The organism is Blastococcus sp. TBT05-19 (genome assembly GCF_003319095.1).
Classification (GTDB): domain Bacteria; phylum Actinomycetota; class Actinomycetes; order Mycobacteriales; family Geodermatophilaceae; genus Blastococcus.
On the sequence record NZ_QOHI01000004.1, the window covers coordinates 1 to 222815 of the forward strand.

Annotated in this window: 231 protein-coding genes, 2 tRNA genes, 1 rRNA gene and 2 pseudogenes; 111 read left to right on the plus strand and 125 right to left on the minus strand. The window is 74.4% G+C overall.

All coding sequences use genetic code 11. The features are described 5' to 3' along the window. Positions 1-7 precede the first annotated feature (7 nt). Positions 8-124 (plus strand): 5S ribosomal RNA (rrf, locus tag DQ244_RS11305). A 150-nt stretch (positions 125-274) separates the two neighbouring features. On the opposite strand, the gene DQ244_RS19405 is transcribed toward rrf, so the two are convergent. Then, complete coding sequence (locus DQ244_RS19405; RefSeq protein WP_158544527.1) at positions 275-1048, minus strand: hypothetical protein; 774 nt, start codon at positions 1046-1048, stop codon at positions 275-277. 393 nt (positions 1049-1441) lie between these two features. On the opposite strand from DQ244_RS19405, the gene DQ244_RS19410 reads away from it, so the two are divergent. Together DQ244_RS19410 and DQ244_RS11315 are read left to right on the plus strand one after the other, a co-directional pair. After that, positions 1442-2353: a tetratricopeptide repeat protein gene (locus tag DQ244_RS19410; protein WP_158544529.1), complete on the plus strand. Its 912-nt coding sequence runs from the start codon at positions 1442-1444 to the stop codon at positions 2351-2353. A gap of 94 nt (positions 2354-2447) precedes the next feature. Continuing rightward, the gene (locus DQ244_RS11315) at positions 2448-2807 is read left to right on the plus strand and encodes a single-stranded DNA-binding protein (RefSeq protein ID WP_113811598.1); all 360 of its coding nucleotides are present in this window, start codon (positions 2448-2450) and stop codon (positions 2805-2807) included. An 8-nt stretch (positions 2808-2815) separates the two neighbouring features. Here the strand turns inward: DQ244_RS11315 and DQ244_RS11320 are convergent, their stop codons facing one another. After that, complete coding sequence (locus DQ244_RS11320) at positions 2816-4129, minus strand: DUF1015 family protein (RefSeq protein WP_113811599.1); 1314 nt, start codon at positions 4127-4129, stop codon at positions 2816-2818. 95 nt (positions 4130-4224) lie between these two features. On the opposite strand from DQ244_RS11320, the gene DQ244_RS11325 reads away from it, so the two are divergent. Continuing rightward, entirely contained in the window at positions 4225-4644 is a 420-nt protein-coding gene (locus DQ244_RS11325; protein WP_113811600.1) for a tetratricopeptide repeat protein, read from the plus strand. Beyond that, positions 4641-5732 (plus strand): HAD-IIA family hydrolase, encoded by a 1092-nt coding sequence (locus DQ244_RS11330; RefSeq protein WP_199580364.1) that lies wholly within the window; start codon positions 4641-4643, stop codon positions 5730-5732. The genes DQ244_RS11325 and DQ244_RS11330 overlap by 4 nt, the downstream gene beginning before the upstream one ends. A 14-nt stretch (positions 5733-5746) precedes the next feature. Here DQ244_RS11330 and DQ244_RS11335 read toward each other — a convergent pair whose 3' ends face one another. Beyond that, positions 5747-6064: a sterol-binding protein gene (locus tag DQ244_RS11335; protein ID WP_233491336.1), complete on the minus strand. Its 318-nt coding sequence runs from the start codon at positions 6062-6064 to the stop codon at positions 5747-5749. Positions 6065-6260: 196 nt separating this feature from the next. On the opposite strand from DQ244_RS11335, the gene DQ244_RS11340 reads away from it, so the two are divergent. From DQ244_RS11340 to DQ244_RS11360, 5 genes are all read left to right on the plus strand, one after another. Next, positions 6261-6479 (plus strand): hypothetical protein, encoded by a 219-nt coding sequence (locus tag DQ244_RS11340; RefSeq protein ID WP_113811602.1) that lies wholly within the window; start codon positions 6261-6263, stop codon positions 6477-6479. Next, the gene (locus DQ244_RS11345; protein ID WP_113811603.1) at positions 6479-7276 is read left to right on the plus strand and encodes a TlyA family RNA methyltransferase; all 798 of its coding nucleotides are present in this window, start codon (positions 6479-6481) and stop codon (positions 7274-7276) included. Before DQ244_RS11340 ends, DQ244_RS11345 begins: the two co-directional genes overlap by 1 nt. Next, entirely contained in the window at positions 7273-8310 is a 1038-nt protein-coding gene (locus tag DQ244_RS11350) for an NAD kinase (RefSeq protein WP_113811604.1), read from the plus strand. Before DQ244_RS11345 ends, DQ244_RS11350 begins: the two co-directional genes overlap by 4 nt. After that, positions 8285-10072: a DNA repair protein RecN gene (gene recN, locus DQ244_RS11355; RefSeq protein ID WP_113811605.1), complete on the plus strand. Its 1788-nt coding sequence runs from the start codon at positions 8285-8287 to the stop codon at positions 10070-10072. The genes DQ244_RS11350 and recN overlap by 26 nt, the downstream gene beginning before the upstream one ends. A 61-nt stretch (positions 10073-10133) precedes the next feature. Beyond that, positions 10134-10850 (plus strand): methyltransferase, encoded by a 717-nt coding sequence (locus tag DQ244_RS11360; protein ID WP_113811606.1) that lies wholly within the window; start codon positions 10134-10136, stop codon positions 10848-10850. Positions 10851-10995: 145 nt separating this feature from the next. On the opposite strand, the gene DQ244_RS11365 is transcribed toward DQ244_RS11360, so the two are convergent. After that, entirely contained in the window at positions 10996-11904 is a 909-nt protein-coding gene (locus DQ244_RS11365) for a TetR/AcrR family transcriptional regulator (protein WP_113811607.1), read from the minus strand. Between the two features lie 165 nt (positions 11905-12069). Between DQ244_RS11365 and steA the strand changes: the two genes are divergently transcribed. The 8 genes from steA to DQ244_RS11405 all read left to right on the plus strand — a co-directional run bounded on the left by steA (position 12070) and on the right by DQ244_RS11405 (position 22502). Then, entirely contained in the window at positions 12070-13257 is a 1188-nt protein-coding gene (steA, locus tag DQ244_RS11370) for a putative cytokinetic ring protein SteA (protein WP_113811608.1), read from the plus strand. Further along, positions 13254-14201: a copper transporter gene (locus DQ244_RS11375; RefSeq protein ID WP_113811609.1), complete on the plus strand. Its 948-nt coding sequence runs from the start codon at positions 13254-13256 to the stop codon at positions 14199-14201. Before steA ends, DQ244_RS11375 begins: the two co-directional genes overlap by 4 nt. Continuing rightward, entirely contained in the window at positions 14198-15049 is an 852-nt protein-coding gene (locus DQ244_RS11380; RefSeq protein WP_113811610.1) for a hypothetical protein, read from the plus strand. The genes DQ244_RS11375 and DQ244_RS11380 overlap by 4 nt, the downstream gene beginning before the upstream one ends. Next, positions 15046-16671: a murein biosynthesis integral membrane protein MurJ gene (gene murJ / locus DQ244_RS11385; protein WP_113811611.1), complete on the plus strand. Its 1626-nt coding sequence runs from the start codon at positions 15046-15048 to the stop codon at positions 16669-16671. Before DQ244_RS11380 ends, murJ begins: the two co-directional genes overlap by 4 nt. After that, positions 16664-17809 carry a glycosyltransferase family 4 protein gene (locus tag DQ244_RS11390; protein WP_113811612.1) on the plus strand — a complete coding sequence of 382 codons (1146 nt, stop codon included), beginning with the start codon at positions 16664-16666 and terminating at the stop codon, positions 17807-17809. The genes murJ and DQ244_RS11390 overlap by 8 nt, the downstream gene beginning before the upstream one ends. Beyond that, positions 17806-20121, plus strand: coding sequence for a hypothetical protein (locus DQ244_RS11395; RefSeq protein WP_113811613.1), 2316 nt, complete (start codon positions 17806-17808; stop codon positions 20119-20121). The genes DQ244_RS11390 and DQ244_RS11395 overlap by 4 nt, the downstream gene beginning before the upstream one ends. 10 nt (positions 20122-20131) lie before the next feature. Then, the gene (locus tag DQ244_RS11400; RefSeq protein WP_113811614.1) at positions 20132-21823 is read left to right on the plus strand and encodes a CTP synthase; all 1692 of its coding nucleotides are present in this window, start codon (positions 20132-20134) and stop codon (positions 21821-21823) included. 79 nt (positions 21824-21902) lie between these two features. After that, positions 21903-22502: an NUDIX domain-containing protein gene (locus tag DQ244_RS11405; protein ID WP_113811615.1), complete on the plus strand. Its 600-nt coding sequence runs from the start codon at positions 21903-21905 to the stop codon at positions 22500-22502. On the opposite strand, the gene DQ244_RS11410 is transcribed toward DQ244_RS11405, so the two are convergent. Then, entirely contained in the window at positions 22499-23134 is a 636-nt protein-coding gene (locus DQ244_RS11410; RefSeq protein ID WP_113811616.1) for a hypothetical protein, read from the minus strand. The genes DQ244_RS11405 and DQ244_RS11410 overlap by 4 nt on opposite strands. Before the next feature lie 227 nt (positions 23135-23361). Here DQ244_RS11410 and ald point away from each other — a divergent pair, with 227 nt between their 5' ends. The 6 genes from ald to scpB all read left to right on the plus strand — a co-directional run bounded on the left by ald (position 23362) and on the right by scpB (position 28745). After that, positions 23362-24477, plus strand: a complete 1116-nt coding sequence (ald, locus tag DQ244_RS11415; protein WP_113811617.1) for an alanine dehydrogenase — start codon at positions 23362-23364, stop codon at positions 24475-24477. Then, on the plus strand, positions 24474-25424 hold the full coding sequence (locus DQ244_RS11420) for a site-specific tyrosine recombinase XerD (RefSeq protein WP_113812005.1): 951 nt from the start codon (positions 24474-24476) through the stop codon (positions 25422-25424). The genes ald and DQ244_RS11420 overlap by 4 nt, the downstream gene beginning before the upstream one ends. Before the next feature lie 211 nt (positions 25425-25635). After that, on the plus strand, positions 25636-26541 hold the full coding sequence (locus tag DQ244_RS11425) for a ParA family protein (protein ID WP_113811618.1): 906 nt from the start codon (positions 25636-25638) through the stop codon (positions 26539-26541). Continuing rightward, positions 26538-27053 carry a hypothetical protein gene (locus DQ244_RS11430; protein WP_113811619.1) on the plus strand — a complete coding sequence of 172 codons (516 nt, stop codon included), beginning with the start codon at positions 26538-26540 and terminating at the stop codon, positions 27051-27053. Before DQ244_RS11425 ends, DQ244_RS11430 begins: the two co-directional genes overlap by 4 nt. A 28-nt stretch (positions 27054-27081) precedes the next feature. Continuing rightward, positions 27082-27918: a ScpA family protein gene (locus DQ244_RS11435; protein WP_113811620.1), complete on the plus strand. Its 837-nt coding sequence runs from the start codon at positions 27082-27084 to the stop codon at positions 27916-27918. Further along, positions 27915-28745: an SMC-Scp complex subunit ScpB gene (gene scpB / locus DQ244_RS11440; protein ID WP_113811621.1), complete on the plus strand. Its 831-nt coding sequence runs from the start codon at positions 27915-27917 to the stop codon at positions 28743-28745. Before DQ244_RS11435 ends, scpB begins: the two co-directional genes overlap by 4 nt. A 6-nt stretch (positions 28746-28751) precedes the next feature. On the opposite strand, the gene DQ244_RS11445 is transcribed toward scpB, so the two are convergent. After that, a complete protein-coding gene (locus tag DQ244_RS11445; RefSeq protein WP_113811622.1) occupies positions 28752-29168 on the minus strand; it encodes a hypothetical protein in 417 nt (138 codons plus the stop codon). Further along, the gene (locus DQ244_RS11450) at positions 29165-29569 is read right to left on the minus strand and encodes a hypothetical protein (protein WP_113811623.1); all 405 of its coding nucleotides are present in this window, start codon (positions 29567-29569) and stop codon (positions 29165-29167) included. Before DQ244_RS11450 ends, DQ244_RS11445 begins: the two co-directional genes overlap by 4 nt. A 113-nt stretch (positions 29570-29682) precedes the next feature. Here DQ244_RS11450 and DQ244_RS11455 point away from each other — a divergent pair, with 113 nt between their 5' ends. Next, on the plus strand, positions 29683-30528 hold the full coding sequence (locus DQ244_RS11455) for a pseudouridine synthase (protein ID WP_113811624.1): 846 nt from the start codon (positions 29683-29685) through the stop codon (positions 30526-30528). A gap of 17 nt (positions 30529-30545) precedes the next feature. Here the strand turns inward: DQ244_RS11455 and DQ244_RS11460 are convergent, their stop codons facing one another. Next, complete coding sequence (locus DQ244_RS11460) at positions 30546-31106, minus strand: DUF664 domain-containing protein (protein ID WP_113811625.1); 561 nt, start codon at positions 31104-31106, stop codon at positions 30546-30548. A gap of 158 nt (positions 31107-31264) precedes the next feature. On the opposite strand from DQ244_RS11460, the gene aroH reads away from it, so the two are divergent. The 5 genes from aroH (at position 31265) to DQ244_RS11485 (ending at position 34444) form a co-directional block, all read left to right on the plus strand. Then, positions 31265-31627: a chorismate mutase gene (gene aroH, locus DQ244_RS11465; protein WP_113811626.1), complete on the plus strand. Its 363-nt coding sequence runs from the start codon at positions 31265-31267 to the stop codon at positions 31625-31627. A gap of 29 nt (positions 31628-31656) precedes the next feature. Then, positions 31657-32346, plus strand: coding sequence for a (d)CMP kinase (cmk, locus tag DQ244_RS11470; protein WP_113811627.1), 690 nt, complete (start codon positions 31657-31659; stop codon positions 32344-32346). Continuing rightward, positions 32343-33683, plus strand: a complete 1341-nt coding sequence (gene der / locus DQ244_RS11475; RefSeq protein ID WP_113811628.1) for a ribosome biogenesis GTPase Der — start codon at positions 32343-32345, stop codon at positions 33681-33683. Before cmk ends, der begins: the two co-directional genes overlap by 4 nt. A 100-nt stretch (positions 33684-33783) precedes the next feature. Continuing rightward, positions 33784-33857: transfer RNA gene (locus DQ244_RS11480), tRNA-Pro, on the plus strand. A gap of 77 nt (positions 33858-33934) precedes the next feature. Further along, positions 33935-34444 (plus strand): putative immunity protein, encoded by a 510-nt coding sequence (locus tag DQ244_RS11485; RefSeq protein WP_113811629.1) that lies wholly within the window; start codon positions 33935-33937, stop codon positions 34442-34444. 8 nt (positions 34445-34452) lie between these two features. Here the strand turns inward: DQ244_RS11485 and DQ244_RS11490 are convergent, their stop codons facing one another. From DQ244_RS11490 to DQ244_RS11500, 3 genes are all read right to left on the minus strand, one after another. After that, entirely contained in the window at positions 34453-34842 is a 390-nt protein-coding gene (locus tag DQ244_RS11490) for a VOC family protein (protein ID WP_113811630.1), read from the minus strand. Then, the gene (locus tag DQ244_RS11495; RefSeq protein ID WP_113811631.1) at positions 34839-35132 is read right to left on the minus strand and encodes a helix-turn-helix transcriptional regulator; all 294 of its coding nucleotides are present in this window, start codon (positions 35130-35132) and stop codon (positions 34839-34841) included. Before DQ244_RS11495 ends, DQ244_RS11490 begins: the two co-directional genes overlap by 4 nt. 74 nt (positions 35133-35206) lie before the next feature. Continuing rightward, a complete protein-coding gene (locus tag DQ244_RS11500; RefSeq protein WP_113811632.1) occupies positions 35207-35410 on the minus strand; it encodes a hypothetical protein in 204 nt (67 codons plus the stop codon). 54 nt (positions 35411-35464) lie between these two features. Here DQ244_RS11500 and DQ244_RS11505 point away from each other — a divergent pair, with 54 nt between their 5' ends. Further along, positions 35465-35992, plus strand: a complete 528-nt coding sequence (locus DQ244_RS11505) for a DUF2243 domain-containing protein (RefSeq protein WP_113811633.1) — start codon at positions 35465-35467, stop codon at positions 35990-35992. A 129-nt stretch (positions 35993-36121) separates the two neighbouring features. Here the strand turns inward: DQ244_RS11505 and DQ244_RS11510 are convergent, their stop codons facing one another. Together DQ244_RS11510 and DQ244_RS19415 are read right to left on the minus strand one after the other, a co-directional pair. Continuing rightward, on the minus strand, positions 36122-38545 hold the full coding sequence (locus tag DQ244_RS11510) for a bifunctional diguanylate cyclase/phosphodiesterase (RefSeq protein WP_113811634.1): 2424 nt from the start codon (positions 38543-38545) through the stop codon (positions 36122-36124). A gap of 156 nt (positions 38546-38701) precedes the next feature. Next, positions 38702-39349: a response regulator transcription factor gene (locus DQ244_RS19415; protein ID WP_113811635.1), complete on the minus strand. Its 648-nt coding sequence runs from the start codon at positions 39347-39349 to the stop codon at positions 38702-38704. 146 nt (positions 39350-39495) lie between these two features. Here DQ244_RS19415 and DQ244_RS19910 point away from each other — a divergent pair, with 146 nt between their 5' ends. After that, the gene (locus DQ244_RS19910) at positions 39496-39933 is read left to right on the plus strand and encodes a response regulator transcription factor (RefSeq protein ID WP_158544531.1); all 438 of its coding nucleotides are present in this window, start codon (positions 39496-39498) and stop codon (positions 39931-39933) included. Positions 39934-39984: 51 nt separating this feature from the next. On the opposite strand, the pseudogene DQ244_RS20260 reads toward DQ244_RS19910, so the two are convergent. Then, positions 39985-41547: pseudogene (locus DQ244_RS20260) on the minus strand (sensor histidine kinase); the annotation flags it as partial. A gap of 238 nt (positions 41548-41785) precedes the next feature. Here DQ244_RS20260 and DQ244_RS11530 point away from each other — a divergent pair. From DQ244_RS11530 to gcvP, 12 genes are all read left to right on the plus strand, one after another. After that, the gene (locus DQ244_RS11530; protein WP_113811638.1) at positions 41786-41986 is read left to right on the plus strand and encodes a DUF1918 domain-containing protein; all 201 of its coding nucleotides are present in this window, start codon (positions 41786-41788) and stop codon (positions 41984-41986) included. A gap of 12 nt (positions 41987-41998) precedes the next feature. Then, positions 41999-44071 carry an elongation factor G-like protein EF-G2 gene (locus DQ244_RS11535; RefSeq protein ID WP_113811639.1) on the plus strand — a complete coding sequence of 691 codons (2073 nt, stop codon included), beginning with the start codon at positions 41999-42001 and terminating at the stop codon, positions 44069-44071. 103 nt (positions 44072-44174) lie between these two features. After that, positions 44175-44834 (plus strand): CDP-alcohol phosphatidyltransferase family protein, encoded by a 660-nt coding sequence (locus DQ244_RS11540; protein ID WP_233491338.1) that lies wholly within the window; start codon positions 44175-44177, stop codon positions 44832-44834. Continuing rightward, positions 44831-45733 carry a DUF881 domain-containing protein gene (locus DQ244_RS11545; RefSeq protein ID WP_113811640.1) on the plus strand — a complete coding sequence of 301 codons (903 nt, stop codon included), beginning with the start codon at positions 44831-44833 and terminating at the stop codon, positions 45731-45733. The genes DQ244_RS11540 and DQ244_RS11545 overlap by 4 nt, the downstream gene beginning before the upstream one ends. Positions 45734-45737: 4 nt before the next feature. Next, on the plus strand, positions 45738-46070 hold the full coding sequence (locus DQ244_RS11550; protein ID WP_113811641.1) for a small basic family protein: 333 nt from the start codon (positions 45738-45740) through the stop codon (positions 46068-46070). Then, positions 46067-46852, plus strand: coding sequence for a DUF881 domain-containing protein (locus tag DQ244_RS11555; RefSeq protein ID WP_113811642.1), 786 nt, complete (start codon positions 46067-46069; stop codon positions 46850-46852). Before DQ244_RS11550 ends, DQ244_RS11555 begins: the two co-directional genes overlap by 4 nt. Positions 46853-46892: 40 nt before the next feature. After that, positions 46893-47297 carry a glycine cleavage system protein GcvH gene (gene gcvH / locus DQ244_RS11560; protein ID WP_113811643.1) on the plus strand — a complete coding sequence of 135 codons (405 nt, stop codon included), beginning with the start codon at positions 46893-46895 and terminating at the stop codon, positions 47295-47297. Between the two features lie 264 nt (positions 47298-47561). Next, entirely contained in the window at positions 47562-48077 is a 516-nt protein-coding gene (locus DQ244_RS11565; protein WP_113811644.1) for an FHA domain-containing protein, read from the plus strand. A gap of 74 nt (positions 48078-48151) precedes the next feature. Then, positions 48152-48805, plus strand: coding sequence for a MerR family transcriptional regulator (locus DQ244_RS11570; RefSeq protein ID WP_233491339.1), 654 nt, complete (start codon positions 48152-48154; stop codon positions 48803-48805). Between the two features lie 116 nt (positions 48806-48921). Beyond that, positions 48922-49413, plus strand: coding sequence for a bifunctional nuclease family protein (locus DQ244_RS11575; RefSeq protein WP_113811646.1), 492 nt, complete (start codon positions 48922-48924; stop codon positions 49411-49413). Positions 49414-49648: 235 nt separating this feature from the next. Next, positions 49649-50191, plus strand: a complete 543-nt coding sequence (locus DQ244_RS11580) for a MerR family transcriptional regulator (protein ID WP_233491380.1) — start codon at positions 49649-49651, stop codon at positions 50189-50191. Between the two features lie 264 nt (positions 50192-50455). Then, on the plus strand, positions 50456-53497 hold the full coding sequence (gene gcvP, locus DQ244_RS11585) for an aminomethyl-transferring glycine dehydrogenase (RefSeq protein WP_233491340.1): 3042 nt from the start codon (positions 50456-50458) through the stop codon (positions 53495-53497). A 50-nt stretch (positions 53498-53547) separates the two neighbouring features. On the opposite strand, the gene DQ244_RS11590 is transcribed toward gcvP, so the two are convergent. Both DQ244_RS11590 and coaA read right to left on the minus strand, forming a co-directional pair. Beyond that, positions 53548-53751, minus strand: a complete 204-nt coding sequence (locus DQ244_RS11590) for a DUF5999 family protein (RefSeq protein WP_113812008.1) — start codon at positions 53749-53751, stop codon at positions 53548-53550. 205 nt (positions 53752-53956) lie between these two features. Beyond that, positions 53957-54919, minus strand: a complete 963-nt coding sequence (coaA, locus tag DQ244_RS11595) for a type I pantothenate kinase (RefSeq protein WP_113811648.1) — start codon at positions 54917-54919, stop codon at positions 53957-53959. A gap of 113 nt (positions 54920-55032) precedes the next feature. On the opposite strand from coaA, the gene DQ244_RS11600 reads away from it, so the two are divergent. Beyond that, on the plus strand, positions 55033-55842 hold the full coding sequence (locus tag DQ244_RS11600; protein WP_113811649.1) for a GNAT family N-acetyltransferase: 810 nt from the start codon (positions 55033-55035) through the stop codon (positions 55840-55842). A gap of 37 nt (positions 55843-55879) precedes the next feature. On the opposite strand, the gene DQ244_RS11605 is transcribed toward DQ244_RS11600, so the two are convergent. Next, positions 55880-56425, minus strand: a complete 546-nt coding sequence (locus tag DQ244_RS11605) for a YbhB/YbcL family Raf kinase inhibitor-like protein (RefSeq protein ID WP_113811650.1) — start codon at positions 56423-56425, stop codon at positions 55880-55882. Positions 56426-56593: 168 nt separating this feature from the next. Between DQ244_RS11605 and DQ244_RS11610 the strand changes: the two genes are divergently transcribed. Then, positions 56594-57340 carry a beta-phosphoglucomutase family hydrolase gene (locus DQ244_RS11610; RefSeq protein ID WP_113811651.1) on the plus strand — a complete coding sequence of 249 codons (747 nt, stop codon included), beginning with the start codon at positions 56594-56596 and terminating at the stop codon, positions 57338-57340. Then, complete coding sequence (locus tag DQ244_RS11615; RefSeq protein WP_113811652.1) at positions 57337-59706, plus strand: glycoside hydrolase family 65 protein; 2370 nt, start codon at positions 57337-57339, stop codon at positions 59704-59706. The genes DQ244_RS11610 and DQ244_RS11615 overlap by 4 nt, the downstream gene beginning before the upstream one ends. Positions 59707-59868: 162 nt before the next feature. Here the strand turns inward: DQ244_RS11615 and DQ244_RS11620 are convergent, their stop codons facing one another. Continuing rightward, a complete protein-coding gene (locus DQ244_RS11620; RefSeq protein WP_113811653.1) occupies positions 59869-60573 on the minus strand; it encodes a M50 family metallopeptidase in 705 nt (234 codons plus the stop codon). A 125-nt stretch (positions 60574-60698) separates the two neighbouring features. Here DQ244_RS11620 and DQ244_RS11625 point away from each other — a divergent pair, with 125 nt between their 5' ends. After that, a complete protein-coding gene (locus DQ244_RS11625; protein WP_113811654.1) occupies positions 60699-61325 on the plus strand; it encodes an antibiotic biosynthesis monooxygenase in 627 nt (208 codons plus the stop codon). On the opposite strand, the gene DQ244_RS19665 is transcribed toward DQ244_RS11625, so the two are convergent. From DQ244_RS19665 to DQ244_RS11645, 5 genes are all read right to left on the minus strand, one after another. After that, positions 61282-61563, minus strand: a complete 282-nt coding sequence (locus tag DQ244_RS19665) for a hypothetical protein (protein ID WP_147251512.1) — start codon at positions 61561-61563, stop codon at positions 61282-61284. The two genes, DQ244_RS11625 and DQ244_RS19665, sit on opposite strands and share 44 nt — an antisense overlap. Further along, positions 61446-61907, minus strand: coding sequence for a maleylpyruvate isomerase N-terminal domain-containing protein (locus DQ244_RS20265; RefSeq protein ID WP_113811655.1), 462 nt, complete (start codon positions 61905-61907; stop codon positions 61446-61448). The genes DQ244_RS19665 and DQ244_RS20265 overlap by 118 nt, the downstream gene beginning before the upstream one ends. A 30-nt stretch (positions 61908-61937) precedes the next feature. Beyond that, positions 61938-62126 (minus strand): hypothetical protein, encoded by a 189-nt coding sequence (locus tag DQ244_RS11635; RefSeq protein ID WP_113811656.1) that lies wholly within the window; start codon positions 62124-62126, stop codon positions 61938-61940. Between the two features lie 66 nt (positions 62127-62192). Next, complete coding sequence (locus DQ244_RS11640) at positions 62193-62555, minus strand: VOC family protein (RefSeq protein WP_113811657.1); 363 nt, start codon at positions 62553-62555, stop codon at positions 62193-62195. Between the two features lie 55 nt (positions 62556-62610). After that, positions 62611-63204 carry a hypothetical protein gene (locus tag DQ244_RS11645; RefSeq protein WP_113811658.1) on the minus strand — a complete coding sequence of 198 codons (594 nt, stop codon included), beginning with the start codon at positions 63202-63204 and terminating at the stop codon, positions 62611-62613. A 594-nt stretch (positions 63205-63798) separates the two neighbouring features. Here DQ244_RS11645 and DQ244_RS11650 point away from each other — a divergent pair. Then, positions 63799-64035 carry a hypothetical protein gene (locus DQ244_RS11650; RefSeq protein WP_113811659.1) on the plus strand — a complete coding sequence of 79 codons (237 nt, stop codon included), beginning with the start codon at positions 63799-63801 and terminating at the stop codon, positions 64033-64035. Between the two features lie 12 nt (positions 64036-64047). Here the strand turns inward: DQ244_RS11650 and DQ244_RS11655 are convergent, their stop codons facing one another. Next, positions 64048-64332, minus strand: coding sequence for a hypothetical protein (locus tag DQ244_RS11655; RefSeq protein ID WP_113811660.1), 285 nt, complete (start codon positions 64330-64332; stop codon positions 64048-64050). Between the two features lie 263 nt (positions 64333-64595). On the opposite strand from DQ244_RS11655, the gene DQ244_RS11660 reads away from it, so the two are divergent. The 5 genes from DQ244_RS11660 to DQ244_RS11680 all read left to right on the plus strand — a co-directional run bounded on the left by DQ244_RS11660 (position 64596) and on the right by DQ244_RS11680 (position 68979). After that, complete coding sequence (locus DQ244_RS11660; RefSeq protein ID WP_199580365.1) at positions 64596-65372, plus strand: glycerophosphodiester phosphodiesterase; 777 nt, start codon at positions 64596-64598, stop codon at positions 65370-65372. Beyond that, entirely contained in the window at positions 65369-66259 is an 891-nt protein-coding gene (locus DQ244_RS11665; protein WP_113812010.1) for a 1-acyl-sn-glycerol-3-phosphate acyltransferase, read from the plus strand. Before DQ244_RS11660 ends, DQ244_RS11665 begins: the two co-directional genes overlap by 4 nt. A 52-nt stretch (positions 66260-66311) precedes the next feature. Beyond that, positions 66312-67664, plus strand: a complete 1353-nt coding sequence (locus DQ244_RS11670; protein ID WP_113811661.1) for an MFS transporter — start codon at positions 66312-66314, stop codon at positions 67662-67664. Next, entirely contained in the window at positions 67661-68443 is a 783-nt protein-coding gene (locus DQ244_RS11675; protein WP_233491341.1) for a thymidine kinase, read from the plus strand. The genes DQ244_RS11670 and DQ244_RS11675 overlap by 4 nt, the downstream gene beginning before the upstream one ends. Before the next feature lie 191 nt (positions 68444-68634). Then, positions 68635-68979 carry an RNA polymerase-binding protein RbpA gene (locus DQ244_RS11680; protein WP_104523881.1) on the plus strand — a complete coding sequence of 115 codons (345 nt, stop codon included), beginning with the start codon at positions 68635-68637 and terminating at the stop codon, positions 68977-68979. Between the two features lie 63 nt (positions 68980-69042). Here DQ244_RS11680 and DQ244_RS11685 read toward each other — a convergent pair whose 3' ends face one another. From DQ244_RS11685 to DQ244_RS11700, 4 genes are all read right to left on the minus strand, one after another. Further along, positions 69043-69555 (minus strand): FxsA family protein, encoded by a 513-nt coding sequence (locus tag DQ244_RS11685; protein ID WP_113811662.1) that lies wholly within the window; start codon positions 69553-69555, stop codon positions 69043-69045. 54 nt (positions 69556-69609) lie between these two features. Beyond that, on the minus strand, positions 69610-70371 hold the full coding sequence (locus tag DQ244_RS11690; RefSeq protein ID WP_199580366.1) for a polyprenol monophosphomannose synthase: 762 nt from the start codon (positions 70369-70371) through the stop codon (positions 69610-69612). Then, entirely contained in the window at positions 70368-72014 is a 1647-nt protein-coding gene (gene lnt, locus DQ244_RS11695) for an apolipoprotein N-acyltransferase (RefSeq protein WP_233491342.1), read from the minus strand. Before lnt ends, DQ244_RS11690 begins: the two co-directional genes overlap by 4 nt. 532 nt (positions 72015-72546) lie before the next feature. Continuing rightward, on the minus strand, positions 72547-74058 hold the full coding sequence (locus DQ244_RS11700; RefSeq protein ID WP_113811665.1) for an amidohydrolase: 1512 nt from the start codon (positions 74056-74058) through the stop codon (positions 72547-72549). Positions 74059-74151: 93 nt separating this feature from the next. Between DQ244_RS11700 and DQ244_RS11705 the strand changes: the two genes are divergently transcribed. After that, the gene (locus DQ244_RS11705) at positions 74152-74739 is read left to right on the plus strand and encodes a dihydrofolate reductase family protein (RefSeq protein ID WP_113811666.1); all 588 of its coding nucleotides are present in this window, start codon (positions 74152-74154) and stop codon (positions 74737-74739) included. A 9-nt stretch (positions 74740-74748) separates the two neighbouring features. Then, positions 74749-75276 (plus strand): GNAT family N-acetyltransferase, encoded by a 528-nt coding sequence (locus DQ244_RS11710; protein ID WP_113811667.1) that lies wholly within the window; start codon positions 74749-74751, stop codon positions 75274-75276. Positions 75277-75280: 4 nt separating this feature from the next. Here DQ244_RS11710 and DQ244_RS11715 read toward each other — a convergent pair whose 3' ends face one another. Together DQ244_RS11715 and DQ244_RS11720 are read right to left on the minus strand one after the other, a co-directional pair. After that, the gene (locus tag DQ244_RS11715; protein WP_233491343.1) at positions 75281-76036 is read right to left on the minus strand and encodes a 1-acyl-sn-glycerol-3-phosphate acyltransferase; all 756 of its coding nucleotides are present in this window, start codon (positions 76034-76036) and stop codon (positions 75281-75283) included. A 114-nt stretch (positions 76037-76150) separates the two neighbouring features. Continuing rightward, positions 76151-77326: a glutamate--cysteine ligase gene (locus tag DQ244_RS11720; protein ID WP_113811669.1), complete on the minus strand. Its 1176-nt coding sequence runs from the start codon at positions 77324-77326 to the stop codon at positions 76151-76153. A gap of 187 nt (positions 77327-77513) precedes the next feature. Here DQ244_RS11720 and DQ244_RS11725 point away from each other — a divergent pair, with 187 nt between their 5' ends. Beyond that, the gene (locus DQ244_RS11725; protein WP_113811670.1) at positions 77514-78371 is read left to right on the plus strand and encodes a hypothetical protein; all 858 of its coding nucleotides are present in this window, start codon (positions 77514-77516) and stop codon (positions 78369-78371) included. Between the two features lie 10 nt (positions 78372-78381). On the opposite strand, the gene DQ244_RS11730 is transcribed toward DQ244_RS11725, so the two are convergent. Genes DQ244_RS11730 through DQ244_RS11740 form a run of 3 tightly spaced genes read right to left on the minus strand, consistent with a single transcriptional unit; the run spans position 78382 to position 82186 of the window. Beyond that, entirely contained in the window at positions 78382-80553 is a 2172-nt protein-coding gene (locus tag DQ244_RS11730) for an intein-containing Rv2578c family radical SAM protein (RefSeq protein ID WP_113811671.1), read from the minus strand. A 42-nt stretch (positions 80554-80595) separates the two neighbouring features. Further along, entirely contained in the window at positions 80596-81063 is a 468-nt protein-coding gene (locus DQ244_RS11735; RefSeq protein WP_113811672.1) for an Lrp/AsnC family transcriptional regulator, read from the minus strand. Next, positions 81038-82186 carry a Xaa-Pro peptidase family protein gene (locus DQ244_RS11740; RefSeq protein WP_233491344.1) on the minus strand — a complete coding sequence of 383 codons (1149 nt, stop codon included), beginning with the start codon at positions 82184-82186 and terminating at the stop codon, positions 81038-81040. Before DQ244_RS11740 ends, DQ244_RS11735 begins: the two co-directional genes overlap by 26 nt. Before the next feature lie 76 nt (positions 82187-82262). Between DQ244_RS11740 and DQ244_RS11745 the strand changes: the two genes are divergently transcribed. Continuing rightward, positions 82263-83168, plus strand: a complete 906-nt coding sequence (locus DQ244_RS11745; protein ID WP_113812013.1) for a 5'-3' exonuclease — start codon at positions 82263-82265, stop codon at positions 83166-83168. Here the strand turns inward: DQ244_RS11745 and DQ244_RS11750 are convergent. The 9 genes from DQ244_RS11750 to DQ244_RS11790 form a co-directional block, all read right to left on the minus strand. Then, positions 83131-83505: a DUF4333 domain-containing protein gene (locus DQ244_RS11750; protein WP_158544537.1), complete on the minus strand. Its 375-nt coding sequence runs from the start codon at positions 83503-83505 to the stop codon at positions 83131-83133. The two genes, DQ244_RS11745 and DQ244_RS11750, sit on opposite strands and share 38 nt — an antisense overlap. Beyond that, positions 83505-84191 carry a DUF4333 domain-containing protein gene (locus tag DQ244_RS11755; RefSeq protein WP_113811674.1) on the minus strand — a complete coding sequence of 229 codons (687 nt, stop codon included), beginning with the start codon at positions 84189-84191 and terminating at the stop codon, positions 83505-83507. The genes DQ244_RS11750 and DQ244_RS11755 overlap by 1 nt, the downstream gene beginning before the upstream one ends. Positions 84192-84285: 94 nt before the next feature. Beyond that, on the minus strand, positions 84286-87087 hold the full coding sequence (locus DQ244_RS11760) for an RNA helicase (RefSeq protein WP_113811675.1): 2802 nt from the start codon (positions 87085-87087) through the stop codon (positions 84286-84288). A gap of 79 nt (positions 87088-87166) precedes the next feature. Further along, entirely contained in the window at positions 87167-88054 is an 888-nt protein-coding gene (locus DQ244_RS11765) for a YegS/Rv2252/BmrU family lipid kinase (RefSeq protein ID WP_113811676.1), read from the minus strand. 3 nt (positions 88055-88057) lie between these two features. Next, the gene (tatC, locus tag DQ244_RS11770) at positions 88058-88987 is read right to left on the minus strand and encodes a twin-arginine translocase subunit TatC (protein WP_233491345.1); all 930 of its coding nucleotides are present in this window, start codon (positions 88985-88987) and stop codon (positions 88058-88060) included. Positions 88988-89013: 26 nt separating this feature from the next. Further along, positions 89014-89367 (minus strand): Sec-independent protein translocase subunit TatA, encoded by a 354-nt coding sequence (gene tatA / locus DQ244_RS11775; RefSeq protein ID WP_113811678.1) that lies wholly within the window; start codon positions 89365-89367, stop codon positions 89014-89016. Between the two features lie 88 nt (positions 89368-89455). Then, positions 89456-89668 (minus strand): hypothetical protein, encoded by a 213-nt coding sequence (locus DQ244_RS11780; RefSeq protein WP_113811679.1) that lies wholly within the window; start codon positions 89666-89668, stop codon positions 89456-89458. Positions 89669-89678: 10 nt separating this feature from the next. After that, positions 89679-90665, minus strand: a complete 987-nt coding sequence (locus DQ244_RS11785) for a YafY family protein (protein WP_113811680.1) — start codon at positions 90663-90665, stop codon at positions 89679-89681. Continuing rightward, a complete protein-coding gene (locus DQ244_RS11790; RefSeq protein ID WP_113811681.1) occupies positions 90662-91639 on the minus strand; it encodes a YafY family protein in 978 nt (325 codons plus the stop codon). The genes DQ244_RS11785 and DQ244_RS11790 overlap by 4 nt, the downstream gene beginning before the upstream one ends. A gap of 91 nt (positions 91640-91730) precedes the next feature. Here DQ244_RS11790 and DQ244_RS11795 point away from each other — a divergent pair, with 91 nt between their 5' ends. Then, positions 91731-92900 (plus strand): DUF3866 family protein, encoded by a 1170-nt coding sequence (locus tag DQ244_RS11795; protein ID WP_113811682.1) that lies wholly within the window; start codon positions 91731-91733, stop codon positions 92898-92900. A 4-nt stretch (positions 92901-92904) separates the two neighbouring features. On the opposite strand, the gene pafA is transcribed toward DQ244_RS11795, so the two are convergent. The 7 genes from pafA to dop form a co-directional block, all read right to left on the minus strand. Next, positions 92905-94263 (minus strand): Pup--protein ligase, encoded by a 1359-nt coding sequence (gene pafA / locus DQ244_RS11800; RefSeq protein WP_113811683.1) that lies wholly within the window; start codon positions 94261-94263, stop codon positions 92905-92907. Between the two features lie 63 nt (positions 94264-94326). After that, positions 94327-94677 carry a hypothetical protein gene (locus DQ244_RS11805; protein WP_113811684.1) on the minus strand — a complete coding sequence of 117 codons (351 nt, stop codon included), beginning with the start codon at positions 94675-94677 and terminating at the stop codon, positions 94327-94329. Positions 94678-94712: 35 nt separating this feature from the next. Continuing rightward, complete coding sequence (gene prcA / locus DQ244_RS11810; RefSeq protein ID WP_113811685.1) at positions 94713-95585, minus strand: proteasome subunit alpha; 873 nt, start codon at positions 95583-95585, stop codon at positions 94713-94715. A 3-nt stretch (positions 95586-95588) separates the two neighbouring features. Further along, a complete protein-coding gene (gene prcB / locus DQ244_RS11815; protein WP_113811686.1) occupies positions 95589-96446 on the minus strand; it encodes a proteasome subunit beta in 858 nt (285 codons plus the stop codon). A 108-nt stretch (positions 96447-96554) separates the two neighbouring features. Further along, positions 96555-97208: an endonuclease VII domain-containing protein gene (locus tag DQ244_RS11820; RefSeq protein ID WP_113811687.1), complete on the minus strand. Its 654-nt coding sequence runs from the start codon at positions 97206-97208 to the stop codon at positions 96555-96557. Between the two features lie 23 nt (positions 97209-97231). After that, positions 97232-97441 carry a ubiquitin-like protein Pup gene (locus tag DQ244_RS11825; RefSeq protein WP_113796147.1) on the minus strand — a complete coding sequence of 70 codons (210 nt, stop codon included), beginning with the start codon at positions 97439-97441 and terminating at the stop codon, positions 97232-97234. A gap of 116 nt (positions 97442-97557) precedes the next feature. Continuing rightward, positions 97558-99063: a depupylase/deamidase Dop gene (dop, locus tag DQ244_RS11830; protein WP_113811688.1), complete on the minus strand. Its 1506-nt coding sequence runs from the start codon at positions 99061-99063 to the stop codon at positions 97558-97560. A gap of 44 nt (positions 99064-99107) precedes the next feature. Between dop and DQ244_RS11835 the strand changes: the two genes are divergently transcribed. Continuing rightward, positions 99108-99965 (plus strand): hypothetical protein, encoded by an 858-nt coding sequence (locus DQ244_RS11835; RefSeq protein ID WP_113811689.1) that lies wholly within the window; start codon positions 99108-99110, stop codon positions 99963-99965. 49 nt (positions 99966-100014) lie between these two features. On the opposite strand, the gene arc is transcribed toward DQ244_RS11835, so the two are convergent. Together arc and DQ244_RS11845 are read right to left on the minus strand one after the other, a co-directional pair. Next, the gene (gene arc, locus DQ244_RS11840) at positions 100015-101793 is read right to left on the minus strand and encodes a proteasome ATPase (protein ID WP_113811690.1); all 1779 of its coding nucleotides are present in this window, start codon (positions 101791-101793) and stop codon (positions 100015-100017) included. Positions 101794-101897: 104 nt separating this feature from the next. Continuing rightward, positions 101898-102722, minus strand: coding sequence for a tRNA (adenine-N1)-methyltransferase (locus tag DQ244_RS11845; protein ID WP_113812014.1), 825 nt, complete (start codon positions 102720-102722; stop codon positions 101898-101900). Positions 102723-102939: 217 nt separating this feature from the next. On the opposite strand from DQ244_RS11845, the gene DQ244_RS11850 reads away from it, so the two are divergent. Together DQ244_RS11850 and DQ244_RS11855 are read left to right on the plus strand one after the other, a co-directional pair. Beyond that, positions 102940-103893, plus strand: coding sequence for a PD-(D/E)XK nuclease family protein (locus DQ244_RS11850; RefSeq protein ID WP_113811691.1), 954 nt, complete (start codon positions 102940-102942; stop codon positions 103891-103893). Between the two features lie 70 nt (positions 103894-103963). Next, positions 103964-104494 carry a hypothetical protein gene (locus DQ244_RS11855; protein ID WP_113811692.1) on the plus strand — a complete coding sequence of 177 codons (531 nt, stop codon included), beginning with the start codon at positions 103964-103966 and terminating at the stop codon, positions 104492-104494. Here DQ244_RS11855 and DQ244_RS11860 read toward each other — a convergent pair. Together DQ244_RS11860 and DQ244_RS11865 are read right to left on the minus strand one after the other, a co-directional pair. Further along, entirely contained in the window at positions 104484-104960 is a 477-nt protein-coding gene (locus tag DQ244_RS11860; RefSeq protein ID WP_113811693.1) for a DUF664 domain-containing protein, read from the minus strand. The genes DQ244_RS11855 and DQ244_RS11860 overlap by 11 nt on opposite strands. Before the next feature lie 30 nt (positions 104961-104990). Further along, positions 104991-105692, minus strand: coding sequence for an HAD family phosphatase (locus tag DQ244_RS11865; protein ID WP_113811694.1), 702 nt, complete (start codon positions 105690-105692; stop codon positions 104991-104993). Positions 105693-105853: 161 nt separating this feature from the next. On the opposite strand from DQ244_RS11865, the gene DQ244_RS11870 reads away from it, so the two are divergent. Then, a complete protein-coding gene (locus tag DQ244_RS11870) occupies positions 105854-106828 on the plus strand; it encodes a GGDEF domain-containing protein (protein WP_147251513.1) in 975 nt (324 codons plus the stop codon). A 4-nt stretch (positions 106829-106832) separates the two neighbouring features. Here the strand turns inward: DQ244_RS11870 and DQ244_RS11875 are convergent, their stop codons facing one another. Then, positions 106833-107522 carry a class F sortase gene (locus DQ244_RS11875; RefSeq protein WP_113811696.1) on the minus strand — a complete coding sequence of 230 codons (690 nt, stop codon included), beginning with the start codon at positions 107520-107522 and terminating at the stop codon, positions 106833-106835. Between the two features lie 86 nt (positions 107523-107608). Beyond that, positions 107609-108379 carry a hypothetical protein gene (locus DQ244_RS11880; RefSeq protein ID WP_113811697.1) on the minus strand — a complete coding sequence of 257 codons (771 nt, stop codon included), beginning with the start codon at positions 108377-108379 and terminating at the stop codon, positions 107609-107611. 183 nt (positions 108380-108562) lie between these two features. Between DQ244_RS11880 and DQ244_RS11885 the strand changes: the two genes are divergently transcribed. Beyond that, positions 108563-109120 carry a copper resistance protein CopC gene (locus DQ244_RS11885; RefSeq protein ID WP_158544539.1) on the plus strand — a complete coding sequence of 186 codons (558 nt, stop codon included), beginning with the start codon at positions 108563-108565 and terminating at the stop codon, positions 109118-109120. Continuing rightward, the gene (locus tag DQ244_RS11890; protein ID WP_113811699.1) at positions 109117-110484 is read left to right on the plus strand and encodes a copper resistance D family protein; all 1368 of its coding nucleotides are present in this window, start codon (positions 109117-109119) and stop codon (positions 110482-110484) included. Before DQ244_RS11885 ends, DQ244_RS11890 begins: the two co-directional genes overlap by 4 nt. A 63-nt stretch (positions 110485-110547) precedes the next feature. Here the strand turns inward: DQ244_RS11890 and metH are convergent, their stop codons facing one another. Beyond that, the gene (gene metH, locus DQ244_RS11895) at positions 110548-114348 is read right to left on the minus strand and encodes a methionine synthase (RefSeq protein ID WP_113811700.1); all 3801 of its coding nucleotides are present in this window, start codon (positions 114346-114348) and stop codon (positions 110548-110550) included. Between the two features lie 214 nt (positions 114349-114562). On the opposite strand from metH, the gene DQ244_RS11900 reads away from it, so the two are divergent. Then, complete coding sequence (locus tag DQ244_RS11900; RefSeq protein WP_233491346.1) at positions 114563-115429, plus strand: PAC2 family protein; 867 nt, start codon at positions 114563-114565, stop codon at positions 115427-115429. Positions 115430-115472: 43 nt separating this feature from the next. Here the strand turns inward: DQ244_RS11900 and DQ244_RS11905 are convergent, their stop codons facing one another. From DQ244_RS11905 to mshC, 3 genes are all read right to left on the minus strand, one after another. Further along, on the minus strand, positions 115473-116411 hold the full coding sequence (locus tag DQ244_RS11905) for an iron-siderophore ABC transporter substrate-binding protein (protein ID WP_113811701.1): 939 nt from the start codon (positions 116409-116411) through the stop codon (positions 115473-115475). A 156-nt stretch (positions 116412-116567) separates the two neighbouring features. Further along, positions 116568-117614, minus strand: coding sequence for an HD domain-containing protein (locus tag DQ244_RS11910; RefSeq protein WP_113811702.1), 1047 nt, complete (start codon positions 117612-117614; stop codon positions 116568-116570). Continuing rightward, positions 117611-118864 (minus strand): cysteine--1-D-myo-inosityl 2-amino-2-deoxy-alpha-D-glucopyranoside ligase, encoded by a 1254-nt coding sequence (mshC, locus tag DQ244_RS11915; protein WP_113811703.1) that lies wholly within the window; start codon positions 118862-118864, stop codon positions 117611-117613. Before mshC ends, DQ244_RS11910 begins: the two co-directional genes overlap by 4 nt. A 75-nt stretch (positions 118865-118939) precedes the next feature. Between mshC and DQ244_RS11920 the strand changes: the two genes are divergently transcribed. Continuing rightward, positions 118940-119656 carry a maleylpyruvate isomerase family mycothiol-dependent enzyme gene (locus DQ244_RS11920; RefSeq protein WP_113811704.1) on the plus strand — a complete coding sequence of 239 codons (717 nt, stop codon included), beginning with the start codon at positions 118940-118942 and terminating at the stop codon, positions 119654-119656. Positions 119657-119658: 2 nt separating this feature from the next. Here the strand turns inward: DQ244_RS11920 and DQ244_RS11925 are convergent, their stop codons facing one another. From DQ244_RS11925 to DQ244_RS11955, 7 genes are all read right to left on the minus strand, one after another. Beyond that, positions 119659-119922, minus strand: coding sequence for a hypothetical protein (locus DQ244_RS11925; protein ID WP_113811705.1), 264 nt, complete (start codon positions 119920-119922; stop codon positions 119659-119661). 53 nt (positions 119923-119975) lie between these two features. Beyond that, the gene (locus DQ244_RS11930; RefSeq protein WP_113811706.1) at positions 119976-120368 is read right to left on the minus strand and encodes a VOC family protein; all 393 of its coding nucleotides are present in this window, start codon (positions 120366-120368) and stop codon (positions 119976-119978) included. Between the two features lie 112 nt (positions 120369-120480). After that, positions 120481-121230 carry an SCO1664 family protein gene (locus tag DQ244_RS11935; protein ID WP_113811707.1) on the minus strand — a complete coding sequence of 250 codons (750 nt, stop codon included), beginning with the start codon at positions 121228-121230 and terminating at the stop codon, positions 120481-120483. 14 nt (positions 121231-121244) lie between these two features. Beyond that, entirely contained in the window at positions 121245-121796 is a 552-nt protein-coding gene (locus DQ244_RS11940) for a DUF3090 family protein (RefSeq protein WP_113812016.1), read from the minus strand. Positions 121797-121859: 63 nt separating this feature from the next. Continuing rightward, positions 121860-122558, minus strand: a complete 699-nt coding sequence (locus DQ244_RS11945) for a histidine phosphatase family protein (RefSeq protein ID WP_113811708.1) — start codon at positions 122556-122558, stop codon at positions 121860-121862. Between the two features lie 40 nt (positions 122559-122598). Continuing rightward, positions 122599-123453, minus strand: coding sequence for an alpha/beta fold hydrolase (locus DQ244_RS11950; RefSeq protein ID WP_113811709.1), 855 nt, complete (start codon positions 123451-123453; stop codon positions 122599-122601). 42 nt (positions 123454-123495) lie between these two features. Beyond that, positions 123496-124338, minus strand: a complete 843-nt coding sequence (locus DQ244_RS11955) for an undecaprenyl-diphosphate phosphatase (protein WP_113811710.1) — start codon at positions 124336-124338, stop codon at positions 123496-123498. Between the two features lie 161 nt (positions 124339-124499). Between DQ244_RS11955 and DQ244_RS11960 the strand changes: the two genes are divergently transcribed. Then, the gene (locus DQ244_RS11960) at positions 124500-125480 is read left to right on the plus strand and encodes an aldo/keto reductase (protein WP_113811711.1); all 981 of its coding nucleotides are present in this window, start codon (positions 124500-124502) and stop codon (positions 125478-125480) included. After that, positions 125477-127429, plus strand: a complete 1953-nt coding sequence (locus tag DQ244_RS11965) for an AAA family ATPase (RefSeq protein WP_113811712.1) — start codon at positions 125477-125479, stop codon at positions 127427-127429. Before DQ244_RS11960 ends, DQ244_RS11965 begins: the two co-directional genes overlap by 4 nt. An 86-nt stretch (positions 127430-127515) precedes the next feature. Here DQ244_RS11965 and DQ244_RS11970 read toward each other — a convergent pair whose 3' ends face one another. From DQ244_RS11970 to DQ244_RS11985, 4 genes are all read right to left on the minus strand, one after another. Beyond that, entirely contained in the window at positions 127516-127959 is a 444-nt protein-coding gene (locus DQ244_RS11970; RefSeq protein WP_147251514.1) for a hypothetical protein, read from the minus strand. Between the two features lie 215 nt (positions 127960-128174). Continuing rightward, positions 128175-128963, minus strand: a complete 789-nt coding sequence (locus DQ244_RS11975; protein WP_113811714.1) for a DUF2470 domain-containing protein — start codon at positions 128961-128963, stop codon at positions 128175-128177. A gap of 60 nt (positions 128964-129023) precedes the next feature. After that, a complete protein-coding gene (locus tag DQ244_RS11980; RefSeq protein ID WP_113811715.1) occupies positions 129024-129332 on the minus strand; it encodes a hypothetical protein in 309 nt (102 codons plus the stop codon). Between the two features lie 67 nt (positions 129333-129399). After that, positions 129400-129672, minus strand: coding sequence for a hypothetical protein (locus DQ244_RS11985; protein WP_113811716.1), 273 nt, complete (start codon positions 129670-129672; stop codon positions 129400-129402). Between the two features lie 133 nt (positions 129673-129805). On the opposite strand from DQ244_RS11985, the gene DQ244_RS11990 reads away from it, so the two are divergent. Next, the gene (locus DQ244_RS11990) at positions 129806-130009 is read left to right on the plus strand and encodes a DUF5703 family protein (protein ID WP_113811717.1); all 204 of its coding nucleotides are present in this window, start codon (positions 129806-129808) and stop codon (positions 130007-130009) included. Here DQ244_RS11990 and DQ244_RS11995 read toward each other — a convergent pair. Both DQ244_RS11995 and DQ244_RS12000 read right to left on the minus strand, forming a co-directional pair. Then, on the minus strand, positions 130002-130847 hold the full coding sequence (locus DQ244_RS11995; protein ID WP_113811718.1) for a pentapeptide repeat-containing protein: 846 nt from the start codon (positions 130845-130847) through the stop codon (positions 130002-130004). The two genes, DQ244_RS11990 and DQ244_RS11995, sit on opposite strands and share 8 nt — an antisense overlap. Positions 130848-130887: 40 nt before the next feature. Beyond that, complete coding sequence (locus DQ244_RS12000) at positions 130888-131844, minus strand: NADPH:quinone oxidoreductase family protein (protein ID WP_113811719.1); 957 nt, start codon at positions 131842-131844, stop codon at positions 130888-130890. A gap of 131 nt (positions 131845-131975) precedes the next feature. Here DQ244_RS12000 and DQ244_RS12005 point away from each other — a divergent pair, with 131 nt between their 5' ends. Then, positions 131976-132548, plus strand: a complete 573-nt coding sequence (locus DQ244_RS12005; RefSeq protein WP_113811720.1) for a class I SAM-dependent methyltransferase — start codon at positions 131976-131978, stop codon at positions 132546-132548. A gap of 4 nt (positions 132549-132552) precedes the next feature. Here the strand turns inward: DQ244_RS12005 and DQ244_RS12010 are convergent, their stop codons facing one another. The 3 genes from DQ244_RS12010 to DQ244_RS12020 all read right to left on the minus strand — a co-directional run bounded on the left by DQ244_RS12010 (position 132553) and on the right by DQ244_RS12020 (position 135055). Next, entirely contained in the window at positions 132553-132810 is a 258-nt protein-coding gene (locus DQ244_RS12010) for a hypothetical protein (RefSeq protein ID WP_113811721.1), read from the minus strand. Between the two features lie 105 nt (positions 132811-132915). Next, positions 132916-133719 carry an SDR family oxidoreductase gene (locus tag DQ244_RS12015; protein ID WP_113811722.1) on the minus strand — a complete coding sequence of 268 codons (804 nt, stop codon included), beginning with the start codon at positions 133717-133719 and terminating at the stop codon, positions 132916-132918. Positions 133720-133726: 7 nt separating this feature from the next. After that, positions 133727-135055: a M20/M25/M40 family metallo-hydrolase gene (locus DQ244_RS12020; RefSeq protein ID WP_113811723.1), complete on the minus strand. Its 1329-nt coding sequence runs from the start codon at positions 135053-135055 to the stop codon at positions 133727-133729. 87 nt (positions 135056-135142) lie between these two features. Between DQ244_RS12020 and DQ244_RS12025 the strand changes: the two genes are divergently transcribed. The 11 genes from DQ244_RS12025 to DQ244_RS12070 all read left to right on the plus strand — a co-directional run bounded on the left by DQ244_RS12025 (position 135143) and on the right by DQ244_RS12070 (position 145988). Beyond that, a tRNA-Leu gene (locus DQ244_RS12025) sits at positions 135143-135227 on the plus strand. A gap of 177 nt (positions 135228-135404) precedes the next feature. After that, positions 135405-136766 carry a DUF2254 domain-containing protein gene (locus tag DQ244_RS12030; RefSeq protein WP_158544541.1) on the plus strand — a complete coding sequence of 454 codons (1362 nt, stop codon included), beginning with the start codon at positions 135405-135407 and terminating at the stop codon, positions 136764-136766. 128 nt (positions 136767-136894) lie between these two features. Next, the gene (locus DQ244_RS12035; protein ID WP_113811725.1) at positions 136895-137203 is read left to right on the plus strand and encodes a hypothetical protein; all 309 of its coding nucleotides are present in this window, start codon (positions 136895-136897) and stop codon (positions 137201-137203) included. Further along, complete coding sequence (locus DQ244_RS19920) at positions 137200-137631, plus strand: hypothetical protein (RefSeq protein ID WP_233491347.1); 432 nt, start codon at positions 137200-137202, stop codon at positions 137629-137631. Before DQ244_RS12035 ends, DQ244_RS19920 begins: the two co-directional genes overlap by 4 nt. Next, the gene (locus DQ244_RS12040; protein WP_233491348.1) at positions 137615-139912 is read left to right on the plus strand and encodes an MMPL family transporter; all 2298 of its coding nucleotides are present in this window, start codon (positions 137615-137617) and stop codon (positions 139910-139912) included. Before DQ244_RS19920 ends, DQ244_RS12040 begins: the two co-directional genes overlap by 17 nt. 214 nt (positions 139913-140126) lie before the next feature. Further along, positions 140127-140639: a hypothetical protein gene (locus DQ244_RS12045; RefSeq protein ID WP_113811727.1), complete on the plus strand. Its 513-nt coding sequence runs from the start codon at positions 140127-140129 to the stop codon at positions 140637-140639. A 31-nt stretch (positions 140640-140670) separates the two neighbouring features. Then, on the plus strand, positions 140671-142173 hold the full coding sequence (locus tag DQ244_RS12050) for a phosphatase PAP2 family protein (protein ID WP_113811728.1): 1503 nt from the start codon (positions 140671-140673) through the stop codon (positions 142171-142173). Then, positions 142170-143048, plus strand: a complete 879-nt coding sequence (locus tag DQ244_RS12055) for a metallophosphoesterase (RefSeq protein ID WP_113811729.1) — start codon at positions 142170-142172, stop codon at positions 143046-143048. Before DQ244_RS12050 ends, DQ244_RS12055 begins: the two co-directional genes overlap by 4 nt. A 200-nt stretch (positions 143049-143248) precedes the next feature. Continuing rightward, a complete protein-coding gene (locus DQ244_RS12060) occupies positions 143249-143926 on the plus strand; it encodes a response regulator transcription factor (protein WP_113811730.1) in 678 nt (225 codons plus the stop codon). After that, positions 143923-145395: a sensor histidine kinase KdpD gene (locus DQ244_RS12065; RefSeq protein ID WP_113811731.1), complete on the plus strand. Its 1473-nt coding sequence runs from the start codon at positions 143923-143925 to the stop codon at positions 145393-145395. Before DQ244_RS12060 ends, DQ244_RS12065 begins: the two co-directional genes overlap by 4 nt. 14 nt (positions 145396-145409) lie before the next feature. After that, the gene (locus DQ244_RS12070; protein ID WP_158544543.1) at positions 145410-145988 is read left to right on the plus strand and encodes a GerMN domain-containing protein; all 579 of its coding nucleotides are present in this window, start codon (positions 145410-145412) and stop codon (positions 145986-145988) included. A 15-nt stretch (positions 145989-146003) separates the two neighbouring features. Here the strand turns inward: DQ244_RS12070 and DQ244_RS12075 are convergent, their stop codons facing one another. Together DQ244_RS12075 and DQ244_RS19425 are read right to left on the minus strand one after the other, a co-directional pair. After that, positions 146004-146804 (minus strand): hypothetical protein, encoded by an 801-nt coding sequence (locus DQ244_RS12075; RefSeq protein WP_147251516.1) that lies wholly within the window; start codon positions 146802-146804, stop codon positions 146004-146006. A 13-nt stretch (positions 146805-146817) separates the two neighbouring features. After that, positions 146818-147354 carry a hypothetical protein gene (locus DQ244_RS19425; protein WP_158544545.1) on the minus strand — a complete coding sequence of 179 codons (537 nt, stop codon included), beginning with the start codon at positions 147352-147354 and terminating at the stop codon, positions 146818-146820. A gap of 318 nt (positions 147355-147672) precedes the next feature. Between DQ244_RS19425 and DQ244_RS19430 the strand changes: the two genes are divergently transcribed. Then, positions 147673-148764, plus strand: a complete 1092-nt coding sequence (locus DQ244_RS19430; protein ID WP_158544547.1) for an AI-2E family transporter — start codon at positions 147673-147675, stop codon at positions 148762-148764. Between the two features lie 29 nt (positions 148765-148793). Here DQ244_RS19430 and DQ244_RS12085 read toward each other — a convergent pair whose 3' ends face one another. The 6 genes from DQ244_RS12085 to DQ244_RS12110 form a co-directional block, all read right to left on the minus strand. Further along, positions 148794-149405: a hypothetical protein gene (locus DQ244_RS12085; protein ID WP_113811735.1), complete on the minus strand. Its 612-nt coding sequence runs from the start codon at positions 149403-149405 to the stop codon at positions 148794-148796. Then, the gene (locus DQ244_RS12090; RefSeq protein WP_113811736.1) at positions 149402-149662 is read right to left on the minus strand and encodes a hypothetical protein; all 261 of its coding nucleotides are present in this window, start codon (positions 149660-149662) and stop codon (positions 149402-149404) included. The genes DQ244_RS12085 and DQ244_RS12090 overlap by 4 nt, the downstream gene beginning before the upstream one ends. Before the next feature lie 61 nt (positions 149663-149723). Next, entirely contained in the window at positions 149724-150266 is a 543-nt protein-coding gene (locus DQ244_RS12095) for a copper chaperone PCu(A)C (protein WP_113811737.1), read from the minus strand. A gap of 195 nt (positions 150267-150461) precedes the next feature. Then, complete coding sequence (locus DQ244_RS12100; RefSeq protein ID WP_113811738.1) at positions 150462-151688, minus strand: cation:proton antiporter; 1227 nt, start codon at positions 151686-151688, stop codon at positions 150462-150464. 67 nt (positions 151689-151755) lie between these two features. Next, a complete protein-coding gene (locus tag DQ244_RS12105; protein ID WP_113811739.1) occupies positions 151756-152238 on the minus strand; it encodes a hypothetical protein in 483 nt (160 codons plus the stop codon). Further along, complete coding sequence (locus DQ244_RS12110) at positions 152235-154700, minus strand: molybdopterin oxidoreductase family protein (protein ID WP_113811740.1); 2466 nt, start codon at positions 154698-154700, stop codon at positions 152235-152237. The genes DQ244_RS12105 and DQ244_RS12110 overlap by 4 nt, the downstream gene beginning before the upstream one ends. Before the next feature lie 190 nt (positions 154701-154890). Between DQ244_RS12110 and DQ244_RS12115 the strand changes: the two genes are divergently transcribed. Next, entirely contained in the window at positions 154891-155163 is a 273-nt protein-coding gene (locus tag DQ244_RS12115; RefSeq protein ID WP_113811741.1) for an STAS domain-containing protein, read from the plus strand. Between the two features lie 15 nt (positions 155164-155178). Here DQ244_RS12115 and DQ244_RS12120 read toward each other — a convergent pair whose 3' ends face one another. Next, positions 155179-156174: a cation diffusion facilitator family transporter gene (locus DQ244_RS12120; RefSeq protein WP_199580367.1), complete on the minus strand. Its 996-nt coding sequence runs from the start codon at positions 156172-156174 to the stop codon at positions 155179-155181. After that, positions 156171-156674: an ABC transporter substrate-binding protein gene (locus DQ244_RS12125; protein WP_113811743.1), complete on the minus strand. Its 504-nt coding sequence runs from the start codon at positions 156672-156674 to the stop codon at positions 156171-156173. The genes DQ244_RS12120 and DQ244_RS12125 overlap by 4 nt, the downstream gene beginning before the upstream one ends. Positions 156675-157172: 498 nt before the next feature. Here DQ244_RS12125 and DQ244_RS12130 point away from each other — a divergent pair, with 498 nt between their 5' ends. The 3 genes from DQ244_RS12130 to DQ244_RS12140 all read left to right on the plus strand — a co-directional run bounded on the left by DQ244_RS12130 (position 157173) and on the right by DQ244_RS12140 (position 159742). Beyond that, positions 157173-157343, plus strand: a complete 171-nt coding sequence (locus DQ244_RS12130; RefSeq protein ID WP_113812017.1) for a DUF1059 domain-containing protein — start codon at positions 157173-157175, stop codon at positions 157341-157343. A gap of 208 nt (positions 157344-157551) precedes the next feature. Continuing rightward, complete coding sequence (locus tag DQ244_RS12135; protein ID WP_113811744.1) at positions 157552-158172, plus strand: hypothetical protein; 621 nt, start codon at positions 157552-157554, stop codon at positions 158170-158172. Between the two features lie 274 nt (positions 158173-158446). Continuing rightward, positions 158447-159742 carry an acyl-CoA dehydrogenase family protein gene (locus tag DQ244_RS12140; RefSeq protein WP_113811745.1) on the plus strand — a complete coding sequence of 432 codons (1296 nt, stop codon included), beginning with the start codon at positions 158447-158449 and terminating at the stop codon, positions 159740-159742. Positions 159743-159802: 60 nt separating this feature from the next. On the opposite strand, the gene DQ244_RS12145 is transcribed toward DQ244_RS12140, so the two are convergent. The 4 genes from DQ244_RS12145 to DQ244_RS12160 are packed head-to-tail and all read right to left on the minus strand — an operon-like array spanning position 159803 to position 162595. Next, the gene (locus DQ244_RS12145; protein ID WP_113811746.1) at positions 159803-160657 is read right to left on the minus strand and encodes a GIY-YIG nuclease family protein; all 855 of its coding nucleotides are present in this window, start codon (positions 160655-160657) and stop codon (positions 159803-159805) included. A gap of 47 nt (positions 160658-160704) precedes the next feature. Continuing rightward, positions 160705-161484, minus strand: a complete 780-nt coding sequence (locus tag DQ244_RS12150) for a CPBP family intramembrane glutamic endopeptidase (RefSeq protein WP_113811747.1) — start codon at positions 161482-161484, stop codon at positions 160705-160707. Next, entirely contained in the window at positions 161457-162398 is a 942-nt protein-coding gene (locus tag DQ244_RS12155) for an NAD(P)H-binding protein (protein ID WP_113811748.1), read from the minus strand. Before DQ244_RS12155 ends, DQ244_RS12150 begins: the two co-directional genes overlap by 28 nt. Then, positions 162395-162595 carry a hypothetical protein gene (locus tag DQ244_RS12160; RefSeq protein ID WP_113811749.1) on the minus strand — a complete coding sequence of 67 codons (201 nt, stop codon included), beginning with the start codon at positions 162593-162595 and terminating at the stop codon, positions 162395-162397. Before DQ244_RS12160 ends, DQ244_RS12155 begins: the two co-directional genes overlap by 4 nt. Before the next feature lie 77 nt (positions 162596-162672). On the opposite strand from DQ244_RS12160, the gene DQ244_RS12165 reads away from it, so the two are divergent. From DQ244_RS12165 to DQ244_RS12175, 3 genes are read left to right on the plus strand one after another with little or no spacing between them, the layout of a single operon-like run. Then, positions 162673-163758, plus strand: coding sequence for a glycosyltransferase (locus tag DQ244_RS12165; RefSeq protein WP_113811750.1), 1086 nt, complete (start codon positions 162673-162675; stop codon positions 163756-163758). Further along, on the plus strand, positions 163755-164741 hold the full coding sequence (locus DQ244_RS12170; RefSeq protein WP_113812018.1) for a glycosyltransferase: 987 nt from the start codon (positions 163755-163757) through the stop codon (positions 164739-164741). Before DQ244_RS12165 ends, DQ244_RS12170 begins: the two co-directional genes overlap by 4 nt. Further along, complete coding sequence (locus tag DQ244_RS12175; RefSeq protein WP_113811751.1) at positions 164738-165643, plus strand: glycosyltransferase family 2 protein; 906 nt, start codon at positions 164738-164740, stop codon at positions 165641-165643. The genes DQ244_RS12170 and DQ244_RS12175 overlap by 4 nt, the downstream gene beginning before the upstream one ends. Here DQ244_RS12175 and DQ244_RS12180 read toward each other — a convergent pair. After that, the gene (locus tag DQ244_RS12180) at positions 165571-166719 is read right to left on the minus strand and encodes a glycosyltransferase (protein WP_113811752.1); all 1149 of its coding nucleotides are present in this window, start codon (positions 166717-166719) and stop codon (positions 165571-165573) included. The genes DQ244_RS12175 and DQ244_RS12180 overlap by 73 nt on opposite strands. Positions 166720-166801: 82 nt before the next feature. On the opposite strand from DQ244_RS12180, the gene DQ244_RS12185 reads away from it, so the two are divergent. From DQ244_RS12185 to DQ244_RS12190, 3 genes are read left to right on the plus strand one after another with little or no spacing between them, the layout of a single operon-like run. Further along, the gene (locus DQ244_RS12185; RefSeq protein ID WP_113811753.1) at positions 166802-167698 is read left to right on the plus strand and encodes a WcbI family polysaccharide biosynthesis putative acetyltransferase; all 897 of its coding nucleotides are present in this window, start codon (positions 166802-166804) and stop codon (positions 167696-167698) included. Then, complete coding sequence (locus DQ244_RS19435) at positions 167695-168711, plus strand: glycosyltransferase (protein ID WP_158544549.1); 1017 nt, start codon at positions 167695-167697, stop codon at positions 168709-168711. Before DQ244_RS12185 ends, DQ244_RS19435 begins: the two co-directional genes overlap by 4 nt. Then, positions 168708-169994, plus strand: a complete 1287-nt coding sequence (locus tag DQ244_RS12190; RefSeq protein WP_158544551.1) for a glycosyltransferase family 2 protein — start codon at positions 168708-168710, stop codon at positions 169992-169994. Before DQ244_RS19435 ends, DQ244_RS12190 begins: the two co-directional genes overlap by 4 nt. Here DQ244_RS12190 and DQ244_RS12195 read toward each other — a convergent pair. Beyond that, the gene (locus tag DQ244_RS12195) at positions 169950-170831 is read right to left on the minus strand and encodes an ABC transporter substrate-binding protein (RefSeq protein ID WP_113811755.1); all 882 of its coding nucleotides are present in this window, start codon (positions 170829-170831) and stop codon (positions 169950-169952) included. The two genes, DQ244_RS12190 and DQ244_RS12195, sit on opposite strands and share 45 nt — an antisense overlap. Before the next feature lie 125 nt (positions 170832-170956). Between DQ244_RS12195 and DQ244_RS12200 the strand changes: the two genes are divergently transcribed. Then, positions 170957-172312 carry an MFS transporter gene (locus tag DQ244_RS12200; protein WP_113811756.1) on the plus strand — a complete coding sequence of 452 codons (1356 nt, stop codon included), beginning with the start codon at positions 170957-170959 and terminating at the stop codon, positions 172310-172312. Here DQ244_RS12200 and DQ244_RS12205 read toward each other — a convergent pair. From DQ244_RS12205 to DQ244_RS12220, 4 genes are all read right to left on the minus strand, one after another. Next, a complete protein-coding gene (locus DQ244_RS12205; protein ID WP_113811757.1) occupies positions 172309-173559 on the minus strand; it encodes a CaiB/BaiF CoA-transferase family protein in 1251 nt (416 codons plus the stop codon). The genes DQ244_RS12200 and DQ244_RS12205 overlap by 4 nt on opposite strands. A gap of 48 nt (positions 173560-173607) precedes the next feature. After that, positions 173608-174345, minus strand: a complete 738-nt coding sequence (locus tag DQ244_RS12210; RefSeq protein ID WP_113811758.1) for an acetoacetate decarboxylase — start codon at positions 174343-174345, stop codon at positions 173608-173610. Then, positions 174342-175289, minus strand: coding sequence for a 3-hydroxyacyl-CoA dehydrogenase NAD-binding domain-containing protein (locus DQ244_RS12215; protein WP_113811759.1), 948 nt, complete (start codon positions 175287-175289; stop codon positions 174342-174344). Before DQ244_RS12215 ends, DQ244_RS12210 begins: the two co-directional genes overlap by 4 nt. A 168-nt stretch (positions 175290-175457) precedes the next feature. Beyond that, a complete protein-coding gene (locus DQ244_RS12220) occupies positions 175458-176720 on the minus strand; it encodes a MalY/PatB family protein (protein WP_113811760.1) in 1263 nt (420 codons plus the stop codon). A 173-nt stretch (positions 176721-176893) separates the two neighbouring features. On the opposite strand from DQ244_RS12220, the gene DQ244_RS12225 reads away from it, so the two are divergent. Then, complete coding sequence (locus tag DQ244_RS12225; RefSeq protein ID WP_147251518.1) at positions 176894-177349, plus strand: hypothetical protein; 456 nt, start codon at positions 176894-176896, stop codon at positions 177347-177349. A 24-nt stretch (positions 177350-177373) separates the two neighbouring features. Here the strand turns inward: DQ244_RS12225 and DQ244_RS12230 are convergent, their stop codons facing one another. Further along, positions 177374-178840: a glutamine synthetase beta-grasp domain-containing protein gene (locus tag DQ244_RS12230; protein WP_113811762.1), complete on the minus strand. Its 1467-nt coding sequence runs from the start codon at positions 178838-178840 to the stop codon at positions 177374-177376. Between the two features lie 109 nt (positions 178841-178949). Between DQ244_RS12230 and DQ244_RS12235 the strand changes: the two genes are divergently transcribed. Next, a complete protein-coding gene (locus DQ244_RS12235) occupies positions 178950-179303 on the plus strand; it encodes a nuclear transport factor 2 family protein (protein WP_113811763.1) in 354 nt (117 codons plus the stop codon). A gap of 8 nt (positions 179304-179311) precedes the next feature. After that, positions 179312-179617, plus strand: coding sequence for a GNAT family N-acetyltransferase (locus tag DQ244_RS12240; RefSeq protein WP_113811764.1), 306 nt, complete (start codon positions 179312-179314; stop codon positions 179615-179617). Positions 179618-179656: 39 nt separating this feature from the next. Here the strand turns inward: DQ244_RS12240 and DQ244_RS12245 are convergent, their stop codons facing one another. The 4 genes from DQ244_RS12245 to DQ244_RS12260 all read right to left on the minus strand — a co-directional run bounded on the left by DQ244_RS12245 (position 179657) and on the right by DQ244_RS12260 (position 182902). After that, positions 179657-181177, minus strand: coding sequence for a phospholipase D-like domain-containing protein (locus DQ244_RS12245; RefSeq protein WP_113811765.1), 1521 nt, complete (start codon positions 181175-181177; stop codon positions 179657-179659). A gap of 18 nt (positions 181178-181195) precedes the next feature. Continuing rightward, positions 181196-182107: a diacylglycerol kinase family protein gene (locus tag DQ244_RS12250; RefSeq protein WP_113811766.1), complete on the minus strand. Its 912-nt coding sequence runs from the start codon at positions 182105-182107 to the stop codon at positions 181196-181198. Positions 182108-182240: 133 nt separating this feature from the next. Next, positions 182241-182429, minus strand: coding sequence for a hypothetical protein (locus DQ244_RS12255; RefSeq protein ID WP_199580368.1), 189 nt, complete (start codon positions 182427-182429; stop codon positions 182241-182243). Then, entirely contained in the window at positions 182426-182902 is a 477-nt protein-coding gene (locus DQ244_RS12260) for a hypothetical protein (RefSeq protein WP_113811767.1), read from the minus strand. Before DQ244_RS12260 ends, DQ244_RS12255 begins: the two co-directional genes overlap by 4 nt. 253 nt (positions 182903-183155) lie before the next feature. Here DQ244_RS12260 and DQ244_RS12265 point away from each other — a divergent pair, with 253 nt between their 5' ends. Next, entirely contained in the window at positions 183156-184628 is a 1473-nt protein-coding gene (locus DQ244_RS12265) for an ElyC/SanA/YdcF family protein (protein WP_158544553.1), read from the plus strand. 15 nt (positions 184629-184643) lie between these two features. Here DQ244_RS12265 and DQ244_RS12270 read toward each other — a convergent pair whose 3' ends face one another. Both DQ244_RS12270 and DQ244_RS12275 read right to left on the minus strand, forming a co-directional pair. Then, positions 184644-185477: a hypothetical protein gene (locus DQ244_RS12270; RefSeq protein WP_113811769.1), complete on the minus strand. Its 834-nt coding sequence runs from the start codon at positions 185475-185477 to the stop codon at positions 184644-184646. Between the two features lie 257 nt (positions 185478-185734). Beyond that, a complete protein-coding gene (locus DQ244_RS12275; RefSeq protein WP_233491349.1) occupies positions 185735-187300 on the minus strand; it encodes a cryptochrome/photolyase family protein in 1566 nt (521 codons plus the stop codon). Between the two features lie 123 nt (positions 187301-187423). On the opposite strand from DQ244_RS12275, the gene DQ244_RS12280 reads away from it, so the two are divergent. After that, on the plus strand, positions 187424-188503 hold the full coding sequence (locus DQ244_RS12280) for an LLM class flavin-dependent oxidoreductase (RefSeq protein ID WP_113811771.1): 1080 nt from the start codon (positions 187424-187426) through the stop codon (positions 188501-188503). After that, positions 188500-189303 carry an alpha/beta hydrolase gene (locus tag DQ244_RS12285; protein ID WP_113811772.1) on the plus strand — a complete coding sequence of 268 codons (804 nt, stop codon included), beginning with the start codon at positions 188500-188502 and terminating at the stop codon, positions 189301-189303. Before DQ244_RS12280 ends, DQ244_RS12285 begins: the two co-directional genes overlap by 4 nt. 22 nt (positions 189304-189325) lie before the next feature. On the opposite strand, the gene DQ244_RS12290 is transcribed toward DQ244_RS12285, so the two are convergent. From DQ244_RS12290 to DQ244_RS20275, 12 genes and pseudogenes are all read right to left on the minus strand, one after another. Then, positions 189326-189622 carry a hypothetical protein gene (locus tag DQ244_RS12290; RefSeq protein ID WP_113811773.1) on the minus strand — a complete coding sequence of 99 codons (297 nt, stop codon included), beginning with the start codon at positions 189620-189622 and terminating at the stop codon, positions 189326-189328. A 44-nt stretch (positions 189623-189666) separates the two neighbouring features. After that, positions 189667-191478, minus strand: a complete 1812-nt coding sequence (locus DQ244_RS12295) for an NAD-binding protein (protein WP_233491350.1) — start codon at positions 191476-191478, stop codon at positions 189667-189669. A 2-nt stretch (positions 191479-191480) separates the two neighbouring features. Then, a complete protein-coding gene (locus DQ244_RS12300; protein WP_113811774.1) occupies positions 191481-191867 on the minus strand; it encodes a DUF6394 family protein in 387 nt (128 codons plus the stop codon). Between the two features lie 122 nt (positions 191868-191989). Beyond that, on the minus strand, positions 191990-192283 hold the full coding sequence (locus DQ244_RS12305; RefSeq protein WP_113811775.1) for a hypothetical protein: 294 nt from the start codon (positions 192281-192283) through the stop codon (positions 191990-191992). A gap of 100 nt (positions 192284-192383) precedes the next feature. Beyond that, a complete protein-coding gene (locus tag DQ244_RS12310) occupies positions 192384-193550 on the minus strand; it encodes an MFS transporter (protein WP_113811776.1) in 1167 nt (388 codons plus the stop codon). A 53-nt stretch (positions 193551-193603) separates the two neighbouring features. Further along, on the minus strand, positions 193604-194800 hold the full coding sequence (gene serA, locus DQ244_RS12315; protein WP_113811777.1) for a phosphoglycerate dehydrogenase: 1197 nt from the start codon (positions 194798-194800) through the stop codon (positions 193604-193606). A 132-nt stretch (positions 194801-194932) separates the two neighbouring features. Then, entirely contained in the window at positions 194933-196507 is a 1575-nt protein-coding gene (locus tag DQ244_RS12320; RefSeq protein ID WP_113811778.1) for a class I adenylate-forming enzyme family protein, read from the minus strand. Positions 196508-196509: 2 nt separating this feature from the next. Further along, complete coding sequence (locus tag DQ244_RS12325; protein ID WP_113811779.1) at positions 196510-197760, minus strand: ABC transporter substrate-binding protein; 1251 nt, start codon at positions 197758-197760, stop codon at positions 196510-196512. Beyond that, positions 197757-198920, minus strand: a complete 1164-nt coding sequence (locus DQ244_RS12330; RefSeq protein ID WP_113811780.1) for a branched-chain amino acid ABC transporter permease — start codon at positions 198918-198920, stop codon at positions 197757-197759. The genes DQ244_RS12325 and DQ244_RS12330 overlap by 4 nt, the downstream gene beginning before the upstream one ends. Further along, the gene (locus tag DQ244_RS12335; protein ID WP_113811781.1) at positions 198913-199803 is read right to left on the minus strand and encodes a branched-chain amino acid ABC transporter permease; all 891 of its coding nucleotides are present in this window, start codon (positions 199801-199803) and stop codon (positions 198913-198915) included. Before DQ244_RS12335 ends, DQ244_RS12330 begins: the two co-directional genes overlap by 8 nt. Before the next feature lie 73 nt (positions 199804-199876). Beyond that, positions 199877-200710: an ABC transporter ATP-binding protein gene (locus DQ244_RS20270; RefSeq protein WP_369832114.1), complete on the minus strand. Its 834-nt coding sequence runs from the start codon at positions 200708-200710 to the stop codon at positions 199877-199879. After that, positions 200711-201427: pseudogene (locus DQ244_RS20275) on the minus strand (ABC transporter ATP-binding protein); the annotation flags it as partial. A 175-nt stretch (positions 201428-201602) separates the two neighbouring features. Between DQ244_RS20275 and DQ244_RS12345 the strand changes: the two are divergent. After that, the gene (locus DQ244_RS12345; protein WP_233491351.1) at positions 201603-202502 is read left to right on the plus strand and encodes a PaaX family transcriptional regulator C-terminal domain-containing protein; all 900 of its coding nucleotides are present in this window, start codon (positions 201603-201605) and stop codon (positions 202500-202502) included. A 7-nt stretch (positions 202503-202509) separates the two neighbouring features. Here DQ244_RS12345 and DQ244_RS12350 read toward each other — a convergent pair whose 3' ends face one another. After that, a complete protein-coding gene (locus tag DQ244_RS12350) occupies positions 202510-202938 on the minus strand; it encodes a MarR family winged helix-turn-helix transcriptional regulator (RefSeq protein ID WP_199580369.1) in 429 nt (142 codons plus the stop codon). Positions 202939-203016: 78 nt separating this feature from the next. On the opposite strand from DQ244_RS12350, the gene DQ244_RS12355 reads away from it, so the two are divergent. From DQ244_RS12355 to DQ244_RS12370, 4 genes are read left to right on the plus strand one after another with little or no spacing between them, the layout of a single operon-like run. After that, complete coding sequence (locus DQ244_RS12355; RefSeq protein ID WP_113811784.1) at positions 203017-203925, plus strand: SDR family oxidoreductase; 909 nt, start codon at positions 203017-203019, stop codon at positions 203923-203925. Further along, a complete protein-coding gene (locus DQ244_RS12360) occupies positions 203922-204812 on the plus strand; it encodes an amidohydrolase family protein (RefSeq protein ID WP_304557326.1) in 891 nt (296 codons plus the stop codon). The genes DQ244_RS12355 and DQ244_RS12360 overlap by 4 nt, the downstream gene beginning before the upstream one ends. Beyond that, positions 204809-206353 (plus strand): long-chain fatty acid--CoA ligase, encoded by a 1545-nt coding sequence (locus DQ244_RS12365; protein ID WP_113811785.1) that lies wholly within the window; start codon positions 204809-204811, stop codon positions 206351-206353. The genes DQ244_RS12360 and DQ244_RS12365 overlap by 4 nt, the downstream gene beginning before the upstream one ends. Next, on the plus strand, positions 206350-206808 hold the full coding sequence (locus DQ244_RS12370) for a MaoC family dehydratase (RefSeq protein WP_113811786.1): 459 nt from the start codon (positions 206350-206352) through the stop codon (positions 206806-206808). The genes DQ244_RS12365 and DQ244_RS12370 overlap by 4 nt, the downstream gene beginning before the upstream one ends. On the opposite strand, the gene DQ244_RS12375 is transcribed toward DQ244_RS12370, so the two are convergent. Genes DQ244_RS12375 through DQ244_RS12395 form a run of 5 tightly spaced genes read right to left on the minus strand, consistent with a single transcriptional unit; the run spans position 206799 to position 210468 of the window. Then, on the minus strand, positions 206799-207611 hold the full coding sequence (locus tag DQ244_RS12375; protein WP_113811787.1) for a TIGR03084 family metal-binding protein: 813 nt from the start codon (positions 207609-207611) through the stop codon (positions 206799-206801). The two genes, DQ244_RS12370 and DQ244_RS12375, sit on opposite strands and share 10 nt — an antisense overlap. Positions 207612-207641: 30 nt before the next feature. After that, on the minus strand, positions 207642-208550 hold the full coding sequence (locus tag DQ244_RS12380; protein WP_113811788.1) for an NAD(P)-dependent oxidoreductase: 909 nt from the start codon (positions 208548-208550) through the stop codon (positions 207642-207644). Between the two features lie 51 nt (positions 208551-208601). Next, positions 208602-209063 carry an ester cyclase gene (locus DQ244_RS12385; RefSeq protein WP_113811789.1) on the minus strand — a complete coding sequence of 154 codons (462 nt, stop codon included), beginning with the start codon at positions 209061-209063 and terminating at the stop codon, positions 208602-208604. Positions 209064-209105: 42 nt separating this feature from the next. Next, positions 209106-209678: a hypothetical protein gene (locus DQ244_RS12390; protein ID WP_113811790.1), complete on the minus strand. Its 573-nt coding sequence runs from the start codon at positions 209676-209678 to the stop codon at positions 209106-209108. A gap of 43 nt (positions 209679-209721) precedes the next feature. Then, a complete protein-coding gene (locus DQ244_RS12395) occupies positions 209722-210468 on the minus strand; it encodes an alpha/beta hydrolase (RefSeq protein WP_113811791.1) in 747 nt (248 codons plus the stop codon). 84 nt (positions 210469-210552) lie between these two features. Between DQ244_RS12395 and kynU the strand changes: the two genes are divergently transcribed. Next, positions 210553-211797: a kynureninase gene (kynU, locus tag DQ244_RS12400; RefSeq protein ID WP_113811792.1), complete on the plus strand. Its 1245-nt coding sequence runs from the start codon at positions 210553-210555 to the stop codon at positions 211795-211797. Here kynU and DQ244_RS12405 read toward each other — a convergent pair. Further along, positions 211775-212203: a nuclear transport factor 2 family protein gene (locus DQ244_RS12405; RefSeq protein WP_113811793.1), complete on the minus strand. Its 429-nt coding sequence runs from the start codon at positions 212201-212203 to the stop codon at positions 211775-211777. The genes kynU and DQ244_RS12405 overlap by 23 nt on opposite strands. A 205-nt stretch (positions 212204-212408) precedes the next feature. Between DQ244_RS12405 and DQ244_RS12410 the strand changes: the two genes are divergently transcribed. From DQ244_RS12410 to DQ244_RS12420, 3 genes are all read left to right on the plus strand, one after another. Beyond that, positions 212409-214925 carry a SpoIIE family protein phosphatase gene (locus DQ244_RS12410; protein ID WP_158544555.1) on the plus strand — a complete coding sequence of 839 codons (2517 nt, stop codon included), beginning with the start codon at positions 212409-212411 and terminating at the stop codon, positions 214923-214925. 85 nt (positions 214926-215010) lie between these two features. Next, the gene (locus DQ244_RS12415; protein WP_113811795.1) at positions 215011-215418 is read left to right on the plus strand and encodes a four-helix bundle copper-binding protein; all 408 of its coding nucleotides are present in this window, start codon (positions 215011-215013) and stop codon (positions 215416-215418) included. Between the two features lie 4 nt (positions 215419-215422). After that, complete coding sequence (locus DQ244_RS12420) at positions 215423-216457, plus strand: asparaginase (protein WP_113811796.1); 1035 nt, start codon at positions 215423-215425, stop codon at positions 216455-216457. Here DQ244_RS12420 and DQ244_RS12425 read toward each other — a convergent pair. Both DQ244_RS12425 and DQ244_RS20160 read right to left on the minus strand, forming a co-directional pair. Beyond that, complete coding sequence (locus DQ244_RS12425; RefSeq protein WP_113811797.1) at positions 216403-217473, minus strand: lysophospholipid acyltransferase family protein; 1071 nt, start codon at positions 217471-217473, stop codon at positions 216403-216405. The two genes, DQ244_RS12420 and DQ244_RS12425, sit on opposite strands and share 55 nt — an antisense overlap. 1 nt (position 217474) lies before the next feature. After that, positions 217475-218317, minus strand: a complete 843-nt coding sequence (locus DQ244_RS20160) for a patatin-like phospholipase family protein (protein ID WP_113811798.1) — start codon at positions 218315-218317, stop codon at positions 217475-217477. A gap of 76 nt (positions 218318-218393) precedes the next feature. On the opposite strand from DQ244_RS20160, the gene DQ244_RS12435 reads away from it, so the two are divergent. Then, a complete protein-coding gene (locus tag DQ244_RS12435) occupies positions 218394-219596 on the plus strand; it encodes an MFS transporter (RefSeq protein ID WP_233491352.1) in 1203 nt (400 codons plus the stop codon). Continuing rightward, positions 219593-221086, plus strand: coding sequence for an MDR family MFS transporter (locus DQ244_RS12440; protein ID WP_113811799.1), 1494 nt, complete (start codon positions 219593-219595; stop codon positions 221084-221086). Before DQ244_RS12435 ends, DQ244_RS12440 begins: the two co-directional genes overlap by 4 nt. Here the strand turns inward: DQ244_RS12440 and DQ244_RS12445 are convergent. Continuing rightward, a complete protein-coding gene (locus tag DQ244_RS12445) occupies positions 221064-222446 on the minus strand; it encodes an FAD-binding oxidoreductase (protein ID WP_113811800.1) in 1383 nt (460 codons plus the stop codon). The two genes, DQ244_RS12440 and DQ244_RS12445, sit on opposite strands and share 23 nt — an antisense overlap. A gap of 43 nt (positions 222447-222489) precedes the next feature. Further along, positions 222490-222705, minus strand: coding sequence for a hypothetical protein (locus DQ244_RS12450; RefSeq protein WP_113811801.1), 216 nt, complete (start codon positions 222703-222705; stop codon positions 222490-222492). Positions 222706-222815: the final 110 nt, after the last annotated feature.

The window sequence follows — 222815 nt, forward strand, 5'->3', positions numbered from 1 at the left end:
ACAGAGTTACGGCGGTCATGGCGAGAGGGAAACGCCCGGCAACATTCCGAACCCGGAAGCTAAGCCTCTCAGCGCCGATGGTACTGCCCTGGAGACGGGGTGGGAGAGTAGGACGCCGCCGGACAACACTTCAACGGATGGGGGTCAGAGCCACGTGCTCTGACCCCCATTCGTTTTCTTACGTCTGCCGCCAGCAGGAGGCTGTGCGCGGCGTCGAGCGAAGAGGTAACGCCAAATCATGACTGCTCCGCGACGCGGTTCCAGTAGCTCCGGGTCAGGGCGCGGTCCCCGCGATGGTCGTCAGCCGTACCGAGGCGACCGGCCTCAAGACGGCTCCCGTGGCGCTCTCGGTGGCAATGCCCGCGGTGACCGCCCTCAGCGTGGCGACTCGCAGGACCGGCGCCCCCATGGCGACCGTCCTCAGCGTCCGCAGGGTGATCGTCCCCGTGGTGACTGGCTGGACCGTCGTCCGCAGGGGGACCGTCCTCAGCGTCCGCAGGGTGATCGTCCCCGTGGCGATTGGCAGGACCGTCGTCCGCAGGGGGACCGTCCTCAGCGTCCGCAGGGTGATCGTCCCCGTGGTGACTGGCAGGACCGTCGTCCGCAAGGGGACCGTCCTCAGCGTCCGCAGGGTGATCGTCCCCGTGGCGACTGGCAGGACCGTCGTCCGCAAGGGGACCGTCCTCAGCGTCCGCAGGGTGATCGTCCCCGTGGCGATTGGCAGGACCGTCGTCCGCAGGGTGAACGTCCCCAGCGCGGCGATTGGCAGGACCGTCGTCCGCAGGGGGACCGTCCTCAGCGTCCGCAGGGTGATCGTCCCCGTGATGACTGGCAGGACCGTCGTCCGCAGGGGGACCGCCCGCAGCGTCCGCAAGGCGATCGTCCCCGTGGCGATTGGCAGGACCGTCGTCCGCAGGGGGACCGCCCGCAGCGTCCGCAAGGCGATCGTCCCCGTGGCGATTGGCAGGACCGTCGTCCGCAAGGTGACCGTCCCCATCGTCCGCAGGGTGACCGTCCCCGTGGCGATTGGCAGGACCGTCGTCCGCAAGGTGACCGTCCTCAGCGTCCGCAGGGCGACCGGCCCCGTGGCAATTGGCAGGACCGCCGTCCCGTCGGTGACCGACCGCAGCGTCCGCAGGGTGATCGTCCCCGTGGTGACTGGCAGGACCGCCGTCCGCAGGGGGACCGTCCCCGTGGCGATTGGCAGGACCGCCGTCCCGCCGGTGACCGACCGCAGCGTCCGCAGGGGGACCGTCCCCGTGGCGATTGGCAGGACCGTCGTCCGCAGGGGGACCGTCCTCAGCGTCCGCAGGGTGATCGTCCCCGTGGTGACTGGCAGGACCGTCGTCCGCAGGGGGACCGTCCCCGTGGCGATTGGCGGGACCGCCGGCCGTCCGACGACCGTCGCGGTGGGGCCGCGACGTCCGACCGTCGCCCGCCCGTGCCGGCTGGGCCGGAGATCCCCGAGTGGGCGGACCCCCGTGAGCTCGACCCCAGCATCCGTGCCGCGCTGCGCGGCCTGGACGCGCGGAACGCCACGCAGGTGGCGGGCCACCTCGTCGTCGCCGGCACCCTCGTCGACGAGGACCCCGTCACGGCGCTGGCCCACGCCCGCGCGGCACGGGACAGGGCGTCCCGGCTGGCCGTCGTCCGCGAGGCCGTCGGTGTCGCCGCGTACCACGCTGAGGACTACGCCGAGGCCGCCCGCGAGCTCCGTGCGTACCGGCGGATGAGTGGTGACCCGGGATACCGGGCCGTGCTCGCCGACTGCGAGCGAGCCATGGGCCGGCCCGAGGTGGCGCTGCGGCTCGTCGCCGAGGCTCTGGCGGAGAACCCCGACGCCGAGGAGACCGTCGAGCTCCGGCTCGTGGAGGCCGGAGCGCGACGCGATCTCGGTGAGCACGCGGCCGCCCGCATCGTCCTCGAGACCGCTCTCGGGGGCCGACCCGACCCGGCAGCCCTGGACGCGACCGACGAGGGGCAGCTGCGCATCGCCGCCGCCTACGCCGACCTGCTGCGCGACCAGGGTGACGAGGAGCGGGCCGACCAGTGGCTGGCCGCGGTCGCCGCCATCGATCCGGAGCTCGCCGGTGAGGACCTGCGCGTCGAGTTCACCGAGGTCGAGTTCTCCGAGTTCGACGACGAGGGGGGCGACGCCCTCGAGGACGGCCCCGAGGACGTGGCAGAGGATGCCGACGCCCTCGAGACGGTCGCCTCCGACGAGGCGGAGAACTCGGAGGTCGCCGGCGAGGCCCCGGCGCGCAGCTCGATGTCCTTCGACGAGGAGGTCGAGGCCGAGGTCGCCGAGCTCCTCGGCGAGACCACCCCGGACACCGGCGACACCGAGAACTGAGCGCGGGACGCCGGGTCCGTCCACATGCGGGCGCGGCGTCCACAGTCCGCCGGGACCGACCCCGGAACGGCGGGGGAACGGTCAGGCTCCGGTCATGACCATGGCCGTGATCGATCGCAACGACGTGGTGCTGCGCGGGCGGGTGTCCGCTCCTGCAGAGCTGCGCACGCTGCCCAGTGGTGACACCCTCCTGACCTTCCGGCTGATCGTGCGCCGGCCGGCTCCACGAGTGCGGGGGCAGTCCGTCGACGTGCTCACCTGCATCACCTACGACCGGGGTCTGCAGCGCCGCATGGCCGCCTGGCAGCCCGGGGACGTCGTCGAGGTGGAGGGCGCGCTGCAGCGCCGCTTCTGGCGCACCGGCTCGGGCACCGCCTCGGTGTGCGAGGTGAACTGCCGCCGCGGTCGGAAGGTCCCGCGCTCCGCCATCCGGAACGCCGAAGAGACGGCCTGACCGTGGGCTCAGTCCGCCAGCGGCCGGAACACCAGCCCGGTCCGGGGCTTCGGCACGAAGAGCGTGGACTTGCGCGGCATCCGCGCCCCCGCGCGCGCCACGGCGGCCACGTCGGTGGGCGAGGGAGCCCGCAGCAGCAGCGCGACACCGTTGCTGCGGACAGCCCCGCGCAGGGCGTCCTCGAGCCCGTGGGCGATCACGATCGAGTCCACGGTGTCGGGCCGCTGCCACAGGCGGCCGATCAATCCGTGGTGAGCGAGGACCACGTCCAGGTCCCGCCAGGCCGGCGGTGCCTCCGCCGGAACCGCGTCGCGCACCTCCTGCGAGGGCGCGGTCAGCCTGACGAGCCGCCGGCCGTCGGTGAGCAGGAAGCCGCGCTCGGCCGGATCGGCGAGCCACCTCCGCGCGGCCACGGCGACCGCATCGGGCGTCGAGCCGTCCTCCACGGGAACCTCGGCGGTGACGAAACCCGCGGCGGCGGAAGCCACGGCGCTCTCCAGCGTCAGCTCCGGAACCACGCGGTGGATCGGGTCCACGCGCAGGCCGCCGGCGCCCATCGGGGTCACCAGCGCCAGCACCGCGTCGCTGCCGCCGGCGCCCCGCTCGGTCCGGGCGTGGGCCCGCGCGGCCGCGAACCGGTGGTGTCCGTCGGCGATGACCGCATCGGTGCGCTCCAGCGCCTCGCGCACCGTCGTCACGACCTCCAGGTCGGTCACGCGCCAGAGACGGTGCCGGACGCCGTCGGCGTCCGTGAGCTCCAGCGTGGGCGGAGCGCTCCGGACGGCGGCGCCGATCTCGGTGAGGGCCGGCTCCGGGTCGTGCGCCAGGACGATCGGCTCCAGATCGGTGCCGGTGGCCGCGAGCAGAGCGCGCCGCCCCTCGACCGCGTCGGGGAACGTGTCCTCGTGCGGGAGCACCGCGGTGGATTCCGGGGGAGGCAGCGTGACGGCGCCCAGCCAGCCGCTGGTCACCGCACCGCCGTCGGCCGGAGCCAGGTCGTAGAGCCACAGTGCCGGGACGTCGTCGCGCTCCAGCACCCCGTCGGCCTGCCACTGGTGGAGCGTGGCGGCGGCCAGCTGGGTGGAGGAGCCGTTCCGGCCGGTCGGGACGTCCACGCGCGGCAGGATGAGCCGGACGACGTTGTGCGGGTCGGCGTCGGCCAGCCGATCCCGGCCCGCAGGCGTCACGAGGTCGTAGGCTGGCGAGCTGACGCGGGCCAGGTAGGCCGGGTCCCGGTGCCGGTAGGTCAAGGCCCGGAAGGGCCGGATCTGCAGTCCCGGTCCCGGCCGGTGCGACGGGGATCCTGCCGACGACGGGTGCACGACCAGAATCGTAGGAGCGGCACGTCCGGTCGCGGACGGGCGATCCCGCCGGAGCGGCGGGACCGGGTGCCGGAGGCCGACGGAGGGGGACTGCGATGCCGGACGCGGATCACTCGCGGGACGCGGCGGAACCGACTCCGGACGGCGGCGTCTACGAGTGGTACCAGCGCGGGCTCCAGCTCCTCACCGACCGCAACCCCGACGCCGCCGCGACGATCCTGGCGCGCGCCTCGGCCGCCGAGCCCGGGTCGCGGAGCATCCGCGAGGCGCTGGCGCGGGCGCAGTACGACGCCGGCCGCTACCGGGACGCGATCGACAGCTTCACGACCCTCATCGCGCTCAACCCGACCGACGACTACGCGCAGTTCGGGCTCGGCCTCGCCGCCGGTCGGGCGGGGGAGCTCGCGCTCGCGGCCGAGCACCTCGCCCTGGCTGCGGCCATGCGGCCCGACCTGCCGCACTACGCGCGGGCGCTCCGCGGTATCCGGGCCCGCCTCCTGCGGGAGACGGCGTGAGCGACCCCGCGGCGACGCCCGTGCCCCTCGCGGCCGGCTGCGAGCACCCGCCGTGCACCCGCTACGACGTCGCGCTGCTCGACCTCGACGGGGTGGTCTACATCGGCCCGGACGCCGTTCCGGGGGTCCCGGCCGCCCTGGCGTCGGCCCGTCGCGACGGCATGCGGCTCGGCTACGTCACGAACAACGCGTCTCGGACCCCCGAGGAGGTGGCCGCCCACCTCTCGGAACTCGGCGTGCAGGCCGCGGCGGAGGACGTCATCACCAGCTCGCAGGCGGCGGCGACCGTCGTGGCGCAACTGCTCGGTCCCGGCGGCCGGGTGCTCCCGGTCGGGGGGCCCGGCGTGCCCGCTGCCCTCACCGCAGCCGGCCTGACGCTCGTGACCTCGGCCGACGACGGTCCGGACGCCGTGGTCCAGGGCTACGGCAGGGAGGTCGGGTGGGCCCAGATCGCCGAAGCGGTCGTCGCCGTCCGCAACGGCGCCCGGCACGTGGCCACCAACGCCGACCCGACCGTCCCCTCCCCGCGAGGTCCGCTGCCGGGCAACGGGGCGCTGGTGGCGGTGGTCGAGGGGGTCACCGGAGTGCCGCCCCTGGTCACCGGGAAGCCGGACCCGGCGATGCACGCCGAGTGCGTCCGGCGTACCGGCGCGCGACGGCCGCTGGTGGTCGGCGACCGCCTGGACACCGACATCGAGGGGGCCCGGCGCGCGGACGCGGCCAGCCTCCTGGTGCTCACCGGGGTCACCGGTCCGGCGCAGCTCCTGGCCGCACGGCCCGATCGGCGCCCCGACCTGCTCGCCCCGGACGCCGCCGGTCTCCTCGTGCCGCACCCGCCCGTCGACGTCGACGGTCGGTCCTGGCGCTGCGGCGCGTGGACGGTCCGCGTCGGCGAAGCTGCGGTGCTCGAGCTCTCCGCCGGCGAGGAGCAGCCGACGGACGGCGACGGGCTCGACGGTCTCCGGGCGCTGTGCGTGGCCCACTGGAGCGCTCACCCGGACGACGGCGCACCCGCACGCGTCGTGGGGGCCGACGGCCGGGCGGCGGGGGTGCTGGACGACTGGGGCCTCACCGGCGACCACAGCTGACCCGCGGCGCCCGGTCAGAGCAGCTTGCGCAGCCTCAGCAGGTCCCGCAGGCCGGCTTCGAGCTTCACCCGACCGTCCTTCCAGGCGTCCCCGAACGCCAGCCGCCCGTCGGTGAGAGCGACCAGGTCGTCGCTGCTCATCGTCAGCCGGATGTCGGCCCTCGGGACGTCGGCCCCGTCGGGGACCGGGCGCAGATCCCGCACCGAGCCGGAGCTGAGCCGTCCGAGGACCACCTGCTCCAGGTCGGGGAGCCGGCAGGAGACGTTGCGGTCCAGGCCCGCCGCCGCCGGGTGCGCGGCGAGATCACCGAGGATCCCGGTGAGGGCGGTCATGCACTGGTCCATGGTGGCCACGGAGGCGGGTCTCCCGGGAGTGGGCGGCTGTTTCGGTCCACTGGACGCTATCGCGCCCTGCCGCCGACCTCGTCCCGTCGTGCCGGGCCGGTAGCCTCCGCAGGGGACGACGGGTGCGCGACCTGCCCTGCCGAACGCGTCCGGACGACCGCACCGACCACCCGAGAGGCGCACCATGACCGAGCCGAGCGCGCAGCGACCGGTGCCGGGCCCACCGCGGCCCGCGCCGCCGTCGACGCCCGCCCCGGACGCGCGCCCCGACCCCGCTCCGGGCGGTGCTCAGCAGGACCGGCTCGCCGGGCTGGAGGAGCTCCCCGTCGCCGAGCACGTCGCCGTCTTCGAGGCGGAGCACGAGCGGCTCCAGCGCGAGCTCGGCACGATCGACCCCCTCTGATGGCCCGTCGCTCCCGGCTCGACGCCGAACTCGTCCGCCGCGGTCTCGCCCGCTCCCGCGAGCACGCGGTCGCGCTGATCTCCGAAGGCCGGGTGACCGTCGGCGGCCAGGCCGCGACCAAGCCGGCCACCGGCGTCGAGGCCGGCACACCGGTCGTCGTGCGCACCGACCCCGACCAGCCCACCTTCGTCTCGCGCGGGGCGCACAAGCTGCTCGGCGCGCTGGAGGCACTCCCGGTGCCCGTGGAGGGCCGCCGCGCGCTGGACGCCGGCGCGTCCACCGGGGGCTTCACCGACGTGCTGCTCCGCCGGGGTGCGGCCGAGGTGGTCGCCGTCGACGTCGGCTACGGGGAGCTGGCCTGGTCGCTGCGCACCGACGAGCGGGTGCGGCTGTACGAGCGCACCAACGTCCGCACGCTGACCCCGGAGGAGATCGACGGGCCGGTGGACCTCGTCGTCGCCGATCTGTCGTTCATCTCGCTGCCCAAGGTGCTGCCCGCGCTCACCGCCTGCGCCCGGCCGGGCGCCGACCTGCTGCCGATGGTGAAGCCGCAGTTCGAGGTCGGGAAGGCGCGGCTGCCCGCCGGAGGCGTGGTGCGCGATCCCGAGCTGCGGGTGCAGGCCGTGCTCGAGGTGGGCCGCGCCGCCCAGGAGCTGGGCTGGGGGACCGCCGGGGTGGTGGCCAGCCCGCTGCCGGGCCCGGCAGGGAACGTGGAGTTCTTCCTCTGGCTGCGGTCCGACGCCGGGCCCATCCAGGAGGACGCCGTCCGACGAGCAGTCCAGGAGGGACCTCAGTGAGCGACTCGAGCACGGCAGGGCAGCAGGGCGAGGAGCGCCGCGTCCTCCTGGCCGTCCACACCGGCCGGAGCGACATCGTCGACCTCGCCCGCACCTCGGCCACCCGCCTGATGGAGGGCGGCATCGGGGTGCGCCTGCTGGACGACGAGGCCGAGGCGCTGGACATCCCGGGCGCCGAGGTGGTGGCGCCCGACGAGGCCGCGGCGAAGGGCGCCGAGATCGTCATGGTCTTCGGGGGTGACGGCACCTTCCTGCGAGCGGCCGAGCTGGCCCGCTACACCGACGCCGCGCTCATGGGCGTGAACCTGGGCCGTGTGGGCTTCCTCGCCGAGACCGAGCCGGAGGCGGTCGAGGAGACCCTCATCGCCATCGAGCGCTGCGAGTACTCCGTGGAGGAGCGGCTGGCCATCCGGGTCGACGTCCTGGACCGCGACGGCACCGTCGTCGGCGGCACGTGGGCGCTCAACGAGGTCTCGGTGGAGAAGGCCGAGCGCTCCCGCGTGCTCGACGTCGTCATCGCGATCGACGGCCGGCCGCTGACCAGCTTCGGCTGCGACGGCGTGCTCTGCGCGACACCCACCGGGTCGACCGCCTACGCCTTCTCCGCCGGCGGCCCTGTGGTCTGGCCCGACGTCGAGGCGCTGCTGCTCGTGCCCACCAACGCGCACGCCCTCTTCGCGCGCCCCCTGGTCACCTCGCCGAACTCGGTCCTCACCGTCGCGGTGCCCGCCGACGGGAACACCGCACGGGTGTCGGCCGACGGCCGCCGCACGGTCGAGGTGCCCGACGGCGGGCGGGTCGACGTCCGCCGCGCGAACCGCCCGGTGCGCATCGCCCGGGTGCACGCCGCGACCTTCGGCGACCGCCTCGTCGCCAAGTTCGGGCTCCCCGTGCGCGGCTTCCGCGACGCCCGGCACGCAGGGCCGGGCCACGAGCTGTTCACCAGCCGCAACGTGCTGGCCCGCGACGTCGTCACGGTCGACGGCGCGGGCGGGAGGGAGGTGGGCGGTGGCGACCCGCACGGCGACTCCTGACGCCCGTCCGGCACCCGCAGCGGGCCGACCGGCGCCCGGACGCCTCTCCGAGCTGCGCATCCGCGGTCTCGGGGCGATCGACGACGTCACCCTCGAGCTCGGGTCCGGGCTGACCGTCGTCACCGGTGAGACCGGTGCCGGCAAGACCATGGTCGTGACCGGGCTGACCCTGCTCTTCGGCGGCCGGGCCGACCCGGGGCGCGTGCGCGCCAGCGGGCGCGCCGGCGTCGAGGGCCGGCTGGAGCTCCCGCCCGGCTCGCCGGTCTGGGAGCGGGCGGCCGATGCCGGCGCCGACCCCGATGACGACGGCAGCCTGATCCTGGCCCGCACCGTCAGCGCGGAGGGACGCTCCCGCGCCTACCTCGGCGGGCGCAGCGTCCCGGTCGGGGTGGTCGCCGAGCTCTCCGAGAGCCTGCTCGCCGTGCACGGGCAGACCGACCAGCTCCGGCTGTCCCGTCCCGCCGAGCAGCGCCGCGCGCTGGACCGCTACGCCGGCCCCGCGCACCTCGACCTGCTCGAGCGCTACCGGGAGGCCCACCAGCGCTGGCGCGCGCTCACGGCGGACCTCGACCGGCGCCGCGGGCAGGCGCGCGAGCTCGCCCAGGCGGCCGACGTGCTGCGGCACGGCCTGGAGGAGATCGCCGCCGTCGCGCCCGAGCCCGGTGAGGACGAGGCGCTGGACACCCAGGCCAAGCGGCTGGCCGACGCCGACGCGCTGCGGGCCGCCGCCGACGAGGCGCGCCTCGCCCTGGTCGGCGACGTCACCGGCGACCTCGGTGGCACCGAGGCCCCCCAGGACGCCACCGCCGCGCTGGCCATCGCGGAGCGGGCGCTGGCCTCCTCCGACGACCCGACGCTGGTGATGCTGGCCCAGGACCTGGCCGACGCCGTCGCCGTCGTCTCCGACGTCTCCGCCCAGCTGGCCGGCTACGTCTCCGACCTGGACGCCGACCCGGCCCGGCTCGCCGAGGTGCTGGACCGCCGGGCGGCGATCACCGCGCTCGTGCGCAAGTACGCCGAGGCCGGCCAGGGCGCGTCCGGCGTGCTGGCCTGGGCCGAGGAGGCGCAGGAGAAGCTCGCACAGCTCGACGTCTCCGACGAGGCGCTCGACGCGCTGGCCGCCGACCGGGACGCCGCGCGCGCCGAGGTCGACCGGCTCGGCGGCGAGCTGTCGGCCGGGCGGCGCGCCGCCGCCGAAGGGTTCGCGGCCGAGGTGGGCGCGGAGCTGGCCGGCCTGGCGATGAAGAGCGCCCGCGTCTCCTTCTCCATCGACAGCCACCCCGAGGAGCCGGGGCCCGACGGGATCGACGACGTCGCCCTGCTGCTGGCCGCACACCCGGGCGCTCCGGCCCGGCCCGTGCACAAGGGGGCGTCCGGCGGTGAGCTGTCCCGCGTCATGCTGGCCATCGAGGTCGTGTTCGCCGGTGCCGATCCCGTGCCGGTCATGGTCTTCGACGAGGTCGACGCCGGCGTCGGTGGTCAGGCGGCCGGCGAGATCGGCCGCCGGCTGGCCCGCCTCGCCCGGGACCACCAGGTCGTCGTGGTCACCCACCTGGCGCAGGTCGCCGCCTTCGCCGACACGCACCTCGTCGTGGACAAGTCACCGGACACCGGCGCGGGCGTGACGGCCACCGACATCCGGTCGGTCCAGGAGGAGGACCGGGTCCGGGAACTGGCCCGGATGCTCTCCGGGCTGGCCGACAGCGACACCGGTCAGGCGCACGCCCGGGAGCTGCTGGCCGTCGCCGCGTCCGCTCGGTGACCCGGACCCCGGTCGGGTGACCGGGGGCTTGCGCCGGGGAGGGCGGGGGTAGGGCCGAGCGGTGAGTTGCTTCTCCTCGGTCGACGAGTCCGCGCACTACGGCTTCTCGGTCTGCATGCTCCTCGACCAGTACCGCGACCAGCTGCGGTGGGAGGACGGCGGGGTCGACGAGCTCGGCTCCGGGGACGCCACGGTCATCGCCGACGTCGTCCGCTCGCTGCCCGGGCTGCACGTGCACGGCCACGACATCAGCGCCCCGTCGGTGGAGAAGGCGCGCGAGAACATCGCCGAGCGCGGTGTGCCCGACCGGTACACCGTCGAGCTGGGCGACTTCTTCGACCAGGCCGACTCGGCCGGGGGCGTCCAGGCCCGCACCGTCATCTCCAACCCGCCCTACATCCCGGCACCCGACCGCGACATCCTCATGCCGGAGCTGTGGGGTGGGGTGCGCGGCAACGACCTGCTGCTGCAGCTGCTCAAGGCCGGCTACGACAACGTCATCGCCGCGGTGGCGAGCTACTCCGACCCGGCCGGCACCGTGCGCACGGCCGAGGACCTCGGCTACCGGGTGGTCAACTTCCTCGCCATGGCGCTGGACTTCGGGCCCTACAGCAGCGAGCCGAAGGTGCGCGAGCACATCCGCCGGCTGTGCGCCGAGGGTCACGGCTGGGCGGGGGAGGACGGGTACATGGTCGCCGTCGCCCTCTTCACCCGGGACGCCGACCTCCCCGCCGACCGCGGCGAGCAGCTGCTGCGTTGTCTCCAGATCACTGCGTGAGCTGACCGCGGCCAGGAGCCGTTCCCCGACTGCGCTGAGCCGTTCCCGACCCTTCTCGGGGACCCTCCGGGCCCGCCTCGGCGGGCCGCCTCGCGGGGCGGCTCCGTGACTCGCCTCGGGGAGCCTCCGGCCCCCGCTCGGCGAGTCACCGGCGCTTGGCGTACCCGGCGAGGCCGAACTGCAACAGGGCCAAGCCGCGACGTCCCTGACGGCGCAGCTCCGCCGCGAGCTCCGGCCCGCTGACGCCCGAGAGGACCCGGTCGCGGGCCAGCTCCAGCAGCGACGCGTAGAGCCCGAGCACCGCGTGCGCGGCCAGCCACGGCTCGATCTGCCCCGGACGGGCGCCGGTCTCCTCGGCGATCAGCTCGGCCAGCGAGTCGGTGAGCTCGCCCAGGATCTCCCGCTCGCGGGTCAGCAGCGTGCGGCTGCCCCGGATCACCCGGGCCATCTGCGCCACGCCGTCGGCGGCCTCCGGTGTGCCGAGCAGGCTCACCGCGGCCACCACGAAGCTGCCCGCGGCCGCGGCCACCGACTCGCCGGCCGGCCGGCGGCGCACCGCGTCGAGCAGGGCCGCGCGCATCGGCGGGTCGGCGTCGAAGACCAGCCCCTCCTTGACCGGGAAGTGGTTGAACACCGTCTTCTCGACGACGCCGGCGCGCTGGGCGATCTCCACGACGCTCACCGAGTCGAACCCGCGCTCGGCGAACAGGTCGGTGGCGGCGTCCACGATCCGCGCGCGGGTCTGCTGGCGGCGGCGCTCCCGGATGCCGGCGCCCCGCGTGCGCCGGGCCCGCGGAGGACCGGTCGGCTCGCCGTCGGTCACCGGTACCGGGGGAGCGGTCGCCACGACCTCGCCGGCCGGCTGCGCCGCCGGTGCCTGCGGGACCTCGGGAGCGGGGGCCGACGGCGCCTCGACCGACGGGGCTCCGACCGCGTTCGGCTCGACGGGACCGGGAACCGCCCTGATCCGGGCAGGCCCGACCGGCTCGGCCACGTCCTCCTCGTCCCGCTGGAGATCCATCGCCGTCGTCAGGGCACCCGCCACACCAGTCACGTGCGCAACGCTAGTCACGACTCGGTAACGGTCCCGCTGGACCGCCGACACGGTCACGACGGGCGTGTCGGCCCTTCGTGGTGTCGGGCACTGTGCGTGACTGAGAGATCGCTGACGCGCGTCGGAGGGTCGTCCCCACAGCTGACCGTGGCAGCATGCAACCTCATGCGCATCGGCACCGTTCGCCGCGGCCGGGCCCAGGAAGCGGAGCCCGGCATCTCGGGCACCGCACGGCTGGACCGCCGCACGAAGAACCTGACGAAACGACTGCGCCCTGGCGACATCGCCGTCATCGACCACGTCGACATCGACCGGGTCAGCGCCGACGCCCTCGTCGGCTGCAAGGTCGCCGCGGTGGTGAACGCCGCGCCCAGCATCTCCGGCCGCTACCCGAACCTGGGGCCCGAGATCCTGATCAACGCCGGCATCCCGCTGCTCGACGAGGTGGGCAAGGACGTCTTCGGCAAGCTCAAGGAAGGCACCCACGTCCGGCTCGACGGCAACCAGCTGATCGACGACGCCGGCACGGTCGTCGCGGAAGGCACGGCGCACGACACCGCCTCGGTGACCGCCGCCATGACCGAGGCCAAGGCCGGGCTCTCCGTGCAGCTCGAGGCGTTCGCCGCCAACACCATGGAGTACATGAAGCGGGAGCGCGCGCTCCTGCTCGACGGCGTCGGCGTCCCCGACGTCACCACCTCCCTCGAGGGCCGGCACGCCCTCGTCGTGGTCCGCGGCTACGACTACAAGGAGGACCTGCACGCCCTCCGCCCCTACATCCGCGACTACCGGCCCGTGCTCATCGGCGTGGACGGCGGAGCGGACGCGCTCATCGAGGCCGGTTACCAGCCGGACATGATCGTCGGCGACATGGACTCGGTCAGCGACGACTCGCTGACCAGCGGAGCCGAGGTCGTCGTGCACGCCTACGCCGACGGGCGCGCCCCCGGCCTGGCCCGCGTGCAGGACCTCGGCGTGGAGGCGATCACCTTCCCGGCGTCGGCGACCAGCGAGGACATCGCGATGCTCCTGGCCGACGAGAAGGGCGCCAAGCTCATCGTCGCCGTCGGCACGCACGCCACCCTGGTCGAGTTCCTCGACAAGGGGCGCGGCGGCATGGCCTCCACCTTCCTCACCCGGCTGCGCCTGGGCGGCAAGCTCGTCGACGCCAAGGGCGTCAGCCGGCTCTACCGCAGCCGCATCTCGACCGCAGCCCTCGTGGTCCTCGTCCTCGCCGCCTTCGTCGCGATCGGGTCGGCCCTCGCCGTCTCCGCGGCCGGGCGCGTCTACCTGGACCTGCTGCTCGACCAATGGAACAGCTTCATGTTCTGGCTGGAGAACCTCCTCTCGTGATCGACTTCCGCTACCACCTGGTCTCGCTGATCGCCGTCTTCCTGGCGGTGGCGCTGGGCATCGTCATCGGGACGACGCAGCTGAACCAGCCGATCCTCAACGACATCGAGAACCAGGTCACCGCCCTCGAGAAGGACAAGCGCTCGCTGGAGGACCGCACCCAGCAGCTGCAGGCCGAGCTCGACACCGCGGAGGGCTTCCAGGAGGCCGTCGCGCCGACGCTGGTCGCCGGTGCCCTCGCCGACCGCTCGGTCCTGCTGCTCGCCGCCGACGAGGAGGTCGCGCCGGAGACCGTGGAGCTGGTGACCGCGCTGATCCAGGAGGCCGGTGGCTCGGTCAGCGGCGTCCTCCGGCTCCGCCCGGAGTACACCGACCCGTCGACGGCGACCAGCCTGCAGAACTACGTCAACGGCAGCGGCCGGCCGGCCGGCGTCGAGCTCCCCGAGGACGGCGACGCGAGCGTGCTCGTCGCCTCGCTGCTCTCCCAGGTCCTGATGATCCCGCCGGGCGCCCCCGCTCCGGACACCGCCGCCATCTCCTCGGTCGTCTCCGGGCTGAGCTCGCTGGACGTCCTCCGGCAGGAGAGCTCCTCGGTCGCCCCGGCCAACCACGCGGTCGTCCTGACCTCGGGTGAGATCGAGGGCGAGGACGTCGACACCCGCACCGCCGCGCTGGTCGAGCTGGTCCGCGCCCTCGACGGCGCGGGCTCCGGGGCCGTCGTCGCCGGGGACGGCGTCTCGGCGCGCGAGACCGGACTGGTCGGCGTCGTGCGCGCCGACCCGGCGCTGGCCGCGGCCGTCTCGACCGTGGACAACGTCGAGACGGCCGTCGGGCGCATCAGCACGGTGCTGGCCCTGGGCCGCGAAGGCCAGGGGACGTCGGGCAAGTACGGCACGGGCGACGACACCCAGCCCGTGCCGCCGGTGCCCGCCGCCGCGCAGTGACCGCGCCGAGGACCGGCGCGAGCCGGCTGCTGCCGGCGCTGGCCGGGGCAGGCGCCGCGCAGGTCGCGCTGGCCGGCGCGCGCTCGCTCACCGGGCGTCCCGCCGGTGCCCCCTGGCGGCGCACGAACTACGCCGGGCGGCCGGTCACCCTCCTCGGCGGGCCGGCGCTGGCGCTGTCGGCCACGGCCACGGCGGTGCTCGGCGCGCCGACCGGCACCCGCGCCGCCGCCGCCGTCGTCGGCACCGTGTCGGGGTTGGTCGGCGGCTACGACGACCTCGCCGGCGCGCGCCCGGAGCAGGCCCGGGACAAGGGCCTGGCCGGGCACCTGCGCGCGCTGCGCGCGGGCCGCGTGTCGGCCGGCGCGGTGAAGGTCGCCGGCATCGGCGCGGCCGCCGCCGTCGCCGCCCTGCTGACCCGCGACCGCGGCCGGGGCGCCGGTGCACTCGTCGACGGCGTGCTGACGACCGGCCTGGTGGCCGGCACCGCCAACCTGCTCAACCTGCTGGACCTGCGCCCGGGGCGGGCGGCGAAGGTCGGGGCCATCGCGGCCGCCACGGCGCTCGGCGGGCCGGCGGGTGGGCTCGTCAGCGGCCCGCTCGGCGCGACCCTGGCCGTGCTGCCCAGCGACCTCGGCGAGCGGGTCATGCTCGGCGACTGCGGCGCCAACGCGCTGGGCTCACTGCTGGGCCTGCGGCTCGCGGCGATGCCGCACCGCGGCGCGCGGGCCACCGCCCTGGCCGTGATCACCGGTCTCACGCTGGCGAGCGAGAAGGTCAGCTTCACCCGGGTCATCGAGGCGACGCCGGGTCTGCGGGAACTGGACCGGCTCGGCCGCCTGCCCACGTGAGCGCCCGCCAGGTGGCCCGCGGGGTGGCCGGGGCCGCGGCGCTGATCGCCGTGCTCACCGTGCTGGCCCGCATCGCCGGGTTCGGCCGCACGCTGGTCTTCACCAACACCGTGGGCGCGGGCAGCACCGGCGACGTCTACCTGGCGGCGAACAACGTCCCGAACATCGTCTTCGAGGTCGTCGCCGGGGGGGCGCTGGCCAGCCTGGTCGTGCCCATGCTCGCCGGCGGCATCGCCTCGGGCGACCGCGACCAGGTGCGGCGGACGGCGTCGGCGCTGCTCGGCTGGACGCTGCTGGTCCTCACCCCGCTGGCCGTGCTGCTGGCCCTGTTCGCCGAGCCGGTGGCCCGGCTGCTGCTGGGCGGCGGGGACGAGGCCGAGGTCGCGCTGGCCGCCCGGTTCCTGCTCGTGTTCGCGCCCCAGGTCGTGCTCTACGGCATCGGCATCGTGCTCACCGGCGTCCTGCAGGCGCACCGCCGCTTCGCCGGACCGGCCCTCGCGCCGCTGATCTCCAGCCTCGTCGTCGCCGGGGCGTACCTGACCTTCGCCGCGATCGGGGGCGGCCGCTCCGTCGACGACCTCGGCACGCCGGCCGAGCTCGTCCTCGGCGTCGGGACGACGCTCGGCGTGGTGGCCCTGAGCCTGAGCCTCCTGCTGCCGATGCGCGGGCTGCGGCTGGGCCTGCGCCCGACGCTGCGCTTCCCGGTCGGCGCCGCGCCGCGGGTGCGCCGCCTGGCCGTCGCCGGCGTCCTCACCCTCGCCGGCCAGCAGCTGGTGGCGGCGGTCGCGATCCGGCTGGCCAACGACGGCGCTCCCGATGGCACCCAGGTCGCCTACACCGCCGCGCTGACCGTGTTCCTCCTGCCCTGGGCGGCGCTGGCGGTGCCGCTGGCCACCTCGGCCTACCCGGGGCTCGTGGAGCGCGCCGAGAGCGGCGACGAGCCCGGTTACCGCCGCGCGCTGGCGCCGGTCGTCGTCCTCACCGTGGCCGCCTCGGCGGTCGCCGCCGCCGCGATCGCCGCGGCCGCCGGACCGCTCGCGCGGGTCTTCCTCGGTGCGGGGTCGACCGACCAGGTCGCCGCCCTCCGGGACGCGATCCTCGCCTTCATGCCCGGCCTGGTCGGCTACGGCCTGGTCGCCGTGCTCACCCGGGCGCTCTACGCCCGGGGACTGTGGAAGGCACCGACCGTCTGCGTGCTCGGCGGCTGGCTCCTGGCCGTGGCAGCGGACCTGGTGCTCGCCGGCGCGCTGCCGGCCGGCGACCGGGCCCTGGCCCTCGCCGCCGGGCACTCGATCGGCGTCACGGCGGCCGGTCTCGGCCTGCTGGTCGTGGTCGCCCGCGTCTCGGGCGGAGCGGCCCTGCAGGGCCTGCCCCGGGCGGGGCTCGGCGCCCTCGCGGGGGCAGCACTGGGCACCGCGGCCGGGCTGGGCGTGGCCCGGGCCCTCGACGCGGACCCGGTGCCCGAGGGTGGCCTGCTCGGCACGCTGCTGGCCGGGGTCCTCACCGGGGGCACCGTGCTCCTGGTCGCCGGGGCGGTCATGATGGGCACGGCGCGCGGGCCGTTGGGCCGCGCGCTCCGGGAGTTGCGGTCGTCGGGCGGTCAGGAGGTGCGCGGTGGCTGAGCAGCTCCTGCTCGACCACCGGGTCACCGAGGTGCTGGCGACCAGCACCGGCGGGGTGGGCACCCACGTCCGGTCCGTCGTCCCCTCCCTGGTCGCGGCCGGTGCGCGCGTGCAGGTCTGCGGCCCCCGGGCGACCGACGAGCTCTTCGGGTTCTCGGTCCGCGGCGCCGACTTCACCGCCGTCGAGATCTCCGCCGGCCTCGCCCCGGCCGCCGACGCCCGCGCCGTCACGGCCCTCCGGGCTGCTCTCGCCGGCACGGACGTGGTGCACGCGCACGGGCTGCGGGCCGGCCTCGTCGCCGCGGCGGGACGCCGGCTGGCCGGCAGCCCCGCGCGGCTGGTGCTCACGCTGCACAACGCGCTGCCCGAGGGGGGCGGCCTGCGCCGGCGGGTCCTCGAGCAGGCGGAGCGGGCCACCGTCCGCGCGGCCGACGTCGTCCTCGCCGCCTCCTCCGACCTCGCCGATAACGCGCGCCGCCTCGGGGCCCGCGACGTCCGGCTGGCCCCGGTGTCCGCCCCGCCCCTCCCGCCGGCCGGTCGCAGCCGCACCGAGGTGCGAGAGGAGCTCGGTCTCGTCGACGACCGGGCGTTGGTCGTCGCGGTGGGGCGGTTGCACCCGCAGAAGGGCTACGACGTCCTGCTCGACGCCGTCGCCCGCTGGTCGGCCGACCTGCGCGTGCGCCCCGCCCCGCTGGTGGTGGTGGCCGGCGACGGCCCGCTGCACGACGAGCTCGCCGCCCGCATCCGGGACGAGCTGCTGCCGGTGACCCTCCTGGGCCGCCGGGACGACGTCGCCGACCTGCTGGGCGCCGCCGACCTGTGCGTGCTGCCCTCGCGCTGGGAGGCGCGCTCGCTGACCGCCCAGGAGGCGCTGCGGACCGGGCTCCCGCTGGTGGCGACCGCGGTGGGCGGCCTGCCGGAGCTGCTCGGCGACGCCGCGGAGCTCGTCCCCGTCGGCGACGCGCGAGCGCTCGCCGAGGCCGTCGTCCGGGTGCTCTGCGACAGCGCCCACGCCGCCGACCTGACCGAGCGGGGACTGCGCCGCGCGGCGGAGTGGCCCGACGAGGCGGCCACCGCCGCGCACCTGGTGCACCTCTACCGCGAGCTGCTCGACGCGCCGCCCCGGTCGGGGTCATGAGCAGCCCGGCCCGCCGTGCCGCCGCGCTGGTCGTGTCGCTGCTCGCGCTGCTGGTCGGGCTGCCGGGGAGCGCCGCCGCCGACGAGGCGGTCGTGGACCGGGTGGTGGTCGTCGGCGTCCCGGGGCTCACCTGGGCCGACGTCGACCCGCAGGTCACGCCCGCGCTGTGGGCCATGGCGGAGGACTCCGCGATCGGCGCCCTGTCGGTCCGCGCCGCCCGGTCGACAAGCTGCCTGCTCGACGGCTGGGCCACACTGGGCGCCGGCAACCGGGCACGGTTCCCCGGCACCGACGAGGGGCTCCCGCCGGTGCCGCTGCCCCCCGACCCCGGGGCCGGTGCGGAGGGGGACTCGCCGGAGCCGCCGCCCGAGCCGCCGCTGGACACCTCGCTCACCCACTGCGGCCTGCAGGAACGGGTCGCCGCCGTGGCCCTCGGTGATCCGCTGGCCACCGTGTCCCGCATCGCGGCGGACGCGGGCACCGTCCGCTTCGGAGCCGAGCCCGGGGCCCTGGGCGCGCAGGTCGGCTGCGGATCGGTCGTCGGCCGGGCCGCGGCGCTGGCGGTGGCCGCTCCCGGGGTCTCCCTGACCACTGCGCCGACGCTGCCCCCGGAACCGGCCGAGCTGACCGCGCTCCTGACGGAGTGCCCGCTGGCGCTGGTGTCGCTGGACCAGCTGACCACTGCCGGTCGCCCCGGGGCCGAGCAGACCGACGACGGCACCGAGCCGCTGCCCCGCACGGCCGCGCTCGGCCGCATCGACGAGGCGGTGGACCGGCTGCGGACCGCGGTGCAGGACCTCCCGGGGGAGACCCTGCTCCTGCTCGCCGGAATCTCGGAGGTCAACGACGGCCGGTCCCAGCTGCACGTGGGCATGGCCGAGGGCCCCGGCTTCGACGGCGGCTGGCTGGTCTCGGCCAGCACCGGGCGAGCGCCGTTCGTGCAGCTGATCGACGTGGCGCCCACCGCGCTCCGGGCGCTCGGGCTGGAGGTGCCGGCCTCCATGAACGGCCAGCCGCTGCGCACGACCGGCGAGCGGCCGGACCTCGCCGCCGCGGTGACCGAGCTGGTGCACGCCAACACCGCCGCGGTCACCCACCACCGCAACACCGGCGCCTTCTTCTGGATGTTCGTCGGCGCCGGTGCGGTGGTCGTCGGCCTCGGCATGGCCCTGCTGCGCGGGGACCGGCGCCGGCCCGCCCGGGCCCGGGGTGCGGTGCGTTCGCTGTGCCTGCTCGTCGCCTCCCTCCCGGTCGCCACCTACCTGGCCGGCGTCGTCCCGTGGGAGCGCGCCGCCTCGCCGGTGAGCGCACTCGTGGCCGCCGTGGCGGTCGCGGCCGGAGCGGTCACCGCCCTGGCCGGCCTGGGCCCGTGGCGCCGGCGACGGCTGGGCCCGCCCGTGGTGGTCCTCGCCGTCACCCTGGCGACGCTGGTGGGCGACGTGCTCACCGGGTCGCACCTGGAGCTGGACGGCCCCCTCGGCTACGACGCGATCGTGGCGGGCCGGTTCACCGGATACGGCAACCTGACCTTCGGACTGCTCTCGGTCAGCGCCCTCGCCGTCACCGCCGTCGTGGCGACCTGGGCCGGGCGGCGGGTGCCCCCGGAGCGCCGGCGACCCACCGTCGGCGGCGTGGTGCTGGCGGCCGGGGCCGCGGTGGTGGCGGTGATCGGGGCTCCGTCGATCGGACGCGACTTCGGCGGGGTGCTGGCCGCGCTGCCGGGTTTCCTGCTGCTGGCGATGCTGCTCACCGGCATCCGGGTGACCGTCGTGCGCCTGCTGGCCGTCCTGGCGGCCGCCGTCGTCGCCGTCGGCACCGTCGCGGTGCTCGACTGGACCCGGCCGGCGGGGGAGCGGACCCACCTGGGCCGGTTCGTTGAGCAGGTGCTCACCGGCGACGCGTGGACGGTGATCGGCCGCAAGGCCGGGGCCAACATCGGGATCCTGCTGAACAGCCCGCTGGCGTGGATGCTGCCGGTGGCCGTCGTCGCGGCGGTGTGGCTGCTGCGTCCCGGTGGGCCCCTCCGCGGGGGCGCAGGACTGCCGCCGGCCGACCGCGCGGTGCTTCGCGCGGCCCTCCTGGCGATGGCTCTGAGCCTGGTCATCGGCGCGGCGGTGAACGACTCCGGCGTCGCGCTCCCGGCCACCGCGGCGGCGCTGCTGGTGCCGCTGCTGGTGTGGCTGGTGACCGCGCCCGGTGCCGGGCCCACCGGTTCGGGGGAGACCTCGGGTGGCGCTGCCCACTCCGGTCCGGCAGAGGACGCCGACCGTGTTACGGTCGTCTCCCGTGGGTCGACCGTCTGGAACACGTGATCACGGGCTCTTGCACAACTCCCAGCCGACGAAGTTCGTCTTCGTCACCGGCGGGGTTGTCTCCTCTCTCGGCAAGGGGTTGACCGCCAGTTCGCTGGGCGCCCTCCTCGCCAGTCGAGGGTTGAGGGTGACGATGCAGAAGCTGGATCCCTACCTCAACGTGGATCCCGGGACGATGAACCCGTTCCAGCACGGCGAGGTCTTCGTCACCGAGGACGGCGCCGAGACCGACCTGGACATCGGGCACTACGAGCGGTTCCTCGACACCGACCTCTCCGGCCGGGCCAACGTGACCACCGGCCAGGTGTACTCGGACGTGATCGCCAAGGAGCGGCGCGGCGAGTACCTCGGTGACACGGTGCAGGTCATCCCGCACATCACCAACGAGATCAAGGCCCGCATCATGGCGGTGGCCGAGACCGACGAGCGCGTCGACGTCGTCATCACCGAGATCGGCGGCACCGTCGGCGACATCGAGTCGCTGCCCTTCCTCGAGGCCGCCCGCCAGGTGCGGCACGAGATCGGCCGGGACAACTGCTTCTTCCTGCACATCTCGCTGGTGCCCTACATCGCGCCGTCGGGCGAGCTGAAGACCAAGCCGACCCAGCACTCCGTCGCCCAGCTGCGCAGCATCGGCATCCAGCCCGACGCGGTGGTCTGCCGCTCGGACCGGGAGCTCAACGAGGGCATCAAGCGCAAGATCGGCCTGATGTGCGACGTCGACGCCGAAGGGGTCATCTCCTGCCCCGACGCGCCGTCCATCTACGACATCCCCAAGGTGCTGCACCGCGAGGCCCTCGACGCCTACGTCGTCCGCCGCCTGGGACTGCCCTTCCGCGACGTCGACTGGACCGTCTGGGGCGACCTGCTCGACCGCGTCCACGCCCCCAAGCAGACGGTCACCATCGCGCTGGTCGGCAAGTACATCGACCTGCCCGACGCCTACCTCTCGGTCACCGAGGCCCTGCGCGCCGGCGGCTTCGCCCACCGCAGCCGGGTGCAGATCCGCTGGGTGCCCTCCGACGACTGCCAGACCCGGGAGGGCGCGGAGAAGGCGCTCGCCGGTGTCGACGGCGTCTGCATCCCCGGCGGCTTCGGGGTGCGCGGCATCGAGGGCAAGCTCGGCGCGATCGAGTACACCCGCACCAACGGGATCCCGACCCTGGGCCTGTGCCTCGGCCTGCAGTGCATGGTGATCGAGAGCGCGCGCAACCTGGCGGGCATCGAGGGCGCGAACTCCGCGGAGTTCGACCCGGAGACCCCGGACCCGGTCATCTCCACCATGGCGACCCAGCTCGACGTCGTCGCGGGCCGGGGGGACATGGGCGGCACGATGCGGCTGGGCAGCTACCCGGCCGCTCTGCAGAAGGGCTCGGTCGTCGCGGGCGTCTACGGCGCCACCGAGATCACCGAGCGGCACCGGCACCGCTACGAGGTGGCCAACGCCTACCGCGACCGGCTCTCCGAGGCGGGGTTGGTCTTCTCCGGCACCTCGCCCGACGGGACGCTGGTGGAGTTCGTGGAGCTCCCGAAGGAGACGCACCCGTTCTTCGTGGGCACCCAGGCGCACCCGGAGCTGAAGAGCCGGCCGACCCGCCCGCACCCGCTGTTCGCCGGCTTCGTGCAGGCCGCCATCGACTACTCCGACGCCACCCGGATCCCGGTGTCGTTCGAGGACGAGGCGGAGAAGGTCGGGATCTGATGGGCAGCGAGAACGACAGCGAGCGAGCATCGCAGGGAGCGCCAGCGACCGAGGAGCGGAACGAGCGCGGAGTCGAGCAGTGAACACCGACCCGGCCCCGCACGAGTACCGCCTGCTCGAGAGCGAGACGATCCACGAGGGCCGGGTCATCACCCTGCTGCGCGACACCGTCGCCATGCCCGCGGGAGGCGACAGCGAGCGGGACGTCGTCCGGCACCCGGGCGCCGTCGCCGTCGTGGCGCTGGACGACGACGGCCAGGTCGTGCTGCTCCGCCAGTACCGGCACCCGGTCGGCCAGTACCTGTGGGAGCTGCCGGCCGGGCTGCGCGACGCCGACGGCGAGCCGCCGCTGGAGACCGCCAAGCGGGAGCTGGCCGAAGAGGCCGAACTGGCGGCCGAACGCTGGTCGCTGCTCACCACCCACTTCAGCAGCCCCGGGTTCTGCGACGAGATGGTGCTGATCTACCTGGCCGAGGGGCTCTCGCCCGTCGGACGGCCGGACGGCTTCGAGGTGGAGCACGAGGAGCTCGACATGACCGTCGAGCGGGTGCCGCTGGCCGACGCCGTGCAGCGGGTGTTCGACGGCGGCATCCGCAACGCCGCCGCCGTCGTGGGGCTGCTCGCAGCCGCGCAGGCCCGGGCGACGTCGCCCCGGCTGCGTCCGGTGGACGCTCGCTAGAACGCTTCGGTCGCGGTCGCCCCGCTGCCGGCGGGCAGCCGCAGACCGAGCCGGCCCAGCTCCAGCTCGGCCAGCGCGCGGGTGGCGGCGGGGTCGCCGGCCCGCCAGGCCGCACCGGTCCCCGCCGGGAGCGCGGCGAGCCGGGGGAGGGGTGCGGTCGCCACGGCCCGGGCCGCCAGGAGCTCCACGTCCGGGACGCCGGTGAGCATGCGCCGCGCGGCACCGGCCTCCTGGGCGTAGCGCAACCGCCCCGGCAGCCAGCGCAGCAGCAGCCACCCCACCGGCAGCACGACCAGCACGACGGCGAGCACCAGGGCGAGGGTGTCGACGGCGTCCTGCGCCGACTGCCCGGCCCCGCGGACCGACCCGGCGGCTCCGGACAAGCCCTCGAAGGGGGCGGCCAGCTCGTCGCCGACCACCGGCACGTCCTCCGCGGCCGAGGCTGCCGAGTCCATGGAGCCCGCGACCGACCGGCCGAGGTCCTCCACGGCCCTGCCCGGCTCGGCCAGCACCAGGACGGCGCCGTGCACCACCCGGGCGACCAGCACCCACAGCACCGTCCAGAGCAGCATGCCCAGATCGGCGGCCACCTGGCGGGTGCGCAGGGCGGGGTGCTGGGCGTAGAAGCGCATGGACGATCCTCCGGGAGACGGGTGGGACCCCGTCATCGTCGGCCAGCGGGCGCTCTCCGGCAGGACGGGTCGGAGATCCCGGGCGGTCACGAAATGACCCACGTCACGGGTCCGGGCCGGATCCGTGCCTAGACTCCGCCCGAGGCGCGCCCCGAACGGGCCGCCCACGACGCGGTGGGGGGCTCCGTCACCCTCGGGGTCCGCCCGCCGGGACCAGGAGCGAAGCGATGCGGGTCGGGGTTCCCCGAGAGGTCAAGAACCGGGAGTACCGGGTGGCGCTCACCCCTGCCGGGGTGACGGAGCTGGCCCGGGCCGGGCACGAGGTGCTCGTGGAGCGCGGCGCGGGGGAGGGCTCCTCCATCCCGGACGAGGACTTCGTCGCCGCCGGTGCGCGCATCCTCGACTCGGCCGACGACGTCTGGGCCGACGCCGACCTGCTGCTCAAGGTCAAGGAGCCGATCGCCGAGGAGTACGGCCGGCTGCGCGCGGACCAGACCCTGTTCACCTACCTGCACCTGGCCGCCTCGCGCGAGTGCACCGACGCGCTGGTCGCCTCCGGGACGACGGCGATCGCCTACGAGACGGTGCAGACCGCCGGCGGTGCGCTGCCGCTGCTGGCCCCCATGTCGGAGGTCGCCGGGCGCATGGCGCCGCAGGTGGGCGCGCACAGCCTCGAACGGGCGCACGGCGGGCGCGGGGTGCTGCTCGGCGGCGTCTCGGGGGTCTACGCGGCCAAGGTCGTCGTCATCGGCGCGGGCGTCTCGGGCATGAACGCCGCCGCGATCGCCCTCGGCATGCAGGCCGAGGTGGTGGTGCTCGACCGCGACATCGACAAGCTGCGCGTCGCGGACCGGATCTACCAGGGGCACCTGCAGACGGTCGCCTCCAACGCCTACGAGCTGGAGCGCGCGGTCCTCGACGCCGACCTGGTGATCGGCGCGGTGCTCGTCCCCGGCGCCAAGGCCCCGACCCTGGTCAGCAACGAGCTGGTGTCGCGGATGAAGCCGGGCTCGGTGCTCGTCGACATCGCGGTGGACCAGGGCGGCTGCTTCGAGGACACCCGGCCCACCACGCACGACGAGCCGACGTTCCGGGTGCACGAGTCGGTCTTCTACTGCGTGGCCAACATGCCCGGCGCGGTGCCCAACACCTCGACGCACGCGCTGACCAACGTGACGCTGCCCTACGTCATGGCCCTGGCCAACGAGGGCACCTCGGCCGCCGTGCGGCGCGACCAGGCCCTGGCGCACGGCGTGAACGTCGTGGCCGGGAGCGTGGTCCTGCCCGAGGTCGCCGAGGCCCACGGCATGGCCGCCGTCCCGCTCCCGGAGGTCCTGCCCTGACGAGCACCCTCGACGCCGGTCCCGCGGTCGAGCGGGTCGTCACGGGCTACCTCGACCACCTCACCGTCGAGCGCGGCCTGGCGGCGAACACCATCGCCTCCTACCGGCGCGACCTCCGGCGCTACACCGAGTACCTCGGCGCGGCCGGCGTCCGCGGGCTCGGGGAGGTGGCCGAGTCCGACGTCTCCGGTTTCCTCGCGGCCCTGCGGCGGGGCGACGACGAGCACCCGCCGCTGTCGGCGACGTCGGCGGCGCGCGCCGTCGTCGCCGTCCGGGGGCTGCACAAGTTCGCGCTGCTCGACGGGCTCGTCGTCGACGACGTGGCGCACGAGGTGCGCCCGCCCGCCCCCGCCCGCCGGCTGCCCAAGGCGGTGCCGGTCGAGTCCGTGGTCGCGCTGATCGAGGCGGCCGGGTCGCTGGAGGGGCCCAGGGGACTGCGGGACCGGGCGCTGCTGGAGGTGCTGTACGGCACCGGCGCACGCATCTCCGAGGCGGTCGGGCTCGCCGTCGACGACCTGGACCGCGGCCAGGCCACCGTGCGGCTGTCGGGCAAGGGCGGCAAGGAGCGGATCGTGCCGGTCGGCAGCTTCGCCCTGCGCGCCGTCGAGGAGTACCTGGTGCGCGCCCGCCCGGCCCTGGCCGCGAACAGCCGGGGCGGGGTGCGCGGAGGAGCGCTGTTCCTCAACGTGCGCGGCGGGCCGCTGTCGCGGCAGAGCGCGTGGTCGATCCTGCGCACGGCGGCCGAGCGGGCCGGCCTCGGCGACGTCTCGCCGCACACCCTGCGGCACTGCTTCGCCACCCACCTGCTCGAGGGCGGGGCCGACGTGCGCGTGGTCCAGGAGCTGCTCGGCCACGCCTCGGTGACGACCACGCAGGTGTACACGCTGGTCACCGTCGACCGGCTCCGCGAGGTCTACGCGACCAGCCATCCCCGGGCGCTGACCTGACATGCTGACGGCCAAGGCTTGGGCAGGATCTGCGCTCAGTTCGGCTTGAGCAGTCACACCTGTTGGCATGCGTCGCCATGTCGACACGTCGACGGCGTGCCGCCTTGGGAAGCTTTCGTCCTCTCCTTAACGTCTCTGTCACCCGAGCGGACGCTGACGGCTGACCGCACCCGGAACGTCCGGACGGGTACGAGGTGGAGGCGACAGACCCATGGCGATCCGAGCGGACGCGGCACACGCCGTCGCGCGCCCGCACGACACCGACCCCGAGATGGGGGCGGCGGCGCTGCGGCTGGATCCGGCCAAGGCGCGCCAGCGCCGGCTGCCGGACCCGAAGCCGCTGACCCAGCACGGCCCGGCGCACATCATCGCGATGTGCAACCAGAAGGGTGGCGTCGGCAAGACGACGTCGACCATCAACCTGGGTGCCGCGCTGGTGGAGTTCGGCCGCAAGGTGCTGCTCATCGACCTCGACCCGCAGGGCGCGCTGTCCGTGGGCCTGGGCGTGCCGGCGCAGAACATGGACCGGACCATCTACAACGCCCTCATGGAGCGGCGCACCAGCCTGCGCGACGTGCTGGTGCACACCGACATCCCGGGCCTGGACCTGGTGCCGAGCAACATCGACCTGTCCGCCGCCGAGGTGCAGCTGGTCAGCGAGGTCGCCCGCGAGCAGACCCTGCTGCGCGTGCTGGCCGACGTCCGCGACGACTACGACTACATCCTCATCGACTGCCAGCCCTCGCTCGGCCTGCTGACGGTCAACGCGCTCACGGCCGCCCAGGGCGTCGTGATCCCGCTGGAGTGCGAGTTCTTCTCGCTGCGCGGCGTGGCCCTCCTCGTCGACACGATCGACAAGGTCAAGGAGCGGCTCAACCCCGACCTCGAGATCAACGGCATCCTCGCCACCATGTACGACTCCCGGACCGTGCACTGCCGGGAGGTGTTCAGCCGGGTCGTGGAGGCCTTCGGCGACACCGTGTTCCAGACCGTCATCCAGCGCACCGTGCGCTTCCCGGAGACCACCGTCGCCGGCCAGCCGATCACCACGTGGGCCCCCACGTCCACGGGCGCCTCGGCGTACCGCGATCTCGCCAAGGAGGTTCTGGCACTGTGACGCGCCGGCCCGTTCTCCCCGGTGCCTCGGAGCTGTTCCGCCGCACCGATGCCGCCGCCGCCCCCGAGGTGACGGAGCTCCCGAGCCTGCCCACGCCGGCCAGCTCGCCGGCGCTGCGCAGCGCCGGGGCCGCCCGCCGCTCCGCCGACACCGAGCAGGCCATGCCGCTGACCCTGGTGCCCGGCGGTGCCGAGTCCGGCGACGACGCCTTGGCGGCGTTCCGCGGTGGCCCGGCCGAGCCGGTCCAGCCCGCGGTCCTCCAGCCGCGGGTGGCCACCCGCGGCCGTCCGGCCCGCGGCAAGGCCGAGCGCACGAAGCACGACGAGAAGATCACCGTCTACATCTCGGCCGACGAGCTGCTGGCGCTGGAGTCCGCGCGGCTGGCGCTGCGCGCGCAGCACGGCCTGGCCGCCGACCGCGGCCGGATCGTCCGCGAGGCGGTGTCGGTCCTGCTGGCCGATCTGACCGAGCGCGGCGAGGACTCCGTCCTCGTCCGCCGGCTGCGCAGCTGAGCGGGTCCGCTCACTAGGCTCGCACCCCGTGAGCCCTGACGCTGGAGCGGTTCCGGCGGCCGAACCGGCCGACGGGACCGCTCCGGCGCGTTTCACCGTCCGGCTCACCAACTTCGAGGGCCCGTTCGACCTCCTGCTCCAGCTGATCGGCAAGCACAAGCTCGACGTCACCGAGATCGCGCTGTCGCAGGTCACCGACGAGTTCATCGCCCACCTCCGGGCGCTCGGCGACGAGCTGGACCTGGACCAGGCCAGCGAGTTCCTCGTCGTCGCCTCCACGTTGCTCGACCTCAAGGCCGCCCGGCTGCTGCCGGCGGCCGAGGTCGACGACGAGGAGGACCTCGAGCTGCTGGAGGCCCGCGACCTGCTCTTCGCCCGGCTGCTGCAGTACAAGGCCTACAAGCTGGCCGCCGGCTTCCTGCGCGAACGCGAGGGGCAGGCCGCGCTCCGGCATCCCCGGCAGGCGGCGCTGGAGCCGCGCTTCGCCGAGCTGGTGCCCGAGGTGCTGCTGGACCTCACGCCGGAGCAGTTCGTCGCCATCGCCGCCCGGGCGCTCGCCCCCAAGGTGCCCGAGACCGTCAGCGTCGCCCACCTGCACGCGCCGCCGGTCAGCGTGTCCGAGCAGCTGCTGCTGGTGCGCGAGCACCTCGTCCGCTCCGGGACGGTGAGCTTCCGGGCGCTGTCGGCGGACTGCGAGCACACCCTGGAGGTCGTGGCGCGGTTCCTCGCGCTGCTGGAGCTCTACCGCCAGCAGCGGGTGGTGTTCGAGCAGCTGACCCCGCTGGGCGAGCTGCACGTGCGGTGGACCGGTGACCCGGGTTCCGACGACGAGGCAGCCCCTGACGCCGACGAGGAGTACCGGTGACCGAGGACCGACCCGACCAGGAGCGGGCACCCATCTCCTGGGACGCGCTCGCCGCGGAGCTCGAGGCCACCCGGCGGGAGGCCGAGGAGCGGGGCGAGGCCGACCCGGTCGCGTGGGACGCCGTCGCCGCCGAGCTCGCGGCCCGGGTGGGGGAGCGGCCGGCCGAGGAGCTGCCGGTGCCGGCGGTCCCCACCGAGGACCAGCTGCCGCTGGCCGCCGCGCCGGAACCGGAGCAGGAGGCGGAACCGGAGATCGAGCCCGAGCCGCTCGAGCTGCTGGACCCCGTCGTGCTGCTCGGTGGCCTGGAGGCGTTGCTCTTCGTCGTCGACGACCCGGTCGACGAGGAGACCCTCGCCGCCGCGCTGCGCTGCTCGGAGGAGCAGGTGCGCGAAGGGCTGGCCGCCCTGGCGTCGGGCTACGACGCCCGCTCGGCCGGCATCGCGCTGCACCGGGTGGGGGAGGGGTGGCGCCTCTACACCCGCGACGACCACGCCGCCGTCGTCGAGCGGTACCTCGGGGAGGGGCAGCGCAGCCGGCTCACGCAGGCGGCGCTGGAGACCCTCGCCGTCATCGCCTACCGGCAGCCGGTCACCCGGGCGCGGGTCGCGGGCATCCGCGGGGTCGGCGTCGACGGCGTCATGCGCACGCTGATCACCCGCGGGCTGGTGCGCGAGGTCGGTTCGGACCCCGACACCGGCGGTGGGCTCTACGTCACCACGCCGCTGTTCCTGGAACGCCTCGGGCTCACGAGCCTGGAGGAGCTGCCCGCGCTCGCGCCGCTGCTGCCGGAGACCTCGACGGTGCTGGACGAGCACCCCGACGCCTGAGCGGGGTCACTCCCGCGCGTACTCCGGGCGCTCGCGGAGGGCCGCTCCCACCGTCGCCACCAGCGCGACGGCCGCGGCGAGCGCGACCGCCGCCCGCAGCCCCCCGGGGACGTCGACCCAGTTCGCCGCCACGTTCAGCAGGACGCCCAGCCCCCACAGCAGCAGGAAGGCGTCCGACAGCCGTTGCCCGGCACGAGCGGGTCCCGTGCCGGGGGAGCCCGGCTCCGACCACACCCGGCGCAGGAAGACGACGGCGAGCAGACCGGCGAGCAGTCCCGGGAGGGCGAGCGAGACGTACCCGGCCGCCTCGCGGCCGGCGACCAGCCGGACGACGACGGCCGCGCTGACCAGCACGGCAGCCGGGATCCCGAGGGCCAGGCCGATCCGCCGCCAGGCCCGCAGGGTCCGCGGTGACGCCGTCACCGGCGGGAGCTGCGCGACGGGACGAAGAGGCCCGCGGCCGCGAGAAAGGTGAGGACGGCGCCGCCGAGCGCGGCGAGCAGCGCGGTCTCCGTCGACAGCGACTCCGCCGAGCCGCTGAGCACCCAGGAGACGGCGAACAGGACGAGCGAGACGACGGCCAAGGGCGCGCCGATGCGTGCGTCCCGGCCCCGGCGCCCGGCCGCCGCGGTGCTGCTCCGCACCGAGACCAGCAGCAGGACCAGCGAGGCGACCGAGAGCGGCACGGCGAGCAGGCCGATCAGACCCGCGCCGATGGTGGCGCCCTGGCCGGCGGGGGTGGCGAGCACCATGACCACGAACACGAGCCACAGCACGGCCGCTGCGGCCGCGAGGGCGAGACCGGTCCTCCGCTTGCCGTCCACGGGGCGGATCGTGCGCCGGACGTGTGCCGTGCACCACCTGTCCGGCCCACCGTCACCCGGTTCAGCGGTGGGACGGTCGGCCGACCGGGTGAGCGGTGGGAGACTGGACGGCGATGAGCAACGCGACCCCGAACGACGAGAGCACCACCGCGGCCGGCGAGGGCTGGTCCGAGGACATGGAGCTCGCCCCGGCGCACCCCGGTGACCGCGCCCCCGCACCCGCCGGCGACGACCGCGAGGGGGAGCGGCTGCAGAAGGTCCTGGCCCGTGCCGGTGTCGCCTCCCGCCGCGTCGTCGAGGAGATGATCGACGCCGGCCGGATCAGCGTGAACGGCGCCCTCGTGCAGGTCCAGGGCATGCGGGTCGACGCGCTGCGCGACAAGATCGCCGTCGACGGCGTCCGGCTCGAGATCCGCGACGACCGGGTCACCTACGCGATCAACAAGCCCAGCGGCGTCATCACCGCCATGAGCGACGACCGCGCCCGCCCGACCATCGGCGACATGGTCGGCGACCTCGCGCCGGGCCTGGTGCACGTGGGCCGGCTCGACCAGGACACCGAGGGCCTGCTGCTGGTCACCAACGACGGCGAGCTCGCCCACCGGCTGGCCCACCCGTCCTACGGCGTGAGGAAGACCTACCTCGCGCAGGTGTCGGGCAAGGTGCCGCGCGACCTGGCCCGCCGGCTCCGCAGCGGGGTCGAGCTCGAGGACGGGCCGGTCACGGTCGACTCGTTCCGGGTCGTGGACGCCCACGCCGGTCAGTCCGTCGTCGAGGTCGTGCTGCACGAGGGCCGGAAGCACATCGTCCGCCGGCTGCTGGCGCACGTCGGGCTGCCGGTCTCGCGGCTGACCCGCACCGCCGTGGGCCCGGTCGAGCTGCAGCGCATGCGCAGCGGCTCCATCCGCAAGCTGACCCGCCAGGAGGTCGGACAGCTCGAGGAGCTCGTCGGCCTCTGAGCGGGTCCGCAGGTCGCTCAGGCCTGCGGCGGGTCCTCGCCGACCAGGCCGTCGATCGCCTCGCGCAGGAGGTCGGCGTGGCCGACGTGGCGGGCGTACTCGTCGGTCAGGTCCACCAGGATCCGGCGCAGGGCGGGGGAGCTGCCGTCGTCGTCCGCGGTGAACCTCGCCGGCTCGTCCAGCCCGCCGCCGGCGAGGGCGGCGGACCAGGCCTCGCGGCAGCGGGCGACGGTCTCCCGCCAGAGGGCGTAGAGCTGCTCCGCGGTGTCGTCGGCGGCCGAGGTCCAGTCCCAGCCGGGGGTGGCGTCCCAGTCCACCGAGCGCCACGGCTCGGCGGGCGGCCGGCCGGTGACGTCGATCGCGTAGCGCTCCTCGACCCACGCGAGGTGCTTCAGCAGCCCGGCGAGCGTCATGGACGACGCCCCGACGGTGCGCCGCAGGGCGGCGTCGTCCAGACCGCCGGCCTTCCAGGCGAACTGGGCCCGCGAGCGGTCCAGGGAGAACAGCAGCAGCTCCGCCTCGCCGGCGTCCGGGGCGGGCTCGCCGATGCGGGTGTCGAGGGCGATCTCGGCGGTCATGCGGCGGAGGGTAGGGCCGTTCCGGGCCCCCTGGTAGGCCGTCGGCCACCGCCGGGGAACGGGTGGCTGACCCGGACGGGGGAGGGCGGTGGCGCGCGCTCCCTAGACTCGACCGAGGCGCCCGGCGATCCGGGGGTGCGATCGAACGAGGAGAGTGCATGGCCGTCCGAGCCATCCGGGGCGCGACGCAGGTCGAGGCCGACGACCGGGAGCAGGTGCTCGAGGCGACCCGCGAGCTGGTGCAGACGGTCATGGAGCGCAACGAGCTGAGCTCCGAGGACCTGATCAGCATCCTCTTCACGGCGACCCCCGACCTCGTGTCGGAGTTCCCCGCCCTGGCCGCGCGCGAGCTCGGCCTGGGCGACGTGCCGCTGATGTGCGCCACCGAGATCGCGGTGCCGCACGCCCTCCCGCGGGTGCTGCGGCTCATGGCGCACGCCGAGACGCCGAAGTCCCGCCCCGACATCCAGCACGTCTACCTGCGGGGCGCGGTCGCGCTGCGCAGGGACATCGCGCAGTGAGCGCACCCGAGAGAGCAGTGAGTGAGCAGATGAGCTTCCGAGGCCAGGTGACCCTCGACGGACCGTCGGGCACCGGCAAGTCCAGCGTGGCGCGAGGAGTCGCCGCCCGCCTGGGCGCCGCCTACCTCGACACCGGCGCCATGTACCGGGCGGCCACCGTCGCGGTGCTCGACGCCGGGGTCGACCCCGAGGACGCCGACTCCGTGGCACGCACCGTCGCCGCCGCCCGCATCGAGGTCGGCACCGGGTCCGCCACCGAGCTGGTGACCGTCGACGGCGTCGACGTCGCCGAGCGCATCCGCGGCGTCGAGGTGACCCGGACGGTCTCCGCCGTCTCCGCGGTCCCCGCCGTCCGCCGCCAGCTGGTCGACCAGCAGCGCGCGCTGGTGGCGGCGGCCGACGCCGTCGTCGTCGAGGGCCGGGACATCGGCACCGTCGTCCTCCCCGACGCGACGCTGAAGGTCTACCTGACCGCCGCTCCGGAGGCCCGCGCGCAGCGGCGCGCCGGGCAGCTGGGCATCACCGAGCCGGCCGAGATCGCCGTGCTCGCCGCCGACCTGCGCCGCCGGGACGAGTACGACAGCAGCCGCGCGGACAGCCCGCTGCGGCCGGCCGCCGACGCCGTCGTCGTGGACAGCACCGAGCTCGATCAGCAGGCCGTCGTCGAGCGCGTCGTCGCGCTGGCGCAGTCGGCCGTACCGGCGGGGGAGCGGGCATGACCGAGAGCACCGGCCCGCTGCCGGTCGTCGCCATCGTCGGCCGCCCCAACGTGGGCAAGTCGACCCTGGTCAACCGCTTCCTCGGCCGCCGCGCCGCCGTCGTCCAGGACACCCCGGGCGTGACCCGGGACCGCATCTCCTACGAGGCGCTCTGGAACGGCAAGCGCTTCACCGTCGTCGACACCGGCGGGTGGGACCCCAAGGCCACCGGCATCGGCGCGTCGATCACCCGCCAGGCCGAGCACGCGATGAAGACGGCGGACGTCATCGTCTTCGTCGTCGACAGCCAGGTGGGCGCCACCGACACCGACCTGGCGGCGGCGCGGGTGCTCCGGCGCAGCGACCGGCCGGTGATCCTGGTGGCCAACAAGGTCGACGACGAACGCAGCGAGGCCAACGCCGCCGAGCTGTGGAGCCTGGGCATGGGGGAGCCGCACCCGGTCAGCGCGCTGCACGGCCGGTCCAGCGGTGACCTGCTGGACCTCGTGCTCGACGCGATGCCCGAGGCCCCCCGCGAGCAGGAGGAGGAGGGCGGCCCCCGCCGGGTCGCGCTCGTCGGCCGGCCCAACGTCGGCAAGTCCAGCCTGATCAACCGGCTGGCCAAGGAGGAGCGCTCGGTCGTCGACTCCGTCGCCGGCACCACCGTGGACCCGGTCGACTCGATCGTCACCCTGGGCGGTGAGGAGTGGCGCTTCGTCGACACCGCGGGCCTCCGCCGCAAGGTCAACACCGCCAGCGGCATGGAGTACTACGCCAGCCTGCGCACCGAGGCCGCCATCCAGGCCGCCGAGGTCGCCGTCGTGCTGCTCGCCGCCGACGAGGTCATCAGCGAGCAGGACCAGCGGGTGATCACCCAGGTGGTCGAGGCCGGGCGCGCCCTGGTCGTCGCCATCAACAAGTGGGACACCCTCGACGAGGACCGGCACTACCAGCTGGAGAAGGAGATCGAGCGCGACCTCGCGCGGGTCAAGTGGGCGACGCGGGTCAACATCTCCGCCTCCACCGGCCGCGGCGTCGCGAAGCTCGCCGACCACCTGCGCGCCGCGCTGGCCTCGTGGGAGACCCGGGTGCCGACGGCGGAGCTGAACACGTTCATCCGCGCGCTCGTGCAGGAGACGCCTCCGCCGGCCCGTGGCGGGCGCGCGCCGAAGATCAAGTACGTGACCCAGGCCGACATCCGGCCGCCGCGGTTCGTGGTCTTCTCCACCGGCTTTCTCGAGGCCGGCTACCGCCGGTTCCTGGAGCGCAAGCTGCGCGAGCAGTTCGGCTTCCACGGCACGCCGATCGAGGTCTCGGTCAAGGTCCGCGAGGGCCGGGACAAGGACCGGCGCAGCTGACCGGCGGGGGAGAACCACCGGTCGGAGCCGCAGAACGCGTGCGGTAACCTTCCGGAGCGGTCGAACGCGGCCCGGGGACTTCCCGGGAGGCGGACGACGGCGGGCTGTAGCGCAGCTTGGTAGCGCACTTGACTGGGGGTCAAGGGGTCGCAGGTTCAAATCCTGTCAGCCCGACAGAGCACGTACAGGGGTCGTTCCCGGGGGACCGGGAACGACCCCTTCGTCGTCCCGTCCGGGGGGAGGAGAACGCGGTGATCCTCCCGCCGGTGCGCGATCCGCGGTTTGTGACGATCCGCCGCGGCGGCACCCTGACCGACGCCGACCACCACCTGCTCGCCTCGTGGGCGGCCCTCTGCGCGGAGCACGTGCTGCCCCTGTTCGAGTCGGCGCGGCCGGCCGACCCGCGGCCGCGGGAGGCGATCGAGAACGCTCGCGCGTGGGCGGCCGGGGACGTGGCGATGATGCGGGCCCGCGCGGCCGGGGGACACGCCATGGCTGCCGCCCGTGACCTGCGCGGAGCGGCACGGCACGCCGCGTACGCCGCCGGTCAGGCCGCCGTGGTCGCGCACGTCGCCGCGCACGAGCTGGGCGCCGCCGCGTACGCGATCAAGGCCGCCCGTGCCGCCGCGGGGGAGGACGAGGCTGCCGGGCGCCGCGAGTGCCGATGGCAGCGCGACCGGCTGCCCGGGCCGATCCGCGAGCTCGTCCTCGACGACCAGCGGCTGCGCAACGAACTGTGCTGGTCGGTGTTCGACTGCTGAGGCGGGCCCTACTTCATCGTGGCGAGCTGGATGAGGTTCCCGCAGGTGTCGTCGAGGACGGCGACGACGACGGTGCCGTAGTCGACCGGGTCCTGGGTGAAGACGACGCCGAGCCCCTTGAGCCGCTCGGTCTCGGCGTGCACGTCGTCCACCGCGAACTGGGTGAACGGGATGCCGTCGGCCACGAGCGCCTCCTTGTAGACCTTCGCGGCCGGGTGGCCCGTGGGCTCCAGCAGCAGCTCGACGCCGTCGGAGTCGGCGGGGGAGACGACGGTGAGCCACCGTGCCTCGCCGGCGGGGACGTCCGTCTTCTTCTCGAACCCGAGCTTCTCGGTGTAGAACGCCAGCGCCTTCGCCTGGTCGTCGACGTACACGCTGGTGACGTTGATCCGGATCACGGGAGGTCCTCTCGGTCGATGGGCCACCGGTCGACGAGCGCACGCAGCGGGCTCGTGTCGAGGTGGTGGAACTTGTAGCGGCCCTCCCGCCGGGTGCGCACCAGCCCGGCCTCCTCGAGCACCGCGAGGTGCTGGGAGATGGCCTGGCGCGAGGAGGTGAGGCCGTGCTTCATGGCCAGCCGACCGCAGATCTCGAACAGCGTCTGGCCGTCGCGCTCGGTCAGCTCGTCGAGGATCGTCCGGCGCGTGGCGTCACCGAGGGCCCTGAACAGCTCCGGGTCGGTGTCCACGCCGGCCAGTAAAGGCAAGTGGAAACTTGCCTGTCAAGACGGAGTCGCCCGTGGTCCCCGTGACCGGGCGTCGGTCAGTCCTCGGTCAGCCGGCGGCAGTCCGGGCACGGCTTCGCCGAGCCCAGGCCTCGGGGGCCGTCCCAGCGGCCCTGGACCACGTCGACCGACGCGCCGCAGATCCCCGCCCACGGGGCGGGCAGGTCCGCCGTGCTGCGCAGGACGGCGTGGGCCGTGCCCGTTCCCTGGTCCCGGCCGGCGGCGTGGTCGTTCGCGGTCATGCGCCCAGCATGCGCGGGCGGGTGCCGACGCCGGCGCGGGGGTAGCGGCCAGGCATGGCCACCCCCGACCCGCACACCCCCCACCCGCGCACCGCCGGCCGGATGCCCTCGCGGGCGACGGGCCTGCTGTACGGGCTGGGGTTCGGCGGTTTCGTCGACGGCATCGTGCTGCACCAGATCCTGCAGTGGCACCACATGGTCAGCGCGGTGGAGGCACCGACCACGCTGGCCGGGCTCGAGCTGAACACGACCGCCGACGGGCTCTTCCACGCCGCCACCTGGGTGCTGGCGTTCGCCGGCACGCTCACCGCTCTCGTCGCCTGGCGGCAGGGCCGGATCGCCCCGAGCTGGAGCTTCCACCTGGGGCTCGTCGTGGCCGGCTGGGGCCTGTTCAACCTCGTCGAGGGCCTCATCGACCACCAGCTGCTGGGCGTCCACCACGTGCGCGACGACCTCGGCGGGCCGCTCTCCTGGGACCTCGCGTTCCTCGCCTCGGGGGTGGTGCTCATCGCCGGGGGCTGGCTGCTGCACCGGCGCGGCGTCCGGTCCATGGTGCGCCCGCACGGCGCCGCCGCGCGCTGAGCCGGGCGGGCGCCCGGGGCGCCGCCCTGCCGGACGGCGCCCCGGGGTGCCGCCCGCGGAGGGCGGCGCACGGAGGCGGTGCGCACGCGCGCCGGCACCGCCTCCGGCGTCAGGGGGTCGTTCGCCGCGCTACTCCCGACCGGACCGCTGCAGCTCGACGAGGTCGCCGGGGCAGAGGGCGCGGGGTCGTCCCGACCCGTCGACCAGCGGCGACAGGACCTCGGCGTGGACCACCCCGCGCCGCGGGGCCTTGCCGCCGTCGGCCGATGCCGAGGCGCGGCGGATCTGGTGGGCCAGAACCCGCGCGACGCTCGCCCGCTGCCAGGGCAGGCCGGCGGGGCTGCGCAGCCCGTCGGCGTCCAGGGCGGCGACGATCTCGTCGACCGAGGCGCCGGACCGGTGCAGCGCGAGGAGCCGCCGGATGCCCTCCGCGACACCGGCGTCGCCCGTCGCGCACGCGTTCGCCGGTTCCGCGGGGAGCCCGACCCATGCGTTGGGCGCACCGGTCCACCCGCAGCCGCCGATCAGCTCCGAGCAGGGGAGCGCCTGGCTCCAGAGCCAGCCCTGCGCGGTGACGACGCCGATCCGGTGCAGCAGCGCCCGCTGCTCCGGCGTCTCCACCCCCTCGGCGACGACGTCGACGCCGACCGCCTCGCCCAGCCGCACGATCGAGGCGACGATCGCCAGGACGTCGGGGTGCTCGGTGATGCCGGACACGAAGCTGCGGTCGATCTTCAGCGCCGAGATCGGCAGGTCGCGCAGGTAGGCCAGCGAGCTGTACCCGGTGCCGAAGTCGTCCAGGGCGACGCGGAACCCCTGGTCGCGCAGCCGGCGCAGGAGCCGCACCGCGAGGTCGGTGTTCTGCATGACCGCGGTCTCGGTGATCTCCAGGACCACCTGGGTCGGAGGCAGACCGGCTTCCTCGGTCCAGCGGACCAGGTCCTCCACGGCGAAGGCCTCGGTGAGGTTCGTGACCGACAGGTTCACCGCCACGTAGGCATCGGCCGGCACGGTGCCCGCCGCGCGCATGGCGGCCATCTCCTGGACCGCACGCCGGGCGACCCACCGGTCGAGCTCGGGCGCCAGGCCCGTCAGCTCGGCCACGGGGACGAAGCTCGCCGGCGGCACCGGGCCCCGCTCGGGGTGGGTCCAGCGCGCCAGTGCCTCCAGGCCGATGACGTCGCCGGTCCGCAGGTCCACGACCGGCTGGTACTCGAGGTGCAGTGCCTCCTCGGCCAGCGCCGCCCGGAGCTCGGCGGACAGGGCGTAGCGGTGCTCGACGTCCTTGCCGAGCGTGTCCTCGAAGACGTGCACCCGGCCGCGGCCGCTGCCCTTCGCCGCGTGCACGGCCGTGTCGGCCTGGCGCAGCAGGTCCACCGCCGACGTGCCGGACCCGGCCGGGGCCACGGCGACACCGACGGACGCGGTGACGTGCACCGACGCGCCGTCGATCGTCAGGGGCCCGTCGAGGGCGGCCAGCACCACCCGGGCCAGCTCGTGCGCCCCGCACTCGTCGGTGTCCTCGCAGACGACCGCGAACTCGTCCCCGCCGAAGCGGGCGACGGTCAGGTCGCCGGGCACTGCCGCGACCAGGCGATCGGCGACCCCGACCAGCAGCTCGTCCCCGACGTCGTGGCCGCGCGAGTCGTTGACCATGCGGAAGTGGTCGAGGTCGAGGAGGAGAACCGCCGTGCCGCGGCGGGCCCGGCCGAGCGCGGCCGACAGCCGGTCGACGAGCAGGGCCCGGTTCGGCAGCTGCGTCAGACCGTCCTGCAGCTCGGCGGTGCGCAGCGCCTCCTCCACCCGCCGGACGTCGGTGATGTCGGTGATCATCGCGACGGTGGCCTCGGGCGTGCCGTCCTCCGCGTGCAGCGAGGCGGCCACGACCCGGAGGCGGCGCTCGTGACCGTCCGGGTGGGCGTAGGGGAACTCGACGCGCTGGGGGTCGCGTCCGCGGGAGGAGCGACGCCGGCCGGAGAGCGCCGGGTCGGTGCCGAACACCTCGAGCAGGGCGGCGTCGCGCACCCGCTCCGGCGGCATCCCGAGGATCTCCGCCAGGCGGTCGTTCGCGTACAGCGTCCGGGCCGTGGGGCTGACGACCCAGATGCCCTCCTCGGAGGTGTCGGCGACGGCCCGCAGCATCGCCGTGGAGGCCCAGCGCTCCCGCTCCGGCGCGCCACCGGGGGAGCCGGGAGCCGTCCCGGCCGCCGTCGCCGGGCCGACGAAGACCACCTGCGGTTCCGTCCCGGAGCCGGCCAGCACCGACCACGCCAGCTCGACCTCGACGCCCGTGCCGTCGACCCGCAGGAGGGTGAAGACGGCGCTGCCGGAGGCGGCACGGTCGGCCGCCGCCCGCAGGGCGCGGCGCAGCCGGGCACGGGACGCCGGGTGGAAGAGCTCTTCCGCGCCGGTGCCTGCGGCGAGGCCGGCGGGGTTCCCCGAGAGCCGGCCGAGCGCGGTGCCGACGCCGAGCACCCGGCCCGACGGCGTGCAGGAGAAGAGCGCGACCGGGCCGGTGCCCCGCTCCGGTGCGTCGTCGTCTGGCCTGGCCACGTGATCGCTCCTGGATGGCTCTCGCGATCCGGTGAGCGATCGCTCACCGGGCGTCATCCATGCTCGTCGTGGTCGGTGGTGCACAACCAGATGCGCCCGCGCCAACCGCCTAGTGCGCATGCACCATCGGCCGGCCGGCCGTGCGGGGGAGGGGGCTCAGCCCCCGTCGACCAGGCCCTCGCGCACGGCGATGGAGAGCACCTCGAGCTTGGAGTGCGCGCCGAGCTTGGCCGACAGGTTGGCCACGTGGTTCCGGACGGTGTGCACGCTGATGGTGAGCTGCTGGGCGATGTCGGCGTTCGACAACCCGGTGGCGAGCAGGTCCAGGATCTCCCGCTCCCGCTCGGTGAGCTCGGCCCCGCGCCCGCCGCCCTGCCGGCGCAGGCGCGGCAGCAGCCGGTTCAGCAGCTTGGCGCTGACCACGGACTCGCCCTGGGCGGCCGACCGGACGCCCGCGACGACGTCGTCGAGCGGCTGGGTCTTGGCGATGAACCCGGCGGCGCCGGCCTCCATGGCCGCGACCAGCACCCGGTCGGAGGCGGTGGCGGTCAGGACGACGATCTGCGCGGAGGGCCGCAGGCCGTGCAGCCCGGCGATCGCGGTGACGCCGTCACCGTCGGGCAGCCGGTGGTCGAGCAGGACGACGTCCGGAGCGGCGGAGGTGATGAGCTTCCGGGCCTCGGCGAGCGAGGCCGCCTGGCCGACGACCAGCAGGTCGGCCTCCGACCCCAGCGCGTGCGCCAGGCTCCCCGCGAACACCTGGTGGTCGTCGACGACGAGCACCCGGATCCTGGCGGGGGGCATCCCCTCAGGTGCGTCCGCCCGCGTCACCGCCCGAGTCTGTCACGCCCCGGGCCCTCCGGTGGTGCCCCGGTGCGTAGTGCCTCCGCACTACGCACCGGGTGCGCGCGCATCACGACAAGCGCGGCTCGGTGGACGACCGTGCTGCTGTGCCCAGCGCTGCCCGCGACGAGATCACCGTGGTCGTCGCGGACGACGACGACCGGATCGGTTCCGCCGTGGCGGAGCTGCTGTCCCAGGAGCCGGACTTCCGGGTCGTCGCGCAGGTCGCGCGGGGCGAGGAGGCGCTCGCCGCGGCGCGGGAGCACCGGGCTGCCCTGGTCCTCACCGACGTGCGGATGCCCGGTGGCGGACCGGAGCTCGTGCGGCAGCTCGTCGCGCTGCCGCACCGGCCGGTCGTCGTCGGCTTCTCAGGACAGGCGGACTCCGCCTCCTGGACGCGCCTGATCGCCGCGGGGGGCTCCGGCTACCTGCTCAAGGGGAGCGGCGGCGACCTCCCCGTGGTGCTGCGCCGATGCGTGCGTGGGCAGCTCGTGATCGGCGTGCCCGGCGCGCCGGACCTCCTCCGGCCGCTGCTCGCCCGCTGACCCACCCGCACCCGCCCGGCCTCCGCCGGGGGCGGCGCCCGGCACCGGCAGGAAGAACGAGACCTCCGTGCCCACCCCGTCCGGGCCCGGCCGCGACCGCCACCGGCCACCGGAGGCCAGCGCGCGGTCGCGCATCCCCACGACACCGGAGTGGCGGCGACCCGAGGGCGTCGCCGTCGTGCTGCCGACACCGACGCCGTCGTCGACGACGTGCACCGCCACGCCGCGGTCGGTGGCGTCGATCGTGACGGTGACGGTGCGCGCGCGGGCGTGCTTCCGGACGTTCACCAGGGCCTCCCGGGCGATGCGGTAGGCCGACACGCGCACCTGCTGGGGGAGGGGCGCCCCGCCCCGCTCCTCGACCGACCACACGACGTCGGACTCGTCGAAGACCTGCGCCGACGCGTCCCGGAGCCCCTCGGCCAGGGACGCGTCGAGGACGGGGGTCTCCAGCTCGAACAGCAGGTGGCGCAGCCGCCCGCTGGCCCCGTGGATGGCGTCCAGCGCCGCCTCCACCGCGGGGAGCTCCTCCGGCGCCCGGTCGCGCAGCCGGTTGCGCAGCGAGCTGAGCCGCAGGTCGACGGCTGCGCAGGCCTGGATGGAGTCGTCGTGGACGTCGGCGGCGATGCGCGCGCGCTCGTCGTCCTGCGCCTCGACCAGGCGTTCGCTGAGCGCCCGCTCCCGGAGCCGGGTCAGGGTCCGCAGCTCGCGGAAGGTGAGCGCGGTCCGCCCGATCATGAGCACCCCGGCGCACAGCGCGGCGACGGAGGCGAACTGGTCGGCCTCCGGGGGGATGGCGTCGAAGAGCAGCGCGAGCACGGCGAGGCCGCAGACGCCGGGGAGGACCAGCACGGTGAGCCCCTCCAGGTCCACGCTGCGCGACTCCGCCGACCGCAGCGAGGCCACCGCGGCCAGGGCCAGCAGCACGCGGGCGATCAGCCAGCCGACGTCCACCGGCTCGCCGCCGACGTAGCGGTCGGCCGCGACCAGGTACGCGTAGTAGGTGTCGGTCACGAAGAAGACCACGAAGGAGGCGCAGAGCAGCCACCAGGACCGTCCGGCGCCGGCGCCGAGGACGACCAGGGCGGCGACCGCCAGGGCCAGGAGCAGCAGGTCGGCGACCGGGTAGGCGGTGGTCAGCGTCGTGATGTCCTCCTCGCCCAGGGGCACCCGGGCGCCGGGGAGGTAGGTCTCGGCCAGGGCGGCGACGGTGAGGCTGGCGATGAGGCCGTCGAGCGACAGGCTGAAGGGCAGGCGCCGCGCCCGGTCGCGCAGCCGCAGGAAGAGCCCGACGCCGAGCAGGAGGTAGAAGGCCAGCCACCCGGCGTCCGCCCACGAGGGGCTGGGGATGGGGTCGAGGTGCTGGTAGTGGGCGAAGTACGTCGTGCTCGCCGCGAAGGCGGCGACCAGGCCGGCGGTCATGACCAGCCAGGCGGCCCGGTCCCGGCGGTCGGCCACGGTCCGGAGCGCCAGGACGGCGATGACGAGGGCGTCGACGGCCATGTTGAGCCACCAGTCGATGGCCGTGTCGTAGCCCGCGGGGCCGATCCCCGGGATCAGGGTGACGGCGTAGACGCCACCCAGGACCAGCATCGACCAGCAGGCGATCCGCATCAGCGGAGCGGCTCCGACGTGCGGCACGGCGTCTCCCTGCTGCCGGTCGGCCGGTCCCTCCGGAGGACGCCGGCGGGACCGGCCGCAGTGCTCACGGGCTGGCGCCCCGAGCGTCCCACAGGCGGTGCCCGCGCGGGTCGCGCCGGGGAACCGCCCCGTCCGTTCCCAGGACCCTTGATCGGGGTCGCCCCGAGGGGCAGGCTGTGAGCCAGGTCACGATCGCGTCCGGGAGGTCGCCGTGGAAGCTCATGCCGGGGATCGCATCGTCGTGCGCTCCACCCACCAGGGAGAGCCCGAGCGGATCGGCGAGGTCGTCGGGTGCACCGAACCCGGCGGCGCACCGCCCTACCGCGTGCGCTGGCAGCCCGACGGGCACGAAGGCCTCTTCTACCCGGCCGGCACCGCCACGGTGCTCCGTGCCGGGACCGCGCGCGGCTGAGGACCCGGGACCGTGGCGAGGGACACCGGGACGGCGCCGGCCCCGCGGCCGGCCGCGCACGTGCGCAACGTGGCCCTGGTCGGTCACGCCGGAGCGGGCAAGACGACGCTCGCCGAAGCGCTGCTCGCCGCCACCGGGGCGGTGACCCGTGCCGGGCGCGTGGAGGACGGCACGACCTGCCTGGACACCGAGGCCGTCGAGGTCCGCCAGCAGCGCTCGGTCTCCCTCGGCGTCGCCACGGTCGAGCACGCCGGCACCCGGATCACGCTGCTGGACACCCCGGGGTCGCCGGACTTCGTGGGCGAGGTGCGGGCCGGGCTGCGGGCGGCGGACTCCGCGCTCTTCGTCGTCTCCGCGGTCAACGGCGTCGACGCCGCCACGGTCCAGCTGTGGGAGGAGTGCGCGGCGGTCGGCATGCCGCGCGCCGTCGTCGTCACCCAGATCGACCGGGCGCGCGCCGACGTCGACGAGGCCGTGCGGCTGGCCCAGCTGATGCTGGGGGAGGGGGTCTACCCCCTGCACCTGGTCGACCGGGGCGCCGACGGCGCGGCACGCGGGCTGCAGTCGCTCCTGGAGCCCGGCAGCGTCGGCGGAGCGGTGCAGGACGCCGACCGCCTCCGCGCCGAGCTCATCGAGGGCATCATCGGCGAGAGCGAGGACGAGACGCTCATGGAGCGCTACCTCGCCGGCGACGAGCTGGCGGTGGCCGACCTCGTCGCCGATCTGGAGACCGCCGTCGCCCGGGGGCACTTCCACCCGGTGCTGTGCGCCGCGCCGCTCACCGGCGTCGGCGTACCCGAGCTGCTGGACCTGCTCGTCGCCGCGTTCCCGTGCCCGACCGAGCACGGCTGCCCGCAGGTGACCCGGCCCGACGGATCCGCCGCCCCGGCGCTCGCCTGCGACCCCGACGGCCCGCTGGTCGCCGAGGTGGTCAAGACGACGACCGACCCCTACGTCGGCCGCGTCTCCCTGGTCCGCGTCTTCTCCGGCACCCTGCGCCCCGACGTCGCGGTGCACGTGTCCGGGCACGGGCTCGCCGACCGGGGACACCCCGACCACGACGCCGACGAGCGGATCGGCGTGCTCACCTCGCCCCTGGGTGCGGCGCTGCGACCGGTCAGCCACTGCCCGGCCGGCGACATCTGCGCCGTCGCCCGGCTGGCCACCGCGGAGACCGGCGACACCCTCAGCTCGCCCGACGACCCGCGGCTGGTGCCGCCGTGGGACCTCCCGGTGCCCCAGCTCCCGGTGGCGGTCGAGGCCGCGTCGCACGCCGACGAGGACCGGATGGCCACCGCGCTGTCCCGGCTGGTCGCCGAGGACCCGACCGTCCGGCTGGAGCGCCGCGCGGACACCGGCCAGCTGATCCTCTGGTGCGTCGGGGACGGGCACGCCGAGGTGCTGCTCGACCGGCTCCGGACCCGCCACGGCGTCGCCGTGGTCGCGGTGCCGGTGCGGGTGCCGCTGGTCGAGACGCTGTGCGGGCCGGCCCGGGTGACCGGCCGGCACGTGAAGCAGTCCGGTGGGCACGGCCAGTACGCGGTCGTCGTCGTGGAGGGCGAGCCGGGCCCGGTGGGCTCGGGCATCGTCTTCGACCAGCGGATCGTCGGCGGCACCGTCCCGGTCCAGTACCACTCGAGCGTGGAGAAGGGGATCCGCGCGCAGGCGGAGCGCGGCGTGCACGGTGACCGGCCGGTCGTCGACATCCGCGTCACGCTGGTCGACGGGAAGGCGCACAGCGTGGACTCCTCGGATGCGGCGTTCCAGTCCGCGGGGGCACTCGCCCTGCGCGAGCTCGTCGCGGCCGTGGGGACCCAGGTGCTCGAGCCGTGGTGCGAGATCGAGGTGCGGGTCCCGGCGGAGTTCGTCGGGGCGGTCATGAGCGACCTCTCGTCCCGCCGCGCCCGGGTGACCGGCAGCGAGGCCGACCCCGAACGGGACAGGGCCACCGTGCGGGCCGAGGTGCCGGAGGTGGAGCTGCTCGGCTATCCCGGGGTGCTGCGCTCGGTCACCCACGGCACGGCGACCTTCGACCGGCGGCCCCTCCGCTACGAGCCGGCCCCGGCGGCTCTGACCCCCGCCTGACCGGTCGGCCCCCGGCAGGGACCCGCCACGAGCATGCGAGTGGTGGGGGGCCGGGGGTCCTTCCACTAGCCTCGGGAGCGGTGGTGCAGGGGCTGGAGGGATCGTGACGTCGTCCAACGGGCAGTCGGCGCTCCCGGTCGTACCTGGCGCCGGCTCGGGACGCCCCCGGGTCGGGAACCGCGAGGACCTGCCCGACCGCATCTGGACCGTCCCGAACGCCCTGTCGGTGCTGCGGCTGCTCGGCGTGCCGCTCTTCCTGTGGCTCCTGCTGGGGCCCGAGGAGGACCTCTGGGCGATGGTCGTGCTGATGGCCGCGGGCATCTCCGACTGGGCCGACGGCAAGCTGGCCCGCTGGCTGGACCAGGGGAGCCGGCTCGGCGCCCTGCTCGACCCGGCGGCCGACCGGCTCTACATCGTCTGCACGCTGGTCGCCCTGGCCCTCCGGGAGTTCGTCCCGGTGTGGCTCGTGGCCCTGCTGGTGGGCCGGGAGCTGGTCCTGGGCGTGATGCTGCTGATCCTGCGGGCCCACGGCTACCCGCCGCTGCAGGTCCACTACCTGGGCAAGGCCGCCACGTTCCTGCTGCTCTACGCGTTCCCGGGGCTGCTGCTCGCCGACGGCGACGGCTGGCTGGCCGCGATCGCCGAGCCCTTCGCCTGGGCCTTCACCATCTGGGGGACGGCGCTCTACCTGCTGGCTGGCGTCCTGTACGTCGTGCAGGTGGTCGGGATCGTCGCCCGCGACCGGGCGACGAGCCGGGCGTGACCGGCAGCCGGCGGCCGGGCGGGGTCCGGTCCCTGGGCGCTTCCCTGCTCGACGACGTGCTCGCCGAGACCCTCGATCCCGCCTACGCCCAGGCCGCCGCGGCCCGCGCCGCGCGCGAGGAGCCCGCCCGCCCGCGACGCCGGGGGCAGGTGCTCGTGGCCCTCACCATGGCGGTCGCCGGGCTGCTGATCGCTGTCACCTACAACCAGGCGGCGGCCAAGGAGCAGGGCCGGCAGGAGATCCGCACCGCCCTGGTGCGCGACATCCAGGACGAGTCGGCCCTCAGCGACGAGCTCACCGCCCAGCTCGAGGACCTCCGGGCCGAGGTCGGCCGCACCAGCGACGACCTGCTCGCCGCCACCGCCGTCGGCCAGCGGGCGCTGGACGCGCTGGCCCGCGCCGAGCAGGGCACCGCCGCCGTGGCCGTCACCGGGCCGGGGCTGCTGGTCACCCTGGCCAACGCGGACGCCGACGCCGACGACGACCCGGTCGGCGGCTCCTCGGGCGCCAGCGGCGAGCGGGTGCAGGACGGCGACCTGCAGAAGGTGGTCAACGCCCTGTGGGCGTCCGGCGCCGAGGCGGTCAGCATCAACGGCCAGCGGCTGGGCCCCACCAGCGCCATCCGGTTCGCCGGCGAGGCGGTGCTGGTCGACTTCCGGCCGGTCACCAACCCCTACGAGATCAGCGCCATCGGCGAGCCCGACGAGCTCGCCGCGGCGTTCCTGCTCGATCCCGAGGTGCGGTCGGTGGCGTGGGTGTCGAAGAACTACGGCCTGCGCTTCGACTTCGCCAAGGAGGACGAGCTGTCCCTGCCCGCGGCCAGCCCGCCCGAGCTCCGCTTCGCCGAACCGCTCGGCAACCGCCGGGACCCCGGCGCCGACCCCTCACCCGGAGGCTGACCCCGTGATCCCGATCCTCGGACTCGCGGCGGGCATCCTCCTCGGGCTGCTCGTCGACCCGACGGTGCCGCTGTGGCTGCAGCCCTACCTGCCGATCGCCGTCGTCGCCGCCCTGGACGCCGTCTTCGGCGGGTTCCGCGCCCGCCTCGACGGCATCTTCGACGCCAAGGTCTTCGTCATCTCGTTCGTGTCGAACGTCGTGGTGGCCGCGCTCATCGTCTTCCTGGGCGACCAGCTCGGCGTCGGCGCGCAGCTGTCGACGGCGGTCGTCGTGGTCCTGGGCATCCGCATCTTCGGCAACGCCGCGGCCATCCGGCGGCACGTCTTCCGCGCATGACCGAGCAGGAGGCGGCCGGCCCCACCCCGCCGGCGGAGCCGGCCGCCGACGAGCCCCGGCAGATCCCGGCCGCCGGGCGTGGCGGGGGACGCCGGCGGCGCGACCTGGTCGCCGCGGCGCTCATCGGCGTCCTCACCCTCGTCCTCGGCTTCGCCCTGGCCGTGCAGGTCCGCAACGCCGACGAGGCCCAGGTGCTGGCCGGCGCCCGCGAGGAGGACCTCGTGCGGATCCTCGACGAGCTGAACTCGCGGGAGGACCGGCTGCGTGCCCAGATCGCCGAGCAGCGGACCGCGCTGCAGGAGCTCTCCGGCTCCGGCAGCCGCACCGGCACCGCGCTCCAGGAGGCCCGCGGCCAGGCCGAGGCGCTGGGCATCCTCAACGGCACCCTCCCGGCGCAGGGCCCGGGCATCACCCTGACCGTCCGGGACCCCTCCGCCGAGGTCCGCGTGCAGGACCTGCTCGACGTCATCCAGGAGTTGCGCGGCGCCGGGGCCGAGACCATGCAGGTCGACGGCGTCCGGATCGGGCTCTCCACCGCCGTCACCGGCACGGCCGGCGGCCTCCGAGTCGACGGCACCTCGCTGAGCGAGCCCTACGAGTTCCTGGTGATCGGCGACCCGCAGGGCATCGAGACGGCGATGAACATCCCGGGCGGTGTGGTGCAGGCCATCGGCAACCGCGGGGGCAGCGTCACCATCGAGCAGTCGCAGCTGCTGGAGGTGGACGCGTTGCGGCCCCTGGACCGGCCTCAATACGCTGCCCCGGACGACGGCGGTCGATGAACGCCGCGCCGTCCCCTCACGATCTGGAGACGACCACCGCATGAGCACGCCCGACGACCGCCGCTACACCGACCAGCACGAGTGGGCGCTGGTGCAGGGGACCGACGGCACCTCCACCGTCGTCCGGATCGGCATCACCGACCACGCCCAGGACGCCCTGGGGGACATCGTGTTCGTGCAGCTGCCCGACGTGGGCGCCGAGGTGGACCCCGGGACGGCGATCGGCGAGGTCGAGTCGACCAAGTCGGTGTCGGACTTCTACGCGCCCGTGGCCGGTGTCGTGGCCGCGGTGAACGAGCGGCTCGCCGACGCGCCCGAGACGATCAACAGCGATCCATACGGCGAGGGGTGGCTGCTGGACATCGCGGTGCCGGGGGAGGGCGGGGACCCGGTGGGTCAGCTGCTCGACGCCGCCGCCTACCAGGCGCTGGTCGAGGGCTCGTGACCGGCCCGCCGGGAGGCTGACTCCCGGCATGGATCACTATGATCGCGTCGGGACGAGAGCTCGGGGGGTTCCCTCCGCGAGACCCGCTCGTCCCACCCTGCACATCAGGTTGACCCTCGGGTCGACCGACTGGTTCCATGACCAACGGTCCGCCGCCCACAGCGGTGGCCGACCCGCGACGGGCTGACCGGCCCGTCGTCAGCCGGCCGCCCGCGGCCCGTTCCGAGGCCCGCGGCGGGCCCCTCGCACCGGAGGAGACGCAACGTGCACTGCACTCGATGTGGCCACGAGAACCCCGAGGGCAGTCGCTTCTGCGCGCAGTGCGGTGCGGCCCTGGCCGCCGAGCGCGTCGGCGACGCGACCAGCGTGATCCCGAAGGTCGGCGGCGAGGACTCGGCCGAGCAGCCCGAGACCGGCGAGGCCGCGGACGTGCACGCCGGCGCCGTCGAGTCGCTGCCCGCGGGCTCCGCCCTGCTGGTGGTCAAGCGCGGCCCGAACGCCGGCAGCCGGTTCCTGCTCGACCAGGACGTCACCACGGCCGGCCGGCACCCCGACAGCGACATCTTCCTCGACGACGTCACGGTCAGCCGCCGGCACGTCGAGTTCCACCGCGAGGGCGCCGGCTTCTCGGTGCACGACGTCGGCAGCCTGAACGGCACCTACGTCAACCGCGAGCCGGTCGACGTGGCGAACCTGGCGGGCGGTGACGAGGTGCAGATCGGCAAGTTCCGGCTCGTGTACCTCACCGGCCCGCGCACCGGCGAGCCGGCCGCTCGCTAGTGGGCACCCCCGAGCGCGACCGCGCGCTCGGGGACGCCGCCGACCAGCACACGCCACGCCTGACCATCGGTGAGGTGCTGGCTGTTCTTCGCGACGACTTCCCCGACGTGACGATCAGCAAGATCCGCTACCTGGAGTCCGAGGACCTGGTCCACCCGCAGCGCACGCCGTCGGGGTACCGCAAGTTCTCCCGGGCCGACGTGAGCCGGCTGCGCTACGTCCTGACGGCGCAGCGGGACCACTACCTGCCGCTGCGGGTCATCAAGGACCACCTCGACGCGCTGGACCGCGGCGAGCCGCTCCCCGGCACCGGTGGAGCGGCCCCGCTGCCCCCGGCGTCGACGGCCGACGGCGAGGAGGCTCCGCTCACCCCGGAGCAGTTCGCCCGGGCCGCTGGCCTCGAGCCCGACCAGCTGGCCGACTGCGTGCAGTTCGGCCTGCTGTCCACCGACGCCGAGGGGCGGCACCCGGCCGGCGACCTGCCGATCGCGCGGGCCGCCGCAGGGCTGGCGCGGCACGGGATCGAGCCGCGGCACCTGCGGGTCTACCGCAGCGCCGTGGAGCGCGAGGCCGGTCTCGTGGAGCAGCTCGTCGCGCCGGTCCTCCGGGCCCGCTCCGAGGAGGCGCGCGCCCGCGCGACTGAGAAGCTGGGGGAGCTGGCGGCGCTGTCCGCGCAGTTGCACACGGCATTGCTCGAGACGCGCCTCCGGGACCTCCTGCGGCCCTGACCGGGCGTACCGTGAGGACGTCGCCGTCCGAGCCCGACCGACGTCCCGACCCGTCACCGGCCGCCTGACCAGACCGTTCCGCCCGACCCCCCGGGCCGCAGCCGAGGAGCCGCACCGTGCAGGAGCTCAGAGTCGTCGGCGTCCGCGTCGAACTGCCGGGCAACCAGCCCATCCTGCTGCTCAAGGAGACGCAGGGTGAGCGGTACCTGCCCATCTGGATCGGCGCCGTCGAGGCCGCCGCGATCGCCTTCGAGCAGCAGGGCGTCCGTCCCGCCCGCCCCATGACCCACGACCTGCTGCGCGAGGTCGTGCGCACGCTGGGAGCGGAGCTGGAGGCGGTCAACATCACCGAGATGCGCGACGGGATCTACATCGCCGAGCTGGTGTTCGGCGACGACCGCATCGTCAGCGCCCGCCCCTCGGACGCCGTCGCCCTCGCCGTGCGCACCGGTGCGCCGATCTTCGGCGCCGAGGACCTGCTCGACGAGGTGGGCATCGAGATCCCCGACGAGCAGGAGGACGAGGTCGAGAAGTTCCGCGAGTTCCTCGACCAGATCTCCCCGGAGGACTTCGGCGCGGGCTCCGGCTCCGGCGGCGGACCCGCCTAGGCCCAACAGGTCCCTATCGGCAGGTCGGGGCGGAACATCACTCGAAATGAGTCCAGCCGCCCGACACGCCGCCCCGCTCAGTTGACCGGCCCCCCGGCCCAGCTTACCGTCGGCGGACAACAACGGTGTGACACCTGAGGTCACGAGGGTGGAGACCGTCGACCTGCCACGGTCCGTGGCGGGACAGAGGAGGACGCTGGACGTGAGCGACCAGGACAACGGTTCCCAGGGTCAGCTGTTCAGCGACGCCGCCGTCGGGGCGCCGTCGTACGACGACGTGGACACCGATCTCGTCGGTTACCGCGGCCCGACCGCGTGCGCCGCGGCCGGGATCACCTACCGGCAGCTGGACTACTGGGCCCGCACCGGGCTCGTGGCCCCCTCGGTGCGCAGCGCCACGGGCTCGGGCACGCAGCGGCTGTACTCCTTCCGCGACATCCTGGTGCTCAAGGTCGTCAAGCGGCTCCTGGACACCGGCGTCTCCCTGCAGAACATCCGCAAGGCCGTCGACCACCTCCGTCAGCGCGGGGTGAAGGAGCTGGCCAACGTCACGCTCTTCTCCGACGGCGCCACGGTCTACGAGTGCACCTCGGCCGAGGAGGTCGTCGACCTGCTCGCCGGCGGCCAGGGCGTGTTCGGCATCGCCGTCTCCGGTGCGCTCCGCGAGCTCTCCGGCGAGCTCGCCGAGCTGCCCGCCGAGCGGATCGACGGCGGCCAGGTCGTGCCGTCGGACGACGAGCTGTCGATGCGGCGCCGCCGCCGGGCCGCCACCGCCTGAGGCCGATCGCACCGACGTACCGGCGTCGTCCCGCCTCGTGACCTCGCGAGGCGGACGACGGGAGAAGGCACCCCTGTGAGGACCTCCGTCGCCGGCTGCACCGGTGCCGCGACCTCCGCAGGCTGGTCCCCGCGGCACGTCGACGCCGCCGCGGGGTGGCGTGCCATGGCCGCCGACCTGCCTCGTTGACGTCGTGGACGCGGGACGTCCGGTGGGCCATCGGGCCGCCGGGATACGTCAAATGTCGCTGGTAGCGTTCCGGCAATGGTGACCCCTGCCCAGGCCGCCGGACAGCCGACGGGGGAGACCCCTCCGCCGCTCGCCGGGCCGCTGCCCTCGCTGAACGCCCTCGACACCTCCGGCGCCTTCGTCGGCCGGCACATCGGGCCCCGGCCCGACGAGACCGCCGCGATGCTCGAGGTCGTCGGCCACCGGTCGCTGGAGTCGCTGGTCGACGCCTGCGTCCCCGAGGGCGTCCGGGACCGCGAGCCGCTGGCCCTGCCGCCGGCGCAGGACGAGGCGGCGGTGCTGGCGCTGCTGCGCGAGCGCGCGGCGGCCAACGAGGTCTTCACCTCGATGATCGGCCTGGGCTACTCCGGCACGGTCACCCCGCCGGTCATCCAGCGGACCGTCCTGGAGAACCCCGCCTGGTACACCGCGTACACGCCCTACCAGCCCGAGATCAGCCAGGGCCGCCTCGAGGCGCTGATCAACTTCCAGACGACGGTCGCCGACCTCACCGGCCTCCCGGTCGCCGGCGCCTCCATGCTGGACGAGGCCACCGCCGCGGCCGAGGCGATGACGCTGGTCCGCCGCGCGGGTCGGGCCAAGACCGACGCGGTCTTCGTCGTCGACGCCGACACCCTCCCGCAGACGCTCGGCGTGCTGCAGACCCGCGCCGAGCCGCTCGGCATCCGGCTGCACGTCACCGACCTGTCCGCCGGCTGGCCCACCGACCTGCCCGAGGCGGGCGCGTTCGGCGTGCTGCTGTCCTACCCGGGCGCCAGCGGCGCGGTCCGCGACCACCGGGCACTGGCCGCCGCCGCGCACGAGGCCGGCGCGTCCGTCGTCGTCGCCGCCGACCTGCTCGCCCTCACGCTGCTCGAGGCGCCGGGGGAGTGGGGCGCCGACGTCGCCTGCGGCACCAGCCAGCGCTTCGGCGTCCCCATGGGCTACGGCGGCCCGCACGCCGGCTACCTCTCCGTGCGCGAGGGGTTGGCCCGCCAGCTGCCGGGCCGCCTGGTCGGCGTCTCGGTGGACGCCGACGGCGACGTCGCCTACCGGCTGGCGCTGCAGACCCGCGAGCAGCACATCCGCCGCGAGAAGGCGACGAGCAACATCTGCACCGCGCAGGTCCTGCTGGCCGTCATGGCCGGCGCCTACGCCGTCTACCACGGCCCGGAGGGGCTGACCGCGATCGCGGCACGGGTGCACCGCAGCGCCGCGGTGCTCGCCGGCTGGCTGCGCGCCGGCGGGCTCGAGCTCGTGCACGAGCACTTCTTCGACACGATCGAGGTCCGGGTGCGCGGCCGCGCCGCGGAGGTCGTGGCCGCGGCGGCGGAGCGCCGCATCAACCTGCGACCGGTGGACGCCGACACGGTCGCCGTCGCCTGCGACGAGACGACGACCCCCGCGATCCTGCGCTCGGTCGCCGAAGCCTTCGGCGTCGCCGTGGACGACTCGGCCCTGGACGACGACGGCGCGGCAGCGCTGCCCGACGGGCTGCGCCGCCGGACGCCGTTCCTCACCCACCCGGTCTTCTCCGCGCACCGCTCGGAGACGGCGATGCTGCGCTACCTGCGGTCGCTGAGCGACAAGGACCTGGCGCTGGACCGCACGATGATCCCGCTGGGCTCCTGCACGATGAAGCTCAACGCCGCCACCGAGATGGCTGCGATCACCTGGCCCGAGTTCGCGAACCTGCACCCGTTCGCCCCCGTCGAGCAGGCGCGGGGCTACCGGCAGCTCATCGACGAGCTGTGCGCGGGCCTGGCGGAGGTCACCGGCTACGCCGCGGTCAGCGTGCAGCCCAACGCCGGGTCGCAGGGGGAGTTCGCCGGCCTGCTGGCGATCCGCGGCTACCACCGGTCACGCGGGGACGACCAGCGCGACGTGTGCCTGATCCCGAGCTCGGCGCACGGCACGAACGCCGCCAGCGCGGTCATGGCCGGCATGCGCGTCGCCGTCGTGGCCTGCGACGAGGCGGGCAACGTCGACGTCGCCGACCTGCGCGCCAAGGTGGAGCAGCACGCCGACCGGCTGGCGGCGCTGATGATCACCTACCCGTCCACGCACGGCGTGTTCGAGACCGACATCCAGGAGATCTGCGCCGCGGTGCACGACGCCGGCGGTCAGGTCTACGTCGACGGCGCCAACCTCAATGCCATGGTGGGGCTGGCCCGGCCCGGCCGGTTCGGCTCCGACGTGAGCCACCTCAACCTGCACAAGACCTTCTGCATCCCGCACGGGGGCGGCGGCCCCGGCGTCGGCCCCATCGGCGTCCGCGAGCACCTGGTGCCCTTCCTGCCCGGGCACCCCGTGGTGGACACCGGCAGCGCCGGCCCGGTGGTCTCGGCCGCGCCCTGGGGCTCGGCGGACATCCTGCCGATCTCCTGGGCCTACATGCGGCTGATGGGACCCGACGGGCTGACCGCGGCCACCCAGCACGCGATCCTGGGCGCCAACTACCTGGCCGCCCGGCTGCGCGAGCACTTCCCGGTGCTCTACACCGGCGCCAACGGGCTCGTGGCGCACGAGTGCATCCTCGACATCCGCCCGCTGACCAAGGCCACCGGCGTCACCAACGACGACATCGCCAAGCGGCTGATCGACTTCGGCTTCCACGCCCCGACGATGAGCTTCCCGGTCGCCGGGACGCTGATGGTGGAGCCCACCGAGAGCGAGGACAAGGCCGAGCTCGACCGGTTCGTCGACGCGATGGTGCACATCCGCGGCGAGATCGAGAAGGTCGCGACCGGCGAGTACGACCGCAAGGACAACCCGCTGCGCAACGCCCCGCACACGCTCGCGATGGTGGCGGGGGAGTGGGGCCGGCCGTACCCGCGGGCCGAGGCCGTGTACCCGCTGCCGGCGCTGAAGGGCCGGGGGTACCTCAGCCCGGTCCGGCGCATCGACCAGGCCTACGGCGACCGGAACCTGGTTTGCTCGTGCCCGCCGCCGGAGGCCTTCGCCGACATCGAGGAGTCCGTCGGGCAGCACGACGTGCCGAGCACGGTCCCCGACCGCGCCCAGGGGGCGCCGGACGACCTGGGGACGGCGGCCGACGTCGTGGGCGCCGCTCGCTAGGTCTCAGCCGGACCGGGTGGAGCGTGCCGCCCAGCCGGGCGGCGGGGTGGTCAGGCGCTGACGAGCTCGGGAGCCAGCCACACGTGGTGGTCGGGTACCGCGCGGCCGTCGGGGAGCAGCTCGCCGTCGTCGTCGAAGAGCACGACGCCGTTGCACAGCAGCCGCCAGCCCTGCTCGGGGTGGCTGCTCACGACGGCGGCGAGGTCACGCGCCTCGCTGGTGGCCTCGGGGCAGGGGGTGCGGTGGGCGCACATGGCGATCACTTCCTTCAGCCGGGGGGAAGCCGGCAATCACTGGCTGTACTTGGCCGCTTACGCGTCCCACCTAGTGTCGGCACGTTGGGCGCCGCAGGTCACGTGATTCACCTCACGTGATCACCCGAAGGAGTTGTCAGGTCCTGCCGTGGCGGGGGCCGGCGATCAGGGGATCACCCGGTGGCACCGGCGTGTCGGCCGGAGATCAGAGCTTGCGCAGCAGCACGCGGCGCACCGAGTGGTCGGACGCCTTCTGCAGCACCAGCCGCGCCCGCGACCGGGTCGGGGCGATGTTGTCCCGGAGATTCGGGCCGTTGACCGCCGACCAGATGCTCAGCGCCGTCTCCCGCGCCTCCTCCTCGGTGAGGGCGGCGAACCGGTGGAAGTAGGCGGAGGTGTCCTGGAAGGCGGTGCGGCGCAGGGCCTGGAAACGCTCGACGTACCAGCGCTGGATGTCGGCCTCGGCGGCGTCGACGTACACGGAGAAGTCGAAGAAGTCCGACAGGAACACCTCGGGAGCCGACCCGTCGGTCCGGCGTCCGGCCTGGAGCACGTTGAGCCCCTCGACCACGAGGATGTCGGGCCGGTCCACCACCTGCACCCGGTCGGGGACGACGTCGTAGGACTGGTGGTCGTACACCGGGGCGACGACCTCCTCGCGGCCGGACTTCACGTCGGCGAGGAAGCGCAGCAGCGCGCGCCGGTCGTAGCTCTCCGGGAAGCCCTTGCGGCCGAGCAGGCCGCGCTCCTCCAGGACCGCGTTGGGCATCAGGAAGCCGTCGGTGGTGACCAGGTCGACCCGCGGCGACCCGGGGCCGGCGGCCAGGAGCGTCTGCAGCAGCCGGGAGGTGGTGCTCTTGCCCACCGCGACGCTGCCGGCGACGGCGACGACGAACGGGACCTTGGCCGTGGAGTCGCCGAGGAACTCGCTCTGCGCGGCCCACAGCCGGCGTCCGGCGGCCACGTGCAGGTCGAGCAGGCGGGCCAGGGGGAGGTAGACGGTCGCGACCTCGTCGAGGTCGATGCGGTCGCCGAGGGAGGCCAGCGCCTCCAGATCGGCCTGGTCCAGCGGCAGCCGGTCACCGGCCGCGAGCGCCCGCCACGAGGTGCGGTCGAACACCGCATAGGGCGAGATGGAGCCGCGTGTCCCTGCCGTCACGGCACCCATCGTGCCGTCATGCCTGCCGGTCGAGTGCGCTCGGGTCACCCGGGCGGGTGGGCGGGGGCCCCGCGACGGGCGCCGGGGCGCCCGTCGCGCCCGGACGCGTCTAGGGTTCTGACGTGTCTTCCCGCCCGGGACCGCTCGAGTGCATCGAGCGCTACTTCGCCGCCGCGCCGCTGCTCGACGCGCGCATCGAGCGGGCGGGTGCCCTCGACGTCCCGATCGCGGACCCGGCCTGGCCGTACCCCGCGCGGCCGAGCCGCGACGGCGGCGAGCCGGTCACGGTGGCGGACGTGCGCGCGGCGATCGACCTGCAGCGGCAGGCCGGGCTGCCCGCCGCCCTGGAGTGGATCCCGGAGTGCTCGCCGGAGATGACGGCGGCGACCCGGGCCGCCGGGCTGCCCGTCGAGGAGCTCCCGCTGCTGGTCGCCGACCACGCGGTCGACCTCGTGCTGCCGGCCGGCGTCCGGCTGTTCCTCGTCGGCGCCGACGACCCGCAGCTGCCCGAGTACCAGCGCGTCGCCGACGTCGCGTTCGCCCACCCCGGGGGTCAGGCCGACGTGCGCGAGGCACCGCTGGACACCTCGCCCGAGGCCCGCGCCCGCACCGCCGCGCTCCGCGAGCGGATCGCGACCGGCCGCACGGTGATGATGGTCGCCATCGAGGACGGCCGGCCCGTGGCGGTGGGCTCGCACCAGCCGCTCGACCTCGACGGCACCGAGGTGAGCGAGATCGTCGGGGTCGCCACCCTGCTCCGGCTGCGAGCTCGCGGCCTGGGGGCCGGCATCGCCTCCGCGCTGGTCGCCCACGCTCGCGAGACCGCCGATCTGGTCTTCCTCGCCGCCGGGGACGACGACGTGGCCCGCGTCTACGAGCGGGTGGGCTTCGCCCGCCTCGCCACCACCTGCGTCGCCGAACTGCCCGGGTGACCGTCCTCCCCGCGTGACCGGGGAGGACGGCTGCGGTTCAGTCCTGGGTGTAGGTGGCGACCAGGGTGGCGCGCGCCAGCGTGTGGAAGAACAGGTTGAAGCCCAGGACCGCCGGCGTGGTGTCCGCGTCGACGTCGAGGGTCTCGGTGTCCACCGCGTGCACGACGACGAAGTAGCGGTGGGGGCCGTGCCCGGCCGGGGGAGCGGCGCCCACGAAGCCCGCGAAGCCGCCGTCGTTGCGCAGCTGCAGCGCGCCGGAGGGCAGCTGCGGCGCGTCCTTGTCACCCGCGCCCGAGGGCAGCTCGGTGGTGGTGACGGGGATGTTGGCGACGGCCCAGTGCCAGAACCCGCTGGCCGTGGGGGCGTCGGGGTCGTAGACGGTGACCGCGAAGCTCATCGTCCCCTCGGGGAAGCCGGACCAGGACAGCTGCGGGGAGCGGTCCTCGCCGCCGGCACCCATCACGCCGCTCACCTGCGGCATCGGCAGGACCGAGCCGTCGGTGACGTCGCTGCTGGTCACGGTGAAGCCGGGCACCTGCGGCAGGAAGTCGTACGGGTTCGGTGGGGTGGGCCGGTCGGCCATGGGAGTCCTCCGTCGGTCGCTGGGGGTCGCCCGCCCTGCTGCGGGTCACGTCCCCGGAGCGACCCTAGGCAGCGCCGGGGGGAGCCGCGCGTCGGCGTCGCCGTCGCCGGAAGGCGGTCGCCGCCGCTCCGACACGTGCACGACGCCGTCCGCCGGTAGCGTCGCGCCGTGGCCACTCCGCGAGCGCTCGGACTGCCGGACGGCGTCCGGGCCTGCCTCTTCGACCTCGACGGCGTCCTGACCCGGACCGCCACCGTGCACATGGCGGCCTGGAAGCGCACCTTCGACGAGTTCCTGCGCGCCACGGACCCGGCGCTGCCCGAGTTCTCGCAGGAGGACTACAACCGCTACGTCGACGGCAAGCCCCGGGCCGACGGGGTCCGCGACTTCCTCGCCGGGCGCGGTCTCGACGTGCCGGAGGGATCGGCCGGGGACGGCCCGGACGCCCGGACGGTGCAGGGCATCGCGACCCGCAAGAACGAGCTGGTGCTGCGCGAGCTCGACGAGCACGGCGTCGAGGTCTACGAGGGCTCGGTCCGCTACCTGCGCGCGGTGAAGGAGGCGGGCCTGGCGACCGCGGTGGTGACGGCCTCGGCGAACGGCGAGCAGGTGGTGGCCGCCGGTGGGTTCGCCGACCTGATCGACACCCGCGTCGACGGCGTCGTAGCCGCGCGCGAGGGGCTGCGCGGCAAGCCCGCTCCCGACACCTTCCTCGCCGGCGCCCGCGCCCTGGGCGTGCAGCCGCACGAGGCGGTGGTGTTCGAGGACGCGCTGGCCGGCGTGGCCGCCGGACGGGCCGGCGGCTTCGCGTTCGTCGTCGGCGTCGACCGGGTGGGTCAGGCCGACGAGCTGGCCTCCTCGGGCGCCGACGTCGTCGTCCCGGACCTGGACCGGCTGCTGGGCGACGGGTCGTGACCGAGGGCCGCGCGGTCTTCCCGGTCGAGCCCTGGGCGCTGACCGAGGTGGGCCTGGACCACGGCTCCCTCGGCGTGCACGAGTCGGTGTTCGCCCTGGCCAACGGGCACATCGGCATGCGGGGCTCGTTCGAGGAGGGCGAGCCGGTCGCCGTGCCCGGCACCTACCTCAACGGGTTCTTCGAGGAGAGGCCGCTGCCCTACGCCGAGGCCGGCTACGGGTTCCCCGAGATGGGCCAGACCGTCGTCAACGTGACCGACGGCAAGCTCATCCGGCTCCTGGTCAACGACTCACCGCTGGACCTCACCTACGGCGAGATCATCGACCACCAGCGGACGCTGGACCTCAAGGCCGGGGTGCTGCGCCGGGCCACGGAGTGGCGCTCGCCGGGTGGCCGGACGGTGCGGGTGACCAGCACCCGGCTGGTGTCGCTGGTGCGCCGCTCCATCGCCGCCGTCGAGTACAAGGTCGAGGTGGTCGACGACCTCGGTGACCTCTACGTCGCCCTGCAGTCGGACCTGCTGGCCAACGACGACGGCATCCCGGCGGGGGAGGAGGACGACCCGCGCGCCGCCGCGGCCCTGGCCCACCCCCTGCAGTGCGAGCTGGCCGCCGCGCGGGGCCGCAAGGCGGTGCTGGTGCACCACACCAAGCGGAGCAGGCTGCGGGTGGCCGCCGGCATGGACCACGTCATCGAGGTCCCCGACAGCTGCACCGAGGACGTCGAGGCCGTCGGCGACCTCGCCCGCTACTCGCTGGCCGCCCGCATCCCGCCCGGCGGCTCCCTCACCCTCGTGAAGTTCCTGGCCTACGGCTGGTCCTCCCGCCGCTCGGCCCCGGCGCTGCGCGACCAGGTGGAGGCGGCGCTGTCCACCGCCAAGTTGGCCGGGTTCGACCGGCTGCTGCGCGAGCAGCGGGAGCTCCTCGCCCAGCACTGGGACGAGGCCGACGTCGAGATCGAGGGCGACGACGAGCTGCAGCAGGCCGTGCGGGTGGGCATGTTCCACGTCCTGCAGGCGGGGCTGCGCGCCGAGCGGCAGGCCATCCCGGCCAAGGGGCTGACCGGGCCCGGGTACGACGGGCACACCTTCTGGGACACCGAGACCTACGTGCTGCCGGTGCTCACCTACACCGCGCCGCAGGCGGTCCGCGACGCGCTGCTCTGGCGGCACTCGACCCTCGGCCTGGCGCGCGACCGGGCGCGGGTGCTCGGGCTGCGCGGGGCGGCGTTCCCGTGGCGGACCATCCGGGGCGAGGAGACGTCGGGCTACTGGCCGGCGGGGACGGCGGCCTTCCACATCAACGCCGACATCGCCGACGCCGTCATCCGCTACCACTCCGCCACGCTGGACGAGTCCTTCGACCGCGACTACGGCGCGGAGCTGCTGCTGGAGACGGCGCGGCTGTGGGCGTCCCTGGGCCACTTCGACGCCGAGCACGGCTTCCGCATCGACGGGGTCACCGGGCCGGACGAGTACACCGCCGTGGTGGACAACAACGTCTACACGAACCTCATGGCGCAGCGGAACCTGCGCGAGGCGGCCGCGGCGGTGGGCCGGCAGCCCGAGGTGGCCGCCCGCCTCGGGATCACCGACGACGAGGTGGAGGAGTGGCTGCGGGCGGCATCCCTCATGGCCGTGCCCTACGACACCCAGCGCGGCGTGCACATGCAGTCCGACGGGTTCACCCACCACGAGGAGTGGGACTTCGCGGGCACGCCGCGCGAGAAGTACCCGCTGCTGCTGCACTACCCGTACTTCGAGATCTACCGCAAGCAGGTGGTGAAGCAGGCCGACCTGGTCATGGCGCTGCACCTGCGCGGCGACGCGTTCACCCTCGAGGAGAAGATCGCCGACTTCGCCTACTACGAGCCCCGCACCACGCGCGACTCGTCGCTGTCGGCCACCCAGCAGGCCGTCATGGCGGCCGAGACCGGTCACCTGGAGCTCGCCCTCCAGTACTGGGCCGAGGCTGCGCTCACCGACATCCAGAACCTGCACCACAACTCCGGCCACGGGCTGCACATCGCCTCGCTGGCCGGTGGGTGGACCGTCGCCGTCGCCGGTTTCGGTGGGCTCCGGGACCACGAGGGGGAGCTGACCTTCGCGCCGCGGCTCCCGGAGAGGCTCACCCGGCTGCGCTTCCGGGTCGTCTACCGCGGACGCAAGCTCACCGTCACCGTCGAGCAGGACCGGGCCACCTACCGGCTGGTCGACGGCGACGCGCTGACCATCCGCCACCACGGCCGGCAGGTGACGATCGACCACGCCGACCTCGTGCTCGAGGTGCCGCCGCCGCCCGCGGTCGAGCCGGTGTCGCAGCCGCCCGGTCGCGAGCCGCGCCGGCGGTCCCGCTCCGGCCGCTGACCCCCTCGGGGCGCGGGGCGCGCTCTGCGGGTGTTCCTCGAGCTGTGCCGGTCCTGCAGGACTGCCAGGGCACGAGGAGGACCCGCACAGCGGGGCGCGGTCGTCCGGGCACGCCGGTGGTACGACCGTTATCCCCAACACCGAGCCGACACAACCGGTGGTTCAGCCGAGCAGCCACCTCGCGCCCAGGACGAGGGCACCGACGTCGACGAGCAGGAAGAACCCCACCCAGAAGAGCGCCGGCAGGCGGGTGAGCCGGGCCAGCTGGTCGGCGTCGGAGTCCGACGCCGAGCGACGACGGCGCGCGGTCTGCAGCTCCAGGACGGCGCGGGGAGCGGCGAGCAGCAGGAACCAGGTGGCCAGCGCGGCGAAGGCGGCCTGCCCGTCCGGGGGGAGCCACCAGGTGGCCGCGAAGACGATGCCGCCGGTGACGAGCACCGACCACAACCCGTACCAGTTGCGGATCTGGACCAGCAGCAGCGCCAGCAGGACCAGCAGCGCCCAGAGCAGGCCCACGGCGTGCCCGGCCGCGAGCAGCGCGGCGGCGCCCAGGCCGAACAGCGCCGGTCCGGTGTAGCCGGCGGCGCAGGTCAGCACCATGCCGAGCCCGGTCGGCCGCCCGGCGGAGACGGTCAGGCCGGAGGTGTCGGAGTGCAGCCGGATGCCGGCCAGGCGCCGGCCGGCGGCGAGCGCCACGAGACCGTGGGCGCCCTCGTGCGCGATGGTCACGACGTTGCGGGCCGGGCGCCACAGGGCGGGGGAGAGGACCAGGAGCGCGGCGGCGGCGGCCGTGGCCAGCAGCACCGTCGTCGACAGGTCCGGGACCGTCGCGGTGACGCGCGCCCAGAACCGGCCGAGGAGCTCCACGCCGCGCAGTCAACCGCACCGGCCTGGCAGGACCGGGGGAGCGGAACCGTGTCGGCGGGGACGGAGGCGCGACTCACACCGGCTCGGGGGACCCGTACCCGGGGGAGAGGCCCGATGCTTGGGGGATGACGACGTCCACCGCCGTGCTCCGGGACGACCTCCCGGTGACGGTGTCCTTCACGCGGCGCGCCGACCCGGCGCACGCGCGCGAGATGACGGCGTGGATCCGCGCCGGTCTCAGCATGGCCGAGAGCTTCCCCGGGTTCCTCGGCGGCGGCTGGGTGCGCTCCCGCCGCGACGCCGACGAGTGGCACATGCTCGCCCGCTTCGCCGACCACACGGCCCTGGCCGGCTGGGAGGCGTCCGCGGAGCGTCAGTGGTGGCTGCGGTCGGCCCAGGGGCTGGCCGAGATCACCCGGACCGAGCGCCGCACCGGCATCGAGGGCTGGTTCGACGCTCCGGTTGCCGAGGAGGTCAGCGCCGTGCCGGCGAGCGCGCCGCCCCGGTGGAAGCAGTCGATCACGATCTGGCTGGTCTTCTTCCCGATGAACCTGCTCGCCACCGTGACCCTCGGCGCGGCCATGGCCGACGTCCACGTCGTGCTGCGCGTGCTCGTGATGACCGCGGTCCTCACGCCGCTCATGGTCTTCGTGGTGCTGCCGTGGATCACCGCGCGACTGGCGTGGTGGCTGCAGGGCGCCGGACGGCTCAGGTCAGCCGGCTCCGCAGGGTCGGGACGCCGCCGCCGCTGAGCCGGTCGAGCGCGACGCTGCGTCCGGTCATGGCCAGCAGCAGCGCCTCGGCGCCGCCGCGGACGACGGAGCCGCTGCCGGCGGCCCAGTCGAGGTCGTCGGCCTCGAACCGGAGCCCGCTCACCGTGCGCTTGCTGCCGAAGCCGCCGGAGGCAACGAAGGCCAGCGACGTGCGCAGGCGCTCCTCGGGGATCTCGCGCGGCAGGCCCAGCGGCAGGCGGATGTCCAGGCCGTGCACCAGCAGATCGGTGAGCGGCGCCTCGGGGCCCGACCCGGGCGGGGTGAACCGCGAGCCGGCCTTCCGTCCAGCACGTCGAGGAGCTCGCCGAAGGGCCGCCGCGCCTGCTCGCGAGCCACCCGGACGTTGGCCCGGTCGAAGTTGCCGCGGCAGGCGAGCATCGCCAGCACGAACCGCGGGGTGCTCACCTCCAGGGGCACGACGAGGTGCGCGACCACGTCGTGCACGGTCCACGCGCTGCACAGGCTCTGCGTCACCTGCTGCTCGTCGGTCAGCCCTGACAGCAGCGCGGCCAGCCCGCGTCGCTCGTCGGCGATGTGCGCGAACGTGTCCACGGCCCGCATCCTGCCCGAGCAGCGCGGGGGAGCGGGCCCTCAGTTGCCCGGCTTGACGGCCTTGCCGCGCTCCTGCTCGTCCTCGTCGGCCTGGTAGGCACCGGGCACGGCCTTCGCCGAGCCGTCGTCGCCGGGGGAGAGGGGGCGATCGGTGAGGTTGTCCGGGCTGGGGGACGGCGTGCCGCCGGGCTCGTCCTGCTCGTCGGTGTCGGGGCGCTGCTCGGTCATGTCTCCTCCTCGGTCGGGCGTTCCCCGACCGCTACCCGTGGACCTGCGGGGGAACCGGCGAACCGGTCACAGCTGCTGCGTCAGGTTGAGCGCGTTGCCGTCGGGATCGGAGACGTGCGCGACCCGCTGACCCCACGGCATGTCGTTCGACGGCGCCGGCGCCGAGCCGCCGAGTTCGCGGACGCGGGGGAGCAGCGCGTCGACGTCGGGCACCTCGATGCTCAGCAGCACGCGCCCCGGCGACCCGGCCGTCACGTCGGCGTCGGCGACGAGCCCGAGCCGGGAGTCGCCGATGCCCAGGCCGAGGTAGAACAGCGGCCCCTCCGCGGGGACGCGCTCCTCCTCGGCGGCGTCGAGCAGGCCGACGTAGAACGCGCGCAGGCGCTCGATGTCGGGCGTGACGACGATCGCGCTGACGGTGCCGGGCACGGGACCTCCGGGGGAGATGGGCGGCTGTGGGTAGGACCGCCGCCTGTGACGAAAGTCAGCGGTCGGTGCGGGTGAACAGCCACCGGGCGAACGCGGCGTCCTCGGCGAGCTCGGTGCGCCAGAGCACCGACAGCCCGAAGGTGCCCGGCGGGACGACGAGCAGCGGGCTGCCCGGGTCGAGGACGTCGTCGTCCAGGTCGTCGGTGTGCGGCGTCGGCCCGGGGGACTCGGGCATCAGCAGCGCGCCGTCGTCGCCGGTGCCGTCGAGGGCCGCGCTGATGAAGGCCAGCCGGCCGCTGGGCACCGCGACGGGATCGCCGGCCTGATCACCGGTGACCGGGAAGCGCAGGGCGAGCTCCAGCGTCCCGCGGTAGTCGTCGGCGTTCGCCTGGACGACGGCGACGCTGCCGTCGTCGGCGCGGAAGACCTCGAGCCAGCCTTCGTCGCCGATCTCCGGGTCGGTGAGGACGATCGCCGCGGTCCCGCTGCCGACCGGGACGCCAGTGAGCTCGTAGTCCAGCCGGGGGACGAGCGCCTCGTAGGCCTGGCCGGACATCCCGCGCCACTCCGGCAGCAAGGTCTCGTCCAGGGCCAGGAACGGCTCACCGTTGGTCCAGAAGCGGCCGACGTGCGTCCAGGCGACAGGCATGCCGTCATCGTCTCCCGGCCGCCCGGTGACCAGCCGGTCGGGGCGGTGTCCACGCCGGCGGTCCCTGCCGAGAGAGAGGGAGTGCCCTGCGCGGCCGTGTCCCGGCTCCTCTCCAGATGAGTTGACATAACGTCGATTATCGGCGTGACATCCAGGCGGGCCGAGAGGGGTTGATGATCTTGCCGACCAGCTCGCCATGACCAGCTCGCTATCGCCGAGATCCTGCACCGCGACGCCCGTCGCCGTGCGACGTCGGCGGTCCACGTCGCTCGGCAGGCCGGTGGTCGGTCGACAGGTCACACTCGCCGTGGTCGCCGGCCCGCGCCGCGCGGCCGGCGACGCTCGGCTGGTCCGGATCCCGGCCTGCCGACCCCCGCCCGACTCCCCCGTCGTCGATCGTGATCTCTGTTGATCTTGATGCAGCCATCGGGCGTCTCGATCGTGCGCCTGTCGCCCGCCCGAGCCCCGTCGGCCGCTCGGGTCCACCCCTCTCCCCGTCCGCCTACACCCTGGTAATTACGTAACGGTGACGTAATTACCAGGGTGTAGGCGGCTCGACGGGCGCCGGGCGGCTGGTGTTCGTAGGGTCGAGGCATGCACATCAGACGACCGCTCGCCGCGCTGTTCACCGCTCTGGCGCTCTTCGGTGGCGGCGCCACGATGACCGCCTGCCAGGCCGCGGGGCAGGACCAGAACGACGGGACGACCGACGACAGCGAGAACACCGGCGGCAACGATCCGGGCAGCGAGGAGCAGGGCAACCTGCCCGACAACAGCCAGCCGGACACCGAAGGCGGGGACGGCGACGAGGACGACCAGGACCCGGACTGACCCCCGGAGCAGCTAGCTCGAGCGCTCGGTGACCCACAGCCGGTCGAGCCGGCCGGTGGAACGCACCAGGTCGGCCAGCGAGCGCTCGAGCTCGGCCTTCGTGGGCTTCTCCGTGAGCATGGTCTGCACGTCCTCCAGTGCGCAGCGCAGCTGGTACAGCCGGTCCTGCAACCCGTCGAGATCGGCGCGGGAGACGAGGACGACGTCACCGGGCAGCCCGGCCTTCTGGGTCGCCGACCGCTGCTCGTAGGCCCGCTGACGGCACGCCTGACCGCAGTACAGCCTCGGGCGCCCCACCGTGCCCTGCTCGGGCAGGACGCGGCGGCACCACCCGCAGCGTCGCGGCTCACCGCTCCCCCGGCTGGGGAGCGGAGCGACGGGAAGGGTGGTCGTGCTGCCGGACGCGTGCTGCTGTGCCACGCCTCGGGACGGTAGACGCCGCTGCCGACAGAGCCGCGTGACACGCCCTGACCGGTGTGCGGAGCGACCCGGTGACCCCTCCCGCCACCGGCCGGCCGGGGTCCTGCAGCGTCGCCGGGGCGCCCCACTAGCGTGGACGCGTGCTCCCCGCGCGGTTCGCCTACCTCGACGCACCGACGCCGCTGGCCATGGCCCACCGCGGCGGGGCGATCGAGCACCTGGAGAACACCATGCCGGCCTTCCAGGCCTGCGTGGACCTGGGCTACCGGTACCTGGAGACCGACGTCCAGGTGACCGCGGACGGCGACCTGATCGCCTTCCACGACCCGACGCTCGAGCGCGTGACCGGCCAGTCCGGCCGGATCGACGCGCTGACCCGGGCGCAGATCGGCGAGGCCCGGATCGGCGGGCGCGAGCCCATCGTCCGCCTGGAGGACCTGCTGGCGGCCTGGCCCGACGTGCGGTTCAACCTCGACATCAAGGCTGCTGGCGTGCTCGCCCCGCTCGTGCGGCTCGTCCGGCGCATGGGGGTGGCCGACCGCATCTGCCTCGGGTCCTTCTCCGACGCCCGCATCGCCGCCGCCCGCCGGCTGTTCGGTCCGTCGGTGTGCACCTCCCTGGGGCCGCGGGGCGTCGCCGCGCTCCGGCTCTCCTCCTACTCGCCCCGGGCCGCCGGGCTGGTCCGCATCCAGGCCGGCTGCGCGCAGGTCCCGCTGCAGCTGGGCGGCCGAGCCCTGGTCGACGAGCGGTTCGTGGCCGCCGCGCACGCCCGCGGTCTGCAGGTGCACGTCTGGACCGTCGACGACCCGGCGGAGGCCGAGGCGATGCTGGACCTGGGCGTCGACGGCATCATGACCGACCGCCCCGCCATGCTCCGCGAGGTGCTGGAGAAGCGCGGCCAGTGGTCGGGCCGATGACCCTGGGCGAGCGGCTGCGGAGCTGGCGTCCGGGCACCCCTCCCCTGCCGGAGGACCTCGCCGCGCTGGTGCGGCCCGACGACCCCGAGTGGTTCGCGCGGGAGCTGGCCATCGCCGTCGCGCCGCCCTGGTGGTTCTGGCGGTTCGTCCTGCGCCGGTTCTCCTGGCTGGTGAGCATCTTCGGCCGGGTGGAGGTGACCGGGAGCATCCCCGAGGAGCTGCGCCGCGGACCCCTGCTCCTGGCCGCGAACCACATCGGCGACTTCGACCCGTTCGTCGTCGCCGTCGCCCTGCACCGGGTCGGCGTGATGCCGCGGATCATGGCCACCGGCGGCATCATCTCCGCCCCCGTGGCCGGGCCGCTGCTGGAGCGCACCGGGGCCATCCGCGTCGAGCGGGGCACGGAGCTCGCCCGGCACGCCGTGCGCGTCACCGAGGTGGCGCTGGTGCACGGCGGTCACGTCGTCGCCTATCCCGAGGGGCGGGTCGGCCTGGCCCCCGACTTCTGGCCCGAGCGCGGGCGGACCGGCATGGCCCGCCTGGCGCTGGGCCTGCGCGTGCCGGTCATCCCGGTCAGCCAGTGGGGCGCGCACGAGGTGCTGCAGTACGGCAACGACCGGGGCAAGCTGCGCACCCTGCTCCGGGCCCTGGTCCGGCGGCCGCGGCTCAGGGTGCACGTCGGTCCCCCGGTGCACTTCGACGACCTGCAGATGGGCCGGGTCGGCGACGCCAACCGGGCCCGCATGCGCATCGCGGCGGCGCTGACCCGCGGGCTGCGGCCGCTGCGCGCCGGCGAGCTCGACGGGCCGGCCTTCGTCGACCCGACCCGGCCCACCACCGCCGTCGCCGCCTTCCCCGGAGGCGTCGTGCCGGAGGACATCCCGTGACGACGTCGGCGCGGTGCTGGACCGCTCGCGGCCGGGCTGGAAATCTGCCGCGGTGACCTCAGCCCCGCCCGCCACCCCGTCGGTGCCGCCGGTCGACCGCGCGCTCAAGCGCGAGCGGTTCGGCTGGTACTCCTACGACTGGGCCATGTCGGTCTTCAACACCTCGGTGACCACCGTCTTCCTGGGGCCGTACCTGACGGCGATCGCCGAGGACGCCGCAGGCCCTGACGAGCGGCTGTCGTTCCTCGGCCTGTCCATCGCTGCGGGCAGCTGGTTCTCCTACGTGCTGTCCGCGTCGGTCGTCCTCCAGGTGCTCGTGCTGCCCCTCACCGGCGCCATCGCCGACCGCACCGGCCGGAAGCGGGAGATGCTCGCCGGCTTCGCCGCGCTCGGCGCGCTCGCGACCACCTGCCTGTACTTCGCCGGCGACGGGCGCTGGCTGCTCGCGGCGGCGCTCTTCGTCGTCGCCAACATCAGCTTCGGCGCCGCCACGGTCGTCTACTACTCCTGGCTGCCCGACCTCGCCGGCCCCGACGAGCGCGACATGGTGTCCAGCCGCGGCTGGGCCTTCGGCTACGTCGGCGGAGCGCTGCTGCTGGCCGTGCACCTGGGCCTGGTGCTGAGCGCCGAGTCGCTGGGCCTGACCACGGGCGAGGCGGTGCGGATCTGCCTGGCGACGGCGGGCCTGTGGTGGGGCGCCTTCACCGTCTTCACGGTGTCCCGGCTGCGCAACCGGCCGGTCGCCGCGTCCGCCGTGCGGTCGGGCAGCAGCTTCCGGCAGCTGGCCACGACCTTCCGCGAGATGCGCGCCTTCCCGCTGACGCTGTGGTTCCTCGGCGCCTACCTGCTCTTCAACGACGGCGTCCAGACGGTGATCTCGCTGTCGGCGGTGTACGCCACCGAGGAGCTCGGGCTGGAGCAGTCGGTGCTCACCGGTGCCATCCTCATGGTCCAGGTGGTCGCGATCGCGGGCGCGCTCGGTCTGGGCCGGCTCGCGGGCCGCTACGGGGCCAAGCGGGTCGTCCTCGGCGCCCTGGTCGCGTGGATCGGCGTCATCGGTGCCGCCTTCTTCCTGGAGGAGGGCGCCGCGGCGCAGTTCTACGCGCTCGCCGCGGTGATCGGCCTGGTGCAGGGCGGCACCCAGGCGCTGTCGCGCTCGCTGTTCAGCCAGCTGATCCCCGCGGGCAAGGAGGCCGAGTACTACGGCTTCTACGAGATCAGCGACCGCGGGACGAGCTGGCTGGGGCCGCTGGCGTTCGGCCTGACCTACCAGCTCACCGACTCCTACCGGCTGGCCATCTTCAGCCTGGTGTTCTTCTTCGTGGCCGGCTTCATCGCGCTGGCGGCCCTGCCGATGCGCCGGGCGGTCCTCGCGGCCGGGAACACCCCGCCGGAGAAGCTGTGACCGCCGCCGGGACCGAGGAGACCGTCGCCCTCGTCGAGCGGGGCAGCGGCTCCGCTCCCCTCCCCCAGCACCCGCACCCCGCGGTGGTCCCGGCGTCGGGTGACCGTCGTCGGCACCCGGCGCCGGCGCACCTGCGGTTCTTCCACGGGCCGATGGACTGCGGCAAGTCCACCCTCGCCCTCCAGGTCGACCACAACCAGAGCCGGCAGGGCCGGCACGGCCTGCTGGTGACCCAGGGCGACCGGTCCGCGGCCCCGCAGATCAGCTCGCGGGTGGGCCTGTGCCGGGCGGCCGTCGAGATCTCCACCGACACCGACCTGCGGCTGCTGGTGCGCGACCGCTGGGCCGACGGCCACCGGGTGGACTACCTGATCGTCGACGAGGCGCAGTTCCTCTCCCCCGGGCAGGTCGACCAGCTGGCCGAGCTCGTGGACGAGTCGCACGTCGACGTCTACGCGTTCGGGCTGACCACGGACTTCCGCGCCCGGCTGTTCCCGGGCACGCAGCGGCTGCTCGAGGTCTGCGACGACGTGCAGCGGATCCAGGTCGAGGTGCTGTGCTGGTGCGGGCTGCCCGGGCTGCTCAACGCCCGGGTGGTCGACGGCGTGATGGTGCGCTCGGGAGCGACCGTCGTCGTGGCCGACACCGCTCCCCCGGAGCTGCCCGGAGAGGGCGGCGACACCCCCGCCGTCCGGTACCAGGTGCTGTGCCGGCGGCACCACGTGCGGGGCGAACTGGGCCCCACGGCGGCCGGCCCGGGGCAGCTCGCCCTCCCCTGAGGTCGCCGATGTCACCCCGTCGGGGGGCGGTGACGCTCCGGATCTGACCCCATGCGATGATGAGCAGCCGATTCGGCGGAATCTCTTCGCCTTTTTCGTCGTTTATCTCTCTGACTCCCCGTTCCCTGGGTAAGGCCCCGGGCGAACGGACGTCGAGTCCCTACCGATTCAAGACGAGAGGACGGTGTGCCATGGGTGAGCGTTCCTTGCGCGGCAGCCGACTGGGCAGCGTCAGCTACGAGACCGAGCGCAACACGGCGCCGATCGAGCGGCAGTACGCCGAGTACCGGTGCGCCTCCGGCCACCTGTTCACGGTGCCGTTCGCGGACGACGCCGAGCTCCCCGACACGTGGGAGTGCAAGTTCGACGGTTCCGCGGCCAAGCTCATCGGTGGGACCGAGCCGGCTCCCAAGAAGGTGAAGCCCCCGCGGACCCACTGGGACATGCTGCTCGAGCGTCGCAGCGTCGAGGACCTCGAGGAGGTCCTTGCCGAGCGCCTCGAGGTGCTCCGCGGCCGGCGGACCCGCGCCAGCTAGTCCGAGGTACTGCAGAACGGCCCCGGTGGAAACTCTCCACCGGGGCCGTTCTGCGTCCGCAGGTCAGGGAGCGGGACGACCGCCGGCGTCCCGCAGGACCTCGCCCTCGATGACCAGCGGCTCGCCGCGCTGCGGCGCCGGCCGCTCCCCCACCCCGGGTGTGCGGGTGCTGCGCACGTGCACCGGGCCGCGCAGGCGGTCGGGCAGCCGCGACAGCACGATGCCCCCGAGCGCCCGGCGCACGAGCCCGCGGGTGCCCGGCAGGAGGCAGAGCAGCCCCACGAGGTCGCCGATGAAGCCGGGCAGCACCATGAGCAGGCCGCCGGCGGCGACGAGCCCGGCGTTGCCCAGCTCGGTGCCCGGGTGGGTCCGGCTCCGTGCCCGCTCCCGCAGGTCGGCCAGCGCGCGCGAGCCCTGACGGGTCAGCAGCAGCACGCCCAGCGCACTGGTGGCCAGGGTGGCCAGGATCGTCCACCCCGCTCCGATCCAGGCGGCCACGGCCACGAACACGACCAGCTCCGCCAGGGCGGTCAGCCCCACCACGAGCTTCAGCCGCCGGCGCACCAGATCAGCCACGTCGGTCTCCCCTTCCGGTCCTCGCGCCCGTCGGCGGCCGTCCGCCGCGACCGGTCAGTCGGCCCGACCGGGCATCGGCGGCCGCACCCGGCCGGGCAGCAGGCCCGCGAGCCGGTCCTGGACACCCCAGACGGTCACGCGCACCCACGCCTCTCCAACGATCGAGCCGCTCATCTTGCTCCGGCCGTGCTCCCGTTCGGTGAACGTGATCGGCACCTCCACGACCCGGGCGCCCGCGCGCAGCGCCCGCCAGGCCCAGTCCACCTGGAAGCAGTAGCCGGCGCTGGACACCTCGTCGAAGGGCAGCCGGTCGATCAGCTCGGCCCGTGCGGCCCGGAACCCACCGGTCGCGTCGCGCAGCGGGAGGCGCAGCGCCCACCGGGTGTAGCCGTTCCCCACGCGCGAGAGCAGCAGCCGGTGCACAGGCCAGTCCTCGACCCGGCCGCCGTCGACGTACCGGGAGCCCAGGACCAGGTCGGCGTGCTCCAGGGCGGCCAGCAGGTCGGGCAGCTGCTCGGGCGGGTGCGAGCCGTCGGCGTCCATCTCGACCAGGACGTCGTAGCCCCGCTCCCGGGCCCAGCGGAACCCGGCCACGTAGGCCGCACCGAGCCCGGCCTTCGCGGTCCGGTGCAGCACGTGCACCCGCGGGTCGCGGGCGGCGACGGCGTCGGCGAGCGCGCCGGTGCCGTCGGGCGAGCCGTCGTCGACCACCAGCGCGTGCGCCTCGGGGACGCTGGCGTGCAGCCGGGCGAGGATCCGCTCGACGTTCTCCGCCTCGTTGTAGGTCGGGATGATCACCAGCACCCGGTCGGTCACGCCGTCGTCCTCCGCCGGCGCAGCAGCCCGGAGCGGACGACGACGAGCAAGGCCCCGAGACCCAGGGCCGTGAGCACCCACTCGGGGGCTGCACCCAGGCGCTGGGCCACCGTGACGTCGTCGCGCTGGGCGATCTCCTCGACGAAGGTGTCGGCGGTGAACAGCTCCGACTGCCGCGCCACGCTGCCGTCGGGGGCGACGACGGCGGAGATGCCGCTGGTGGCCACCACGGCGACCGTGCGGCCGAACTCCACCGCACGCAGCCGGCTCATCGCCAGCTGCTGGGCGCTCTCGTCGGTGTAGCCGAAGGTGGCGTTGTTCGTCTGGACGACGATCATGCCCGCGCCGCCGTCGACGACGTCCCGGGTCAGCCCGTCGTAGACGACCTCGAAGCAGATGAGGTCGCCGAGCCGTATGCCGCCGACGTCGAGGACACCCACCTCGGAGCCCTTGGCGAAGTCGCGCCGCACCAGGTCGACCTTCTCGCTGAAGAAGCGGAAGAAGCTGCGGGCGGGCACGTACTCCGCCAGCGGGACGGGGTGCCGCTTGACGTAGGTCTCCCCCGGTCCGGTCTCCGGCTCCCAGACGATCGCCGTGTTGCTGACGAACCGGCCCGGACCCTCGACGACCGCCCCCACGAGGACCGGGGCCCCGATCGCGTCGGCCGCCTGCTGGATCCGGCGGGCCGCGTCGGCGTTGCGGTAGGGGTCGATGTCCGAGCTGTTCTCCGGCCAGAGGACGACGTCGGGCTGCTCCTGCCGGCCGGCGGCGACGTCGTCGGCGAGGGCGAGGGTCTGCTCGACGTGGTTGTCGAGCACCGCACGGCGCTGCGCGTTGAAGTCCAGCCCGGCCCGCGGCACGTTGCCCTGGATCAGCGCGACGGTGGACGTCGGTCCGCCGTCGGTGAGCGAGGAGCCAGGGAGCGGCAGCCAGGCGACGGCGCCGCCGAGCGGCACGGCAACCGCCGCGGCGACGGCGAGGGCCGTGCCGCGCAGCGCGGGACCGCGGTCGACGCCCCGGAGGCGGTGCGCCGCGACGAGCGCCGCCGCGAGGAGCGTGCCGACGAGGGCGACGGCGAAGCTGACCAGCGGGACGCCGCCGTAGGCCGCCAGGGACAGCAGCGGCCCCTCGGTCTGGCTGAACCCCAGCCGGCCCCAGGGGAAGCCGCCGAGGATGAAGCGGCCGCGCAGCGCCTCGTCGGCGACCCAGAGGGCGGCGCCCCACAGCGGCCACAGCGGGAGCCTGGAGGTGGCGGCGAGGGCGGCGCCCAGGAGCGCGATGTGCAGCGCCTCGAACACGGCGAGGGCGAGCCACGGGAAGGGGCCGACGTAGATGCCCGTCCAGGACAGCAGCGGGACGAAGAAGGAGAGGCCGAACACCAGGCCCAGCCACAGGCCGGAGCGGGCCCGCTGCCCCCGGACGGCCAGCGACAGCGCCGCGGGGCCCAGGACGGCGAGCGCGGGCAGGCTGTGACCCGGGAAGGCGAGCACGAGGGCGAGGCCGCCGCAGATCGCCAGCAGCGTGCGCCACGGGAGGCGGGGCGCCCGTCGGCCGGGCAGCTCCCCGGCCGGGGCCGCGGCCTCTCCGGCGCGGGCCGACCGTGGCAACGTGCCCGTTCCCGGCCCGCTCTCGCCTGCAGGCACGCACTGCCTCCCGGATGCTGACGCCCGTCGGGGCGGATCGTCCCCGCACCGCTCGGGCGGGGTCCGGACCGCCGGTGGTGCGCGGTCCCGACCCAGCATCCCATTCCGTGCTCGCAGGCGGACGGGCGTAGGCGAGGCCGCCCGCACGGGTCGCGGATCTCCTGGCGGTCGGCGCCGGCGAATGCGCCACGGGGTCGGCGCGCCTTCGGGCCGGACGGCCGCTCGCGGGCTGCGAGCGGCGCGACCGTTGTCTGATGGCGCGGGTCCGCGTGGGCTCCGCCGGGGTTCCCGCGCTCGGCCTCCCCGGTGCGCCCGCCGCTCCTCCCCGGTCCGGCTCGTCGCGGGCGGCCGCAGCCGCACCGCGTCGACCGGGAGGTCCGACGCGCCCACCGGGAAGCACGGTGCGGTGCTTCCGGTCAGGAACTCCAGGGACTGTAAGAAGCGCACGCCCAGGAATCGAGACCCGGACGACCTGCGAGTCGGAGTGTGATCGGATCGTTACCCTTCGACGTCCCTCCCCAGGCCGGTTCTGTCACCCGAGCGGAACGCCGTCCACCAGCAGCAGGCGGCACTCCGGCCGCCCCCGGTCGGCCAGGACGCGGGACAGCCCGTCCGTCGTCGCCCAGAGCGCCAGGTCCGCCGGCGCCCCCGGGGCCAGCGGCCCGGCCGGGTGCTCGGCGCGGGCGGCGTACCAGCCGGCGTGGGTCGCCGCGTCGAAGGCGTCGAACGGCCGCAGCCCCGAGCCCGGGGTCCGGTGGTCGACGGCGGCATGCACCCCGCCCCACGGATCCAGCGGCGTCACGGGGGCGTCGCTGCCCAGCGCGAGGACGACGCCGGCGTCGGCCAGGTCTGCGAAGGGGTTGCAGGTGAGCGCCCGTTCGACGCCGAGCCGCTCGGCGTACATCCCGGAGTCGCCGCCCCACGCCGCGTCGAAGGCGGGCTGCACGCTGGCGACCACGTCCCAGGCGCGCATCCGCTCCAGCACGCGGTCGGACACCATCTCCAGGTGCTCGAGCCGGTGCCGGCAGGCCCGGACGGCCGCGGCGCCCAGCTCCTCGACGACGACGGCCACCGCGTCGAGGACCTGCTCCACGGCGGCGTCGCCGATGCAGTGGAAACCCGCCTGGACGCCGGCCAGCGTGCACGCGCGCACGTGCTCCACCAGCGAGGCCGAGTCGAACCGGAGGTGGCCCGCGGTCTCGGGTCGGTCGCTGTAGGGGGTGCCGAGCGCTGCGGTGTGCGAGCCGAGGGCGCCGTCGCAGAACAGGTCTCCCCCGGCGCCGGCCAGGCCCAGCTCGCGGACCAGGTCCAGCCCGCCGCGCTCGGAGAGCTCACCCCAGTAACCGAGCACGCGCGGGCCCGGGGTGGCCGCGGCCAGGGCGAGCAGCTCGCGCAGGTCGTCGGCGCTGGACACCTCGGGGCCGGCCATCTCGTGCAGGCTGCCGATGCCGAGCCTTGCCGCGGCGTCCAGGGTGGCCCGCTGGGCGGCCCGGCGCTGGACGCCGTCGACCGCGCCGTAGGCCGCCTGCCGGGCCGCGTGGTGGGCGTCGAGCCGGAGCCGGCCGTCGGGTGAGAACCCGGGCAGGTCCGCGATGCCGGGGATGCGGTCGAGCAGCGCGGTGGAGACCGTCGCCGAGTGCACGTCCACCCGCGCGAGGTAGGCGGGCCGGTCGCCGACCACGGCGTCGAGGTCCTGCCGCGTCAGGCCCCGCTGCTCCGGCCAGCCGGTCTCGTCCCAGCCGGTGCCCAGGAGGATGCCGTTCCCCGACCCCGACCCCGCCACCGCGCTGCGGACGGCGGCGACGGCGTCGGCAGCGCTCATGCTCGAGTGGAGGTCGAGACCCGTGAGCGCGAGGCCGGTCGCCGTCGCGTGCACGTGGGCGTCGACGAAGGCCGGGGTGAGCAGCGCCCCCTCCCCCGCGACGACCCGTCCGGCGGACGGCGCGTCGGCCGCGGCACCCAGCCAGGTGATGCGTCCGCCGTCGACGTGCACGGCCCGGCCGGGACGGTCGCCGACCGTGACGTCGGTGACGAGCAGGCTCATGCGGGCTCCTCCCTGTGCGGCCGTCGGGGTGATCGGCCCGGGTGAGGAGATCACGCTTCCCTCCCCGCCCGGCAGGAGGCATCCTTCGCGCCCATGGGCAGCGTCGTGGTGCAGATGTCGGTGTCGCTGGACGGCTTCATGTCCGGGCCCGACGGCGAGCTCGACTGGCACCTCGTCGACGAGGAGCTGCACCAGCACTTCAACGACGTGCTGCGCGGCGCGGGGGCCTTCCTCGACGGCCGGGTGAACCACGAGCTCATGTCCGCCTACTGGCCGACCGCCGACGAGGACCCGGCGGCCTCCGCGCCCGAGCGGGAGTTCGCCGGCATCTTCCGGGAGACGCCGAAGGTGGTCTTCTCCCGCACGCTGGCCGAGGCACCACCGGGCACCGAGCTGGTCCGCGACGTCGTCCCCGAGGTCGAGCGCGCCCGGGCCGCCGCCGCGACCGGGCCGCTGTACGTCGGCGGAGCCCTGCTGGCGGCCAGCTTCGCCGAGCACGACCTGGTGGACGAGTACCGGGTCTACGTCCACCCCGTGCTGCTCGGCCGCGGACGCCCGCTGTTCCCCGCCGCGGACCGCCGCACCTCGCTGCGGCTGCTGGAGACCCGGAGCTTCGGCAACGGGGTCGCGCTCCTGCGGTACGGCCGGTCGGACATGTTTGTCACCCCTCCGCCGCGGTAGCCCTGAGCGATGGGGAGCGCGGACGAGGTGGTGTGCACCGAGCGGCTGCGGCTGCGCCCGTGGAGCACCTCGCCCGCCGACCTCGCCCGCCTCGAGGACCTCTACGGCCGGGACGAGGTCACCGGCTGGCTGGGTGGCCCGCCCACGGTGTCGATGGCGGAGCTGGTGGCCCGGTGGCACGCCCTGCACGAGGCCGACGGGTGCCACGGCTGCTGGGCGGTGCAGCGACCCGACGGGGTGCCCGCCGGCACGCTGCTGCTCAAGCCGCTCCCCCACGGCGTGGGCGAGGTGGAGATCGGCTGGCACCTGCACCCCGACTCGTGGGGGCAGGGCTACGCCACCGAGGCCGCCCGGGCGGTCATCGACCGGGCGTTCGGGCTCGGGCTGCCCGAGGTCTACGCCGTCGTCCGCCCGGGGAACGACCGCTCGCTCGCGGTGTGCCGGCGGCTCGGGATGGCCCCGCTCGGCCGCATGCGCCACTGGTACGACGTGGAGCTCGAGGCCTTCCGGCTGATGGCGCCGGCCGTCGTGGAGTGACCGGTCAGCGGCGGCGCAGCCGGCCGGTGAGCTTCTCCAGCGGCGACTTCTTCGGCGCCCGGACCTCCTTGCCGGCGGCCCGGACGGCGTCGGCGGTCGCCGCCTCGTCCAGGGTGGGCGCGGTGCCGCCGAGGTGCGCGGGCACCCACCAGCGGTCCTCGTCGCCGGCCGGCTGGTCGGGGTAGGTGCGCTGCGCCTCGTCGAGGAGCGCCTCCATCGCCACCTTCGTGCGCGCCATGAGGGTCGCGACGGACTCCCCCGGCTCCGCCACGATCGGTTCGCCGAGGGCGACGGTCACCGGGACGCCGCGGCGCAGCTCCACCTTGTGGCCCTTGGTCGCCACCCGGTGCCCGCCCCACACGGCTGCAGGGATGATCGGGACGCCCGAGTCGACGGCCATGCGGGCGGCGCCGGCCTTGAGGGCCTTGACGGTGAAGCTGGTGCTGATCGTCGCCTCGGGGAAGACGCCGACGACCTCGCCGTCCTTGAGCGCGCGGACCGCGGCCTCGAACGCGGCGGAGCCGGCCTTCCGGTCGACCGGGATGTGCCGCATCGCGCGCATGAAGGGCCCGGAGAACCCGTGGTCGAACACCGCCTTCTTCGCCATGAAGCGCACCAGCCGGCGCTGCGGCAGCGCACCGAGGCCCAGGAACGTGAAGTCGAAGAAGCTGACGTGGTTGCTGCAGATGATCGCGCCACCGGTGGCCGGCACGTGCTCCGCGCCGCGCACGTCGAACCGGAAGCGGAACAGGCGGAACACGACGAGGGCGATCCGGATGATCGACCGGTACGGCCTGTCCCTCGGGTCCGGGGAGGCCCCGAAGAGTCTCGGACGGACCACGTCGCGCCAGCTCGCCGTGTACATGCGCGGAATCTAGCCGGTGGCCTCGGCGGTCGCCCGATCGGTGTCGGTGCCGCTGGTCGCCGCGACGGCCGCGCGGACGACGGCGGTGAGGTCCCCGGTCTCGCGGTGCACCCGGCGCTGGAGGTCCGCTCCCGTGCCTCGCGTCAGCAGCGCGCGGACCCCGTCGTCGACGGTCCGTTCGTCGCCGGCGTCCGCCAGGGCCGGGCGGATGTGGTCGACCAGGTCGCCCAGGACGTCGGCGGCGGGCGCGGGCCGGCCGGTGAGCGGGTGCACCAGGTCGCCGGACAGCCCCGAGCGGCCTGCGCGCCAGGCGGCCAGCCGCAGCACCTCGGGCCGCATCACGGGCTCCGCTCCCCCGGCGCGGGCGTCGCGGGCGGCGGTCTCCACCAGGCCCCGCACGACGCCGGCCAGCGTGACGGCGTCCTCGACGCGCAGGGCGACGTCGGCGGTGCGGACCTCCACCGTCGGCCACTTCGCGGAGAGCCGGGCGTCGAAGTAGACCATCCCGGTGTCCAGGACCGTCTCCGTCGCCAGCACCTCGTCGACGAGCCGGTGGTAGTCGTCGGCGTCGGCGAAGGGGCCGTTGGGGCCGGCCGACGGCCAGCGCTGCCAGACCTGGGACCGGAAGCTCGAGTACGCGGTGTCCCGGCCGCGCCAGAACGGCGAGTTGGCGGTCATGGCGGTGAGGACGGGCAGCCACACGCGGATCCGGTTCAGGACCGCCACGCCCTCCTCGTCGTCGTCCACCGAGACGTGCACGTGGCAGCCGCAGGTCAGCACGTCCCAGGCCGTCACGCCGAAGGCCTCGTTGAGCCGGGCGTACCGCTCCCCCTCGGTCTGCACCGGCTCGACGTCCACCGGCGAGGTGGCGAGCGCCGCGACCCGGGCGCCCACGGCGGCCGCCGCGGCGTCGGCGCGGTCGCGCCAGTGGCGCAGCTCGCGGCGGACCTCGTCCAGGGTGGTGCAGACGGGGGTGCCGAGCTCCAGCTGCTGCGCCTTGAGCTCGGGCATGAGGTGTGCGGTCGCGGCGGTGTCCGCGTCGCCGTGCTCCACGCGGTCGTGCTGCTCGACGTCCTCGCCCTCACCGGCCCGCGCCGCGACGGCGAGCGCCTCCGGACCCTTGGGCACCGGTACGCCGGTCGCGTCGACGACCAGCAGCTCTTCCTCGACGCCCACGGTTCGCACCGGTCCATGATCCGCGAGTGCTGGACCCGGACGCAGGCCCGGACGGGCCGGCTCACCCCGACGAGCACTGTGCGCCGGGATGTCCCCCTTGCCGCAGCGGCGCCCGGAGGGCGCCGTGACCCCTGTCTCGGCAGGTGACGACAACGAGGATGCGCGATGTTGTTGGGGATAACGGTAGTATTCGTGCATGTCCCGTGCGTGGCAGCAGCCGCTGCCCGACATGCCGGCCCCTCCTCCGCCGACGGCGTGGGCTCGGATCGCGGTGCCTCGCGGCTACGAGCCCCAGTGGCGCCGGCTGATCGACGCCGCCCTGGAGCTGGACCTCGGCCCCGACGACCTGGCGGCCCAGGGGCTGGACCCGCTCGCTCGCGCCCGGGAGTGGAAGCCCGCCACCATCGCCCTGTACAGCAAGGTCGCGCGTTACGGCGGCCTCGCCCTGCCGATCGCCCCCACCCCGGAGCCCGATCCCCAGGAGCTGGACCTCCGTCCGCTCACCCAGGTGCGCGGCGACGACCCGGAGCACCTGCGGTCGGTCGCCTGGTGCGCCCTGGCGCTCGGATGGCCGGCGCCGGTCGGGATGTTCCGCTCGCTGCGGCGCGACCAGGTGCGGGCGACCACCCGGCGGCTGCTGATCTCCACCGACGACGGCGAGTGGGCGGTCCCCGGGGCGCTGACGGCGTGGCACGCCTGGGAGGCCGCGCGCGACCGGTTCCCGGCACTGGCCGCGAGCCCGTGGGTGCTGCCCGCGTTGCGCCGTGGTCCGGGTCTGGACTCCCGCATCGGCGGCCGGCTCTCCACCCAGGCCCTCCAGACCACCTTCACCAAGCACGCCCGGAACACCATCCGCTCGCTCCGGGCGAGCGCCGCCCCGTCCCGCCGCGAGGCGGTCGAGGAGCTGGCGGCGGTCTACCGCGACCTGTCCTACGACTCCTACCGGCGGCTGGCCCTCGCGGCCGGCGCTCCCCCGGTGTCGGCCCGCGGGATCGTGCGGGCCACCCGTGTCGTGCACCGGTCGAGCGCCCGGGCGGCCCGGCTCGCGGGCTGACCCCCGCCGGTCACAGCAGGGTCAGCTGCTCGGCAGCCGCCTCGTCCGCGGGCGCCTCCTCCACCGAGGTCGTCCAGGGCGGTCGCACGCTGGGCAGACCGCCGGTGGGCAGGCTCCCCTCGGGGAAGCCGACCTCCTCGTCGCCCGGCACGCCCGTCGCGAGGGGACCGTCGACCTGCCGAGCGGCGCCGCCGGACTGCCGGTCCAACCCGTGGCGGGCGAGCAGCGGTGCCACCCGTGCCGCCAGCCAGGAGCGGTACTCGGCGGAGACGTAGGCGCGACGGGCGTACATCCGCTCGTAGCGCGGGACCAGTTCCGGATGCGCCGTCCCGAGCCAGGTCATGAACCACTCGCGGGCGCCGGGGCGCAGGTGCAGCGGGATGACGGTGAGGCCGGTGGCCCCGGCGGCGGCGACCGCCCCGATGGCGGCGTCCAGGCTCTCCTCGTCATCGGTGAGTCCGGGCAGCACCGGCGCGAGGAAGACGCCGCAAGGCAGGCCGGCGTCGGTGAGCGCGCGCACGAGGCCCAGCCGGGCGCGCGGCGAGGGCACACCGGGCTCGAGCGCCTGGTGCAGCCCGTCGTCCCAGATGGCCATGGAGACGCCGAGGCCGAGCGGCACCTGCCGCGCCGCCTCGACCAGCGACGGGAGGTCGCGGCGGAGCAGGGTGCCCTTGGTGAGGATGGAGAACGGGGTGCCGGAGTCCGCCAGCGCCCGGATGACGCCGGGCATCAGCTCGTAGCGCCCCTCGGCCCGCTGGTAGGGGTCGGTGTTCGTGCCGAGCGCGACGTGCTCCCGCTTCCAGGACGGCCGGGCGAGCTCCTTGCGCAGCACGTCGACCAGGTTCGTCTTCACCACGACCTGGGTGTCGAAGTCCTGCCCGGAGTCGAACTCGAGCCACTCGTGCGTCTTGCGAGCGAAGCAGTTATGGCTGATGACACCGTTCGCCACGAAGTCGCCCGTACCGGTCGTGATGTCGTACATCGGCACGTCAAGCCCTAATGCATCGATCGACAGAACACGAAGATCGGCGCCGCTCTTGACTGCAGCGCCTTCAACCATGCACTTCCGGCGAATTGCTGGATCAACAAGATGAACGAAGCGCATGTGCTCCGCCAGACCGCCTCTTACTCGGATGTCGCAGAGTCCGTTCGACCTGCGCCGGGGCTCCAACGCGGTGTCGAAGCCGAATCGTCTGAGGGCAGACTCGGTCCTGGCCAGAATCTCGGGATCCGTGTTGGTGATCCGGAGGATGTGTCGCGAACGCGTGCCTTCCGCATCGAAGATCCCAGCCAGGAAGCCACGCTGCCATGCGATCGATGTTTCGTGCGGCCATTCAGTCATCTCTCGGATGCGTTGCACGGCGGTAGCCGTCTGGATTCGGATCGCCGACATCGCCTGTCGGACGTCCGTAGCCTTAGCGAACTCGAAGCGTGTGGTGGGAATACCCTCACGCGCGAGATAGTCCGCAGTGCGATCTAGCCCTTCAGCGTCAACGAGAGCCAGCCGAAACTGGTGAACCGTTCCGACGCCGCCACCGAGCCTGTTGTACTGGTAGGTCTTGAGGAGTGCGTCTCCTCGAACCATGCCCGTCAGATAGCCCCGCCGATAGTCCGCGGTCACCTCGAGCGTCGTGACCGTGCGGCCGAACCCCAGCAGGTTGTCGTTCGTGGTCAGATACGGGCGCTGACCCGGGCCGCCCATTGCCCCAATGACATGCTTCCACCCTCGGCCAGTGAGAAAACGGTGATCCGCACTCGCGACGATCTCCGTCCCATCAGCGAGATTCACCTGGTATGCGGGCTTCACCGTCGACCAGTGATCGAGCACTTCCGTCGTGACGTAGTAGCGATATTGGCCACGCTTTGCTGTGCCGACGATGTGGTCGCCCACCCGAAGCTTGGCGATCGGCCGCTGGCTTCCATCGGCCATGAGAACCTGGGTGTCACCCGACACGCAGTAGGTACAGGCATGGCTGCAGCCCCGGTACGGATTGATCGTGTACGGGAACGGCATCGAGGAATCGCCGGGCACCGCGTTGAGCGCGCTGCGCGACCGCACCTCGTGGAAGGTCAGTCCGGGGAACTCCGGCACCTGCACGCTGCGCAGCAGCCCGCGGATGCTGGGCATGCCCGGCAGCGCCGAGGTGTCCTCGAGGTCCAGCCGTTGGGCGTCCCACCGCATGGCACCGATCCGAACACATGTTCGAGACGATGTCCAGCCCGGTCAGATGGGCGGGCGCGCCTCGAAGGACGTGGAGAGGACGACGGTGGTCCGCGTCGTCACACGCGCAGCCGCCCGGATGTCCTTGAGCAGGGCCTCGAGCGCGTCGGGCGAGGCCACCCGCACCTTGAGGATGTAGCTCTCCAGCCCGGCCACCGCGTGGCACTCCTCGATGGCGTCGAGGTGGGCCAGCAGGGCCGGTGCGTCGTCGGTTTGCGCGTCGCTCGGCGTGATCGACACGAACGCAGTGAGCGGGAGCCCGAGCTGCCGGGCGTCCAGGGTGGCCCGGTAGCCGGTGATCAGCCCCCGCTGCTCGAGCCGGCGCACCCGCTGGTGCACCGCGGAGACCGACAGCCCCACCTTCTCGGCCAGCTCGGTGTAGCTCGCCCGCCCGTCCCGGGCGAGTGCCGCCAGCAGCGCCCGGTCGACGTCGCCGGCCCCGGCCTCAGCCGGGGAGTTCGACGAGCTCACGGGGACCGTTGTTGAGGACGCGGACGCCGTCGTCGGTGCAGACCACGATGTCCTCGATGCGGGCGCCGACCCGGCCCGGCAGGTAGATGCCCGGCTCGACGGAGAAGGCCATGCCCGACTCGAGCGGCAGGTCGTTCCCCGCCACGATGTAGGGCGCCTCGTGGGTGTCCAGGCCGATGCCGTGACCGGTGCGGTGGATGAAGTACTCGCCCCAGCCGGCGTCGTCGATGACCTGCCGCGCGGCGGCGTCGATCTGCTCGCAGGTGGCACCGGGCCGCACCGCGGCGGTGCCGGCCAGCTGGGCTGCGTGCAGGACCTCGTACCACTCGGCGACCTCGGCCGGGGCGCTCCCGCCGACGACGTAGGTGCGCGTGCAGTCGGAGCGGTAGCCGGTCGGCGTCTCCCCGCCGATGTCCACGACGACGACGTCGCCGGCCTCCACCGTGCGGCCGGAGAGCTCGTGGTGCGGGCTGGCGCCGTTGGGGCCGGAGCCGACGATCGTGAAGTCCACCCCGACGTGCCCCTCGGCGAGGATCGCGGCGGCGATGTCGGCGCCGACCTCGGCCTCGGTGCGCCCGACGCGCAGCCACTCCCCCATGCGCGCGTGCACCCGGTCGATGGCCGCACCGGCCAGCGCCAGCTCCTCGACCTCGGCGGGGGTCTTGACCATGCGGAGGCGGTCGATGACGGGGCTCGCCACCTCGAGCGTGGAGCCGGGCAGCGCCCGCTGCACACCGAGGGCGTGCTCGGCCCAGGTGCGCGACCCCACCCCCACGCGGGACGGCGCCGAGCCCAGGCGGGCGGTCGCGGCCGAGGCCAGCACGGCGAAGGCGTCGTCGGTCTCGTCCCAGGCGAGCAGCTCCAGGCCGAGGGCCCCGGCCGGGCTCGCGTCGACCATCGGCGCCTCGAGCCGGGGCACCACGAGGAACGGCTCACCGGTGCGCGGCACCGCCAGGGCGGTCAGCCGCTCCATGGCGTGCGCGTCGTACCCGCAGAGGTAGCGCAGGTCGGCGCCGGGCGTGAGGACGAGGAGGTCGACACCGGTCTCCTCGGCGATCGCCTGCGCGGCGTGCACGCGCTCGACGGTGACCAGCGGGGAGGCCGACGCGCTCGGGTTCGTCACAGCGGCAGACTAGCCAGGGACCCCGGCTTCACCCGCACGAGTTCCCGGGCGGCTACCGTCCGCCGTCGTGACGACGATGCTCCTGGACGCGGCCAGTCTCTACTTCCGGGCCTTCTACGGCGTGCCCACGAGCGTCACCACGCCCGACGGGCGGCCGATCAACGCCGTCCGCGGGTTCCTCGACATGTCCGCCCGGCTGATCAGCACCCACGGCCCCGACCGCTTCGTCGCCTGCTGGGACGACGACTGGCGCCCGGCGTTCCGGGTGGAGGCGCTGCCCTCCTACAAGGCGCACCGCGTCGCGCCGGAGGGTGGCGAGGAGACGCCCGACGAGCTGGGCCCGCAGGTGCCGATCCTGGTCGAGGTCCTCGCCGCAGCGGGGATCGCCCGGGTCGGGGCGCCCGGCTACGAAGCCGACGACGTGATCGGCACGCTGGCCACCCGCGCCCGCGGACCGGTCGACGTCGTCACCGGGGACCGGGACCTCTTCCAGCTGGTCGACGACGCGCGCGGCGTGCGGATCCTCTACACCGCCCGCGGCATCTCCGACCTCGACTACGTGGACGAGGCCGCCGTCACCGAGAAGTACGGGATCCCGGGGAGGTCCTACGCCGACTTCGCCGTCCTCCGCGGCGACCCCAGCGACGGGCTGCCCGGGGTGGCCGGGGTGGGCGCGAAGACCGCGGCCGCGCTGATCAACGAGTTCGGCGACCTGGCCGGCATCCGGGCGGCGGTGGCACGCACCGCCGTCGCCAAGCCGCCGCTCACGGCCGCGGTGCTGAAGAAGCTGCACGCCGCGTCCGACTACCTCGATGCCGCGCCCGTCGTGGTGGCGGTGGCGTGCGACATCGACATGCCGGCGGTGGAGGGCACGCTCCCCCGGTCCCCCGCCGACCCGGACGCGCTCGCCGCCCTGGCCGAGCAGCACGGGCTGCAGTCCTCGATCAGCCGCCTGGGCTCGGCGCTGGGATGGGCGGCGTGACCGGCGCGGGGACGACGCCCCAGGTGTAGGAGCCGTCGAGCCCCTCGGAGTCGTCGATCTGGATCCACACGCTGACCGGCTCGCCGTCGGCCGTGACGCCGTGGCAGGTGTAGCCCTCCCCGGACGTGACCGGCATGTCCGCCGGGCAGTCCAGTTCCAGCGCCACGCCTCGCTGCTCCTCGTACTCGGCGGCGATGTCCCGCTCGACGACGGCGGGATCGAGCGGGTCTGGCCCCACGAACCGCGCGAGGAGGACGGGCGCGAGGGCAAGGGCGAGCACGACCCCGAAGAGAGCCCAGAGGCGCCCCATGCGGGGCGGACGGGGCACGGTGGTCACTACTCCGCCCATGTGTAGCGCGCCTCCTCCGCATCGGTGATCTCGATCTGGAGGGTGACCTCCTCGTCGTCCGCGGTGACGCCCGAGCACTCGTAGGTGGCGCCTTCCTCGACGGTCATCTCCTCGGTGCAGTCGAGCTCGACGGCCACGCCCTCGCGCTGCTCGAACTGCTCGGCGACGTCGCGCTCCACCGCGCTGCGGGACAGCACGGTGGCGCCGGTGGTCGTCGCCAGCACCGCGATGCCGGCCACGAGGACGACGGCGAGCAGGAGCAGCCCGACGAGCAGCCCGCGCCGCTTCTTCGGGGCGGGCTGGGGCGGCCCGTACGGCGTCCCGTAGCCGGGAGCGCCGTAGCCGGGGACCCCGTACCCGGGCACGCCGTGCTGCGGCGGGCCCTGCGGAGGCATGCCGTACCCGGGCACCCCGTACGGCAGCGGCGAGGGCTGGCCGAACGGCGGCCCGCCGTAGGGCTGCGTCTGGCCGTGCGGCGGCTGCTGCTGCCCGTGGGGCGGCTGCCAGGGCTGGGGCTGGCCGGGTTGGGGCTGCCACTGCTGGGGCTGTCCGGGCTGCGGCTGGCCGACCCACGGCTGCTGCGGTGCGCCGGGCGGCGGGCCCCAGGGCTGGTGCGGGCGCTCGACCTCGGGACGCTCGCCCCGCGGCTCGTCGTCGTGCGGGGGGTTGGTCATGATCGCTCCCGGAGTCGAGGACTCGCCCGGCAGCGACCGGGGCGCGGTGGATTCTGCCCCACCCGGACGCTGCGCGGCGGCGACGAATCGCTGGTCAGCCGCCGACGGCGACCGCCACCACGTCCCGCCGGATCCGGTCCACGGCCGCGCGCGCGGTGCGGGCGACCGCGTCGTCGGCCACCTTGCCCAGCTGGTCGAGGAGATCGATGAGCTGGCGGGTCCAGCGGACGAAGTCGCCACCGGAGAGCTCCGTGCCGGCCTGCTCGGCGCCGGCCAGCACGCGGTCGAGGCTCTGGCCGTCGGCCCAGCGGTAGGCGGCCCAGGCGAAGCCCAGGTCCAGGTCGCGGGTGGCCCGCACGCCGTGGTCGAGCTCGACGTCCTGCAGGCGGGACCGGATGCCGCGCATCGCGCCGATCGCGGCCGCGACCTTGCCCGCGGGCACCGCCGGGAGGCTCGGTGTGTCCCGTCGGGCCTCGAACACCAGCGTCGACACGGCGGCGGCCAGCTCCGCCGGGGCGAGGCCCCGCCACACCCCGGCCCGCAGCGACTCGGCCACCAGCAGGTCGCCCTCGGACCAGATGCGGGCGAGCCGGCGACCGTCGTCGGTGACCCGGGGGCCGCCCTCGACCCCGCCGACCTCGGGCACGAGGTACCCCAGCTCCTCGAGGACCTCGCAGGTGGCGTCGAACTGCCGGGCCAGCGAGCCGGTGCGGTCGGTCATCTTCCGGTGCAGCAGCTCGGCCTCGTGGCCCGCGCGCAGCCAGCGCTCGGCGGTGCGCACCCGCTCCTCGCGGTCGGGCAGCTGGTGCACCGGGTGGTTGCGCAGGGCCTGCCGCAGATCGGCGAGCACCGGGTCGTCGGCCGCCGCGGAGCGCCCCTTCTTGATCCGCCGGGCGCCCAGGTCGTTCTCCACGCGCGCGTTGCGGAGGGTGGAGGCGAGGTCCCGCCGCGCGTGCGGGCTGCGGTGGTTGAAGTTCTTCGGCACCTTCACCCGCGCCAGCGCCTCCACGGGGGTCGGGAAGTCCACCGAGCCCAGCCGGCCGGCCCACTTGTCCTCGGTGAGCACGAGCGGCCGCGGGTCGGCGAGGTCGGAGATCCCCGGGTCCAGGACGACGGCGAGCCCCTGACGCCGGCCCGACGGCACGCGGATGACGTCGCCGGGGCGCAGCGCCGCCAGCGTGTCGGCGGCCTCCATGCGCCGCTTGGCCTGCGAGTCGCGGGAGAGCTCCTTCTCGCGGTCGGAGATCTCCCGGCGCAGCCGCGCGTAGGCGCCCACGTCACCGCGGTCGGAGCGCATCTCGGCGGCCGCCTGCTCGGCGTCGCGCTCGTGCCGCGCCGCTGCCCGGGCCAGGCCGACGACCGAGCGGTCGGCCTGGAACTGGGCGAACGAGCTCGCCAGCAGCTCCCGGGCACGGGCCCGGCCGAAGGAGCTGACCAGGTTGACGGCCATGTTGTAGCTCGGCCGGAAGGAGGACTTCAGCGGGTACGTGCGGGTGCTGGCCAGGCCCGCCACGACCGACGGGTCCATGCCGGGAGCCCAGACGACGACGGCGTGGCCCTCGATGTCGATGCCGCGGCGTCCGGCCCGCCCGGTGAGCTGGGTGTACTCCCCCGGCGTCACGTCCACGTGCGCCTCGCCGTTCCACTTCACCAGCCGCTCGAGGACGACGGTGCGCGCCGGCATGTTGATGCCCAGCGCGAGGGTCTCGGTGGCGAAGACGGCCTTCACCAGGCCGCGCACGAAGCACTCCTCGACGGTCTCCTTGAACGCCGGCACCAGGCCCGCGTGGTGGGCGGCGAGCCCGGCGAGCAGGCTCTCCCGCCACTCCCAGAAGCCGAGGACGTGCAGGTCCTCCTCGGGCAGCGACCCGGTGCGCTCGTCGATGATCTGCGCGATCTCGGCGCGCTCGGTCTCGTCGGTGAGCCGCAGCCCGCTCATGAGGCACTGGTGCACGGCGGCGTCGCACCCGTTGCGGCTGAACACGAAGGTGATCGCCGGCAGCAGGCCGGCCTTGTCCAGCCGCTCGATGACGTCGGAGCGCGGCGGTGGCCGGAAGCGGGGCTTGTGGAAGCTGTCGCGGCGGGTGCTCCCCCAGCCCTCGAGGCGGCGCTCGTGCTCGCGGACGTACCGCACCAGCTCGGGGTCGACGACCGAGGCGCCGCGCTCGCGCGTGGACAGCACGCGGGGGGTGTCCCCCTGCTCGCCGGCGTGCGCGGCCGGGCGGAGCGAGAACAGGTCGAACACCCGGTTGCCGACCAGCATGTGCTGCCACAGCGGGATCGGCCGGACCTCGCTGACCACGACCTTCGTGTCGCCCCGGACGGTGACCAGCCAGTCGCCGAACTCCTCGGCGTTGCTCACCGTCGCCGAGAGCGAGACGAGGGTGACCGACGCCGGGAGGTGGATGATCACCTCCTCCCAGACGGCGCCCCGGAAGCGGTCGGCCAGGTAGTGCACCTCGTCCATGACCACGTAGCCGAGGCCGGCGATGGCCGGGGACTCCGCGTAGAGCATGTTGCGCAGGACCTCGGTGGTCATGACGACCACAGGGGCGTCGCCGTTGACGGCGTTGTCCCCGGTGAGCAGCCCGACCCTGTCGGGTCCGTAGCGCTCGACCAGATCGTTGTACTTCTGGTTCGACAGCGCCTTGATCGGCGTCGTGTAGAACGCCTTCCGCCCCTCGGCCAGCGCCTTGTGCACGGCGAACTCGCCCACCACGGTCTTGCCGGCGCCGGTCGGTGCGCAGACCAGCACACCGGAGCCCTCCTCCAGCGCCTCGCAGGCCTCGACCTGGAACGGGTCGAGGGTGAAGCCGAGCTCGGCGGTGAAGTCGGCGAGGGCCGGGTGGGAGGTCCGCCTGCGGGCAGCTGCGTACCGCTCAGCAGGGCTGGACATGGCCCCCACGTTAGCTAAAGGACCCCCTGCCCCCCACCGCTCGCGAGCTCGCGTCGGGACCCTGCAGGGGCCGAAAACCTCAGGGGCGGGCGGTGCCGACGACGCGGACGGCGCTTGCCACGCACTCGGTCACCGCGGGCAGCGGCGCCACGGGCTCGCCGTCGGCGTAGGTCGTGACGCCGGCGCAGTCGAGCTCGACCCGCCTCGCCCGGTGCACCGAGATGAGCGGGTGCTGCACGTGCGTGCCGTCGGCCAGCCGGGGCTTGGTCCGGATCAGCTCGAGTCGCGAGCCGGCCCCGACCACGGTGACGTCGAACAGCCCGTCGTCCGGGTCCGCGCTGGGGCAGATCTTCATGCCGCCGCCGTACCAGGGCGTGTTGCCCACGGCGATCATCGTGGCGGCCACGGTGCGCCGCTCGCCGTCCAGGGTCAGCGTCACCTCGTACGGGCGCAGCCGGGCCAGCTCCACGAGGACGGCGACGTCGTACCGGCGCGGGCCGCGCGGCCAGCGGAGCCGGTTGGCCCGGTCGGTGACGGCGGAGTCGAAGCCGCAGCACAGCACCGTCGCCCACCAGCGGCCGTCGGTGCGCCCGGCGTCGATCGACCGGCTCCGACCGGCCAGGACGTCGTCCGCCGCCGCGCGGGCCGCCGCCGCCGGATCGGCGGGTGTGCCGAGCGCCAGCGCCAGGTCGTTGCCGGTCCCGGCCGGCACCACCGCCAGCGGTACCGACGTGCCCGCGACGGCCTGCAGCGCGGCGTGCGCGGTCCCGTCCCCACCGACGGCGACCACCGCGGCGGTGCCCCCGGCGACGGCCGCGGCCGCCTGGGTCTCCGCCTCCGCGCCGGTCGTCGCCGGCAGCACGTGCGGGGTCAGCCCCGCGTCGCGCAGGGCACCGAGGACGGCGTCGGCCCGCGCGCGGGCGCGGCCACGGCCGGCGGCGGGGCTGACGAGGACGGCGACGTCCACCGGTCAGCCGCGCGGGATGGTCGGTCGGTCGACGGGCGCGTCCAGCGGCGTCGGCTGCGGATCCAGCTCCGAGGGCCGGGCGTCCAGCGGGGACGGAGCGTCGTCGTCGATCTCGTGGAAGGACTCGACGGCCTCGCGGCGGGCGCGGCGGCGGTCGACGAACCTGGTCACCTGGATGGCCAGCTCGAACAGCACGATCATGGGCCCGGCCATGAGCAGCATGGTGAACGGGTCCTGCGTCGGCGTGACGAAGGCGGCGAAGACGATCGTCAGGAAGAAGATCCAGCGCCGGCCCTTGGCCAGCGCCTCGTGGCTCAGCACGCCGACGAGGTTGAGCGCGACGGCGATCAGCGGGACCTCGAAGCTCACGCCGAAGGCGATCAGCAGCGAGAGCAGGAAGCCGATGTAGTCCGGGGCGGTGAGCGCGACGACGACGCCGTCGCCGGCCAGCGAGAGCAGCAGCTCCAGGCCCTTGGACAGCGACACGTAGGCCAGCACCGCGCCCAGCACGAACAGGGTGGTGGAGACGAGCACGAAGGCCACGCCGTAGCGCTTCTCGTTCCGCTTGAGCCCCGGGGTGATGAAGGCCCACAGCTGGTAGAGCCAGAACGGCGCCGACAGCACCGCCCCGGCCAGCAGCGACACCTTGAGGCGGATGAAGACGCCGCCGAAGACGTCGAGGATCAGCAGCCCGCAGCCGGTGTCGCCGTCGCCGTAGCGCAGGTCGGGCTCGAGGTTGCAGTACGGCGCTCGGATGAAGTCACCGAGGCCGTGCTCGTACCACCAGAAGGAGAAGGCGGTGCCGATGGCCAGGAACAGCAGCGCCTTGCCGACGCGGTTGCGCAGCTCCGCGAGGTGGGAGACGAGGGTCATCGTCGCCTGGGGGTCGCGCGGAGCGCGCCGGCGTCGTGCGCCGCGGGTCGCCTGGCTCACCGCCGTCCTGCCCGGTGCGGGGTGGGTCAGCGGGAGCCGTCGGCCGAGCGCGCCTGCTCGGCCCGGGCGCGCAGCTCGGCGGCCCGCAGCTCGGCCTCGCGGGCCTCGGCGTGCAGCGTGGCGCTCAGGTCACCGGACGCCGACGTGGTCGTCGCGGGGGGCAGGACCTCGCCGCGGACCGGGGTGCTCGTCGAGGCGGCGTCCTTGCCACGGAGTCCCCCGCCCGCGGAGTCGTCGTCCTTCATGCCCTTCATCTCGCCCTTGAAGATGCGCAGCGAGCGGCCGAGCGAGCGCGAGGCGTCCGGCAGCTTCTTGTAACCGAAGAGCAGCAGGATGGCCAGGATGATCAGGCCGATCTCCAGCGGGCCCAGGGAACCCATGGCACGTCCTCCAGATGTCGAGACTTCCGACGATGCTACGCCGGGGAGCGTTCGGCTCCCGACGGTCCAGCGGTTCGCCGCGCGGTGTTCACCGCTCGTTCGCGCGGGCCTCCCGCTGCGCCTTCGTGCGCTCGGCGGCGGCGACCGTGGCCTGCACCTGCTCGAGGACCGGGCCCAGGTCGCGCTGGCCGGCCTCCAGCTCCCGGCGCAGCCGGCCCATCCCCCCGACGACCCCGTGCACCAGGACGGCGAGGGCGACGAGCGCGACGACGGCCACGGCGAGGGCGATCCAGAGCAGCACGTCCCCGACCCTAGCGGCCGGCCGGCGCGGGCTCGATCCCGTAGCGGCGCAGCGCCTCCCGGGCTTCCGCGGCGACCTGGGCGCCCAGCTCGGCCGGCTCGTCGACGACGGCGTTGCCGCCGAGCGTCGCCACCAGCCGCCGGGCCCAGGCGAGATCGGCGGTTCGCACGGTGACCGCGAGCCCGCCCGGCGGCTCGTCGACCGGGCCGACGTCCTCCACCGGGTAGTAGTCGGCGACCCAGCGGGCCGCGCGGGCCAGCCGGAGCCGGACGGCGGGTGCGTCCTCCTCCGGCTGGTAGACGCCGTCGTCGCTGTTCCGGCTGGTCGCCTGGGGCGGCGGCGCGGCCGGCTCGTCCAGGACGACGACGTCGTCCACCCGGTCCAGCCGGAAGAGCCGGACGCCCTCGGCGCGGCGGCACCAGGCCTCCAGGTACCAGCGGCCGTCGACCAGGAGCAGCTGCATCGGGTCGACCGTGCGCTCGGTGCGCTCGTCGCGGGTCGGCACGTAGTAGTGCAGGTGGAGCGCGTGCTCCTGCTCCAGCGCCGCGCGGACGACGGCGAGCGTCTCCTCGCGGGTGTCCACGCTGACCGCGATCGGGGTGACCCGCTCGGCGGCGTCGCCGGTCGAGGCCGAGACCTTGGCCAGCGCCCGGCTCACCGCGTCCCGCTCGGCCAGGCCGGGCAGCTCCAGCAGGGTGCGGAGGGCGACGACGAGCGCCACGGCCTCGTCGGTGGTCAGCCGCAGCGGCCGCACCATGCCGGCGCTGAAGGTGACCCTGACGCGGTCGCCCTCGAAGGAGACGTCGATGAGGTCGCCGGGGCCGTAGCCGGGCAGGCCGCACATCCACAGCAGCTCGAGGTCGCTGCGCACCTGGCGCTCGGTCACCCCGAAGTCGCGCGCCGCCTCGGCCAGCGCCACGCCGTCGGGGCGGGCGGAGAGGTACGGGACGAGGGCGAGCAGCCGGGTCATCCGGTCGGTGGTGCCGGCGGCGCTCATGCCGTCTCCCCCATCGCGGCGAGGCGGGTCAGCCGCTCGACGACGGCGTCCCGCATGACGGCCGGTCCCTCGACCAGCACGTCGGCGCCGTAGGCGGCCAGCTCGTCGGCCAGCGCCCACGGCTCGGTGGTGCGCAGCTCGAGCCGGTCGTCACCGTCGTCCGCGGGCCCGAGCGAGGTGGCCCGCCGGCGCAGCCCCACGGCCGTGCCCGGGCGGGCCCGGACGACCACCAGGTGCTCCTCCCCCTCGACCTGGCGGGCGACGACGGCGGTGAGGTCGAGGTCGGCCGGCGGCTGGAAGGCGTCGGCGGGGCCGGTGGCCTTCGGGGTGCCGGCGACGCGGGAGAGCCGGAAGACCCGGTCGGCCTGCCGGTCGAGGTCGAAGCCCACGAGGTACCAGCGGCCGTGCCAGGCGACGACGCCCCAGGGCTGCACGTTCCGGCGGACGGCGGTGTCCTCGTCGGGGCGCCGGTAGTCGAACTGCAGCTGCCGGCGGTCGCGGGCAGCGGCGTAGCAGGGCTCGAACGCGGCCTCGCCGCGGTCCAGGCGCGGCTGGATGGGCAGCGAGCGGGACGTGTCCACGTCGACGCCGGCGGCGCGCAGCTTCACCAGGGCGCTCTGCGCGGCGCCGGCCAGCCGGGCGGACTCCCACAGCCGCAGGGCCAGGCCGACGGCGGCCGCCTCCTCGCCGGTCAGGTGGATCTCGGGGAGCTCGTAGTCGGCGCGGGCGATCCGGTAGCCGTCCTCGGTGTCGAAGACGCTGGTGCGCCCCGTCTCCAGCGGCACGCCCATCTCGCGGAGGTCGGCCTTGTCGCGCTCGAACATGCGCTTGAAGGCCTCGTCGGCGCGGTCGCTGCCGTCGTCGGCCTCGTACCCGGGCACCGTGGCGCGGATCCGGGCGGCGGTGACGAACTGCCGGGTGCTGAGCAGCGCGATGACCAGGTTGACCAACCGCTCCGCCCGCTTGGCCGCCATGCCCCACAGGCTAGAGGAAGGACCCCCTGCCCCCCGCCGTGCAGTCGGCCGCCGCCCAGCCGCGCGGCGGGACGCTCGATAGCCTGCCGGTATGAGCTCCTCCGCTGCCGCGCCCGTCTCCCGCATCCGCTGGCGACGCGGGACGGTGACCGCGACCGGGCGCTCCTGGCGGGACGCGCTGGAGCTGACCGTGGCGGTCGAGGGCGAGGGCGACCTGTCGGCGCTGGCCTACCCGTCGCTCGTCGGCGTGCCGGAGGTGGGCGACGACGTGCTGCTCAACACCACCGCACTGGCCCAGGGCCTGGGCACCGGCGGCTACGCGATCGTCGTCGCCGTCCCCGACCGGCTGCCGGCGGACCCCGAGGGCCCCGGCCACCTGGTCAAGGCCCGGTATACGCCGCTGCAGGTGCTGGTGCAGGGCGTCGACGAGCAGGACACCGAGCACCACGAGGCGATCGCCGCCGCCGACGACCTCGGCGGCATGCCGGTCGTCGTCGCCGACCTGCACTCCGCGCTGCCGGCGATCCTGATCGGGATGCTCGCCACCGACCCCGACCTGAAGGTCGCCTACGTGATGACCGACGGCGGGGCGCTGCCGGCGGCGTTCTCCCGGACGGTGACCGCGCTCAAGTCGTCGCTGGCCGGTGTCGTGACCGTCGGGCAGGCCTACGGCGGCGACCTGGAGGCGGTCACGCTGCACACCGGGCTGCTGGCCGCCAAGCACGTGCTCGGCGCCGACCTGGCGATCGTCACGCAGGGCCCGGGCAACCTGGGCACCGGCACGCCGTGGGGCTTCTCCGGGGTGGCCGCGGGCGAGGCGTGCAACGCGATCTCCGTGCTCGGCGGGCTGCCGGTGGGCGCGCTGCGGATCTCCGACGCCGATCCGCGGCCGCGGCACCGCGGGGTGTCCCACCACTCGCTCACCGCCTTCGGCCGGGTGGCGCTGGGCGGTGTCGCCCTGGTCGCTCCGCGCGGGCTCTCCTCCGAGCTCGGCGGGCAGGTGGACGAGGACCTCGCGAGCCAGCCGGAGCGCAACGTCGTCGTCTGGGTGGACACCGACGGGCTGGACGCGGCGCTCGGCCTCTCCCCCGTGCCGCTGCGCACGATGGGCCGCGGCCTCGAGGAGGAGCGCGCCTACTTCCTGGCCGCCGCGGCGGCCGGCCGCTACGCCGCCCTGCAGGTCCCCGTGCCGGAGGACGCCGCCGCCGCGGACACCGCCGAGCCCGCGGACGACGCAAAGGCCGACGGCGCGAGCAGCTGACGCCTCACATCGAGGCGATGAGCTTCTCCACCCGCTCGTCGACGGCCTTGAACGGGTCCTTGCACAGCACGGTGCGCTGCGCCTGGTCGTTGAGCTTGAGGTGCACCCAGTCGACGGTGAAGTCGCGGCGCTTCTCCTGCGCCTTACGGATGAACTCGCCGCGCAGCCGGGCTCGGGTGGTCTGCGGCGGCACGTTCTTCGCCTCGAACACCCTCGGCTCGTGGGCGACGCGGTCGACCTGGCCGTTGCGCTCCAGCAGGTAGTACAGGCCGCGGGTGCGGCTGATGTCGTGGTAGGCCAGGTCCATCTGGGCGATCCTCGGAGAGCTCAGCGAGAGGTCCCGCTTGGCCCGGTAGCGCTCGATGAGGCTGAACTTCGTGGCCCAGTCGATCTCGCGGTCGATGAGGCCGATGTCCTCGGTGTCGACGGCCTTGAGCACGCGGCCCCACAGCTCGAGCATCTGCCGGTGGGTCTCGCCCATGCCCTCGCGGTCGAGGAACTCCGAGGCCCGGGCGTGGTACTCGGCCTGGATCTCCAGCGCCGACATCTCCTTGCCGTTGGACAGCCGCACCTTGCGCCGGCCGGTCATGTCGTGGCTGATCTCGCGGATCGCCCGGATCGGGTTCTCCAGCGTCATGTCCCGGATGGGGACGCCGGCCTCGATCATCCGCAGCACCAGGTCGGTCATGGTGACCTTGAGCAGCGTCGTCGTCTCGTTCATGTTCGAGTCGCCGACGATGACGTGCAGCCGCCGGTAGCGCTCGGCGTCGGCGTGCGGCTCGTCGCGGGTGTTGATGATCGGCCGGCTGCGCGTGGTGGCGCTGGAGACGCCCTCCCAGATGTGCTCGGCGCGCTGGCTGACGCAGTAGATCGCGCCCCGCGGGGTCTGCAGCACCTTGCCGGCGCCCACGACGATCTGCCGGCTCACCAGGAACGGGATCAGGACGTCGGCGAGGCGACCGAACTCGCCGTGCCGGCCGACGAGGTAGTTCTCGTGGCAGCCGTAGCTGTTGCCGGCGGAGTCGGTGTTGTTCTTGAACAGGTAGATGTCGCCGACGACGCCCTCCTCGGCGAGGCGCTGCTCGGCGTCGACGACCAGGCCCTCGAGGATCCGCTCCCCCGCCTTGTCGTGGACGACGACCTCGCTGACGTCGTCGCACTCGGCGGTGGCGTACTCGGGGTGGCTGCCGACGTCGAGGTAGAGCCGGGAGCCGTTGCGCAGGAAGACGTTGGAGCTGCGCCCCCACGACACCACGCGGCGGAACAGGTAGCGCGCGACCTCGTCCGGGGAGAGCCGGCGCTGCCCCTTGAAGGTGCACGTGACGCCGTACTCGGTCTCGATGCCGAAGATCCGTCGGTCCACGATCCGAGACTAGGCCGCTGGAGGGACAGTGCGCTCTGTGGCGGGTCCGTCACCTCCGGCGCGTCACGACCGCTTCGCGTCGAGGTGCTGCAGCAGGTCGTCGAACGCCTTCTCGATCTCCTCGTGGTCGTTCTGCGCGGCGCGCTGCTTGCCGTGGATCAGCGCGGCGCGGTTCACCTTCCGGAAGTCGCCGTAAGGGAACCGGTGGCGCTTCTTGGTCTCCTCGGCCGCGTCCGGGTCGATCGCGAGGTGCCAGGACGCGTAGCCGTCCCAGCCGTGCGCCTCGATCTCGGAGTTCCCGTCGTCGGCCGACGGCGCGGCGTCCGACCACTCGGTCGTGTCGTCGACCGCGCCGTCGTCGATGAGCTTCCGGGCCTGGCGGACGGCGTCGGGGTTGAGCGTGTAGGTCGGCATGCCGCTCCCCCTACCCCCGGACCGGGGCCCGGCAGTCAGCCCTCGCCGCCGTCCTCCTCGTACCCGGTGTCGTACTCGGCGCCCCCGGCGGTGTCGGGGGCCGCCGGGTCCCCGAGCCCGGCGGGCGTGCCGGGAGCGGGGTGGCTGGGCGCGTGGGCGGTGGTGCCGGCCTCGGGCGCCTCGGAAGCGGCCTGCCCGTCGCCCAGCAGCGTGTGCAGCGCCGCGCCGACGACCCGGCGGAACGCGCGCTTGGGCCGCCGCCGGTCCAGGACCGCCACCTCGAGCTGCTCGGCGCTCAGCCGCGCGTGGGTGCCGTGCCCGGATCCGGCGGTGGCGGGGCTGACGGCCGACAGCGCGTCGATGCCGACCCGGAGCGCGTCGGCGAGGGACATGCCGGAGTGGAAGTTCTGCCGGAGGTGGCCGCTGACCGCCTCGGCCTGGCCGCCCATCACGACGAAGTCCGGCTCGTCGACGACGGAGCCGTCGAAGGTGAGCCGGTAGAGCTGGTCGCGGTCGGGGGTCTCCCCCACCTCGGCGACGCACAGCTCCACCTCGTAGGGCTTCATCTGCTCGGTGAAGATCGCGCCGAGGGTCTGCGCGTAGGCGTTGGCCACGACCCGGCCGGTGACGTCGCGCCGGTTGTAGGAGTAGCCGCGGACGTCGGCCAGGCGGACGCCGGCGACGCGGAGGCTCTCGAATTCGCTGTAGCGCCCGACCGCGGCGAAGCCGATCTTGTCGTAGATCTCGCCGATCTTGTGCAGCGTGGAGCTCGGGTTCTCGGCGATGAGCAGGACGCCGTCGGCGTAGGTGAGGACGGCGACGCTGCGCCCGCGGGAGATGCCCTTGCGGGCGTACTCCGAGCGGTCGCGCATGACCTGCTCGGCGGAGGCGTAGTAAGGCATGGTCATGGCTCAGGCCTCCCGGTCCATGGTGCGGCGGTCGGCGTCGGCGCGCTCGGAGACGATCGTGTCGGCGACCGCGGCGACCTCGGCGTCGGTGAGCCGGACCGCGCCCTCGGCGTCGACGCGGTAGACGATCGGATACAGCCGGCGCACCGGGTCCGGGCCACCGGTGGCGGAGTCGTCGTCGGCGGCGTCGTAGAGCGCTTCGACCACGGTGTGGACGGCGGCGTCGGCGGGCAGGCCGTGCCGCCAGGTCTTCTTCAGCGAGTTCTTGGCGAACAGCGAGCCGGAGCCGACGGCGGCGTACCCGCGCTCCTCGTAGTTCCCGCCGGTGACGTCGTAGCTGAAGATGCGCCCGGGCGCGGTGCTGGGTGCGGCGTCGAGGTCGAAGCCGGCGAAGAGCGGGACGACCGCGAGGCCCTGCATGGCGGCGCCCAGGTTGCCGCGGATCATCTGGGCGAGCCGGTTGGCCTTGCCGTCGAGGGACATGGTGAGCCCCTCGATCTTCTCGTAGTGCTCGAGCTCCACCTGGTAGAGCTTGACCATCTCGATGGCGATGCCCGCCGCACCCGCGATGCCGATGACGCTGTAGGAGTCGGCCGGGTAGACCTTCTCGATGTCGCGGCTGGAGATCAGGTTGCCCATCGTGGCGCGCCGGTCGCCGCCCATGAGCACGCCGCCCTCGAAGGTGACGGCGACGATCGTGGTGCCGTGGGGGGCGACGTCACCCACGGGCAGCTGCGGGACCGGGCGGCGACCCGGGAGCAGATCGGGCGCGCTGGACGCGAGGAAGTCGGTGAACGAGGACCCCACCCGGTCCAGGTACGCGGGCGAGAACCCGCTCCGGCCAGCCGACGACTCGCTCACGTATCCGCCTCTCCCCGCCGCCTCGCGACGGCGTGAACCACTGCTCTGCCGGGTGCCGTGCGCGCTGCTCGGACGCGGTCCCGGACGTCGCTGCGACCCTACCGGCGGTCAGCGCACTCGGACGGGTCGGACCGGGCCGAGGCCGGCCGTCGCGAACGTGGCGACGAAGTACTGGCGCAGCGTGTGGAAGGCGACGTAGTCGGCCGCTTCGCGCAACATCTCCGGGTCGTCTTTGAACTGCCCCAGTCCGCCGTTGCAGTTGAAGCACAGCAGGGCTCGTACCGCGCCGGTGGCGTGGTCGTGATCGACATGCGCGGCAGGCGCCGTCGCACAGATGGCGCACACCCCGCCCTGGCGGCGCAGCATGTGGTCGGCCTCGGCGGCGGTTATCCCGTAACGCCGCGTCAAATGGTAGGTGCGGGATCCGCCGACTTTTTCCTTCGCTGCGTGCCCTCGCACATTGTGGCAGGGCTTGCAGTAAGAGCCGCGCCCGGTCTTCGACGCCGCGGTTCTGACGAACTCCTCGAGCGGAAGGACCCGTTTGCAGTCCGCGCACCACTTGGATCCCGCAGGGATGCTGAGCCCGTGCGGAGGTCGGCGTTGCACGCGCGGACGACTCCGCCGCGATTCCCGACTCCGGGCGGCACGCTCTGCCAGATGCTTCCGGCAGTAGAAGGCCAAGCCGTCCCGGCTTCGCGCATTACTCGAGAATTCGGCGACCGGCCGATAGTCGTCGCAATCCTTGCAGAACTTCGAAGCCATTTATCAGTTTTGCACGACAGTATTCACTGGCCCCCTTTTTGTACATATGCCCTCACGAAGTCCTCGGCATTCTCCTCGAGCACGTCGTCGATCTCGTCCAGGAGAGAGTCGACGTCCTCGGTCATCTTCTCGTGGCGCTCGGCGACGTCGGAGTCGACCGAGGCCTCGATCTCCTCGTTCTCCTCGCGCGACCGCGTCGCCTTCTGCTGTCCGCCGGTGTCCCTGGTGGCCATGCCTTGCCCTCCGGTCCGTGTGACTGCTGCTGATCAGGAAGCTACTCGCAGGCACCGACATCCGGCGTCCGCCGACCGGGTGCCGAGGACGGGCACGCGCGCTGTGGACGACGCGCTCAGGGGCCGGTGATCGTGTCGACGAGCTCCTGCGCGGTCGCCGACGCCTCGAACAGCGCTCCCACGTGCTCCCGCGTCCCGCGCAGCGGCTCCAGCGTCGGGATCCGCACCAGGTTCTCCCGGCCGAGGTCGAAGACCACCGAGTCCCAGGAGGCGGCGGCGATCTGCGCGGGGAACCGCCGCAGGCACTCGCCGCGGAAGAACGCGCGCGTGTCACCGGGCGGGGTGACCATTGCCGACGTCACCTCGTCGTCGCTGAGGATCCGCTGCATCGCCCCGCGGGCGACCAGCCGGTTGTAGAGCCCCTTCTCGGGCCGCACGTCGGAGTACTGCAGGTCGACCAGGCGCAGCCGCGAGTCGCCCCACTCCAGCCCGTCGCGCGACCGGTAGCCCTCCAGCAGCCGCAGCTTCGCCGGCCAGTCGAGCCGGTCGGCCAGCCGCATCGGGTCGGCCTCCAGATCGTCGAGGACCGACGCCCACTGCCGCAGGACGTCGGCGGTCTGCTCGTCGCCCTCCCCCTGCCGCTCGACGAAGCGGACCGCTGCCTCCAGGTAGATCCGCTGCAGCTCGATGGCGGTGAGCTGCCGCCCGTCGCGCAGCCGGACCCGGTGGGTCAGCGACGGGTCGTGGCTCACCGCCTGCAGCTCCCGCACCGGCTCCTCGAGGGTCAGGTCGTTCGGGAGGGCCCGCGCCTCGATCATGGCCAGCACGAGCGACGTCGTCCCGACCTTGAGGTAGGTGGAGAGCTCGGCGAGGTTCGCGTCGCCGATGATCACGTGCAGCCGGCGGTACTTGTCGGCGTCGGCGTGCGGCTCGTCGCGGGTGTTGATGATCGGCCGCTTGAGCGTCGTCTCCAGGCCCACCTCGACCTCGAAGAAGTCCGCGCGCTGCGACAGCTGGAAGCCCGCCGTCCGGCTCTCGACGCCGATGCCGACCTTGCCCGAGCCGGCGAAGACCTGGCGGGTCACGAAGAACGGCACGAGCCCGCGGATGATGTCGACGAACGGCGTCCGCCGGTCCATCAGGTAGTTCTCGTGGGCGCCGTAGGAGGCGCCCTTGCCGTCGGTGTTGTTCTTGTAGAGCTGGATGGGGCTCGTGCCCGGGATCCCCGCCGCGCGGCGGGCCGCCTCGGCCATCACCAGCTCCCCCGCCTTGTCCCAGAGCACGATGTCGCGCGGAGACGTGACCTCCGGCGTCGAGTACTCGGGGTGGGCGTGGTCGACGTAGAGCCGGGCGCCGTTGGTCAGGATGACGTTGGCCATCCCGTGGTCCTCGTCGAGGTCGTTGTGGTCCAGCGCCTGCGCCGGGGTGAGGTCGAACCCGCGGGCGTCGCGCAGCGGCGACTCCTCCTCGAAGTCCCACCGCGGCCGGCGCGGGGTCGGGGCCTCGGCCACCGCCCAGGCGTTCACCACCAGGCTCGACAGCGTCGTCGGGTTCGCACCCGGCTGCCCGGGCACCGACACCCCGTACTCGACCTCGGTGCCCATGACCCGCCGAACGCTCATGACCCAACCCTAAGCGGGCCACCGACCGCCGGGAGGATGGGCGCATGACGCCGCCGCTCGGGCTCCTCCTCGACGTCGACGGGCCGGTGGCCGCCCCAGCGACGCGCACGGTGGCCCCGGCGCTGCTGGCCGACCTCGCCGCGCTGCTCGACGCCGGCATCCCCGTCGTCCTCAACACCGGCCGCTCGATCGACTTCGTCCGCGAGCACGTGCTCGGACCACTGGTCGCCGGCGGGCTGCCCGACCGGGCCCGGCTGCACGCGGTCTGCGAGAAGGGCGGTGCCTGGACGACGGCCCGCCCGACCGGTGTGGACGACGCAGGGCTCGACCTCTCGCTGCGGGTGCCCGAGGCCTGCTCCTCCCTGCTCGCCGAGCTGGCCGGCAGCTACCGCGACGCACTGTTCGTCGACGGCACGAAGCAGGTGATGGCGACCGTGGAGGCGCGCAGCGACGTGCCCCCTGCGCACTACCGGGAGAGGCAGCGCGCCTTCGACGCCGAGCTGCTGGCCGGGCTGACCGCCGCCGGCCTCGGTGTGCAGCTGGGCGAGGAGCGTGTCCCGGACGACGCCGGGCGCACCCCGTGGCGCATCGACCCGTCGGTCATCGCCACCGACGTCGAGGCGAGCGTCTCCGGCAAGGCGCTCGGCGCCCGGCGCGCGCTGGAGCTGCTCGCGGACGACGGCCCGTTGCCGACCGCCTGGCACACGGTCGGCGACTCCCGCTCGGACTACGCCATGGCCGACCAGCTGCACGAGCTGGGCCATGCGGTGACCCACGTCGACGTGGCCCCGCTCCCCCCGCTGCGCGACCGCCCCTATCCCGTCGTCACGGTGCCCGGGCTGGCCGACGCCGACGCCGGAGCCGCCCATCTGCGCTCGGTCCTCGCCGGCCTCCCCCGCTGACGTCGAGGGCCCGGCGCCGCAGGGGTGCGGTGCCGGGCCTCCGATCGGGTCAGAGGTACTGGCCGGTGTTCGTGGCCGTGTCGATCGCGCGGCCGGACTCGTTGCCCTTGCCGCTGATGAGCGTGCGGATGTAGACGATCCGCTCGCCCTTCTTGCCCGAGATCCGCGCCCAGTCGTCGGGGTTGGTCGTGTTGGGCAGGTCCTCGTTCTCCTTGAACTCGTCCACGCACGCCTGCATGAGGTGGCCGACCCGCAGACCCGACGTCCCGGTCTCCAGGTGCTCCTTGATCGCCATCTTCTTGCCGCGGTCGACGATGTTCTGCAGCATCGCGCCGGAGTTGAAGTCCTTGAAGTACAGGACCTCCTTGTCACCGTTGGCGTAGGTGACCTCGAGGAAGCGGTTCTCCTCGCTCTCGGTGTACATGCGCTCGACGGTCCGCTGGATCATCCCGGCGATCGTGGCTTCGCGGCTGCCGCCGTTCTCGGCCAGGTCGTCGGCGTTGATCGGCAGCGACGTCGTCAGGTACTTGCTGAAGATGTCGCGGGCCGCCTCGGCATCCGGGCGCTCGATCTTGATCTTCACGTCGAGCCGGCCGGGCCGCAGGATCGCCGGGTCGATCATGTCCTCGCGGTTGGAGGCGCCGATGACGATGACGTTCTCCAGGCCCTCGACGCCGTCGATCTCGCTGAGCAGCTGCGGCACGATCGTCGACTCGACGTCGGAGGACACCCCCGAACCACGGGTGCGGAAGATCGAGTCCATCTCGTCGAAGAAGACGATGACCGGCGTGCCCTCGCTGGCCTTCTCGCGCGCCCGCTGGAACACCAGGCGGATGTGCCGCTCGGTCTCGCCGACGTACTTGTTGAGCAGCTCGGGGCCCTTGATGTTGAGGAAGTAGGACTTCCCCTGGCTGGTGTCGTCGTCGCCGCGGACGGCCGCCACCTTCTTGGCCAGCGAGTTCGCGACCGCCTTGGCGATCAGCGTCTTGCCGCAGCCGGGCGGGCCGTACAGCAGGATGCCCTTCGGCGGGCGCAGCTCGTACTCGCGGAACAGGTCGGCGTGCAGGAACGGCAGCTCGACGGCGTCGCGGATCTGCTCGATCTGCCGCGACAGGCCCCCGATGTCCTCGTAGTCGATGTCGGGGACCTCTTCGAGGACGAGCTCCTCGACCTCGCTCTTGGGGATGCGCTCGTAGACGTAGCCCGAGCGGCTGTCCAGCAGCAGCGAGTCGCCGACGCGCAGCGGCTGGTCGGTGAGCGAGTCGGCGAGGTAGACCACGCGCTCCTCGTCGGTGTGCCCGATGACCAGCGCACGCCGGGTGACGCCGTCGACCGGCTCGAGCAGCTCCTTGAGCATGACGACGTCGCCCTGGCGCTCGAAAGACCGCGCCTCGACGACGTTCATCGCCTCGTTGAGCATGACCTCCTGGCCGACCCGCAGCTCCGCCACCTCGACGTTCGGGGAGACCGAGACCCGCAGCTTGCGGCCGCCGGTGAAGACGTCGACGGTGCCGTCGTCGTACCGGGTGAGGAAGACGCCGTAGCCCGACGGCGGCTGGCCGAGCCGGTCGACCTCCTCCTTGAGGGTCACCAGCTGCTCGCGGGCCTCCCGCAGCGTGCTGGCCAGCTTGTCGTTGCGCTCGGACAGGAACGCCGCGCGCCCCTCCGCCTCGCCGATGCGCTCCTCCAGCGCGCGCACCTGGCGCGGGCTGTCCGCCACCTTGCGGCGGAGCAGTCCGATCTCCTCCTCGAGGTAGGAGATCTGGGTGAGCAGCGCAGCGACGTCACGCTCGCGCCGCGCGTTCGTCTCGTCCGGACCCAGGCCCATCGCGCACCTCCGCACTTCCGGGGAGCCAGGACGCAAATCTATACACGCGGAACGACAGTTCGCCGTCGCCTCGCCAAGGCCCGGACGGGGTGCTAGTGGGCCTCTCAGTACTTCTGCGCGCGCCGCTGGCGGATGGGGGCCACGGTCCCGGCAGCCAGCCGGCGGCAGGTGACCAGGAAGGCTGTGTGGGCGACCATCCGGTGCTCCGGGCGCACCGCGAGGCCCACGGCGTGCCACGGGCGCAGCAGCGACTCCCAGGCGTGCGGCTCGGTCCAGACGCCCTGCTCCCGGAGCGCCTCGACGTAGGTGGACAGCTGCGTCGTGGTCGCGACGTAACCGACGAGGACGCCGCCGGGCCGCAGCGCCGCGGCGACGGTCGGCAGGACCGCCCACGGCTCGAGCATGTCGAGGACGACGCGGTCCACGACCTCCTCGGCGGGGTGGTCGGCCAGATCGCCCTGGCGCAGGCTCCAGTTGGCCGGGACCTCGCCGAAGAACGCGCCGACGTTGGCACGGGCGACGTCGAGGAAGTCCTCGCGCCGCTCGTAGCTGGTGAGCGAGCCCTCCGAGCCGACGGCGCGCAGCAGCGAGCAGCTCAGGGCGCCCGACCCCGCACCGGCCTCCAGCACCCGCATGCCGGGGCCGACGTCGCCGAACCCGACGATCTGGGCGGCGTCCTTGGGGTAGATGACCTGCGCGCCGCGCGGCATGGAGAGCACGTAGTCGGCCAGCAGCGGGCGCAGCGCCAGGTAGCCGGTGTTCGCCGTCGAGTGGACGACGGAGCCCTCGGGGGCGCCGATGAGGTCGTCGTGCTCGATCGCCCCGCGGTGGGTGTGGAACTGCTTCCCGGGCGTGAGGACGACGGTGTGGTGGCGGCCCTTGGGGTCGGTGAGCTGCACCCGGTCGCCGGCGACGAACGCACCCTCCACCGGCTCCGCACGCTGGGCGGGGACCTCCTCGGCCGCGTCCTCCGGCGCTGGCGCCGGGATCTCCTCCGGCGCGGGCTGCGCCTCCTCGACGACGTCGGTTCCCGGCTCCTGCTCGCTGTCCACGGACGGTCAGCGTACGGACGGTGCCGGTGTGACCCGGAACGCCGATCGGCGCGGGCGCTCGGAACTGTCGGAGGGGCGACCTAGCCTCGGACCCATGACGGCGATGGTGCAGACCGAACCCCGGGCCGACGCCTCCGCGGCAGCGGTCGCTCCGCCGGTCGAGGAGACCGCGGCGCCCCGTCGTCCCTCGCTGTCCCCCAGCCGCGCGGCGGACTTCAAGACCTGCCCGCTGCTCTACCGCTTCCGCACCATCGACCGGCTGCCCGAGAAGAAGAGCCTGGCGGCCGTGCGCGGCACGCTCGTGCACTCCGTCCTGGAGCGGCTGTACGACCTGCCGCCCGCCCAGCGGACCCCCGAGGGGGCCCTGGAGCTGCTGGAGCCGGCCTGGTCCGAGCTGCGCGAGGAACCGGGCATCGCCGAGCTGTTCCAGGTCGCCGACGACGCCGGCGCGGAGACCGACGTCAACGCGCCGGAGTCGGTTGAGGCGTGGCTGGCCTCGGCCGGGAAGCTGGTCGAGAAGTACTTCACCCTGGAGGACCCCCGCCGCCTGCAGCCCGAGGCGCGGGAGGAGCTCGTCGAGGTCACGCTGCCCGACGGGCTGCTGCTGCGCGGCTACGTGGACCGGCTCGACGTCGCCCCGAACGGCGCGCTGCGGGTGGTCGACTACAAGACCGGCTCGATGCCGCGCGAGGCGTTCGAGTCCAAGGCGCTGTTCCAGATGAAGTTCTACGCGCTGGTGCTCTGGCGCACCCGCGGCGTGGTCGCCGCGCAGCTCAAGCTGATCTACCTCGGCGGCAGCGGTGACGCGTTGACCTACGCCCCGGAGGAAGCCGAGCTGGTCCGCTTCGAGCGGACGCTGCTGGCGATCTGGTCGGCCATCGAGCGGGCCGTGGAGACCGGTGAGTTCCGGCCCAACAAGACGCGGCTCTGCGGTTGGTGCGACCACCAGGCGCTGTGCCCGGAGTTCGGCGGCACTCCCCCGCCGTTCCCCGCCGAGGCAGCCGCGGCGGCCGGCTGGCGCACCACGCTGCCGGTCTCGCCGGACTGACGGGGCCGCTGCGGCCCGGGCGCGCGTCGATGCCGCCTGGACCACCAGCGCCTGGGACACACTCCGCACCATGTGCGTCGCGGAACGCCTCGCCGTCCTGACCGCAGTGGACACGGCCCTCGCCGACCTGCCGCGACTGATCGCCGTGCTGTCCGACGCCGAGGACGACGCCGACGCGCTGCGGCGGCTGGGCCACGCCTACGACCTCACCGAGGTCCAGGCCCAGGCGGTGCTCGACGGCCAGTTCCTCCTGCTGTCCCGCCGCCACCGCGCCCGGCGCGCCGCCGAGATCCAGGCGCTGACCGAGGGGCTCGCCGGCGTGTGGGACCCGCCGCTGCACGTCCAGGCGGTCGTGCACTCCCCCACCGACGTCCGCGTCGTCCTCGCCGACGAGGAGCACCGGGTCCGCGGCACCGACCTGGAGGACTCACTGGACCGCCTCGTGCAGCTGGTCCGCGAGCGGCTGGCCGGCCCGCGCCGCCGCCGGGTCGTGATCACCACCGGCCTGGTCGACGGGCCGGTGCGCATCGAGCTGGACCCCACGGGGAACGTGCGATTCCGGCACGCCGACGAGGAGCCGGGGCCGGTCGTCAGCCCGTGACGCCGTCCAGCAGCTCCCGGGTGGCGTCGGCGTGGCCGGCGTGCCGGGCGGTCTCCTCGACGAGGTGGATCAGCACCCACCGGAGGTCGCGGCCGCTGTCGTCACGGGCCGGCGCGGTGATCGGCAGTAACCGCACCACCCGTTCCGTCGTGCGCGCCCGCTCCCGGTAGGCGGCCACCACGCCGGCGACGGTCAGCTCCGGGCCCGGCGCGAACTCCGCCTCGCTGCGGCTCGTGGCGCCACCCAGCATGGTGCCCTCGATCCAGCGCCACTCCACGTGCGTGAGGTGGTGGACGATGCCGAGCAGCGGGATGAGCTTCCCGTCGGGCCGCCACCGCGCCCGCTCCTCGTCGAGGTCCTCCACCTTCCGGAGCACCGACGTGCGCAGGTGGTCCAGCCACGCCAGCAGCAGCTCGCGCTCGTCGGCGAGCGGCGCGGGGTCCGGCAGGTCCTTGAGGACGGGCATGCCCGGAGGCTAGCCACGGCTCCCGACGGTTCAGGCCGGCGCGGAGACGCCGTCGCCCGCCGCCCGCACGTCGGCCAGCTCGGCCAGCCCGACGCCGGCGAGCGTCTCCCGCAGCGTCAGCCCCGGTGCCGGCGGCACCGGCTGCAGCGCGGGCACCCCGAGCACCGCCATCCCCGCGGCCAGCCCGGAGGTGACGCCCACGAGGGAGTCCTCGACGACGACGCAGGACGACGGCTCCACGCCGAGCGCGGCGGCCGCCTGCAGGTAGGGCGCGGGGTCGGGCTTGCGCGCCGCGACCTCGTCGCCGCAGACGGTCAGGTCGAACGGGTCGCCCCCGAGATCGGCGGTGATGCTGTCGAGCACGATGTCGGCCAGCCGGCGCGGCGTCGTCGTCACCAGCGCGGTGCTGAGCCCTGCCTCGCGGACCGACTCCAGCAGCTCGCGCGCGCCCGGCCGCCAGGGGATGCCGGTGGCCATCAGCTCGCCCGCCCGGTCCTCCACCCAGCGGGCGTCGGCGAGCAGCTGCTCCTCGGTGCGCTCGACGCCCAGATCGGCGTAGAGGACCTCCATCGAGCGGCGCATGGACGTCCCCACCGTCGCGGCCCGCGCCTCGGGCGACATGACGCCGCCCAGGGAGCCGGCCAGCTCGAACATCGCCTCGCCCCAGTACTCCTCGGTCTGGACGAGGGTGCCGTCCATGTCGAACAGGACGGCGGCGAGATCGGACGGCATGTGGACGGCTGTTCCCTCTGGTCGTGGCCCCCCGGTCGGCGGGTGGACTCCGGCTCCGAGTGTCCCAGCCGGGACACCGCGCCTCCCTCGTCGGGGGTAGGTCGCGGGAAAGGTGCTGCCCGTCCCTTGAGCATCTGCTAACCCGCGACGATGACCGGCGGGTGAGGACTTCCACGGCAGAGCCGGTGGTGCGCGACCTCGCCTCTCCGCGGGCGATGGCGCACACGCTGGCGCTGTTCTTCGTCGCCGGTGGCGCCGCGGCCGTGCTGGCCGCCGGTGGCGGGGCCGACCAGCCGGGGCGCCGGTGGGTCGTCGCCGGGGCCGGCCTGCTGGCGCTGACGGTCGGCTCGGCGCTGTTCCGCTGGGGCGTCGCCCTCCCCCGCGTGGTCCTCGGCGGCCTCGTCACGGTGGGCTGCGCGCTGATCAGCCTCGTCGTCCTCGTCAGCCCCGACCCGACCACCGCCGTGGTCTGCGCGTCGATCAGCGCCTTCGTGGGCGTCATGGCCTGCTTCTTCGCCGACCACCGGGTCGCGGTCGGCCACGTGGTCACCGCCGTCGGCGGCACCTCCGCGGCGCTGCTGCTGCGCGGTGACGCGCCGGCCGCCTGCGCCGGTGCGCTGGCGGTCGTCGTCGTCACCCTCGCCGTCGTCACCCGGACCCTGGTCCTGCGGGCCTCGGACGCCGGCTCCGACGCCCTCACGGGCCTGGCCAACCGGCGCGGGTTCGACGAGGCGCTCGACGAGCACACGCGGCGTTCCGACGTCAGGTTGGCGGCGGGCCTGCTGGACCTCGACCACTTCAAGCAGATCAACGACACCGACGGTCACGAGGCCGGGGACCGGCTGCTGCGCCGGGTCGCCGACTGCTGGCGGCAGGCGCTGCCCACCGGGGCGATGCTCGCCCGGCACGGCGGCGACGAGTTCGCCCTGCTGATGCCGGGGCTGTCCGGCCCGGAGGCGCTGGCCCTGGTCCAGCACCTCTGCTCCCTGGTGCCCGACGTCAGCGTCTCCGCCGGCGTCACCGAGCGCTGCTCCGGCGACACCGCCGCGCAGCTGATGCGCCGCGCCGACCTGGCGCTCTACCAGGTCAAGGCGGCAGGCCGCGGCGCGGCGGCGCTGCACACGGCCGACGCCTGACCGGTCAGGCCGCGCGCGTGTCCACGAGCCGCGCGAAGGCGATGACGTTGTCCTCGTAGCTGCGGGCACCGGAGTCGAAGTCGCCGCCGCAGGTGATCAGCCGCAGCTGCGCGTCGTCGGTGTTGCCGTAGACCTCGATGGTCGGGAACTCGTCCTTGGGGTGGCGTTCCACCCGGTCGACGGCGAACACCGCCACGGTGCCGTCGGCGCGGGTCACCGTCACCTCGGCACCGGGCTCGAGGGCGCCGAGGTCGAAGAAGATGCCGGGTCCGTGCTCGGCAGAGTCGACGTGCCCGAGGATCGCCGAGGGGCCGACGGCTCCCGGCGCGGGGCCGCGCTCGTACCAGCCGGCCTGGTCGTCGGGTCCCAGGGGCGGGACCTCGACGGTGCCGTCGTCGTTGAGCCCGAGCCGCAGCAGGTCGCTGGTCACCCCGATGGACGGGATGCCGATCGAGACCGGCTCGGCCACCTGGTCCTGCGGGGGTGCCGCCTCATCCGCCGGCTCCTCGCTCGGAGATGGGCCGGCGGGCACGCGGTCGACGGGCGTCTCGCTGCCGGTCGCCGCCGCAGGCCGCGGGGCCTCCTGCTGCCCGGTCACGGCGACCGCGACGGCGACCACCGCCACGAGGACGAGGGCGACGGCCAGCGCCGCCCAGGTACGGGCGCTCGGGCGTCGGCCGGTCTGCTCGGTCACAGCGGTCCTTCCGGGGTGTTCCGGGGTGGGGGTGCGGGTCGGGGTCGTGCGGGAGGGAGATCCCTCCCGCACGACCCCGTGCCGGATCAGGCCTGCTCGGCCTGGCGACGGCGGTAGGCGACAGCACCCGCCGCAGCCGCACCGGTCAGCGCGACGGCGCCGATGCCGAAGGCGGCCTGGTTCTCGGTGCCGGCGGTGCTACCGGCACCGGTCTCGGCGCCGCCCTTGGGCGCGGTGCCCATCTGCGCGGTGTCCAGGGCGCCGCACGCGACCGGAGCGGTAGCCTCCATGGGCAGCTTCGGGTCGAGGTCGCTCTTGACGTCGCCGTCGTACGTGCCGCTGCCGTTCTGGTCGAAGCCGTGCAGCACCAGGACGGCGGTGCCGGCCTCGAACGCCGCGTGGACGTCCGGGGTGACCTCGAAGGTGCGGTTGTAGCTGATCGAGCCACCCTCGGCGGTCGGGAAGCGGTCGACGGCCAGGCCGCTGTCGGGGCTGGTGTCGCCGGTCGTGGTCAGCGACGTGCCGATGGCGCCGTAGGCGGCCGTGCCCTCGCTCGTGCTGAGGAAGGCGTCCCCGTCCTTGTTGTCAGCGTCGGTCGGGCAGGTGCCCTGCGCGCCGATGTGGAAGTGCTGGGCGTGCGGTGCCCCCGCCAGCAGCCCCTTCGCCTCGATCACGACGGTCGCGGTGTTGCCGTCCAGCGTCACCATGCCGGTGCCCGTGACGCCCGACTTGTTCAGGGTGCCCAGAGAGGCCTGGTAGCTGCTGCTGCCCTCGTGGGCGGAGGCCGTGGACATGGCCATGAGCGGGAATGCCGCGGCGGCGATGGCGACCGTCGGAAGTGCGAATGCCTTGCGCATGGAGTGCTCCTGTTCGGTGGAGGGACCGGATCAGCGGACGGCTTCCCAGGCGGGGATCGTGTCCCGCCGCCGCTGTGACCCGCTCCTCATTCGGCACCGACCAGGGGTTCGGTTCGGTCACAGTCGAAAAAGATCGCGACCGGCCCGTCCAACCGGGATCGCGGTCGGTTCCGAATGCCTGGCATGACCGTTCCGCCCGCTGCCGGTGCCCCGCCCGTCCGTCGGGCGGTCCTCGCCCTGCTCGGTGCGGCGGCGAGCCTGCTGCTGCTGGGCATCGGGGCCCCGCCGGCGGCGGCGCACGACGGGCTGGTGGGCAGCAGCCCGGCCGCGGAGGGCTCCCTGCCGACGGGACCGGCCGCGGTGGAGCTGGAGTTCAGCGCCGAGCCCCTGCCGCTCGGGACCGAGGTCCTCGTCGCCGGCCCGGACGGCGGCCCGGTGTCCGAGGGCCCCGCCGAGATCCGCGGCACCACCGTCGTCCAGCCGCTGACCGACGGCCTCGCGGCGGGCGCGTACACCGTCGATTGGCGCAGCACCTCCTCGGACGGCCATCCGCTGTCGGGGACGTTCGGCTTCACCGTGACCGAGGGCGCCGCCGCTGCGTCGCCCGGCACCCGGCCCGCCGCGGCCGCCGAGACAGCCGCCGGGGACGACGGCGGCTTCCCGGCCTGGCCGGTCGCGGGTGCGGCCCTGCTCGCCGGGATCGCGGTCCTGGCCGTCCGCCGCTGGCGGAGAACCGCGTGAGCATCCGCGAGCCGGACGTCGCGGCCCCCCCGGCCTCCTCGCCCACCGCCACGCCGCTGTGGGCCCGGCGGCCGGTGCTCGTCGTCGCCGGAGCAGTGGCGCTGACCGGCGTCCTGCTGTGGGCCTACGCGGTCGGTGGCGCCGGTCCGTCGGAACCGTCCGGTGGATCGACGGCCCGGTTCGCTGCCGTGGCCACGCTGATCTCCCGCATCGCCGCGGTGGGCACGGTCGGTGCGCTCCTCGCCGCCGCGGTGCTCCTGCCGGCTCCGGGCGGCCGGCTCTCACCGGCGGCCAGACGTGCCACCATGGCCGCCGCCGCCTGGTCCGCGGGCTGGGCGGTGGCGACCGGGATCGGCGCCTACCTGAGCACCTCGGTCCTGGTCGGGGTGGCGCCGACGTCCCTGCCCTTGTCCTCGCTGCAGGTGTTCCTCCTGCAGACCGGCGCCGGCCGGTCAGCCCTGGTCGTCGCGGTGCTCACCGCCCTGATCGCCGCCACCGCTGGACGCTGCACCACACCTGCGGCCGCCCGCCTCCTGCTGGGCGCCGCCCTGGTCGCGCTCGTGGTCCCGGTCGTCCTCAGCGGGCACTCCGCCGCCGACGACCACCTGGTGACGGTGACGACGCTCGCCGTCCACGTCACGGCCGCGACCCTCTGGATCGGCGGCCTGCTGGCGGTGCTCGTCGCCGGGCGGGGAGCGGCGGACCCTGCGGTCGGCCGCTACAGCGCGCTCGCCCTCGTGTGCTTCGGAGCCACCGCGGCCTCGGGCGCGCTGGCCGCGTGGCTCCTCCTGGCCGGCAGCGACGGGCTGGGCGCTGCGGTGGGCACCGGTTACGGGTGGCTGCTGCTGGCGAAGACGACAGGGCTCGCGGTGCTCGGTGTCGTCGGCTGGCAGCACCGCCGGCACACCCTGTCGGAGCTCCGTGCCGGGCGCCCCGGCAGCTTCCGCCGCTTCGCGGTCGTCGAGCTGCTGGTCATGCTGGCCACCGTCGCCGTCGCGGTCGCCCTGGCCGCCTCCCCTCCCCCGACGGCCCGCGCGGCCGAGGCGGGCGGTCCGGCCGCGCCGGCAGCCGAAGCCGGCCCCTCGGCCGACCCGATGGCCGGGCACGACCACGGCGAGCTCTCGGTGGGCGTGCTCGTCGACGAGGAGCGCTTCCACGTCCCCGCGCCGGTGACCGCCGGGTCGCGGGTGAGCGTGTTCAACGGCACCGATCAGCAGGTGACCCTCACCGCGGAGGACGGCTCGTTCGACGTCGTCGTCCCCGGTGGCAGCCTGCTGACCTTCGAGGCCCCGGCGGACCCGGGCGACTACGCGTTCACCAGCCGCCACGACGACACCTTCACCGACGTCCTCACGGTGAGGTAATGGAACGGCCCGGGTGCAGGGCCCCACCGCGAGCCTGCGAGCGGTGGGGGGCACCCGGGTCCTTCACTCGTTCTCCGTGCGGTAGCCGAGGTTGGGCGAGAGCCACTTCTCCGCCTCGTCGACCGTCCAGCCCTTGCGCCGGGCGTAGTCCTCGACCTGGTCGCGCCCGACCCGGCCCAGCACGAAGTACCGCGACTCCGGGTGGGAGAAGTACAACCCGCTGACCGCCGCACCCGGCCACATGGCCAGGCTCTCGGTCAGCTCGATGCCGGTGGTCGCCTCGACGTCGAGCAGCTCCCAGATGGTCCGCTTCTCGGTGTGCTCCGGGCAGGCCGGGTAGCCGGGGGCCGGCCGGATGCCGACGTACTTCTCGGCGATGAGCTCCTGGTTGTCGCGGGACTCGTCCGGCGCGTAGCCCCAGAACTCCTTGCGCACCCGCTCGTGCAGCCGCTCGGCGAACGCCTCGGCCAGCCGGTCGGCCAGCGCCTCGAGCATGATCGCGCTGTAGTCGTCGTTGTCCTTCTTGAACGCCATCACGCGCTCGGTGGACCCGAGACCCGCGGTCACCGCGAAGGCACCGACGTAGTCGGCCAGCCCGCTCCCCCGGGGCGCCACGAAGTCGGCGAGCGACTTGCGCGGCGAGCCGTCGCGGCCCTCGGTCTGCTGCCGCAGCTGGTGCAGCGTGGTGCGCGCCTCCGTGCGCGACTCGTCGGTGTAGACCTCGATGTCCTCGCCGTCGACCCGGTTGGCCGGGAACAGCCCGAAGACGCCGCTGGCGCGCAGCCACTTCTCGGCGACGATCCGGTCGAGCATCTCCTGGGCGTCCTCGTAAAGCCGCCGGGCCGCCTCACCGGTGGTCGGGTTGTGCAGGATGTCGGGGAACCGCCCGCGCATCTCCCACGCGTTGAAGAACGGCTGCCAGTCGATGTAGCCGCGCAGCTCCTCCAGCGGGTAGTCGTGGAAGTGCCGGACGAACTGCGTGGCGCCGTCGCGCTCCACGCCGCAGTCCGGGCCGGAGCAGACGTCCTTGGCCTGCTGCAGCAGCATCCGCGGCCGCGGCGGCGTGTAGCCGGCCCAGTCGATCGGCGTCGCGGCGGCGCGCGCCTGCTCGATCGGCAGCAGCTTCCGGCTGTCCTGGCGCGCGGCGTGCCGCTCGCGCAGCTCGGCGTACTCCTGGTCGGTCCTGGCGACCAGGCCCGGACGCTGCTCGTCGGACAGGAGCGCGGCGACGACCGGGACCGACCGCGACGCGTCCTTCACCCAGATCACCGGGCCGGAGTACTTCTGCGCGACCTTGACCGCGGTGTGCGCGCGCGATGTCGTCGCCCCGCCCAGCAGCAGCGGGATCTCGAAGCCCTGCCGCTCCATCTCCGAGGCCAGGTTCACCATCTCGTCCAGCGACGGCGTGATGAGCCCGGAGACGCCGATGATGTCGGCCCCCTCCAGCTTGGCCGCGTCCAGGATCTTCTGGGCCGGCACCATCACGCCGAGGTCGACGACGTCGTAGTTGTTGCACTGCAGCACGACGCCGACGATGTTCTTGCCGATGTCGTGGACGTCGCCCTTCACGGTGGCCATGACGACCTTGCCGTTGCTGCGCTCGGCGTCGCCCGGCTTCTTCTCCGCCTCGATGAACGGGATCAGGTAGGCGACGGCCTTCTTCATCACGCGCGCGGACTTCACGACCTGCGGCAGGAACATCTTGCCGGCGCCGAACAGGTCGCCGACGACGTTCATGCCGTCCATCAGGGGGCCCTCGATGACCTCGATGGGCCGTCCGCCGCGGGCGGAGATCTCCTGGCGCAGCTCCTCGGTGTCGGACTCGACGTCGGCGTCGATGCCCTTGACCAGGGCGTGGGTGATCCGCTCCCCCACCGGCAGCGACCGCCACTCCTCGGTCGCCACCTCCTTGGCCGCGCCGTCGCCGGCGTAGTCCCCGGCGATCTCCAGCAGCCGCTCGGTGCTGTCGGGACGGCGGTTGAGGATCACGTCCTCGATCCGCTCGCGCAGCTCCGCGGGCACCTCGTCGTAGACCTCGATGGCGCCGGCGTTGACGATCGCCATGTCCAGCCCGGCCTGGATCGCGTGGTAGAGGAAGACGGCGTGGATCGCCTCGCGCACCGGGTTGTTGCCGCGGAAGGAGAACGACACGTTCGAGACGCCGCCGGACACCAGCGCGCCGGGCAGGTTCTGCTTGATCCAGCGGGTGGCCTCGATGAAGTCCAGGCCGTAGTTGGCGTGCTCCTCGATGCCCGTGGCGACGGCGAAGATGTTCGGGTCGAAGATGATGTCCTCGGCCGGGAAGCCCACCTGCTCGGTGAGCACCTCGTACGCCCGGCGGCAGACCGCGATCCGCCGCTCCAGGTCGTCGGCCTGCCCCTGCTCGTCGAAGGCCATGACGACCACGGCGGCGCCGTGCTTGCGGCACAGCCGGGCGTGCTCGACGAACTCCTCCTCGCCGTTCTTCATGGAGATGGAGTTGACGATCGCCTTGCCCTGGATGTTCTTGAGGCCGGCCTCCATCACCTCCCACTTGGAGGAGTCGACCATCACCGGCACGCGCGAGATGTCGGGCTCGGCGGCGATCAGCTTGGTGAAGCGGTCCATCGCCTCGACGCCGTCGATCATCCCCTCGTCCATGTTGACGTCGATGACCTGCGCGCCGGCCTCCACCTGCTGGCGGGCCACGGCGAGGGCGGCCGGGTAGTCGCCGGCCTTGATCAGGTTCCGGAAGCGGGCCGAGCCGGTGATGTTGGTGCGCTCGCCGACGTTGACGAACAGCGACTCCTCGGTCACGGTCACCGGCTCGAGACCCGACAGCCGCAGCGCCGGAGCCACCACGGGCGGGGTCCGCGGCGCCGCGCCCTCGACGGCTGCGGCGATCGCGGCGATGTGCGCCGGCGTGGTGCCGCAGCAGCCGCCCACGAGGTTCACGAAGCCGCTGGCGGCGAACTCCCCGATGATCGCCGCGGTCTCCTCCGGCGACTCGTCGTACTCCCCGAAGGCGTTGGGCAGCCCGGCGTTGGGATAGCAGGAGATGAAGGTGTCCGCGACGCGCGAGATCTCGGCGATGTAGGGCCGCATCTCCTTGGCGCCCAGCGCGCAGTTGAGCCCGACCAGCAGCGGCCTGACGTGCCGCACCGAGTGCCAGAACGCCTCGGTGACCTGGCCCGACAGGGTGCGGCCCGAGGCGTCGGTGATGGTGCCGGAGATCAGCACCGGCCAGCGGCGGCCGCGCTCCTCGAACAGCGTCTCCAGCGCGAAGATCGCCGCCTTGGCGTTGAGCGTGTCGAAGATGGTCTCGACCAGCAGGGCGTCGGCGCCGCCGTCGACCAGGCCGTTCGCCTGCTCCAGGTAGGCCTCGACCAGCTCGTCGTAGCTGACGTTGCGGGCTCCGGGGTCGTTGACGTCCGGGGAGATGGACGCCGTCCGGCTGGTGGGACCGATGGCGCCGACGACGTAGCGCGGCCTGTCCGGCGTGCGCGCGGTCATCGAGTCGCACTCCGCGCGGGCGAGGCGGGCCGAGGCGACGTTCAGCTCGTAGGCGAGCTCCTGCATGCCGTAGTCCGACAACGAGATCGACGTCGCGTTGAAGGTGTTCGTCTCGATCAGGTCGGCGCCGGCCTCGAGGTACTCGCGGTGGATGCCGGCGATGATCTGCGGCTGGGTGAGGCTCAGCAGGTCGTTGTTGCCCTGCACGTCGGCCGGCCAGTCGGCGAAGCGCTCACCGCGGTAGCCGGCCTCGTCGGGCCGGTCCCGCTGGATCGCCGTCCCCATGGCGCCGTCGAGGACGAGGATGCGCTGCTGCAGCGCGGCGGTGAGCGCCGCGGTGACGTCGGGCCGGAGGGCTGGTGAATCGGACACGGCGGATCCCCAAGGACGATCTCGATGGGCATGCGGACTGCGTCCCCGGGTGGAGGAGCTCCGTCACCCCGGCGGGCTGGCCCAGGCCTGGGCGTCCCCGATGTCGGCCCCATGCTCTCATCTCCACCCCCGCGAGGGCAGCAGGCGTGGGTTCCGGGACCCGCGGGGCACCGGCCACCCGGGGCGCACGCGCGATCGACGTAGGCTGGCAGGGGTGACCGACCCGATGTCCAGTGCTGATGACCTGCCGCAGCTCACCGACCCGCTGGTCGTCGTCGCCTTCGAGGGCTGGAACGACGCGGGCGACGCCGCGACGGGCGCCATCGAGCACCTGGAGCTGATCTGGGACGCCAAGCCGCTCGCCGCGCTGGACCCCGAGGACTACTACGACTTCCAGGTCAACCGGCCCACCGTCTCCCTGGTGGGCGGGGTGAGCCGCCGCATCGAGTGGCCGACCACCCGCATCTCCGTCGCGCGGCCCGAGGGGCTCGACCGCGACATCGTCCTCATCCGCGGCATCGAGCCCAACATGCGCTGGCGCGGCTTCTGCGAGGAGCTCCTCGAGATCCTCGAGGAGCTGGACGTGAGCATGGTCGTGGCGCTGGGAGCCCTGCTGGCCGACACACCGCACACCCGTCCCACCCCGGTGACCGGCTCGGCCTACGACAGCGAGTCGGCGCAGGCCTACGGCCTGGAGACCTCCCGGTACGAGGGACCCACCGGCATCCTCGGCGTCTTCCAGGACGCGTGCGTCCAGGCCGGCCTGCCCGCGATCAGCTTCTGGGCCGCGGTCCCGCACTACGTGTCGCAGCCGCCGTCCCCTCGGGCCACCGTCGCGCTGCTGACGCGGCTCGAGGAGGTCCTGGAGACCGCGGTGCCGCTGGGCGCCCTCCCGGCCCAGGCCGACGAGTGGGTGAAGACCGTCGACGAGATGGCCAACGAGGACGCCGAGGTCGTCGAGTACGTCCGCTCGCTGGAGGAGCGGGCCACCAAGGACGACCTGTCCCAGGCCAACGGCGACACCATCGCCCGGGAGTTCGAGCGCTACCTCCGCCGTCGGGGAACCGCGGGCGGCGCCTGAACCCGGCCTCCGCCCGCCCCGGGGCGGGCGCGGAGCGTGCCCGTCAGGCGTAGAGCTCCTCGAGGTCGGTGAGCATCAGCTCGGTGGCGAGCGGCCCGTGGAAGAACCAGTGCACGCCGACGTCGATCACCGAACCGCCCTGCACGGCCGACAGCAGCGGGTACAGCGGCGATGACTCCAGCTCGCGGCGCAGCCGGTCGACCTCCGCCGGCTCCCCGAAGGCGTTGACCAGCAGCACGTCCCCGTCCAGGCGGCCGAACTCCTCGGCCGAGGGGAACTCGAAGTTCTCGATCCCCTGCTGCGCAGCGGGGCGGCTGAAGCCGACATCGAGCAGCAGCGCTCCTGCGGCTCGCCGGTCCCCGATGATGCCGACACCGTCGCCGGCCAGGATCGAGACCAGGGACACCTCGGTGTCGCCCGGACTCCCGATGGCCTCTCCGAGGGCCGCGACCCGCCGGTCGTACTCCTCGAGGGCCTCGGCTGCCCGGTCCTCCAGACCGAGTGCGTCAGCGTGCCGGGTGACGGCGTCCTGCCACGCCACGGGCACCTGGGTGTCGATCGCCACGAAGGGTGCGATGTCGCCGAGCGCGGCCGCGCTCTCGGTGTCCGGGTTGCCGAAGACGAGGTCGGGCTCGAGCCCGGCGATCGTCTCGAGGGCGGGCTCCTGGAACGTGCCGATGTCGGGCAGGTCGACCGCACCGCCGCCCAGGTACTCGGGCAGCTCCTCGACGCCGGTCACCGCGATCGGCTCGACGCCGAGGAAGCGGAGGATCTCGTAGCTGAAGTAGTTGGTGGCCACGATCCGCTCGGCGTCGACCGGCACGCACACGGTGCCCTCGTCGCTCGCGAAGTCGGTGCAGCCGGGCGCGGCGGCCTCCTCGGCGCCCGCGCACGAGGTGAGGACGAGCGCACCGGCGACGAGGCCGGCGAGGCGGGTGCCCCGTCGGGCCGGGGGTGCGCTGCGGATCGGGCTGAGGGTCACGGAACGCCCATCGCTCGGGTCGCGGCCGGCGAGCGATGCCGGCGGAAGTCGTCGGTGTGAGGTTAGGGCACCCTAAGTGCGACTCGTCGCGCGGGGGTCGCGCAGCTCAGGCCGCGGCCAGCCGGCGGACGAGGGCCACCAGCACGATCCGGACGCTCAGCGCTCCCCGAGCAGCGGGCGCATCTGCGCGGACGCGTCGGCGTCGAACAACCGGTCGTAGGTGGCCAGGGCGAACCGGTCGGTCATCCCGGACACGTAGTCGACGACCTGGGTGAGCACCGCGGCCTCGGTGTCGCGGTAGGACGCCGGGATCAGCTCCGGGTGCGCCAGGTGGTGGTCGACCAGCCGGCGGATCACGTCGATCGCGACGTGCTTCTGCCCGGCGGCGACGTCGGAGGCGTAGACCCGGGCGAACATGAAGTCGCGCAGCTCGTGCATCGCCTCGAGCGCGTCAGGGCTCATGACCACGCTCGTGCTGCCGGGGGCCAGCGACCCCGCGACGACGGCGTCGATCATGGAGCCGACCATCTCGCTGCCGGGCTGCCCGAAGACGGCCAGCGCCCGGGCGGGCAGGTCGCCGGCGCGGATGACCCCGGCGCGGGCGGCGTCCAGGGCGTCGTGCGACAGGTAGCCGATCCGGTCGGCGTACCGGACGCACTCGGCCTCGCGGGTGGCCGGCGGCGGGTCGATCTTCCAGCTGTGCGCGCGGATGCCGTCGCGCACCTCCCAGGTGAGGTTCAGGTCCTCGAGCACTTCGACGATGCGCACGCCCTGCGCGGCGTGGTGCCAGCCGCCCTCGACGTAGGGGTCGAACGCGTCCTCGCCGATGTGCCCGAAGGGCGAGTGGCCGACGTCGTGGCCCAGCGCGATGGCCTCCGCGAGGGACTCGTTGAGGCCGAGGGCCCGCGCCAGCGACCGCGCCACCTGGGTGACCTGCAGCGTGTGCGTGAGACGGGTGACGAAGTGGTCGCCGTCGGGGTGCAGGAAGACCTGGGTCTTGTGCTTGAGCCGGCGGAAGGCCTTGGCGTGCAGGATCCGGTCCCGGTCGCGCTCGAACGCCGTCCGCAGCGGGTCCTCCGCCTCGGGGCGGACCCGGCCGCGCGAGCCGGCGGCCCGGGTGGCGGCGGGCGCGAGCTGCTCCTCGGCCCGCTCGCGGGCGGCCCGGTCGGTCAGCCGGAACGGGCCGGCGGGCGCACCGGTCACCCGCAGTCCCCCAGGTCCACGCCGAGGAGCGCGTCGACGGCGTCGCAGATGACCCGGGGCGCCTCCTCCTCGAGGTCGGCTCCCCCGGCGAGGGTCTGCCGGGCCCAGTCGTCGACCAGCGCGATGGCGCCGGGGCTGTCCAGGTCGTCGGTCAGCCGCTCGCGCAGGCCGTGCAGCACCGGGCCGGCCGGCGCGCCGGCGTCCAGGGCCACGGCCCGCCGCCAGGTGGCCAGGCGCTCCTCGGCCTGCTGCAGCAGGGCCGGCGTCCAGGCGCGGTCGGTGCGGTAGTGCCCCGACAGCAGCGCCAGCCGGATCGCCATCGGGTCCGTGCCCTCGCCGCGCAGCTTGGAGACGAAGACCAGGTTGCCGCGGCTCTTGCTCATCTTCTCGCCGTCGAGACCGATCATCGCGGCGTGCACGTAGGCCTGCGCGAACGGCTTGGTGGCGGTCAGCGCCTCGGCGTGCACGGCGGAGTACTCGTGGTGCGGGAAGACCAGGTCGCTGCCGCCGCCCTGGACGTCGAAGCCCATGCCGATCGTGTCCAGCGCGATGCAGGCGCACTCGATGTGCCACCCGGGGCGCCCCTCGGCCCCGCGCGGGCCGGGCCAGGACGGCTCGCCCTCGCGGCGGCCGCGCCACAGCAGCGGGTCCAGGCGGTTGCGCTTGCCGGCGCGGTCGGGGTCACCCCCGCGCTCGGCGAAGAAGCCCAGCATCGTCGGCTCGTCGTAGCGGGACTCGCTGCCGAAGCCGGGCGCCTGGGAGATGTCGTGGTAGACGTCGCCGGTGCCGTCGTCGAGGACGTAGGCCAGGCCGTCGTCCATCAGCCGCTCGATCTGGGCCACGATCCGCGGGATGGCCTCGACCGCGCCGACGTAGTCCTCGGGCGGCAGCACGCGCAGCGCCGTCATGTCCTCGCGGAACAGCGCCGTCTCCCGCATGGCGAGCACCACCCAGTCCTCGCCGTCCCGCTCGGCCCGCTCCAGCAGCGGGTCGTCGATGTCGGTGACGTTCTGGACGTAGTGCACCGCGTGGCCGGCGTCGCGCCACAGGCGGTTGATCAAGTCGAAGGCCAGGTAGGTGGCGGCGTGCCCGAGGTGCGTCGCGTCGTACGGGGTGATGCCGCAGACGTACATCCGCGCGGTGCGATCGGGTGTCGTCGCGACGATCTCGCCCCGGGCGGTGTCGTAGACCTTGAGGACGGGGCCGGTGCCGGGCAGGGTCGGCAGCAGCGGAGCGGGCCAGGAGAGCACGGCACGAGCCTAGAGGCGAGGTCCGACGCCGTCTGGCCGCACGTCCGTGCGGGTCATCCGGTCGGAGGGGGCACCATGGACATCGACGACTACCTGCCCGCCCTCCGGCGGACGAACGCCCGGTTCGCCGACGCGGCGTCGGAGGCGGTGCTCGCCCGCGGCTGGGCGGCTCCGGTGACCGGCTGCCCCGGGTGGTCGCTGGCCGATCTGGTCTGGCACCTCGCCGAGGTCCAGCACTTCTGGGCATGGGTGGTGCGCACCCGCGCGCAGGACCCGTCGGCCTACGGAGCGCCGTCGCGGCACCCCGACGACGAGCTGCTCGGGTACGCGACGGCCCGGAGCGCCGAGCTGGAGACGGCGCTCGCCGGCGCCGACCCCGACGAGCGGGTGTGGACCTGGGCGCCGCGCAAGGACGTGGGCTTCGTCCTGCGCCGGCAGCTGCAGGAGGCCACGGTGCACACCGCCGACGTCGAGCAGGTGCTCGGCGATGTCCGGCCGATCCCTGCCGACGTCGGGCTGGACGGCGTGGACGAGTGGCTGGACCTGATGGTGCCCGGCGCCCTGCCGGAGGGCCCGCCAGAAGGGGCGCACCCCGTCGTCCTCCACGCGGTGGACGCCGACGCCGAGCGGACCCTCTTCCCGGGGTCCCGTCCCTTTCCCGCCGCCACCCTGACCGGCACCGCCGGTGACCTGCTGCTCGCTGTCTGGCGACGGGTGCCGCTGGACGTGCTCACCGTGGACGGCGACGCAGCCCGAGCAGCCGCGATGATCGGCCTCGTCAACCTGGAATGAGTTCACTCGTCGGCGAACTCCTCCACGCGCCACGGCCGGCCCGGCTCGGTGCGTGCGGCCAAGTGGCCGACGGGCAGTGCGCGCAGCGGACCGAGCTCGTCGGGGAACTCGTCGAAGAGATGGTGGGCGTGAGTGGCGATGAGGTGATCGACGTCGACCGGTGTTCCGTCCAGGAACTGCCAACTGCCGTCCCGGTTGTGTGCCACCAGGCGCAGCGGCTCGGACCCGTCGAGCACCCTGGTGGACACGATGGACAGCCGCTCCACTCGGCGCCGGGTGGAGCCTCGGACCGACGCACGTCGCGATCGCTTCTTCGGGCTCATGGCCACGTCACCGAGTGGCGGTCGAACTCGTCACCGGTCTGGATGCCGACCACGCAGAAGACGAGACCGGCCGGGTCGAGCAGCTGCCAGAACTGCCCGTCCTCCACGTACCGGTGCCGGGTGGCGCCCAGCGCCTCGAGCCGGGCCACCTCGGCCTCGACGTCGTCGCTCTCGATGTCCACGTGCCAGCGCGGCGGCGTCCCCTCCCCGGTCCGCTGCACCTCGAGGTGGAACCCGTCGGCGAACGAGCCCAGCGACGCCCACTTCTCGTCGTCAGGGTCCGGTGTGGCGGCGCGGCCGGTCGCGCCGGCCCAGAAGTCCCGGCCGGAGGCGTGGCGCTCCGGTGGGAGGTCGAGCAGCAAGATCGACAGGCGGCTGCGATGTGGCATGGCGGCACGGTAGGGCCAAGGAGGGACGATTTCGGCCGACGGGGCGCGAGATCTGCACACTCGGGGCTTTGGAGCCGATGAAAGCCCCGAGTGTGCAGATCTCGCGAGGCCTCTAGAAGGGCGGCCAGGGCAGGGCGGGCCACTCGCCACTGGCCTCGGGGTGCAGCTTCGTGCGCAGGAGATCGGCCACCCGCCGCTGGGTGCAGCGCACCTCGGTGCGGGTCAGGTGCTCGTGCAGCTGCTCGCCCAGGTCCCCGCGCAGGTCGTCGGCCAGCTTCTCCAGCACCTCGAGCGCGGCCAGCGGGATCGGCCGGCCGGCCCAGCGCCACAGCAGGGTGCGCAGCTTCGGGTCCGCCGAGAAGCAGATGCCGTGGTCGACGCCGTGCACGTGGCCGTCGGGCATCGGGATGATGTGGCCGCCCTTGCGGTCGGCGTTGTTCACGACCGCGTCGAACACCGCCATCCGGCGCAGCGCGGGGTCGTCGCGGCGGACGAACTCGGCGAGGTCGACGTCGTCGTCGCCGTCCATCCACAGCTGCACCATGCCCGGGCCGAACTGGCCCTCGCGCAGCACCGTCGGGGGCACGACCCGCCAGCCGGTGGCCTCGGAGACCAGGTAGGCGGAGATCTCGCGACCGGCGAGGGTGCCGTCGGGGAAGTCCCAGAGCGGCCGCTCCCCCGCCACCGGCTTGTAGACGCACTCGGCGGCGAGCTCGCCGGAGCGGATCGTCCCGACGAGCGTCACGTTGGAGGCGTCGAGCATCCGCCCCTCGAGGTCGATCTCCCCGGACCGCAGCAGCTCCAGGGCCTCGGCGTCGTCCGCCGGTGGGCGCAGGTCGGGCTCCGCCGGTTGCTCGCTCATCGAGGCGCCGCCGTTCAGCGGCGGTAGCCGTTCTGCCGGGGGCACACGTGACCGACCGGGTCCAGCGGGAGGGAGCACAGCGGGCAGGCGGGGCGGCCGGCGGCGACCACGCGCAGGGCGCGGGCGATGAAGGCCCGGGCGGCCATCGGGGTGATGGTCACGCGCAGCGCGTCAGGGCCCTCCTCGCTGTCGGAGAGGATCGCGTCCTCCTCGATCGGCTCCTCGCCCGCGGCGACGGCCTCGACGACGACGGCCTCGTCGGCGGCGTCCCAGGCCAGCCCCATGGCCGCGACCCGGAACTCCTCCTCCACCGGCGCGGTGAGCGGCTCCAGGTCGTCGACGTCGGCCTCGGGCGGGATGACCGTGTTCGCCCGGCTGCTGACCTCGTCGAGGAGCTCGTTCATCCGGTCGGCGAGGACCTGCACCTGCGTCTTCTCCAGCGCGACGCTGACCGTTCGGCCGCTGTCGTCGCTGGCCTGCAGGTAGAACGTCCGGTCCCCTGGCTGGCCCACCGTCCCCGCGACGAACCGGGTGGGGCGATCGAAGAGATGGACCTGGCGTGGCACGCGCCCCACGTTACGCGGGGGCGGTGACGACCCGCTGTCCGCGACGCGGTTCGAAAGGCGACGTCAGGCGGGTGCCCCGGCGCCGCCGCCCACGACGGCGTCGGAGGAGGCCTTGCGGCGGCGGCCCTTGCGGGGCGGCGGGATCAGCGCCGACACGTCGCCGCCGGTGTCGTTCATCCGGGCGACGAACGGCCGGGTGTCGGTGTAGGTCACCACCGAGATCGAGGCGGGGTCGACGACGATGCGCTGGAACTGGTCCAGGTGCAGGCCGAGCGCGTCGGCCAGCACCGCCTTGATGACGTCGCCGTGGCTGCAGGCCAGCCACACGGCGTCGGGCCCGAGGCGGGCGTTCCACTCGCGCACGGCGGCCACCGCCCGCGCCTGGGTCTGGGCCAGGCCCTCGCCCTCGGACCCGGGGAAGACCGCGGCGGAGGGGTGCTGCTGCACGACCTTCCACAGCGGCTCCTTGACCAGCTCCTTGATGGTGCGCCCGGTCCAGTCGCCGTAGCGGGCCTCCCCGAGCCGGTCGTCGGTCTGCAGCTCCAGCTCTCGGCCGGCGAGCGTGGCCCCGGCGGTCTGCCGGCAGCGCTCCAGCGGGCTGCTGACGACGGCGGCCAGCGGCACCTTCGCCAGCCGCTCCCCCACCGCCTGCACCTGCGCCTGGCCGGTCTCGTCGAGCTGCACGCCCGGCATCCACCCGGCGAGCACCCCGCCGGCGTTCGCGGTCGTGCGGCCGTGCCGCAGGAGGATGACGGTGGTCACGCCCGAGAGCGTAGTGATCGGATCTGCGCGCCCCGGCCGCTCAGCCTGCGAGGACCTCGCGCAGCCGCGCGGCGAAGGCCTCGGGCTTCCCTGCCTGGCCGTACTCGCCGCCGAGGAAGCCACCGTGCCCGCCCGGGAAGACCACCGGCTCCTGCCCCAGCTCGCGGGCGACCGCGGCCGACGTCCGCCCGGTGAGCAGGTCCTGGGACTCCTCGCCGACGGCGATCACCACCCGCGTGGGGGCGGCGGCGAGCGCGGCGGCGTCGGGCCGGTAGGCGGTGACCGGGTCGGAGACGCCGGAGAGCAGCGGGTCCTCCCGGTTCCCGTCGTCGTCCCCGGGCAGGCCGAAGGCGGCCGGGTCGGGGGCCGGGCGGGCGAGGAAGTCGTCGGTGAACTCGCCCGACCACGACGTGAGGGCGATGAACGCCGCCATGCCGTGCCCCCAGCCCTTGTCCTGGTAGGCGGACTGGACGGCGCGCTCGGCCGCCACGGCGCGCTCGGCGTCCGGGAGCAGCGTGAGCAGCGGCGGCTCGTGGGCCACGAGCGTGGTCACGTCCTGCGGGTGCGCGGCCACGAGCGCCAGCGCCGTCACGGCTCCCCCGCTGCTGGCGAACATCTCCACCGGGCCGCCGACGGCCTCGATGATGCGGTGCACGTCGTCGGCGTTCTGCTCCGGCGTGTGCTCCCTGCGGCCGTCGCTCCGGGTGCTGCGGCCGAGCCCGCGCGGGTCGTAGGTGATGACCGTGCGGTCGGCGAAGAACCCGGCCAGGGTGCCGAAGCCGTCGGCGCCCATGGGTGCGGCGATCATGAACAGCGGCGGCCGCCCGTCGGCGGTCGGCAGCGGCCCCCGGACGTCGTACGCGAGCGTGGCCTCGGGCGTCTCGAGAGTGCGCATGGTCGTCAGACCGTAGCGGCGCCGGGAACTGATCGGACGCGCTCAGGCGCCGGCTGCGGGATCCAGGACGCCGGAGAACACCAGGGCCAGGATCAGCAGGCCCAGCAGGATCCGGTAGACGACGAACGGCGTGAAGCTGCCGCGGTCCAGGTAGCGCAGCAGCCAGGCGATGACGGTCAGGCCGACGCCGAACGCCAGCACGGTGGCGAGGATCGTCGGCCCCCAGGAGACCGGCGTGCCCCCGTCCTGGTCGCCGCCGAGCTCCTCGTAGACCTGGTAGAAGCCCGACGCCAGCACGGCGGGGACGGCGAGCAGGAACGAGTAGCGCGCCGCGGCGGCGCGGGAGTAGCCGAGGAAGAGCCCGGCGGTGATCGTGCCGCCCGAGCGGGAGACGCCCGGGATGAGCGCCATCGCCTGGGCGAACCCGTACCCGATGCCGTGCGGCACGGTGAGCCGGTCGAGCTCCCGGGTCTTTGCCCCGATCCGGTCGGCGGCGTAGAGGACCAGCGAGAAGACGATCAGGGCGGTCGCGACGATGCGCAGGTCGCGGAACGTCGTCTCGATGTCGTCCTGGAACAGCAGGCCGAGGATCCCGATCGGCAGGCTGCCGATGATGATCAGCCAGCCCATCCGGGCGTCCGGGTCGCCCTTCCGCCGGCCGCCCAGCGAGGCGACCCAGGCGGTGATGATCCGCCAGATGTCGTGGCGGAAGTACAGCAGGACGGCGGCCTCGGTGCCGATCTGCGTGATGGCGGTGAACGCCGCGCCCGGGTCGCCCCAGCCGAAGCCCTCGCCGACGACCCGCAGGTGCGCGCTCGAGGAGATCGGCAGGAACTCGGTGAGCCCCTGCACGATCCCGAGGACGACGGCTTCGATCCAGCCCATGTCAGCGCTCCCCAGGGAGGTCGAGGGCGGCCGGACGGCGGAGGGATCGTTCGGGCACGGGTCGCAACCCTAGGCGGCGGGCGGCGGGGACGCGGCGCGGCGCCCCGGGCGGTCCGGTGCCTGCGGGTGGACGTCGTCCGGCGACGGTAGGTTGGCCGGTCGTGGAGCAACGGGCGCTGGGTCGCAGCGGACTGGTCGTCTCCCGGCTCGCGCTGGGCACGATGACGTGGGGCGGCGACACCGACGAGGACGAGGCCGCCATGCAGCTGACGGCCTTCGTCGACGCCGGCGGCACGCTGGTCGACACCGCCGACGTCTACTGCGACGGGGAGAGCGAGCGGACCCTCGGGCACCTGCTGTCCGACGTCGTCCCGCGGTCGGACGTGCTGATCTCGACCAAGGCCGTGGGCCGCACCGGCAAGGGGCCGATGGGCCGTGGCGCGTCCCGCGGGCACCTGATCTCGGCCCTCGACGCCTCCCTGGAGCGCCTCGGCGTGGACCACGTCGACCTGTGGCAGCTGCACGCCTGGGACGAGACGACGCCCCTGGAGGAGACCCTCGCGGCCTGCGACCTCGCCGTCTCCTCCGGCCGGGCCCGCTACATCGGGATCAGCAACTTCACCGGCTGGCAGACCGCGCAGGCGGCCACCTGGCAGAGGGCCTGGCCCGGGCGCACCCCGGTGGTGAGCACGCAGGTCGAGTACTCGCTGCTGCAGCGCGGGGTGGAGCGCGAGGTGGTGCCCGCCGCGGAGGCGCTGGGCCTCGGCGTGCTCGCCTGGTCGCCGCTCGGCCGGGGCATCCTGACCGGCAAGTACCGGCACAGCACGCCGTCGGAGTCGCGCGGGGCCTCGCAGCAGTGGCAGGGCTTCATCGACGGGCTGCGCTCGGCGAAGTCCGACCGGATCGTGGAGGCGGTGATCACCGCCGCGCAGGGGCTGGGCACCACCCCGCTGGCCGTGGCCCTGGCCTGGGTGCGCGACCGGCCCGGCGTCGTCGCCCCGGTGGTCGGGGCGCGCACCGCGGCGCAGCTGCAGGCGTCGCTCGATGCCGACGGCGTGCGGCTGCCCGCCGCCATCCGCACCGCCCTGGAGGACGTGTCGGCCCCGCCGTTCAGCTACCCCGAGCGCCGGTCGGACCGGTGACCGCCGCCCCCTCCACCCCCGGCGCCGACCAGGTCTTCGCCGCGTTCTGCGCGGCCGGCCTCTGGCCGGGTCTGGGCAAGCGCGCGGCGGCGGAGCTCCCGGGCGCCGGCATCACCGGTCCCGACGACGTCACCGCCGACCGGCTGACCAAGCTGCCGCGGGTCGGCCGGCAGCGCGCCGAGCGGCTGTTCTCCAGCTTCCTGGCCGCCGCTCCCACCTACGAGGTGGTCGGGCTCCTGGTCGCTGCCGGGCTGCCGGCGAAGCTCGCCGCGGGCGTCGCCGACGGTCTCGGGCCGGACGCCGCCCGCCGGCTGCGCGACGACCCGTGGGCCCTGCTCTCGCTCCCCGGCGTGACCCTGGGCGACGCCGACCGGCTGGCGATCGCCGTCCTCAAGGGCGCCGACCGGCAGGACACCCGGCGCGGGCGGGCGATCGTCGTCCTCACCCTGCGGACGGCGACCCGCGACGGCCACACCGTGCTGCCCGCGGACCTCGTGGTCTCCGCGCTGCAGGCCGAGGGCATCAGCGACCCGGTGGCCGCCATCGTGGCCGCGGTCGACGGCGGCGAGGTGCTGGAGCACGAGCCGCCGGAGCCGGAGTTCGACGGGGACGCGGACGAGCAGCCCGAGCCCGATCCGGCGCTGCGCACGCTGTCGCTGGCCCGCTTCGGCATGGCCGAGGAGGCCGTGGCCGAGAACGTGGCGCGCCTGGCCGCCGCCGCCGAGCGGATCGCCGACCCCGCCTCGGTGCGGTCGGTGGCCAAGGGCCTGGACGAGGCGCAGAAGCAGGCGGTCGCCCAGGTCCTGTCGGCCGGCGTCAGCCTGCTCACCGGCGGGCCGGGCACCGGCAAGAGCCGCACGGTCGCCTCGATCGTGAAGCTGCTGCGGGCCAAGGGCACCGACATCGCGCTGGCCGCGCCCACCGGGCGGGCGGCCAAGCGCCTCGAGGAGCTCACCGACCACCCGGCGACGACGGTGCACCGGCTGCTCGGCGCGCAGGGCGCCTCGGGCGGGTTCTCCCGCAACGAGGAGTGGCCGCTGGACGCCGACGTGATCGTCGTCGACGAGGCCTCGATGCTCGACGTCGAGCTGACCGCGGCGCTGCTGGAGGCCTGCCCCGACGGCACCCACCTGCTGCTCGTCGGCGACCCCGCCCAGCTGCCCTCGATCGGGCCCGGGCACGTGCTCGGCGACCTGATCGACTCAGGGGCCGTGCCGGTCACGGAGCTGACGACCCTCTACCGGCAGGCGGAGGGCGGCGCGATCGCCCGCCTGGCCTCGGCGGTGCGCCAGGGCGAGCTGCCCCCGGTGGACTCCCCCGACCGCGAAGTCGTGGTCGTGCCGGCGGCCGGGAGCGCCGAGGCCGCCCGGCGGGTGGTGCAGCTGGTCACCGACTCGATCCCGCGGGCGCTGGGCATCGACCCGGGTTCGGTGCAGGTCGTCACCCCGGTGCACCGCGGCCCGGCGGGCACGATCGAGCTGAACAAGGCGCTCAAGGAGAAGCTCAACCCCGGCGAGGGCGTGGTGTTCGGCTTCGACCCGGGCGACCGCGTCGTCGCCACCGCCAACCACCTAGACCTCGACCCGGTCGGCTTCGCCAACGGCGAGGTGGGCGTCGTGACCGGCACCGGCGAGGGGTCGCTGACCGTCGACTTCAGCTCGGGCCCGGTCACCTGCACCGGGCAGGCGCTGTTCGACCTCCGGCACGGCTGGGCCATCACGGTGCACCGCGCGCAGGGCTCCGAGTGGCCCGGCGTCGTCGTCGTGCTGCCCCCGGAGGCCGGCGGCATGCTGTCGCGCCCGCTGGTCTACACGGCCCTCACGCGGGCGCAGAAGCACCTGTCGATCGTGCCGGCCAGCGGTGCCGCGCTGGCCCGGGCGGTCCGCGACGTCGCGGCCCGGCCGCGCCGGACCCGGCTGGCCGAGCTGCTCCGGGAGTCACTGGGCTGAGCCGGCGCTGTCGACATCGCCGCATGTCGACGTGCGGGGGCTCGCAGCGCGTCGACACGGCTACACATCGACGTGCGGCGTCCTCATCATCGGTTGGCCTCGATCGCGCGCCGCAGCTGTCTCCGCTGACGGACCGCCAGGACGCCGAACACCACGAGGATGACGGGACCGCTCCAGGAGACGCGGTCTCCGGCGACCACCCGAGCGCACGTCACCCCGACAACGAGGATCACGTACACGCCGATGGCGATGCGCCCGCCTCGCCCAGGCTCGTACGCCTTCAGTTGCAGGCCGGCCCAGTCGACCGCCGCGGCCCTCAGCCGGGGGTCGAAGAACTCGCGGCCGCGGGCCACGCCGTGCTCGAGCTCCCCGGCCTCCGCGACCGAGAGGCGGTGCCGGCGCATCCAGTTGGCCCACGGGTCCCCGGACCACGGGGTCATCCTGGAGTAGAACCGCGGGCGGGTGAGCAGGACGCCCACCAGGACGACACCGACGGCGATCAGCACCAGGCTGACAACGGCGGTCACCACCACCGCACTCTGGCACGTCCTCGCAGGTCACCCGCGTCCGATCACCCGATCGGTGCGCCATCAGAGCTCGAGTCGTCGTCCTTCACCGGAACGTCGGCCTGCTGCTCGAGGACGTCGGCCTCGTTCGCCTCGACGGTGTCGATGGGCCTGCGGGGGCGTCCGACCCCACCGGGCCGGGCGGCCAGTCGCTGCTCGAGCGCATCGGCCCGGAAGACCTAGCCGGAGGCGCGTCCCGCGCAGAGCACCTGGCCGACGGCGGCGCCGAGCTGGGCGGCGCAGGTGAGCGGCCGGGCGAAGGGCACCCGGACGTCGGTGTGGCCGAGCGGCCGCTCCACCCGCAGCCGGAAGCCGAACCGGTCCAGACCCAGCGGCCGGACGACGTCGGTCGCGCCGACCAGACCTGCGGGCAGCCGCCCGGCCAGGAGGTCGAGGACGTCGGCGTGGTCGCGGGCGAGGTGCCGCAGGTGGTCGGCCTCGATGCCGGCGAGCGGGTCGGGCCGGGCGGCGAGGAAGTCGGCCGGGCCGACGTCGACGCTGACACCGCCCTCCCCCAGCACGACCTCGGCGAGGTCGAGCCGCAGCAGGGAGGCGGTGCCGCCGACGTCGAGCAGCGCGCCCTCGGGGCGGGTCTCGGCGAAGGCCAGGACGGCGGACCGCTCGGCCCCCGGGCGTACCGGGGTCACCCAGCCGGAGAGCCAGAGCTGCGCGCGCACCGGCCGGCGCACCGGCACCGGGGCGTGGTCGCTGATCAGGACGAGGGCGGAGAGGTCCTGGTCGGGCGCCTCCCGGACGGCGGTGGCGAGCTCGCCGTCGCGCGGGACGACGAGCAGCACCTGCCCGGCGGCGGTGACGGTGTGGGCGAGGAGGCGGCTGCCCTCGACCCCGCGGGCGCAGACGGTGGCGGCCGCGCGGGTGGCGACGGTGCGGGCGCGCTCGGCGGCACCGGGGCGCAGGCGGTCCTCGGGACGACGCCCGTGCGCGGGCTGGCTCGATCGGCTCTGCATGACCCCTCCTCGACTCCAGTTAGGGAAGCCTAACCATAGGGAGGTCGAGGAGCCAGAGGGTCAGCGGCGAGAACTGCTCCGTTGCTGGGCGATCCGGACCAGGAGCACCAGGACCCCGCAGACGAGGACGAAGGGCAACGCTCCGCCCACGTCGACCGCCCACGTGAGGGCGAGCAGGGGCAGCCCGACGAGCAGGCCGAGCAGGAAGCCGTGCAGGACACGCCGGCCGAACGACGTCTGCGACTCGTAGTCCCGGGCGACGGACTCCGGGACGCCTGCGGCCGCCGCCCACCGGGCGACGGCGGCGTCGACCTCGGACCCGGCGGCTTCGCCCCGGGTGCCCTGGGTCGTCGTCGTCCCGCGCTCCACCCGTCCACCATGACGCAGAGTGACGACGACGGCAGCCCGGAGCGGTGGATTCACCCACCCGAGCGAATCAGGAGCGGTCGTCGTCCTCGTCGACGGGCACGTCGGCCTCCTGCTCCAGGACGTCGGCGTCGCTGGCCTCCCGGTCGCCCACCGGCCCGCGGGGCGCACCGGCCTCACCCGGGCGGGCGGACAGCTGCTGCTCCAGCGCGTCGGCCTCGCTCACCTCGCCGGTGGGCCCCGTCGCGTCGGCGGCCCGGTCGACCGCCGGCGGGTCGAGCAGCGCCTGCTGCTCCGCACGGTCGGCGTCGGGCACGTCGCTCGAGAATCCGGGCTCGGTCACGTCGTCCTCCCTCGAGGTGCAGGTCAGGTCTCCCCCATCGTGCCGGTCCGCCCGCCGCCCGGCAGGGCGAGGCGGTGTGAAGGAGACGACGATGCCGTGACGGGCCGCCGAACTCCTGGCACGATCGGAGCCGATGGACACGCCCGGGGACTACGAGTTCGCGCCGTTGCGGATCCCGCCGGGCACGTCCCGGTCCGCGGCCGCGACGATGCTGAGCCTGCAGTCCGACATCGGCGGCTGGGAGCTGGCCCGCCTGCAGCTGCACGCCGACGGCACGCGCAAGGTGATCATGCGCCGACGTGCCCGCCTGTCCTACCTGCCCAAGCCGGTCATCTGAGCCCTGCCCACCCCGGGGGCCGCTGCACCGCCGCCGGGAGCGCGGTCGCATCGTCCCCGCGAGCCGCGGTGACCTGCGGCTGGGTGAGGAACAGGCACCGGCTCAGGTCCGCGCCGCGGACGTCGGCGGCCCGCAGGTCGGCTCCCAGCAGGTCGGCGCGCCCCAGGTCGACGCCCCGCAGGTCCGCGCCGATCAGGTAGGCGCCGATCAGGTAGGCGCCGCGCAGGCCGGCGTTGCGCAGGTCGGTCCGCCGGAGGTCGCGGCCCATCAGGTCGGCGCCGCGGCGGTCGCGCGCACCGCGCCCGCGCACCAGCTCGCTCACCCGGCCCAGCAGCTCCCCCACGGGTGCCCGGTGCGCTCCGACGTCGAGGGCGGCGAGCTCGGCGGCGTCGCGGCGGGTCAGCTCCTCGATCTCCCGCCGGCGGCCCGCGGCCTCCCCGTGCAGCGGCGCCGCCGCCGGGAGGGCGAGCACCTCGGAGAGGTACCAGAGCGTCTCGTGCAGCTGCCGCATCACCGGCAGGACGGCGAACTGGTCGCGGACCAGCTCCGGGGACTCCCGCCAGCTCCGCCCGCCGAAGGTGGCCTGGGTGATCTGCTGGCCGGCGCCGAAGCAGTCGAAGACCGTGCACCCCGGGAAGCCGCGCTCGCGGAGCTCGGCGTGGATGCCGCAGCGGAAGTCGTCGGCCAGGTTCGGGCAGGCGACCCCGGCCGGCTTGTCGATCGCGAAGTCCGCCGAGGCGGCGAAGGCCGGGGCGACGCAGCAGAGCCCGGCGCAGCGCGAGCAGTCCGCCCGCAGGTGAGCGCGGTCGTCGACGAGGGGCAGCGGATCGGACGGCATGGCGGGGACCAGGCTAGGTGCTGCGTCCCCGCCGGCCGGCTCAGGGAAGGAGCACGACCTTGCCCACGGTGTCGCGGCTGGCCAGCTTGAGCAGCGCCTGCGGGGCCTGGTCCAGCGGCAGGACCTCGCCGACCAGCGGGTCGACCTTCCCCTGCTCGACCAGCTCGACGAGCCGCTCGTGGGTCTCGGTGAAGACCGAGGGGTCGTACTTGCGGTACAGGCCCCAGTGCAGCCCGACGACGCTGTAGTTCTTGACCAGCAGGTGGTTCGCCGGCGCCTCGGGGATGCGGCCGCTGGTGAAGCCGACGACGACGATGCGGCCCTCGAAGGCGACGCACTTGCGGGACTTGTCGAACACGTCGCCGCCGACCGGGTCGTAGATCACGTCGGCGCCGCGGCCTCCGGTGACGTCCTTGACGATCGAGACGAAGTCCTCGCTCGTGTAGTCGATGACGTGGTCGGCGCCGAGGTCCGTGCAGACCGCGGTCTTCCGGGCCCCGCCGGCGGTGGCGATGACGGTGGCGCCGGCGGCCTTGCCCAGCTGGATCGCCGCCGTGCCCACGCCTCCGGCGCCGGCGTGCACCAGCAGGGTCTCGCCCGCCTGCAGGTGCGCGCGGCGGTGCAGGCCGACGTAGCCGGTCTGGTAGGTCAGGTAGAGCGAGGCGGCCTTCTCGTCGGACATGGAGTCCGGCACCGGGAAGGCGGCCGCGGCGTCCATGAGGGCGTACTCGGCGAAGGCGCCCGGGCCGCCGGCCGGCGAGCCGATGACCCGCTGGCCGGTCTCCACGATCTCGCCGCACAGCTCGACGCCGGGCGTGTAGGGCAGCGGCGGCTTCTCCTGGTACATGCCCATGGCCATGAGCACGTCGGGGAAGTTCAGCGCGGCCGCCCGCACCTTGACCAGCACCTGCCCCTCCCCGGGGGTGGGCTGGTCGACCTCGTCGAAGGACATGACCTGAGAGGGGTCGCCGAGCTCGTGGACCCGCCATGCGCGCATGCCCCGACCCTGCCAGATGCCGCGTGACCGTCGTCACCGGGTCCGGGGTCTGCCCTCGCCACGGCGGCTCCGGCGTGCCAAGGTGCAGCACGTTCGGTCGCCCGCCCCGCGGTGACCCGGGAGGGGACCCGATGCTCCAGCAGCTCACCGACCGCCTGAAGTTCCTCGGGGCGTTCGTCGCCAACCCGCGCCAGGTCGGCGCCGTGCTCCCGACGTCCCGGACGGCGGTGCGGGACATGCTCGACCTCGCCGACGTGCCCGGCGCGAACCTGGTCGTCGAGCTGGGCGCCGGCACCGGCGCGCAGACCCAGGAAGTCCTGGCCCGGATGAAGCCCGGCGCCCGCCTGGTGACGTTCGAGATCGACCCGCGCCTGGCCAAGCTGCTCGACGAGCGGTTCGACGACCCGCGCGTGCAGGTGGTGTGCGACTCGGCGGAGAACCTCGACGCCCACCTCGGCGAGGCGAAGGCCGACGTCATCGTCTCGGCCCTGCCGTACACCTCGCTGGAGCAGCGGCTGCGTCAGCGGATCCTCGACGTGCTGCCCGGCGCCCTCGCCGCGGACGGCAGCGTCGTCGTCATCCAGTACTCGCCGCTGATGCTCGCCGACTTCCGCCGGCGCTTCGCGACCGTGACCTACCGGATCACGCCGTGGAACGTGCCCCCGGCGTGGCTGTTCTCCTGCCGGGGGCCCGTCGCCGACTGACCCGTCAGCGCGTCGGTCGCGAGTCGTCGTCGGACACGAACTCCCCGGGCATGAAGGTCGCCAGGGAACCCTTCTTCGAGAAAGCGGCCCACGTGTTCAGCGCGGTGATCGCCACGACGACGAAGCACCAGAAGACGAGGAACGCCTTTCCGCCGCCCTCGGAGTCCCAGAAGCCGGTGATGCCGAAACCCAGCATCCCGATGCCGACGACGATGCCGAGGACGGCGGCCGGCTTGCTCGGCTTGTACCGCATGGTGCGCACAGGGGGCCCCTCCCAGATCCGGTCATGACCTGTCCGGTGAGTGCAGCGCTCCCCCTCCCACCAGCGGCGATCCTGGCGGACCCGGCGCGCTCGCGCACGCCGGGTTCACCGCATCGTGGGCGGGCGCAGGGCCTCGGGGACGACGGCGGTCTCGCCCGCCTCGGTGCGCGCGGCGGGCACGCCCTTGAACTTGTAGGGCACGGTGCCGACGCCGGGCTGGATCACGTAGGCGGCACCGGGCTCACCGGCCTCCCAGGCCATGATCATCGCGTCGGCGACCTCCTCCGCGGTGAGCACCGGGAAGTTCGCGGCGGCGAACTGGTCGCGGATGCGGTCGATGATCGCGGTGTCGGCGAATCCGGGGCAGATCGCGGTGATCGTCGTCCCCTCGGCGGCCAGCCGCGGCGCCATGGACCGGACGAAGGCGATCGCACCGCCCTTGGCCACGCTGTAGCCGGGGTCGGTGGCCATCGGGGAGAGACCGGCGAGCGACGCCGTCACCACGATGGCGCCGCCTCCGGCGCGCTTGATGGCCGGACGAGCGGCCGCCGCGCCGTAGACGACACCGAACAGGTCGATGTCGACCACGCGCATGAACTCGTCGAGGTCGAGGACGTCGTCGCTCTTGGCCGCGGAGATGCCGGCGTTGAGGTAGGCGGCGTCGAGCCGGCCGTGGTCGCCCTCGATGCGGGCGACCAGCGCCTCGTTCGCCGCCCGGTCGGTGACGTCGAGGACGGCGAACTCGCAGCCCAGGTCCTCGGCCACCTGGCGGTTGCGCTCGCTGTCGAGGTCGGCGAGGACGACGGTCACCTCGCGCTCGCGGAGCTTCGTGGCGAGGGCGCGGCCGAAGCCGCCGGTCCCTCCGGTGATCAGCGCGACGGATCCGGGGCCGGGAGTGTTCTGGGTCACCCCGCCATCATGCCGAGCGCAGGAAGCGGTCGAGCACCCGGATGCCGAACTGCAGCGACTCCACCGGAACCCGCTCGTCGATGCCGTGGAACAGCGCGGCGAAGTCCAGCTCCGGAGGCAGCCGCAGCGGGGAGAACCCGAAGCAGCGCATGCCCAGGCGCTCGAAGCTCTTGGCGTCGGTGCCGCCGCTCATCGTGAAGGGCACCGGCCGCGCGCCGTCGTCCTCGGCCTTGAGCGCGGCGACCATCTGGTCGACCAGCGGGCCGTCGAACGTCGTCTGCACCGCCTGGTTGTGCACCAGCCACTCGCGCTGCACGCCCTCGCCGAGCAGGGCGTCGAGCTGGCGCTCGAACTCCTCCTCCTCGCCGTAGAGGAAGCGGCCGTCGACGGTGGCGCTGGCGGTGCCGGGGACGACGTTGGCCTTGTAGCCGGCCTGCAGCATCGTGGGGTTGGCGGTGTTCCGCAGCGCCGCGCCGATCATGCGGCTGAGGCTGCCCAGGCGGGCGAGGGCGACCTCGGGCTCGGCGGGGTCGATCTCGATGCCGTAGGCGTCCTCGACCGCGGTGATGAACTCGCGCATGGGCGGGGTGAGGGTGAGCGGGAAGCGGTGGTTGCCGAGGCGCGCGACGGCCTCGGACAACCGGGTGACGGCGTTGTCGTCGTGCACGAAGGAGCCGTGGCCGGGCTTGCCGCCCACGGTGAGGCGCATCCAGCCCATGCCCTTCTCGGCGGTCTGCACGAGGTAGAGGCGCAGGTCGTCGCGGACGGTGATGCTGAAGCCGCCGACCTCGCTGATCGCCTCCGTGCAGCCCTCGAAGAGGTCGGGGTGCTGCTCGACCATGAAGGTGGCGCCCAGCCGGCCGCCGGCCTCCTCGTCGGCGAGGAAGGCCAGCACGATGTCGCGCGGGGGCTGCACGCCGGTGCGGGCCCAGTCGCGCACCAGTGCCAGCACCATGCAGTCCATGTCCTTCATGTCCACTGCGCCGCGGCCCCAGATGTAGCCGTCGCGCTCCTCCCCCGCGAACGGGTGCACGCTCCACTCGGCCGGGTCGGCGGGGACGACGTCGAGGTGCCCGTGCACCAGCAGCGCGGGGCGGCTGCGGTCGGCGCCGGGGATGCGGGCGACGAGGCTGGCCCTCCCCCGCTCCGACTCGAAGATCTGCGACTCGATGCCGACCTCGTCGAGCTTGGCCGCGACCCACTCCGCGGCCTTCCGCTCCCCCGCGCTCGTGGCGGTGTCGCCGGTGTTGGTGCTGTCGATGCGGATCAGCTCGGAGAGCAGTTCGGCGACCTCGGCCTGCGCGCGGACGAGGGGCTGGACGGTCGGCTCGGACATGCCGGTGATCGTGCCACCGGGGGTGCGTGAACGCCGGGGACGGCTCCGTTATGCTTCTCCCCGACGCCCTCCGGGGCGTCTCACCTCGTCCGGGTGGCGGAATGGCAGACGCGCTAGCTTGAGGTGCTAGTGCCCTTTATCGGGCGTGGGGGTTCAAGTCCCCCCTCGGACACACTCTGGAAGGCCCCGCGGTGACCCACCGTCGGGGCCTTCTCCTCGTCCAGGGGGCCACGTGCGTGGTCGCGCCTTCCCGCTCCGCCGCAGCTCACGCGCGCGTCGGATGACGATCTCGTGACGGTCCGCGGTCGCTGACGGAGCGCTCCCGACGGATGCTGCCGGGGTGGCACCCGTGACCTCCGAGCACCGCCCCAGCGCCCTCCGACGTGCCGGAGCGCGTGCCTGGGCAGCGCTCGGCAGCTCCCTGTGGCCGGTGCCGGTGCTGGCCATCGTGGTCGCGATCGGCCTGGGCATCGGTCTGCCCGCGGCCGACCAGCTCCTGCAGCAGCCCGGTGGCCGGCACCCGCTGTTCCTGGTGTTCGGCGGCGGGCCGTCGGCCGCCCGGGACCTGCTGGCCGCCATCGCCGGGTCGCTCATCTCGGTCACCGGCCTGACCTTCTCCTTCACGGTGGTGGCCCTGCAGCTGAGCAGCAGCCAGCACTCCCCCCGGTTGCTCCAGACCTTCGTCACCGACCGGGTCGTCCAGGCCACCCTGGGCCTGCTGGTCGGCACCTTCGTCTACGCCCTCACCGTGCTGCGGACCGTCCGGGCCGAGGACGCGGCAGGCACCGGCTTCGTGCCGCGGATCTCGGTCACCGTCGGGTTCGTGCTCACGCTGGCCAGCGTCGTGGGCCTGGTGCTGTTCCTCGGCCACCTGGCGCGGTCGCTGCGGGTGGAGACGATGCTCCGGGACGTCTCCGACGAGGCTCGCGGCACCTACGCCCGCGTGCTGGCCGACGACCCCCGCGCCGACGGACCGGAGCCGGTCATCCCCGCGTCCGCCGTCCCCACGACGGTCTGCGCGCGACGGAGCGGTTTCCTCACCGCGGTGGACCGGCAGCAGATCGCGGCGGCAGCCGCGGAGGCCGACGCGGTCGTCCTGCTGGAGCCGCGGATCGGCGACTCGGTGGTCGCGGGCACCCCGGTCGCGCACATCGGGCCGAGCCGGCCGGGCGGGTTCCCCGCCGTCGACGCCGTGGAACGGGCACTCCACCGCGGCCTGCGGCTGGACTTCGAGCGCACGCCGCAGCACGACGTCGCCTACAGCCTCCGCAAGGTCGTGGACATCGCCGTCCGAGCGCTCTCGCCGGGCACGAACGACCCGACGACCGCCGTGCACGCGCTGTCGCACGTGTCGGCGCTCCTCGGCGAGCTGGTCGCGCACCCGCTGCGGCCGACGACGGTCCGCGACGACGAGGGCGTTCTCCGGCTGGTCGTGCCGCAGTGGGACATGCACGACCTGCTGCGGCTCGGCCTCGAGGAACCGCTGCACTTCGCCTCCGGGCAGCCGGCCGTGCTGCGCCGCGTCGCCGGGCTGCTGCGGGAGGTCGCCTGGCGGTCGCCGAGGGGACCGCTCGACGACGAGCTCCGCCGCTACCTCGACCGCGTCGTCGGCCTGGCGGAGGGGACGACGGCCCTCGACCCGGGCGAGACGGCGCTGTGGCGCCGTCGGTTCGACGAGGCCCTGGCCGGCCGGTGGGCCCCTGAAGGCTGACCTCCGGCGGGGACGTCGCATGACAGATCTGCGACAAACGGGTCCCACCCCGCACCTCGAGCGCTCCCCCGGGCATGCAGACCCCAGGGACCGCGGTCCGGCCGTGGCCGGCAGCCAGAGGAGCGACCATGACGACCATCCCTGCCGCACCGTCGGACACCGGAGAACAGCGCACAGCCGGACCGCAGCCGAAGCTGCGCGACGACATCCTGACCCAGGCGTTCCGGTCCGAGGCGGCTGCGCCCGTCGCCGTCCACATCCGCCCCGGGCTGCGCCGGCTGCTGCCGGCGGACCCGGGCACGGTCTTCCCGACCACGCTGCGCCTGGTGGTCGACGCCGACCTGCCGCTCGCTCCCGGATTCGAGATCCACCGGGCTCCGCCGTCGGCGCCGGACGCCGGCTGCGCTCCCTCCGGTCCGGAGCGGGGTCCCCGATGACCCCCTCGTCCCCCGCGCCCCCGCCGTCGGCCGGCATGCGGCGGAGCCACGCCGGCTGGTTGGCCGGGGGCACGTTCGCCCTGGGGCTCGTCTGCGGCGGGGTGCTCGTCTCCGGCCCCGACGACGACCTGGCGCTCATCGCTGTCGACGCGGCCGCACCACCCGCGGACACGAACCCCGACCCCGCGGATGTCCCCAGCGACGCCGAGGCCCGGTTCACCGACGCCTGCCTGCGCGCGGTCGCGGCCGCCGAGGAGGCCTCCACGGTGCTCGACGAGCTCGGCGGAGCGCTCGTCGACCTGGACGCCGGAAGGCTGGACCGGATCGTGCACGAGCTGGTCCCCCTCCAGGTCCGGCTGGACGAGGAGGCCGCTGCCTGCCGGCTCGACGTCCGGCGCCCGGCCGACGCCGGTGCCCCGGGAGACTGAGGCGCGGCCGGTCCGCGGCCGGCTGCGCGCCGCGGTGCGCCTCCCCGGGCGGCTGGTCCGCGCCGCTGTGGTCTCCGGCCGCTGGCTGGTGATCGCCGCCTGGGTGGGCGCCGCGGTCGTCGCGACGGTGGCCCCCTCGGGGGGTGGTGGCCGGGGGTCCAGCGACATCGGCAGCCTGCTGCCGTCCGGCAGCGACGCGGTCGCGGTCCTCGAACGCTCCCTGGACGAGTTCCGGGTGCCCTCCCTCTCCGAGACCGCTGTCGTCGTCCACGACCCGGACGGGCTGAGCCCGCTCACCCGCGCCGACGTCGTGCTGTGGGCGCTGGCCACCACCCAGGCCGCGCTCGAGGACCCGGACGGAGCCGGTGACCCTCGCGTGGAGGCGGCCGTCCCCGTGCCGACGTCGACGCCCGACACCGCCGTCACCTACCTGTACACCACCGAGGGTCTCGCGCTGGCCGACCGCGTCGAGCTGGCCGAGGAGTACGCCGACCACTTCGCGCACGACCCCTCGGTGCAGACGTACGTCGGTGGCGTCGTCCCCGCGCAGCTCGCCCAGGTGGAGCACCTCCAGTCACGGCTGCACGCGTTCGAGGTCGGCACCCTCGTGCTGATCGCGCTGGTCGTGGCCGTCACGTTCCGCTCCGTCGTCGCGCCGCTGCTGGTGCTGTTCACCTGCGGGATCGGTTACCTGGTGTCCCTCCGGCTGCTGGAGCTCGCCGCCGGCCTGCTCGGGTTCGCCCTGCCCGACCAGCTGCGCCCGCTCACCGCAGCGCTGCTGATCGGTGTGGTGACCGACTACTGCGTGCTGTTCCTCTCCGGCTTCCGCTCCCATCTCGAGAGGGGCGCCCACCGCCACGAGGCGGCCCGGCGGACCCTGCTCAGCGAGGGCCCGATCGTGGCCGTCGCCGGGATCACCGTCGCCGGGGGGACGGCGGCCCTGCTGGCCGCGCAGTTCCAGCTCTTCCGCGCCTTCGGGCCGGCGCTGGCGCTGACCGTGGTCATCGGCCTCCTGGTGTCGCTGACCCTGGTGCCCGCGGTCCTGGCCGTGCTGGGCCGGGTGGCGTTCCTCCCCCGACGGGTCCGGCCCCGGCCCGACGGTCCCGAGGAGGAGGCGACCGGGGTCACCGGCCGGCTGGTGCACGTCGTCACCCACCGCCGTAGCGCCGCGCTCGCCACCGTCGCGGGGGTCGCGGTCCTGGCGCTGGCCGCCCTGCCGCTGGCGAACCTGCGGCTGGACGTCTCGTTCGCCGCGGGCCTGCCCGAGGGCGACCCCGTCCAGCAGGCCGCCGAGGTCCTCGGGAACGCCGGGATCCGGGGTGTGGCGGCCCCGACCGAGGTCCTCGTCGAGGGCGAGGGCGTCGCGGCGCAGCGCGACGCCCTGATCGAGCTGCAGGCCGCGATCGAGGACCGGCCGGGGGTGGCCATGGTGCTCGGCCCGGCGCAGCAGCCCCTGGCCGAGGAGTACGGCGTCGTCTACTCCGAGGACCGCGACGCCGCCCGCATGATCGTGATCCTCGACAGCGACCCCCTGGGTGCGACCGCGATCGCCGACCTCGCCGAGCTGGAGGCGGACATGGAGGGGCTGGCCCGCGACGCCGGCGTCACGAACGCCACGGTCGCGGTCACCGGCCAGACGGCGATCGCGGCGGAGCTGGTGGACCTGACCCGCCACAACCTCTGGATCACGCTCGTGGCGGCGCTCGTGGTGGAGCTGGTCATCCTCATGGCCTACCTGCGTGCCGTGGTGGCACCCCTCGTGCTGCTCGCCTGCAGCGCGCTCGGGGTGGCGGCCGCCGTCGGGCTGGCGGTCGTCGTCTTCCAGGACCTGGGCTCTGACCCGGGCCTGATCTTCTTCGTCCCGTTCACCACGGCGGTGCTCCTGCTGGCGCTGGGCTCGGACTACAACGTGTTCGCCGTCGGCTCGATCTGGGAGCGAGCCGCCGTGCACCCGCTGCGGCGGGCCATCGCGCTGGCCCTGCCCAGCACCGGCCGGGCGATCAGCGTCGCCGGGATCATCCTCGCGGCCACCTTCGCCATGGTGGCGATCATCCCGCTGGACAGCTTCCGGCAGATCGCGTTCGTGATGGCCGTGGGGCTGCTGCTCGACACCTTCCTCATCCGGCCCGTCCTCACACCGGCGCTGCTCACGCTGCTCGGGCCGGTGGCCGGCTGGCCCAGCCGTCGCATCCGGACCGGACCGGAGCCCGGGCCCGTCGCGCCGGTCGAGGACGCCCCCGCCCGGGACCGCGCTGTCCCGGCGGGAGCCGGACGACCCTGACGCGCTCCCGGTCCCGCGCCCTTCCGGCGCGACCTCCGGGCGCGCCTGGGGGCCGGTCGTGTCACCTCGCCGTCATCTCCGGCGGGAGGTGCACCGGCCTCCTTGTCAGCTCCGTGACGAACCCCCGCCGACGGGGATCGCCCCGGCGACCGCGGGCACGGCAGAACCGTCACCGTCGATCGCCGGAGCGGATCCGGCCGGAGGAGGAACCACCATGCGCACCACCCTGAGCACGAGGACGACCACGGCGCGGGCCGCCATGGCGATGGCCGCCGCAGCCTCGGTCCTGGGCCTCAGCGCCTGCAGCGGCACCGCGGGAAGCGAGAGCGGGGCCGACGTGGAGGACGTCGTCGAGGAGGAGGCGGCGGCCGACGAGCCGTTCGACGGCCCCTACGACACCGAGTTCTACGAGGACGTCGACGACTACACCGGGGAGGAGGTCACCCTGTCCGCCGACGTCAACGAGGTCATCACCCCCGAGGCGTTCACCATCGCGGGGACCGACGACACCACCGTCGAGGCGCTGCTCGTCGTGGGCGCCACCGGGGACGCGGAGCTGGCATCGGAGACCACGGTGAAGGTGACCGGCACGGTCGAGGAGGCCTTCGTGCTCACCGACGTGGAGGACGAGCTCGGGGTCGATCTCGACGACGCCCTGTTCACCGAGTGGGAGGACGAGCCCTACGTCGTCGCCGACGACGTCGAGGTGCTCGAGAACGTCGACTGACAGTCCCCTGCCCGGACCGAGAGGACCCTCGATGACCGCCGCCCCCTCCCGCACGGCTCCCGCGGACACCCGCGGCATCGGCCGTTTCGGGACCCTCGCCCTCCTCGGGTGGGTGGCGGTCGTCGCGGGGGTCGTGCCCTTCCTGCTGCTGTGGCTGCTGGTGCAGCGCAGGTGGGCGCCGCTGGAGGGCCTGGACGGCGAGGTGGCCGCCCGGCTCAACGACGAGGTCAGCGGTTCGCCGCTGCTCGTCACGGTGCTCTCGGCCGTCACCGACCTGGGCGGGACGGGGACCGCGGTCCTCGTCCTGTCCCTGGCCACGGCGTTCCTGCTGATCCGCCGGCGCCGGCGCCTGGCCGCGTTCGTGGCGGTGTCGGGCCTGGGGCTGGCCGTCCTGGGACCGGTCACCAAGGCGATCGTCGACCGGGCGCGGCCGGTCGTGGAGTCCCCGCTGGTCGAGACCCCGTCGAACGCGAGCTTCCCGAGCGGGCACGCCATGACCGCGCTGGTGACCTGGGGGGTGCTGCTGCTCGTCGCGCTGCCCGGGGTGCGCCGAGGCCTGCGGCCCTGGCTGGTCGCGGGCACGGTGCTGCTCGTCGTCGCCGTCGGCTTCACCCGGCTCGCGCTGGGCGTGCACTTCGTCTCCGACGTCCTCGCCGGCTGGGCCCTGGGGGCCGCCTGGCTGGCGGTCACCACCGCGGCCTTCCGGGGCTGGCAGCACGAGACCGGCCGGCGCCCGGGTCAGGCGACCGACCCCCTCGACGTCGGGCCGGACGAGGCTCCCCGCCTCGCGCCCGGCACCGGTCCGGAGGACCACCGGCTCCGCGCGGCCGCGCTCCCCCTGGCAGGGGTGGCCCTCGTCCTGGCGGCCGCCCTGATCGGGCTCGGTGCGCTCGTCACCGCCGCGCCCCCCGACGGCTGGCTGCAGCGGTTCGACCGCTCGGTCGTCGCCTGGTTCGCCGGGCACCGCGGAGAGCCGCTGAACTCCGTGATGGACACCGTCGCGACCCTGGGCGGCACCCCGGCCGTGATCAGCGTGGGCCTGGCGCTGGCCACGCTGTCCCTGGCCGTCACCGCCCGGTGGCGGCCGGTGGTCTTCGTCGTCGTCACCCTCGTCGGCGAGCTCCTGCTGTACCTGGTGGTCTCCCGGGTGGTGGACCGCCCCCGCCCGTCGGTCCCCGACCTCACCGGCGATCTGCCCCAGGCCGCGAGCTGGCCCTCGGGCCACGTGGCCGCGGCGGCCGCCGTCTACGGCGCGCTGGCGGCGGTCGTCGTCGTCCACGGTCGTGCCCGCCGCCGGTGGTCCGTGCTGGCCGTGCCCCTCCTGCTCGCCCCTGCGGTGGCGGTCAGCCGGGTCCACGCGGCCGCCCACCACCCCACCGACGTGCTCGCCGGTCTGCTGACCGGAGGCCTCTGGGTCCTGGCCTGCACCCTGCTGCTCCTCCGTCCGCGGCCGGACCGGCCCACGCGGGCGGGTCCCTCGCCGCACACCGCCCCGCTCGATCCCACGACCGACGAGATCCGGAGGAACCCATGAGCCGCTGGCTGAAGCGCATCGCCGCCGCGCTGGGCGTGGGACTCGCGCTGCTCCTCGCGTACGGCGTCCTGATCGAACCGCGGCTCGTCCTCGACGAGGTGCACGAAGAGGTCCCCCTGCCGGGCATCGGCGAGGAGCTGGCCGGCACCGAGGTCGCCGTCGTCTCCGATCTGCAGCTGGGCATGTGGTTCGCGAACACCGGCATGGTCGAGCGGGCGATCGAGACGGTCGTGGCGGCCGAGCCGGACGTCGCGCTGCTCGGCGGGGACTTCCTCTACAGCTCCGATCCCTCGATCGGGTCCCAGGTGGACACCCTCCTGGGGCTGCTGGACCCGCTGGTCGACTCGGGGATCCCGACCTACGCCGTGCTCGGCAACCACGACCACGCCGTCGGCGGGGCCGACGAGGTGACGGCGGCGCTCGAGGACGCCGGGATCCCGGTGCTGCTCAACGAGGCGGTCCCCCTGCCCGGCGCGGGATCCGGGGACGACGCCCTGCACGTCGTCGGGGTGGGCCCCGACCTGCCCGGGAAAGCCGACGTCGACGCAGCTCTGGCCGACGTCCCGGACGACGCACCGCGCGTGGTCCTGATGCACAACCCGACGGTCTTCCCGGAGTTCCCGGCCGGCACCGCTCCGCTGGCCCTCGCCGGGCACACCCACTGCGGGCAGGTGGCCCTGCCGGGCACGCCCGACTGGGGCTACCTGGCCCTGACCAACGAGGAGAAGATCGTGGCCGAGGGCTGGGCGCCGGACGGCTACGGCGCCGAGGGCAACCGGATGTTCGTGACCTGCGGGATCGGGTTCAGCCTCGCCCCCATCCGGATCAACGCCCCTCCGCAGGTGGCCTTCTTCGAGCTCCGTCCCGGCGACTGAGGCCCGCCGGGCGTCACCGGACGGTCACACGAGCCCGCCGCAGGCTCGCCGGACATGACGAGTTCGTGACATCGGCCGACGGGGACGACTGGCGCAGCGGTGCCGTGCCCATGGTCTCCGGGCGCAGACACGCTGCGCTGCCGGCGGTGCGAGGCGCCCGGCAGTGGTGCAGGAGGGGTGAGGTGGGCAGACTTCCGGACGTGGCCCGGTCCGTGCTCATCATCGAAGACGACCCGCGCATCCGGCGGATCCTCCAGATGACCCTGCAGCGCGAAGGGCTGGACGTGGTCGAGGCCGAGAGCGGTGAAGCAGGGCTGGAGCGGTTGGGCGAGCGGGACTTCGACGTCGTCCTGCTGGACCTCATGCTGCCCGGGAAGGACGGCTTCGAGGTGTGCCGGGAGGTCCGGCGCTCCTCCAACGTGCCGATCATCATGGTGACCGCCCGGGCCGACAGCCACGACGTGGTCGCCGGGCTGGAGGCCGGTGCCGACGACTACGTCTCCAAGCCCTTCGTCGCCAAGGTGCTCTCCGCCCGGATCCGCGCGCTCGCCCGCCGGACCCGCGCTCCCGAGCCCCGGGTGCGCATCGCCGTCGCCGACCTGGAGATCGCCCCCCGGGAGGGCACGGTCACCCGGGACGGCGAGCCGGTCAGCCTGACCCGCACGGAGTTCCGGCTGCTGTGCGAGCTGGCCGAGGAGCCCGGACGGGTGCTCAGCCGCGAGGAGCTGCTGGAGCGGGTCTGGGGCTACGACTACTTCGGCGACTCGCGCCTGGTCGACGTCCACGTCCGCCGGCTGCGCAAGAAGGTCGAGCAGGACCCCAGCCAGCCGACCGTCGTCACCACCGTGCGCGGCATGGGCTACCGCATCCCGGCGTGACGACGACCCGGTCCCGCCCGGAGATCGCGCCCCCGTCGGGGACCGGAGCCGGCACCCCGGACGCCGCCGACGGCGAGCGGACCCGGTGGACCAGCCCGTTCCGGACCCTGCGCGGGCGCGCCACGGTCGCGTTCACGGTGGTCACGACCGTGCTGTGCAGCGTGCTGGCCGTCGCCGTCTGGTTCGCCGTCTCCCAGTTCCTGCTCGTCCAGCGGGAGCGGGTCACCACGATCCAGGCGGCGGACAACGCGGCGCAGGTGCAGCGCGCCCTGGGGACCGAGGGCCTCACCGTGCCGCAGGTCCTCGCCCAGCTGCCCCGGGAGACCGGGTCGGTCTCCCTCTACGTCGACGACGGCGAGTGGGTCACGACCTCCCTGCGCATCGGCCGCGACGACGTGCCCGACGAGCTGGCCGACCGGGTGCTCGGCGGCACCCCCGCACGGCAGCGGATCCAGGTGCAGGGCGAGACCGTCATGGCCGTGGGCATCCCGCTCGACGGGCTGGACGAGGCGTACGTCGAGGTCTTCCCGCTGGACGAGCTGGACAACACCTACCGCGTGCTCGGCACCGTGCTGACCATCTCGATCGTCGGCCTGGTGCCGCTCCTGCTCACGGTGGGCTGGTGGGTCACCGGCCCGGCCCTGCGGCCGCTGAACCGCATCGCCGCTGCCGCGGAGTCGATCGCCGAGGGTCACCTGTCCACCCGCATCGATCCGGGCCGGGACCCCTCCCTGATCCCGATCGCCTCCTCGTTCAACCGCACCGCCGCGGCCCTGGAGGCCCGCGTGCGCGCCGACGCCAGGTTCGCCGCGGACGTCAGCCACGAGCTGCGCAGCCCGCTGACGGCGATGCTCGGCGCGCTCGACCTCGTGGAGGTCACGGCCCACGACCTGCCGCCGGAGGGGCGCGAAGGGCTGGCCGTGCTGCGGTCGGAGGTGCTCCGCTTCGAGCGCCTGGTCGCCGACCTGCTCGAGATCTCCCGGGCCGACGCCGGCAACGCCGACCTGGTCGTGGAAGAGGTCCGGCTCGCCGCGCTCGTGCAGGAATCGCTGACCCGCCGGCGACTGGCCGGCCGCGAGACCGCCGCTCCGCACGTGGAGACCGACGCCTCCGAGGTGGTCATCCACGCCGACAAGCGCCGGCTCGAGCGGGTGCTGGGCAACCTCATGGACAACGCGGACAAGCACGGCGGCGGGCTGACCGGCGTCACCGTGGCCCGCGGCGACGAGACCGCCTGCGTCCTGGTGGACGACGCCGGCCCCGGGGTTCCCGAGGAGGAGCGCCAGCGGATCTTCGACCGGTTCGCCCGCGGCAGCGGCAGCATCCGCACCCGCACCGAGGGCTCCGGGCTCGGCCTGGCCCTGGTGGCCCGTCACGTCCAGGCCATGGGGGGCAGCGTGACCGTGGGGCCGAGCCCCTCGGGCGGTTCCCGTTTCTGCGTCGAGCTGCCGCTGCGGCCGGGACCGTGATGCTGCCCCCGCGCGTGGCGCGGACGCTCGTCCCGCTGGTGGCCGCCGGCCTGGTCACCGGCTGCGGTGTCGCCCCCCAGGACGCCCCCGAACCGGTGTCCACGGCGGCCGCGCCGGCGGTGGAGACCGGCAACGGCGGTCCGCCGTCGGGGCCGCGCGTGCAGGTCTTCTTCGTGCGCGGGGCCGACCTGGCCCCGGTGGCGCGGCGCACCACGGCGCCCGACCCGGTCGACGCCCTCGACCTCCTCGTCGAGGGGCCGACCCGGACGGAGGCGGCGGACGGGATCCGCACCGCGCTGGCCCCTGAGGTGGTCGGCGTCGACGAGGTGCTCCCGGACGGCACCGCGACGGTGTCGCTGACCCGCGGGTTCACCGGGCTCACCGGCGGCAACCAGCTCCTGGCCGTGGCCCAGGTGGTCTGGACGCTCACCGAGATGCCGAGGGTCCGCTCGGTGCGGTTCACCGTGGAGGACCAGCCGGTCGAGGTGCCCACCGACGACGGGCTGACCGCCCAGCCGGTGGACCGCGACGACTACAGATCGGTCGCCCCGGCGGCGGAGCCCACCCCCTCGCCCAGCCCGCCCACCGACTGATCGCGGGGCCACGGCTCAGCCGCCGAGCGCCGTCACTCCCGTCAGCAGGCCCGCGTAGAGCACGAGCCCGGTGAGGAACCAGGGGTAGCTGGAGCGGCCGCCGCTCGGGAGCTCTTCCTTGAACACGTTGAGCAGGATCGACCCGCCGAGCAGCGCGGTGAGGACGGCGACCAGCACGGTGCTGGTCGGGGCCAGGAACGCGTCCAGCAGCCAGCCCGCCAGCAGGGCCGCGGCGAGCAGCACCCGGCCGCTGCGCGGGAACCGGCGTGGGTAGTGCTCCTCCAGCGAGCGGTCGGTCAGCACGAAGTGCAGCCCCATCGCGAGGGTGAACAGCAGCGCGAACGCCGGCCCCGTCTCCAGCCGCAGGGCCATCGTGTACGTGATGAGCACGTTGTAGGCCGCGAACGAGCCCAGGTGCAGCCAGTAGACGCCGGCCGGCTCCGCCGACGTCATGGTCTTCCCCGGGCCGCACCGGGAGGGCGCGGGAGCATGCCGGTCGGCCAGCCGCTGGAGGCCGTAGAACGCCGCGAAGCCGACGAGCGCCACGAGGAAGATGCCCAGGTCCACCAGCGGGGTCGGCTCCAGGACGTCGCCCAGGGCCTCCCCCACCTCCTCGTCGCCCTGCGCGATCTCGGGCAGCAGGTGGAGGAAGACGTAGGCGACGGCGAGCCCCCCGGCGAACGACGCGGTGGCCCGCTCGGGCACCAGGGGCAACCGTCTGATCCGGGGTGCCAGCAGGTGCAGGCCCGCCAGGACCAGGGTGAGCGCCAGGGCCCCGATGAGGCCCTGGGCGGTGGTCAGGGGGCTGTCCAGCACGTCGGCCGGGTCCTCAGTCCTCGTCGAGCAGGTTCACGTCGACGGCGGCGATGAAGGGCCCGTCCTGGAAGACCTCGACCGTCTCGTCCACCAGGTCCACGTCCAGGTCCTCCTCGACCTCGGGCAGGAGGAAGGTGCCGACGTCCCCGGTGACCTGCGCGGTGTAGCCGGGCAGCAGGGTCACGCCGTCGGGGTTGGCACGGGTCACCAGCGTGGCCATGTCCCCCTCCCCGATCACGAACGTGTAGGGGCTCAGGACCTCGACGATCCTCCCCCGGACCGTCACCGGCTCGTCGGTGAACGAGTCGGGGTCGTCGAAGAAGGCAGCGCTGTCGTCCCGGTTCGGGGCCTGGGCGATGTCCTGCTCGCTCACGTCGTCCTCCAGGGTCTCGACGTCCCCCAGGTCCTCGGCACCCTCCTCGTTGATGTCCTCGAGCGTCGTCCCGCGGTCGGCCTCCTCGGCACCGCAGGCGGCGACGCCCAGCCCCGTGGTCAGGGCGATCGCGGCTGCGGCGCACGCTCGGCGGGTGCGGGAGTGGAGTCTGGTCACGGCGGGTCTCCTCATCGGGTGGGCGGCGACCTCGGGAGGCGCCGCGGTTCGGCTCCGGCCCTCCAGCGCTGCCCCCGACCGGAGGCCGGAGTACGTCGTCGCGTGGTTCGTCACGAGACCGCAACGCTGCCGACGACCGGTGTGACAGCTGCATGTCCCCTCCGTCCGATCCCGGGGCTGAGCCCGCCCTCCGGGCACAGCAGGGGTGCACCCCGACGCGCGGCCGGCGGCTCTGCCGCACCAGGCCGGACGAGGACGGAGATCGATGACGCACAGCATCGTGCGGCGAGCCCGCTGCCCACGGTCGGCCCGCACTCCGTGAGGCGGCCACCGCGCCTCCGCGAGGCTCCCCCGGCCCGGCCGGGGGTGCCGCCCTGGACGCTCCGTGCGCTGGCGACCGGTGCGGCGGTGCTCGTGCTCGCCGGGGTCGCCTGGCTGGGCCTGGAGCTCCTGCTGAGCATCCCGTTCCTCACCGTCACGGTCTCCGTGGCGGTGCTGCTGGCCGCGCTCGTCGAGCCCCTGGCGCGGGGGCTGTGCCGCCGCGGGATCCCCCCGGCGGTCGCGGCGCTGGCCTCCGTCCTGTTCCTGGTCGGCACGCTGGTGGGCGCCGGATTCCTCATCGGCTTCCGGGCCGCCGGGAAGCTCCGGGACCTGACCCAGCCCCTGGCCGCCGGGATCGACCGGGTCCGGGTGTGGCTGGTCGAGGGGCCGCTGCAGCTGGACCCCCAGCAGGTCACCGAGATGCGCAACGCCGTGGTGACCCAGGTCTACGCCCTCGCCCCCGAGCCGATGGCTGCCGCGCGGACGGCGCTGCAGCTGCTGGCCGCGGTGGTCCTGGTGGCGTTCCTGGTCTTCTTCCTCCTCAAGGACGGCGTCACGATGTGGGGCTGGCTGCTGGAGCGGGTTCCCGATCGGCGCCGCGAGCAGGTCGACGGTGCCGGCCGCTCCGCCTGGAGCGCGCTGGCGCGCTACGTCCGCGGGATCGTCGTGGTGGCGCTCATCGACGCGGTGGGCATCGGCGCCGCCCTGCTCGTCCTGGGGGTGCCGCTGTGGGTGTCGCTGACCCTCCTGACCTTCCTCGGCGCCTTCGTCCCGCTGTTCGGGGCCACGGTGAGCGGTGTGGTGGCCGTCCTCGTCACGCTCGTGACCAACGGCCCCACCGACGCGATCGTCGTCCTGGTCGTCGTCCTCGTCGTGCAGCAGCTCGAGGGCAACGTCCTCCAGCCGCTCATCGTCGGCCGGGCGCTCCGCCTGCACCCCGTGGTGGTCCTGCTCGCCGTCACCGCCGGCACCCTGCTGTGGGGCCTGGCCGGCGCTCTGCTGGCGACCCCGCTCGTGGCCGTCTGCTACCAGGTGGGCGAGCACCTCCGGCGCCATCGGCTGCCCCCGGAGCGGGCCGTGCGGCGCTGAGCCGGTGGCGGAGCGCTCGTCGCGGGAGGTCAGCCCTCGGCCTGCTCCTGCAGCACCTCCACCCGGTCGGCGGCGATGGCCACCTCGCCCTCGAGGTCCGCGAGGAAGGCGTCGGGGTCGTCGACGAGCGCGTCGGCGGCGATGCCGAAGTCCGTCTCGAACGAGTCCGGCTGCACCTCCACGACCGCGCCGGACACCCGGACGACGTCGCTGCGGTCCAGCTGCTCCGGCGGCGTCGCCATGATGACCGCGATCGGCTCGCCCGAGTCCTTCCCGATCCGGAAGGCGCCGCCCACGTCGGTGGTGGTCACCAGCTCCGACACCTCCGCGCTCACCGTGACCTCCTGCCCGGCGAGGGCGCGTGCGTCGTCGAGGACGCCGGCCTCGTCATCCACCACCGGCTCGTCGTCCGCCATCGCGTCCTCCAGCGCGCGGACCCGGTCCTCGAGGACGCCGAGGTCGTCCTCGATGGCCCGCAGGTCATCCGTCGCCACGGCTCCCGCCACCGGGCCGGCGGGGTCGCTGCAGCCGGCCAGCGCTCCCGTCCCGAGCGCCGCGGCCAGCAGCGCGGCGGCGGTCCGGCCGCCTCGCGTGCGGGAGGAGGCAGGCCCGGCCGGGACGCTCCGGGGCACTCCGGTCACGCCACTCCTCCGGGCAGCACACCGCCTGCGCAGGGAGCACCGTCCGGCACCGCGACGCGCAGCCGGGCATCGAGCAGGGCGTCCATGCGCCGAGTGCGCACGTCGATGGCCACGAGCAGGGCGGCCTCCATGTCGAGGAGCTCGGACTGGCGGCGTCTCACCTCCTCGAGCTCGGCCATCGCCGCCCTGGTGACCTGGCGGAGGGCGTGCACCTCCGCATCGATGGGACGGACGGCGCGTCGAGGGGTGGGGGTCATCGCTTCCTCCTCCGGTGCCGGTGCGGTCGGCAGCGCTGCCGCTCCCCCGGGCAGCGGGCGGTCAGTTGGTCGGGTCCTCTGCGGGGTCCTCGAAGTCGAAGGGTTCCGTCGGCTCCTGGCCCGCAGCGGCGACCATGGCGTCGACTGTCACCTCTCCGGCCTCCTCGAAGACGAGGGTGACCGGGATCGACTGGGAGGACCGCAGCGAGGTCTGCAGGTCCTCGAGGACGATCGAGGGTGCGCCCTCCGCGCCGACGTAGACGTTGTCGTTCTCCGGGACCCGGATCGGTGCGGGTTCGCCGTCGACGGTCAGGGCGGCGTCGACGAAGTCGGGGCCGCGGACGTCGAGCAGGTCGTCCTCCTGGCCGCCGGTGTTGGCGATGCCGAGGTACAGCGGCGCGTCCTCACCGATGTCGTAGACCCCGTCGAGCGGGTACGCCAGCTGCACCTGGAGCACCTTGAGTTCCTCGGTGACTGCTTCATCGGGCCCCACCGCGCCGCGCGCGTCGGTGTCCGGGGTCTCGTCCGCGCACCCGGTGATACCGAGGACGGTGGCCACCGCGACGGCCGGCAACCGCCAGGAACTCGTTCTGGTAGTGGACATCTGTGCTCCCTGTGCCGTGTTTCCTCACGATCGGCGGGACGCGGTGCTGCGCCGCCGTCAGCGGGCTGCCCGGGGCCGCGGCACGGAAACGAGGCGCGGCGGTCTGTCACGGAACCGACATGGAGCAGACGACGGGCACCACGGTCGATCGCGGCACGCATCAGCCCGGACGCCGGACCACCTGCGACGACCACCTCAGGCGTCCCTCCGGGAAGAGGGCGATCGCCGGCCGCGCCGGTAGAGGACCCGCCCGGCGGACGAGGTCAGACCGTGGGCGACCGTGCTGGCGGCGACCACGAGGCTGCCGGCGGCCAGCACCACGGGGTCGAGGTCGAGGCGCTCGGCTTCCAGCGCCAGGTAGAACAGCGCCGACACCCCGATCGGCCCGAACCACCCCAGGAAGACGGCGTCCGGCCGGCCCAGCCGCAGGGGGCGGCGCAGGAGCAGGAGCACGGGGAGCCGCCGCAGCAGGAGCACCCCGACCACCAGCGCCGGGCCGCGCCAGCCGAGGTCGGCCCAGGCCGACCAGGGCAGCACGAGCCCGAAGCCGAGGAACAGCGGCAGGACGAGGAACCGGTTGACCGCCTCGTCGATCGGTGCGTCGTCGGTCCGGTCCGGTCCGGTGGCGACGAGGTTGAAGGCCAGGCCGGCGACGAACACCGCCAGGATGCCGTCGACGTGCGCCAGCCCGGCCAGCCCCAGGACCGCGAACGCGAGGACCGCGGTGAACAGCACCCGGGGCGCGGGGTCGGTGGAACCGTCCTCCTCCCCCGCGCGCAGCGCCCGTGCACCCAGCCAGCCGGTCAGGACCCCGAGCAGCACGGCGCCGGCCACCTGCCAGGCGGACTCGGCGAGCGCCGCGCCGACGCCGTCCGCCCCGGCCACGGCGAGCGCCACCAGCACCAGTGGCAGGGCGAGCCCGTCGTTGGCGGCGGACTCGAGGGACAGGATCTGCCGGTTGCGGGCCGGGAGGTCCTCCTCCGCCGGCTTCCCGGTGACCACGCTCGACGCCAGCACCGGGTCCGTCGGGCACAGAGCGGCTCCGAGCAGCGCGGCGCTCCCGAGCCCCACGCCGAGGGTCAGCCACGCCAGGCCTGCGGTGACCAGGGCCATCGCAGGCATGGCGACCCCCAGCAGCAGGAGCACCGGGCGCAGCTGCGCACGAGCCGCTCCCACCGGGTAGCGCAGCGCCACCGACATGACCGAGATGGCGAGCAGCACCCGGGCGGCGGTGTGCAGCCACGTGGTGTCCTCGGTGACCGGCGGGATCTCCAGGACGCCGGAGACCGCGGGTCCGAGGAGCACTCCGGATGCCAGCCCCAGCACGGGGACCGACACGGGCCACCGGCGCAGCCGGCCGGACAGCGCGGCGACGCCGAGCCCCAGCAGCCCCGACACCGCCAGGACCACGTCGATCAGCACGCGGTGTCAGCGCCCCGCTCGCCGACCGCAGCAGCCGCGCCGACCGCCGTCCCGCCGCTCCCGACGCTCAACTGACGAGCACCTGGGTCGCGGACTCCTTGAGCTTGCCGTTGGCCCACCGGACCTGGCGCAGCGTGTCGGGGTGGCACCGCTCCGCCAGCTGCAGCAGCTCCTTCCTGCGTGCTCCCTGCGCCCCTTGGGCGAGCAGCTCCCAGTCCAGCGACGTGCCGCAGGCCTCCCGGTAGACGTGCCGCAGGTTCGCGAGCAGCAGCAGCCCGGGCACGCTGCTGCGCCCGAGCAGGTCGGAGGCTCCCTGCCGCGCCTTCTCCAGGAGCGTCGGATCCCCCTTCGGCTCCGGGTCCAGGTCCAGCCCGAACTCGCGGCCGGCCTGTGCCAGCGCCCGGACGTGGTCCTGCGACCACCGGGCGATGTCACGGGCGACGTGGAAGACCTCGTGATCGGCCTTGTGCCGGTCCGACATCGCCAGCAGGGCGCCGGCGAGGTGGTTCTCCGAGCGGTGCAGCTCCTCGATCGCCAGGTGCAGCTTCATCGCGGGCCACCGCCCACGGGCGAGAACTCCTCGCTGGCCGTGGCGGCCTCGCCGCCCGTCGTCGGCGGTACGCCGTCGGTGACCGGCCGGGACCCCGTGGTGGTGGGCGCGAGCGACGGACCGTCCGCCGTGGCCAGCCGCCGCACGGCCGCCGCCGCCGTCTTGTAGATCGGCTGCTTGGACGCCGGGTCCCAGTCGGTGATGGTCAGCTCGTTGGCCGCCCTGCCCCGCTCGCCGCCCGGTTCGGCGCCGTCGGGTTCGTCCCAGTAGCCGTAGTGGAACGGCAGGAAGATCGCCCCCGGTCTGATGCCGCTGACGCGCAGCCTGGCCTCCACCCGCCCGCGCGGCGTGCGCACCTCGAGCAGGTCCCCTTCGCCGAGACCGCGGTCCGCGGCGTCACCGGCCGCCATCTCCACCCACACCTCCGGAGCCGCCTTCTGCAGCTGCGGCGCGCGCGCCGTCTTGGTCCGGGTGTGGAAGTGGTAGAGCGTCCGGCCCGTCATCAGCTGGAACGGGTACTCCTGGCTCGGCAGCTCGTGCGGCGGCAGGTACTCCGCCGCCTTGAGGACGGCCTTGCCGCTCGGGTTCAGCGCCTTGTACTCGGTAGGCTCCAGCGGGGCGCCGGTGACCAGGTCCCGCCCGTAGCTCTCGCAGTAACCGGGGTCGGCCCAGAACTGCCCGTCGACGTAGATGTGCTCGGTGCCGTCGGGGTGCTCGTCGGTGCAGGGCCACTGGATCCCGCTCCCGCCGCGGAGCTTGTCGTAGGAGAGACCGGTGTAGTCGCACGGGCGGCCGCGCGAGCACTCCTTCCACCCCTCGAACGCCCCCTCCGGGTCGGTCCACTTCACCAGCGGGGCGCCGTCCTTGTCCCGCAGGTCCAGCCGGCGGGCGAGGTCGATCAGGATGTCGAGGTCCGGTCTCGCCTCGCCGGGCGGCTCGACGGCCTTCTCCGACAGGTGGACGGTGCGGTCGACGTTGGTGAACGTTCCGGTCTTCTCGCCCCAGGTGGCCGCGGGGAGCACGACGTCGGCCAGCTGCGCGGTCTCGGACAGGAAGATGTCCTGCACCACGAGGAACAGCCGCTCCTGCGCGAGGATCTCCCGGATCCGGCCGAGCTCCGGCAGGGACACCGCCGGGTTGGTGGCCGTGACGTACATGAACCGGATCGAGCCCTCCTCGGCGTACCGGAACATCTGCATCGCGTGGGTGGGCGGTGAGTAGTGCGGGATGTCCATCGGGTCGACGTTCCAGACCCGGGCGAGGTCCTCGATGTGCTCGTCGTTCGACCAGTTGCGGAAGCCGGGCAGGTCGCCGTCGGCCCCGGCCTCGCGGGTGTTCTGCGCGGTGGGCTGGCCGTTCATCTGCAGCACGCCGCACCCTGGCTTGCCCAGCATCCCGCGCAGGATGTGGATGTTGTTGACCTGCACGGCGGCGGCGGTGGCCTGGTTGGCCTGGTAGAAGCCCTGCAGGACGGTCGACACCAGCCGCTCGGCGGTGCCGATGATCCGCGCGGCCCGCCGGATCTGCTCGACCGGCACGTCGCAGACCTCGGCAGCGAGCTCCGGCGGGTAGTCCCGCACCCGCTCGGCCAGTTCCTCGAAGCCGACGGCGTGCGCCTCCACGTACGCGGTGTCGACCCACCCGTTCCCGACGATCTCGTGCAGCAGCGCGTTCATCAGCATGACGTTGGTGCCCGGCCGCGGCGCCAGGTGCACGGCGGCGTGCCGCGCGACGGGCGTCTCGCGCGGGTCGACGCAGATGATCTCGGGCGGGTTGGGGCCGGCGAGCCGGTCGAGGATCCGCGTCCAGAGCACCGTCTGCGTCTCGGCCATGTTGTGCCCGAAGAGCGCGATGACGTCGGCGGAGTCGATGTCGGTGTAGGACCCGGGCTGGCCGTCGCAGGCGAAGGACTCCTTCAGCGCCGCCGCTGCCGTGGCGGTGCACAGCCGGGTGTTGCCATCGACGTGGTTGGTGCCGATGCCGCCGTGCGCGATCAGCCCCAGGGTGTAGTACTCCTCGAGGAACAGCTGCCCGGTCGTGTAGAAGCTGATCGCGCTGGGCCCCTGCTCGGCGAGCAGCTCCTTCGCCCGGCCGGCCACCGCGTCCATGGCGGTGTCCCAGTCGGTCTCCACGAGCTCGCCGTCGCGCCGGATCAGCGGGCGGGTCAGCCGGTCGGGCGAGTGGTTGGCCTGCCAGCCGAACAGGTCCTTCGGGCCCAGCCGCCCGTGGTTCACGCGGTCGACGGCCCGGCCCCGGACCCCGACGATGCGCTCGTCCTTCACGGCGATGTCGAGTCCGTCCCCGTTCGAGTGCAGGATCGTCGCGGACTGCACCCAGCGGTCGACGTCGCCCTCGTCGAGCCCGTCGGCCAGGAAGGTGTCGACCCGCACCGGCCAGGTCTCCCCCGCGCCGTACGGGGTCCGCGTCCCCCATGGCTCGGCAATCCGGTCGGTGCGCGGCATCTCGTCCTCCTCGGGTCAGGGGTCACCTCTGGTGCGAGCGCCCAGCGCGCCCTACCCGCGAAACTCCCCGCGCACCGCCCGGTCGCATGACAGTCCCGTGACATCGGCGTCCCCCGGCCCTCATCCGGCGGTCGCCGCGCGCCCATCGGCGGTAGGAAGGACCTCCATCCGCCGACCCGAGGAGGAGCACGTGACCGACCAGTCAGCGTTCAGCGAGCAGGTGGACGGCCGGACGGGCGTGGTGCGGGCGCGCGGTCACCTGACCGTGCAGGCAGCCGATCTGCTGTCGGGCACCGCATCCACCCTGCACCGCGAGGGGCACCGGCAGGTCCTGCTGGACCTGCAGGCGGTGCAGCGGACCGACGACGCCGGGCTGGAGCTCCTCGAGCAGCTCCGGACCACCATCGCCGCACGCGGCGGACGCGTCGTGGTCATCGCGCCGCGCAGCGCCGCCGAGTCCTGAGCCCCCCGCTCGACCTCAGGGCGACGGCAGGTTGCCGACCGGAAGCGTCCGGACAGGCACCACGACGACGTGGTGGAGCTTCCAGTCCACGGCGCGCACCGCGTCGCGGATGTCCTCGAGCTCCCCGAGGGCGATCCGCTCGTCGCCCGGGACCACGAACACCTCGGCGTGGAAGACGTGCCCCTCCTCGCGGACGCGGACCTGCACCGCCGCCACGCCCCCGTGGGCCATGACCGCGTCGCGGATCCCGTCCACCGCCGGGTGCACCGTCCGCCAGTCGTCGTGGACCGACGCGCGGGAGTCCATCAGGTCGCCCAGCGCCGTCCGCAGGTTCCTCCAGCCGTCGTGGGCGACGGACGCACCGATGAGGATCGCCGCGACCGCATCCAGCCACCACAGGCCGATGCCGATGCCGAGCACGCCGACGATGCCGGCGGCCGCGGTCTGCCAGTCGGCCTTGTTCATGTCCGCGTCCGCGTAGAGCACCTTGTCGTGCAGCTCGCGCGCGGGCCCGAGCTTCGCCCGGCCGAGAAGCACCGGGGGGACGAGCGTGTAGGTGAGCGCGGCGACCATCAGCCAGCCGGCCCAGAACGTGTGCCCGAAGACCGTCACCAGGCCGATCGGCGTGCGCTCCGCGGCCGCGAGCGCCAGCCCCGATTCCACGACCAGGAAGCTGCCCATCAGCAGCAGGGCGGTCGCCGCCACCAGGTAGCCGATGCTGACCGACCGGTGGAAGCCGTACGGGTGCTCGACCGTCGGTTCCTTGGAGCGGACGCGGTTGGTGACCAGGAAGGCGATCGGCGGGAGGAACGAGAGCAGGTCCTCGATCCACGCGGCCTTCATGGCCTGCGAGCTCCCGGCCGCCGCGTACATGGCTGCGACGGCGGTCACCAGGAAGGCGATCGTCAGCCACTCCAGGCGGACCGCCCGCTGCAGGACCTGCCTCTTGGACGCCGGCAGCTCGATGCGCTCCGCCAGCCCCGCCACGTGCTCCGCACCCCGGCGCCTCACGGTCGTGCACCGTCGACCCGCTCGGCGACCTCGGCCTCGTGCTGCTCGAGATGCCGCTCGAGGGCGACCAGCAGCGCGTTCTCGCCCATCCTGCTGGCCATCACGTGCGGTTCGGGCGATCCGGAGGAGCTCGTGACGACGACGTACGGGCGGGTGAGCGCGGCCTGCTCCATCCAGGGCGACTTCTCCGTCAGTCCGCCGATCACGACGTCGAGGGAGCCGGCGTGGAGCTGCTCGATCAGGTGCTCCTCGCCGCCGTCCTGCCACTCGAGCTCGGCGTCGATGCTCTCCGCGAACTCCTCGATCAGGTCGACCTCGACGCCGGTGCGCTCGCCGTCGTCGACCTCCGTCCAGGGTGGGTGCTCGCTCATCCCGACGCGCAGGACACCGCCGGAGGCCCGTTCGAGCGTTCCCTCCGTGTCGGCGGGGATCGCCGCGCACGCCGAGGACCCCACGACGACCAGGGCCGCCGCGACCGAGGTGATCAGACGGGTCGACATGGCGGCCCGAAGTCTAGGGCGGACCGGCGCACGCGCGCCTGCTCCACGGCCGAGCCCCCGGCACCGCGTGGCGGGTCGTCGGGACGTCCGCTCGAGAGGCACGCCCGACGCCCGCTCAGCCCCGCCGTCCCCGTCTCCGCGGACACTCGGTCACCGTCTCCGCGGACGCTCGGTCACCGCAGCACGGGCCGCGTGCCCCCAGGCACGAGATCTCCGGATCTGACCGATGCCGAAAGGCACGCCCGCCTGCTGGTTCCGGTCGAGGCCGCACTGCCGGGTGAGGAGCGCCCGCTCGTGGTGAGCCTCGGCCGCGTCGGCGCGCGGGCCCGGCCGCCGACGCGGACGACGCCGTCAGCTCGCCTGCACGAGCGACGGTCGAACGGCCGGCCGACCGCACCATCACCGGCCCCTGCGCCCGCGCGCGGACGTCTCGACGCGTCGAGATCGGGCGAGCACCCTGTGCGCACCGCAGCAGCCGTCGACGGAAGGGGCGCGGTCATGAAGGAACTGAAGTGCCGGGACGCAGGGTTCGACTGCGACGCCGTCGTCCACGGCGAGACGACCGACGAGGTCATGGCTCAGGCCGCGCCGCACGCCGAACAGGCGCACGGCGTGGCGGTCACACCCGAGATGGCCGACCAGATCCGAGGCCTCATCAGGGAGCGGTGATCCCGCGACCTCACGGGCCCTCGGCGGGAGCCCCACGGCACGGCGGGGTGCCGCCGAGGGCCCCGGGACCGTCGACGCCAGACCCGCCGCCGGTGCGCTGTTCGACGCAGCCGCGGTCCCGCGCAGCGGACCGTTGTCCCGCACCCGGGGACGCGAGACCATCTCGGGAGCGGGGGTCCCACGAACCACATCCCACGCGGAGACAGCCATGGAACCGACCTCGAGCACCACAGTCACCGAGACCCGGGTCGAGCACACCCGGGCGGAGACAGTCGGGACGCTGGCGATGGTGGCCGGAGCGCTGTTCGCTCTCGGCGCGCTGGTCAGCAGCGTCGTCGACTGGGCCTGGTTCGCCATACTCATCGGGTTCGCCCTGCTCGTCTACGTCGTCCCGCAGCTGCACCGCGTGCAGTCGCCGGCCGACGGCTGGGCCGGACGGGCGGGCAGCATGCTGGTGGCCGCGGGCGCCGGCCTGGTCGTCGCCCTGGGCGTGGTCTTCCTCGTCCTGGAAGCGGTCGGCGATCCCGGAGAGCCCGCGTGGGGCGACGTGCTGTGGATGATCGGCTTCCTCGCGTTCCTCGTCGGCATCGTGCTCTTCGCCGTCGGCAGCGCCATCGGCAGGAGGGTCCCTCCGGGCGCCCCGCTGCTCATGCTGTTCGGCCTCGTCGCCGCGGTGGCGATCGACATGGCAACCGGTGCCTTCTTCGAGGATGACTCGAGCACCACCGAGTGGGGCGTCTTCATCGGCGTCCCGCTGTTCGGGCTGGGCCTCGCGTGGATGGGCTACGCCCTCAGGACCGCTTCTGCCAGGCCCCGGGCGAGGAGCTGATCGACAGCCAGGCCTTGCGTGAGCCGGCGCCGTCGAGCGGGGCCGCCTGGGACGCCACGCAGCAGGTGCCGCATCTCCGTGCCGTGCTCGGGCGCGGAGGGCGAGCCCCCACGGTGCACCTGTGGGGGCTCGCGCCGTGCTGGTCCCGGTTCGAGGGCCGTCCGCGTGCTGTGCCACGCTCGGGCCCCGGTTCCACCGGGATCATGTCGAGGCTGCGGCCCACCCTGTGAGGACCGCGCCGCCGCCGCACGGACCGAGCTGAGAGGGACACCGGATGCAGACCGCCGAGCCAACGGAGCTGTTCGACCTGCGCATGAGCGAGGCGGCGCGCCCGCTCTTCGACCGCGTGGTCCGTTTCCTCGAGGACGTGGTCGCGCCGATGCAGGAGGAGTACTTCCGGCTCGGGGAGGCACGCAGCGACCGGTGGTCGTACGCGCCGGGTCAGCTCGAGGCGCTGGAGGGGGCCAAGACCAAGGCCAAGGAGGCCGGTCTCTGGAACTTCTTCCTCCCCAACTCCGAGGTCGGCGGCCTCACCAACCTCGACTACGCCTACATCGCCGTCGAGCTCGGCAAGTACCCGCTCGGCTCCGAGTCGCTCAACTGCTCGGCGCCCGACACCGGCAACATGGAGGTGCTGGAGCGCGTCGGCACCCCCGAGCAGAAGGCCCAGTGGCTCGAGCCGCTCCTCAACGGCGAGATCCGCTCCGCCTACGCCATGACCGAGCCCGACGTCGGCAGCTCCGACGCCAAGAACATCCAGCTCCAGGCCGTGCGCGACGGCGACGAGTACGTGCTCAACGGCGAGAAGTACTACATCTCCGGGGCCGGCGACCCCCGCTGCAAGATCATGATCGTCATGTGCCAGACGAACCCCGGCGCGCCGGCACACGCCCAGCAGTCGCAGATCCTCGTGGCGATGGACACCCCCGGCGTCGACGTGCTCGGCCCCATGCACGTGTTCGGCCGCGACGACGCCCCGCACGGTCACATGCACATCCGGTTCACCGACGTGCGCGTGCCGGCAACCAACATGCTCCTGGGCGAGGGCCGTGGCTTCGAGATCAGCCAGGTCCGCCTGGGTCCCGGACGGATCCACCACTGCATGCGCGCCATCGGGCAGGGCGAGAAGGCCCTCGAGCTGATGGTCCGCCGCGGCAAGTTCCGCGAAGCGTTCGGCAAGCCCATCCTGCACCTCGGCAAGAACATGGAGACGGTGTCGCGGGCGCGCATCGAGCTCGACGCCTGCCGGCTCATGGTGCTGAAGGCCGCCAAGGCAATGGACGTGCTCGGCAACTCCGAGGCCCGGGTCTACGTCTCGGCGGTGAAGGCGATGGTGCCCGAGAAGGTCTGCCAGATCATCGACCAGGCCATCCAGATCCACGGCGCCACCGGGGTCTCGCAGTGGACGCCGCTGGCCGACATGTACACCGCCCAGCGCACCCTCCGCCTCGCCGACGGCCCCGACGAGGTGCACCACTTCGTCGTCGCCCGCGCTGAGGCCGGTCGCTACGACGAGCCGGCACCCGGTCGCTCCGCTGCCCGGGGTGAGGGCGTCTTCGCCGGCCCCTGAGCGAACGGGGCCCGGCTCGGACCAGTTCGAGCCGGGCCACCGTGGTCGCCGTGCCGCCTGCTAGTTCCGGTTGAGGCCGTACTGCCGGGTGAGGAGCGCCCGCTTGTAGTGGGCCTCGGCCGTGTCGACCTCAGCGGTGGTCGCGGTCGGGCCGAACACACGCAGGATGCTGAAGACGAAGTGCCGACGGTGTGTCCCGTCGACCTCCGCAAGCTCGCGGAGCGCGACGTTGCCGCCGTGGCCGTCGCGCGCGTACGCGCTCCACCGGCCCAGCAGGCGCTCCGCGCCGTCCGCCTTCCCGACGTACAGCTCGCCGCTGCTGGTGTCGGCGACGAGGTAGACGCCCTGAACGGCGGCGAGCGCTGTCCGCCACTCCGCGTACCGCGAGTCCTCGACGACGGCCACCAGCTCGTCGTGCGTGACGAGGACGTTGTCGAAGCCCGGGAACGGCACGCGGGCGGGGTCGGCGATCTCGACCACCGGCATCTGATCGGCCCTGGCGCCTGCCTTGGCCCAGTTGATCGTGTCGGCCGACCACTCGATGACGAGCCGGTTCCGGAGCGACCCGAGGACGTCGGACGGGTGGAGATCGAAGTACCGCTGGACGTCGGTCCGCTCGGCAAGGACCTCACCCCTGTTCTCGTACGCGGTGAGGAACCGGGACCGCCGCTTGCCGTCCGCCAGGAAGTTCAGCCACAGAGCGGGCGGATCCCGGGGGATCTTGCTCTGCCGCAGCGCCTGGGCCCGGGAGTAGGTGAGGACGTTGTCGACCGCGGCGTCCTGCGGGCCGGTGAGGCCGTCGGTGCTGTAGGTGTGACGGACCAGGAGCACGTCGTCCGGCGGAATGCCCGCCACGTCCAGCAGGTCCGCGAGGGTGAGGTCGCCTCGCGACGAGGACGCCCCGGTCGGCTGCATGATCGGAACCTACCGGCCGCGCCCGGGGTGGGATTCGGCGTGAGATCTCACCGCGGTGCCGACGACCGCTCGTCAGCGAGCCGGCGCGCGAACAGCGGCGGCAGGTAGCGCAGCATAAGGGTCGACCACACCACGTGCGTGAGCACCGACGCCTGGATGCCGCCGGTGACCCTTCGCTGCTGCGCGAACAGCAGGCCCATCGGCACGCTCGCCAGCACGAGCGCCGGGTTGCGGGTCGTCGTCGTGGCCAGCCCGTAGACGGCGGTCGAGACGAGCACCGGCCGGGCCGTGCCCGCCGCGGCGTAGACCGAGCCGCGGAAGAACACCTCCTCGGCCACGCCGTTGGCCAGCGTGGTGGTGAGCACGAGCGGCGTCGTCCCCTGGTCGGCGTAGCGGAGCACCGAGCTGATCGCCCGTTCGAGGACCGGTATCCGCCGCGCGACCAGCGCCGCGGCGTAGAACGCGCCGAACGCCCCCACCCCGGAGACGACCGGCGTGAGCACCGGACGGCGCAGCTGCTCCCCCGGCCCGAACATCCGCCCGAGGTGCAGCGGCCCGGACGCCAGCCCGCCGACCACCCACGTGGCGGCGACCCCGAGGGTGAGCCCGTAGAACCGGGTCGAACCGGGCGGCGTCGACAGCGACACCCCCAGCAGCGACGCACCGGTGACCGCGGTGGTCGCGGTGACCCGCCGCCGGCGCCGGAACGCCTCGTCGCTCTCCCAGTGGTCGCGCGGCACGCTCCGCAGCAGCGGCCCGGCCGCCCGGGCCACCCGGGCGATCAGCGCACGGCCGCGGGTCACCGTCGGGCCCCGCGGCTCAGCCATCCGCCGCGCCGTTCGCCCGCCCGCTGCCGGCGCTGGCGCGCCCGCTCCACCAGGGCGGTCATCACCATCTCGTCGTAGTCCATCGGCTCGAAGGGCACGACCGAGCGGATGGCGTCGTCGGTGACGACCACCTCGTTGGTCATGGAGTCGATGAGCGAGCGGCCTGTGGCCAGGTCGACGTCGGTGACCAGGGCCAGCCAGCGCGAGGACAGCTGGGGGCTGAGCAGCGGCACGGGGACGACGAACAGGTGCCGGTTCTGGATCTCGGCGACCCGGATCATCATCTGCAGGTAGGTGAGCACCTCGGGGCCGCCCACCTCGAACACCCGCCCGGTGGCCTCCGGTGCCTCGAGGACGCCGACCAGGTACCGGACGACGTCGGCGACCGCGATGGGCTGCGTCCGGGTGCTGACCCACCGCGGCGTGACCATGGCCGGCAGGTGCGCCACGAGCTGGCGGGTCATCTCCCACGACACCCCGCCGTGGCCGACCACGATGCCGGCGCGCAGCACCGTCACCGGGACACCGGTGCTCCCCAGGAGCCGCTCGACCTCGCGACGGCTGCGCAGGTGCTTCGACAGCTGGTCGCCGTCCTGGCCCAGGCCACCGAGGTAGATGATCCGGCCGATCCCGGCAGCCGCGGCGGCCCGGGCGAAGGCGCGTGCCGCGTCGGCGTCCTTGCGCTCGAAGTCCGGGTCGTCGAGGGAGTGCACGAGGTAGTACGCGGCCTCGCAGCCCGCGAGCGCCGACCGCAGCGAGCCCTCGTCCCCGACGTCGCCGGCCACGGGTGTCCCGGGCCCCTCGTAGCGGTCCGGCCGCCGGGTCATCGCCCGGACCTCGTGCCCCGCCTCCTCGAGCGCGGTCGCCAGCCGGCTGCCGACGAAGCCCGATGCGCCGGTGACGAGGATCCTCACCGGCGCGGGACGGGGTGGCCGGCGTTCCACGAGTCGAGGATCGCGTCGATCCGCGCCCGGCGGTCTGCCAGCTCCCGGCGCGCGGCCGGTGTGTCCTTGCGGCGCACGGCCGCGGTGGCCGCCACCAGGTCCTGGCGAGCCGACTCGAACTCCGCGAGGAGTGCCTCCGGGCCGCCGTCGGTGGTCATCACGCTCATGACAGGTCTTCGTACCCGGCGGCGGAAGCGGATGCAGCGGCTCCGGCCCGTCACGGGGTGTCGGGCATACTCGCGCCGTGCGCGGCGGAGATCAGGGTGCGCGCACCGAGGTGCGGGTGCTGCCCGTCCCGGCGGCCCACGGCTACGTGGCGAGCCTCGTCGACGAACGGGTCCCCGGGGTGACGCTGGTCCGGCCCCCCGATGACGACGGCGGCTGGCTCCCCTCGGAGGCGCTGTCCCCCACGTGGGTCGCCGCGAACTCCGCCTCCTTCGACGTGCTGCACGTGCACTTCGGGTTCGAGGGACGCACGCCCGACCAGCTGCGCGAGCTCGTCGCTGCGCTGCGGGCCGCTGGGCGGGGTCTGGTCCTCACCGTCCACGACCTGGAGAACCCGCACTTCTCCCGGCAGGACGGGCACGACCGGCTCCTCGACGTCCTCGTCCCGGCCGCGGATGCGCTCGTCACGCTGACCCCCGGGGCCGCCGAGGAGGTGCGCCGGCGGTGGGGACGGCGGGCTGCGATCGTGCCGCACCCGCACGTGGCACCGCTGCACGAGATCGGCGTACCCCGCCCGGACCGCCCGCGCCGCGTGGTCGGCCTGCACCTCAAGAGCCTGCGGGCCAACCTGATGGCGCAGCCGGTGCTGCGCTCGCTGATCCGGGCGGTCGACCTCCTGCCGCGGACGGTGCTGCGGGTGGACGTGCACGCCGAGGCGCTCGCCCCGGACTTCCCCCGCCACGACGCCGGGCTGGTGCGGGAACTACACGAGGCGGCCGGGTCGGGTGCGCTCGACCTGCGCGTGCACGGCCGCTTCGACGACGCCGACCTTCTCGCCTACCTGCGGGAGCTGGACGTGTCGGTCCTGGCGTACGGCCACGGCACCCACTCGGGGTGGCTGGAGCTGTGCCACGACGTCGGCACGCCCGTGGTGGCGGGGAGGGTCGGTTTCCTGCACCAGCAACGAGCCCTGGTGCAGGTCGACCTGCACGATCCCGGGGCGCTGGCGGCGGGGCTGGAACGGGCGATGAGCGGACCACCCGCATCCGCGGCCACCGCGGCGGACCGCCTCGCCGAACGGCTGGAGGTCGCCACCGTCCACCGGGACCTGTACCAGCGCGTGGTCGCCGGTGCGACGCAGCGGTCCGCGGAGGCGTGCGCGTGATCGGCTGGTACGCGCACTCGCACGGCGCCGGCCACCGGCAGCGGCTGGTGGCCGTCAGCCGGCACCTCCGCACCCCGGTGACCGCGTTCGGCTCGGCCGCGGCCCCGGAGGGCTTCTCCGGGGAGTGGATCGAGCTGCCCCGGGACGACGACGGGCCGGTCGACCGGGCGTCGGCCACCGCGGGCGGCGCGCTGCACTGGGCCCCGCTGCACCACGCCGGGCTGCAGGACCGGCACGCCGCCCTCGCCGGGTGGATCGCGCGGGCCCGGCCGCGCCTGTTCGTCACCGACGTCTCGGTGGAGGTGACCGCCCTGGCCCGGCTGTGCGGCGTCCCGGTCGTCGTCTTCGCCATGCTCGGGGACCGCGACGACCCCGCCCACCGCCTCGGGCGCAGCCTGGCCACGGCCCTCGTGGCGCCCTGGCCGGCCCCCCGCGACGAGCCGGACGGCGGCGCGCAGGTGGTGCACGTCGGCGCGTTCTCCCGCTTCGACGGCCGGCCGCTGACCCCGGAGGCTTCCCGGCCGGGAACGGTGCTCGTGCTGTTCGGCAGCGGCGGCCGGGACGTCGGCGACGACGACTTCCGCGCCGCGCGCGAGGCCACCCCGGGGTGGACCTGGGAGTACCGCGTGCCGGGTTCCGCGGAGGACGCCGCCGGCGGGGAGGACGTGTGGACGTCCCTGCAGCGCGCCGAGGTGGTCGTCGTGCACGGGGGCCACAACGCCGTCGCCGAGGTGGCCGCCGCCCGCCGGCCGGCCGTCGTGATCGCGCAGGACCGGCCGTTCGGGGAGCAGCGCCGTCGCGCGGAGCTGCTCCGGGCCGAGGGCCTGGTGGCGCTCGACAGCTGGCCGGCGGCGCCGGAGTGGCCGGGTCTGCTGGACCGGGCCCGGGCCGCCGGTGCCGGTCCGTGGGAGCGCTGGGCACCGGGTGACGGTGCGCAGCGGGCCGCGGCCTTCCTCGACGCCGCCGCCGGGGACGGCGCATGACCACCACGGCGCTGCTGACCATCGTGCAGGGCCGGCACGACCACCTCCGCGGCCAGCTCCTCGGGCTGGCCGCGGTGTCCGAGCCCCCCGCCTGGCACGTCATCGCGTCGATGGGCGACGACGACGTCCGCGCCGTCGTCGCCGCGACGCCCGCGGCCCCGGGCACGCGCCGGGTCGTCGTCGACGTCCCGCTGCCCGCCGACGGCGAGCTGCCGCTGGCCCGGGCCCGCAACGCCGCGGCCGCCGCGGCGATCGAGCTCGGCGCCGAGCTGCTGGTGTTCCTCGACGTCGACTGCGTCCCCTCCCCCGGGCTCCTGGCCGGCTACGCCCGGGCGGCCGTCGATCCCGCGGTGCGCGCGGCCCCGGGCCCGGTGCTGCTGTGCGGCCCGGTCGCCTACCTGCCCCCCGGGGTGCGGGTCACCTCCCCGGCCGACCTGGCGCAGCTGCCCGCGGCGGCCCGGCCGCACGCGGCGCGCCCGGCGCCGGCACCCGGCGAGGTCGTCCTCGCCGACCCCTCGCAGTGGTGGCTGTTCTGGTCGCTGTCCTTCGCCGTCTCCGCTGCCGACTGGACGCGGTCGGGCGGGTTCTGCGAGGACTACCGCGGCTATGGCGGCGAGGACACCGACTTCGCGGCGACCGTCCGATCGCTCGGCGGTTCGCTGTTCTGGGTGGGCGGCGCCGATGCCTCCCACCAGCACCATCCCGTGCAGGACCCACCGGTGCACCACCTCGAGGCGATCGTCCGCAACGCCGCGGTCTTCCACGGCCGCTGGGGGTGGTGGCCGATGACCGGCTGGCTCGAGCAGTTCCGGGCCGCCGGGCTGGCCGACTACGACGCGGCCACGCGTACCTGGTCGGTCGCCGGCCCCTCGGCGGCCGCCGCGCGGAGCACGGCTTCGTAGCGGAGGACCATCGTCTTCGCCGACAGGTGCGACAGGGCGGCCTCCCGGACGGCGCGGCGGTCCAGAGCGGTGGTCGGCCCGATGGCCGCGGCCATCGCGGCGACGTCGCCGGCCGGGACGACTATCCCTACCTGCTGCCCCACGTGCGGCCGGAGCACCTCGCTGATGCCGCCCCGGTCGAAGGCGACCACGGGCGTGCCGCACATCGCGGCCTCCGCGGCGACCAGCCCGAACGGCTCGTCCCAGGCGGGCGTGACCAGGACGGCGTCGGCGCGGCCGACCGCCCGGGCCAGCGTCGCACCGCCCAGGTGGCCGTGCCAGGTGGCGCCGGCGCCCAGGTGCGGTGCGATCTGCGCGGCGAAGTACCCGGCGTCGGCGACCGGCCCCACCAGGTGCAGGTGCCGCCCGGCCTCGGCCGCCGCGGCGATCGCCAGGTGCGGGGCCTTCTCCGGCACCATGCGGCCGAACCACAGCAGGCCGCCCCCACCGCGTCCGAGCGCCCAGCGATCGGGGTCGACCCCGTTGTGCAAGACCTCGGCGCGGGGCACCCAGGGCTCCCACTGGCGGGCGGTGAATCGGCTGACGGTGGTGAAGGCGTGCGAGCCGCCACCCGCGCTCAGCGCGGCGGTCAGCCACGGGGTCGGCGGGGTGTGCAGGGACGTGACGGTCGGGACCGGCAGGGTGGTCGCCAGCGACAGCGGCAGGTAGTGCAGCGAGTTGTTGTGGACGACGTCCACCTGGCCGGCGTAGGTCGTCCGCAGCGCGTCGAGGACGTTCAGGTGCGCGTGGTGCTCGGTCATGAACGCCTCGGCCGGCATCGAGGGGTCGGCGCGGGAGAGCTCGTCGGGCCGCCACCCGCCTCCGGCGAGGACCTCGGGCTGCGCTCCCGTGCTGCCGGCCGCCGCGAAGAGCAGCACCCGGTGCCCGCGGTCGCGGAGACCGGCGACCAGACCACCGGTGAAGGACTCCAGACCGCCCGGGTAGGGCTCGGCGACCGGGTGGCTGCTGGGACCGAGCACGGCGATGGTCAGCCGGCGCCCGGGACGCCCCGCGGCGAGCGAGGGTAGGTCGCGCACGATCAGATGCAAGCACGCCGATCGTTGCCGAGCCCACCCGGTCCGCCGACCGGCGGCCGGAACCCCTCCTTAGGGTGTTTCCGTGACCGGACGGCGGCAGCACTACGCCCACTTCTACGGTCTGCTGCCGCTCCCCCGGGACGACCGGCCGCTGGTGCTGGTGCACGGCAACTGCCAGGCCGAGTCGCTGCGGGTGCTGGTGGACGGGGACGCGTCACCGGTGCGGACCGTCCGCGTGCCTCCCGTCCACGAGCTGACCGCCGCGGACCTGCCGCACCTGGACCGCCTGCTGGCCGAGATCGACGTCCTGGTCTCCCAGCCGGTGCGGAGCGGCTACCGCGACCTGCCGCTCGGCACCGCCGAGGTGCTCGCCCGTGCCCGGCGTCGGCCGGCCGCGGTCGTCGTGCCGATCATCCGCTGGGCCGCGCTGCACCCCTTCCAGGTCATCGTCCGCTCCCCGGCCGGAGACCCGCCGCTGGTGCCGTACCACGACCTGCGGACCCTGACTCTGGCCGCCGGCCGGCCCGCGCTGCCCGAGATCCCCTCGGCCGCGGCCGTCCGGGCGGTGCGCGACCTGTCGGTGCGGGAGCTGACCGTGCGCCAGGAGCGGCACGGGTCGCTCGACGTGGTGGACCTGCTGCACGAGGCCCGCTCCGCCGCCGCGCACACCGTCAACCACCCGGGCAACGCCGTCCTGGCAGGCGTGGCCGCCCGGATCCTCTCCGCGGCCGGGTTCCCCGGAACTGTCGTCGACCCCGGGCGCACGCTCCTGGACAGCGTGCACACCCCGGTCCTGCCCCAGGTCCTGGAGGCCCTGCGGCTCGACGGCCGGTCGGGAGCCGACTGGGTCGTCTCCGGGACCCGGGTCCCCGACGACGCGGTCCGCGACGCCCAGCTCCGGTGGTACGCCGACCACCCCGGGGTCGCCGAGGCGGGGCTGGCCCGGCACGCCGCAGCAGCGGCGGCGCTGGCCGCATGAGCGTCACCGTCCTGGCCGTCGGACCGGCCGAGCACGGGGTGACCGGCGAGGCGCTGGTGCAGGCGGCAGCGCTGCTCGGGATCGCGCCGGGTCCCGTGCACCTGGTGCGCCGGCCCGCGCTGCCCGCGGTGGGCGAGCTGCGCGCGGCGCTGCGCACGGCTCCCCCGGCCCCGCTGCTCGTGCACGTCACCGACAAGCTGTTCGGGGCGACGCCGGAGGAGGCGGCGGACGTCGTGGGAGCCCTCGCGGCGGAGCACCCGCTCGTCCTGGTGCTGCACGACCTGCCGCAGGCGAGCGACGGGCCGCGCAACGCCCCCCGGCGCGCGGCCGCCTACCGGCGGATGGCGCGGGCGGCCGCCGCCGTCGTCGTCGCCAGCCGGCACGAGCAGCGGCTCCTGGCCGCCTGCGGCGTCGACGCGCGCAGCGACGTCGTCCCCCTCCCCGTGCCCGACCTGCGCTCGGCGCGGGCCGTGGACGAGGCGGCTCCGCTGCGCGGCGTCGCCGTCCTGGGCTACCTGTACCCGGGCAAGGGGCACGAGGCCGTCGTCGCGGCGCTCGACGTGCTGCCCGCCGGGGTCGGGCTGACCGCCTGGGGCCGGCCGTCGACCGGTCACGAGGACCTGGCCGACGCCCTCGCCGCGCAGGCCGCCGCGCTGGGGCGCCCCTGCGTCGTGACCGGCTACGTGCCGGATGCCGACCTGCCCGCCCTGCTCCGGTCCCCGGTGGTGCCGGTCGCCCCGCACGAGCACCTGTCGGCGTCCGGGTCGATCAACTCCTGGATCGGCGCGGGCCGCCGGCCGCTGGTGCCGCGCAGCGACTACGTCGCGGAGCTCGAGGAGCGCTCGCCGGGATGCGTCCGGATCTACGACGACCTGCGCACCGCGCTGGTGCAGGCGTGGGAGGACCCGGCGAGCACCTGGCTGCCCCGCGGGGCGCCGGGTGGGCCCACGGCGGAGACGGCGGCGACACTGCTCCTGCCGGTGCTCGCGCGGGCCGCCCGGGAGGTGCGATGACCCCGGAGGAACCGCCTGCCGTCTCGGTGGTCGTGCCCCACTACGAGGCACCGCACGACCTGGACCTGGTGCTGACGGCGCTGGAGCTGCAGGACCACCCGCTGCACCTGCTCGACGTGGTCGTCGCCGACGACGGTTCGCGCACCCGTCCCGATCCGGGTCCGCGGCCGTACGCGGTCCAGGTCGTGGCGCAGGCGGACGAGGGGTTCCGCGCCGCGGCCGCGCGCAACCTCGGCGCCGGCGTGGCCCGCGGCGCGGTGCTGTGCTTCCTCGACGCCGACACGGTGCCCGAGCCCGGGTACGTGTCAGCCGTCGTCCGGCACCTCGCCGACGGCGCCGACCTCGTCGTCGGCCGACGGCGGCACGCGGATCTGGGCGCCATGTCCCCCGGGCGGCTCCGCCGCTGGCTGACCGAGGGCAGCGACGCCCCGGAGGTGCTCGGGGAACCGGCCTGGCTGGCCGAGGCCTACGCCCGGACCGACGACCTGCGCTCGGCCGGCGACGACGCGTACCGGTTCGTGATCTCCGCCGTGCTGAGCGTCTCCCGCCGCCTGTTCGAGGAGGTGGGCGGTTTCGAGGAGGCGTTCGGCTCCTACGGCGGCGAGGACTGGGAGTTCGCCCACCGCTGCTGGCTGCACGGCGCCGACTTCGTGCACGCCCCCGACGCCGTGGCCTGGCACGACGGACCGGACTTCGCCGGACGCACCCCGGACGCCGAGGCGCTGCGGTCCCGGAACGTCGAGGCCCTGGCGCTGGCCCGCTTCGTGCCCGGGCCGGCCACCCGCGGGCACGGCCTCGTGTGGGCGTACCCGGACGTGGTCGTGCGGCTGGACGACTCCGCGGTGCCCGACGCGCAGGTCGTGGCGTCGGTGGCCTCGCTGCTGGCCGGTTCGGACTGCGGGGTGTGGCTGCGCCGTGGATCCGCTGTCGAGGTGCTCGACGACCCCCGGGTGCACCGTGGCGAACCCTCCGCCGCGGTGCTGGCCCGGTGCCGGTTCCGGGTGGACCTCGACCGGCCGGTCGTCCTGACCGGCGCGACGCTGCAGGAGCTCACGGACGTCGCACCGGTCCGGGTCGGCGAGCACCTGGTCGTGCGCCGTACGCGGGACGGGCACCGGGGCGAGGGCAGCGCGGCGGTCCTCGACGAGCCCGGGGTGGCCGCTCCCGTTCCCCAGGACCTCGACCTGCAGCGCCGGTGGGGCCGGGCGGACCACCGGCGCCAGGTACGCCTCGAGCGGTCAGGCGACCCGGACGGCGAGGGGCGGCGGCGCGACGTCCGGTGACGGATGCAGCAGCGCCGCCAGCGTCTCGACGCCGTCCACCAGCCGGGGCCCCGGCCGCACCACCACGGCGTCGCCGTCGATCGCCCACACCGGTCGGCCGGGCAGGGCCGCTGCGACCGTGGCCGCCTGCTCCACCGCCCCCGTCAGGCCGAAGCCGCACGGCGCGACCACCACGACGTCGGGCTCGGCAGCGGCGAAGAAGTCCCAGTCCACCGGCACCGACCGCTGACCGGGCCGGCACGCCACCGGCTCGCCGCCCGCCGCCGCGACCTGGTCGGGGACCCAGTGCGCCGCGGGGAACGGCGGGTCCACCCACTCGACCACCGCCACCCGGGGCCGCGGCCGGCCGGCCACGCGGGCTGCGACCGCCGCCAACCGCTCCCGGAGCCCTCGCACGACCGCGTCCGCCCGCTCCGGGACGCCCATGCGCTCGCCGACGGTGGTGATCGTCGCGAGCACCTGGTCGAGCGTGTACGGGTCCAGCGCCACGACGTCGGCCCGGCAGCCGAGGTGCGCGAGCGCCTCGTCGACGTGCCCCGAGGGCAGCGCGCAGACCCGGCAGAGGTCCTGGGTGAGGATCACGTCCGGCGCGAGCGCGGCCAGGGCGTCGGCGTGCAGCGTGTAGAGGTCCTCCCCGGCAGCCAGCCGCCGGCGGACCGAGGCGTCGATCTCCGCCGGGGTCATGCCCGAGGTGTCCGCCCCGCCGACGACGACCGCCTTCTCGCGGCGGGCGGCGGGCGGCTCGTCGCACTCGAAGGTGACCCCGACCAGCTGGTCGGCGAGCCCCAGCGCGTAGACGATCTCGGTGGCCGACGGCAGCAACGACACGATCCGCACCGCGCCACCGTAGGCCGAGCCCCTGTCGGGCAAGCGCCGGCGTCGCTCCCTTTGCCGTCCCGCCGCCGCGGTCCTACGGTGCCAGCAAGCTGAGTGGCGCCCTGCTACCGCACCGGGAAACAGCTATGACCCTCCCGAAGGACGAAACGCCTGCCCTCGACCGCCGCTCGCTGCGCAAACTCATGGCCGCGGGGCTCATCGGTAGTTCGATCGAGTGGTACGACTTCTTCATCTACGCCACCGCGGCGGCGCTGGTCTTCGGGGAGCTGTTCTTCCCGGACGCGTCCCCGCTCATGGGCACGCTGCTGTCCTTCAGCACCTTCTGGGCCGGCTTCATCGCCCGTCCCATCGGCGGCCTCGTCTTCGGCCACTTCGGGGACAAGTTCGGCCGCAAGCCGGCGCTGGTCACCTGCCTGATCCTCATGGGCTCGGCCACGTTCCTCATCGGTCTGCTGCCGACGGCCGACTCCATCGGCGTGCTCGCACCGATCGCGCTGGTCTTCCTGCGGTTCCTGCAGGGCATCGCGGTCGGCGGCCAGTGGGGCGGGGTCATCCTCCTGCTCACCGAGAACGCCGGCCGGGACCGTCAGGGGCGCGCCGGCACGTTCGGCCAGATGGGCGTCCCGATCGGCGTCATCCTGGGCAACATCGTCTTCCTGGCCGTGAGCGCCACGACGAGCGCCGAGGCCTTCGTCTCGTGGGGCTGGCGCATCCCGTTCCTCGCCAGCGCCGTGCTGCTCCCCGTCGTCATGTTCATCCAGCTGCGGGTCGAGGACACGCCGGTCTTCCGCGAGCTGAAGAGTCACAGCGAGGAGGCCGCCGACGAGAAGGTGGCGCAGGCGCCGCTCAAGGAGGTCGTGCTCAAGCACCGTCGGCCGGTGCTGCTGGGGGCGGGCCTCCTCTTCGGCACCAACGCGATCTTCTACATCAGCATCGCCGGGGTCCTCGACTACGCCACCCGCGACCTCGGTGTGGACCGCGACGAGCTGCTCGCGATCACGCTCGCGGCCTCGGCGATCTCGGTGTTCGTCATCTACTTCAGCGGCGGCCTGTCGGACCGGATCGGCCGACGGCCCCCCATCCTGGTCGGCGCGGCGGTCATCGCCCTGTGGGCGTTCCCGTTCTTCTGGCTGATCGACACCGCGAAGCTGCCGCTGATCTTCGTGGCCCTCGTCGGCGGGCTGATCGGGTCCTCCCTCACCTACGGCCCGCTGGCGGCGTTCCTCGCCGAGATGTTCGAGCCGCGGATCCGCTACTCCGGTGCGTCGCTGGCCTACCAGCTCGCCGCCATCCTGGTCAGCGGGGCGACGCCGTTCATCATGACCGCGCTCCTGGCGGCCACGGGCTCGTCCGCCTCGGTGTCGGCCTACGTGTGCGTCATGGGCGTCATCACGTTCCTCTCGGCGTTCGTCCTGCGCGAGACCCGCACCAAGGACGAGATCCGCGGGGAGGCCGGCCGGGACCTGGCACGGACGGACTAGCCGACGGCGCCCTCCCCGGCCCGCGGGCCGGGGTGCCCGCCGATGACACCGTCCGTGGCCAGCCGGCTCAGGTCCTCGGCCTGCACGCCGAGCGCGGTCAGCACCGCGGTCGTGTGCTCGCCGACGGCGGGCGCGGGGCCGCGCGGGGCGATGTCGGCGCCCTGCACCCGGAACGGGGCGCGGACGGTCCGGTAGCGGCGTCCCGACGGCTCGCTGATCTCCGGGAAGAGGCCGTCGGCGGCAGCCTGCTCGTCGTCGGCGAACTCCGACACCGTGGACGCCGGGCCCCAGATGAAGCCGTGCTGGTCGAACAGCGCGCACCACTCCTTCAGCGGCCGGCTCGCGAAGAGCTCGTCCAGCAGGCGGGTCAGCTCCGGCATGTTCGCCGACCGCGCGGCCCGGTCGGCGAACCGCTCGTCCTCGATCCACTCCGGCCGACCGACCGCGGTGCAGAACGCCGGCCACCAGTGCGGCTCCGGCATGAACAGCAGGATCCACCGGGAGTCGGCGCAGCGGAACCCGCCGTGCAGCGCGTGCGGCCGGGCGATCCGGCCCTCCGGCGTCGGCCGCACCCCGTCGACCAGGGTCGCCGACAGGTCGCTCGACATCGTCCAGGCAGCCGCGCCGAGCAGGCTGACGTCGACGACCTGCCCCTCGCCGGTGGCCTCGACCAGCCGCAGGGCGGCGAGGACGGCGCCGAACAGCGCCAGCGCCGCGGTGTGGTCCCCCTGGGCCGGCCGGAGCCGCGGCGGTGCGGCGTTGACCGGCTCGCTCATGGCGTCGAGGACCGCACCGCGCCCGAAGAACGCCGTGAGGTCGTAGCCGGGGCGCGCCACGTCCGGACCGTGCGTCCCGTAGCCGGTCAGCGTGGCGTGCACCAACCGTGGGTTGGCACCGAGCAGGGTCGCGGGGTCGAGCCCGTACCTCGCCTGCCGCGCGGGCAGCAGGTTGCACAGGAAGACGTCGGCCCCGGCGGCCAGCCGGCGGACCAGGTCGGTCCCCTCCGCCTGGTTCAGGGCGACGGCGATGCTCCGCTTGCCCCGGTTGTCCAGCGCGAAGGCCGCATCGAGGGGCGGCTCCCCCTCGGGGACGGCCGGCTGGCGCGTGGCACCGCGCATGGCGTCGCCACGCAGGGGCTCGACCTTGACGACGTCGGCGCCCAGGTCGGCCAGCAGCGCGGCGGCGCCCGGCGCGGCCATCCAGTTGGCCACCTCGACGACGCGCACGCCGTCCAGCGGAGCGACCACGGCTTCCTCCTCTTCGTCGAGGTGGTGGCCCCCTGCAGGGGTCCTTGCTCAGTCCGCCAGGTAGTCGAAGACGCAGCCGGCCCGGCCCAGGGTGAGGTCGACCAGGATGTGGCTCGCCGACACGATCTCCCGCACGGGCAGGTCGGCCAGCGGCGCGAGGACGTGCTCGAACAGCTGGAGCCGGGCGGGGCCTGTCCAGGCCCCCTTGATCGTCATGTCGGTGATCTGGCTGCGGGCCAGCTCCAGGACGCGCGGCCGCCGGTCGTACCCCGGCAGCATCTTCAGCCCGTAGGTCGGCCGGCCGATCTCGGCCCGCGCAGCCTCCTCGGACATGGGCGCGTGCTTGTAGCCCATCGTCGCGGTGGCCACCCGCAGCGTGCCGTAGTCGAGGGTGCCGACGAGGGTGTCGGTGTCGACGTAGAGCCGGGGCGCGCCCATCTTCTTCGGGAAGGCGCTGATCTCCCGGCCGCTGGCGATGGACGCGAGGCTGTCGACGTACATGGCGTGCAGGTAGTCGGCCGGCTCGCCCTCGTACTCGACCTGCAGCACCTGCCCGGACTCGGTGAAGGAGCCCAGGCCGGTGACGTCGGGCATCCGCATGACCTCGAACCGCACGAGCGGCTCGACCACCTGCAGCGGCTCCGGCACGATCCGCCGCATCGCGTCGAGGTCGGTCCGGTAGAGGATGTTCAGGTACTCGCGGTCGGTGAAGCGGTACCGCCCCGACGGGTAGGCGGGCGCCCCCAGCGGCGTCGTCGACTGCCGGCGGACCTCCTCGATGTTCACCGCGCCTCCTCCGCCCGGGCCGCGTCGCGCGCCTCGATCACGGCGAGCTGGGCCCGGTCCCGCGCCTCGGTGTGCTGCTCGTACCCGCGGTCGCCGAAGCGGCTCTCGACCTGGCTGCTGATCAGCTCGACGGTCGCCTCGTCCAGCTCGGGCTGCTCGACCTTCTTCCACCGCCTGGCCATGCCCGGGCCGAGGTGCTCGAGGAAGTGCCGCATGCCGCCCGGCCCACCGCCGAGGTGGAAGCTCTCGAAAGGCCCGGCGGTCGCCCATCGCACGCCGATGGACTCCGTGACGATCTCGTCGAGCTCGGCGGCGCTCACCACTCCCTGGCTGACCAGCCACACGCACTCGCGGAACAGCGTCGACTGCAGCCGGTTGGCGACGAACCCGCTGAGCTCCTTGTGCAGGACCACGGGCTTCTTGCCGACCGACCGGTAGAAGTCCACCGCGCGCCGCACCGTCTCCGGCGAGGTCCGCTCCCCCGGCACGACCTCGACCAGCGGCAGGACCTCGGGCGGGTTGAAGGGGTGCCCGACCACGAGCCGCTCCGGCGTGCGCATCTCGCGTGCCAGGTCGCTGGGCATGAGCGCCGACGTCGACGACGCGATGAGCGCCTGCTCGGGAGCGGCCGCCTCGATCCGGGCGAACAGCTCCTGCTTGAGCGGCAGGCGCTCCGGCGCGTTCTCCTGGACGACGTCGACGCCGACGACCGCGGCCTCGACGTCGTCGACCACCTCGATGGCCGCCAGCAGGCGCTCGGCGTCGCCGGCCAGCTGCGGCTGCAGCGCGGCCAGGTGCCGCACCGCCCGCTCGACCTCCGGGCCGACGTCCGGGCGGGGGTCCTGCACCCGGACGGACAGCCCGTGCGCGGCGAACAGGGCCGCCCAGGACGACCCGATGGTGCCCGCGCCGATCACTGCGACGCTGCGCTGGACCTCGGTCACCGCGCCCCCCTCGGCGCTCGAATCTCGCCTCGGATCCGACCACAGCCGGCGACGATCGGCGAGCCGAGCCGTTGCCGGCCACACGCCACGTGCCACCACCCCGTCGATGACGGCGTCGACCCGCCGACCGGCTCACCCCTGCTCCCCGAGCCCCTGGCCCGGCAGGACTCAGTCCCTCCGGTGTGCCTTCGGCGGCACCGGCGATGCCGCCGCGGCCCGCTCCGCGGCGCCCATCGCCTGGACCGCCTCGGTCAGGATCCGGGTGCTCGTGGCGTAGTTGAGCCGGACACGGCCTGCGCCACCGGCCCCGAACGCCTCCCCGGCGCTGAGAGCCACCTTGGCCCGGTCGAGGAAGAAGCGTGTCGCACCGACGACGGTGGTGACATCCCCGGGCTCGGTCGTGCCGCCCTGGTCGGCTGCGATCCGGCCGGCCTCCAGGCGGGTGCAGTCCAGCCACGCGAGGTAGGACGCTTCCGGCCGCACCCACGACACCGTCGGCAGGTGCTCGCCGAGCAGCTCGGACAGCAGAGCGCGCTTCCGGTCCAGGCCTGCCAGGAGCGCATCGAGCCAGTCCCCGCCGTCGGTGAGCGCTGCGGCGTGCGCGAGAGCCGCGACGTGGCTGGGCCCGTGGCTGACCACCTCCGGCATGCGCCGCAGGTCAGCGGCGGCGTCGGCTCCCGCGACGAGCACGGCCGCCTTCAGCCCGGGCAGGTTCCATCCCTTCGACGCCGACAGCAGCGCGAACGCGTCCGTGTCGCCCGCGACGGACAGGTAGGGCACGAAGGTGGCGCCGGGCAGGACGAGCGGCGCGTGGATCTCGTCGGCGATGACGCGCACGCCGTGCTGCTCGGCGAGGCGGGCGAGGCGCAGCAGCTCAGCGGCCGTGTGCACGACCCCGGTGGGGTTGTGCGGGTTGCACAGGAGGTACGCCGCCCGCCGTCCACCGGCCCGCGCCCGCAGGAACGCCTCCTCGAGGACGTCGAAGTCCAGCCGCCCGCCCGCTCCCAGCGGCGCCTCGGCCACCTGTCGCTCGGCATGGTGCGGGAACGCGTAGAAGGGCGGGTAGACCGGTGGGCTCACGATCACCGTGTCGCCCGCTCCGGTGATCAGACGGAGGACCTCGACGACGCCGAGCATCACGTCCGGCATCAGCGCCGTCCGCTCCACGGGCAGTTGCTCCCACCCCCAGCGGCGGGCTGCGAAGCCGGCGAACGCCTCGGCGTAGCGGGTGCCGTGCGGGTATCCGGTGTCGCCGGACTCCGCCGCCGCCCGGATCGCCCGGACGACCGGTACCGCCAGGTCGACGTCCATCTCCGCGACCCACAGCGGCAGCACGTCGTCCGGGTAGGCGCGCCACTTCAGGCTCGTGCGCTGACGCAGCCGCTCCAGCGGAACGCCTTCGAGCGGGTCGGGCATCGTCTCGGTGCTCATCGGCTCAGCTCTCTCGCGGCGTCGACGGACCCCTTCGACGTCCGGGTCCCGGGCATGTCCCGCGGTCCAGGGTCCCAGCGCCCCGAGCCGTGCGACATCCCAGGTCGACGGCCTGCGGCGCGACGCAGGCACCAACCCTGTCCGCGCCACGCAGCAGCCACCAGAATGGCCGCATGCGCACCCGACCGACCAGCTCGCGAGCCGTGGCCGCCGGAGTCACCGCGGCGGCCACCACGCTGCACTACGCCCTGCCCGACCTGATCGCCGACCGGCGACGGCGCGGCTGGGCGAAGGCCGGGGTCCTCGCCGTCGCGGTCGCCGCCGCCGTTCCGGAGCTGCGGGCGGGCTGGGACGGCGCACGCGGGTCCGAGCAACCCGACGGCGAGGCGTCGGTCACCGAGGTGTTCCGCTCCCTCCCGCCCGCGCGCAAGGCCGTCGCCCTCGCGCCCGTGGCCCTCGTCCTCGGCGCCTCGGCCGGGTGGCTGGCCCTCGTGGAGCGGTGGATCTTCCGCCGCGGTCAGGCGCGGGCGGCCGCCGGGAAACGGTGGCCGCACACGGGTCCGGCGCTCGTGTACGGCGCCCTGGCCGGTGCGTTCTGGTTCATCGAGCCCCCGGCCGACCAGGACTGACCACCCGGACGTCGGACGGGCCCGTCACCCCACGTGCCAGTACCGCCGGATGAGCTCGTCGCGCCCGGCCGCGCCCTTCTTGGCCGCCGGGGCGTCGCGCAGCGCCGTGAGCACCGCGTCGATGAGCGCGGCGGGGAAGACGTCGTCGGCCTCGAACGCCCCGCGCTCGGCCTCGAGCGCGTCGGCGGACTCCGAGCACGAGGTGGGCAGCTGCTCGAACTCGTCCTCGTCCCGGTCGGCGGCCTCGAGCCGCTCGGCCTGCTCCAGGCTCCCGGGATCGGTCAGCCCGCGCCTCGCCGCGACCGCCATGCCGGCCAGCAGCAGGTGCACGTCGGCCGAACCGTCGCCCAGCCGCAGCTCGACGGTCTGGGGGTGCGTGGCGGGCTCCGGCACGGCCTCGGTGCTGCCGGGGTTGGCGTGGGCGACCATGCCGGGCAGCACGTCCCCGTTCCACGCCAGCGGCACCCGCACCAGGCCGGTGCGGTCCTTCTCGCCCCAGCAGACGGCGCCGGGTGACTCGTCGCCCTCGGCGAAGCGCAGGTAGGACGTCGGGACCGTGTTGCCGAAGGCGGTGAGCGCCCTGGTCGCCTGGAGGTAGCCGGCGACCAGCCGCCGCCCGGTGTCGCTGAGCCCGTCCTCGCCCACGACGGTGTTGACGCCGTCGCGCACCAGACGGCTGTGCACGTGCAGACCGTTGCCCGCGCCCTCACCGCTGACCAGCGGGGCGAAGGTCGCCTCGAGGCCGTGCGTGGCCGCCACCTCGCGCACCACCCACTTGGTCAGCACGAGCGCGTCGGCGGCCTGCTCCACGGGCACCGGCTGCAGCTCGATCTCGTGCTGCACCAGCTGCCGGTCCTCCTCGAGGACGTTGCCGACCTCGCCGTGGGCGTACTTCAGGCGCACCCCCATGGCGGTGAGGTGGCCCAGCACCTGCTCCCGGACCCGCTGCCCCTTCGAGAAGGGGCTCGACTCCTGGTACCCGCGCTCCTCCTCCACGGGGTAGATCCGATCGGGGGCGTCGACCAGGTAGTACTCCAGCTCGCCGAAGGCCTCGAGCGTCATCCCGGTCTCCCCGGTCAGGACCTCGGCGGCCCGGCGGACGATCTGCTCGCGCGCGTGCGGCAGCGGCCGGCCCTCCTCGTCGTAGAAGGAGCACAGCACGTCGAGCGAGGGCCGCTCGCCGAAGGGGTTGACGAACGCCGTGCGGTGCCGCGGGACGACGTACACGTCGCTGGCGTCGGTGTCCGTGCCGGCGAAGACGCTCGAGCCGTCCACGCGCTCCCCGCGGACCAGCACCTCCAGGAGGTGCTCGCGGGAGTAGACCGGGAAGGCGAGGGTCTTGAGGCGGCCGTCGCCCCCGACGTAGCGCAGGTTCACCTGGTGGAGGTCCAGCTCCTCGACCGCCCGCACCAGGTCGCCGCCGGTGAACCCGGCGGCGGGCTTGCCGAGCAGCCGGACGATCGGGTGGGGTTCGAACGCGTCGATGGGCATGGCCCGTTCTACCAGCGGGAGAGAGGAAGTTCCGGGCGGAGCCGACGCCGCCGGTCCCGGCACGCCTCGTGTAGACAGCACACGCACCCCCTTCCCACCCGGAGGCTCGATGTCCCGCAGCGTCAGCCGGCTGATGCACCAGAGCCTCGCCGTCTTCGGTGAGCGGGACGACGCCCGGCGCAGCGCCGCCGCGGAGCAGACGTACGCCGCGGACGTCTCCTTCACCGACCCCGAGGGCGTCGTCGTCGGCCGGGAGGCGGTCGAGGACAAGGTGCGCGGACTGCTCGCCGGAGCACCGGACTTCGTCTTCCGCGCCGCGGGGCCGGCGCGGGAGGCCGGCGACCTCGGCGTCCTCCGGTGGCACTTCGGTCCCGCGGACCAGGCCCCGGTGGTGTCCGGAACCGACATCGCGCTGATCCGGGACGGCCGGATCAGCGCCCTCTACACCCTGCTGGACGAGTGAGGACGCACATGGACGTCACGGTCACCGACGCACGCGACCACAAGCGCTACGAGGCACGCGTCGACGGCGTGCTCGCCGCGATCGCCGACTACATCCCGACCGACGAGCTGCTGGCCTTCACGCACACCGAGGTCATGCCCGAGTTCGAGGGGAAGGGCGTCGGCAGCATGCTCATCCGTCATGCGCTCGACGACGTCCGCCGGCAGCAGCTGGCCGTGCTGGCCGTCTGCCCCTTCGTCAGCGGCTTCGTGCAGCGGCACCCGGAGTACGGCGACCTGCTCTACCGGTCCCGGACCCGCGCGGTCGTCGACTGACCTGCCGCGGCGGCGGAGCGGCGGGCGGGCGCGGAGCCGTCAGGTGCGCACCCGGTCGCCCGGCCGCCGGCGGCGGGCGAAGAACCGTTCCACCCGGCGCCACCGGTTCGGTGTCTTCTCCGGGTCCATGACCTCGGACTCGGCGAGCGCACGGTCGGCCGGGCCCAGCTCCGGCGGCTCGAACGGCACCAGCGAGCGACCCGTCGGCCGGCGCAGCCGTTCGATCCCCTGCACCAGCGACCCGGTGTCGGCGATCGCGGCGGCGACGTCGTCCGGGCTGCAGTCGAGGTGCTCGGCGAGCAGGCGGTCCCGGAAGCCGACGACGGTCGCGGCGAGCCGGTCCGCTCCTGGCGCCCCCTCGACCGCCTCGATCGCCAGGTCGCACTCGGTGTCCAGGCCCATCGACCGGTTGTTCACGTTGCTGGAACCGAGCCGGAGCAGCCGGTCGTCGACCACGGTCACCTTGGCGTGCACGTAGATGGGCTCCCGCTGCTCGGTGACCGGCGTGTAGAGCCGGAACCGGTCGTGCACGTCGGCCTCGCGGACCAGCTCCAGGACCCGGGCCCGCGCGGTGCCCATCGCCTTCTCCGACAGCCAGCCGTCGGCGGTCTCCGGGTTGACCACGACGACGTCGGGGCCGTCGGGCTCGCGCAGCCGGTCGGCGATCGCCTCGGCGATGCGGCGGGAGGCGAAGTACTGGCTCTCCACGTACAGGGAGCGGCGGGCCGCGGCGATCGTGGCCAGCCACAGCAGCTCGATCTCGTGCACCAGGGTGGCGCCGCCGTGCTCGGGGCGGGTGCGGGAGATCGCGACGTCGACGTCGGTGAGCAGCGGCTCGACGTCCGCGGGCCAGCACTCCCGCTCGTCGGGGATCGGGTCGAGCCGCTCCCCCGTGCCGCTCTCCCACCGCTCGCGCGCGAGGTCGGCGACTGCGCGCGCGGCCGGGCCGGTCATCATGCTGGTCACGTCGTGCCACGGGCCGGTGGCCCGGCCGGGGCCGCGTCCGGTGCCCGGACGACGCCGGTGCGGGTTGTCGTCGGCGTGGTCGGAGGTGTCCCAGCGGTCGGCGGTGACGTCGATGCCGCCGGTGAAGGCCAGGCAGTCGTCGACGACGACGATCTTCTGGTGGTGGGCACCGCCGAGCGGGTGGTGGGCGTCGACGGCGAAGGTGAGCCGGTCGTGGGACCGGCGATCGAGCAGCACGATCGGTGCCAGACCGCGCCCGAGCGCGCGCAGCATGCCGAGGTCCCATTGCAGGACGCCGACGTGGAGCTGCGGGTTGGACTCCACCGCCCGCTCGAGGACGGCGCCCAGCTGGTCGTCCTCCGGCCGGCCGCCGTCGAGCGGGTCGAGCCGGATCCGCGGATCGAAGTCCCAGCCGATGAAGAGCACCCGTCGCTCGGCGCGGAGCACGGCCTGCTTCAGCGTGGCGAAGTAGCCGGCGGCGTCGACGAAGATCGCGAAGGAGTCGGCCCGCTCGATCCGCCAGCAGGTCTCACCGGGGATCAGCAGCGGAGCCCCCGGATCGCTCTCCGCCCTCGCCTCGCTGCCCTTGGTCACCGGAGCAGTGTGCCCGACTCAGTTCGGCACGAGCACCGACCACGCGGACGGCTCCACCCGCCACGACCGGGAGAGCACGCCCTCCTCCAGCTCGCCGTCGGCCACCAGGTCGACAGGACCACCGGTCACGGTGACCGCCCGGCCGCGGACGACGACGACGTCGTCGCGCTCGACGTGCCGCCCGGCGGGCAGGGCCGCGGCGTAGGCAGCCCGCGCCACGGGCCCCGTGGCCACCGACACCATCACGTCCAGCAGCCCGTCGTCGAGGCCGGCACCGGGCGCGATCGGCGTGGCGCCGCCGATGGTCGGCCCGTTGCAGACCGCTGCCATCAGGACGCTCGTGCTCCCGTCGGCCGCCCAGCCCGCGGCCTCGTCCCCGACCACCCGGCCGTCGACCTCCACCCGCAGGTCCCAGCCGCCGGTGCTCACACCGGCGATCACAGCCCCCAGCGGATAGGCCACGGCTCCCAGCCGGTCCTTGAAGCGGGCCGCCTCGGCGCCCGCCCTGGCACCGGCGCCGGCGTGGACGGCGTTGACCACCACACCTCCCGCGTCGTCGCGCACGAGGTCCAGCCGACGTGCGACCCCGTCGAGCACGACGGCCGCGCTCTGCTCCGGGTCCAGCGGCAGCCCGAGGGCCTGGGCCAGGTCGTTGCCGGTCCCGAGCGGGACGATCCCGACCGGGTCCTCGCTCCGCAGGGCACCGGCGGCGTCGAGCGCGGTGATGGCGGCGTGCACGGAGCCGTCGCCGCCGGCGATCACCAGCCGCCGGTCCCCGCGGCCGCTCACCGCCCGTCCCAGCTCCTCGGCGTCTGCGGTGGCGGCCACGGTCACGTCGGCACTCGAGCGGAGAACGGTCAGCGCCGCCGCGAGGGACTCGTCGTCGGCGGTCCCCGCCGACCTGTTGACCACGACCATCAGCCGCTGCATGGATGAGCACTCCGTTCCCCGCGCTCGCCGCGGGTCCGATCCGAGCGCAGGGTCCTGCGCTCGGCTGTCACCCTGCCCCACGGCGCCGCCACCAGTCCTCCGTGCGAGGCCGGCGGCGGCGAAGTGCACCCGGTCAGGGGGCGATGACGAGCTCCGCGCTCAGGTCGCCGTCCGTGCTGAAGCGGTAGCGGAGGTCGGCCACGCCGCCGGGGAAGTCGCCCTCGACGTGGGTGAGAGCAACCCAGTGCGCGTCGTCGGTGCGCTCGCCGTCCCCCAGATCGGCACAGGCTCGGCCGGACGACGGGCGCAGGTTGGCGATCACGCCTGTGTCCGGCTGACCGTCAAGCCGATCCAGAGCAGAGCGAAGACCCAGGGAACCCAGCGCTCCATCCTCCCCAGCTCCGAGTAACGCGGGGACCGCCAGCTCGACGGCCGCGCATGGAGCACCGCCCATTCGTCCCTGAACAGCTGGACCGGCAGGTGGTCCTCCATCGCGTGCAGGACCTGGAACTTGGCTCCGTTCAGCTCGCGGTAGGAGCGCAGGGACAGCCACCAGGTGCAGGAGAGCAGGACGCCTGCCGCGGCGACCACCGCGCTCGTCCAGATCGCCTGCGCCGCGAGGTCCGGAGCGATGAGGCCCACGACGGCAATGAGCGTGGTCTGCACGGTGAGGAAGAACGAGTTCGCCGTGGCTCGACGCGCCGAGACCCGATCGGCCAGTTCGGCGCCCAGGGTGTACAGCTCCAGGAGCCGGGGATCGGGTGCCGCGCCCGGCCCGGTGCCCGGACCGCTCATCCCTCGGTGCTCGACATGTCGGACCACTCCCGGGATCAGCAGGACCAGGTCGCGCCATCGTGCGCGACCTCGCGACGCTCCGCCAGGGCGCTGGGAGGCGGGTATCGAAGAAGTTCGCGCTCGATCTGACGCCCAAGACCGCACATCGTCGCCGATAGCATGGCCAGGATCCCAGGGTCCGCCGTTCTTCGGCTGCACTCGTCAGCACACCGACCGAACCAGCACGATGATCGACTCGCGGATGGGACCAGGTATGACGCAGGCGCGCGTGTTGAAGGTCCTCATCGCGTCACCCGGCGACCTGCAGGAAGAGAGAGAACTCCTCGTCCGCACGCTCGGCGAGTGGAATGCCCTGAACGCGGCCGAGTACTCCATCGTGCTCCTGCCCGTGCTGTGGGAGAGCCACGCCTTCCCGGAACTCACCCTGGACGGCGATCCGCAGGGGGCGATCAACGCCCAGTTGGCCGGGCACTGCGACATCTTGATCGGGATGTTCTGGGGGCGGGCCGGAACGCCGACCGGCCGGTACGACTCCGGGACCATCGAGGAGATCGAGACGTTCGTGGACGCCGGGAAACCGGTGATGCTGTACTTCTCGAAGGCGCTCGCGCAGCTGAGGGGAATCTCGACGACCCAACTGGCGAAGGTCGAGCGGCTGCGGAAGCAGATGCAGAAGCGGGGTCTCGTTTTCGACTTCGAGACGCTCCCGGAGTTCCGCGAGAAGGTCATGCGGCACCTGACCCACTACGCCCGCAGCCAGAAGGTGGCGGAGTCGGTGTCGTTGATCAACGACCCTCGTGTCGAGAAGCTCAGGTGGGACGCACTGCCCGACGAGGCGAAGGCCGACCTCTACAAGCGGTTCACCGCCCTCGAGCCGCGGCACCACCTGCCGTTGGGGCTGGCTGCCGCCCCTTCCGTGCAAGCACGCCTGCAGGCGCACAACCCGATCCGCCTGGACGTCCTGCAGGGCCTGCTGACTGCGTTCGGTCTCGATTCGTCGGCCGTCTCGCTGCCGACCGACAACGCCGGGCTGCTGGCGGTACAGGACCTGGACAAGCCGCTCGCCCGCCAGATATTCGAGGCAGCGGAGTCCGGGTACTCACCCGTGCAGGCGGAGGCCGTCGGCGGGCTCTACGACTACCTGGCCGCACCCGACCGGGGTGCGAGCAGTTCGGACGAGGAGGACTGCGATGTGGTCCTCGTTCCCGGGGCACGGCGAGGACACGCGTACCGCGTCGACATAGCGCTCGGCATCGCCCAACGATCCGGGGCCGCCATCATCCTGTCGGGGTCGCACCCGGTGTACGACGTGGACCAGCCGCTGGCCATCGGTGAGGCGGAGGCCATGGCCTACTACCTGGAGAGCAAGACCCTGGACCGGTCGATCAGGGTCTACCGGGAGAACCGGGCGCTGACCTCGTCCGAGACGCTGTTCCACGCCCTTCCCGACCTGGTGCGACTTGCGTTCGAAAAGGGACGCGCGCTCCAGGTCATCGTGGTGACTTCGCCTTACCACATGCGCCGGATGATGCACCTGTGGGACCACGTGTACGCGGACAGGTCCCACGTGGTGCGGCAGGTGACGGGCCTGCGCTCCACATCCCAATACGACCGGAACGTGTTCTTCGGACCGGCCTTCGGCAGTGACGCGCGCCGGTACGGGATCGGCATCTACGTCCAAGAGTTGTTGAAGCTCTACGGCGGGCGAGTGACCGGCGAGTTCTGACCGGCCGACTCGTCGTCACTCCACGGGGGGCTGCAACCGCTCGTCCATGCCTCGTCCGCGCGCGATCTTCCGCATCGGTCCGGCCAGCAGGAACCACGCGAGCGGGCGACGGGTCCGCAGCCGGCGGGAGCGCTCCTCCACCTTCGACTGGAACTCAGGCAGGTGGCCGTACAGCGCGGTGCAGGGCGACCCGATGTAGTCGAAGGGCTCGCTGTCGCAGATCGGCACGAAGGGGACGCCGAGGGCGAGCATGGCCCGGTGGGCGTGGCTGTCGATGGCGGTCACGACGTGCTCCATGCCGGCGCGCAGCGCGTAGACGTAGAACGCGCGGTAGAGCAGCAGGCTGACGTTCCTGCGGCGTGTGCCCGAGCGGCGGTACTCCGGCCGGACGGCGAGCGTGCCGACGTCCCACACCCGGTCGAGGTCGGTGATGCCGTGGTGCGCCCGCACCTGGGCCTGCGGCAGCCGCAGCGGCTCCCCGGCGACGTCGTTCAGCGTCTTCAGCCCGGTGGCGGAGTTCTCGATCATCCGGAACACGCCGGCCGCGCGACGGCGTCGCTGGTCCATGACCACGAGGAAGACGCTGGCCTGCTCGTAGGGCCCGTACTCGGCGACCAGCTCGGCGAGGTCGTTGCCGAACACGTCCCCGAACACCTCGAGCTCGACCTGCCGCCCCAGGTCGGCGAAGCGGCTGGTGCCCGGGACCGGGTAGCAGACGAACCGTCGGGAGGACGTCGGCGGGTGCAGCGTCAGCAGCTGCTCCGCGAGGTCGGCCGCCACGTTGCCGTGCAGCTCGTAGCGCGCGGTCGTCAGCGTCCGGGCGTCGTCCAGTCCGGTGCCAGTGGTCATGCTGCGTTCCCCCGTGGCGCCGGCCTGCGACGCGTCGTGTCCTCGGCGGGCCGTGCCCGCGCCCCCCGTGCGCCCGGGCTCGGCCCGGGCGGGTGAACCGTAGGGGCGGCCGGCTACCCAGCGCAACGATCCGAGACCGTCCGGATCCAGCGAACCACCCGATCGGTGGTCGGTGGACCCGGCTGCGGTCACACCCGGTCATCTCGGGGGGTGCGGGCGGCCCGTGCGGAGCACCACTTGGCGCTGAGCCGGAGCGGCTACGGCGGCGTCGTGCCGCGGTCGGCCTCCTGCTCGACCACGGCCCGGAGGTCCTTCAAACGGTCGAGGCCCTGCAGCGGCCGGCGCATGCGGTGGTTGCCCGCCAGCCGGTCGCGGGTGCGGTCGAGGAACGCCCAGTAGCCGGCGGTGTAGGGGCAGGCGTCGTCCCCGAGCCGCTTCCTCGGGTCGTACCGGCAGCCGCCGCAGTAGTCGCTCATGCGGTCGATGTAGGCGCCGCCCGCGGCGTAGGGCTTGGTGGCGAGCACCCCGCCGTCGCCGTGCTGGCTCATCCCGACCACGTTGGCCACCATCACCCACTCGTAGCCGTCCACGAAGCTCTCGTGGAACCAGTCGGTCATCGCCGAGGGGTCGATGCCGCGCTGGAGGGCGTAGTTGCCGAGCACCATCAGGCGAGGGATGTGGTGCACCCACCCGTCCCGGCGCAGGTCGCCGAGCACGCCGGACAGGCAGGCGGCGTCCACCGCGCCGTCGTCCAGGTCGGTCAGCCAGTCCGGCACGTCCGCGTGCGCGCCGAGGTGGTTGCGCGCACGGAAGTCCCGGCCCAGGTGCCAGTACATGTGCCAGATGTAGTCGCGCCAGCCCATCACCTGCCGGACGAAGCCCTCGACGCTGTTGAGCGGCAGCAGGTCGCCGGCCGCCGCGCGGTCCCGGGCGTTCTGCTCGGTCGCGACGACCACCTCGAGCGGGTCGAGGAGCCCGAGGTTGAGCGCGGGCGAGATCAGCGAGTGGGCCAGCCAGCGGTCGCCGGCCAGCATCGCGTCCTCGTGCGGGCCGAAGGCGCCCAGCCGGTGCTCGAGGAAGTCCTCCAGCCGGTGCAGCGCCTCGGCGCGGGTCACCGGGAACAGCCGCGGGCCGTCGTCCCCGACGAAGGAGACCAGGCCCTCGGCCTCCCACCGGTCGAGGTCGGCGCGCACCCCGGCGTCGATCTCGTCCTCGACGGGCCACCACGGCTCGGGCACGCCGATCCGGCCGTCGGCCGGCGGCGGCTCGCGGTTGTCCTCGTCCAGGTTCCACCGGCCGCCCACCGGCTCGGCGCCGTTCATCAGGACGTCGTGCCGCCGCCGCGAGTCCCGGTAGAAGTCCTCCATGAGCAGTCGTCGACGCCCCCGGCCCTCGGCCCAGGCGGCGAACTCCGCCTGGGTGGTCACGAAGCCGCGGGCGGCCAGCACGTCCACCCCGGCCCGGCGCAGCACGTAGTCGCGGCTGGCCCACGACGTCGGGGCGCAGACGCTCAGCGGCTCCTGCACCCGGTCGAGCGCCTCGGCGTAGGTGCCGACCTGGTGGAACTCGGCCCGGTCCCCCAGCTCGGCCGCGCGGTGCCGCAGCGCCGAGAGCACGAGGTGCGCCTTCTGCCGGTGGAACCGACGGCGGGCGAACACCGACCGGGCCTCGATCAGCAGCACCGGCTGGTCCGGCCCGTCCAGGAAGTGCGGCCCGAGCTGGTCGGCGAAGCACCAGCGGCGGCTCGCGGGCGCCCGCTCCGGGAAGTCGGCCAGGGCGGGATCCCCGCCCGACCCGTCGGTCCCGTTCCCGCTCGCCGCCACCGGCCCCACCTCCGGCGGCCATCGTGCGGGGACGCGGGCGCCGGGCGCGAGTCGGGGTGCGGGCGGGATCGGTAGGTTCCCCTCCACCGCGTCCACCGGGTGCGCGGCGGGAGGGGGACGACGATGACCGCACAGCCTGCCGAGCACGACGACCGGGACGAGCTGCAGTTCGGCCTCTTCGACTGGGTGGACGCCGTCCCCGGTCTGCCGGTGGCGGAGGTGTACGACGCGCGGCTGCGCGTCCTCGCCGAGGCCGACCGCGGCGGGTTCAGCACCTACCACCTCGCCGAGCACCACGGCACCCCGCTGGGGCTCTCCCCCTCCCCCGCCGTCTTCCTCGCCGCCGCCGCCCGGGTGACCGAGCGCATCCGGCTGGCGCCGACCACCTTCATCGTCCCGCTGTACGACCCGCTGCGGCTGGTGCAGGAGATCTGCATGCTCGACCAGCTGAGCCACGGCCGGCTGGACATCGGCGTGGGCAAGGGCTCCTCCCCCATCGAGGCGGCCATGTACGGCCTGACCCCGGCCGACACCGCGGCCCGCTTCGAGGCGCTGTTTCCCGCGATCGTGGAGGCGCTGGAGACCGGGACGTTCCGGCGGCCGGACGCCGAGGGGGCTGCCGCCTCCGTTCCGCTGCACGTCCCCGTCCACCAGCGCCCGCACCCGCCGCTGTGGTACCCGACGTCGAACGCGGCCTCGATCCCGCGGCTGGGCGACGAGGGCTACAACGTGCTGTTCGGCTTCGGCTTCGCCTCACCGCCGCTGGAGGTGGTGCGCGAGCAGAGCCGCATCTTCTTCGACGCCTTCCGGCGGTCGCAGGCCCGCGGCGGCGTGCGCTACAGCCTGCCGGGAACCCCGCCCCGGTTCGGGATGCTGCGGCACGTCCTGGTCGCGGAGACCGACGAAGCCGCCCTGGCGCTGGCCCGGCCGGCCTTCGACGCCCACCACGACAGCTTCACCCACCTGTGGCGGGCGCACGGCAGCGACCGCTTCACGGGCCCGCCGGACTTCGACGCGCTGGTCGCCGAGGACAAGCTCTTCGTCGGGTCGCCGGAGACCGTGGCGGCGCAGGTCGCCCGGGCGCGAGAGGTCGCCGAGATCAACCACTTCGCCGGGGCGTTCGCCTGGGGTTCCCTCGACGTCGAGGCGGTCCTGACGTCGGTCGGGCTGTTCCGCGACCAGGTCGTCCCCGCCGTCCGATGACCGGGACGACGGTGCACCGCGACCTCGTCCACTCGACCGTCGACGGCGGAGAGCTGCGGCTGGACCTCTACCTACCCGACGTCCGGCCCGCTCCGCTGTGCCTCTGGCTGCACGGCGGCGGCTGGATGCGGGGATCGCGCACCGACCGCGCGGAGCAGCGCCTCCTCCCGCTGGCCGGGGCCGGTGTGGCCGTCGCCGCCGTGCAGTACCGGCTCAGCGGGCAGGCACCGTTCCCGGCGCAGCTCGACGACGCGCGGGCCGCCGTCCGCTGGTTGCGGGCGCACGCCGGCGACTTCGGCCTGGACGCGTCCCGGATCGGCGCGTGGGGCGCGTCGGCGGGCGGTCACCTGGCGTCGTTGCTGGGGCTCACCGACGGCGGGGCGGACGCGTCGGTGCAGGCCGTCGTCGCCTGGTTCGCCCCGTCCGACCTCGTGCTGCGGAGCTCCGACGTCCCCGAGGGGCCGCTCCCGCCCTTCGTCACCGGCCCGCTGCCCGAGCCGTCGTTCGAGGCGCGGCTGCTCGGCGTCGAGGACGTGCGCGCGCACCGGGACGCGGCTCGCGCGGCCAGCCCGGTCGCGCACGTCGGCCCGGGCGCTCCGCCGTTCCTGCTGATGCACGGCGACCGCGACGGGCTCATCCCCTCCGAGCACAGCCGCCGGCTGCACCGGGCGCTGCGCGCCGAGGGGGTCGACTCGACCCTGTGGCTGCTCGACGGGGCCAACCACGAGGACCCCGCCTTCGACTCCCCGGCGTCCCTCGCGGCGGTGGCCGGCTTCCTGCGCGCCCACCTGCTCCCCTGACGTCCCCGCCGGGGAGCAGCGGTCAGGCGCCGTCCCCGCCGATGATCCGGAGGTGCGGCCGGGTGGTGATGCTCTCCCGCTCGTCCCCGACCGGCGGCAGCCCGGCCGCTCGGCGCACCCGGTTCTCCGGGACGTCGATCGCGCGGGCCAGGAACTGCGCGAGCCCCTCGCTGATGAAGCTCCGGCCGCCCTTGCGGGCCATCAGCGCCAGGGTGTCGGCGGGGATCACCCAGCGCGAGCGGCGCGACGCCTCCTCGACCGTCCGGGCGAGCTCCCAGAGACGCCGGCGGACCAGCTGCTGCAGCTCCTCGGGAGGCATGCCCGAAGGCTAGGCCCGGCGGGTGCCGGCTGCATCCGGGCAGGTCAGTCGCGGTGGGGGCGAGCAGGCGCCAGCTTCCGCCAGATCCAGCTCCCCGGCACGCGACGGCCGGTGAGGACGTACTCGAGGACGCCCTCGACCAGCAGGATGGTGGACAGCGCCCGGCGGGCCGAGGCCCGGCCGGCGAGCAGCAGCTCGTCGCCCGGCCGCAGGACGAAGTCGTCGCCCGGTGCCAGCGTCACGTCCCCGCCGCGCAGGACCAGCAGCGTCACCGCGTGCATCGGCTCCTCGCGGTCCTCGTGATTGCGCAGCAGCTGCCCCAGGGTCGCCTCGCCCGTGTCCAACCACCTGCTCAGCGTGGGTGCCTCCCGTGCCGTCAGCCGCACCTTCCACAGGGTCTGCAGCCGCCGGCCGCAGACGTCCGTGAGCCGGTCGACCATGCCCGTGGCCCACTCCTCCCCCTGCTTCGGCAGCTCGCGGAGGAAGCGCCACAGCAGCGGCGTCGACAGCTGGGCGTACACCTCGTGCGCGACGACCTCGGTCGGCACGAGCAGGGCGTCGATGTCCATCGCCGCGAACAGCGGCGCGCTCGCGGGCGCGTTCTGCCGCGCGGCGACGAACAGCGATCCGTTGCTGCGGCGCGCGGCGGCGACCAGGGAGAGGTTGGTGGTGTCGTTGTCCGTGCCCGCGACCACGCCCACCGCCCGGTCGAGGTCGGTCTGCGCCAGCACCCACGGGTCGGAGCCGTCGCCGACGAGCAGGTCGGCGTCGTCGGTGTCGGTCGGGCGCACCTCGACGACCGTGACGTCCAGCCCCTCGGCGCGCAGGCCGGAGGCGAGCTCCCGCCCCAGCCGGCCGTAGCCGAAGACCACCCAGCGCCCGCTGCCCGGCGGGGATCCCCGTTCGGGCAGCACCGCGCCCGGCCCGCTCTCCAGCCAGCGCTTGAGCTGGTAGGTGGCCGGCGACCGGAGCGCGAGCCGCAGGTGGTCGCCGAACCGGTCGAACGCGTTCACGGTGCTCGGGGAGCCGAAGGCCTGCATGCGCTCGGCGATCGTGCGGGACCAGACCCGGGCGATGACCGGCAGCTCGGGCCGGAGCAGCGCCGCCGCCATGACGACGGTGAGGTTGACCTCCTCGTCGTTGGTCAGGGCGACGACGGCCTCGCAGCAGGGGTGCCCCAGCCCCGCCACGGCCAGGTGCCCGGGGTCGCGGGCGTCCGCGGCGAGCCCGGGGACGTCGGAGACGTAGGACCCGAGCTCCAGCCGGTCGATCCGCTCCTGGTCCAGGTCGAGGACGACGAAGCGGCGGCCCAGCTTGTCGAAGGACCGCCCGACCAGCTCGCCGGTGCGGCCGTGCCCGGCGATGAGCAGGAACGGCTCGCGCAGCCGGGCCACCTTCCGGCTGAAGTGCTGCAGCGCCAGCGCCGAGCGGAAGGCGCGGTCCCGCAGCAGCGCGAGCAGCGAGCCGATCGCGTAGGCCCAGCCGATCACCGTGAGGTAGATCGAGACCGTCACCCACATCCGCTGGTTGTAGGTGAAGGGGTACGGGAGCTCGCCGAAGCCGATCGTCGTCGCCGTGTAGCTCATGACGTAGAACGCGTCGAAGAAGCTCATCCGCCGGGGGCCGCCGTCCCCGTCCTCGCCCGGGATGACGGTCAGCCCCAGGACGCTGACCGCGAAGATGACGATCAGCACGATCAGCGGCGTCCGCATGCGCCGCATGATCAGGAAGACCGTGGCCGACGCCTGCGCGGCGGAGGCCGCGGCGACGCGGAAGGTCGCCCGGCGCACCCGCCGCTGGTCGGCGCCGGGCCGGCCGACCATCCTGGCGAGCAGGCTTCCCTTCGGGTCGGCCATGGTCAGTCGCGGTGGTAGGAGACCGTCTCCACGACGAGCAGGACGACGGAGACGATGTTGGCCAGGAGCGCACCCCCGGACAGGGAGACGACGCTCGCCGTCCACGACTCGTTCATCCCGGCCGTCGACACGTGCGTGGCGTAGCCGTACAGCAGCGCCGCCACGATCAGCTGCAGGACCGCCACCAGGCTCGTCGCGAGGTGCACCGCCCCGATCTGGGTGCGGTCGCCGAACTTCAGCACCGTGGCGATGAGGTTGACGACGACGGCGGCGAAGAGCTCGTAGGGGTTGTGCAGATCGGGGTCGCCGATGTCGCCGATGAAGAACCCGAAGTTGAGGGTGGCAGCCAGGAGGACGAAGAAGCCGAAGACGACTTTCTCCAAGTTCATCCGGCCTCCTCACCTCGGCGCCAGCCCCTGCCCAGGTGGTGCGGGCCCGAAACACGCAGGCACGCGCCACCGCCCGGCGGGGCCGGCGGAGGTGCCGGCGCCGTCGGGGGCGGGCCGAGCCGTCAGAAGAGGCGGCTGAACAGGATCTGGAGCCGCGACGGCGGTTTCTCCGTCGCGGTCCGGCCCCGCTGCCGCGCGGCGGGAGCGCCGGCCCGGGGAGCGCGGCACGCCTGCGTCACCCGCTCGTGGGCGCAGTAGTGCTGCACGACGTCCGGGGCTGCTCGGCGACCACGGGCGGCGACGTCGTGGCGCGCCTCCGCCTCGGCCATGCGCTTCTCGAGCTCGGTCATCTGCAGCGGATCGGGGCCCGGGCGTCCGTGCGCCGGCGCTCCGGAGCTCCTGCTCTGGATGGTCATCGTCCCGCCTCCTCGAGGCCGCACCGATGCCCACCACTGTGCTCCTCGGGACGCGCCGGGAGGAGGGCGGAAGGTCCCTGGCCCTCCCTCCCCCGGCGCCTCAGGAGCGACCGACGGTGAGCACGACGCAGCAGGCGGCGGCCCCGAGGGCGAGGCATCCGGCGATGGCCGGCGTGTAGGACCCGGACGCGTCGACGACCGCACCGGCGAGCGGGGCGCCGACCGCCGAGCCGATGCCGGCGCTGGTGTAGAGCGCGCCCAGCAGCCCGCCGAGGCGCGTGGTGCCGAAGCGCTCGGCCACCACCGCGGGACCGATCGCGACGAAGCCGCCGTACCCGACGCCCAGCACCACGGCGAAGGCGACCAGGACGCCGTAGCCACCGCCGAGCAACCACAGGACGAAGCTCGCCGCCATCGTCACGAAGCAGGCCTGGAAGGCGCGCAGCGCGCCGGTCCGCGCCGCGACCACCCCGAGCAGCAGCCGGCCGACGGTGCTGGCCGCGCCGATGACCCCGACGAGCGCCACGGCCGCGACCGGGGCGACGCCGATCCCGACGGCGTACCCCGGCAGGTGGACGAAGGGGACGAAGAGGGCGACGGTCAGGAGGGCCGACGCCAGGTACAGCCGCCGGTAGTCCCGGTTGCGCACGGCGGCGCGGACCGTGAGGGCCGCCGGTCCGGGCTGCACCGGCGGGCGCTCGACGACGAGGGCGCAGACCGCCAGGACGGCGGCGCCGGCGAGCCCCAGCACCAGGTGCGCGCGCCGCCAGCCGAGCTCCTCGACCAGCGCGGCGGCCAGCGGCGCGACGGCGAGGGTCCCCAGGCCCACGCCGGTCACGGCCACCCCGATCGCCAGCGTGCGGCGACGCTCGAACCACCCGCTGACGACGGCCACCATCGGCACGTACGCGCAGGCCACCCCGATGCCCACCCCCAGGCCGTAGGTCAGCAGGCCGATCCACAGCTCGGCCGCCAGCGAGGTGGCGACCAGCCCGGCGCCCAGGGCGAGGGCCCCGACCGCCAGCACCCGCCGGGGGCCGTAGCGGTCCACCGCGGCCCCGCTGAGGGCGCCGAGGCCGAAGTAGGTGAGGGAGGTCAGGGCGAAGACCGACGACGTCGCGCCACGGCCGGAGCCGAACTCCTCGGCCATCGGCCCGAGGAACGCACCGAAGGAGTAGAGGATCCCGAACGAGACGAACATCCCGGCGAAGGCCGCGGCCACCACGACCCAGCTCCGCCCGGAGTCGACCGGTGCCGGGACCCGCATGCCGAGGGACGATACGACCCCCGGCACGCGCCGCGTCCCGGCGACCGGACGGGTCAGCCGGAGGTCGTCAGGCGGACGGTCTCGGGCAGCTCGCGGAGCGCCGCCAGCAGCGCCGCGGGCAGCTCGGCGCTGACGTCGGTGACCACGTAGCCGAACTGGCCGCGGGTGGCCAGCACCTGCCCGTCGACGTTCAGCCCGTGATCGCCGACCAGCGCGTCCACCCGCGCCAGGACGCCGGGCACGTTGTGGTGAAGCAGGGCGAACCGGTCCGCCGACGACCCGTGCAGGACCACCGCGGGGAGGTTGACGCTGAGCGTCGTCGTGCCGGTGCGGGTGTAGTCGACCAGCTTCCCGGCGACGAAGCGCCCGATGTCGTACTGCGCCTCCTGGGTCGACCCGCCGACGTGCGGGGTGAGGATGACGTTGGGCAGGCCGCGCAGCACCGACCGGAACTCGTCGCCCTGCTCGCGCGGCTCCTCGGGGAAGACGTCGACGGCGGCGCCGGCGATGTGGCCGCTGAGGACGTGCTCGCGCAGCGCCTCGTGGTCGACGACGAACCCGCGCGACAGGTTGAGGAACAGGCTGCGGGGCCGCATCCGGGCGAACTGCTCGGCGCCGAACATGCCGGCGTTGCCGCCCCGTCCGTCGACGTGCAACGACACGGTCTCGGCGCGCTCCAGCAGCTCGTCCAGCGTGTCGCAGCGCTGTGCGTTGCCCAGCGCGAGCTTGTCCTCCAGGTCGTAGTAGACGACCCGCATGCCCAAGGCCTCGGCCAGCACCGACAGCTGGCTGCCGATGTTGCCGTAGCCGACGATGCCCAGCGTCCGTCCCCGGATCTCGTGGCTGCCGGAGGCGGACTTGTCCCAGGTGCCGGCGTGCAGCGCCCGGTCCCGGTCGATCAGCCGGCGGGCCAGGCTGATGATCTCGGCGATCGCCAGCTCCACGACGCTGCGGGTGTTCGAGAAGGGCGCGTTGAACACCGCCACCCCCGCGGCGGTGGCCGCCGCCAGGTCGATCTGGTTGGTGCCGATGCAGAAGGCTCCGACCGCGGAGAGCTCGGGCCGGTTCTCCAGCACCTTCGCCGTCACCCGCGTCTTGGAGCGGATGCCCAGCACCTCCACGCCCTCGAGCGCGTCGATCAGGTCGATCTCGTCGAGCGCTCCGCGCACCGACTCCACCTCGTAGCCGGCGGCCGACAGCAGCTCCACCGCCACGGGGTCGATGTTCTCGAGCAGCAGTGCTCTGGGCATGGTCCGGCGCCTCCTGGGGCAGCGTGGCTGCGGGGTCGAGCCACGACCATGGCACAGGGCGTCCCGTGCACCGAAATCGCCCTTCCACGCGGTGGGAACGGACGCGGCCCCGTCACCCCGGACGCGGCTCTCTCACGCGTCGGACGCGGCCCGCCGGCGCAGCTCGGCCCGCTGCACCTTCGCCGAGGCGGTCATCGGGAGCTCGTCCACGACGTGCCAGACCCGCGGCACCTTGAACGGGGACAGCCCGTCCCGGCAGAAGCCGGCCAGGTCGGCGGGGTCGGGGTCGACGGCGCCCGCGGGCACGACGAAGGCGACGACGAGCTCGCCCCAGCGCTCGTCCGGTATCCCGACGACCGCGGCCTGGGCGACGTCGGGGTGCGCGGCCAGCCGTTCCTCGACCTCGACCGGTGACACGTTCTCCCCGCCGGTCTTGATCATGTCCTTGAGCCGCCCGACGACCCGGCAGGCGCCGTCGCCGTCCATCTCCGCCAGGTCGCCGCTGTGCAGCCACCCGTCGGCGTCGATCGCCTCGGCGGTGGCGGCCGGGTCGTCGAGGTACCCCCGGGTGATGCGCGCGCCGCGGATCCACAGCTCGCCCGGGGTGCCTGGGGGCACGGGCGCCCCGTCCGGACCGGCGATCCGCACGTCGGTCCCCGCCAGCGGGGCGCCCACCGTCTCCCGGCGGATCCGGTCCGGGTCCGCCGGCGAGGTCTGCAGCACGGCGCCGCAGGTCTCGGTCATCCCGAAGGTGATCGAGAGCCGCGCCCCGAACACCTGCTCGACGCGGTCGACGAAGGCCGGGGTGACCGTCATGCCGCCGGTGAACAGCACCCGCAGCGCCGACAGGTCGGTGCCGGGCAGGGCGGGGTCGGCCGCGAGCAGGTCGAGCAGGGTGGGTGCCGCCGACAGCAGGGTGGCCCGGCGGTCGGCCGTCGCGGCGAGCACCGGCCCCGGCGCGAACGGCAGCGCGACGTGCTCGGCCCGGGCCCAGAGCGCGCCCACGACCCCGAGCACGTTGCCGGCGGTGTGGAACAGCGGCATCGGGTTCACCCAGACGCGTCCGGCATCGGGGCCGAGGCGTTCGGCGAAGGCGCTGCCGGTGGTGACCATCCCGGCGTGCGTGATCCGCACGCCCTTGGCCCGGCCGGTCGTGCCGGAGGTGAACTGGATCTGCGCGAGGCTCTCCGGGTCGACGACCGGCAGCGCCGTGGGCTCGGCGAGCTCGACGGCGTCCCGCCAGTCGTCCCCGCACCGGCGCACGTCGCGCAGCCCGGGCAGCCGCGGGCGGGCCTCCTCCGCGAGGTCGGCGACCGGGTTCCCCCCGGCGTCGACGGCGGCGTAGACCCGGACCGCCCCCGAGAGCCGGAGGGCGTGCTCGAGCTCCGCCGGGCGGGAGCGCGGGTTGACCGGCACGAGGGTCATGCCGGCGAGGGCGGTGCCGAGCTGCAGGAGCACCGCCGCCGGCCCGTTGCCCAGGCAGGTGGCGACGCGGGAACCGGGGGCGAGATCGCGCACGAGCGCCGCCGCGACCCCCCGGGCGTCGGCCAGCAGCCGGGCGGCGGTCCAGGACTCCCCGGTCGCCGGCGTGGTCAGGAGGAGGTCGTCGGCGCCCTCCCGGGCCGCCCGGTGGAGGACGTCGCCGAGGACGCCCTCCACCGGTGCGGGGTCCGGAGCGGCCAGCAGCTCACTGCGCTCCAGGGTCACGGTCAGCCGAAGGTGTAGCTCTTCGCGCTGGGGCCCTCGAAGGTGTCGAGGAGCTCCAGGCCGGCCTCGGCGGTGTCGCTGACCTTGGTGACGAAGACGGTGCGGGTCGGGGACTCACCGGGCTGCGTGAAGTCCAGGCCGTCCGGGAAGATGCCCTCCGTGTCGACGTCGTCCGCCGAACCGAGCGCCGTCACCACGCCTTCGGGAGTCAGGTCGCCCGCGTCGCACGCGCGCTCGAGCACGTTCTTGAGCAGCTCGGCCTGTCCGTAGGCCAGGGGGACCTCCCAGCCGGTGGCGCCGTCGGGGTCGGCCTCGGCGTACAGCGCGTTGGCCTCCTGGACGCCCGGCTCGTCGGACGCGTAGGGGGCCACGCTGAGGATGCTGTAGGTGTTGGCCAGCAGGGCGTCGGCAGCCGGGGTGTTCAGCAGGGCCGGGTTGAACGTCGGGTTCATGCCGACGATCGGGATGTCCGCGCCCTGGGACCCGAGCACTCCGGCCAGCGAGGCGAGCTGCGTGGGCGCGGCGCCCAGGATGACGGCGGAGGCGCCCTCCTGGACGAGCGCGGACGCCTGCGCCGACAGGTCGGTGGTCGCGGGCGTGATCTCCTGCGGGATCACCGTGAGACCGCGCTCCTCGGCCGCGTGCTGGGCGCCGGCGAGCGCGTCCGCGCCGTAGTCGCCGACGTAGTACACGACGCCGATGGAGCTGCCCTCCTCGATGCCGAGCTCGTCGACGAGGTAGTCGACGGCGTTGGCGCCCTGGATGCTGTAGCTGGCGCCGGGCAGCTGGTTGTTCGCGTAGCCCAGCGCGGTGCTCGCCCAGCCGACGCCGCCGACGTAGACGCTGTCCTGCTCTGCCAGCGGGAGGACGGCGGCGCTGGTCGGCCCACCGAGCACCTGCTGCAGCGCGACGATGTCCGAGGACATGCTGCGGTACAGCGAGACGGCCTTCTGCGGGTCGTACGCGTGGTCCTGCACCTGCATCTCGACGTCGCGGCCGCAGACCCCGCCGTCGGCGTTGACCTGGTCCCAGTACGCCTGGAACTCGGTGACCTGGACGGCGGCTCCGGCGGCGAACGGTCCGGAGAGATCGGTCAGCACGCCGATGGAGATCGCGGAGTCGGTCACCCCGGTCCCGGTCTCGACGTCGCCCGAACCACCACCACCGGCGGACTCCGGCTCGGTGGTCGAGCAGGCGGTGACCGCGAACAGGCACGCTGCAGCGGCGACCAGGGCGGGGCGTGTCTTCGTCATCGTGCGGTCTCCTTCGAGATGGCGGGGTGCATGCCGGCCTGGTGGCCGGGGTCGGTGGGTGGGGCGGGACGGGTGTCGTCCGGAGCGCCGGAGGCGGCGACGGGTCCGCCGCCCCCGAAGCGGCCGCGCAGCCGGCGGAAGGCTCCGGTCAGGCCGCCGCGCAGGAAGACCAGGACGGCGATGATGGCCAGCCCGTAGAGCAGCCGGGACGCCGTCGCCGGGTCCAGGCCTCCGGAGCCCGGAGCCGCGAGGAAGGGGATGGCGTCGCTGTACTGCGTCAGGACCAGGGGCAGCGCGGTGACGAAGAGCGCGCCCACCATCGCCCCGCCCACCGACCCGAGCCCGCCGATCACGATCATGACCAGGAACTCGACCGACACGGTGAGGGTGAAGACGTCGGGGGCCAGCCGCCCGTAGGCCAGGGCCAGCAGCGCTCCCGCCAGGCCCGCGTAGCCGGAGGAGACGACGAAGGCCGACGCCTTGTGCCGGGCGACGGCGATGCCCATCGCCGCGGCGGCGGTCTCGCTGTCGCGGACGTTCGCCCAGGCCCGCCCCGTGCGGCTCGACCGGAGGTTGACCCCGAGCCAGCAGGCGAGCAGCGTCAGGACGAGGAACAGGTACCAGAGGCGGTGCAGCCCCTCGAACTCCACGCCCGCGACGGCGAGGTAGTCGGGGTCGCGGTTGCTGAAGCTGAACCCGCCGAGGGTGAACGGCTCGACCGAGCGCCCGGTGAACCCTCCGGTCCAGGGCTCCAGGTTGAGCAGCAGGTGCCGCACGACGAAGACCAGGCCCAGGGTGGCGAGCCCGAGGTAGATGCCCCGCAGCCGGCTGGCGACCGGGGAGAAGGCGAAGCCCACCAGCGCCGTCACCCCGACGGCGACCACGAGCCCGACGACGGCGGGGAGGCCGGCGCCGGCGAGCGTGGGCGTGGACTCCGACGTCGCCCACACGAAGACGTAGGCACCGATGGCGGCGAACGCCGCGTGGCCGAGGGAGAGCTGGCCGGCCACGCCGACCAGCAGGGTGAGACCGATCGCGCCGACCATGGCGGCCATCACGAACAGGCCGAGCTGCAGCCAGAAGTCCTCGAGCACCAGCGGGAGCGCCAGGGCGACCAGGAGCAGGACCAGTCCGCCGATCCGGCGTGGGAGGTCAGACACGGACGGCCTCCTTGCTGCCGAGCAGGCCCTGCGGCCGCACGAGCAGGACGATGATCATCAGGACGTAGGGCACGACGTCGCCGAAGCCGCTGCCGAGGAAGGTCAGGTGGCTCTCGTAGCCGACGGTCAGCGCCGTGACGAGCCCGACGAGCAGGCCGCCGAGCACGGCTCCCGGAACCGAGTCGAAGCCACCCAGCACCCACGCGGGGATGGCGAGGAAGGCCGACAGCGCCACCGTCGGCGCGATCCCGGGCGCGGGGAACGAGGTGAGGAAGACCCCGGCGAGCGCGGCCAGCACCCCGGCCAGGGCCCAGCCCGTGGCGCCGGTGCGGGCGAGCTGGATGCCCATCAGCGACGCCGTCGGCCCGTCGGCCGCCGCGGCGCGCATGCCGACGCCCATGCGGGTGCGGGCGAAGAGGAACCACAGGCCCGCGAAGACGACGATCGCCAGCACCGCGGCCAGCACGCGGCCGGTGGGCAGCGCGATGCCGGCGAAGCGGACGGTGTCGGCGCCCCACGGCGCCCCGAGCGGCAGCACCCGGTTGCCGATCCGCCGGGTCAGCTCGGTGAGCAGGAGGATGTCCACCCCGAGCATCAGGATGGCCGCGGTACCCGGGTTGGGATCGGCGAGGTTGCGGACGAGGAGCGCGTTGATCAGCACGCCGACCCCGGCCGCCCCGGCGATGCCCACCAGCACGGCCGGCCAGAAGCCGATCGTCGGCTGGGTGACCGCGACCAGGTAGGCGCCCAGCAGGACCACCGACCCGTGCGCGAAGTTCAGCACCCCGGTGGAGGTGAACACGATGGCGAAGCCCGCGGCGATGAGGCTCAGGACCAGCCCGAAGGACAGCCCGTTCAGCACCTGGGTGAGGAAGTAGCTCATGCCCTGTCTCCCGCTCCGCGCTCGTTCCGCTCCTCGCTCGCAGGGCTCGCTGCGATGCTCGCTCGCCGATCGCTCATACCGCGGCCGCTCCCAGGTAGGCGCGGAGCACCTCGGGGTCCCGCTGGACCTCGGCCGGGGTGCCCTCGGCGATCTTCTTGCCGAAGTCGAGGACGGTGACCTGCTCGGCCAGGCCCATGACGAAGGGCATGTCGTGCTCGACGAGCAGGATCGACAGGCCGAGGTCGCGGCGGACCTGCCGGATGGTCTCGGCCATCTCCTGCGACTCCCCGTGCGTCATGCCGGCGACCGGCTCGTCGAGCAGCAGCAGCGACGGGCGGGCGGCCAGGGCCCGGCCCATCTCGACCCGCTTGCGGTTGCCGTAGGAGAGGCCGTGCACGGGGGCCTGCAGCAGCGGGGTCAGCCCGAGCAGCTCGGCGATGTCCCGGACCGTCTCCCGGTGCCGGCGCTCCTCGCGGCGGGCCCCCGGGGTGCGCAGCGCCCCGGTCAGGACCCCGGAGCGCATCAGCCGGTGCCGGCCCACGAGGAGGTTGTCCTCGACGGTGTCCTCGAGGGCCAGGGAGATGTTCTGGAAGGTCCGCGCCACCCCCAGCCCGGCGGTCCGGTGGGCGGGGAGGGCGGTCAGCTCCTCGTCGCCGAAGGTCACCCGCCCCTCGGTGGCCCGGTAGGCGCCGCCGAGCACGTTGATGCAGGTGGACTTGCCGGCCCCGTTCGGGCCGATCAGCGCGTGCACGGTGCCGGGCTCGACGGTGAAGGACACCTCCGACAGGGCGGCGATGCCGCCGAACCGGACGGTCAGGTTCTCCACGGACAGCCGCGCGGGCGCCTCGGCCGTCGGGATCGCCGGCTCGGTCACGACGACGTCGGCGGGCCGGACGGGGACCGCCACGCCGAGGTAGCGCTCGCGGACGTCGTCGCTGGCGGCCAGCTCCTCGGCGCTGCCGGAGGCGGTCACGCGGCCGACCTCCAGGACGTAGGCCCGGTCGGCGACCCGCAGACCCATGACGGCGTTCTGCTCGATGAGCAGCACCGCCGTGCCCTGGGCGTTGATCTGGGTGACGATCTCGCCGATCTGGTCGACCAGCAGCGGGGCCAGCCCGAGCGACGGCTCGTCCAGGAGCAGCAGCTCCGGTGAGGTCATCAGGGCCCGGCCCATGGCGAGCATCTGCTGCTGACCACCGGAGAGCAGCCCGCCGAGCTGCGAGCGCCGCTCCGCCAGGACGGGGAAGAGGTCGAAGACCCGGTCCCGGGCGGCGTTGCGGCGCTTCGTGTCGCGCACGGTGAAGCCACCGGCGCTCAGGTTCTCCTCGACGGTCAGGTCGCGGAAGACCCGCCGTCCCTCCGGCACCTGGACCAGCCCGCGGCGGACGACGGTCGAGGCGTCGGTGCCGGCCAGGTCCGCGCCCTGGTAGCGGATGGTGCCGCCGGTGACCGCACCCCCGTAGGAGCCGAGCGCGCGGGAGACGGCCCGGAGCAGCGAGGTCTTGCCGGCACCGTTGGAGCCGAGGACGGCGACGACGGAGCCCGCGTGCACCTCGAGCGAGACGTCCTCGAGCGCCTGGACGGCGCCGTCGTAGGAGACGTCGAGGTGCTCCACGCTCAGCAGCGGTGATGACGTCATCGGCGCCCCTTCCGGCCCGGACGGCAGACCCGACGGGGTGAGACCCCGTGGTCTAGGTCACGCAGAAGCTAGAGTTACGGGCGACGAACGTCAAGGGACTGTCTAACTTCTGTTCCACTGGGCGGCAGCACTGGTATGCACCACGGGAGCAGGGAGGGCCATGAGCGCACCACCGGCCGTCGAGGACGAGCTCGACGGCGAGATCGACGGCCGGATCGACGGCCGGATCGACGGCGTGGGCGCGGGGACGACGGTCCCCCACCGGCCCCAGTCGCTGCTGCTGAGCTTCTTCGGCGCACTGGTCCTCGACGCCGGCCTCCCGCCGCTGCCCTCGGTGACCCTGCTGGACCTGCTGGCCGACCTGGGGGTCACCGAGGCCGCCGCCCGGGCCACCCTGAAGCGGATGACCCAGCGCGGGCTGCTGACCCGCGGCCAGGTGGGCCGGACGGCGGAGTACGCGCTCACACCCCTGGCCGAGGACGTGCTCCGCGAGGCCGCAGGCCGCGTCGCCTCCCCCACGCCGTTCGAGCACCCCGAGAGCGAGTGGACGCTGCTCAGCTACTCGGTGCCCGAGAGCCGCCGGGACCTGCGGCACCGGGTGCGCGCCCGGCTGACCTGGGCCGGGTTCGGCGGGCTGCGCGACGGGTTGTGGATCGCCCCCGGCACCGTCGACGTCGCCACCGTGCTGGGCCGCTCCGACCTGGCCGAGGTGGCCGGCCTGGCCGACGCCTTCGCCGCGCGCGTCCTGCCCGGCACCGACGTCGACCGCCTGGTGCACCGGGCGTGGGACGTGCCGGCTGTACGCGCGGCCCACCTGCGGTTCATCGACACCTGGGGCCGCCCGCCGGCGGTTGCCGGCTCGCTCGCGCAGCTCACGCTGCTGGGGTCGGACTGGCTGGGGCTCCTCCGCACCGACCCGGGGCTCCCCGCCGCGCAGCTGGGCCCGGAGTGGCCCGCCCCGGCGAGCAGCGCCGTCTACCGGCGGGTGTTCGACGGCCTCGAGCCGGCCGCCCGCGCCGCGCTGGAACGCAGCCTCAGGGCGACCGGCCGCATCGCCTGAGCCGGGTTCAGCCGGTGGCGGTCCAGATGCGGGTGAGCATGTCGCGGAGCCGCTCCCGCTCCGCCTCGCCCAGCAGGCTCAGCGGCGTCTCCATGGCGGCGTCGGCGTCCTCCCGCGCGGTCTCCCGGACGCGGTGGCCCTCCGGGGTGGCGACCACGAGCCGGGTGCGCCGGTCGGCCTCCTGGGCCTGCCGCTCGACCAGACCGGCCGCGGTCAGCTCGTCGACCAGGAGCACCACCTGCGACGGGTCCAGCCCCAGCACGGAGGCGAGCTCCCGCTGGCTGATCCCCTCGGCGGCCTGGCAGGCCAGGGTCAGGACCGAGTACTGGCGCACCCGCAGACCGTGACCGGCCAGCGCGCTGTTCGTCGCCCGGACGACCTGCCCGCTGGCACGGGAGAGCAGGAATCCCAGGTCGTCGGCCAGGGGCTGGCTCATGTGCACCTCCATCGTTGACAACCTCCACGATACCGCCCTACGTTCGCCCCACCCACCCCCGTCCGAAGAGGAGCACCCGTGGACCTGACCGGCAAGGTCGCCGTCGTCACCGGATCGGGCCGTGGCCTCGGCCTCGCCTACGCCACCGAGCTCGCCCGCGCGGGCGCCGCCGTCGTCGTCAACGACGTGGACGCCGACGTCGCGGAGGCCGCCGTGCGGACCATCACCGACGCCGGCGGCAGCGCCGTGGCCGAGGTGGTGGCCGTCGGCACCAGCGAGGCCGCGCAGGCCCTCGTGGACCGGGCCGTGACCGAGTTCGGACGGCTCGACGTCCTGGTGAACAACGCCGGCATCCTCCGCGACACCACCGTGTGGAAGATGACCGACGAGCAGTTCGACGCCGTCATCACCACCCACCTGCGCGGCACCTTCACCTGCACCCGGGCCGCGGCCATCCGGATGCGCGAGCAGGGCGAGGGCGGCCGGATCATCTGCGTCGGCTCCCCCACCGGGCAGGTCGGCAACTTCGGGCAGACCAACTACGCCGCGGCCAAGGCCGGCATCGTCGGCATGGTCCGCACCTGGGCCATGGAGCTGGCCCGCGCCGAGATCACGGTCAACGCCATCGTGCCGGTCGCCGCCACGGCCATGACCGAGACGGTGCCCTTCCTCCAGCCCTACATCAAGGCCCTGGAGACCGGCGGGCCCCTGGCGCAGTTCGGCCGCCAGCAGCTCAGCCTGGGCACCCCCCAGGACGCGGCCGGCGTCGTCGCGTTCCTCGCCTCCGACGCCGCCGCCGGCATCACCGGGCAGGCCATCGGTATCGGCGGGGACCGCCTGGCCCTGTGGTCGCACCCCGGCGAGGCCGTCGTCGAGCTGGCCGACGGCACCGGGTGGTCGGCCGACGCGGTCGCCGCGATCTGGCCGGAGAGGTTCGCCGCCGCGCAGCAGACGGTGGGCCAGCAGTTCCCGGAGCCCCCCAAGTGAGCGTCCGACTGGACCTCGACGCCCTGGTCGCCATCGACGTGCACACCCACGTGCACGCCGACACCCACGGCCACCTGGCGCTGGACGACGAGCTCAACGCCGCGGCCTCGAAGTACTTCAAGGGCGACCCCTACGACCCGACGGTGCACGACATCGCCGCCGACTACCGCGAGAAGAAGATGGCCGCCGTCATCTTCACCGTGGACGCCGAGGCCGCCACGGGCCAGATGACCCTGTCGAACGAGGAGATCGCCGAGGCCGCGGCGGAGCACCCCGACGTGCTCATCCCGTTCGGCTCCATCGACCCCGCGCGCGGGGTCGCCGGCATCCGCGCCGCCCGCCGGCTGGTCACCGACCACGGGGTGCGGGGCTTCAAGTTCCACCCCAGCTTCCAGAACTTCGAGCCCAACGACCGGCGGCACTACCCGCTGTACGCAGAGCTGGAGAGCCTCGGGGTGCCGGCCCTGTTCCACACCGGCCAGACCGGCATCGGCTCCGGGCTCCCGGGCGGGCGCGGCATCAAGCTGCGCTACTCCGACCCGATGCTGCTCGACGACGTCGCCGCCGACTTCCCCGGCCTGACGATCATCATGGCCCACCCCTCGGTGCCCTGGCAGGACTCGGCGATCGCCGTCGCCCAGCACAAAGCCAACGTCTACATCGACCTGTCCGGCTGGTCGCCCAAGTACTTCCCGCCGCAGCTGGTCCGGGCCGCGAACACGATGCTCCGGACGAAGGTGCTCTTCGGCTCGGACTACCCGCTGCTGCGCCCCGAGCGGTGGATCGCGGACTTCGAGCAGCTCGACATCCGCGACGAGGTCAAGCCGCTGATCATGAAGGAGAACGCGATCCGAGCGTTGAACCTCGACCCGACCGCCCCCCGATGAGGAACGCGGGCCTGGGCTCCTGGCCCGAGCGCCGGCTGCGGATCTCGCCGCACCGGCCGGCCATCTGGTTCGAGGGCACGACCACCACCCACGGCGAGTTCGCCCACCGCGTGCGGCGGGCGGCCTCGGCGCTGGAGGGGCTCGGCGTCCGGCGCGGGGACCGGGTCGCCTGGTTCGGCGCCAACCACCCGGCCGCCCTGGAGGTGCTCTACGCCTGCGGGCAGCTCGGCGCGGTCTGGGTGCCGGTCAACGCCCGGTTCACCGTGCCGGAGGCCCGGTACGTGCTCGAGCACTCGGGCGCCACCGTGGTCGTGCACGGCCGCGAGCACGGGACGACGGCCGACGCCCTGCGCGAGCAGGTGCCGGCCGTCCGCCACTGGGTGGCCGGGGAGACGCCGCTCGAGGGGGGCGCAGGCTCCTCCGACTGGCAGCAGCTGCTCGCCGACGCCGACCCGGTGCTGCGCGACGAGCCCGTCACGCACGAGGACCACTGCCTGATCATGTACACCTCGGGCACGACCGGCCGCCCCAAGGGCGCGGTCCTGACCCACGGCAACATGACCTGGTCGTGCCTCAACCAGATCCTCGGCTTCGACTTCACCCCCGACGAGCGCACCCTGGGCCTGGCGCCGCTGTTCCACATCGGGGGCCTCAACGGCACCCTGAACCCGACGCTGCTGCGCGGGGGCTGCGTGGTCCTGGTGCGCGGGTTCGACCCGCCGGAGACGCTCCGGGTGATCGTCGAGCAGCGGGTGACGTCGTTCTTCGCCGTCCCGACGATGCTCGACGCGATCAGCCGGCAGCCGGGCTTCGACACCGTCGACCTCTCCGCCCTGCGCACCATCGGCGCCGCGGGCGCCCCGCTCCCCCTCCCCCTGCTGCACACCTGGCTGGACCGCGGGATCACCGTCCAGCAGGCGTACGGCATGACGGAGTCCGCGCCGGCCGGCACGGCGCTGGACAGCGCCGACGCCGTGGCGAAGGTGGGCTCGGCCGGGAAGTCGCAGTTCTTCGTCGACGTCCGCGTGGTCCGCCCCGACGGCTCCGAGTGCGAGCCCGGGGAGATCGGCGAGGTGGTGCTGTCCGGGCCGAACATCATGGCCGGCTACTGGAACGCCCCGGAGGCCACCGAGGCCGCGATCGTCGACGGCTGGTACCACTCCGGCGACGCGGGCTCGACCGACGAGGACGGCTACCTCTACATCCGCGACCGCTACAAGGACATGATCATCTCCGGCGGCGAGAACGTGTACCCCGCCGAGATCGAGTCCGCGCTCCTCGAGCTGCCCGAGGTGCTCGAGGCCGCCGTCATCGGCGTCCCGGACGAGAAGTGGGGCGAGGTCGGCCTGGCCGTCGTCGTCCCCGCTCCCGGGTCGTCCGAGGACCCCGAGGCGATCCGCACCGCCCTCCGGGAGCGGCTGGCCGGCTTCAAGGTGCCGCGCCACGTCGAGTTCGTCGACGCCCTGCCCAAGACCGCCACCGGCAAGATCCGCAAGCCCGACCTGCGGAACCGTTTCACCCCCACCGAGGAGCCCGCATGACCAGCACCACGACCACGATCGCCGAGCTGCCCTCCCTGGTCGGCACCGAGCTCGGCACCAGCGACTGGGTGGAGGTGACCCAGGAGCGGGTGAACCTCTTCGCCGACGCCACCGGCGACCACCAGTGGATCCACGTCGACGTCGAGCGCGCCAAGGCGGAGAGCCCGTTCGGGGGCCCGATCGGCCACGGCTACCTCACGCTGTCGCTGCTCATCCCGATGTGGTCGGAGGTGCTGGTCGTCACCGACATGAAGATGGGCGTCAACTACGGGCTGAACAAGGTCCGCTTCCCCTCCCCCGTGCCGGTCGGCTCCAAGCTGCGCGTCACCGCCACGCTCAAGGACGTCGAGGAGATCTCCGGCGGTCTGCAGCTCACCGCCACCGCCGTCATCGAGGCCGAGGGCGCCGCCAAGCCGGTCTGCATCGCCGAGCCGGTCTTCCGCTTCTACGGCTGACGCCGCCCGGCCCCGCGGGGGGCGCCCGCCGGCGGGCGGTCGGCACCCGCGGGGCCGGCGAACGCCTGCGCGACGTCGAGCCACCGGTCGGCCTCCCCGCCGGTGGCCTCGAGCGCCAGGTCGTCGCGGTGCCGCCGGCGGGTCACCCGCAGGCAGAAGTCCAGCGCCGGCCCGGTGACCCGCTGCGCGGCGTCGTCCGGCCCCCACGTCCAGACCGGACCGTCGGGCGCGGTGAGCTCGACGCGGAACGGCTCCGCCGGAGGCGTCAGCCCGTGCTGCGCGAAGGCGAAGTCCCGGGTGCGGACGCCGAGGTGCGCCACGTGCCGCAGCCGGCCGGAGACCAGGACCGGCAGCCCGAGTGCGTCGGTCACGTCCACCCCGTGCGCCCAGGTCTCCATCAGCCGGGCGGTGGCCATCGACGCCGCCTTCATCGGCGGACCGAACCACGGGAAGCGGTCCTCCCCGGCCGCGCCGAGCGCCTCGGCGAGCGCCGTCCGGCCGGTCCGCCAGCGCTCGAGCAGCAGGGCCGGCGCGGTCGCGGCGCCCGCACGGGCCTCGTCGTCCACCAGGGTGTCGAGCCGGTCGAGCACCGCGGACAGGGCGGTGCCGAACGCCGCCGGATCGGTGACCGCGAGCAGTGCCTGCCGGTCGGTCCCCTCGAGGTGGGCGATCGTGTGCGCGATCGTCCAGCCCTCGGCGGGGGTCGCCGTCGTCCAGGCGGCCTCGTCCAGCCCGGCGACGACGGCGTCGAGCGCGTCACCCTCCGCGGTCAGGTCCGCGAGCAGCGATGCCCGGTCCGCCATGCCTGCCTCCCGTCGCTCCTGGTCAGCGCCTCACGCGCCGGTGGTCAGACCCTCCCGCAGCTCGCCCATGGCGTGCGTCAGGCCCACCCGGGGCGTCCAGCCCCATCCGCGCGCCCGGTCGGTGCGCAGCTGCCCGGTCCACACCGGCTCGTCGGTCCACTCGGGCTCGATGCCCAGCGCGCCGGTGACCGTGCCGACGTAGTCCCGGAGCGTGGCCGGCTCCCCCGCCACGATGACCGGGGTCGTGGCTCCGGCCACCGGCCCCCGCGCCGGGTCGTCGGAGGTGGCGACGGCGCCGGTGGCGACGTCGGCGACCAGGGCCGCCAGGTCGTCGACGTGCACCCAGGCGAAGGTCTGCGCGGGGTTGGCCTTCCGGTCGCCGTCGCGGATCGCCCGCGGGCGCAGCGTGTTCCAGACCGACGTCTCGCCGGCGCCCAGGATCGCCGGCGGGCGGACCAGCACGGTCGTGAGCCCCTCGACCTGCGCGAGCGCGGCGTCGGCGGCGTTCTTGGTGTCGGGGTAGGCGCCGCTGCCCTCGGGCAGCAGCGCCCCGTCCTCGGCCACGTCCCCGATGCCGTGCGAGCGGTCGTAGACCCCGGCCGTGGACACGTGCACGAGCCGGCCGACCCCCGCGTCCCGGGCCGCCCGGGCCAGCGCGGCCGTGCCCTCCGCGCCCACCCGGTGCTGCTCCTCCCGCGAGGAGCCCATCGGGTGGACGGTCGTGACGACCGCGTCGGCGCCCCGGGTCACCGTGCGGGCGAACTCCTCGTCGGCGAACTCCCCCACGTGCTCGGTGACGCCGTCGAGCGCAGGGGCACCGCCGGCGCGGCGCACGACGGCGCGCACCTGCGCCGACCGCTCGGCCAGCGCCCGGCACACCGCCGCGCCCACGAGTCCGTTCGCACCGGTCACCACGACGACGGGAGAGGGAGCTGCCATGGGCCCCACCCTGCCAGCGGCCGGGCGGCCGCGCCCACCACGGGCCGGGCGTCAGCCGGAGAAGACGCCCTTCACCTTGTCCGCGAGGCTCTGCTGCCCGCCGGGTGCCGCGCCGATCTGCTGCATGATGCCGAGCTCGTCGGTGCTGCCCCACCGCTCCACGATCTGGCCGTTCTCGAACCGGCCGATCTGCAGCCCCCGGACCTCGATGCGCTCGCCGGTCGGGGCCACGCCCTGGAACTCGCCCCGGTGCGTGCCGGTCAGCGTGTAGGCGAAGGCGATCTTGTCGTCGTCGACCACGTTCACGGCGGGCTCGAGGTGCGCGTCGGGGAACGCGGTCGTGAGGGTGCGGAAGAAGCTGCGGAAACCCTCGCGGCCCGGCCCCTGCCCCGGCGCGGGGTCGTGGTCGACCGCGTCGACGGCGAACAGCGTGTCCACGAATGCGTCGATCTCGCCGTTGTTGAGCAGGGCCGCGGCCCGCTCCTGGGTGGAGGTGTTCAGTTCAGCGCTCATCGTTCGGCGCTACCCGACTCCCTCGCACCGGAACCCGGCTGGTCAGTCTTCTTCCTCGCGGGCCTTCTCGATCCGCTCGAGCACCGTCTTGCGGCCCTTGCCGAGCTCCTTCTCGGCGCGCTCGGCGCGGTCGAGCTGCGACGTCCCGTGCATCCGGTCGACGCGGTTCCGCGCCTCCGGTGCCGGGACGTCGATGATCTCCGCGGCCGCGCGCGCCTCCTTCGCTGCCTGCGGATTGGGCACGTGCTGCTCGTCGGCGCCCTTCTTCTCGCGGTCGGTCGCCCGCCGCTCCTCGTCGGTGAGCAGCTGCCAGGCGGCGTCGGGCAGGTACCGGCTCGTGCCGTCCCCGTGGCGCGCACGCGCGTCGCCGTCGGCGGTGCGCCAGTCCTGCTCTGTCCACTCGGCGAGGTGCTGCTGCGCCTCGGTGCGCTCGCCGGCGTGCACGTAGCCGCCGCCGGCCTTCTCGTACTCCGCCGTCAGCAGCTGGCTCTTGCGGGCGCTCCACTGCCCGGGGCGCCCACCCCGGTCGCCCGCCTTGATCTCCTCCAAGAGCTGCGCCCGTAGCTCGGGCTCGGTGTAGTCGTCGGCGTAGTCCCCGGCCGTCTTCCCGCTCATGGCGACCGCGGTACCCGCGGGTGAGGACGGGCGCGCAGGGTCCTCAGCCGCCTCCGGCGAGGTCCTCCAGGGCGGCCAGCAGGGCAGGCCAGGCGGCGCTCGCCGGGTCGATCACCGCGAAGTGCCCGCCGTCGACCCGGGTGAGCACGGCCGCCGGGTGCCGCCGCAGGTAGGACTCGCTCACCTGCACCGGCACGATGTCGTCCGCGGTCCCGTGCACGATCCGCACCGCTCCCGCCGGCGCCGGCAGCCGCACGGGGTCCAGGTCGGGCCGCGCCGCCGCGTCCCCGCCCAGGAAGGCGGTCACGGCGCCGTCGCCCAGCCCCAGCGACTGCGCCAGCCCGAGGTCGGCCGCCGGCGCCAGGGCCAGCACGCCGACCGGCACGTGCGGGGGTTCCAGCGTCGCCGCGGCCAGCAGGGCCAGGTGCCCGCCGGCGGAGTGCCCGCCGACCACGACCGGCCGGCCGGCGAGCTCCGGCCGGTCGGCCACCGCCCGCACGGCCGCGCGGACGTCGTCCACGGTCAGGTCCGGCCGGCCGGGCACCCGCCGGTACTCCGGCGCCACCGTCGGCCACCCGGCCGCGGCCAGCGCCTCGGTCATCGGCCGCACGTGCAGCCGGTCGAACTGCGGGCGCCAGAAGCCGCCGTGCAGGAGCACCAGGACCGGCCGGGCGGCCGGTCCGGAGGCGAACCGGACGTCGGCCACCTGCTCGTCGGCCGGCCCGTAGCGGACGACGACGTCGGGAGGGGACGCGGGCCGGCTCAGCACCGACCGGTCCTCGGCGGCCATCAGGTGCTCGTCGATCGGCGGGAACGCATGCGTCAGTCCTACTCGACCGGCGGGCGGCGCACCGGTCGGCGATAGCGTGCGCCCGTGACCGAGCACCCTCGGCTCCCGCGGGAGCTCGTCGAGCGCGCCGCCGAGCTGGACGGGCGCGACCCGCTGGCCGCCTTCCGGTCGGAGTTCGTGCTGCCCGGGAGCGTGCTCGCCTACCTCGACGGCAACTCGCTGGGCCGTCCGCTCCGGGTCACCGCCGGGCGGCTGTCCCGGTTCGTCGAGGACGAGTGGGGCGAGCGGCTGATCCGCGCCTGGGACGAGCAGTGGCTCGACCGCCCCACCGCCGTCGGCGACCTGATCGGCCGCACCGTGCTCGGCGCCGCCGCCGGTCAGACCGTCGTGGCCGACTCGACCACGGTGCTGCTCTACAAGCTCGTCCGGGCAGCGGTGGACGCCCGCCCCGACCGCCGGGAGATCGTCGCCGACACGGAGAACTTCCCGACCGACCGGTACGTCCTCACCGCGGTGGCGGCCGAGACCGGGCGCACCGTCCGCTGGATCGAGCCGGACCCGGCCGCCGGCGTCGAGCTGACCGAGGTCGAGGAGGTGCTCGGCGACCAGACGGCGCTGGTGGTGCTCAGCCACGTCGCCTACAAGTCCGCGCACCTCGCCGACCTGCCCGGCATCACGGCCGCGGCCCACCGCGCCGGTGCCCTGGTGCTCTGGGACCTCTGCCACTCGGCCGGCGTCGTCGACGTGCAGCTGGACACCGCCGACGTCGACCTGGCCGTGGGCTGCAGCTACAAGTTCCTGAACGGCGGCCCGGGGGCGCCCGCGTTCGGCTACGTGGCCCGGCGGCTGCACGACGAGCTCGTGCAGCCGATCCCCGGGTGGATGGGGCACGCCGAGCCGTTCGCCATGGGCCCGGACTACGTGCCGGCGACGGGCATCCGCCGGTTCCTCAGCGGCACGCCGCCGATCCTGTCGATGATCCCCGTCGAGGACATGCTGACCCTGGTCGGGCGGGCCGGCATGCCCGCCGTCCGGGAGAAGTCGGTGCTGCTGACCGGCTACGCGATCGCGGTCGCCGACGAGGTGCTCGGCCCCCTCGGGGTCACGGTCGCCTCCCCGCGCGACCCCGGTCGCCGCGCCGGGCACGTCACGCTCGAGCACGACGCCATGCGGGCCGTCGTCGACGAGCTGTGGCGCCGGGGCGTCGTCCCGGACTTCCGGCGGCCCCGCGGCCTCCGGCTCGGCCTCTCCCCGCTGAGCACGAGCTTCGCGGAGCTGGCGACCGCGCTGGCGCACGTCGAGCAGCTCATCCGGACGCGGACCGGCTGACCTCCCCGGCAGCCGCGGCGAGCCGCCGGCCCATCTCCTCGTGCACGGCGTGGATGGCCTGCAGCGGACGCATCATGACCCGGAACTCCACGATCCGGCCGGTGTCGTCGCACCGGATGATGTCGACCCCGTTCACGTACTTGCCGCCCACGCTCGTCTCGAACTCGAGCACCGCCGTGTCGCCGGCCAGGAGCTCCTTCGTGTAGCGGAACGTCCCGGCCCCGGCGTCGCCGCCCAGGCTCTGCCCGGCCGCCTCGAGGTAGCGCGTGGTGATCTCCTTGCCCCGCTGCGGGGTGTGCACCACCGGCGAGTAGAAGACGACGTCGTCGGCGAGGAGCTCGTCCAGGCCGTCGGGCAGCTCGCCCGACATGTACCTGTGCCAGCGGGCGATGACGTCGTCGATCACGGTGCCTCCTCGGCGAGCAGCCGGCGCGGGCGCGCCACGCGTCGATCCTGGCCCCTCCGCCCGGCCCCGACCAGCACCCGCGCCCGGACGGGCGGTCGAACCGCATGCCTGCCCGCTCCCGTACGCCGATAGATTGGGGGATCCCGTCAGCGTCCGGTCCGGCGCCTGGAGGGCTGGGCGGCCGGAACGGGACGGAGGCGTGCGCGTGGGGAGCAGCGGGAGCGGCCAGGCGTGGGTCTCCACCGCCGACCGGACCGCGCTGGACCGGATCACCGACCTCGCCGCGCGGCTGCTGGGCGCACCGGCCGCCCAGGTGTCGCTGCTGTCGGACGTGCAGACCGTCGTGGGCGGCACAGGTCTGCGCGAGGGCTCGGTCGGGGCCCGGGGGCCGCTGGCGGACTCGCTGTGCACGGTGACGGCGGCCTCCGGCGGACCGCTGCTCGTCCCCGACGCCGGCAACGACCTGCGCGTCGCCCACCTGCCCCCGGTGACCTCCGGCGACGTCGGCTCCTACCTCGGCGTGCCGCTGGCCGGAGCCGACGGCCGGCCGGTCGGCGCGCTCTGCGTGTTCGGCCCCGCGGCCCGGGAGTGGTCGCCCGCGGACGTGGCGCTGCTCGAGCAGCTCGCCCGGGCGGTCGTGGTGGAGCTCGAGCTGGCCGCCGTCACCGCCGAGCGGCAGGCGGAGCGGACCCGGTGGGACCTGGCCGCCGAGGCGGGTGGGGTCGGCACCTTCGACCTCGACCTGACGACCGGCACGCTGGCCCTCGACGACCGGCTGCTCGAGCTCTCCGAGCTGACCCGGGCCTCGTTCAGCGGCCGCGCCGACGACGTCTACGCCAACGTCCACCGCGACGACGTCGACGACGTCGTCGCCGGGGTGCAGCGCGCGATCGCGACGGATGGTTCGTACGAGGCCGAGTACCGGATCGTGCTGCCCGACGGGTCCCACCGCTGGGTCGCCGCCCGCGGGCGGGTGGTCGACGAGCGCGGACGGCGCCGGCTGATCGGCGTGGCGACCGAGACCACGGCCCAGCGCGAGCCGATGCAGCGGACCGCGGACCTGCTGGAGGGCCTGGCCGTGGCGTTCGTCGCCATGGACCGGAACTGGGTCATGACCCACCTGAACGCCGAGGCCGAGCGGATCGCCGGCCGGCGACGCGAGGAGCTGCTCGGCCGGACGGTGTGGGAGGTGTTCCCGGCGACGGTCGGCACCGAGTTCGAGGAGAACTACCGCCGGGCCGCCGAGACCGGCCGACCGGTCGTCTTCGACGCCTACTACCCCGAGCCGCTCAACGTCTGGGTGGAGGTGCGCGCCGTCCCCGGTCCGCTCGGCGTCGCCGTGTACTTCCTGGACATCACCGAGCGGGTCCGGCTGCAGCGGCGCAGCGAGCTGCTGGGCCAGGTCAGCGCGGAGCTGACCGGCACGCTGGACGCCGAGGTGGCGGTCGCCCGGCTGGCGGACCTGGTCGTCCCGGCCCTCGCCGACTGGTGCCTGGTGAGCCTGGTCGACGACGACCACCCCCGGAGCTTCCGCCACGGGTTGCGGGACGTCGGCTGGGCGCACACCGATCCGGACCTGCTGCCGGTCGTCGCCGACTACGCCCGGGAGCGCATCCCGGCCCTGCTGGACACCTCGTTCATCGCCCAGGCGCTCGCCACGGGCCGCCGGGTGGTCCTGCCGCACGAGGCGACGGCACGCATCCGCGCCGTGCTGACCCCCGGCCGCGCGCAGGACCTGCTGACGCGGCTCGCGCCGGAGTCGTTCGCCGTCCTGCCGCTCCGCGGACGCGGACGGACGGTGGGGCTGCTGAGCCTGTTCAACTCCGCCGACCGGGGCACCCTGACCTCGGAGGACATCGACACCGCGGCCGACATCGCCGTCCGCGCGGGCCTGGCGCTGGACAACGCGCGGCTCTACCGGGCGCAGCGGCAGCTCGCCGAGGGCCTCCAGCGGTCGCTGCTCACCGCCCCCGCCCAGCCCGAGCACGTCCAGGTCGTCGTGCGCTACACCCCCGCGGCCGAGACGGCGCAGGTCGGCGGTGACTGGTACGACGCATTCCGGCAGCCCGGTGGCGGCACGATCATCACCGTCGGCGACGTCCTCGGGCACAACGTCGAGGCCGCCTCGGCCATGGGGCAGCTCCGCTCGATGCTGCGGGCGATCGCGGTGACCACGGGCGCGGGGCCGGCGGAGGTGCTGCGCCGGGTCGACGAGGCGATGACGGCGCTGCAGCTGGAGACCACCGCCACCGCCGTCCTCACCCGCCTGGAGCAGACCGAGGACGAGGCGCGTCGTGGCCTCACCCGGGTCCGCTGGGCCAACGCCGGGCACCCGCCGCCCATGGTCGTCACCCCCGACGGCGCCGTGGAGACGCTGACCGGCCCGCGGGCGGACCTCCTCCTCGGCGTCGACGACACCGCCGCGCGCCGGGAGCTCGAGGTCACGCTCGAGGAGGGCTCGACCCTGGTGCTCTACACCGACGGCCTCGTCGAGCGCCGCGACGCGACGCTCGACGACGGGCTCGACCGTCTCCGGGACGCCCTCCGGGAGCTGGCCGGTCTGGAGCTCGACGGGCTCTGCGACGGGTTGCTGGAGCGGATGCTCCCCGACCGGACCGACGACGACGTCGCGCTGGTGGCGGTGCGCCTGCACCGCCACCACCGCCCGCGGCCGGGTCGCCGGAGCACCGTCGGGCCCGTCGACGACATGACGGTCCCGTGACGGTGGGGTCGTCCGTCGTGGACCGGGGTAGGCCCCAGCACGTCGGCGGAACGCCGACGGCAGCCGCCCCGTCCCAGGAGGAACAGTGACCGTCGCCGGACAGATGCTCGAGACGTACCCGCAGGACCTCGGGGGTGTGGACCGCGAGAAGCTGCTCGCCTGCATCGAGGCCTGCGTGGCGTGCGCCCAGGCGTGCACCGCCTGCGCCGACGCCTGCCTGAGCGAGGAGATGGTCGCCGAGCTGCGCACGTGCATCCGGACCGACCTCGACTGCGCCGACGTCTGCGAGGCCACCGGCCGGGTGCTCTCCCGGCACACCGGCTACGACGCGAACCTCACCCGCGCGGTGCTCGAGGCCTGCGCCGCGGCGTGCAAGGCGTGCGGCGACGAGTGCGAGAGCCACGCGCAGATGCACGAGCACTGCCGGATCTGCGCCGAGGCCTGCCGGGCGTGCGAGCGGGCCTGCCGCGAGCTGCTCGACGCCCTGCGCTGATCGGGTGCGACGGATCCACCTGCTGGCCACCGGCGGCACGATCGCGAGCCGGCGCGGGCCGGACGGGCTGGCCCCGGTCACGCGCGCCGTCGACCTGCTCGCCGCGGCCGGGACGCCGGACGGGCTCACGGTGACGACGTCCGACGTCGGCACCGTCGGCAGCTTCGCCCTCGGCACCGCCGACCTGCTGCGGCTGGTCGCCGAGGTGCACCGCGGGCTGGGCCCCGAGGTCGACGGCGTCGTCGTCACCCACGGCACCGACACCCTGGAGGAGTCGGTGTTCCTCGCCGACCTCGTCCACGACGACCCGCGACCGGTCGTCTTCACCGGCGCGCAGCGCCCCTCCGACTCCCCCGCGCCCGACGGCCCGGCGAACCTCGCCGCCGCGCTCCGGGTCGCCGCCTCGCCCTCGGCGCGGGACGCCGGCGTGCTGCTCTGCTTCGACGGGCTGGCGTTCGCGGCCCGCGGCGTGCGCAAGGTCGAGACGCTGCGCAGCGGCGCCTTCGCGGCCCCGGGGCGCGGGCCCGTCCTCCGGGTCACCGGCGACGAGGTGACCGCGCTGTCCCGGCCGGTGCGCGGAACGCCGATCCCGCTCGACCTGGACGGCGACCTGCCCCGCGTCGACGTCGTCCCCCTGTACCTGGGCGCCGACGACGTGCTGCTCCGTGCCGCGGCCGGCGCGGGCGCGGCCGGCGTGGTGCTGCAGGCCTTCGGCGCCGGCAACGCGACCCCCGCCGTCGCGGCCGCCGTCGGGGACGTGGTCGCCGGCGGCATCCCGGTCCTCGTGTGCTCGCGGGTGCCGGCGGGCCCCGTCGCGCCGCTGTACACCGGCGGCGGGGGCGCGGACCTCGCCCGGGCCGGCGCGGTGTTCGCCGGTGACCTGAGCCCGTGGCAGGCGCGGGTGCTGCTCGCCGCGGCGCTCGCCGTCGCGCCGGCGGACCCGCTGCCGATCGTGACCGGCCACCTGGCGGTCGACGGGACGGCTCAGGACCCCGTGCGCCGGTCCCCCCGGCCGGGCGCGGGCCCCGCCTCCGCCTGAGCGGTCGTGCTGATCCAGGCGTCGATCGTCTCCCACCAGCGGTAGAGCCAGTCGGTCTGCTCCGCCGGGCCGCGGGGCACCTCGGCGGCCGGGACGAACCACCACCGCAGGTGGAGCGTCTTGTCCATGGGCAGGCCCTGCCAGAGGTCGCGCACCGTGCTGAGGTGCTCCAGGCCGGTGTGCGCGACGAAGACGACGTCGGCGTGCGGAGCGGCGCCGAGTGCCGCCGACACCCCGGCCGGGCGCGGGGGCAGCACGTGCCGCATCGCCTCGGCCCGCCGCACCGCGGAATCCAGCCCCCGGCCGCGCAGCCGCTCGATCGCCCGGACCTTGCGCCGCGGGGTGAAGTTGGCGCCCTCGGGGAAGATCAGCAGCGCGTCCTCTTCGCCCAGGTCGCGGGCGAGGCCGGCGATCGCGTCCTCGGAGCGGTACCCGTCGGTGCGCTCGGCCGGCACGAAGTGGTTGGGCAGCCGGTTGAGGTAGACGTCGATCAGCGGGTCCAGCTGCAGCACGTCCTTGAGCACGATCCGGGGCTGCCGCAGGTGGTCCCGGTTCATCAGCGTGTTCACCAGCAGGAACGAGTCGCCCGGGCCGGCGTGCCGGGAGAGCACCAGCATGGCGTCGGGCGATCCGGGCACGCCGTCGTCCAGCGGTGACCACGAGGTGCCGTCGGTGACCAGGCGCAGCGCGAACAGCCGCTGCGCCGCCCGCATCACGGCGTCGAGCAGCCGGCGCAGCGCGGCGTAGTGCGCCCGCCGCGACGCCGGGGTGTGCAGCCGGCGCCCGCAGCCCGCGCGCAGCCACAGCAGCCCGGCGACCACCAGCCCGGTCACCTCGAGCGCGAGGTAGACGAGCAGGAAGCCCAGCAGCCGGAGCGCCCGCCAGCGGCCCGGCAGGACGATCGAGGCGACCGCCGAGGCCAGGACGAGCACCGGCAGGAGGACGAGGGCGGCAGCGGCCAGCGCGACCAGCAGGAGCGGACCGGTCACGCGGCGCACGCGGCGCGGCGGCAGCACGTCAGGCTCCTCCGTCCAGGTGCTCGCAGGAGGCGGCGTACGCCCGCTCGATCCGGTCCGCCACGCCCGAGAAGTCGCGGTAGCGGAGGGTGCCGGCCCCCACCGGATCACCCGACGGCAGCACGTGCACGGTGACCCCGGGCGGCAGCGCGGCCAGGTCGGCGGCGAACCGGTGCCGGCGGGCGATCTCGAACGCCACGAACCCGACGTCCCACGGCCGGGTCGGCGGGCGCAGCGGCCGGTCGATCCGCCCGACGTGCAGCACGTAGATCGTGCCGGCCCCGAGCGCCACGGCCCGGCCGACCGGGATGCTGTGCACCAGCCCGCCGTCGAGGTAGTGCTCGCCGTCGAGCTCGACCGGGGGCAGCAGCCCGGGGACGGCGGACGACGCCAGGACCGCGTCGAGCAGGGATCCCTCGGTGAACCAGTGCTCGGCGGCGCGCTCGATGCTCGCCGCGACGCACTGGAACGGGACCCGGAGCTCGGCGAACGTCCGCACCGGGAGGTGGGCCGTCAGCAGGTCCCGCAGCGGCTCGCGGGGGTGCAGGTGCGTGCGGGTCCGGGCCAGCGTGCGCGCCCGGGCGAGGACCGATCCGGCGAAGACCCCCCGGGACCCGAGCTCCTGCCACACCCGGCGCAGCCGGTCCACCGCGCCGGGCGTCGGATCGGCGGCCACCAGCGCTCCGTTGATGGCGCCCACCGACGTGCCCACGACCAGATCGGGCCGGATGCCGCGCTCGAGCAGCGCCTGCAGCATCCCGACCTCGGCCGCACCGAGCACTCCCCCGCCGCCGAGGACGAACGCCGTGCTCCCCGGCTCGGCCGGTACCTCGGGCGACGACATGGCCGCATCGTGTCATCCGCCGTGGTTCCGGACCCGGCGACGACGCCGGGCGGAGGGGCGTGCACCATCGGACGTCGTGCGCTCCGTGCGGCCCGACGGCCTCCCCCGCGAGGTCCGCGTCCTCGCCGTCGTCGCCTTCGTCGTGGCGCTCGGCTTCGGCATCGTCGCCCCGGCCATCCCGCTGTTCGCCCGTGACTTCGGCGTGGGGCGGACGGCGGTCGGGCTGGCGGTCAGCGCCTTCGCGTTCTTCCGCTTCGTGTCGGCGTTCGGCGGCGGCTCGCTGGTCGAGCGGTTCGGCGAGCGGGTCGTGCTCGCCACCGGGCTGGGCCTGGTCGCGGTCACCACCGGGCTGGCCGGGCTGGCCGGCTCCTTCCCGCTGTTCCTGGCGCTGCGTGCGGCCGGCGGGGTGGGCAGCGCGATGTTCACCGTCGCCGCCCTCTCCCTGCTGTTCCGGGTGGCGCCGCCGACGCACCGCGGGCGGGCCGCCGCGACCTGGCAGGGCGGGTTCATCCTCGGCGGCATCGCCGGGCCGGCGGCGGGTGGGCTGCTCGCCGAGCTCTCGCCCCGGCTCCCCTTCTTCCTCTACGCGGGCTTCCTGCTCGTCGCGGGCGCGGTCGCCCTCGTGCTGCTGCGGGCCGCCCCGGCCGGCGCGGACGGGCCGCACGCCGCGGCGCCCGACCTGGCCGCCGGGCCGGTGCGCCTGACCACGGCCCTGCGCGACCGCGCCTACCTCGCCGCGCTGATCGCGAACCTGGGCACCGGGTGGTTCCTCTTCGGCGTCCGCAACTCGATGGTGCCGCTGTACGTCACCGAGGAGCTGGGCCGCACCGTGGCCTGGGCCGGCGCCGGGCTGCTGGCCGGATCCCTCGCCCAGGCGCTCGGCCTGCTCGGCTCGGGCCGGCTGGTCGACCAGTGGGGACGGCGGCCCTCGCTCGTGCTGGGGGCGGCCCTGGCCACCGCCTCGGTGATCGCGCTGGTCTTCCCGCCGCAGCTGGTGGTCTTCCTCGTCTCGATGGCGGTCTTCGGGCTGGCGGCGTCGCTGCTCTCCGCCGCGCCCGCCGCGCTGGTCGCCGACATCAGCCCGGCGCGCGGCGGCCGCCTGGTGGCGGTGTTCCAGATGTCGGCGGACCTGGGGGCGGTGGCCGGGCCGCTGGTCGCCGGCTGGCTGGCCGACGTCGCCTCGTTCCAGTGGGCCTTCGCCGTCACCGCCGTCGTGCTCGGAGCCGGGCTGCTCGCGGCGCTGGCGATGCCGCGCACCGCTCGGGTCACGCCGGCATGACACCGCGCGGGACGCAGGGCGCACTGACGTCGGGGGTCGGGTTCCGCTCGGAGCGCGGCCCGGTGCTGATCGCGGTCATGCTCGCCACCGGCCTGGTCGCCATCGACGCGACCATCATCGCCACCGCCGTCCCCTCGGTCGTGGACGACCTCGGCGGCTTCGCCGAGTTCCCGTGGCTGTTCTCCGTCTACCTGCTCGCCCAGGCGGTCACGGTGCCGGTCTACGGGAAGCTGGCCGACGTCTTCGGGCGCAAGCCGGTCATGCTCGTCGGGATCGGCCTGTTCCTGCTGGGCTCGGTCCTCTGCGGTCTGGCCTGGAACATGGGCGCGCTCATCGCCTTCCGCGCGGTCCAGGGCCTGGGCGCCGGCGCGGTCCAGCCCATGTCGATGACGATCGTCGGCGACCTGTACTCCCTGGAGGAGCGTGCGAAGGTCCAGGGCTACATCGCCGGCGTGTGGGCGATCTCCTCGGTCGCCGGCCCCACCCTGGGCGGGGTCTTCGCCGAGTACGTCAGCTGGCGCTGGATCTTCTTCGTCAACATCCCGCTGTGCCTGGTCGCCGCGGCCATGATCGCGCTGCGCTTCTCCGAGCAGGTGGCGCGACGGCGCTCGCGCATCGACTCCGCGGGCGCGACCGTGCTCACCCTCGCCCTGACCCTGCTGATCCTCGGTCTCCTCGAGGGCGGGCAGGCGTGGGCCTGGAGCTCGGTGCCGAGCATCGCCGTCCTCGCCGGGGGCGCCGTCCTGCTCGGGGTGTTCGTGGTCGTGGAGCGCCGGGCGGCCGATCCGGTCGTGCCGCTGCACCTGCTCCGCCGCCGGCTGCTCGTGGCCACGAACCTGGTGGCCGCCTGCGTCGGCGCCGTCCTGCTCGGGCTGACCTCGTACGTCCCGACGTTCGTGCAGGACGTGCTGGGCACCGGGCCGCTGGTGGCCGGCTTCGCGCTGGCCGCCCTGACCATGGGCTGGCCGCTGTCGGCGTCGCAGGCGGGCCGGGTGTACCTCCGGATCGGCATCCGGTCGACGGCGCTCATCGGGAGCGTCGTCGCGGTCGCCGGCGCGACCCTGCTGCTCCTGCTCGACGAGTCCTCCAGCGTGCTGCAGGTCGCCGCGACGGTGTTCCTCATCGGCCTCGGGATGGGGTTCACCGCCGCCCCGACGCTCATCGCCGCGCAGACCGCCGCGCGGTGGGAGGAACGCGGCGTGGTCACCGGCGCGAACATGTTCTTCCGCTCCGCGGGCAGCGCCGTCGGCGTCGCGGTGTTCGGTGCCCTGGTGAACGCCCGGATCGGCCCGGGCGCCGAGACCGACGCGGTGGACCCGGGCACCCTCACCTCGGCCGTGCACTCGGTCTTCCTGGGCACGGCCGTGCTCGCCGCCGCGATGCTGGCCGCGACCCTGCTCATGCCGCGGGACCGGGTGCCCGCAGCCACGCCGGGGGCGACGGAGCCGGTCGTCGCGGGCCGAGCCGCTACCAGAGGACGCCGGGGTTGAGGATGCCCAGCGGGTCCAGCGCCCCGCGCACCCGCCGGCCCAGCTCCATCACGTCGTCACCGAGCTGATCGGGCAGCGCCGACCGCTTCGTCCGCCCGACCCCGTGCTCGCCGGTGATCGTGCCGCCGCAGTCCAGGGCCACCTGCAGGATCGCGGCGAAGGACTCCTCGGCCCGGCGGCGGCCCTCCTCGTCCCCGGGCGGCCAGACGATCGCCGGGTGCAGGTTGCCGTCGCCGGCGTGCGCGACGAGCGGGATCTCCGTCCCGTGCTCCCGCGCGATCGCCTCGATCCGCTCCATGGCGGCCGGCAGCCGGTCCACCGGCACGCAGATGTCCTCGGCCAGCACGGAGCCGCGGGCGCTGATCGCCGGACCGGCCGCACGCCGCGCCTCGAGGAACAGATCCCCCTCGACCGGGTCGTCGGTGGCGATGACGCTGCGCGCACCGGCCTGCTCGCAGCACTCCGCCATCACGGCGATCTCCTCCGACCGCGCCGTCCCCGGGGCGTCGGACTGCGCGACCAGCAGCGCGCCGGCGTCGCGGTCGAGGCCCATCGGCCGGAAGTCCTCCACCGCGCCCACGGCTGCGGCGTCCAGCAGCTCCAGCATCGAGGGGCGGGCGCGCGCCCCCATGGCGACCACGGCCCGGGCGGCGTCCCGGGTGCAGTCGAAGTAGGCCACCAGCGTGCCGGCCGGCGCGGGCAGCGGGACCAGCCGCAGGACGACCCGGGTGATCACCCCGAGGGTGCCCTCGCTGCCCACGAAGAGCTTGAGCAGCGGCAGCCCGGCGACGTCCTTGACCGTGCGCCCGCCCAGGGTGACCAGCCGCCCGTCGGCGAGGACCACGTCCATCCCGAGCACGTAGTCGGTGGTCACCCCGTACTTCACGCAGCAGATGCCGCCGGCGTTGGTGGCGACGTTGCCGCCGATCGTGGAGATCCGGAAGGAGCCCGGGTCCGGCGGGTACCAGAGCCCGTGCGGGGCGGCGGCGTCCTTGACCGCCGAGGTGAGCGCGCCGGGCCCGACCACCGCGGTGCGCGTCGCCGGGTCGACCTCGATGCCGGTCATGCGCTCCGTGCTCAGCACCAGGCAGCCGTCGATCGCCGTCGCGCCGCCGGCCAGGCTGGTCCCGGCGCCGCGCGGGACGACCGGCACCCGGTGCGCTGCCGCCCAGCCGACGGCGGTGCGGACGTGGTCGGCCGAGCTCGCGCGCACCACGGCCAGCGGGAACCCCGCGTCGGGCAGCCGGGTCCAGTCGTGCCGGTAGGCCTCGGTGGAGGCGGGATCGGTGAGCACCGCCCCCTCGGGCAGGGCCGCCCGCAGCGCGTCGACCGGAGGTCCGTCGGTTCCCGCGCTGGCCATGCCCCACGCAACCAGGCGCGGTCGCGGGGGCGCAACCCGGCGCCTAGGTCCGGTCGGGGTCCTCGGGAGCGGCCGAGCGGGACGCCAGCCAGTCCTCCCACTCGGGGCGCCGGGCGCGGCCCAGCCCCGCGACCAGGAGCACCGCCGCGACCAGGGCGACGACGACGGCGAGCCCCACGACGAGCGCCACGGTCTCCCACTGGAACAGCGGGGACACCGTGAAGCTGCCCGGCAGCGGCGGGGAGGGGACCTGGTCCATCAGCCCAGGGTGCGCCGCCCGGGGTGCCGGGAAACGCACCTCCCCCGGGGCCTCACCCCGAGGGGTGGGACGCCCGGATCCGGCCTCCCGGCGGGCGTCCCGCCCGTCCG

Excerpts from the sequence above, each read along its gene's own strand:
- DQ244_RS11315 (WP_113811598.1), top strand. The coding sequence starts at position 2,448 with ATGACCATGGCCGTGATCGATCGCAACGACGTGGTGCTGCGCGGGCGG.
- DQ244_RS11325 (WP_113811600.1), top strand. The coding sequence starts at position 4,225 with ATGCCGGACGCGGATCACTCGCGGGACGCGGCGGAACCGACTCCGGAC.
- DQ244_RS11335 (WP_233491336.1), bottom strand. The coding sequence starts at position 6,064 with ATGACCGCCCTCACCGGGATCCTCGGTGATCTCGCCGCGCACCCGGCG.
- DQ244_RS11340 (WP_113811602.1), top strand. The coding sequence starts at position 6,261 with ATGACCGAGCCGAGCGCGCAGCGACCGGTGCCGGGCCCACCGCGGCCC.
- DQ244_RS11345 (WP_113811603.1), top strand. The coding sequence starts at position 6,479 with ATGGCCCGTCGCTCCCGGCTCGACGCCGAACTCGTCCGCCGCGGTCTC.
- steA (WP_113811608.1), top strand. The coding sequence starts at position 12,070 with ATGCGCATCGGCACCGTTCGCCGCGGCCGGGCCCAGGAAGCGGAGCCC.
- DQ244_RS11395 (WP_113811613.1), top strand. The coding sequence starts at position 17,806 with ATGAGCAGCCCGGCCCGCCGTGCCGCCGCGCTGGTCGTGTCGCTGCTC.
- DQ244_RS11410 (WP_113811616.1), bottom strand. The coding sequence starts at position 23,134 with ATGCGCTTCTACGCCCAGCACCCCGCCCTGCGCACCCGCCAGGTGGCC.
- ald (WP_113811617.1), top strand. The coding sequence starts at position 23,362 with ATGCGGGTCGGGGTTCCCCGAGAGGTCAAGAACCGGGAGTACCGGGTG.
- DQ244_RS11425 (WP_113811618.1), top strand. The coding sequence starts at position 25,636 with ATGGCGATCCGAGCGGACGCGGCACACGCCGTCGCGCGCCCGCACGAC.
- DQ244_RS11455 (WP_113811624.1), top strand. The coding sequence starts at position 29,683 with ATGAGCAACGCGACCCCGAACGACGAGAGCACCACCGCGGCCGGCGAG.
- DQ244_RS11460 (WP_113811625.1), bottom strand. The coding sequence starts at position 31,106 with ATGACCGCCGAGATCGCCCTCGACACCCGCATCGGCGAGCCCGCCCCG.
- aroH (WP_113811626.1), top strand. The coding sequence starts at position 31,265 with ATGGCCGTCCGAGCCATCCGGGGCGCGACGCAGGTCGAGGCCGACGAC.
- cmk (WP_113811627.1), top strand. The coding sequence starts at position 31,657 with ATGAGCTTCCGAGGCCAGGTGACCCTCGACGGACCGTCGGGCACCGGC.
- der (WP_113811628.1), top strand. The coding sequence starts at position 32,343 with ATGACCGAGAGCACCGGCCCGCTGCCGGTCGTCGCCATCGTCGGCCGC.
- DQ244_RS11500 (WP_113811632.1), bottom strand. The coding sequence starts at position 35,410 with ATGACCGCGAACGACCACGCCGCCGGCCGGGACCAGGGAACGGGCACG.
- DQ244_RS11505 (WP_113811633.1), top strand. The coding sequence starts at position 35,465 with ATGGCCACCCCCGACCCGCACACCCCCCACCCGCGCACCGCCGGCCGG.
- DQ244_RS19415 (WP_113811635.1), bottom strand. The coding sequence starts at position 39,349 with ATGCCCCCCGCCAGGATCCGGGTGCTCGTCGTCGACGACCACCAGGTG.
- DQ244_RS11555 (WP_113811642.1), top strand. The coding sequence starts at position 46,067 with ATGACCGAGCAGGAGGCGGCCGGCCCCACCCCGCCGGCGGAGCCGGCC.
- gcvH (WP_113811643.1), top strand. The coding sequence starts at position 46,893 with ATGAGCACGCCCGACGACCGCCGCTACACCGACCAGCACGAGTGGGCG.
- gcvP (WP_233491340.1), top strand. The coding sequence starts at position 50,456 with ATGGTGACCCCTGCCCAGGCCGCCGGACAGCCGACGGGGGAGACCCCT.
- DQ244_RS11590 (WP_113812008.1), bottom strand. The coding sequence starts at position 53,751 with ATGTGCGCCCACCGCACCCCCTGCCCCGAGGCCACCAGCGAGGCGCGT.
- coaA (WP_113811648.1), bottom strand. The coding sequence starts at position 54,919 with ATGGGTGCCGTGACGGCAGGGACACGCGGCTCCATCTCGCCCTATGCG.
- DQ244_RS11605 (WP_113811650.1), bottom strand. The coding sequence starts at position 56,425 with ATGGCCGACCGGCCCACCCCACCGAACCCGTACGACTTCCTGCCGCAG.
- DQ244_RS11625 (WP_113811654.1), top strand. The coding sequence starts at position 60,699 with ATGACGACGTCCACCGCCGTGCTCCGGGACGACCTCCCGGTGACGGTG.
- DQ244_RS20265 (WP_113811655.1), bottom strand. The coding sequence starts at position 61,907 with ATGCGGGCCGTGGACACGTTCGCGCACATCGCCGACGAGCGACGCGGG.
- DQ244_RS11635 (WP_113811656.1), bottom strand. The coding sequence starts at position 62,126 with ATGACCGAGCAGCGCCCCGACACCGACGAGCAGGACGAGCCCGGCGGC.
- DQ244_RS11645 (WP_113811658.1), bottom strand. The coding sequence starts at position 63,204 with ATGCCTGTCGCCTGGACGCACGTCGGCCGCTTCTGGACCAACGGTGAG.
- DQ244_RS11650 (WP_113811659.1), top strand. The coding sequence starts at position 63,799 with ATGCACATCAGACGACCGCTCGCCGCGCTGTTCACCGCTCTGGCGCTC.
- DQ244_RS11665 (WP_113812010.1), top strand. The coding sequence starts at position 65,369 with ATGACCCTGGGCGAGCGGCTGCGGAGCTGGCGTCCGGGCACCCCTCCC.
- DQ244_RS11680 (WP_104523881.1), top strand. The coding sequence starts at position 68,635 with ATGGGTGAGCGTTCCTTGCGCGGCAGCCGACTGGGCAGCGTCAGCTAC.
- DQ244_RS11700 (WP_113811665.1), bottom strand. The coding sequence starts at position 74,058 with ATGAGCCTGCTCGTCACCGACGTCACGGTCGGCGACCGTCCCGGCCGG.
- DQ244_RS11705 (WP_113811666.1), top strand. The coding sequence starts at position 74,152 with ATGGGCAGCGTCGTGGTGCAGATGTCGGTGTCGCTGGACGGCTTCATG.
- DQ244_RS11710 (WP_113811667.1), top strand. The coding sequence starts at position 74,749 with ATGGGGAGCGCGGACGAGGTGGTGTGCACCGAGCGGCTGCGGCTGCGC.
- DQ244_RS11725 (WP_113811670.1), top strand. The coding sequence starts at position 77,514 with ATGTCCCGTGCGTGGCAGCAGCCGCTGCCCGACATGCCGGCCCCTCCT.
- DQ244_RS11730 (WP_113811671.1), bottom strand. The coding sequence starts at position 80,553 with ATGCGGTGGGACGCCCAACGGCTGGACCTCGAGGACACCTCGGCGCTG.
- DQ244_RS11745 (WP_113812013.1), top strand. The coding sequence starts at position 82,263 with ATGCTCCTGGACGCGGCCAGTCTCTACTTCCGGGCCTTCTACGGCGTG.
- DQ244_RS11755 (WP_113811674.1), bottom strand. The coding sequence starts at position 84,191 with ATGACCAACCCCCCGCACGACGACGAGCCGCGGGGCGAGCGTCCCGAG.
- DQ244_RS11760 (WP_113811675.1), bottom strand. The coding sequence starts at position 87,087 with ATGTCCAGCCCTGCTGAGCGGTACGCAGCTGCCCGCAGGCGGACCTCC.
- tatA (WP_113811678.1), bottom strand. The coding sequence starts at position 89,367 with ATGGGTTCCCTGGGCCCGCTGGAGATCGGCCTGATCATCCTGGCCATC.
- DQ244_RS11785 (WP_113811680.1), bottom strand. The coding sequence starts at position 90,665 with ATGAGCGCCGCCGGCACCACCGACCGGATGACCCGGCTGCTCGCCCTC.
- DQ244_RS11790 (WP_113811681.1), bottom strand. The coding sequence starts at position 91,639 with ATGGCGGCCAAGCGGGCGGAGCGGTTGGTCAACCTGGTCATCGCGCTG.
- DQ244_RS11795 (WP_113811682.1), top strand. The coding sequence starts at position 91,731 with ATGAGCTCCTCCGCTGCCGCGCCCGTCTCCCGCATCCGCTGGCGACGC.
- DQ244_RS11805 (WP_113811684.1), bottom strand. The coding sequence starts at position 94,677 with ATGCCGACCTACACGCTCAACCCCGACGCCGTCCGCCAGGCCCGGAAG.
- prcA (WP_113811685.1), bottom strand. The coding sequence starts at position 95,585 with ATGACCATGCCTTACTACGCCTCCGCCGAGCAGGTCATGCGCGACCGC.
- DQ244_RS11820 (WP_113811687.1), bottom strand. The coding sequence starts at position 97,208 with ATGGCTTCGAAGTTCTGCAAGGATTGCGACGACTATCGGCCGGTCGCC.
- DQ244_RS11825 (WP_113796147.1), bottom strand. The coding sequence starts at position 97,441 with ATGGCCACCAGGGACACCGGCGGACAGCAGAAGGCGACGCGGTCGCGC.
- dop (WP_113811688.1), bottom strand. The coding sequence starts at position 99,063 with ATGAGCGTTCGGCGGGTCATGGGCACCGAGGTCGAGTACGGGGTGTCG.
- DQ244_RS11835 (WP_113811689.1), top strand. The coding sequence starts at position 99,108 with ATGACGCCGCCGCTCGGGCTCCTCCTCGACGTCGACGGGCCGGTGGCC.
- arc (WP_113811690.1), bottom strand. The coding sequence starts at position 101,793 with ATGGGCCTGGGTCCGGACGAGACGAACGCGCGGCGCGAGCGTGACGTC.
- DQ244_RS11850 (WP_113811691.1), top strand. The coding sequence starts at position 102,940 with ATGACGGCGATGGTGCAGACCGAACCCCGGGCCGACGCCTCCGCGGCA.
- DQ244_RS11855 (WP_113811692.1), top strand. The coding sequence starts at position 103,964 with ATGTGCGTCGCGGAACGCCTCGCCGTCCTGACCGCAGTGGACACGGCC.
- DQ244_RS11860 (WP_113811693.1), bottom strand. The coding sequence starts at position 104,960 with ATGCCCGTCCTCAAGGACCTGCCGGACCCCGCGCCGCTCGCCGACGAG.
- DQ244_RS11865 (WP_113811694.1), bottom strand. The coding sequence starts at position 105,692 with ATGCCGTCCGATCTCGCCGCCGTCCTGTTCGACATGGACGGCACCCTC.
- DQ244_RS11880 (WP_113811697.1), bottom strand. The coding sequence starts at position 108,379 with ATGCGCAAGGCATTCGCACTTCCGACGGTCGCCATCGCCGCCGCGGCA.
- DQ244_RS11885 (WP_158544539.1), top strand. The coding sequence starts at position 108,563 with ATGACCGTTCCGCCCGCTGCCGGTGCCCCGCCCGTCCGTCGGGCGGTC.
- DQ244_RS11920 (WP_113811704.1), top strand. The coding sequence starts at position 118,940 with ATGGACATCGACGACTACCTGCCCGCCCTCCGGCGGACGAACGCCCGG.
- DQ244_RS11930 (WP_113811706.1), bottom strand. The coding sequence starts at position 120,368 with ATGCCACATCGCAGCCGCCTGTCGATCTTGCTGCTCGACCTCCCACCG.
- DQ244_RS11935 (WP_113811707.1), bottom strand. The coding sequence starts at position 121,230 with ATGAGCGAGCAACCGGCGGAGCCCGACCTGCGCCCACCGGCGGACGAC.
- DQ244_RS11950 (WP_113811709.1), bottom strand. The coding sequence starts at position 123,453 with ATGCGCACTCTCGAGACGCCCGAGGCCACGCTCGCGTACGACGTCCGG.
- DQ244_RS11955 (WP_113811710.1), bottom strand. The coding sequence starts at position 124,338 with ATGGGCTGGATCGAAGCCGTCGTCCTCGGGATCGTGCAGGGGCTCACC.
- DQ244_RS11975 (WP_113811714.1), bottom strand. The coding sequence starts at position 128,963 with ATGCAGAGCCGATCGAGCCAGCCCGCGCACGGGCGTCGTCCCGAGGAC.
- DQ244_RS11990 (WP_113811717.1), top strand. The coding sequence starts at position 129,806 with ATGGACACGCCCGGGGACTACGAGTTCGCGCCGTTGCGGATCCCGCCG.
- DQ244_RS11995 (WP_113811718.1), bottom strand. The coding sequence starts at position 130,847 with ATGCCGTCCGATCCGCTGCCCCTCGTCGACGACCGCGCTCACCTGCGG.
- DQ244_RS12000 (WP_113811719.1), bottom strand. The coding sequence starts at position 131,844 with ATGCGCGCATGGCGGGTCCACGAGCTCGGCGACCCCTCTCAGGTCATG.
- DQ244_RS12005 (WP_113811720.1), top strand. The coding sequence starts at position 131,976 with ATGCTCCAGCAGCTCACCGACCGCCTGAAGTTCCTCGGGGCGTTCGTC.
- DQ244_RS12020 (WP_113811723.1), bottom strand. The coding sequence starts at position 135,055 with ATGTCCGAGCCGACCGTCCAGCCCCTCGTCCGCGCGCAGGCCGAGGTC.
- DQ244_RS12035 (WP_113811725.1), top strand. The coding sequence starts at position 136,895 with ATGACGACCATCCCTGCCGCACCGTCGGACACCGGAGAACAGCGCACA.
- DQ244_RS19920 (WP_233491347.1), top strand. The coding sequence starts at position 137,200 with ATGACCCCCTCGTCCCCCGCGCCCCCGCCGTCGGCCGGCATGCGGCGG.
- DQ244_RS12045 (WP_113811727.1), top strand. The coding sequence starts at position 140,127 with ATGCGCACCACCCTGAGCACGAGGACGACCACGGCGCGGGCCGCCATG.
- DQ244_RS12050 (WP_113811728.1), top strand. The coding sequence starts at position 140,671 with ATGACCGCCGCCCCCTCCCGCACGGCTCCCGCGGACACCCGCGGCATC.
- DQ244_RS12055 (WP_113811729.1), top strand. The coding sequence starts at position 142,170 with ATGAGCCGCTGGCTGAAGCGCATCGCCGCCGCGCTGGGCGTGGGACTC.
- DQ244_RS12090 (WP_113811736.1), bottom strand. The coding sequence starts at position 149,662 with ATGACCCCCACCCCTCGACGCGCCGTCCGTCCCATCGATGCGGAGGTG.
- DQ244_RS12095 (WP_113811737.1), bottom strand. The coding sequence starts at position 150,266 with ATGTCCACTACCAGAACGAGTTCCTGGCGGTTGCCGGCCGTCGCGGTG.
- DQ244_RS12105 (WP_113811739.1), bottom strand. The coding sequence starts at position 152,238 with ATGAAGCTGCACCTGGCGATCGAGGAGCTGCACCGCTCGGAGAACCAC.
- DQ244_RS12110 (WP_113811740.1), bottom strand. The coding sequence starts at position 154,700 with ATGCCGCGCACCGACCGGATTGCCGAGCCATGGGGGACGCGGACCCCG.
- DQ244_RS12125 (WP_113811743.1), bottom strand. The coding sequence starts at position 156,674 with ATGTCGACCCGTCTGATCACCTCGGTCGCGGCGGCCCTGGTCGTCGTG.
- DQ244_RS12130 (WP_113812017.1), top strand. The coding sequence starts at position 157,173 with ATGAAGGAACTGAAGTGCCGGGACGCAGGGTTCGACTGCGACGCCGTC.
- DQ244_RS12135 (WP_113811744.1), top strand. The coding sequence starts at position 157,552 with ATGGAACCGACCTCGAGCACCACAGTCACCGAGACCCGGGTCGAGCAC.
- DQ244_RS12140 (WP_113811745.1), top strand. The coding sequence starts at position 158,447 with ATGCAGACCGCCGAGCCAACGGAGCTGTTCGACCTGCGCATGAGCGAG.
- DQ244_RS12145 (WP_113811746.1), bottom strand. The coding sequence starts at position 160,657 with ATGCAGCCGACCGGGGCGTCCTCGTCGCGAGGCGACCTCACCCTCGCG.
- DQ244_RS12150 (WP_113811747.1), bottom strand. The coding sequence starts at position 161,484 with ATGGCTGAGCCGCGGGGCCCGACGGTGACCCGCGGCCGTGCGCTGATC.
- DQ244_RS12160 (WP_113811749.1), bottom strand. The coding sequence starts at position 162,595 with ATGAGCGTGATGACCACCGACGGCGGCCCGGAGGCACTCCTCGCGGAG.
- DQ244_RS12175 (WP_113811751.1), top strand. The coding sequence starts at position 164,738 with ATGACCACCACGGCGCTGCTGACCATCGTGCAGGGCCGGCACGACCAC.
- DQ244_RS19435 (WP_158544549.1), top strand. The coding sequence starts at position 167,695 with ATGAGCGTCACCGTCCTGGCCGTCGGACCGGCCGAGCACGGGGTGACC.
- DQ244_RS12190 (WP_158544551.1), top strand. The coding sequence starts at position 168,708 with ATGACCCCGGAGGAACCGCCTGCCGTCTCGGTGGTCGTGCCCCACTAC.
- DQ244_RS12200 (WP_113811756.1), top strand. The coding sequence starts at position 170,957 with ATGACCCTCCCGAAGGACGAAACGCCTGCCCTCGACCGCCGCTCGCTG.
- DQ244_RS12220 (WP_113811760.1), bottom strand. The coding sequence starts at position 176,720 with ATGAGCACCGAGACGATGCCCGACCCGCTCGAAGGCGTTCCGCTGGAG.
- DQ244_RS12225 (WP_147251518.1), top strand. The coding sequence starts at position 176,894 with ATGCGCACCCGACCGACCAGCTCGCGAGCCGTGGCCGCCGGAGTCACC.
- DQ244_RS12230 (WP_113811762.1), bottom strand. The coding sequence starts at position 178,840 with ATGCCCATCGACGCGTTCGAACCCCACCCGATCGTCCGGCTGCTCGGC.
- DQ244_RS12235 (WP_113811763.1), top strand. The coding sequence starts at position 178,950 with ATGTCCCGCAGCGTCAGCCGGCTGATGCACCAGAGCCTCGCCGTCTTC.
- DQ244_RS12240 (WP_113811764.1), top strand. The coding sequence starts at position 179,312 with ATGGACGTCACGGTCACCGACGCACGCGACCACAAGCGCTACGAGGCA.
- DQ244_RS12250 (WP_113811766.1), bottom strand. The coding sequence starts at position 182,107 with ATGCAGCGGCTGATGGTCGTGGTCAACAGGTCGGCGGGGACCGCCGAC.
- DQ244_RS12260 (WP_113811767.1), bottom strand. The coding sequence starts at position 182,902 with ATGAGCGGTCCGGGCACCGGGCCGGGCGCGGCACCCGATCCCCGGCTC.
- DQ244_RS12265 (WP_158544553.1), top strand. The coding sequence starts at position 183,156 with ATGACGCAGGCGCGCGTGTTGAAGGTCCTCATCGCGTCACCCGGCGAC.
- DQ244_RS12270 (WP_113811769.1), bottom strand. The coding sequence starts at position 185,477 with ATGACCACTGGCACCGGACTGGACGACGCCCGGACGCTGACGACCGCG.
- DQ244_RS12280 (WP_113811771.1), top strand. The coding sequence starts at position 187,424 with ATGACCGCACAGCCTGCCGAGCACGACGACCGGGACGAGCTGCAGTTC.
- DQ244_RS12285 (WP_113811772.1), top strand. The coding sequence starts at position 188,500 with ATGACCGGGACGACGGTGCACCGCGACCTCGTCCACTCGACCGTCGAC.
- DQ244_RS12290 (WP_113811773.1), bottom strand. The coding sequence starts at position 189,622 with ATGCCTCCCGAGGAGCTGCAGCAGCTGGTCCGCCGGCGTCTCTGGGAG.
- DQ244_RS12295 (WP_233491350.1), bottom strand. The coding sequence starts at position 191,478 with ATGGCCGACCCGAAGGGAAGCCTGCTCGCCAGGATGGTCGGCCGGCCC.
- DQ244_RS12300 (WP_113811774.1), bottom strand. The coding sequence starts at position 191,867 with ATGAACTTGGAGAAAGTCGTCTTCGGCTTCTTCGTCCTCCTGGCTGCC.
- DQ244_RS12305 (WP_113811775.1), bottom strand. The coding sequence starts at position 192,283 with ATGACCATCCAGAGCAGGAGCTCCGGAGCGCCGGCGCACGGACGCCCG.
- DQ244_RS12310 (WP_113811776.1), bottom strand. The coding sequence starts at position 193,550 with ATGCGGGTCCCGGCACCGGTCGACTCCGGGCGGAGCTGGGTCGTGGTG.
- serA (WP_113811777.1), bottom strand. The coding sequence starts at position 194,800 with ATGCCCAGAGCACTGCTGCTCGAGAACATCGACCCCGTGGCGGTGGAG.
- DQ244_RS12325 (WP_113811779.1), bottom strand. The coding sequence starts at position 197,760 with ATGACGAAGACACGCCCCGCCCTGGTCGCCGCTGCAGCGTGCCTGTTC.
- DQ244_RS12335 (WP_113811781.1), bottom strand. The coding sequence starts at position 199,803 with ATGAGCTACTTCCTCACCCAGGTGCTGAACGGGCTGTCCTTCGGGCTG.
- DQ244_RS12345 (WP_233491351.1), top strand. The coding sequence starts at position 201,603 with ATGAGCGCACCACCGGCCGTCGAGGACGAGCTCGACGGCGAGATCGAC.
- DQ244_RS12350 (WP_199580369.1), bottom strand. The coding sequence starts at position 202,938 with ATGAGCCAGCCCCTGGCCGACGACCTGGGATTCCTGCTCTCCCGTGCC.
- DQ244_RS12365 (WP_113811785.1), top strand. The coding sequence starts at position 204,809 with ATGAGGAACGCGGGCCTGGGCTCCTGGCCCGAGCGCCGGCTGCGGATC.
- DQ244_RS12370 (WP_113811786.1), top strand. The coding sequence starts at position 206,350 with ATGACCAGCACCACGACCACGATCGCCGAGCTGCCCTCCCTGGTCGGC.
- DQ244_RS12375 (WP_113811787.1), bottom strand. The coding sequence starts at position 207,611 with ATGGCGGACCGGGCATCGCTGCTCGCGGACCTGACCGCGGAGGGTGAC.
- DQ244_RS12380 (WP_113811788.1), bottom strand. The coding sequence starts at position 208,550 with ATGGCAGCTCCCTCTCCCGTCGTCGTGGTGACCGGTGCGAACGGACTC.
- DQ244_RS12385 (WP_113811789.1), bottom strand. The coding sequence starts at position 209,063 with ATGAGCGCTGAACTGAACACCTCCACCCAGGAGCGGGCCGCGGCCCTG.
- DQ244_RS12390 (WP_113811790.1), bottom strand. The coding sequence starts at position 209,678 with ATGAGCGGGAAGACGGCCGGGGACTACGCCGACGACTACACCGAGCCC.
- DQ244_RS12395 (WP_113811791.1), bottom strand. The coding sequence starts at position 210,468 with ATGGCCGCCGAGGACCGGTCGGTGCTGAGCCGGCCCGCGTCCCCTCCC.
- DQ244_RS20160 (WP_113811798.1), bottom strand. The coding sequence starts at position 218,317 with ATGTCGTCGCCCGAGGTACCGGCCGAGCCGGGGAGCACGGCGTTCGTC.
- DQ244_RS12440 (WP_113811799.1), top strand. The coding sequence starts at position 219,593 with ATGACACCGCGCGGGACGCAGGGCGCACTGACGTCGGGGGTCGGGTTC.
- DQ244_RS12445 (WP_113811800.1), bottom strand. The coding sequence starts at position 222,446 with ATGGCCAGCGCGGGAACCGACGGACCTCCGGTCGACGCGCTGCGGGCG.
- DQ244_RS12450 (WP_113811801.1), bottom strand. The coding sequence starts at position 222,705 with ATGGACCAGGTCCCCTCCCCGCCGCTGCCGGGCAGCTTCACGGTGTCC.